The sequence below is a fragment of the Ruminococcus sp. OM04-4AA genome, from assembly GCF_003462585.1.
Taxonomy (GTDB): domain Bacteria; phylum Bacillota; class Clostridia; order Lachnospirales; family Lachnospiraceae; genus Mediterraneibacter; species Mediterraneibacter faecis.
The window spans coordinates 1-177,891 of record NZ_QTZH01000001.1 but is presented as its reverse complement, the minus strand read 5'-3'; the positions used below and the strand labels follow the sequence as shown (position 1 = coordinate 177,891).

Below are 177,891 nucleotides of genomic sequence, written 5' to 3'. Positions count from 1 at the left end.
GTCTTGCTCGTCTGCCAGTTCCGACACTTCCGCATTCTGAAATATTTTTTGAAATGATGCGGAAGATGGGACTTGAACCCACACGATCGCATTGATCACAAGATCCTTAGTCTTGCTCGTCTGCCAGTTCCGACACTTCCGCATATCATCATTTTACCGTGGTCATCTGCGTTACCGCCTTGCCACAACGACTATAATACACGTTGCGGCATTAAATGTCAACAGTTTTTTTAATTTTTTTAAAAATTTATTTTTTATATACAATTAATACAATAAGAAAACCCGGTCTTCCGAAGAAAACCGGGCGAAAATACAAGCTCAAATTAAGCAAGTTTCTCTTTTGCTACTGCTGCGAGTGCTGCGAATCCTTCTCTATCGCTTACTGCAAGCTCTGCAAGCATCTTTCTGTTCATGTCAACGTTAGCCAGTTTAAGACCATACATGAATTTGCTGTAAGAAAGTCCATTCATTCTTGCAGCTGCGTTAATACGAGCGATCCAAAGCTGTCTCATCTGACGCTTACGCTGTTTTCTTCCTGCGTAAGAAGATGTGAGTGCTCTCATTACAGACTGTTTTGCAACTCTGTACTGTTTGGAACGAGCTCCTCTGTATCCTTTAGCCAGTTTCAGTGTTCTGTTATGTTTCTTCTTAGCGTTCATTCCGCCTTTGATTCTTGCCATTTCCTAATCTCCTCCTTAATCTACTTCCAAATCTTACAGATATGGTAAAACCTTCTTCATGTTCTTTACATTTGTTGCATCTGTAATAGTTGCCTGTCTCAGATTTCTCTTTCTCTTTGTAGACTTCTTTGTTAAGATATGGCTCTTGTAAGCTTTATTTCTTTTCAGCTTTCCTGTACCTGTTACTTTGAAGCGCTTTGCTGCCGCTCTATTTGTTTTAATTTTTGGCATGATAATTTCCTCCTTTATTGTGCTGCCTTACAGGATCTTCATCCCGGATCATATTGTCTTAACGTTTTTCAGTTAAAACCATACTCATATTTCTGCCTTCCAGTTTTGCTGCCTTTTCTACTGTAGCAACATCTTCCAGCTGCTTTGCAAAATCATCAAGGATATGCTTGCTCTGCTGTACGTGAGCCATCTCACGACCTCTGAAACGCAGTGTCACCTTAACCTTATTTCCCTTGGAAATGAACTTCTTAGCATTGTTCACTTTGGTATTCAGGTCATTCGTATCAATGTTCGGTGATAAACGCACTTCTTTGATTTCAACAGTTTTCTGTTTCTTCTTGGCTTCTTTCTCTTTACGAGTCTGCTCGTATTTGTACTTACCATAGTCAATGATCTTGCATACCGGTGGCTTTGCTCCCGGTGCAATCTTCACCAGATCAAGCTCTGCTTCCTGTGCAAGCTTCATTGCGTCTCTGGATGACATGATGCCTAACTGTTCCCCATCCGCGCTGATCAATCTTACTTCTTTATCTCTGATCTGCTCGTTAATCATTAAATCGCTAATTGTCGTATACCTCCGTCAAATGAATTTCCTTTAGGTTCTTACGCGAAAACACAAAAAAACGAGTGAATATCATATCCACCCGACAAATGTAATAACTCCAACAGGAGCTCCTTATTATCGATATCGAACCATCAGTCACTCAATTGTGCTGCGGTGAGAGTGGATACTCTACTTTGTTTTTTGCTTAACGCAACATCTAATTTACCATATCCACTCTTTCCTGTCAACACTTTAATTGAATTTTCTTCAGTTTTTTTCTAAACTTTTATCTCTCATTTCCCATACAGAATACAGCAACAACGCCCGGTCCTGTATGACTTCCAATGACTGTTCCGATATTATTGATCAGAATATTCTCTATTCCCATCTTCTCTCTGACACGTCCGGCAACATACTCTGCATCTTTCAGGCAATCTCCGTGCGTGATCATTATGATCTCATTCTCCCAGCCTTTCGACTGTTCTACTGCCATATCAACAATTTTATTCAGAGACTTCTTGCGACCACGTTCTTTCGCAATCACCTGAAGTTTTCCATTGTTATCCATATGTATGATCGGTTTCACTTGCACGAGTGTCCCCAAAACTGCTGCCGCTTTGGAAATACGTCCACCTCTCTGCAGATGATTCAGATCATCCACCGTAACATTATGGCAAACGTGAAGCTTGTTCTCTTCTGCCCACTTTGCGATCTCATCAATCGTCTTGCCTTCTTCTTTCAACTTAAGAGCATAGTACAAAAGCAAGCCCTCTCCCAGGCAGGCGCAAAGTGTATCGATCACGATAATCTTTGCTTCCGGATAATCCTCCGCCAGTTCTTCCGCCGCGATTCGCATACTATTGTATGTTCCGCTTAATCCGGAAGAGAATCCAAGATGAAGCACATCTTTTCCTTCTTTCACAAACGGTTCCAGCATCTCGCGTGCTTCCTCCGGATTGATCTGAGAAGTCACAGACATATGGCCTTCTCTTAATTTCTGAAAGAACTCTTTTGCTGTCAATCCTGACATATCTGTATAATTCTCTCCATCAATTGTATATTTCAACGGAAGAACCGGAACATGTCTCTCTTCCAGCCATTCCTTCGGTAAGTCTACAGTACTGTTCACGGTAATAACGAACTCTCTCATGTCAATAACCTCCTGCTCTCTTTCTTCCGGAAACCGCCACTACCTTCCATATAGCAGACATGTATTTCCCGGATAAGCAATATTTTCTATATCATATCATCTTTTATAATAAAGAGCAAAGATATTTTAACAAAATTAAGATTTTGTCAGTTAAGTTTTACATTTAGATAATTTCTTCCTGAAAGTGTTTTATTAAACACGAGGAAACATAATACCAAAACACATCCCGCAACAAATCCATACAGATTAAATACTGCAGTCAGTACAAGAAGCATCAGTCTCATAAATTTCAATGCATATCCAAGTTCGAAATTCGGCTGTGTATAATTTGCCACTGCCACAAATGCCATATATAGCATTACTTCTGAATTGAACCAACCGGATTCTACCGAAAATTCTCCCATCACAATACCGGCGATCACACTCAACGGAGTACTGAGCATCGTTGGCGTATTCATTGCAGCCAGCCGTAAACCATCAATTGACAGTTCTAGCAGAAGAAACTGCCAAATCAATGGAAGATTGATCTGATCACGCACCATTACAAATGAAAAAACGCCCGGTAGCCACTGCGGATTCTGCATATATAATAAATACAATGGTGTAAAAAACACTGTTGCAATTGTGATCAGAGTTCTAGAAATCTTCAGATACATCCCGGTCAACGTCGGAAAATAATAATCATTTGCCTCTTCTATCATATCCAAAATGGACGTTGGAAGTATCATTGCCGACGGCGCGTTATCTACCAGAATTACAACCTTTCCTTCCAAAAGACAGGCTGCTGCCGTATCCGGTCTCTCTGTAAATTTGAATTTTGGGAAAGGATTGAACCATTTTCTCTTGAAAAGTGCTTCTGCAAGACTCTGCTGATTCATTCTCAGGTCATCTACCTCAAGTTTCTCAATCCTTGATTTTATATTGTTTAAAAGTTCTTCATCTACACGGTCTGACATATAGCAGACTGCTATGTCCGTTCTGGAGCTCTGACCCGCTTCTGTCATTTCCATAATCAGATGTGGATCTCTGATCCTTCTCCGCATCAGTGCCGTATTAAATACAATTGTCTCTACAAAACCATCTCTGGAACCGCGAAGCGATTTATCCTTATCCGGCTCGTCTACACCGCGGGCAGGATAACTTCTGCAGTCCATACACAGTGCCGCATCATAGCCATCTACAAAAAACACCGCTGTACCGGAGAGCACATTTCTCAGAATATCATCAAAACATTTCAACACATCCACTTCTACATAAGGAATCTTCTGTTTCGAAAAAGTTTCCGCATCCTGTGGGAGATCTTCTGCTGTAATAGAAAGAAAAGAATCCATAATCTTTAACATTGCTTCATCTTTTATAAATCCATCAATGTAGTAGAATACCGATTCTTTTCCACCGATCTCCATCTCCCGGCGGATAATGTCAAAGCTTTTCTCCACCGGAAGGGTCTGATCCATATATTGAATATTTTCTTTAAAAGAACAACCGACTTCTTTTTTAATCTTTCTGATCATAAAACCTAACCCTCTTTTTTCTGCCTCTTATTTGCCTTGGCTTCACTGAGTTTAGGTTTCCCTTTTTCTTACAAATTATTCTGTCAGCCTTTTATTTCTTTTTTGTTGTACTTCCAAATCCACCATTTCTTACTTCTGTCACGTCATCATCTAATGTAATTCCGTACTGTACGAAGATTCCCTGCATGAACCCATCTCCTGCTTCTACTTCTACGGTTTTTCCTTCATTAGAATCATTTGTGATCTTTGCAAAGATCTGTCCTTCATTATCGGAATAATAATAATCACTGTCGATAATTCCTACTGTATTATTCAGCTGCAGTCTGTACTTGAATCCCAGACCACTTCTCGGATAACACTTCAGTACCCAATCCTGTTCCATCCATACACGGACTCCTGTTGGAATCTTGACGGTTTCTCCCGGTTTCAGTGTGATTTTCACCGGTGCAAAGAAGTCATATCCTGCACTTCCGGCTGTCGCTCTTCCTGGAAGTTTTAAAGACTCATAGATTGCTTCCATCTCTTTTTCTTCCGCTGTCTCAAATGTGTCTTTCCACCCTTCAAAAAACTTTTCTTTACTCACTTTTTCAAATCTTGCAATTCGATTCATCTCTGTTAATAACCTCCAATTTATTTTCACATTTTGTAACTGTTCAGAGCCAAGCAAAATTTCAAAAAAGAGGTAAAATGCTTGCATTTTTAAGACTGTTTTTGAAATTTTATTTGGCGGATACGCCACACCTTCAAAATGCGTAGCATTTTGAAGGTTGGCTCTGAACAGTTACCACATTTTTATCTGTCTTCTTATCTCGTATACAGGAAGTTTATTCTTTCCTGCCCACAAGCATTGCAATTCATTATTATAAAATACTTGAAAGTAAAAAACAAGTTGGTGAAATAATTCTCTTGAGATATTCTGTGTTTAGAGTATAATAGATTCTATAGACACGAAACAGAAGGTGAGAGTATGCGAACAATGGACTTTACTACAGAACAGCCGGATTGCTGCTCTGTCGGTGATTATTTGGAGATTGTCGAACATGAGCTTCCCACTTCCTATTGGTATATGCTCGAGCATGCCTACGGCGCAAGCACGAATTTCAAGAACCGGGAACGCTTGAAGACCCGCAAAGGCAAAGTCATTAAGATCTGGAAGGACGACAGATTCAACTATATCACCCTGGAATTTGATGAAGAGGATGTGAAATGATGTACAATAAAGATGATGTTATCTATATTCTTGAGAACAACACAACAATCCGTAAAGGAAAGATTGCACGCAAGCAGGGGGAGAACTATATCATTCAGCTGATCGGCTCCTGCGGCGCACTGACACTGCCGGAAGATCAGCTATTTGAATCTGAAGAAGCTGCTGAAAAGAGCCGACAGCAGATCAAGCTGAACAGCGCGAATGTACAGAATGATTTCATATCTGTAAAACCGGATTCTTTCGACAACTGGATTGGGCGATAGGAATTGGTTTCAGAGTTGTTAAGGATATTCGTAATCGGCAACAAGATATAGAAAAAGCACTTTCGGAAGAATAGTATCTTCCGAAGGTGCTTTTTTGTTTTTTCTTATCATTATACGAAAGCTCTCTAATCCAAACCTTTAGAACGGTGTTCCATACAGATCATAAGGTGTCACCTGATATACATAATAATTCAACCAGTTCGTATACAGGTTATTGCAATGCGCTCTCCAGGTCAGCATTGGTTTCTTCTCTGGATCGTCGTTCGGATAATAATTCTCCGGAATCTGTGGATTCAATCCTTTTCCCAGATCTCTCTTATACTCAGAATCCAGTGTCATTCTATCGTACTCCGGATGTCCCATTACAAAGATCTGACGTCCATCCTGCGCCATGCAAAGATAAACTCCTGCTTCTTCCGAATCTGCAAGAATTGTAATTCTGTCATCTTTTTCCAATAGATCTTGCGGAACTTCTGTATGTCTGGAATGCGGTGCCAGAAACTTATCATCAAATCCTCTGACAATCGGAATCTTTCTGTTCCTTACATGGTGCCAGAACAAACCTGAACGTTTTTCCGGAAGTTGTACCTTATCAATTCCATAATGATAATAAATACCAGCCTGTGCTCCCCAGCAAAGATGAAGTGTAGACACAACATTTGTCTTTGTCCACTCCATAATACGTTTCAGTTCTTCCCAATAATCTACATCTTCAAACGGCATCTGTTCTACAGGTGCGCCCGTGATAATAAATCCGTCAAACTTTTTATCCTTGATATCATCAAAAGCTTCATAGAACTTATAAATGTGACTTGTTGATGTATTCTTTGATACATGACTTGTCACTCTTACGAAAGTAACATCCACCTGCAGCGGAGAGTTTGAAAGTGCTCTCAGAATCTGAAGTTCTGTATCTTCCTTAAGTGGCATCAGATTCAGAAGTCCGATACTGATCGGACGGATATCCTGATGTGCCGCACGCAGCTCATCCATCACAAAGATGTTCTCTTGTTCCAATATTTCTTTTACCGGCAAATCATTTTGTACTCGAATCGGCATTGTCCTTATCTCCCTTTTCTTCTTGTATTTCTTTTATCTCTTCCTGTTTTTCTTTCTGTATATAAATTCCTTCGGAATCTACATATCCGTTCTTCCCATAGCACTCTGTATCTGTTGGAAGTTCTTTTTTCTTCAGGATAGAATTAACCAGCATATTTACAATATAATAAATCACCGCAAATGTCGGTACACCAAAAAGCATTCCCGGAATACCAAATAATCCCCCTGCGATCAGGATTGAGAAAACAACCCAGAATGAGGAAAGTCCTGTCGAATTTCCTAAAATCTTTGGTCCCAGCACATTTCCATCAAACTGCTGCAATGCAATAACAAAAATGATAAAATAGAGTCCTTTCAATGGATCTGCAAGCAAAATCAGAATTGCACTCGGAATTGCTCCGATATACGGTCCAAAGAATGGAATTACATTTGTCACTCCTACGATCACGCTGACCAGCATTGTATATGGCATATTCAGAATTGATAATCCTATAAAACAGATTACTCCGATAATCAGAGAATCAATAATCTTTCCGATAATAAATCCACCGAAGATTTCATTACTTTTTCCGCCAATCTGAAGAATCATGTTGGCCTGTCCCGGACGAAATACAGCGTAGATCAGCTTCTTTGTCTGCTTCTGGAACTTCTCTTTGCTAAACAAAACATAAATAGAGACAATGATTCCAATAATAAAATTAAAGACTTCACGAACCATCTGAATCATTCCCACAGTAAGCTGTGTCATCCACAGATTCACTTTCTCCATCAAATCTGTCTTCATCCAGTTCTGAACAAAATCACTTGCTTCTTCAACTATGCTCTCCAACATCTTTCCAACTGTTGAATCAGAAGAATGCATCTTACTGAATTCATGGATAAACCGGTTCATCTGGCTCGGCACATTGAAAATCATGTCGCGGATACTTCCATATAACTCCGGAATCATCATGTTTAGGAGTGTAACAATCAACGCTATCATCAAGATGACAGATACGAAGATTCCAACTCCTCTTGATATCTGTTTTTTCTTCTTTAATTTGGGACAATGTTTCTCCAAAAACGGAATCATCCGACGGTCTATCCACTTCACAATCGGATTCAACAAATATGCAATTGCCAGTCCATAAATAATAGGTTTTGCCACTGTTAAAAACTGCTTAAATACAGATGAAATCTGTCCCAATCTTAAAAGTGCAAAATAAAATAAGATACATGACGCAACAACAAAAAACATCGTCATACTTTTTATGGCCTGTTCTTTGAAGCTATACCTTCTTTTTTCATGCTCTTCCCACGAATTGTGCCTATAACTTTGATCTGTATGAGTCTTTGACGCCTCTTTCGCTGTCGTATGCTCATCCTGTCGATATTCACTCATGTACGATCATTTCCTTTCTTCTGTTAAATATACATATTACGATTATAACGCGGTTACAATAACAGAGTCAACAGTAGAAAAAGAGATTCAGAAGATCGTCTCTTCCAAATCTCTTTCTATTTATCACGATTTTATACTTTTATCTGATACTCAATTACAGCAACAATCAAATGTTGCACATTCTGTCCCACTGCTGTGGCAGGCGTCACCGCCTTCTACACTGATTTTCCCTGCGTGACATTTGCACTCTTCATTATATCTGCAAGCTTTCGCCTGACAGTCAACATCTGAGCAATCTGAAACAGACTTCATCGAATCCGTCTTGTTGCTATAACTTCCCTCTCTTCTTTCTTCAAAGCTATCGCAACAGGTCTCCTGTGCATTCTTCGCACTGTTTCCTCCCACCTGGATCTTATCCAGTTCGCAAAGATACTGATAATTGTGTACACATGTCTGTACGGTACAGCTTAATTCTGGCATACTGATTTCCTCCTCTTAATCTTATTAGAACAATATCAGTATGTCCTTTTCTTTTAAATATATACGCTTATACCTAAAAGTACAAAACGGTATGTATCTTTCAATACATACCGCCAGTAATCTGATTCTTATGCGTTCTTTCCACAGCAGAATTTATATTTCTTTCCACTTCCGCACGGACATGGATCATTTCTTCCGATCTTTTTCGCCTTGCGAACTGTACCGGACTGTTTCTGCTCACGATACAGACGTTTCTTTGTCTCTGCATCAAAGATCTTATCCCACTGTGGGAGTCCATACAGCCAGTCAGCTTTTGCATCGATCATGTTCTTGTAAAGAAGTTCTTTATCAAATGCAAGACTTACAACTGTATCTTCTTCCATTGTCTCGATCGGGTTTGCTGTCTTCAGACTGTCATTGATTCCGTCAAGGAATCCAACCATTGTCATGACATCCTGTCCATATTTCTCAGCAAGTTCTTTCACTGTTCCCTTCACTTCTTCATCCGGGTTCTCGAGCAGCTGCTCATAAATCTCTCTTTCGATTGTAAAGTATGTTCCCCAGAACTTCTCCAGCTGATCTTTCGGAAGATTGCGGTCATAGGCCATATCACGCCACTGGTCTAATAAACATTTCTCACTCATTGTATATTGCTCCTTTATCTTTAAACTTCGAATTCAATCGCCTTTCTATTATATAACAAATTTTATTTGCCGTAAACAATTATTTGATATATACTGTTACTATTACTATATTGGCGTATGAAAGGACTGGTTACATGAAAAAACTGAAACGTATTTCTGCACTGCTGGGGGTTTTTATTCTTATCGCAATGTATTTGTGCACACTGATTTTTGCACTGATTGATTCGCCTGTTGCTTCTGATCTTCTTAAAGCATCTATCGCTGCAACCATTTTTGTTCCTGTTATTCTCTATGGACTGCTGATGGTCACACGACTGTTGAAAGATGATTCCAAAGACAATTCTTGATCATAAATAAAATACTGCAGTCAGTAATGCACTGACAGAATCTACTCCCCGGGATGCACGTGAAGCTGTTTCCCGGGTTTTTACTGCCTGTCTCCTCTTCAGATATTCTTCCATGGATAAATTTTCTCTGTCTTTTTCATTGCTGTTCTCTTCCATCGAATTCCTCCTTCTTTTTTTCTCAGCTATATATTATATGAGGAACCTTCTGATTTATTACTATCTTTTTTGTTTTCCGGGCAAATCCCAAGCGGAGTGACAACTACATTGTACGCCGCAGTGCACATCCTAAGCGGAGCGTTTTTATATATTCTAATATATAAAAAATACAGGACGGAAAGCTTTCACTTCCTGTCCTGTATTTCTGTTTCATTATTTATTACGATAAATAATATCGTCTCTTCCTGGTCCGTTACTGATCATTGTGATCGGATACTCGATCTCTTTCTCAATGAATTCAATGTATTTACGGCAGTTTTCCGGAAGATCTTCGTAGTTTTTGATTCCACGGATGTCTTCTTTCCATCCCGGAAGAACTTTGTAAACCGGTTTTGCCTTCTCAAGAAGATGTGTTACCGGGAATTCTGTAGTAACTTCTCCGTTGATCTCATAACCAACACATACCGGAATCTCATCCAGATATCCGAGTACGTCGAGTACTGTAAATGCTACATCTGTTGTTCCCTGCATTCTGCAGCCATATTTGGATGCAACACAGTCAAACCATCCCATTCTTCTTGGACGTCCTGTTGTAGCGCCGAACTCTCCGCCGTCACCACCACGTCTTCTAAGCTCGTCTGCTTCCTCTCCAAAGATCTCGCTTACGAAAGCTCCGGCTCCTACTGCACTTGAGTATGCTTTACATACTGTAACGATCTGCTTGATCTCGTATGGTGGGATTCCTGCTCCGACCGCACCGTATCCTGCAAGTGTTGAGGAAGATGTAACCATTGGATAAATTCCGTGATCCGGATCTTTCATGGATCCTAACTGTCCTTCAAGAAGAACTGTCTTTCCTTCTTTGATTGCCTCGTGAAGATAAAGAGATACATTAGCTACAAACGGCTCTACCATTTTCTTATATTCCATCAGTTCGTTATATAACTCATCAGGATTAATCAGTGGTTTGTGGTATAAATGCTCAAGCAGTACATTCTTCTGCTCTGCCACGCGCACAACCTTCTCCTTCAAAAGTTCATCATCAAACAGCTCACTAACCTGAAAACCGATCTTTGCATACTTATCTGAATAGAACGGAGCAATTCCTGACTTTGTGGAACCGAAAGATTTTCCTCCGAGTCTCTCTTCTTCATATGCGTCAAAATTCTTGTGATAAGACATTACCATCTGTGCTCTGTCGGATACAAGAATCTTCGGCATCGGAACACCTTTTTCTACTATAGACTGTACCTCTGCGAAAAGACGCGGCACATCCAGTGCGACACCATTACCAATGATGCTGGTCGTATGTCCATAGAACACACCTGATGGCAGTGTATGCAGCGCAAATTTTCCGTAATCATTCACAATTGTATGGCCTGCATTCGCACCACCCTGAAAACGAACGATGATATCTGCCTCTCTGGCGAGCATGTCTGTGATCTTACCCTTTCCTTCATCGCCCCAGTTTGCACCAACTACTGCTTTTACCATTTCAAACCCTCCTGCGTATGTTTGCTTGTAAATAATATTAATCAGCGGTACTTATAACCATTACCGCCTTAAAAATTATACTATACTTTTGCAGGGTTGTAAAACGTTATTTCGCATTTTTTTATTTAAATGTCAGAAATATTGTATTTCTGCGATAAAAGTATTACAATAGAAAGTAAATCAGGCGGTTTTCCCCTGAGAGCAAACTGTTTATCAGTATCAAATTTAGTTTAATAGAAGGGAGACTATAGAATTGAAAAAATTAATCAAATGGATAGTTGGACTTGGCACTGTTGGTACTGCAATCGGACTTCTTGCTGTTCGTCTGATCAAAAAATCAAAAAGTACATCCTCTGATATAAAAGCAGATAGCACCGATAGCAATAAAGAAGAAACGGATTCCGATACATTTGATTTGGATCAGGATCTTGAACCAACACAGGAAAGATCTTATGTATCTTTGCAGGCAGCCCGACCAGATGATTTAACTGAAAAATCTGATGTTGACAGCGCTGACTCTTCTGAAGCAGAAACACAACCAGCAGTTTCTGATGAATCAGATGATACGATTGCTGAAAACGAATAATAAAAGAGAAAGCGGATGGTTCAATCTTACACTTAATAAAATTGAACGATCCGCTTCTCTTTTTTATTAAAATACAGCCTGTTCTTCTATCATCTATTTCCATGCCTTACAGAGTAGTTGAACTGCTGCACGGATTCTCTCCTCATTCATGTTTGCATAACCTAACAGAATCACCGCTTTTCCTGTACTGTCTTCATTATCTTTTACACAATACTCTGATAAGCCATAAACTCTGACACCTTGTTTCGCCGCTTTTTCAATCAAATCCTTTTCGGAATCATCCGTCTTAAAATGCAGCAACAGGTGAACACCTGCATTTTCTCCGGAAATTTCCAGAATCTCTTTCATCTTCCGAAGGCTACTGATCAGAACATCATGCCTGTTCTTATATAATGCGCGTGTTTTATTCAGATGTCGCTCATAATAGCCTTCTTCCATAAATTTCTGAAGAATCATCTGATCCACCTTGGAGACAGTAGAACTGATGAATCTGCATTTTTCCTGATAAATTTTCAAAATATGTTCCGGAAGCACCATATAGCTCATTCGAATAGAAGGTGCCAGTGATTTAGAAAAGGTACCTGTATAAATCACTTTCCCATTGCTATCACTTCCCTGCAGTGCCGGAATCGGCTTTCCTTTATATCGAAATTCACTATCGTAATCATCTTCAATAATATATCTGCCTTCTGCCCCATCTGCCCATTTCAAAAGTTCCATTCTTCTTTGTATCGGCATAACACATCCAAGTGGATATTGATGAGACGGCATGACAAATGCAATATCCGCCCCTGATTTCTCTAATTCATCAATCCGCATCCCGCTTTGATCCATATCAACAGTACAGACTTTATAGCTTAATCGTTCAAACAAACGATAGGCCTGTCCATAGGTTGGGTTTTCCAGCGCAACTTTATGACAATTTCCAATCACTGTCGTTAAAAGCATAAGCAGATAATCACTTCCTGCTCCAATAATGATCTGATCCGGATGACAGTGTATTCCTCTTGCCTGATGCAAATAACTGCTGATTACATTCCGAAGCCCATATTCCCCTTGAGGATTCCCCAATCGGAACATCTCTGCCTTATCATCTATCAGGCATTCTTTGGATAATTTTCTCCAGACATTATACGGAAAACTGTTGAGATCCACACCGTTCGGAGTGAAATCATACGAATATTCTGTCACTCCTGAAGAAATCGGTTCAACTTTGATCTCCGGTCTCTTCTGAAGCTGATATATGCCTTCGATCTTTGCGACAAAATATCCTTTGCATGGGATTGCCTCCACATACCCTTCCGACAGGAGCTGTTCATATGCAAGTTCTACTGTACTCCTGCTCACTACCAGATGCTTACTCAATGCTCTTGTAGATGGAAGCCGCTCTCCACTCTGTATTACGTTATTCTGAATCTCTTCCTTGATAAATTCATAAATCTGTTCGTACAGCGGAGTTTTTGATTTTGGATTCAAACTCATTGTCAATTCATACATTCTTGTTCTCCCTCTGCATCACACCTACAACTATGAAAAACTGCCGTGAACAATTTCTCATTGTGATCACGGCAGTCCGTTTTTTATTTCTTCGGCAGTTTGAAAGAACTCTTCAGAGAAACAATACGGTTAAATACCAGATTCTCCGGTGTAGAATCCTTTGCATCGATACAGAAAAATCCGTTTCTTACAAACTGGAAGCTATCATAAGCTTTCGCATCTGCAAAGCTTGGCTCCACATAAGCATCTTTGATAATCTTCAGAGAATTTGGATTCAGGTTCAGAGAACCATCCTCTTTATTGTATACACCCTTCTCTTCATCTACAAGGTTCTCATACAGTCTTACTTCTGCTTTCTGTGCATATGGTGCCGGAACCCAATGAATTGTTCCTTTCACCTTACGTCCTGTAAATCCACTTCCAGCCTTTGTCTCAGGATCATAAGTACAGTGAACTTCTGTCACGTTACCATTCTCATCCTTTACAAAGCTTTCACACTTCACAAAATATGCGTGCATCAGACGAACTTCATTCCCTGGGAACAAGCGGAAATATTTCTTTGGCGGTTCTTCCATGAAGTCGTCTCTCTCGATGTAAAGTTCACGACAGAACGGAACTTTACGCTGTCCGAGTTCTTCGTTCTCCAGATTGTTCGCAACATCCAGATATTCAACTTCTCCTTCCGGATAGTTATCAATCACAAGCTTGATCGGATCAAGTACAGCCATCATACGAGAACGCTTCATCTTCAGATCTTCACGGATACAGTACTCAAGCATCGCATAATCAACAGAGCTCTGGCTCTTGGAAATACCACACATATCAATAAACATCTTGATTGACTCCGGTGTAAATCCTCTTCTTCTGAGCGCTGCGATAGAAACCAGTCTTGGATCATCCCAGCCATCAACAATCTTATCTTCTACGAGCTTCTTAATATAACGCTTTCCTGTTACAACATTCGTAAGATACAGTTTTGCGAACTCAATCTGACGCGGTGGGTTCTCGAATTCACATTCTTTTACAACCCAGTCATAAAGAGGTCTGTGATCTTCAAACTCAAGTGTACAGATGGAATGTGTGATTCCCTCGATTGCATCCTCGATCGGATGAGCGAAATCATACATTGGATAAATACACCACTTATCACCTGTATTGTGATGTGTCATGCGGGCAACACGATAAATGATCGGGTCACGCATATTGATATTCGGTGATGCCATGTCGATCTTTGCACGAAGAACTTTCTCTCCGTCTGCATACTTTCCGGCACGCATATTCTCAAAAAGCTCAAGGTTCTCCTCTACAGAACGATTTCTATATGGACTTTCTTTTCCTGGTTCTGTAAGTGTTCCTCTATATTCACGCATCTGTTCTGCTGTAAGATCACAGACGAATGCTTTTCCTTTCTTGATCAGCTTCACAGCGCACTCATACATCTGATCAAAATAATCGGATGCAAAATAAAGATGATCCTTCCAGTCAGCGCCCAGCCACTTAATATCCTCTTTGATAGACTCAACAAATTCTGTCTTCTCCTTTGTCGGGTTCGTATCATCAAATCTCATATGGAATTCACCATTATACTTCTCTGCCAGTCCATAGTTCAAAAGGATAGACTTCGCATGACCAATATGAAGGTATCCATTCGGCTCCGGTGGGAAACGGGTGCATACATGATCGTAAACTCCTTCTGCCAGATCCTTATCTATCTCCTGTTCAATAAAATTCTTTGAAACTGTTTCGTTCTCCATATCTTCCTCCTACTAACCATAAGTACCATCCGGATGATCTGTCACATTCCTTCGGAAGTGTGATTTATCCTACAGGCTTTCATGCTCAATATCTTATCACATAAAAAGAACAACCACAAGAGATTCTTTTTCCGCTTACAATCTGCCTTTTAATAATTCATAAGCCTGTGCCAGAATAGCCGCGTGATCCACTGCAATTCCTCCACCCTCTTTTACAACATAGTATTTTTCTTTGACCAATCCTGTCAGCTCCTTTTTCTGAACAACTGCATTCATTTTCTGATCCTGATTTTGAATTGTCAGATGATATTCCGTCTTTTCCCATCCATCTTCTTCATATACTGTCTCCGGTTCCATCTCTATCTCAAACCACGCCGCATCTGCCGCATCATCTCCGGCCTCCACACTTACATCCGACTCCTTTACAATAGAAAGATACGCACTTGTAATGATCCTCGCTCTCGGATCTCTCTGATAATCTCCATAACAGGCAAACTGTTCCACCGGAAGTCCGCTGACTCCGGTCTCTTCCTGCAGTTCCCGTCTTGCTGTATCCTCCAGATTCTCCCGCAAATTTACAAATCCTCCCGGAAGAGCCCAACACCCAATACTGGATGATTTCCTCTCTTAACCAAAAGCACCTTTAATCGTCCCTCTTTCAGTGCCTGTTCATCTTTATAAGAGAAAACAACTGTGTCTGTTGTACAACACGGATTTTTATATCGATATGGATCATATTCTTCCAGAAATTCTTCCAGTGTCTGTCCTTTCCCATTCCGTTCTCCTGTCCCATAAAATGGTGTGATGTCTTCTAAAAACGATGCCATATCCGTTCCTCCTTTTCACTTCTTTCAAAACACTCCTAACATACTCATCGGTTCAAAAAAACGACCGATTTCTGTCAAAAGATTCGCAAAATAAACACAAGTTCCTGCTTCTGCCTCTGGATGTGATTCTTGAAAATCATAACACTGTACTCCCACAAGCGGTGCATGTGCTTTCTCCCAATCCCGTTCCAAAATCTCATGAATCTGTTCTTCATCCTCTTCGCCAACCTGAAGAAAAATCTCAATGTTCTGCCTCATCGCATCAAAAAAATGATAAAATTCCGGCAGATATTCTTCCATCTCCCATACAAACTCTGTAAACGTCTGTAACGCATCTTTCAGTTCTTTTAATTCACTTGTTTCATAATTCTTTTCGCTCATACGGCTTCCCCTTCTGCAGAACCCGTCACCTTGAACCACCACTTCAATTAACTTCAGTATAACATATTTTATGACAAGTGAAAGAATCTTCAACAAGGAATTGCTTTTTTCTTTCAAGCCTGTAAGTCCATAGGAAAGTCTGTAAAATCCTACGGATTGGAATTTTCACAAAAGAAAAACCCCGAAAACACCGCACTTACGGGCGTTTCCGGGGAAAGATTCAAAGCTGTCTAGGGGACTTGAACCCCCGACCTCCGCCTTACCAAGCGACGCGCTACCGACTGCGCCAAGACAGCTTATTGCGTTCCAGCAGAACGCAAAATTAAATATACACTACTTGAGTTTGATTGTCAAGTTAAAGCTGATCTGAATCCAGCAAAATGGTAAATGGCCCGTCATTGAGCAGCTGAACCTTCATATCAGCTCCAAACTCTCCGGTCTGTACTTCATCCACTGATTCCCTGCATTTTTCAATGATATATTCATACATCTCATTCGCCATATCCGGTTTTCCTGCTTCAATAAAGCTTGGTCTGTTTCCTCTCTTACAGTTTGCATATAACGTAAACTGTGAAACCAGAAGAAGACCTCCGTCCACATCAGCAAGCGAAAGGTTTGTTTTTCCCTGTTCATCTTCAAAAATACGAAGTCCGATCATTTTTCGTATCATTTTGTCTGCAATCTCTTTTGTGTCTGTATCTGCTACTCCAATCAGAACAAGATACCCTTTTCCAATCTTTCCTGATATCTCACCATCAATCGTAACAGATGCCTCTGTTACTCTTTGTATTACAAATCTCATCTTCTCAAACCTCTGTTTTTTTATTATTTGTTGTCAGACAAATCAACGTCACAGCACTCACTGTCATCGGAATACTGATCAGGATAATCATTCCCATTACTATTGTCGGAAGGAATCTGCTCTCAAGATCTACGATCAGCGTTCCCATCAGATTATAGAACATGTGCATCAGCATGGATGCCGCCAGAGTGTTATAGCGATGCGCCACAAATCCAAGTGCAAACCCCAAAAGTGCCGCATAAATTCCCTGTACGAGATTTTGATGGAACACTCCAAACAGAACCGCCTGTACAACATTCGCCAGGATCCAATGCATTCCGGCACGTTCAAGATATTTCTGGATCAAACCCCGGAAAATCATTTCTTCCACAAGAGGTGGAAGAATCAATGTACTGAAAACCCACATCAGCGAATATTCTGTCAGGCCGGAATTTCTATCAGATTCTGATAATTATCCATCGCATCCGGAAGTGACCGTGCTACAATTGCCAGTATAATACTGGTCACGTGTATCATGCCAAAAGTAAACAGCGCGATTAAAACGCATCCGTCCCATCCGACTCTTCTGCATTTGCCTGGGATTGCACGGATTCCTCCTTCACGTAGCTGAAAAGCAAGATAATACCATAAAGCAGGAATAGGCAGAACCATAAGGTACAAAATTGCCGATACCAGATTCAAATGACTCATCAGGAACTCATAAACCACCATTGTTCCATTGTTTCCCATAACCAGAGGCCCGCCAATTGCGGCCAGATAAGAAATGATGTATCCGAATTTGTTAAAGCAGATCATGATCACCAGAAAGACTGCAAGTGCCAAAAAGTAATTGTATTTTTTCTTCATCCGTATTTCTCCTTTACGGCAGAATCTTTTGTGCTTTTGTCTTGATCCTCTGAAGTGCATTGTCCACTGACTTCGGACTCTTTCCAAGTAATTCCGCAATCGTCCGATAATCCGTTCCCATCAAGTGCAGATAAAGAACATGATTTTCTAATGGACTGAGCAATTCTTTGAGCTGCTCCGCAAAAGCTTCTGTATATTCTTTTCCAAAATAGAGAACTTCCGGATCATTCTCCTTCGATGATTCTATCGTGTCAATCAAAGGAAGACTTCTCCCCTCTCCTACCTGTTCACTGTCTTCATATAACGAAACATAAGAATTCAAAGGCAGATGCTTTTTTCGATTTGATGCCTCAATTGCCGAGTACATCTGTCTGGAGACACAAAGTTCTGCAAAACTTGAAAATGATGTTTTCTGCGTTACATCAAAATCCCGCACTGCTTTGATCAGACCGATCATTCCTTCCTGGATCAGATCCTCGTTCTCTCCACCCAACAGATACATTGCACGCGCTTTCTTCCTTACCATGGATTTATATTTCACCATCAGGTAATCCATAATCTCCTGATTTCCATTTTTGTAATCACATAAAAGCTGCTCATCTGTCATTCTGTCATACTTACTCATCCGATTATCACCTGTTATCACTCTTTTTTCGAGCAATACTCATATTTATTTCTGCGAAATCCTCTGTCTTACGATCTCATAAGCAAGAACGCCTGCTGCCACAGATGCATTCAGAGAATTAATCTGACCTTTCATTGGAATTCCTGCAACGAAATCACAGTTTTCTTTCACAAGGCGGCCAACGCCCTCACCTTCATTTCCGATCACAAGACCGATCGGTCCTGTCAGGTTCAGGTCATACATCTGCTCGCCATCCATATCAGCACATACAAACCAGAGTCCTTTTTCCTTGAGTTCTTCCATTGTCTTCACAAGATTCGTCACCTTTGCGACCGGTGTATAATTCAAAGCTCCGGCAGATGTCTTCGCAACTGTCGCTGTCAGACCAACTGCTCTTCTCTTTGGAATAATGACTCCGTGTGCACCTGCAAGGTTCGCTGTACGAATGATCGCGCCAAGATTGTGCGGATCTTCAATATTGTCTAAAAGAATCAGAAACGGAGCTTCGCCTCTCTCTTCTGCCAGTTTAAGCATATCGTCAATCGTAGAATATTCATATGCTGCCGCATGCGCGATCACGCCTGATGCTTCCCTGTCTCTGAGAGCTGGGAAAGTCTTTCTTTTGTCACAAAATTGATCAGAGATCCGTGTTTTTTCGCTTCACGTACAATTGTTCTTACCGGTCCGTCCTGGCATCCGTCAAGAACATAAATCTTGTCAATCGTACGTCCGGAACGAAATGCTTCCAATACGGCATTTCTTCCTTCAATTACAAATGTCTCTGTTCCCTGTTCTCTATTTTCCTGCATGTTCTGCTCCTTTTTCCTTTATCTCTTTTTCAATGCTTTCAAGTCCGATACTTACAAGCTCTGTCAGTCGTTCATACTGACCTGTCAGATATAAATGTCCGATCAATGCCTCAAAACCTGTCGCTCTTCTGTAATCTGTAATTGACTGATTCTTTGCCGGAGACACAGATCGTGCATTTCTTCCTCTCCGGTAAACTCCATGTTCTTCCTCATTCAGATGCTCCTGCATGGAACGCATCATAAAGGACTGTGCTGATGCCTGCACATACTGGCTTGTCTCTTCATGAAGACGGTGGACCGGCCTGTTTCCACGGCCAACCACCATTGTCTTAATGATCAGATCATACACGCAGTCTCCCACATAGGCAAGAACCAGCGGAGAGCACTGCTTTGCATCAATCTCTTTCATTCCGGGAATTGTCCGGATATACTCTTCTAAACCTGCTGTTATGCTCTTTTCCATTGTACCCCTTCTCTTGTATCTTTCAAAATGATACCTTTCGCAAGAAGTTCATCTCTGATTTCATCTGCTCTTGCAAAATTTTTCTCTTTTCTTGCTGCCTGACGCTCTGCGATCAGTGCTTCAATGTCAGAATCAAGAATCTCATCTTCTTTATCAACAATAATTCCAAGTACTTCTGTCAGTCTTACCAGACGGTCAAACAGATTCTCAAGATACTCTTTGGAACTGTCTTCGTCTGTCATCGTATTAATGAATTTTACAAGATCAAATACTGCAGCGATCGCATCTGCTGTATTAAAGTCATCATCCATAGCGCTCTCAAAGTTTCCAACATATTCTGCTGACTTTGCAAACTTCTCTGCCTCTGTCTCTGCCATATCTTCTGTCTTCGCGCTTCCCATAAGGAATTTCAGACGATCAGCTGCTGTAATGATTCTCTCAAGTCCGCTCTTTGCTGCTTCCATCAATTCAGCACTGAAGTTCAGTGGACTTCTGTAATGTGCGCTTAACATGAAGAAACGAAGTACCTGAAGGTCATACTTCTCACTGATCTCGCGAACTGTGAAGAAGTTTCCAAGAGACTTGGACATCTTACGGTTATCAATGTTCAGGAACCCGTTATGCATCCAGTATCTGGAGAACTCTTTTCCGTTCGCTGCTTCACTCTGCGCAATTTCATTTTCATGATGTGGAAAGATCAGGTCTTCCCCACCTGCATGAATATCGATCTGCTCACCAAGATATTTCTTGGACATCTCTGAACACTCAATGTGCCATCCCGGACGTCCCTCACCCCATGGAGAAACCCATGCAGGCTCGCCTTCTTTTTTCGGCTTCCAGAGAACAAAATCCAGAGAATCTTCTTTCTCATCCTCACCGCTTACAAGAAGGGTACGTCCGCCTGACTGAAGATCATCAAGGTTCTTATGGGATAATTTACCATAATCTTTGAACTTTCTTGTACGGTAATATACAGTTCCGTTCTTCTCGTATGCGTAGCCTTTCTCAATCAGTGTCTCAATCATGCTGATCATACCGTCAATCTCTTCTGTTGCAAGCGGATTCTTTGTTGCCGGCTCAATATTCATGCCGTCCATATCTTTCTTGCACTCTGCAATGTAACGCTGTGAGATTTCTTCTGCTGTAACGCCTTCTTCGTTTGCTTTCTTAATGATCTTGTCATCGACATCCGTAAAGTTAGATACATAATTCACATCATAATTCTTGTATTCAAAATATCTGCGGACAGTATCAAACACGATCATTGGTCTTGCATTTCCAATATGGATGTAATTATATACAGTCGGACCGCATACATACATCTTTACTTTTCCTTCCTCTAGAGGAACAAACTCTTCTTTTCTTTTTGACATTGTATTATAAATCTTCATCGTTCTTACTCTCCTTATTTTCTTTCTCCACACATCGCATATATTTTATCATAGATCCAAACGTTTGTGAAGTTTTATATTCTCTTCCTGCAGTTCTCGAATATCTGTAAGTACCGGGTCCGGTAAATGTACCTGATCCATATCACTTCTTGGGACTTTCTTGTTGTCCATGCGGACGATTCGTCCCGGCACACCGACAACTGTACAGTTCGGTGGAACCTCTTCAAGTACTACAGAACCAGCTCCGATCTTAGAATTTTCTCCGATTGTAAAAGAACCCAGGATCTTTGCGCCGGCGCTCACCATAACATTATCTTTCAACGTTGGATGACGTTTTCCCTGTTCTTTTCCGGTACCGCCAAGCGTAACCCCCTGATACAGTGTTACATTATCTCCGATGATCGTAGTTTCTCCGATGATCACACCTGTTCCATGATCGATAAAAAGTCCCTTTCCAATTGTTGCACCCGGATGGATCTCAATCCCTGTCTTACGCGCTGCTCTCTGAGAAATCCAGCGTGCCCAAAAATAATGCTTTTTCAGGTAAAGCTTATGCGCCACTCTGTAGCTTAAGATTACTTTAAAGCTTGGGTACAAAAATACTTCCATGTTTGATTTGATCGCAGGATCTCGCTCTCGGATCACCTCGATCTCCTGTTTGACATAAGATATCATTCCCATATTTATCATTCCTTTCTGATTCAAGAATGCACTTAACACCCTAAGCGGAACGTTTTTTGTATATTAGGCAATCACTTTTCGAATATACAAAAAACTTCGTCTCAATCTAGAGACGAAGTTCTATCCGCGGTTCCACTCTAATAAAAGAAGTTATACTTCTTTCACTTTCACGCACGTAACGTGTGCCTGACGTATCCTGCTACTCCATTCACAGGATCGACTCCCGGGGGCACTTCACAGTTTCTTCTCTCAAAGGTGCTTTCAGCCGGTGACACCTTCTCTCTATGAGTCCAAATCTCTGTTACTCTTCCCGTTCTTTGTCTTTCTCAATTCTATTGCCAATATTTATTGTTTTCAATATCTCTATTATCTTATGCAAAAAATCATTTTTTGTCAACTATTATCTCTGCCGATCAACTTCATTTTAATGTTTTACATAACTGTTCAGACAATCTCATTCAAAAATATTGGACAGAAGTTCTGAAGTTTCCTCAGTTCTTCCTCTAGTTCTTCTGTAAGAATTACGTTTTCCTCTGCACGTATTTCTTCAGGAGTTTTGTATCCAAACAATATTTCCGTCAATGCTACAATGGAAAGTACTCCCTGTGAATCTTCCGTTTCAGACACGCTCAGGCTTTCTTCTCCTTTTGAGCTACTGAGTTTCCAGATCCTGCTGTTCTTATGAAGAATCGGATCGATCACCGCAAAAGAGCAATGGATCTCACATTCTGACGGGATTTTCATTTTAGAAAATAGTTCCTGTAAATGAACGATCCTGATCATAATAAGCGGTTTTTCTTTATATGCAGACGTTTCATCATCTAGCCAGTCAGGTGCTTCCTTAAGCCCATAAACCGAAACCTTTTCTTCCGGTTCTCTAAGACCATCCACCGACGCCCAGAAGAGATCTTCTTTCCCTTCCAGATAAAGTGGTTCCCTGATCTCGAGCCCCTCTTCTTTCGCATATGCATAGATACAGACCAGCTTCTCTTCTTCAAAGACAAGCCGCATCCCGCCAAACTCGCTCTGTTGTTCGAGAATCTGTGTCTGATAATATTGTGCATTTCTTAAAGCAATAACATTCCAGCAATCCGAAAAATTCTCTTCAACAAATACCGCCATCTTCCCTGCATCCATAAATCTTGCATCACGGTCTACAATCCGCTCTTGTGATATATTTCTATATTTATCATTTTTATATTCTTTTCTTGCAGAAAAAAATGCTTCATCAAGCTCGATTTGTTTCTGTTCATAAACAAATCGGAAATCATAAGGATGATAGATTGCTTCTGCCGCCGGCATCAGGAAGGTAAATGGCATCTTCTGCGAATACTGATCCTGTAATGCATGAATCAGAAGATTTCTCATATATCCTCTGCCTCTATATTCTGCCTGCGTGGCAACTCCCACGATATAATCCGATGGGACGACACTTTCCTGTAACTTTACCTGATAAGGGTTCAGCTGCAGCATCGCACGTATCTCATCGTCTTCCTCTATTACATAAATCGTATTGTCTTTTGTCTTGATATAATAGTAATAATCAACAAATTCCTGACTGTCTTCTGAAAATACCTGTTCCCACAAGCTCCTTGTTTTCCAATGCTCTGATTGATCCAGCTTTCGAATCTTCATCTTATTTTCCCGCACAGCATCCACCACATCCTGCAGGCTTCTCCATCACATCCACGCTACTGTAATTCGTAAATTTTTCAATCGCACAGATCGCCTGAGATGAGATTCCTTCGCCGCTTCCGGTAAAGCCAAGGCCCTCTTCTGTTGTAGCCTTTACATTGATCTGATCAACGTCAATTTTAAGCGCTTTCGCCATGTTTTCCCGCATCTGATCAATATGCGGACGCATCTTTGGACGCTGCGCAATGATCGTTGCATCAATATTCTCGATCACATATCCATTCTCTTCCAAAAGTCCGCCTACGTGCTCGAGCAGTTTTATACTGGATGCGCCCTTATATTTTGGATCTGTATCCGGAAAATGAAGGCCAATGTCTCCAAGTGCTGCTGCTCCAAGCAGTGCATCCATTACGGCATGCAGCATAACATCCGCATCTGAATGTCCTAAGAGACCTTTCTCGTAAGGAATCTCAACTCCACCCAGGATCAGTTTTCTTCCTTCAACTAACTTATGAACATCATATCCCATACCTACACGCATAATTATTTCTCCTCAAAATCATTTTCAGCATCTTCTGAAACAGGTTCTTCATTCAGTTCTGCAAAAATATCTACCACTCTTGTGTCTGTCAGTTCTTCTTCCTGAGCTGGAGTTTCTTCAACTGGTGTTCCTTCAGCTTTTATTTCTTCGTCCGGTGTTTCCTCTGATTCTGTTGTAGTCACCGGTTTTTCTACCGATTCTACTTTTTCTTCTGATACTGCTTTTTCCGCTGCTTCGTTTTCTGTTGAATCTGAATCTGCTGTTTTTTCTATAGCTTCAGCCTTGCTGTCTTGCATTGTTTTTTCCTCGGAATCTGCCTTAGACACTGCGTCTTCCAGCTTCTTCCTGTCTTCTTCTGAAAGCATTGTCGGCATTGTATTGTCTGATACTTTTTCGTCTTCCGATACTTCTGTCGTTGCGCTCTCTGTTACCTGTGACATTTCCTTCGCCGCTGCCGCTTCTTCTGCTTTTCGTTTCTGCTCCGCTTTTCTCTTTGCTATCATCTTCGCAATCTGCTTTTTGATATCAATTTCAAACGTTTTGCAGATGGCATTCCCTGCATAAGCAACTCCAACCAGGATAAATACAACTGCCAGTACTGACATAAGTGTCATATTGCTAGGACGCTGCTGGATCATCTCACTTAAGATTCTGATCCCCAGGTAGGTAAGATAACCTCCAAGTACTATTCTGAGCGCATATCCGCTTTTCTTATTCATCTTGTTTCCTCCGTATTTCTGTTATTGGCCACGTTTTAAAATATAAACGAAAGACAACAACTTTTTTCTATATCATTATCTGTTATATTACCACAAGTTGCTCCTTAATACTATTATTTCTTTGCTTGATATAAGCAGTAACCAGTAAATTTGCGTAAAAAAGACTGCGTACTAATTTCTTAAGCACGCAGTCTTCGTCATAGTAGCGGGAACTGGATTTGAACCAGCGACACCACGGGTATGAACCGTGTGCTCTAGCCAACTGAGCTATCCCGCCATATTTAATTAGTATATGGGACCTACAGGGCTCGAACCTGTGACCCTCTGCTTGTAAGGCAGATGCTCTCCCAGCTGAGCTAAGATCCCATATAAGTAGCGGGAACTGGATTTGAACCAGCGACACCACGGGTATGAACCGTGTGCTCTAGCCAACTGAGCTATCCCGCCATATTTAATTAGATATGGGACCTACAGGGCTCGAACCTGTGACCCTCTGCTTGTAAGGCAGATGCTCTCCCAGCTGAGCTAAGATCCCATATTCATATGTCGGCTGCGGCTTCCACTTATGCTTTGTCGCAACCGACTTGATTATTATATACTTAACACCTATCAGATGTCAACAACTTTTTTATTTTATTTTATATTTTATTGTAACTGTTCAGAGCCAACCTCCAAAATGCTACGCATTTCGTCGGTGTACAGTTACCATTTTATTTAAAGTATTTTACACCTGACTCGAAAATCTTAAGATCCTGCTCTCCATAGATATTGATAGCAACATGATCTCCACGTCTCTCTGAGTGAGCCATCTTACCAAGGACACGTCCATCCGGGCTTGTGATACCCTCGATTGCACGGTAAGATCCGTTCACGTTCCACTCTTCGTTCATGCTGATATTTCCTTCCGGATCACAGTACTGTGTTGCCACCTGTCCGTTAGCGAACAGCTTATCAAGCCACTCTTCGCTTGCAACAAATCTTCCTTCACCATGAGATGCCGGGTTTGTATAAACTCCGCCAAGCTGTGCTCCCTGAAGCCATGGGGATTTGTTTGTAACAACCTTTGTATAAACCATCTTAGAGATATGACGTCCGATTGTATTGTATGTCAGTGTCGGAGCATCATCTGTCTGTCCAACGATTTTTCCGTATGGTACAAGTCCGAGCTTGATCAGAGCCTGGAATCCGTTACAGATACCAAGTGCAAGTCCGTCTCTCTCATTCAGAAGTTTTTCAACAGCTTCTTTGATCTTCGCATTCTGGAATGCAGTTGCAAAGAATTTAGCTGAACCATCCGGCTCATCACCGGCACTGAATCCACCTGGGAACATGATCATCTGAGCCTGTCCGATTGCTTTCTCGAACTCGTCTACTGATCCACGGATGTCTTCTGCATCAAGGTTACGGAATACTTTTGTAATAACCTTAGCACCTGCTCTCTCAAATGCACTGGCACTGTCATACTCACAGTTTGTTCCTGGGAATACCGGGATAAATACTGTAGGCTGTCCAATCTTATGGCTGCAAATATGGATATCGGATGTATTGAAGAGCTTCTCTTCAACCTTGGCATCAGAATCTGCTGCTGATTTTGTAGCAAATACTTTCTCAAGTGTTCCTGTCCATGCATCCTGTGCGTCTGCAAGTGCGATCTTCACATCGCCGTAAACAAGTACAGGCTCTTCTGTTACTTCACCGATTTCTGTATAAGTAATTGCGAGTTCTCCAACCTTTCCGTCTTCGACCTCTGCGATAATATCTCCAAATGCAGGAGCAAACAGATCTCTCTTATCTACATTGTGCTCGATTTTGGCACCCATGCGGTTACCAAATGCCATCTTGCTGACTGCTGCCGCAACTCCATGACGATCCAGTGCATATGCAGATACAATTTTTCCGTTCTGTACATCTTCCATGAATTTACCGTACTGATCCATTACTGCATCGTAAACCGGAAGATCATTCTCGTCTCTTTCGATCTTGAGCCATACAAGTTTATTTCCAGCTTTCTTAAGTTCAGGTGTAATAATATCCTGCTCAAGAGCCATATCAACAGCAAAGGATACAAGTGTCGGAGGTACATCGATATCCTGGAATGTTCCTGACATACTGTCTTTTCCTCCGATAGACGGAAGTCCGAAACCAATCTGTGCTGCATAAGCTCCGAGAAGTGCTGCAAATGGCTGGCTCCATCTCTTTGGATCCTCTGTCATTCTGCGGAAGTACTCCTGGAATGTGAAGCGGATCTTTCTATAATCTCCACCTGCTGCCACGATCTTAGCAATTGACTCTGTCACTGCATAAACAGCTCCGTGGTATGGGCTCCAGCTTGACAGATATGGATCAAATCCGTAACTCATCATAGATACACTGTCTGTTGTTCCGTTCAAAACAGGTACTTTCGCTACCATTGCCTGTGTCTCTGTCATCTGGTATTTTCCACCATGTGGCATAAATACGGATCCTGCTCCGATAGAACCGTCGAACATCTCAACAAGTCCTTTCTGAGAGCATACGTTCAGATCAGAGAGCATAGAAAGCCATGTCTCTTTTACATTTCCTACTTCTTTCTTTACAAAAAGGCTGTCCTTCTTAGATGGGATCTCAACCTCAACATTTGTCTCCTGGTGAGCACCGTTTGTATCAAGGAATGCACGGGAGAGATTTACGATTTCTTTTCCTCTCCATACAAGTACAAGTCTTGGCTCCTCTGTTACTACTGCTGCAACTGTTGCCTCTAAGTTTTCTTCCTTCGCATATCCCATGAATTCATCTACATCTTTCGGGTCTACAACAACTGCCATTCTTTCCTGAGACTCAGAGATTGCGATTTCTGTTCCGTCAAGTCCTGCATATTTCTTCGGTACTTTATCAAGTTCAACACGAAGCCCGTCTGCAAGTTCTCCGATTGCTACAGATACACCGCCTGCACCGAAGTCATTACATTTCTTAATCAGATGGCTGACTTCTTCTCTACGGAATAATCTCTGGATCTTACGCTCTGTCGGCGCATTTCCTTTCTGAACTTCTGCACCACAAGTCTCGATAGACTCTTCTGTATGAACCTTAGAAGAACCTGTTGCTCCACCGCAACCATCACGACCTGTACGTCCACCGAGAAGGATGATGATATCTCCCGGGTCGGAGTTCTCACGGATAACCGCGCGTCTTGGAGCTGCTCCAAGTACAGCACCGATCTCCATACGTTTTGCAACATAATCCGGATGATAAATCTCTTTTACAAGTCCTGTAGCAAGACCGATCTGGTTACCATAAGAACTGTATCCATGTGCAGCTTCACGCACAAGTTTCTTCTGAGGAAGTTTTCCTTTCAAAGTTGCATCTGCGGATACAGTCGGATCAGCAGCGCCTGTTACACGCATTGCCTGGTATACATAAGTACGTCCTGACAGTGGGTCACGGATCGCTCCTCCAAGACATGTTGCAGCTCCACCAAATGGTTCGATCTCCGTCGGATGGTTATGTGTCTCATTCTTGAAGTTGATCAGCCACTCTTCTTCTACTCCGTCAACCTTGATCGGAACTACGATACTACATGCATTGATCTCATCAGACTCTTCCTGATCAGCAAGCTTTCCTTCCTTTTTCAGGCGGCGCATAGCCATCAGTGCAAGGTCCATAAGGCAGACAAATTTATCTTCTCTTCCTTTGAAAATCTCGCTGTGATCTTTCAAATATTCTTTATATGTTGCTTCGATTGTCTCTTTGTAGTCGCCTTCATCAAACTTCACATCTTTTAATTCTGTAGAGAATGTTGTATGACGGCAGTGATCTGACCAGTATGTATCAAGAACACGGATCTCTGTCATCGTCGGATCTCTGTGCTCTTCTCCTGCATAATAGTTCTGGATATGCAGGAAATCTTTAAATGTCATTGCCAATCCAAGAGAATCATATAACTCTTTCAATTCTGCTTCCGGCATATCTTTAAAACCGTCAAAAATCTTTACATCTGCCGGCTCATCAAATACTGTCACCAGTGTCTCCGGTTTCTCTGCTGCAGCTTCTCTGGAATCTACCGGGTTGATGCAGTGATTCTTAATTGCCTGCAGTTCTTCGTCTGAAACTCCGCCTTCAATTACATATGTAACTGCTGTACGGATTACAGGAGTTTCATCTTCTTTAATAAAACGGATACACTGCTCTGCAGAATCCGCTCTCTGGTCGAACTGTCCCGGAAGGAACTCTACGGAAAAACATTTATCTGTTTCATTTTTCGGGAATTCTTCTTTATAAAGGAAATCTACCGGCGGCTCTGCGAACACACCATTGCATGCCTTTTCAAATGTTTCTTCTGAAATATTCTCTGCGTCGTAACGAATCAGAACTCGTACATTTGTCACATCCTGAAGTCCAAGATAATGACGGATCTCATGTCTGAGGCCCTTCGCTGCAACAGCAAACTCCGGTTTCTTTTCTACATATACGCGCTTTACATTACTCATATATAATCTCCTCTTTCTGTATTACGTGTTCAAGACACGGTACTACCTTCTTTACATTATCTATTTTTATCCTACCATAGTTTTCTTCATTAGTATAATTAATAAAATTAAACAATCTGATAAGCACCACTAATTGATTGTCGTTTTCTCGTATCTTTCTCGGAGTCAGCAATATTTATTCTACTTTTTTATCTTTTGTGCAACGGATTTTTTTATTCTGTTGTATTTTCCCTTTATTTATCTTATAATAAGATGAATATTTATTAGGAGGTCTAATAAAATGATGGATATAAACTACGAATTATACAAAGTATTTTATCACGTCGCCACCACATTGAATTTCTCAGAGGCATCCAAGCAGCTGTTTATTTCACAGTCTGCTGTCAGCCAGTCGATCAAAACACTCGAACGGAAACTGGATCAGACGCTTTTTATCCGAAGCACAAAGAAAGTCCAGCTCACACCGGAAGGAGAGATTCTCCTGCGCCACATTGAACCGGCCATGAATCTGATCCAGAAAGGTGAGGCTCAGCTTTTAGATGCCGCTTCTACCGGTGGGCAGATCCGCATCGGTGCAAGTGACACGATCTGCAGATATTTCCTTGTTCCATACCTTGAGAAATTCCATAAGACTTTCCCAAATGTACATATTAAAGTTATCAACCAGACTTCTTTAAGATGTACAGAGCTTTTAAAGAACGGACTGGTGGATTTGATTGTTGTCAATTATCCGAACGCAGCGCTCAACAATATTTCCGCCTCTATGAAGATCAAGAATTTCCATGATGTTTTCATTGCCGGAAACAATTATCCTGAATTAAGGGAAAAGAAACTTACACTTGCCGATCTGCTCCACTATCCGATCCTGATGCTGGATAAGAACAGTACGACAAACGAGTTTCTTCATCGCCTGTTCCAGCAGCATCAGCTTGATCTCGTTCCTGAGATCGAACTTACAAGCAATGATCTTCTGATCGATCTTGCAAGAATTGGACTTGGAATTGCATTTATTCCGGATTATTGTCTTTCCGAGAACAAGGATGATATCTTCAAGCTGGATATGGAAGAAGAGATGCCGGAGCGTTCTCTTGTAATTGCTTATAATGAGCAGCTTCCTTTGGCTAAGCCTGCACAGGAATTTTTGAACTATTTTGAAGAACAGTAATCAGGATAGCAACTCCTGAAAAATAATGAGAATCGTTACATGACACAACGCAGTAACTATTTTACTGTTTCCGCATTCAATAACGGTTCTCATTTTTTATCTATCGATTTTTCCAGAATTCTTCCATCTTTTCTTTTATCTCTTTCCGCCCACATACTTCATACTCTTTCCACTCTCTCGGAAAAAGCTGCTGATACTGCCGATTCTGAAATCGATCATCAAGTAAAAGGATAATTCCTCTGTCGTCTTCGGTACGGATCACTCTCCTGCGGACTGAAGTACTTTATTCATTCCGGGATAAAGGTACGCATAATCAAATCCTCGCATCCCTCTCTGATCAAAATAATTTTTCACGATTTCTCTGTCATTACATACCTGTGGAATTCCTGTTCCGACAACGATCACTCCGATCAATCTGTCATGTGTAAGATCGATTCCTTCTGAAAATACACCACCCATCACACAAAATCCAAGCATCGGATGATCTCTTTCTTCTTCAAACATTTCCAAGAATTCTTCTCTCTGATTTTCTGACATAAATTGCGATTGAATTACCAGTTCTACTCCGGATGACCGTTTTTCAAACTCTTCCAAAACATCCTCCATAAACTGATAGGAAGGGAAAAATGCAATGTAGTTTCCATTCTTTCCATCCACTGTGATTCTCAGATACTCGGCAATTTTGCGATACATTTCTGTACCTCTTTGTGTATATTTTGTGCTTGCTTCACTTCCGATCAGAATTTTCCTGTTCTTCTGCGGGAACTTAGATTCAGCATAAACTGCATAATCATCCTTCTCAACAGATAGTAATTGTTTATAGTAATCGATCGGAAGCAATGTTGCCGAGAAAAATATTGTGGAATTCCCAAGTTTTAAATAATGATTCAGATTCTCCGCCGGATTTACACAGAACAACTTTATTTTGAATCTTCCGTTTCCTTCCAGTTCTGTATACTGTATATAATTTTCATCCAACAGTTCATGAATTTCCAAAAACTGCCTTACTTGGAAAAAGAGTTCCATAAACGCATCCGGCTGCTCTGCATGTCCTGCATTCCGTTCTTCTTCAAGATATCTTTCCATTTGAGTCAGAAGATTCATCAGTTTTACTGCAAATGGAGAAACACTTTCCACCAACCGATAATTCTCGCACTCGCGTTTCATCTCAAGCATCAGTTTATTGACAGATTCCAGACTCTTCACAAGTTTTTTATCTCGATCCTTCAGCAGGTTTTTCACCTCCAGAATATCTTCTTTATAGATAGAAGCACTGTACATGTCCCGTCCACGTTCCACGAGGTTGTGTGCTTCATCGATCAGAAACAAATAATCTCCGCTGACATTGTCTGCAAAAAATCGTTTCAAATGTGCCGTCGGATCGAACACATAATTATAATCACAGATCACCCCATCCGCCCATTCTGACAGATCAAGAGATAGTTCAAACGGACATACATGAAAATCTTCTGCCTGTCTTTCAATTGATTCCCGTGTCAGCTTCTTTTGTTTTTCTAACATGTCATAAACTGCATCATTCACCCGGTCAAAATGACCTTTCGCATAAGGACAAGCATCCGGATTGCATTCTGTCTCCTCACAAAAACAGATCTTCTCTTTCGCAGTCAATGTAATTGAACGAAAAGCAAGACCTTTTTCTTCAAGAATAGAAAATGCCTGCTCCGCCACGGTTCTTGTGATCGTCTTTGCTGTCAGATAGAATAATTTATCCCCCAATCCTTCTCCGATTGCTTTCACCGCCGGATACAATACTGCCATCGTCTTTCCGGTTCCTGTTGAGGCCTGGATAAATAATTTCTTCTTGTGATAAATTGTACGATATACGGAAGCTGCCAGGTCAAACTGCCCTTCTCTATATGCGAATGGAAATTCGGTCTGATGAATCGAAGCATCTCTTCTCTTTTCCCACTCAATCTGCAGTTTTGCCCAACGTTCATACTGATGAACCAAATCAAGAAACCATTTTTCTAATTCTTCAAATGTATACTCTTCCCGAAATCTTTTCACATCTTCCGTATCTAGATTACAATAGGTCATCTGAACACTGATCTGCTTTAATCCTTGCTGTCTGGCATAAATATATGCGTAACATTTTGCCTGAGCAAGATGAACCGGCACAGGATGCTCCACTCGATCAAGGGAACGCACAACGCCTTTGATCTCATCTATTATTGTTTTTTCTGATTCAAGGAGAATTCCATCCGCACGTCCTTCCAGTTTTAATTGGAATCCGTCACACGGAAGCTGCAGTTTTAAGGAAACTTCTGCCTGATAGTTTGAGCCCATCATACGCTGGATCTTTCGGTGAAGGCGTCCTCCCATCAGCATCGCATCTTTATCCAGCGTACCTGAAATCCTGTTATCAATGTCACCTTCTTTTAATATGAATTCAACCAGATTCCGAACCGATAACCTGATGATTTTCTCTGTTTCCATTTCATTTGCACTCCAAAATATTATCGTTGTAAAACACATTGTGCCAATCTTTTGACAGATTGGCACGTGAAATACATCTTTTATTTTACTTTACTTCTTTTTCTTTTGCAACGCTTGTTTCTGTATGGGCAACTTCTGCAATTGTTTTCGTAAGTCCTGCAATTCCCTGAATCTCTGAAGGAATGATGATCTTCGTCGCTTTTCCGTCTGCCGCCTTGGCAAATGCCTCCAGACTCTTTAATGTAAGAACAACATCATCTGCTCCGGCATTCTTAATATACTCGATACCTTCTGCTGTAGCCTTCTGTACAGAACGTATCGCTTCTGCCTGTCCCTCTGCTTCTTTGATCCGTTTCTGTTTTTCAGCTTCTGCTTTCAGGATTGCTGCCTGCTTAGATGCCTCTGCCTCCAGGATCACAGATTCCTTTTCTCCTTCTGCAACAAGAATCGTAGACTTCTTCTCTCCTTCTGCACGCAGGATTGCTTCACGGCGTTCACGCTCTGCTTTCATCTGCTTCTCCATCGCATCCTGGATTGCCTTCGGTGGCATGATATTCTTCAGTTCAACACGATTCACCTTGATTCCCCACTCATCTGTTGCAATATCAAGGATCGTACGCATCTTGGAGTTGATCGTCTCACGGGAAGTCAGTGTCTCATCTAATTCCAGATCTCCGATGATATTACGAAGTGTTGTTGCTGTCAGATTCTCGATTGCCGCAATCGGACTTTCTACTCCGTATGCATACTTCTTCGGGTCAGTGATCTGATAGAATACAACCGTATCGATCTGCATGGTAACATTATCCTTCGTGATCACTGCCTGTGGTTCAAAATCAACAACCTGTTCTTTCAAGGAAACTCTTTTTGCCACACGGTCAAGGATCGGCACTTTAAAATGTAATCCTACGCCCCATGTCTCCTTGTATCCGCCAAGTCGCTCCACAACATACGCATGCGCCTGCGGAACGATACGGATATTTGACACAAGAAGCCACACCACGATCATAATAATGATCATCCAAATAATAAGTCCAAATATCATAGCTCTTCCTCCTCACATTTCTCTAAAATCAGTTTCACTCCGGAAATTGCTGCTACTTTGGCAAGCGAATCTTTCTCAATTCTGTCTTTGTCTGACTTGCACCGTGCAGTCCATTCCTTCCCCTGTGCAATTGCAGTACCGGTCTGTGCAAAATTATCAACTGTCTCTGTCACCTTAACAACACTTCCAATCAATTCATCACAATTCGTCTTCACATGATGCGCATTAACATACTTCGCTGCAAAGGGCCTGGTAAAGATCACAAGCACTGCTGAAATAACTACGAATACAGCAATCTGTATCACCATTCCAGCTCCGGCAAGCGAAACTAACAACGCCGCCAGCGCACCGCCCGAAAACCAGATTGAAGTCAGACCAACCGTGGCAAGCTCAATAATCAAAAACACCACCATAAGCCCCAGCCACAAAAAAATCTCCCTCTCCAAAAAATCCGCCCCCTTTCGTTTTTGAATACGCTAAGTATCTCAGTCGATAAATGTCCGTCTTCTTACATACTTTCAAAGGGATGAGGTAGAGCGAGCCGGTGCTCGTGGTAATAGCAGGACTGGTCTTGCGACCATTCTATAAAGTGCTCATTTCCCCATACGAATCCCCTCAAAAACACAAATTACTCACACTCGCGAATCTTCTTTCTAAGTGGCAGTACCATCGCCGGAGATACAGACAATTCATCAAGTCCCATCTTCAGGAACTCTTCTGTCAGTTCAAGGTCTGCTCCAAGTTCTCCACAGATTCCGATCCATTTTCCTTCTGCGTGTGCATTATCTGCTGCCATCTTGATCATAGCAAGTACTGCCGGATGATGTGGATCATAGAACTCATCCAGCGCAAGGTTCTGACGGTCAATCGCCAGCGTATACTGTGTCAGATCATTTGTTCCAACACTGAAGAAATCAACTTCTTTTGCAAGTTCGCGGCTCATCATAACTGATGCCGGAGTCTCGATCATAATACCAAGTTCTACGTCTTCCTTGAATGGAAGTCCTTCTTCTCTCAACTCTGCCTTCACTTCTTCGATGATCTCTTTGATCTTACGAACTTCTTTTACAGAAATAATCATCGGGAACATAATGGAAAGATTTCCATATACGGATGCACGGTAAAGTGCACGAAGCTGAGTCTTGAAGATCTCCGGTCTTGTCAGACAAATACGAATTGCTCTGTATCCCAGTGCCGGGTTCTCTTCTTTCGCAAGATTGAAGTAATCAACCTGCTTGTCTGCTCCAATGTCAAGTGTACGAATGATGACTTTCTTTCCTGCCATGCTTTCTACAACCTGTTTGTAAGCTGCAAACTGCTGTTCTTCTGTCGGATAAGTACTGTTCTCAAGATAAAGGAACTCACTTCTGAACAGACCTACTCCGCCTGCATCATTCTTAAGTACTGCACCAAGATCAGATACGTTACCAATGTTCGCATAAACGTTGATTTTCTGTCCGCTCTTTGTCACATTCTCTTTTCCTTTGAGCTGGTTCAGAAGTTCTTTCTGCTCAAGGTCTTTCGCACGCTTCTCCTGCATCTTTGCAAGTGTCTCTTCATCCGGATCCACATAGATTGTTCCTGTAAATCCATCAATGATAGCCATCTCTCCATCGTACTTCGGATTGAGCGCTTCCCCCATTCCGATTACAGCCGGAATATTCATTGTTCTTGCAAGGATCGCTGTATGAGAGTTAGAAGAACCATACATTGTAGCAAATCCAAGCACTTTCTCTTTATCGAGCTGTACTGTCTCACTTGGTGCAAGATCGTCTGCTGCAACAATACAAGGTTCTGTCATCTCACGTGTTCCGTTGCTCACTCCGCAGAGAATATCAAGCACACGCTCGGAAACGTCCTTCACGTCGGCTGCACGTCCCTGCATATATGCATCATCCATAGATGCAAACATCTGTGCAAAGTTATCAGCTGTTGTTGAAACAGCATACTCTGCATTCACACTCTGTGTACGGATAATTCCTTCAATAGATTCCAGATAATCCAGATCATCAAGCATCATCTGGTGAATCTCAAAGATCATGGCGTTGGCCTCACCTACATCTTCAATGGCTTTGTTGTAAAGGTCTTTCAGCTGGTCGATTGCTGTGTTCTTAGCCTCTTCGAATCTCTTCCATTCCGCATCCACGTCATCCACATGTGTTCTTCTGATCACCTTTTCGTTTCTCTTATAGAACATCAGCTTTCCAATGGATACTCCACCAAATACGCTTTTTCCTTCAATCGTTATCATATACACAAATCCTCCTTGAAATAAAATATTTCATAGACATTGGTTAAATTATATAATACTTCCATTCTTTTTTCAATCAGCATCCTTTCTTTATTTTTCTTTTTCTACTCTTGTGAGATATTGCGCCTTACGTTTTCATATCATTATATGTATTTGTGTTACTGTTCACTCTCGTGTGAGCAGTAACATTTTGTCGTTTTCTACAAAATAGAAAAGTTTACATTTGACTTTCTTTGTTAAACATGCTACAATAGACAAAGTGTCACTATGAATTTATACTGACACAATATTACAGTTTTCAGCGCATTGTAAACTGTGATGATTTAACAACTTATATTCTTTTAATGGAGGGCAACACAATGACAGGTACAGTAAAATGGTTTAATAACCAGAAGGGTTACGGATTTATCTCTGACGCTGAAGGCAATGACATTTTTGTTCATTATTCAGGACTTGTAATGGATGGATTCAAATCTCTCGAAGAGGGCCAGGCTGTTGAGTTCGAAGTAACAGAAGGCGCTAAAGGACCTCAGGCTGTTAACGTAGTGAAACTTTAATCAAGACTTTATGTACCTTTTAATTAATAAATAGACCGTATTTAATTTTTAAAAGTAATACAGAAATTCGATTAACAAAAAAGAGCTTTTTAAGCTCTTTTTTTGTTGCACAACCCCGGCAATCTACATTACGCTTACACGAGAAATGCAGTTTTGCCGGATATAATTATTTTATTAACAAAGTGGATATTTTGCAGTCAGCTCAGCAACCATTGCTTTTGCTTTTTCTACATTCTCTTCACTTTCGATTACCATTGCAATAATCTCTGCGATCTTATCCATATCATCTTCTTTCATTCCACGTGTTGTAACCGCCGGTGTTCCAAGTCTTACACCACTTGTTACAAACGGTGAACGAGGATCATTCGGAATTGTATTCTTGTTCGCTGTTACATGAGCATCATCCAGACGCTTCTCCAGCTCTTTTCCGCTTGTCTCTGTTCCCGACAGGTCTACAAGCATCAGATGGTTATCTGTATCTCCGGAAACGATCTTCACTCCGCGTGCTTTCAAACCGTTGCAGAGTGCTTTCGCATTTTTAACAACCTGCTCCATATATGTTTTATACTCAGGCTCAAGTGCTTCCTTGAAGCAAACTGCCTTACCGGCGATCACATGCATCAGCGGACCTCCCTGAATTCCCGGGAATACAGCTTTGTTGAAATTGAATTTCTTATTCATCTCTTCGCTGCACATGATCATTCCACCTCTTGGTCCACGAAGTGTCTTATGTGTTGTTGTTGTTGTCACATGCGCATACGGAATCGGACTTGGATGAAGTCCTGTAGCAACAAGTCCTGCGATGTGTGCGATATCTACCATCAGATATGCTCCCACCTCATCCGCAATCTCACGGAAACGTTTGAAATCAATCGTTCTTGCATAAGCACTTGCACCGGCAACGATCAGTTTCGGTTTATGTTCCTTCGCAATACGAAGCACTTCATCATAGTCGATCATACCGTCTGCATTCACTCCGTAATGTGCTACATCAAAATATTTACCGGACATATTAACCGGTGAACCGTGTGTCAGATGTCCGCCATGATCAAGGTTCATTCCCATGATCTTATCTCCCGGCTCAAGCATGGCAAACATAACTGCCATGTTCGCCTGTGCTCCTGAATGTGGCTGCACATTAACATACTCACATCCAAACAGTTTCTTTGCTCTTTCTCTTGCAAGGTCTTCTACTACATCTACACACTGACATCCACCATAATATCTCTTTCCCGGATATCCTTCTGCATACTTATTAGTCAGAGGGCTTCCCATAGCTGCCATGACTGCTTTGCTCACCCAGTTCTCAGAGGCGATCAGCTCGATATGGGAGTTCTGTCTCTCCATCTCTGCTTTTATTGCATCTGCTATCTCTGGGTCTGTGTTCATAATCTCATCGAAATCGTACATTATCTCTTCCTCCATTAAAGCTTTACCACGTCAAAGCGTTGTAGTCATTATAGCACAGCACTTTACATCCGTCTAGCGCATTTCCTACGAAAAATCAAACAAGGAAAGCTGATTACTCTGTGGAAGATTCCCAAATAATCCCAGTTCTGCCATCAAATCGATCACTGTCTTACTTACTTTTGTCCTCTGACGGAAATCATCCAGTGAGAGATATGGACCGTCTTTTGAAGCTTCTTCCACAGCCTCCGCCGCCTTATCTCCCATTCCTTCGATGCTGGCAAGAGACGGCATCAGTTTTCCGTCAATGATCTGAAACATCTTCGCCTTCGCCCGGTAAATATCAATCGGCATAAACTCCAGTCCTCGTGCGTACATTTCCTGGACAATCTTCATATCCTTCATGACATCCTGTTCTTTTTTCGTCAGAGTATCACTTCGTTTTTTATAATCTTTCATGTAATAATTCAGTTTATCCTTGCCCTGACACATGATCGCATAAGAAAATGCATCCGCACGGATTCCAAAATATGCTCCATAATAAGCAAGCGGATAATTGATCTTACAGTAAGCGATACGATAAGCCATCATAACATAGGCTGCCGCATGAGCCTTTGGGAACATGTAGCTGATCTTCTTACAGGACCATATATACCAGTCCGGTACATCCTGGGCTTTCATCGCTTCTTCCCACTCCGGTTTCAATCCTTTTCCTTTACGCACACTCTCCATAATTGTAAAGGCCAGTGCACTTTCCACTCCTTTGTTGATCAGATAGATCATGATATCGTCACGGGTACAGATTGCCGTAGAAATGGTTGCTTTTCCGGATTTTACAAGTTCCTGTGCATTTCCGAGCCACACGTTCGTTCCATGTGACAGACCGGAAATTCGGATCAGATCTGATAACGTCTGAGGTTTTGTATCCTGCACCATCTGGATAACGAAATCTGTACCAAACTCTGGAATTCCAAGACAGCCAAGCTTACAGCCGTCAATATCTTCCGGTTTGATCCCAAGAATTTCTGTACCATGGAATAGTTCGATCACTTTCTTGTCATCCAGCGGAATCTCCGTTGCAACGAAAGGATGCTCCTCATTGTATTCATTTTCCATTGCATCGGAAGTAATATAGTCTTCCAATGTACGAATCATCGTAGGATCATCATGTCCGAGAATATCAAGTTTCAAAAGGTTATGGTCAATGGAATGGTAATCAAAATGTGTCGTTGTAATGCCGCATTCCATATCGTTGGCCGGATGCTGCACCGGTGTAAACTCATTGATGCTGTGTCCGTGCGGAAGTACTACGATTCCTCCCGGATGCTGTCCGGTACTTCGCCGGATTCCGGTACATCCTTCTGTAATTCGTTCAATCTCACAGCCACGCTTTCTCTGACCACGTTCTTCATAATAATTTTTCACAAATCCATATGCTGTCTTATCTGCCAGCGTACCGATCGTTCCGGCTTTGAATGTATGACCCTCACCAAAGAGAACCTCTGTATATTTATGAGCCTTCGCCTGGTAATCTCCGGAGAAGTTCAGGTCAATATCAGGCTCTTTATCTCCCTTGAAACCAAGGAATGTTTCAAACGGAATATCAAACCCGGCCTTAACCAGTTTTTCTCCGCACACAGGACAATTTCTATCCGGCATGTCGTAACCACAGCCTCCGGCAAATGCCCGGACCTCTTCAGACTCAAAATCACTGTAATGACATTTTTCACAGTAATAGTGAGGACTTAGCGGATTAACCTCCGTGATTCCAGACATCGTCGCAACAAAAGACGAACCTACTGATCCACGGGAACCAACAAGATACCCATCCGCATTGGACTTCCATACCAGTTTCTGCGCAATGATATACATAACGGCATATCCGTTGGAAATAATAGAGTTCAGCTCTTTCTCAAGTCTGGAAGACACCTGTACCGGAAGATCTTCTCCATACATTTCATGTGCTTTACGATAACAGATATCTCGAAGCTCCTGATCGGAATCCGCGATTACCGGAGGACACTTATTTGGATTTACCGGTGAGATTTTCTCTACCATACGTGCGATCTTCTGTGGATTTTCTATAACAACTTCTCTTGCCTTCGCAGAACCAAGATATGCAAACTCTTCCAACATTTCATCTGTTGTGCGAAGGAACAGCGGTGCCTGATTATCTGCGTCTTTGAATCCTTTTCCTGCCATAATGATCCGGCGATAAACTTCATCTTCCGGATCAAGGAAATGAACGTCACAGGTTGCTACAACCGGCTTACCGAATTTCTCTCCAAGTTCAACAATCTCCCGGTTTACATTACGCAGATCTTCCTCTGTATTGATATTCGGCGTTTTCTCATCTTCGAGCATAAACATATCATTTCCAATTGGCTGGATTTCATAATAATCATAGAAATCCGCCAGTCTCGCAATCTGCTGTGAAGACTGTTTTTCAAGAACCGCACGGTATAATTCTCCTGCCTCACAGGCACTTCCGATAATGATTCCTTCTCTGTGTTCATTGATCAGACTTTTCGGAATTCTCGGTCTTCTTGCATAATATGTCATATGAGATGCCGTGATCAGCTGATACAGGTTATATCTTCCAATATCATTCTGTGCGATCAAAATAATGTGATGTGTCGGCATCTTACGGATTGCATTAACATTACGATCCCCAAACTTGTTCATTTCTTTTAAGTTCATGATATGCTGATCTTTGAGCATTTCAACAAATTTTACAAAAATTTCTGCTGTTGCACCTGCATCATCAACCGCACGGTGATGATTTTCCAATGAAATTCCAAGTGCTTTTGCAACCAGATTCAATTTATATTTCGAAAGGGTCGGAAGCAGCACACGTGCAAGAGCCACTGTATCAACAGATGTGAATTCCTGTTCCAGACCAAGCACACGACAATTCTGTTCGATAAACCCGACATCAAATCCTGCATTATGCGCAACCAATGCGCCCTCACCAATAAATTCGAGAAACTGTGGCAGCACAACCTCGATTGTCGGAGCATCCAGCACCATCTCATCTGTAATACTTGTCAGGTTTGTAATTTCAAAAGGAATCGGACGTTCCGGATTCACAAAGGTGCTGAACTTGTCTACAATCTGCCCATTCTCAACCTTCACAGCTCCAATCTCAATAATTCTGTCACGGATAGAACTGAATCCTGTTGTCTCGATATCAAAAACAATATAGGTGTCATCCAATGTCTGATCTTTTGCATTAACTGCAATCTCAGTTAAGTCATCAACCACATAGCCTTCCACGCCATATAGAACTTTAAACGGATCATCTTTATCCAATGTCTCAATATAGTGATTTGCAACCGGGAACGCCTGGGCTACACCATGATCTGTAATTGCAATCGCCGGATGTCCCCAGTCATGTGCTCTGCGGACGATATCTGTCACTTCAGAAACTCCATCCATATCGCTCATCTTTGTATGGCAATGAAGTTCTACACGTTTCGTTGGATTGAGATCTTGCCTTGAGACCGTAAAGTCTCCAATCTTCTTGATTCCGGTAATTGAACCAATTGTCAGCTCACCGTCGAATTTATCAATTGTCGTCACACCTTTGATCTTAACGAAAGCACCTTTCTTCAAATCTCCGAGAATCTCCGGTAACTGATCATTTCTGGCAAACATCTTGATCGTGATTGTATCCGTAAAATCAGTCACAGCAAAGATAATGATCGTCTTCTCATTTCTGATCTCTCGTGTATCAAAGTTGATGATCTTACCATGAATCGTGATCTCACCCATCTCAGATACAACCTGTTCCAATTTGATTGGCTCATCTTCAAAATTCTTTCCGTAGATCAGGTTCGGATCGTCTCCGATCTTCACCGGACGCACATAATCCTTCTTGCGGAATTCCTTCTTTTTGAACTCTTTCTTTCCGCCCGAAACGGATGCATTTCCTGAAGAAGATTTTCCTGAAGTCTCTGCTTTCTTTTCTCCGGAAGACGAGCTTCCTGATTCAGATGACTTCTTCTTTGCCTCCACAGCAGACTTTCGCTCCTCATATTCGCCTCTCTGTTTCGCGCGCCGTTCAAAGATTGCATTAATTTCCTGCTGAATCCTCTGCTCGTCATATTCTCTGCTTCCCTGACCCTCGTTTTCTTTATATGTAACCCGGATATCAACATTCATATGAAAACGATTCCTGAATACATCGTCCAGCAGATTCATGATCTCTTCTTTTCTTCCTTCGGAAACAATCGTATCAAGAAGCTCCAGACGGACGACATTTCCCTCTTCATAGTTCACTTCTGCCTGCGAAAACATGTTTGCAGCAAGGACACTGATTTCTTTCAGTTCAAGAATCAAACTCTCTTTGTACTCTTCCATCACTGTTTCCGGTGTATAAAGCTCAGACAGCTCATACTCTTCCAGAATCTGAAGTTTTACAGAAGATGTTCCAAAGAGCTGCTCTTTGATCCGCTGCTCCATCTGCCATATTTTCTTCTTTGGGATCAGATGATGGCTCTTTAAATGTACATGCAGAAAATCACGACCGGAATTAGTCGTGATTTTCTTAACTTCCACATCAGCAAAGAGAACTTTAAATTCCTCTTCTACTTTCAATGTGGGAAATACATGAAAAAATGTTTTTTCATTCTTTATTTGTTCCAATTCAATAACTCCTGTCTTAAAGTATCAAGAAGTTCTTCTTCCTTTACCTTCTTGACGATCTCACCCTTCTTGATCAAAAGTCCTTCCCCAATACCTCCTGCAATTCCGATATCGGCTTCTTTTGCCTCTCCAGGTCCGTTTACAACACATCCCATAACTGCAACTTTAATATCAAGCGGAATGTCTGCTACCATCTCTTCTACCTGGTTTGCAAGCTTGATCAGATTAATTCTTGTTCTTCCACAAGTCGGACAGGATACAACCTCAATACCTCCCTTGCGAAGTCCAAGTGTCTTAAGGATCAGTTTTGCTGTACGAATCTCTTCTACCGGATCTCCCGTCAGGGAAACACGAATTGTATTACCGATTCCCTCATGGAGAATGATTCCAAGTCCTACAGAAGATTTCACATTTCCTGAATATACGGTTCCAGACTCTGTAATTCCAACATGAAGCGGATATGGGCATTCTTTAGCGATCAGCTCATGCGCCTTCACACACATCAGAACATCAGAAGATTTAATGCTGACAACAAGGTTGTCATAGCCCATAGACTCGATCAGGTGAACTTTGTCCAGCGCACTCTCCACGATCCCTTCTGCAGTAACACCACCATATTTCTCAAGCAGATGTTTCTCAAGAGAACCACTATTTACACCGACACGGATTGGAACATTGTACTCTTTCGCTTTGTCTACTACTGCCTGTACCCGTTCTTTTGCACCGATATTTCCCGGATTGATACGGATCTTATCAGCTCCATTCTCAATTGCTGCGATTGCCATCTTATAATCAAAATGAATGTCTGCAACAAGCGGAATATGAATCTGTTTTTTAATCTCTTTGATTGCTTTTGCAGCCTCCATTGTCGGAACTGTACAGCGGATGATCTCACATCCTGCTTTTTCCAGACGCAGGATCTGCTCCACTGTGGCTTCTACATCTTCTGTCCTTGTATTTGTCATAGACTGGATTGCAATCGGGTGGTCCCCCCCAATCACAACATCCCCAATTCTTACTTCTTTCGTCTGATTTCTGTACATGATCTGTACCCCCTGTTTCCACTGCTCTGCAAGTACTTTCTGTGTCATCTGCTGAGGCAGAATCACCTTTTACTTTCCACTTTTTTCAAATGTCTTCTGACTTCCATATTCTGAATCCGTCAGTGTCAGTACGTTCTGTTCTACACTGTATTCGTAAGTTCCTTCCATCACATCCGCAACATCTCTAAGATCCTGCTGGGAATATTTTTTCGTCTTTTCAGCCTGTGTGGCAAGTTTCTCTTCATTCACATGAATCGCAAAACGCTTATGTTCCATGTCGATCGTATACTCAACCGGAACACTGACCGTACTTTCATCCAATGTCTGGATAATTGTCATCGCACCATTATTCTTGATTTTGAGCTTCATTCCATCATCTGTATTCTCCCAGTTTCCTGCCAGAGGATTAGAAGTAAAAAGCTTCACTGCGAAAAAGATAGCAATTAAAATAATCAAGACCGATGTTACCGTCATAACTGTTCTCCAGGCTATATTTCTCTTTTCTTCATTATCTTTCAGTAACATAAAAATCACTTCCTTTGCATATTTATCTTATCCAAAAATACCGCCAATAATTCCATAGGAAATGACTGACATAATAAATGCTGCGAGGCAGACACCAACAACAACTGCCGGAAAAGCTTTTCTAAAGCGGATTCCAAGCAGAGCTGCGATCAGTGATCCTGTCCACGCTCCGGTTCCCGGAAGAGGAATTCCAACAAAAAGTACAAGACCCCAGAACTCATATTTCTCTATCTTGTCACTTTTACTCATTGCCTTCTTCTCCAACTTCTCCACCATCGGCTTCAAACGCTTCGTTCCTTTCATCCAGTCAAAGATCTTTGTGATCAGTAAAAGGATGAATGGGATTGGAACAAGATTTCCAATCACACAGATAGGTACTGCTTTTGCAAGTTCCACGTTCAAAAATGCCGGTCCTGCTGCAAGCAGTCCTCCACGCAATTCCAGAATCGGAACCATTGAGATCAGGAAGAGAATAAATTCCTTACCGACCTTTCCGCCCAGTGTCACCATAAACCAGTTGATCAAAGCTTCACTCATTCAGTTATTTCTCCTTTATATATGTTCTCAAAAAATCAAAAAGCGTCGCCATCTCTTCTCTTGTACCGATTGTAATTCTCAGATACTGATCGATTCGTGGTGCATTCCAATGTCTGACAAAGATATTATTCTCTTTCAAAGCCTGGAAAAGTTCATTCGCATCAACCTCTGGATGTCTTGCGAAAATAAAATTCGCCTTTGCATCCGGAAAAACAAAACCAAGTTTCCTGAGCTCTTCTTTTGCCCATTCTCTTGTTTCAACTATTTTACGAACTCCTTCTTCAAAATATGCTTTGTCTTCAACCGCTTCCACACCACAGGCAAGAGCTGTCTGATTCATCGTGTAAGAGTTAAAAGAATATTTCACATCATTCAGGCAGCGGATCAGATCTGGATTCGAGATTGCATATCCGATTCGCATACCAGCCATACTTCTTGCCTTTGAGAAAGTCTGTGTCACAATAAGATTATCATATTTATCGATCAGTTCCATCGCAGATCTTCCCGCAAAGTCAATATATGCCTCATCTACGATCACGATAGAATTCCTGTTCTGCTTTAAGATATCTTCTACAAATTCAAGATCTTCATAAATTGCTGTCGGCGCATTTGGATTCGGGAAAATAATTCCGCCGTTTTCAGCATAATAATCCTCTTTCACAATCTTAAAGTTTTCATCAAGCTTTGGACAGTGATAAGGAATCCGATATAATTCTGCCCAGACTTTATAAAACGAATATGTAATATCCGGGAAGAGAATTGGGAGATCTGAATTAAAAAATGTGAGGAAACACATCGAAATCACATCATCAGATCCAACTCCTACAAAAACCTGATCTTTTCCTACACCATAATAATCCGCGAGGCTTCCAATGAGTTCGTCCGCAGTTGGATCCGGATACAGGCGAAAACGGTCTGTGTCCATCTCTTTCAGAACACGTTCCACCCCCGGTGCCGGAGGATATGGATTCTCATTTGTATTCAGTTTCACAACCTTATGCTGTGGCTGCTCGCCCGGTACATATGGTTCTACGCTACGTATATTTCTCAAAAGTTCTTCTCTTACAGCCATGGTACTACCTCTATCTATACTCTCTCGCAAGCTCCGCAAATTTTGGAAGTGCATTTACAATTGTTTCATATGCTACACAATACGCCATTCTGACATATCCAGGACATCCAAAAGAGCTTCCCGGAACGATCAGAATATTGTATTTCTTCGCGGTATTACAAAATTCTTTTTCATCTGCAACCGGTGATTTTACAAAGAGATAAAATGCTCCTTCCGGTTTGATGCACTCAAATCCAAGTTCTTTCAATCCATTATAAAGAGTCTCTCTGTTTCTGTCATAATATGAAATATCTGTCTTCTCATTCAGACATGCCTTCACCACTTTCTGCTGCAGTGTCGGTGCATTGACAAATCCAAGAATTCTCGTTGCAACGTTAGCTGCGGCATTCAGTTTCTCACTGTCTGCCACTTCATCCGGAATTACAAGATAACCGATACGTTCTCCCGGAAGAGAAAGTGATTTACTGAAAGAATATCCTACAACTGTATTTGCATAATACTTTGTGAGATATGGAACTTCCACTCCGTCATAAGCAAGTTCTCTGTATGGTTCATCTGAGATCAGATAAATCTCTGTTCCAAATTCTTTCTGTTTCTTCTCAAGAATCGCTGCCAGCTTCTGGATCGTCTCTTCGGAATAAACAACACCTGTCGGATTATTCGGCGTATTAACGATGACTGCCTTTGTCTTTGGCGACAGCTTTTTCTCAAACTCATCAAGCTTTGGCTGGAATGTCTCTGTATCCGGAGATATCTCCACGATCACACCGTCATAATTATCCGTATAGCTTCTGTATTCTCCAAAATAAGGAGCAAACACAACAACTTCATCACCTGGATTCAGCAGTGATTTCAAAATCACATTAAGACCTCCTGCTGCTCCGACTGTCATCGTAATATTGCGGGAAGCAAAGTTTGTTCCAAAGCGTTCATTTAAGGAAGCAGCAACTGCCTGTCTCACATCCTCATAACCTGCATTGCTGTTCGTATAGCCGTGAAGCACGATCGGATCCTCTTCGGAAAGGATCTCGATCATTGCTTTCTTTACCGCTTCCGGTGCCGGAACATTTGGATTTCCCAGGCTGAAGTCAAATACATTCTCTGCTCCGTATTTTGCTGCAAGACGGTTGCCCTCTTCAAACATCGCACGAATTGCAGAACTGTTCGCTACCATGTTTTCCATTTTTTTTGAAATCATTGCTGTCCTCCTATTCTTGTCACAAACCCTTTCTCTTCCAAAAAAGCCGGACGATAAGATAATTTTGCCTTACGGAGTCCTTCTTCCCCGGCATCATCTTCTCTGTTCACATAAGTGTAATCCATGCATTCATGTTCAACAAACTGCTGATTAATCATAGGGTATGCTCCCTGTACATCTGCAAATGCTTTCTCAATATGAACAACAAATGTATCCTTGCACAGTTCTTCCCCTACTGTAAAAGCAACAATTTTTTCGCCATTTCTCAACACTCCGCCTTTAAAGCCGAGTTCTTTGTATAAACGGAGGGAATTCAACGAAACGCACATCTCTGCGTTCTTCTCAGGATCATCATTACATCCATTCGAATTTCTCCACTTCAGAGCCATCTGAAAGCACTCTTCTACATTCTCATCACTGAGTGATTCGTAAGACCAGTCCGGATAAAGCTGCTTAAACTTATTAATATGGTTTCGCTTTCCGTGAAGCTTCTTTCCTGCAAGTGTTGCAAGCTTCTCCGTCTCATAGATGTAATCTGCCTGATCTCTGTCATATTCAATCCGGAATTGTCCCGGATACCACTCTTCCATCTGTGAAAAATTCTCCGGTGTCACACAGTAAAGACCGAATTCACAGTCTTCATCCTCGCAGATCTTCATCAATTCTTCCAATGCAGCTTTGACGGCTTCCGGCTTTCCTACAGGGTAAGCATAAGTATGTCCATCTCCTTCATCACGAAATACAAGTGCATTATGAAGGATTGCATATTTCACTTTATACTGTCTGGACCAGAGATATACATTCGCAAATGTTCTCTCGCAGCTTCTGCTTGGAGCCTGTGCAAAATAATAGTCAATCAGTTCTTTGTCTTCCAGTTCCGGTCGTTTGAATTCCGGTATCATCCTTGTATTACTCCTCCATCTTTGCAAGCTTCGCTGTCTGATCCGCTGCAATCAGGCTGTCGATTACTTCATCCAGATCACCATTCAGAATGCTATCCAGTTTATGAAGTGTCAGCTTGATTCTATGATCTGTTACTCTTCCCTGTGGGAAGTTATATGTTCTGATCTTTTCAGAACGATCTCCTGTACCGATCTGGCTTCTTCTCTCTGCTGCCTCAGAAGCCTGTTTCTTCTCAAGCTCCAGGTCATACAGTTTGGAACGAAGCAGTCGGAATGCCTTCTCTTTATTCTGCAGCTGTGATTTCTCTGTCTGGCTGTAGATCACGATTCCGGTCGGGTAATGAGTCAGTCGTACCGCAGAGTCCGTTGTATTGACACACTGTCCACCATTTCCTGATGCACGCATTACATCGATACGGATATCCTTCTCATCGATTACAACATCAACTTCTTCTGCCTCAGGCATTACGGCTACAGTAATTGTTGAAGTATGAATTCTTCCGCCACTTTCTGTCTCCGGCACACGCTGTACACGATGTACTCCACTTTCGTACTTCATACGGGAATATGCTCCCTGTCCTGTGATCATGAATACACACTCTTTAAATCCGCCGATTCCATTCTCATTCAGAGAAATCATCTCTGTCTTCCATCTACGGCTGTCTGCATAATGCACATACATACGATAAACTTCTGCCGCAAAAAGTGCAGCCTCATCTCCACCTGCACCGGCACGGATCTCAACGATAACGTTCTTATCATCATTCGGATCCTTCGGAAGAAGAAGAATCTTAAGTTCCTGCTCCAATTCTTCAATTCTGGCTTTAGATTCATTCAACTCTTCTTTTGCAAGCTCACGCATCTCTTCATCTGATTCTTCTTCCAGGATCATCAGACTCTCTTCTACATTCTGCTTACAGTTCTTATATTCCTGATAAGCTTCAACGATTGGTGCAAGATCACTCTGCTCTTTCATCAGCTTACGGAAACGTTCCGGATCATTCGCCACATCCGGCTCCTGAAGTTCACCCATTACTTCCTGGTAACGAATTACCAAATCCTCTAATCTGTCAAACATAGTTCTATATCCTCTTCTATTTTTTATCTTCTTTATCTTTTTAATAGTACACGCCACAGACGATGCGGTCAAGTCCTGCCAGGTCCTTTTTTACGAACACCTTGTCATATCTTGCTTTTTTCATAAGATCAGAAACTTCTTTGCCCTGGTCATATCCAATCTCGAAAGCAAGTATTCCTCCTGTTTTCAGGAATTGTTTTGCATCAGTAACAATCTTCCGGTAGAAATACAATCCGTCTTCTTTCCCATCCAATGCACTGAATGGATCGTGAAGTTTTACTTCGTCTTGAAGCTTCTCAATTTCTGCTGTTCTGATGTAAGGTGGGTTTGATAAGATCATATCATAGGTTTCACTGACATTTTCAAAAAGATCGCTCAAAATCCAGTTCACTTTTCCTTTCTCATCCTTTTTCGTGCTTCTCAAATGTTTTTCATTTTTCTGTGCTACCATAAGAGCCTGCTCCGAAAAGTCAACACCTGTTCCTTCTATAAATATACCCTTCTGTTCTGCATAATGCATTACGCTCAGAAGAATACATCCTGACCCGGTACACATATCCAACAGTTGCAAACAACCTTTTGATCTGAATATCTCTTGTTTCATTATCTCCAGTGCCTCTTCCACAAGCACTTCTGTATCTTGTCTTGGAATCAGCACATGTTCATTCACCAGAAATTCAAGCCCCATAAATTCCTGACTTCCTGTAATATGCTGCAATGGAATATGATTTCTTCTTTTTTCAAGATATTCTTTATACTTTTTCCATGCTTCCGGATTCATGCTCTGATCCGGATCCATATAATAGCGAGCTTTCGTAATCCCTGTCACAAATTCCAACAGATACCACGCATCCAGATCTGCCTCTGTAATTCCTGCTTTCGCAAGAATTTCTTTTCCTTCTTTATATGCATTTTTCAAACTTATTGAATCGCTGCAATCTGTTTTATACACTGTCCTCTTGTCTGATTCTGTTCTCATTGCTTCAGGTTCTCCTCCTGCCATGTCTTCCAGTCAAACACTGCTTCCACTGCTTTGATCCCAACCTCGATCATACTGTCATCCGGTTCCTTTGTTGTCAGATTCTGAACCCAGAGTCCCGGTTTACTAAGTACATTGATTACCGGATGATCACTGTTTCCTGCCAGACGGATCAATTCATAAGAGATTCCTGCAATCAACGGAAGCAGGGCAATCCGAAGAAGTACTCTCACAATCTGGGACTTTGCCGTAATAAAAAAGCAAACAATAATACTTACGATCATGACAAAGAAAAGAAAGCTCGTTCCACATCTCTTATGTTGTTTGGAACTCTTCCGTACATTTTCTACATTTAATTCCAATCCATGTTCGATGCAATTAATACATTTATGCTCTGCCCCGTGATACATAAATGTTCTCTTAATATCCTTTGTTCTGGAAATCAGAACAATATAGATCAGGAAAATAGCAACGCGGATCACACCTTCTAAAACAGTCATTACAAGATGTGAAGAGGTATGCTTTTCTATAATACTACTCAGATAATACGGAAGAACCATAAAAATACCAACCGCAATCAAGACAGAAACCACAACTGTCAGATTCATGATCAGTTTTTCCTTCTTCTCCTGCTTTCTTGCCTCATCTTCTGTAAGAATTTCTTCTTCCTCGTCTTCAAAAAAACTTGCAGAATAAGTCAATGTTTTCATTCCCAGCACAAGAGAATCCACAAAATTAAAAATCCCCCGAATGAAAGGAATCTTTTGCGGTGCCTTCCATGGGAGAACTCCTTTGTATTCCTGAATATCAACTTCAATCTCTCCATCTGGTTTCCGGACGGCAACGGAATATGTTTCCCGATTCTTCATCATAATGCCTTCCAGCACTGCCTGGCCGCCTATATTCGATGATTTCATATATTTCTCCTAAACACAAAGAGGACTGAGATTTCCACCTCAGCCCTCATCACTTCGTATTTCTTATTTAATACCGTATTTCTTGTTGAACTTATCAACACGGCCACGAGCCTGTGTTGCTTTCTGCTGACCTGTGTAGAATGGATGACACTTGGAGCAGATTTCTACGTGGATGTTCTCCTTTGTAGATCCTGTAACAAATGTGTTTCCACAGTTGCATGTTACAGTTGCCTGATAATAATTAGGATGGATACCTTCGCGCATGATTTTCACCTCTCTATTTTTAAATTACTTATTATTTTCTCTAAACAGCTTTCTAATTGTATCACACATTTTTTAATAATGCAACACCTTTTTAGATAAATTTCTGACGGATGATCTGCTGAACAAGCTCTTCGTTTGTTTTTGTACGGGAAAACATATTCAAAAGATTGTCCACTGCCTCTTCTGATTTCATGCCGTTCATTGCTTTTCTCATAATATAAACTGCATCCTGTTCTTCCTTTGTGAGAAGAAGATCTTCTCTTCTTGTTCCTGATTTTGGAATATCAATTGCCGGGAACACTCTTTTCTCCTGAAGCTTCCTGTCAAGCATCAGTTCCATGTTACCTGTCCCCTTAAATTCTTCATAAACAACATCATCCATCTTGCTTCCTGTATCAACCAGTGCTGTTGCAAGAATCGTAAGGCTTCCTCCTTCTCTCATATTTCTTGCTGCTCCGAAGAAACGCTTTGGACTGTAAAGTGCTGCCGGATCAAGACCACCGGAAAGTGTTCTTCCTGATGGCGGAACGATCAGGTTATATGCTCTTGAAAGTCTTGTGATGCTGTCAAGGAGGATCATAACGTCTTTTCCATGCTCTACCAGACGTTTTGCTCTTGAGATAACCATTTCTGATACTCGTTTGTGATGCTCCGGAAGTTCATCAAATGTAGAATGAATCACCTCTACATTCGGGCCTTCAATTGCCTCACGAATATCAGTTACCTCTTCCGGACGTTCATCAATCAACAGAATCAGAAGATGCATATTCGGTTCTGTCTTCTGTACAGATAGTGCAACTTCTTTTAATAATGTAGTTTTTCCTGCTTTCGGTGGAGATACGATCATACCTCTCTGTCCCTTTCCAATAGGGGAAACAAGATCAACAATACGCATTGCTGTTGTACAGCCCGGATTCTCCAGACGGATTCTCTGATTCGGGAAAATCGGAGTCAGGTCTTCAAAGTTTTTTCTCTTCATTGCCTCTGCCGGGCGCAGTCCATTGATCGTAGACACATAAAGAAGTGCACTGAACTTTTCTCCCTGCGTCTTAACTCTTGTATTTCCTGTCAGGATGTCGCCTGTTTTAGCCCGAATCTGCGAATCTGTGAAGGAGCAACATAGACATCTCCATCTCCCGGAAGATAATTGTCAGAACGAATGAAACCATATCCATCCTGAAGTACTTCAAGGATTCCGTTTGCTGTAAAACCACTGTCCAGCTGTTCAATATCTGTCTCTTCTTTTTTCTCTTCTTTCACTTCTTCTCTCGCTTCTTCTGCTGCTTCTTTCTGCTCTTCCTGCTCATCCAGCTCAAGCATTGCATCGATCAGATCGCCTTTCTTTAATGTCGAAACACCTCTCATCTTTCTTGCTTTTGCAAGTTCTTTCAATGTTGCCAGTGGCAATGATTCATATTTTTCTCGTGTCATATTCTTTTCCTTTCTTTTCAGGTATATCTGTTCTGTCAATCCACTTCACATGTGCCTTTTCACATACTGGATTATTCATTCATACTTCGGGAATACAAGTCTGATTCGACTTTAATGGAAATTTGCTTTAAATATGGTGTTATTATACAGTATATTTTTCTAAAAAGAAAGAACTTTTTGAACTTTTCTCTGTTTTCCTGTACTTGCGTGTTTCCTTTTTCAGTGGTATCATTAATTCAATCAAATCAGAGAGGTATAAAATCATGACAAACAATGAAAAAGCTTTAAAAATGCATGAAGAATGGAATGGTAAGATAGAGACAACTGCCAAAGCGCATGTCAACTCAAGAGAAGATCTTGCCATCGCTTATACTCCGGGTGTTGCTGAACCTTGTAAGGTGATCGCACAGGATCCTGAAGCTGCATATAAATACACTATGAAAGCCAATACAGTTGCTGTTGTATCTGACGGAAGTGCTGTTCTTGGTCTTGGGAACATCGGTGCACTTGCTGCTATGCCGGTTATGGAGGGAAAAGCGGTTCTGTTTAAGGAATTCGGTGGTGTCAACGCAGTTCCGATCTGTCTGGATACACAGGACACAGAAGAGATCATTAAATCTGTAGTCAACATCGCACCGGCTTTCGGTGGAATCAATCTAGAAGATATTTCAGCTCCACGCTGTTTCGAAATTGAAACACGCCTGAAAGAACTTCTGAACATTCCGGTTTTCCATGATGACCAGCACGGAACGGCTATCGTTGTCCTCGCCGGAATCATCAATGCCCTGAAAGTAACAGGAAAGAAGAAAGAAGATTGCCGTGTTGTAGTGAATGGAGCCGGATCTGCCGGAGTTGCTATCACAAAGCTGCTTCTCACTTATGGTTTCCCTCATATTACAATGTGTGACATCAATGGAATCATTTCCAAGAGCTCACCGAACCTGAACTGGATGCAGCAGCAGATGACTGAAGTTACAAATCTGGAAGAACGCACCGGAACACTTGCCGATGCATTAAAAGGTGCTGATATTTTCGTTGGTGTTTCTGCTCCGAATATTGTTTCTAAAGAGATGGTTGCTTCCATGAATAAGGATGCGATTCTGTTCGCCATGGCAAACCCTGTACCGGAGATCATGCCTGACCTTGCAAAAGAAGCAGTGCCAAAGTTGTCGGAACAGGACGTTCTGACTTCCCGAACCAGGTAAACAATGTTGTTGCGTTCCCTGGTATTTTCAAAGGTGCATTAGAAGGACGTGCCACACAGATTACAGAAGAAATGAAACTTGCTGCTGCCAATGCAATCGCAGGTCTTGTTTCAGAAGAAGAATTGAATGAAAACAACATTCTTCCGGAAGCCTTTGATCCTCGTGTAGCAGACACAGTAAGCAAAGCAATTAAGGATTTAATCTAATATGTGGGGAGAGAAGCGCTACCACTCTCTTGACTATGCATTAAAATCCCAGTTTGGAGAGAAAGTATATCGCATTGCATTGAACGGCGGTATGACTTGTCCGAACCGTGATGGTAAGATCGGATATGGTGGCTGTATCTTCTGCAGTGGTATGGGTTCGGGAGATTTTGCCGGTTCTGCCTGCAAAACAATTACAGAACAGCTCGCAGAAGGGAAAGCCATTCTTGCCAGAAAGCGTCCGGTGCATGCTTATATCGCATATTTCCAGGCTTTTACGAGTACCTATGCCCCCATAGAATACTTGCGGAAAGTTTTTACAGAAGCAATCGAAGACCCTGATGTAAAAGTACTTGCAATCGCAACCCGCCCTGACTGTTTAGATTCTGATGTTCTGGAACTTTTAGATGAATTGAATCAGATCAAGCCTGTCTGGGTTGAACTTGGTCTTCAAACCATTCACCCAGAATCTGCCAGATACATTCGCAGAGGTTATCCTTTAGAGGTATTTGATACTGCTGTACATGAACTGAAGCGCCGGAATCTGACTGTTATCGTACATGTCATTTTATTCCTGCCCGGAGAGACTCATGAAATGATGCTTGAGACAATCGAATATTTGAATCATTCAGATATTGACGGAATCAAGTTGCAGCTTCTCCACATTTTGGAAGGAACTGATCTTGCAGTTGAATATCAGAAATATCTTTCAGATCCTGCCTATACCGGTCCTGCTTTCCATATCCCGGATGCGGACGAATACATCGGTCTGCTCACTGAATGTATCCAACATTTGCGTCCGGAAATTGTCATTCACCGACTGACCGGTGACGGACCGAAGGATCTCTTGATTGCACCTCTGTGGACAGGCGCAAAACGAACTGTTTTAAATCAGATCCACAAATATATGAAAGATCATGACTTGTACCAGGGAAAGGAGTATTATGGCTGAAACATTTACATTATATAAATTGATCGTGTTGTACATGTTGGATAGAGTCGATTTTCCGCTTACAACTTCCCAAATATCAGAATTTATTCTGGATAAAGGGTATACAACTTATTTCCGTCTTCAGTCTGCGCTTGCAGAATTAACGGATTCCGGACTTCTGAAAATTGAGCTGACACATAATCGTACGCTTTATAATCTCACAGAAGAAGGGGCTGCTACGATCAACTATTTCAGAAATAAAATTTCTCCTGAGATTCGTCAGGAAATTGATAATTTTATCAATGAGAAAAAATATGATCTGAAAGAAGAGGTTTCTGTTAAATCGGATTACTATCTGAATACAAACCATGAATATGAAGTAAAATGCCAAATTTTAGAAAATGGCTCCCACCTCATCGATATGACACTCACTGTGCCAACTCAGACTGAGGCAGAAGCCATTGTAAATAACTGGAATCGAAAGAATCAGGAGATTTACGCTTTACTGCTCTCGCAGCTTCTGTAAACGCTCCTTGATCTGTTTCTCATAACCAAGATCGCCGGGTTCATAGAACCTGGCGTCTTTTATTTCATCCGGAAGATACTGCTGATCCACATAATGATTCGGATAATCATGTGCGTACTTATATCCTATTCCGTGTCCTAACTTCTGTGCACCTTTATAATGTGCATCCTGAAGGTGTGTCGGAACAGTTGTTTTATTGTTCCGTACTGCATCGTTCGCTGCAAATATTGCATTAACGGCAGAATTACTCTTTGGCGCAGATGCCACATAAGTCACCGCCTGTGAAAGAATGATCTGAGATTCCGGCATTCCGATCCTCTCAACTGCCTGTGCAGCCGCAACCGCAACAGTAAGTGCCATCGGATCCGCATTTCCAACATCTTCCGATGCACAGATCATAATTCTTCTCGCTATAAACTTCACATCTTCTCCTGCATACAACATCTTTGCAAGATAAAAGACCGCTGCATCCGGATCTGAGCCGCGCATGCTCTTAATAAATGCAGAGATAATATCGTAATGGTTATCTCCTTTTTTGTCATAATTCACCACTCGTTTCTGAATGCATTCTGACGCGACATCTAAAGTAATATGAATTTGTCCATCTTCGCTTCTGTCCGTTGTCAATACACCCAGTTCAATCGCATTCAGTGCATTTCTTGCATCTCCACCTGACACATCCGCCAAAAATTCAAGTGCATCATCTTCTATCACTGCATGAAAGCTTCCAAGACCTTTCTCAGTATCATTCACTGCACGGAGAAGCAGTTCCTTAATATCCGTCTTCTCCAGTGGACGCAATTCAAAGATACTTGATCTCGAAATCAAAGCTCCATTTACCTCAAAATAAGGATTCTCCGTTGTTGCGCCAATCAGGATCAACGTTCCATCTTCCACAAATGGAAGCAGATAATCCTGCTGCCCTTTATTAAAGCGATGAATCTCATCAATAAAAAGAATCGTCTTCTTTCCATACATTCCCTGCAGATCTTTTGCTTCTTTCACTACTTCTTCCATATCTTTCTTTCCGGCAACTGTCGCATTGATCTGTTTGAACTCTGCACTGGTTGTATGTGCGATCACCTTTGCCAGTGTTGTCTTTCCTGTTCCCGGAGGTCCGTAAAAAATCAAAGAACTCAGCTTATCTGCCTTAATTGCCCGGTAAAGCAATTTATCTTTTCCTATGATATGCTTCTGTCCCACTACTTCATCCAGTGTCACCGGACGCATCCTGGATGCAAGCGGAGATTCCTTCTCTTTATTTGTCTCTCTCATATAATCAAATAAATCCATCTTTCTCTCCTGTTTTCAATCTTATATTCACATTTTCAATCCATGATCAGATGATCCACTGTCACAAACTCATAACCTTTCCCCTGCAACAGATCTACAATCCGTATAGCCGCCTGCACAGAAGAAGGATAACAGTCATGCAATAAAATAACATCTCCCGGATTTATCTCTTCCACAACTGTTTTTACAACCGCCCCTGCATCTTCGGTCATCCAGTCCAGCGGATCCACCGTCCATCCGATATATATTCTGCTCAGATCTTGTTCGCTGTCCACCGGGAGTTCCCCGTAAGGCGCTCTTGCGAACACCGGTTGTTTTCCCGTTATCTTTTCAATCACTGTATCTGTCTGTTCCAGTTCTTTCTTTGCTTCTCCCGTTTCCAGCTTTGACAGATTGCAATGCGTATAAGTATGATTTCCGATCAAATGACCTTCCTCATACATTCTTTTCACAATTTTTTCATTCTCATCTTTTTCTACATTTTCGCCGATCAGAAAAAAGGTCGCCCTCACTTTACGTTCCTTTAATCCATCCAACAGAATCGGGGTAGAGGATGCATTAGGACCGTCATCAAATGTAAGCGCAGCAACCGGTTTTACCTCATCTGATACATTCTGACTTCGCACTGAATCAGATGAGACACTCATTGTTTTTCTCCCATCCATCTTTATCAGAAATGGGGACATGCCCAAAAACACCAGAAGACAGAAAAACTGTACTACATAACCCCAACTTTTTCCAGACATCATGACAGCTTCCCGCCTTTGACATTCTTACTCTATTCTTATGTCCTGCACCTCGGCATCATTCCTTCTTTTTTCTATGCTTTTCTCTGTATTCCGTCGGACTTGTCTTCTTCACTTTTCGAAATGCTTTCGAAAAATAAAGATTATTCTCAAAACCAACAGAATATGCAATCGCCGAAACCGACAGCCCCGTCTCTTTCAGCAGACGGCAAGCCTGCTGGATTCTGTATTCTGTCAGATATTCTTTTGGTGAACAATTCATATAGGTCTGAAAAGAGCGAAACAGATGACTTCTGCTGATTCCTACATAGTCTGCGATATCTTCCACTGTCACGGGATAAGAATAATTGGTTTCTATATAATTTTCTGCCTTTTCTACATACAAAAGCTTTGCATCTCTTTCCTGATCTTCCCCTTCATGATAGTGCATAAAGACTGACAGAAGACTGTAAAGTGCTCCGGTCATGGCAACCGCTTCTTCATACCCATTGCCCTTTGCATTATAAATCTGTTCCAATCCATTCCGGATCTGTTCATCCGGCACATTTCCTCTTTTTAAAAAAGGACGTTCTTTCAGAAAACCTGTATTTCGAATGATCGATGCCGCATCCGTCCCCATAAATCCAGCCCAGGCGTATTCCCATGGTTCCTGCTGATCGGCATAATACTTTACTTCCACGCCCGGATATAAAATAAACGTATCTCCGGCTTCTAATTTCCACGTCTTTTCTCCAACTGTATAGTATCCTGTTCCTGACAAAATATGGTGGATACAATAATGATCCCTGACTCCGGGTCCCCACTGATATCCTGCTTCACACCTTTGATATCCCGTGTTATATACAGACAACGAAGTCATCAGAATTTCTCCTGACTTATACGAATGTTTGTAAGTCTCTGCCATCTCCCGGCTCCTTTCCCGTATCCTGTGATCTATTATAACACCTCATCTTTTTAATGCAACATTATTACATGCCACAGCACGTATTTTTTATAGACGTTTTCACTCATTAACGATATAATAAATATAAATAAATCTGATCGACTGGATTACTTTTAATGGAGGTAAATAATGATGAAGAAAAAATTGTTTGATATGTTTGCAGAACTTTTTGGTAATTCCGAAGGAGCTCGTTTTTACTTTTCTCCTGGACGCGTGAATCTGATTGGTGAACACACAGATTATAACGGTGGACATGTATTTCCTTGTGCACTGACACTTGGTACTTACGGTGCTGCACGCAAAAGAGAGGATAACAAGATCCATTTTTATTCCATGAATCTGAACTCCTTTGGTGTTGTAGAAGCATCTCTTGATGATCTGACAAATAAAAAAGAATACAACTGGGCAAACTATCCGCTTGGTGTAGTCTGGGCATTCAAAGAAAAAGGACATACAATCACAAGTGGTTTTGATATGGTAATCTGGGGAAATATCCCGAACGGTTCCGGACTTTCCTCTTCTGCTTCCCTTGAAGTTCTCACTGGTGTGATCCTGACAGACCTGTTCGAGATCAAAGATCTTTCCATGACAGATCTTGCACTGATCGGCCAGTATTCTGAGAATAACTTCAATGGATGCAACTGTGGTATCATGGATCAGTTTGCTGTTGCCATGGGTAAAAAAGACCACGCAATTTTCCTTGACACAAGTGATTTAAGCTACGAATATGCACCTTGCATTCTTGATGGTGCCAAGATTGTGATCACAAACAGTAAAGTAAAGCATAGTCTTGTTGATTCTGCTTATAACGACAGAAGAAACGAATGTGCTGCTGCACTGAAAGCACTTCAGAGCGAACTTGACATTCAGCACTTGGCGATCTTACTCCTGAAGAATTCGAGGCACACAAATCCTTGATCAAAGATGAGATCCAGTTACAGCGTGCAAAACATGCTGTATATGAAAACCAGCGTACAATTGATGCTGTTACAGCGCTGAAAGCCGGAGACATTGAAAGATTCGGAAAATTAATGAATCAGTCCCACATTTCACTGCGTGATGATTATGATGTATCCTGTGAAGAGATTGATATCCTTGTAGACCTTGCATGGAAGATTCCTGGTGTTCTCGGTTCCCGTATCACAGGCGGCGGATTTGGCGGTTGCACAGTCAGCATCGTAAAAGATGAATCTGTAGATACATTTATCGAAACAATCGGAAAAACATATCTTGAAAAAGTAGGACATGAAGCTGAGTTCTACACAGTAGATATCGGAGACGGTGCTTCTCGTCTCTGCTAAGATCAGATGTGAAATAATGTATATTTTGTTATAGGAATGTCATTGGCATTCCTTAATTTAAGGAGGTTCTTGACATATGCTTTATGATGCGATCAAAAAATTAGTACAGTACGGAATCAATACCGGAATCACTCCGGAATCCGAAAGAATTTATACAACGAATCTTCTTCTGGATCTGTTCCACGAAGATAACTATGAAGATGTTGACTGTGATCTGAACAATCTTGTTCTGGAAGACATTCTTGCAGAACTTTTAGATATCGCCGCAGAACGCGGAATCATTGAAAACAGCATCGGCTACCGTGATTTATTTGATACAAAACTGATGAATACTCTGATGCCACGCCCAGCTCAGGTCCAGCAGACTTTCTGGGAAAAATACAAAGTTTCTCCGGAGACAGCTACTGATTATTATTACAAATTAAGCCAGGACAGTGATTATATCCGCAGATACCGCATTGCCAAGGATCGCAAATGGACGGTTGACACAAAATACGGTACTCTTGACATTACAATCAATCTTTCCAAACCAGAGAAAGATCCAAAAGCGATTGCAGCAGCGGGAAAAGCGAAATCCTCTTCCTATCCAAAATGTCAACTTTGCGTAGAAAATGAAGGTTATGCAGGACGCCTCGATCACCCGGCCCGTGAGAACCACAGAATCATCCCGATCACAATTCAGGATAACCCTTGGGGATTCCAGTACTCCCCTTATGTATACTATAACGAACACTGCATCGTATTCAACGGACAGCATATTCCAATGAAGATCGATCGTAATGCATTTGAAAAGCTCTTTGATTTCATCAAGCTTTTCCCACACTACTTCCTGGGATCCAATGCAGACCTTCCGATCGTTGGCGGTTCTATCTTAAGCCACGATCATTTCCAGGGTGGAAATTATACTTTCGCAATGGCGAAAGCTCCGATCATTGAACACTTCACTGTGAAAGGTTACGAAGATGTAACTGCCGGTATCGTAAAATGGCCTCTGTCTGTTATCCGTCTTCAGAGCAAAGAAGTAAAACCTCTGATTGATCTGGCTGAACACATTTTGAATGCATGGAGATCTTATACAGATGAAGATGCTTTCATCTTCGCTGAGACAGACGGTACACCGCACAACACGATCACACCGATTGCAAGAAAGCGTGGAGATCTCTACGAACTCGACCTGACATTGAGAAATAATATCACAACAGAAGAACACCCGCTTGGTGTCTACCATCCACATGCTAAACTGCACCATATTAAGAAAGAAAACATCGGTCTTATCGAAGTAATGGGACTTGCTGTTCTCCCTGCAAGATTAAAAGGAGAGATGGAACTTCTGAAAGATTACATCCTGACAGAAAAAGATATCCGCAGCAATGAACAGATTGCAAAACACGCTGACTGGGTAGATGAATTCCTTCCAAATTACACATCCATCACAGAGGAGAATGTTGAAGAGATCCTTCAGCAGGAAGTCGGAAAAGTATTCTGCGAAGTACTCGAAGATGCTGGAGTTTATAAGTGTGATGAAAAAGGACTGGAGGCATTCCATCGTTTTATAGGGGTGTTGTAATTTGTTGAACTTGGATTCATTATCACTCAAATAAGTACTTTTGATAAAAACAGACGTGAGGGAGTCACTGTATTGCATCGGACACCGGCCCGCTTTACCTCATCCCTTTGACAATCTGTAACGAAAAAGCCAGAGCACTCACCGTGTGTGATTCGTGTTTGGCTTTTTCTAACAGATTCTGCAAAGTGTATTCGGAACGCTCCTGCCTTAAATGTGTCCTCAACAATACAGTGGCTCCCTCACTCAGCTTTTCAAATGAGTAAGTGCTATTCCAAATGAAATGAATCCAGAAAACAAAATACAAACTTAGTACGTGCGTAAAAAGGGGACGATTATCTTAGTCGATAAAACATCCGTTTACGTTTACCTACAGATTCTGTAATTTGTTTTCTGGATTTGTCTGATTGGAATTAAATATCCCGTTTGGAATATGTAAGCAAGGACAGTCCTGCTGTTGCCACGAGCACATGTAAGGCAGGAGCGTTCCGAATACACTTTGTTCAGTATGTTAATAAGAGCAGAACAGGCACCACACACGGTAACTGTTCTGGCTCTTATGTTACATACTTTCAAAGGGATGAGGTAAAGCGGGCCGGTGCTCGTGGTAATAGCAGGGCTGGCCTTGCGACACCATTCTATAGGCTGTTTAATACCAATTAATACAGCTTCGCACTGATCAGTTTTGGTCTGAATCCAGCCTTATCAAGTGTATCCAGAATCTTCTTCTTATGATCTGTTCCGAATGCTTCCATTGTGATACGAAGTTCTACGGCTGCGTTTCTGTTTGTGCTTACAAACTGATTATGTTCCAGTTTAATGATGTTACCCTGTACATCTGCGACTGTCTGTGCCACACGTGCAAGTTCACCCGGCTTATCCGGAAGAAGTACGGATACAGAGAAGATACGGTCTCTCTGGATCAATCCGTGCTGGACGATCGAGGACATTGTGATAACATCCATATTTCCACCACTTAATACACAGACTACTTTCTTTCCTTTGATGTCCATCTGCTTTAATGCAGCTACGGAAAGAAGACCTGAATTCTCTACGATCATTTTGTGGTTTTCTACCATATCAAGGAATGCACCGATCAATTCATCATCATCTACGAGAAGAATATCATCTACATTCTCTTTCACATACGGAACAACTTTATCTCCAACTTCTTTTACAGCTGTTCCGTCTGCGATTGTATTTGCAGATGGAAGTTCTACAGGCTCTCCTGCTTTCAGAGCTGCTGTCATACTGGCCGCTTCTGACGGCTCTACACCGATTACTTTGATTTTTGGATTCAGCATCTTGGCAAGTGTGGAAACACCTGTGATCAGTCCGCCTCCGCCGATTGGTGCAAGGATATAATCTACAGTCGGGAGTTCCTGAACGATCTCCATTGCAATTGTTCCCTGACCTGTAGCAACATCAAGGTCATTAAACGGATGAACGAATGTATATCCGTTCTCTTCTGCAAGTTTACATGCATATGCGTAAGCATCATCATAAACATCACCATGAAGTACTACGTCTGCTCCAAAGCTTTTTGTACGGTTTACTTTGATCAGCGGTGTAACTGTAGGCATAACAATCGTAGCTTTGCATCCAAACTGTTTTGCTGCAAATGCAACGCCCTGTGCATGATTTCCTGCTGATGCTGTGATCAGTCCACGGCTTCTTTCTTCGTCTGTCAGTGTGCTGATCTTGTAATATGCACCACGGATCTTATAAGCTCCTGTGTGCTGCATATTTTCCGGTTTTAAATAAACCTTTGCTCCTGTCTGTGCACTTAAGTATTCACTGTAAATGAGTTTTGTAGGATTTGTTACCTTTTTTACCAGTTCGCTAGCTTCTTCAAATTTCTCTAATGTCATCATGGTCTTTCTTCCTCTCTGTAAAACAACGCGTTTACGAACTCCTCTGAGTCAAATTTCTGCAAGTCATCAATTGTTTCTCCTACACCGATATATTTTACCGGGATACCAAGTTCAGACTGGATTGCTACTGCAATTCCTCCTTTGGCTGTTCCATCCATCTTTGTCAGAACAATTCCTGTTATATCTGTTACTTCATTGAATTCCTTTGCCTGGGCAAGTGCATTCTGTCCTGTCGTTGCATCCAGCACAACCAGCGTCTCACGGAACGCATCCGGATACTCTCTGTCAATCACACGATTGATCTTCTTAAGCTCTTCCATCAGGTTCTTCTTATTGTGAAGTCTTCCGGCTGTATCACACAGAAGTACATCTGCCCTTCTCGCTTTCGCAGCAGCAACCGCATCATATACAACTGATGCCGGATCTGCGCCTTCCTGACCACCGATCATCTCAACACCGGCACGGTTGGACCATTCTTTTAACTGCTCTCCTGCTGCCGCACGGAATGTATCTGCCGCCGCAAGGATCACTTTCTTATTCTGTGCTTTCAGCTTTCCTGCAAGTTTACCGATCGTTGTTGTTTTACCAACACCATTTACTCCGATCACGAAAACCACACTCTGACGATTCTCAAACTCATATGCTGTCTCTCCGACATCCATCTGTTCACGAATACTGTCGATCACAAGCTGTCTACATTCAATCGGTTCCTTGATATGTTGCTCTTTTACTTTAACCTTTAAATCTTCAATGATGTCCATTGTTGCTCTGACACCAAGATCTCCCATGATCAGAGTTTCTTCCAGTTCTTCATAAAAGTCATCATCAATCTTTGAAAATCCATGGAAAATACTGTCCATGCCGGACACAATATTATCTCTTGTCTTTGTCAGACCGGATACAAGTCGTTTAAAAAATCCCTTTTTTTCTTCTCCCATTTTCAGCCTCCTGTTCTCTTAATACCCTGTTTACAATAAAAACAGGTTTATTTTTCCAGATCATCTTCCAACAGATCCACAGAAACAAGTGTAGATACTCCTTTTTCCTGCATGGTAATTCCATACAACCGGTCTGCTGCTGCCATTGTACCACGTCTGTGGGTAATGACAATGAACTGTGTATATTTTGTCAGCTTATGTAAATATTTCGCATAACGATCTACATTGTTGTCATCCAGTGCCGCTTCAATCTCATCAAGGAGACAGAACGGAGATGGCTTCAGATTCTGGATTGCAAATAGTAATGCAATTGCAGTCAGCGCCTTCTCTCCACCTGAAAGCTGCATCATATTCTGCAGTTTCTTTCCTGGCGGCTGTGCGATGATGCGTATTCCTGCCTCAAGAATATCCACATCCTCCTGTAATTCCAATGATCCCTTTCCGCCTCCAAAAAGCTGACGGAATACATCATTGAACTCTGTTGCAATTCTTGCGAACTGTTCTGTGAACTGCTTACGCATCGCCACATCCAGTTCTTCAATAATCTGTTCAAGAGATGCTTCTGCTTCCACAAGATCGTCATGCTGACCTTTTAAGAATGTATAACGCTCGGATACATTTTTGTAATCCTCAATTGCATTGACATTGACCGAACCAAGCTTTCGGATCTCATTCTTAAGTTCCTGAATCTTTTTCTTCATCAATGCCAGATCTGTCAGTGTCTCATTACGAAGTTCTTTCGCATGATTGTAAGTGAGTTCATACTCTTCCCACATATAATTCATCTGCTTCTCTGACGCTTCCTCATAGCCTTCTTTCTGGCTGTTCAGACGGAAACATTCTTTATCAAGATCTGACACATGCTTTGCAAGTTCTTCTCTCTGTCGTAAGAAATCTCTGTGCTTCTGATTCAGTTCTTCGCGTTTTTTACTCTGTACTTTAATCTCTTCACCAATCTCTGTAAACAGTTCTTTTGAATCTTCAATCGTTTTCCTGAGTCCTTCGATTTCATTTTCTTTTTGCAGAATTTCCTCAGATACATCTCCTCGATTTTCGGCAAGTTCTTCCTGCTCTTTTTCATATCTGGTGATTTCCTCATCTATACGGGAAATATTTTCTACAATAAAGGTTTTCTGCTGATCCAGGCCTGCCAGTGAAAGATGGACCTCCTCAGACTGTTTCATCTGGACAGCCTCATCCTCTCTTTCTTTCTCCAACTGCATCTGCAAAGCTTCAATCTGTTCATTCAGCTCTTTTTCCAGCTTCTCTGATGTCTCAAGTTCCATTTGGATAGAATCTTCGTTCTCATTGATTTCATCCAGCTCCTGAAGCAATGCTTTCTGTTCTTTCAGGAATCCTTCGTAACGCTGTTTCGATTCTAACTGTTCTCTCTGTACCTGTGCAACATTCATTCGCGCAGTATTCTCCAGCACTGATTCTTCTCTTAAATGTTCCTGTACTTCATCAATCACATTGTAGCATGCTGCACGACGGTTCTTCGCCTCTGTAACTTCTTTTTCCAGCACATCCATGTCAGACTTGAGCATATCAACCGTCTTCTCGAATTCTTCGATTTCGCGGCGTCTGCTCAGCAGATTACTTGAATTCTTAAATGCACCACCTGTCATGGACCCGCCCGGATTGATCAGGTCACCTTCCAATGTGACCAGACGCAGAGACTGGCGGTATTTTCTCGCAATTGCGATTCCGTGATCGATGTGGTCTACTACGATCGTACGCCCAAGCAGCTGATCTGCCAGTCCGTCAAATCTTGATTCCACATGGATCAATGTATTCGCAAGTCCGATCACTCCCGGCTCTTTAAGTGCTTCCAGATTCCTGATTCCTCCGCCGCCATGCATACTTGTCAGCGGAAGAAATGTTGCCCTTCCGAATTTATTACGCTTAAGGAAATCAATCATACGCTTGGCTGTATCTTCATTATCTGTAACAATATTCTGAATACTTCCTCCAAGTGCTGTCTCAATAGCAATCTCATATTCCTTATCAACCTTAATGATATCCGCTACAACACCGATCAGACCTTTCTCACGTTCTTTATTCGACATTACCTTTCGGATACTGTTACCATATCCGTCATAGCGCTCTGTAATATTCTTTAATGACTCCAGACGGGAAGATTCTCTGTGATATGCGGTCTGTCCGATCCGTAACTTTTCCTGCTTCTCTTTCAGCTCATTCTGAAGCTTGCCAAGTTCCTCTTCGTTCAGGGAAATCTTATCCTTATAGGTTTGAATGCGCTCACGGATCTGACCAAGTTCTTCTTCATACTTCTTAAGTCTGTTGTTCTGTCCTTCTGCTACCGTCGAAATCTCAAGAATATTTCTGGCAACGACAGCCTTCCGTGTCTGGATCTGTTCTTTCGTTGTATCAAAATGCTGAATCTTAGCTTTTGTTGAAGCACGATTTCCAAGCAGGTCCATGATCTCCCGCTTCTTCTGCTCGATTTCAGTACTATGTTCTGCAATCTTTGACTGAATCTCAATTAAACTCTGCTGTGCTTCTGTATCCTGTCCACTGGCTGATTCTAACTGTTCTGAAATTCTTTTCTTCTCTTCTTCAAGCTCTCTTTTCTGCTGCTGCCTCGTATCTATCTCACTGACGATCGTACTCAGGCGATGATCATAATGCTCATCATTCATACGGGCTGTATTAATCTGCTCTTTCAGGACATTGATCTGGCCTTCCAGCTGTTGCTTTAAAAGATTCGTCTCATTCATCTGGTTCTTCGCAGTTTCAATTGCAAGATCAATCTGATCTACTTCTTCCTCGATTGCCTCGTATTCTGCTTTCATCTTCTCATAACGGGCATTTGATTCCTGCATCTCCTGAGAAGCAATCTCATATTTCCCACCGACTTCACGAATACGCTCCTGCAGCCGCTCTTCCTCCAACAAAAACATATTAATGTCGTATGTTTTTAATTCTTCTTTCATCTTCAGATAGATTCTGGCTGTCTCTGACTGTCTTTCCAAAGGACCAATCTGTTTCTCAAGCTCTGCAAGAATATCATTCACGCGGGTAAGATTCTGCCGTTCATCCTCCAGCTTTTTCAAAGAAAGGGACTTTCTTCTCTTATATTTTACAATTCCGGCGGCCTCATCAAAAAGTTCTCTTCTCTCTTCCGGCTTACCGCTTAAAATCTTATCAATCTGCCCCTGACCAATAATTGAATAGCCTTCTTTACCGATACCTGTATCATAGAACATCTCATTGATATCTTTCAGTCTGCAGGCTGAACCATTGATCAGATACTCACTCTCTCCGGATCGGTACAATTTACGTGTAACAGTGACTTCTTCGTACTCTACCGGAAGTTTATGATCTGAATTATCCAATGTGATTGCAACCGAAGCATAACTAAGCGGCTTCCGGTTCTCGGTTCCCGAGAAAATCACATCCTGCATGGTGCCTCCACGCAATTGCTTCACTCTCTGCTCTCCAAGAACCCAACGGACAGCGTCAGCAACATTACTCTTACCACTTCCATTCGGTCCTACAATACCTGTAATTCCGTTATGAAATTCAAATTTAATCTTATTGGCAAAAGATTTGAATCCCTGCACTTCTATACTCTTTAAATACATAAAGTCCTCTTTACTTTTTCTTTCTGAGATTCAGGATTGCCTCATAAGCTGCCTGCTGTTCTGCTGACTTCTTCGAACTTCCTTTTCCACGTCCCCAGGCTTTTCCCCCGATTCTTGCTTCCACTTCAAAAATCTTATTATGATCCGGTCCCTGTTCATCAATCAGTTCATAACTTACATTCCCCGTCATATTCGCCTGCACGATCTCCTGTAAGATCGTTTTACTATCATAAAAGAGTTTTTTATCCTCTAAATCTGTCAAAATAAAATGATGGATAAACTCTTTTGCATTAGTAAAACCACCGTCGAGATAGATAGCACCGATCAATGCTTCCATCGCATCAGATGTGATAGAATCTCTTTTTCTTCCACCGGTCGCCTCTTCTCCTTTTCCAAGAAGCAGGTAATCTCCAAGTCCGATATCTCTTGCACACATTGCCAGAGACGGTTCACATACCATACTTGCACGTGTCTTTGTCAATTCTCCCTCAGATACCTTTGGAAATTCATTAAATAAATAAGCACTTGATACCAATTCCAATACTGCATCTCCAAGGAACTCCAGGCGTTCATTACACTCATATTTCTTCAAATGCTTCTCATTTGTATAAGAACTATGCATCAATGCACGTTCGATCAGGCTTTTGTCTTTAAACACATATCCGATCTTTTGTTCCAGTTCTTTTACTCTGTCCATTTAAATGGCCTCCTTTGTGTTAATAAACGAAAAAGCCCAAACGGGCTTTTTCATCTCACTATCTGATTATTCATTAGCCTTCTTTTTCTGGATCTGATCAACAGCATCCTGCACTGTTGTGATCTTCTCTGCCTCTTCGTTATCGATCTCGATGTCAAAATCTTCTTCAATTCCCATAATGATCTGGAAAATATCCAGAGAGTCAGCTCCAAGATCATCTACGAATGTAGTATCCGGTGTGATTGTCTCCGGTGAAACATTAAGTACGTCCGCAATAATTGCCTGCAGTTTTTCAAATTCTGTCATTGTAAAACTCCTCCTGTCTTATTCGACTTCTTTCTCTTCTTTCTTTTCTTCCAGGGTCTCCTGTTGAATTGCCTCTTTTATCTTCTCATTGATCTTCTGCTCCTTAAATGCAACACACTGAATGATTGAGTTGCATACCTCCTTTGACTTTGAACTTCCATGTGTCTTTACTACAAGTCCGTTCAGGCCAAGAAGCGGTGCGCCGCCATACTCACTTGTATCAAAATCTTTCAGTACACCCTTTAAAGCAGGTTTCACAAGCAGTGCCCCTATCTTACTACGCAAAGAAGAAAGCATTCCTTTCTTCACTTTCTTAAGCAGTGCTCCTGCAACACCCTCATAAAGCTTCAGAATAATATTACCTGCAAATGCTTCACAGACAATGACATCTGCTGCTCCGTAAGGAATATCTCGTGCCTCAACACTTCCAATGAAATTAATGTCAGGACATTCTTTTAACAGTGGGAATGTCTCTTTCACCAGCGCATTTCCCTTCTCCTCTTCAGCACCGATATTCACGATACCAACTGTCGGATTCTTCTTTCCCATAACGCTTTCCATATAAATGGATCCCATCTTTGCAAACTGTACCAGGTGAGATGGGCGCGCGTCTACATTAGCTCCACAATCGATCAAAAGTGAAACACCTTTTAATGTAGGAATCAGTGGTGCAAGCGGTGGTCTTTCAACACCTTTGATCCTGCCTACAAGAACCTGTCCTCCAACAAGAACAGCTCCTGAACTTCCTGCAGATACAAAAGCATCTGCTTCCCCTTTCTTCACCATCTTCATCGCAACAACAATGGATGAATCTTTCTTACCACGGATTGCTTTCACCGGAGGTTCTGCCGTCTCAATAACCTCTGTAGCATTCACAATCTCAATCTGCTCCTTTGGATACGTATAAGCGGAGAGTTCCTTGCGAATCACATCTTCCTTACCTGTCAGCAGTACCTTGATATCTTTTCTCTTCTGCACTGCCTCTACGACACCTTTTACCATCTCTCTTGGTGCATTGTCTCCACCCATGGCATCAAGAGCAACCCTTGTAATCTCTGACATATCATTTCCTCCTTGCGCTACTGAAATTATTCTACTGGATATCAGTATAAAAATCAATAAAAGAGCGTAAAACACAAAGTTTTTACGCCCTCAAGTGTTCTGTTCGCAGTACACTCAATATCTTATTGATCATTAGTCAACTGAAACGATCTCGCGCTTGTTGTAAGATCCACATGCCTTACATACACGGTGTGGCATCATAAGCTCGCCGCACTTGCTGCATTTCACCAGATTCGGTGCGCTCATCTTCCAGTTAGCTCTTCTTTTATCTCTTCTTGCTTTTGAAGATTTATTCTTTGGACAGATTGACATAGGTTACACCTCCTTAAAATTCTTAAATAAGTCACGGACAACTGACATTCTCGGATCAAGTCCTGTATCTTCACAGTTACAAGACCCCGTATTTAAATTCTGACCGCATACATTGCATAATCCCTTGCAGTCTTCCCTGCAAAGTACTTTCGTCGGCCAGCTCGACAAAATCTCATGAAAGAGCAGTTTGTCCACGTCAAGATGATATCCGTCAATAAAGTTTGATTCATCCAGCTCCTCTGTCAGTTCTGCGTCGGAGAGGCCTACGTCCACATGTTTCACACAATTCAGTTCAAACTCCCGTTTCACATCCTCCAGACAACGGTCACATGGAATCATGACACTCAATCTGGTCTCAGCTGTGATGAGCAGTTCTTTTCCCCTTATATGCTCTACTTTAACATGAACCGGCTCCTTGCTGATAATGGGGTAGGTTCCGGATTGTAACCGGATCTCTTCCATCTCCAGCCGCACAGTTTCTTCAACCGTCTTATGCTGGTCTGACAAAACGTCTGATAGGTTAATCAACATAATGTATTTCTCCTATTCATACCTAAACTATTATATCATGGAAAAAATGTTTGTCAACAGATATTTATAATTTCTATTAAAAATATTGTGAAGAGCAAAATGTATTGGATACATTTTTGCTTCTTCTATGCGCAAAAGCAGGACTGAACTGCTCTCCTGGCACCTCAGTCCTGCGCTCATATACGATATAATCTTTACAGATCACCATCGTATACACTTTCTCATATTAAGATTTCTTCAATTATTTTACAAGCGCTAATGTCTCACGAGCGATTGCAAGCTCTTCGTTTGTAGGAATAACAAATACTTTTACCTTAGATCCTTCTTTTGTAAGCTCAGCTTCTTTTCCTCTGAGTCCTGTATTCACTTCGAAATCGAAATCCACTCCGAGGTATCCAAGGTATTTACATACTTCCTGTCTTACATAATCATCGTTCTCACCGATACCAGCTGTAAATACGATGTCATCTACACCATTCATAGCTGCAGCGTAAGATCCGATGTATTTTGCTACTCTGTATGAGAATACATCCATAGCGATCTTAGCTTTCTTATCTCCGGCATTCATAGCGTCTGTCAGGTCACGGAAGTCACTTGAAAGTCCGCCTGAAATTCCAAATACACCAGACTTTTTGTTCAGTACTTCCATAACACCTTCAATGTCAAGGTTCTCTTTCTTAGCAATGAACTCCATGATTGCAGGATCGATATCACCTGAACGTGTTCCCATTACAAGTCCTTCAAGTGGAGTAAGTCCCATAGAAGTATCTACACATTTTCCGTTAAGAACAGCACTTACACTGGATCCATTTCCGAGGTGGCATACAATTGTCTTTACTTCATCGTAAGATTTTCCCATTACTTCTGCTGCTCTCTTAGATACGAAGCTGTGGCTTGTTCCGTGGAAACCGTAACGTCTTACTTTGTATTTCTCATAGTACTCATATGGAAGTCCATACATATAAGCCTTCTCCGGCATTGTCTGATGGAAAGCTGTATCAAATACTGCAACCATAGGTGTTCCTGGCATCAGTTTCTCACATGCTGCAACACCGATCAAGTTTGCCGGGTTATGAAGTGGTGCAAGATCATTACACTCTTCTACTGCTTTCTTTACTTCGTCTGTGATTACTACAGATGAAGCAAACTTCTCTCCACCATGTACGAGACGGTGTCCAACTGCTCCGATCTCATCAAGGCTCTTAACAACTCCTGTCTTCTCATTTGTCAAAGCATCAATTACAAACTGAATTGCTTCTGTATGAGTTGGCATAGCCAGATCAGATTTCTCTTTCTCTCCGCCAGCCGGCTGATATGTCAGACGTCCGTCGATTCCAATTCTCTCACAAAGTCCTTTTGCAAGTACCTTCTCTGTCTCAGCGTTGATCAGCTGGAATTTCAGAGATGAGCTTCCGCAGTTGATTACTAATACGTTCATTTTCTTTTTTCCTCCTGAAAAAACCTTATTCTTATTATCCGAGGGCAGCTCACACTACCCTCTTTGTTTCTTTTGATTACCCGTAACTATTTTAAAAAATCTGTAAACAATTACAATTATTCAGCCTGTGCCTGTACAGCTGTGATAGCTACAACGCCTACGATATCTTCAGCGCTGCATCCACGGGAAAGGTCGTTAACCGGAGCGGCGATTCCCTGTGTCAGAGGACCGTAAGCTTCTGCTTTAGCAAGTCTCTGAACAAGTTTGTATCCAATATTACCAGCATCAAGGTCTGGGAATACAAGTACGTTAGCATGTCCTGCGACCTTGCTTCCCGGTGCTTTAGATTCCCCGACTGATGGAACGATAGCTGCATCAAGCTGAAGTTCTCCGTCAAGAGCAAGCTCTGGTGCGAGTTCCTGAGCGATCTTTGTTGCCTCAACAACTTTATCTACATCTGCATGCTTAGCACTTCCCTTTGTTGAGTGAGAAAGCATAGCAACAACTGGCTCTTTCTCAACAAGCAGTTTGAAAGAATCTGCGGATGAAATAGCGATGTTCGCAAGTTTCTCCGGATCTGGATTCTGCTCAAGTCCTGCATCAGCAAAGATAAATGTTCCGTTTGCTCCCATGTCGCAGTTCGGTACTACCATAAGGAAGAATGCGGATACGAGCTTTGTTCCCGGTTTTGTCTTCAGGATCTGAAGGCATGGGCGAAGTGTATCTGCCGTAGAGTGGCATGCTCCGGATACCATTCCGTCTGCATCACCCATCTTAACCATCATTACACCATAGTATAAGTAGTTACTAAGAAGCAGTTCTTTTGCCTGCTCAGGAGTCATTCCCTTTTTCTGTCTTAACTCAACAAGTTTTGCAATATATCCTTCTGTTCTTGCATCTGTTGCAGGATCTACGATTGTTGCACCGGAGATGTCGTATGTACCTTTGTTCTTCTCAATCTCCTCTTTGCTTCCTACAAGCACCAGATCAGCGAGTCCTTCTTTCAGTACTGTCTCTGCTGCTTTGTAAGTTCTTTCGTCCTCTGTCTCAGGAAGAACGATTGTCTTTTTGCAAGCTTTCGCTCTTGCTTTGATTTCATCAATAAATCCCATGATTTAATGCCACCTTTCTTTTTATCTCACTTAGTCCTATTATAACTCAATCGTTTTTTGTATACAAGTCATTTTATGTGCATTTTCAAATACAATCTGAACTTTGTAATAGGATATTTGTAAGATTGTTACAATTTTATCAAACATTGTCTTTTTCTAAGAACATTACGAGCCAGAACAGTCACCTCTCACGACAACTGTTCTGGCTCTTATTAAAATTTACACCTTCAAAACCCCTTGCTTATATTCATTCTGAAACGCCGTCTTAAACTTATCCGTCACCACTGAGGTATACAGATTTGAAGCAAGCATATCATGTCTGAGCATTTTCTGACCAAGTTCCGGAAGATCGTCAATTTCAGACATTTTCGTCAAAACCGGAAGACTGCTTTCCTTCGACATAGCTGTCAAAAGCTTTGCATTGTCTTTTCGAAAACCAAGCAGGCGTGCATACATATGATAGCCATTGTCAATATATTCTTCCACATTTGCCTTTTTCGTTCCAAGCATAATATGAAGCAATGCCCGGTTAACTCGGGTCTGCGTAAGTTCTCGTGTTTTTAACAAATCACAGAACTGTTTATAATTAAAAAAGTTGTTTAACTGATTCGCAATTCTGAATGCAATCTCCGGAGAGACATCCACATATCGAACCAAACTTTCCGGCTGTTTATTTAACAGCTTATATTTCAAAATCAGAGAAAAGTCATTCTGTGAAATTGGATACTGTACTTTATGATAATCCTTCAAAAGTTCCAGACAACATTTTGGAACCTGGTTTTCCAACTCTGACAGTATTCCCGAAAACGAAAGCTCATCGTAATTTCCTTCTACTGGTTCTGTATTGAAAGATGAACTTGAATAAGCAAGCAGTGAACGAATTGCCGTAGCGGAACTATAATCACTGTCCAGTTCTTCATCATGATACTGTGCACCACGTCTTGCAATCGTATAAGGTTCCATCCTGCTTCCAAGTTTTTTGATTGCTTTCAAATATTCAATCCCCAAAATATTGTTCGGATTTCTTAAAATCTCTGCAAACCGAGGATCTTCTGTATAAGAAAGAATTGCTTCCTGTCTGGCGCGTGGAAAAGACATCCCTTGTTTCAGATAATCTTTCAACAGAATCTGGTAGGCTTCAGGTTCTTCAAGAAGTAGTTCTGCAAGCTGTTCCAAGATTGGGAGATCATTACATTCACTGCCAAAACAGATAGAATCAACAATTCCAAGAGACTCCAAAAGAGATACGGATCCAAGTGCAAAAAGCTCCGCAGATCCCGTCGCATAACAGACCGGAAGTTCAAAGACAGCTCCAGCACCACACATCAGTGCCATCTCTGCACGTATCCTTTTCGGCATGATTGCAGGTGTTCCTCGTTGTACATAGTCACCACTCATAACAACAACGGCTGCATCTGCACCGGTTACACGCAGAGATTCTTTAATATGATAAAGATGTCCATTGTGAAATGGATTATATTCTGTAATAAGACCAACGATTTTCATAATATTCTCCTAAAAAAGCAGAGTACTGCTCACACCACGTGTGAACAGTACCACCTCTCACCAATACAGATTATGTAACTGTTCAGAGCCAACTTCCAAAATGCTACGCATTTCGTCACAGTTACCAGTTTACAATCTCTTCATGCAAGTAATCGCCAGTGCCCCCGGACCAATATGGCAGGCCACACTCAATGACAATGATCCTTCCATAATCTCATATCCCGGAAATCTTTCTTCGATCTCTGCTTTCCACTCCTGTGCTTCTTCTTTACTGCATGTGTAAGCCATGCCAAGAACCATCTGATCCTTAACATCGGCAAAGCGTCCATTCAGATCTTTCTCTATTGCATTGAGCATTGTCTTCTTCGCTGTTTTCCAGCCTCTTGCTTTAGAAAATGCATCCAGCTTTTCTCCCTGGATCTGAAGAACAGGCTTTAAGTTCAGCACCGTTCCGATTGCCGCCGCTGCCGGTGTGATTCTTCCACCTTTTTTCAGGTATTTTAAAGTATCCACCGTAATATAAATACTTGCCTGAAGTTTTTCTTTCTCCAGTATTTCTTTAATCTCTGCTGCACTCTTTCCTTCTTCACGCAGATTCATTGCATCCAGAACAGACTGCTCCTGTGTAACTGAAATTCTCTGATTATCAACCACCTGAACACGTCCGTCATATTCAGCTGCAAGAGTAATAGCTGTTGCACATGTGCTGCTCAAACCACTGGACATCGGAATACATACGAGCTCATCATATTCTTCCAGAACTTTATCCCAAAGATCCATGACCTCTCCCGGGGATGGCTGTGATGTTGAAATATCAGAATCTGCTCCGAGCTTTTCATAAAACTCACTCTGGGAAAGTGTGATATCCTCCAGATAAAGTTCTCCATCGATAAAAAATGGCATCGGAAGGACAAAAATCCCAAGTTCTTTTCCACGTTCCTGTGTTATACCGCTATTACTATCCGTTACAATTGCAACTTTACTCATCAAATTTCTCCCTATTAATTCTTAAAACTATGAATTGGAGCCGGGATACGTCCCTGTCTGTTGATAAACGCATCACATCCGAATTCATTCACCGGCATAATCGGTGCATAACCTAACAGTCCACCAAATTCTGCCACATCTCCAACGTCTTTACCGATAACCGGAATCAGGCGCACTGCTGTTGTCTTTTGATTGACCATACCAATTGCCATCTCATCTGCAATGATTCCTGAGATTGTCGCTGCTGATGTCTTTCCAGGAATTGCGATCATATCAAGTCCTACAGAGCATACACATGTCATTGCCTCTAACTTCTCAAGTGTAAGAGAGCCTGCATTTACTGCATCGATCATTCCCTGATCTTCACTGACCGGAATAAATGCACCGCTGAGTCCACCCACATAAGAAGATGCCATAACGCCGCCCTTCTTCACCTGGTCATTGAGCATTGCAAGTGCTGCTGTTGTTCCAGGTGCACCCACGCGCTCCAGTCCGATTTCCTCCAGAATCTCTGCAATACTATCTCCAACTGCCGGAGTCGGTGCAAGAGAAAGATCAATGATTCCAAATGGAATTCCAAGACGTGCAGAAGCCTCTCCTGCAACAAGCTGTCCTACTCGTGTAATCTTAAACGCCGTTTTCTTAATTGTTTCACAGAGCTCTTCAAAACCTTTTCCACGTGCTTTTTCAATCGCTTTCTTTACAACTCCCGGTCCGCTGACACCTACATTAATAATCGTATCTGCCTCAGTCACACCGAGGAATGCACCTGCCATAAACGGGTTATCATCCGGTGCATTGCAAAGAATAACAAGCTTCGCACAACCAAGAGAGTCTCTGTCCTTCGTTGCCTCTGCCGCTTCTTTCACAATCTGTCCACACAGACGGACCGCATCCATATTGATACCTGTCTTTGTTGATCCCACATTGACGGAACTACAGATTCTCTCTGTCTCGGCCAGTGCCTGCGGGATTGAACGGATCAGATTCTCTTCGCTTGGTGTCATTCCTTTCGACACAAGTGCGGAGTATCCACCAATGAAGTTTACACCCACTTTTTCCGCTGCGCGGTCAAGTGTACGTGCGATTGTCACATAATCTTCCGGAGTCTTACACGCTGCTGCTCCAACAAGCGATACAGGTGTAATTGAAATTCTCTTATTTACGATCGGAATTCCGAATTCTTTCTCAATGTCTTTTCCTGTAGATACAAGATCTTTTGCAACTGTTGTAATCTTCTCATAAATCTTACGGTTCAGTTCATCCAAATCAGAATCCACACAGTCCAACAGACTGATTCCAAGAGTGATCGTGCGGACATCAAGGTTCTCGCTTTCGATCATCTTATTGGTTTCTGATACTTCATACATATTAATCATAGTCTTATCCTCGCCTTATCTCCGACTGTTTACAGACGGTGCATTTTCTCAAAAATCTCTTCTCTCTGACAATGAATTGTTACACCGATCTCTTTGCCAAGTGCATCCATCTCATCACAAACTTCTTTGAAATCTTTCTTCAGATTCGCAACATCCACGATCATCATCATGTTGAAGTATCCCTGAACAATTGTCTGTGAAATATCAAGAATGTTGATTTCATTTTCTGCAAGATATGTACATACTTTTGCAATAATTCCTACTGTGTCTTCTCCAAGTACTGTGACAATACATTTCTTCATTCTTTCTGTACCTCCGCTTTGATTCACTCAATTTTATACATTAATAATATCCGAAACTGATTCCCGGCTTGCAACGAACATATTCAGGTCTTCCCCTTTATATTCATTATCTGCAAGCGTAACTTCCAGCTTCACTGTCTCATAAGCAAGTCTTGCGTAATTGTTCTCCTTGCTCAGATGACCAAGCATGATGTGTTTCAGATTATCATGTAGTATATCACAAAGAAGCTGTCCTGACAATTCATTTGATAAATGACCGCGATCGCCAAGAATTCTCTGCTTCAAATAATATGGATATCCTCCGACTTCCAGCATATGGATATCATGGTTTGCTTCCAAAAGGATCGCATCCAGATTTTTCAGATTCTCCACTGTATAATCATCATATTTTCCAAGATCTGTTGCAACTGCTACGGACTTCCCGTCTTGTTCAATACGATACCCTGACGGTTCATTTGCATCATGAGAAATGGCAAATGGGTGTACGTCCAGTTCACCAAGCTGAAATGGGTGATCTGCCTTAATCGGATGTAAAAGTCCTTCCGGCATCTTTCCAAGACTAGAAGACTCTTTGATTCCTGCAATCGTTCCCGGCGTCGCATAAATTGGGATCTCGTACTTTCTGCTGAACACACCAAGTCCCTTAATATGATCCGAATGTTCATGTGTGATCAGAATCCCATCGAGTTCGTCCCCTTTAATCTCCAACTTATTCAGACCTTCTTCAATTCGTTTCTTACTAATCCCCGTATCAATCAGAAGATGGGAATTATCACTTCCTACATAGATACAGTTTCCACTGCTGCCGCTTGCAATACTGCACATTCTCATTTGTTCAATCTATCTCCTATTTGTCTCTTTGTTGCTTCAAAGTCTCCACTATTATCAATTACAACTGTGCATGCCTTTCGAAACACTTCTTCTATCGGTTGTGAAGCAATCATTCTGGTGATCTTTTCATCCGTGTAATGTCTGGAACTTTTCAGTCGTTCTCTCCGGACCGCTTCATCTGTGTAAATATACCATAATTCATCACACAGTTCCTTTCCTACTTCCGGAAGAAGTGCTGCTTCTACTATATAATAAGAGCAACCTTCTTCTTTTTTCTTCAAGATATCTTTCCGAACCCATTCCAGCACTTCCGGATGCACAATATCATTCAATATTTGTAATTTCTTCTCATCTGCAAATACGCAGCTTCCAAGTTTCATGCGATCCAGTTCACCATTGTTTCCGACAATCTGTTCACCAAATTCTTGTACAATTCTCGAAAACGCCTGTGTCCCTTTCCTCTGGATCTGCTTTGCAACTTCATCCATCTGGCAGACTACCGCACCGTATTCCTGTTCAAGAAATTTTAAAACTTCACTTTTTCCGGAGCCAACTCCACCCGTGATTCCAATTACTTTCATCTTATTTTGCCTCATACCAGTTCTTCCCTGTATGCATATCCACACTAAGCGGAACTAACAATTCTGCAGCATGTTCCATCTTATCCTGAAGGATCTGCTGTACTTCTTCTAATTCTCTTTCATCTGCTTCAATCAAAAGTTCATCATGCACCTGAAGGATCATCCGTGATTTCAGATTTCTCTTCTTCAGTTCTTCATTTACATGAATCATTGCGATTTTAATAATATCTGCAGCAGTTCCCTGGATCGGTGCATTCATTGCCACACGCTCTCCAAAACTTCTCTGCATAAAATTGCTGGACTTTAATTCCGGCATCGGTCTTCTTCTTCCATATAAAGTCTCTGCATATCCTTTTTCTTTCGCATCGCTCACACATTTATCAAGAAATGTCTTAATTCCCGGGTAGGATTCAAAATAATGCTCGATATACTGTGCCGCCTCTTTTCTCGAAATACTCAGATCCTGGCTCAGTCCAAAAGAACTGATTCCATACACAATACCGAAATTAACCGCTTTTGCATTTCTTCTCTGCAGATCTGTCACTTCATCAAACGGTACATGGAATACCTGGGAAGCTGTCATTCGGTGAATATCGCGCGCCTCACGGTATGCCTGGATCAGCTGTTCGTCACCGGAACAATGCGCCAGAATACGAAGCTCGATCTGAGAATAATCCGCATCTACAAAGACGCAGCCTTCTTTTGGTACAAATACTTTACGGATCAGACGTCCAAGTTCCATACGAACCGGTATATTCTGCAGATTCGGTTCTGTACTGCTGATACGTCCGGTTGCTGTGATCGTCTGATTGAATTTACTGTGGATTCTTCCATCCATCCCTATATAATTTGCAAGTCCGTCTGCATATGTTGACTTCAGTTTTGCAAGCTGACGATACTCCAAAATCTTTGCTACGATAGGATATTCCGGTGCAAGTTTATCTAACACATCCGCTGCTGTAGAATACCCGGTCTTTGTCTTCTTTGCATGAGGCATTTCCAGTTTTTCAAAAAGAATCACGCCAAGCTGTTTTGGAGAATTGATGTTAAACTCTTCCCCTGCCATTTCATAAATCTCTTTTTCCAGCTCAACGATTCTTGCTCCAAGCTCTTCGCCGTAACGCTTCAGCTCTTCGCCTTCAATCTTAACGCCAGCCTGTTCCATATCATACAATGTAAATACTAACGGCATTTCAATTTCATTAAATAAACGGAACATCCCATTCTTTTCCAGTTTCTTTTCAAGAACCGGGACACAGGCATAAGCTGTATATGCCTCATAACATGATTTTGTACCCTCATCAAGTTTTTCATCAATTAAAAGATTCAAGTGTTCTCTTGCCACATCTTCTGCATTGTAATCATTTTTCAGAGGATTCAGAAGATATGCTGCCACGATCGCATCAAACCCGTTCTCACTTGTAAGTTCCGGCAGCCATTCCAGATATTCTTTCAATCCACACATTGAAAAACATTTCACACTTTTTGCAAGGTGAGACAACTTTCCTGTCAGATATTCAAAATCAGCATCCATATCACAAGGAATCGTAACAATCTTTTCTGCTCCATAGCAAAGAGAAATCCTTCCATATCCTGAAGCATGTGCAAACAATGGGAGAACATTTCCAGCATCTTTGGAAAATGCCGCACCAACGGTTTCTGCTTTCTCTGCCTCTTTTAAAACTTTCTCAATCTCCTTTTTCCCTGTTATCTCACGGAAATATTTTTCCACATCATTCGCTGATGCTTCTACATCAAATCTTCCAAGCAGATTTTTAAACTCCAGTCTTTGGAATAATTCATGGGCTTCTTTTGTATAAGGATTCTCATGTCGGGCATTTTCAATTTCAAACGTAATATCTGCGTCCTGTTTAATTGTCGCAAGAGTCTTACTAAGCTGTGCCTGTTCCCAGAATTCTTTCAGATTCTTGCTTGCTCTTGGTGGTTTCAGCTCATCAACATGCTCGTACGCATTTTCAATCGTCTGGTACTGCTGAATAATCTTTGTCGCTGTCTTTTCGCCAACTCCCGGAACACCAGGAATATTATCAGCAGTATCACCCATCAAAGCCTTTACATCAATAAATTCCTTCGGTGTTACTCCATAGCGTTCCTGCACATCTGCCGCATAATAATCTTCTACTTCCGTCTTCCCCTGCTTCGTCTTTGGGATGCGGATCTTAATATGCTCTGTCGCAAGCTGAAGCGTATCGCGGTCTCCGGAAATGATGGAAACATCCATTCCTTTCTCCTCACAACGATGCGACAAGGTTCCCAAAAGATCATCCGCCTCAAGTCCGGCCTTTTCAATCACTTCTATATGCATCGCACGCAGAACATCCTTGATCACGGGCACCTGCTGACGCAGTTCCTCTGCCATCGGCTTTCTCGTGCCCTTATAATCTGCAAACATCTCATGGCGAAATGTCGGCGCATGCACATCAAATGTAACCGTCAGATATTCCGGCTTCTCTTCATCTAATATCTTAAACATAATATTCAGGAATCCATAAACTGCGTTCGTATGCAGTCCTTCCGAATTCGTCAGATCCGGAACTCCATAAAACGCCCGGTTCAATATACTGTGTCCATCGATCAGTACAATTTTATCTCTCATCAGATTCTCTCCTATTATCTCTTGCTTTTTGTTGCATTTAATTTTAACCATTATTAAAGTATACACTAATTAACTTCTTTTTTAAAGGTTCATTTTATGGTATCATAATTTAGGGAGTGAACAGTAACCTTTTGACTCCAATATTTTGTAAACAATATTTTCAAAAATACTATCAGGAGAATTATTATGGATGGAATTATATTTGATGTAGATGGAACACTTTGGGATTCTGTTGAAGTTGTAGCCGAATCCTGGAATCTTGCAATAAAAGAGAACTCTGATCTTGAGCCAAGCTTAAACCGCGAAATTCTTCAGGGACTGTTTGGAAAGACAATGGACGAAATTGCTACCGGAGTTTTTCCCGATCTCGATACGGACTCTCGAAGAAAACTGATGGATATCTGTTTTGATTATGAAAACCGCTATCTTGAAACACATCCCGGTGTTTACTACGAAGGCGTTATGGACACGCTCAAAGAGCTGGCTCTGGAATATCCTCTTTTTATTGTAAGCAATTGCCAGTGCGGATATATTGAAGTTATGATGAAAGGCGCAGGCATGGAACCATATATCAAGGATTTCCTTTGTTTTGGCCAGACGCAGACTTCCAAAGATCTGACGATTCTGAAATTAATGGAGAAAAATAACCTGACATCCCCTGTCTATGTCGGAGATACCCAGGGAGATGCTGATTCCTGCAAAAAAGCCGGTATCCCTTTTATCTTTGCTGCATATGGTCTTGGAGATGTTAAGGAAGATTATCCGACGATACATTCTTTTTCAGAATTAAAAAACATTTTAAGAGAGCTTGATTAACATCTCCGCTCCTGTTTACTTTTTTCATAATCGCGGATTTTACGCATCAATCCGCGATAAATCTTATCCTGAAGCAGTTCCCGATGTTCATACGATACCGGATATTCGTTCATGAAATCGGGATGTTCTTTTATATAGCAATCTCTTTCTTCTTTCGTTGCATTCAACAGATACTTTTCATAATAATCCATATCATCTATTTTTTCTTTATTCATCACTTTCTCCCATCCCCCTTAGTTCTTATGCTGTCTCATTTCTCGCACATTTTTCATGTTTTTATCAATTATAGTCGTAGTACGACTATAATTCAATAGTCGTGTCAGGACTTTTATATAATAATCCAAAAATACAAAAGATATCTGATTATTGTTCACCGGATACTGTGAACAATAGCTTGCTTCCGGTTGAATTCGCACACCGGCTTTAAGGTACGAGGATGGGATTATGAAATTCGAAAACATACGAAATTTGCGAGAAGATAATGATAAAACGCAGAAAGAAGTTGCTGCATATCTCAACATCAAACAGACTACATATTCTAAATATGAACTTGGAAAAATCAACGTTCCTATTGATGTCTTCATCAAACTTGCTGATTATTATACAGTCTCAATTGATTATCTCGTTGGACGTGGGAAAAAGTGAACTTACAAAATGAAAAATCTCTGGACATCTTGCAAACATTGAATCTGTAAGATGTTCAGAGATTACGTTCGATGCCGCTGGCCGGACTCGAACCGGCACGGCTACTAACCGCTTGATTTTGAGTCAAGTGCGTCTGCCAATTCCGCCACAGCGGCTTATTCTGTCGGACAAGAAAATCTTCTTGTCCGAATCAGCTTTTTTATGTTACCATATCTGGTCACATTTTTCAACTATTTTTTTGATTTTATTTACAAAGTTTCTTTCCAACCTCAAAGCAGTCAAATGTTGCAAAATAATCCTTCGGTGTCTCAGCACGGCGGATCATCTGCACACTTCCGTCCTCTTTCAGAAGCAGTTCTGCTGATTTTAATTTACCATTGTAGTTATATCCCATAGAGAAACCGTGTGCTCCTGTATCATGGATCACAAGATAATCTCCTCTGTCAATTTCCGGAAGCATTCTGTCAATTGCAAACTTATCATTATTTTCACACAGAGAACCTGTTACATCATATTTGTGATCGCACGGTGCATCTTCTTTTCCAAGAACAGTAATATGATGATATGCTCCGTACATTGCCGGACGCATCAGGTTAACAGCACACGCATCTACTCCGATGTAATTCTTATAAGTATTTTTCTCATGAATTGCTTTTGTCACAAGGCAGCCGTAAGGTCCCATCATAAATCGGCCAAGCTCTGTGTAGATCGCAACATCTCCCATTCCTGCCGTAACAAGTACTTCTTCATAAACCTTGCGGACACCCTCTCCGATTACGCGGATATCATTCGGCTCCTGATCCGGTGTGTAAGGAATTCCAATACCACCTGAAAGATTAATAAACTTAATATGTACCCCTGTTTCTTTCTGGAGACGTACCGCCTGCTCAAAAAGAACTTTTGCAAGCATTGGATAATAATCATTTGTCACTGTGTTGCTGGCAAGGAATGCGTGAATACCGAATTCTTTTGCTCCTTTTGCTTTCAATGTCTTAAATGCTTCTGTGATCTGCTCTGTTGTCATCCCATACTTTGAATCTCCCGGGTTATCCATAATATCATTACTGATCTTGAATATTCCGCCCGGATTGTAACGGCAGCTGATCGTCTCCGGAATATGTCCGATTGTCTTCTCAAGGAAGTCAATATGTGTAATATCATCCAGATTGATGATTGCTCCAAGTTCATCCGCAAGTTTAAAATCTTCCTCCGGTGTATCATTTGAGGAAAACATAATATCGTGTCCGTTAATTCCAACTGCATCAGACATAAGAAGCTCTGTATAAGATGAGCAATCACAGCCACAGCCATATTCCTTCAAAATCTGGAGAAGAAACGGATTCGGTGTCGCCTTTACAGCAAAATATTCTTTATATCCCGGATTCCATGCAAATGCTTCCTTCAGCGCTTTCGCATTCTCACGGATTCCTTTCTCATCATAGAGATGAAACGGTGTCGGATATGTCTTTACGATCTCTTCAACCTGTTCTTTTGTCACAAATGGTTTCTTACTCATTTTTACTTTCTCCTTCGCGTATTTTGATTAATTCTATCTCATTCGCAAGTGCTGTCTTAAACAGCGTAACGAAATTTCTCTGTCCGGAATAGACACAAGTGTTTCTGCTCTCCTGTCCATATTCACCCGAAAGTACATATTTAGAATCTGTGATCAGACCAATCTGATTTCCTTTTTCTTTCGTCACATAAATGATTGCCCCTGAAAGTTCAAATGGATGATCTGTCACAAGAACTACCTTTTTTCCTTTTTCTGTCAGTTCCTTTAACTGTCCTTTCAACTGTTCCAGACAGACACCGGAACAGGAACAATACACTCTTTCTTCCACATTAGCCAGAAGATTGTGGATCTTATCTGAAATATGTTCCCGACCATCGATCGTAACATAACCTTCTTCCTCTTTCTTCTCACCCGGAAGATTCACATCCAGCCACTTCTGTTCTTCCTCCATCCTGCGGATCCTGTTTCCACAGAACTCCTGAACATCAACCGGAATATACCGCTTGGCATCTTCTTCGATCAGATATGCAGCCCCCTTCTCAACAAGAGCCGCCAATGATGCATACACATTAGACCTCGAGATTCCTGTATCTCTTGCAATCTCATACCCCGTCTGCTTTCCTGCTTCGATCAGCCGAAGATAAACCGTCGCTTCCTGCCGGGACATCCCAAAATGCATCAGATATTCAATTGCTTTATTTATGTCCATCACATCATCCCTTTATTCTTAGTAGTTCTTTACAGGAACACTATACAGCATTGTTTGTTGGATGTCAATATATTGATTGTATTTAATAAGAGCAGAACAGGCACCACGCACGGTAACTGTTCTGGCTCTTATTAAAAGTTTTTTCTAATTTAATCTACTGTCGCAATTCTCATCATATTACTTGTAAAGCTTCTCTCTTTGCTTACATTTGTTGAAGGAATTCCAGCTGTGATAACTACAACATCTCCCGGCTCAACATACTGTTTTACCTGTGCCAGTTCGATCGCATTTTCACAGATATCTTCTGTTGTATCAACTTCAAGAGACTTCAGCGGTCTTACGCCCCAGTAAATAGACATTCTTCTCAGTGTTCTCTCGTTCGGAGTTACACCAAGGATTTCCTGTCTTGGTCTTAAGTTGGATACAACTCTTGAAGTTGCTCCTGATACAGATGGTGTAATGATACATTTTGCATTCAGGTTTGCTGCTGCCAGTACGGATGAATATCCGATTGCACTGGATATTCCGCCTCTTAAATGACCGTGCTCTTTCTCAAGCATGATATCATAATCAAGGTGTTTCTCTGTCTGCTCAATGATATGAACCATCATCTGAAGTGCCTCGAGTGGGTATTTACCCTGTGCTGTCTCTCCTGAGAGCATTACAGCATCTGTTCCGTCATATACAGCGTTCGCAACGTCTGTTACCTCAGCTCTTGTCGGACGTGGATTACGCATCATAGAATCAAGCATCTGTGTTGCTGTGATAACTGTCTTGAACTGATCGTTACATTTCTGGATCATCATCTTCTGAAGATATGGAAGTTCCTCTGCCGGTATCTCAACTCCGAGGTCTCCACGGGCAACCATGATACCATCTGCTGCACGGATGATCTCATCGATATTGCTGATTCCTTCTTCATTCTCAATCTTTGCGATAATCGGAATGTAAGGAGCTCCGAGAGACTTCAGATATGCCTTGATCTCAAGAATACACTCTGCATTTCTTACGAAAGATGCAGCAATAAAATCAATTCCCTGCTCTGCTCCGAATTTAATATCTTCTTTATCTTTCTCAGTGATTGCCGGAAGTCTTACCGGTACTCCCGGTACATTAACGCCCTTTTTCTCTCCGAGTTCACCACCGTTGATGATCTCACAATGAATTTCTTTGTCTGTTTTTCCGATTACTTTCAGTCCGATCAGACCATCATCGATCAAAATAATCTTTCCTTCACTTACATCTTCTGCAAGTCCCTTATATGTGATAGATACTTTATTCTCATCTCCAACAATATCTTCTGTAGTAAGTGTAAAGGTCTTCCCTGTTTCAAGCTTAATCTTCTTTCCGTCTTTCAGAACACCTGTACGGATCTCTGGTCCCTTTGTATCCAGAAGAATAGCTGTCGTTGCATGCTCTTCCTCGCGAAGCTCTTTGAGCATATCCATACGACCCTTCTGTTCTTCATGATCACCATGAGAGAAGTTGAAACGAGCTACATCCATGCCATTCTGGATGAGTTTTCTCATCAGTTCTCTATCATTTGTGTTTGGTCCCATCGTACATACTACTTTTGTTTTTTTCATACTAAGTCAATCTCTCCTTTAAAAAATATAACCTTAAAGTTCCTATACACCTGGAGCGAAGCTGCACTGTATCACTTTCGGCTGCAACTCTGATCTGATACACTGCACTGCCATACCTCATCTCCGGTAAACTATGAGAAATATGCGTTACACAATTCTCATTTTCTACTTCACATGTTCATGTGTAAATAAATGTTCCTGGCAATACTCATAGTTTCCATTACATTTTGAACAAAAACGGAACTCCAATGTCGGATCATCTAGTTCTGTACGTCCGCAAACCGCACAACGATGTCTTGCCCCATTCGCATATGTCATATGTGGTCTCGTCTGCTGTTTAAACTTTGCTTTTCTCGCCTGCTCTTTCGGACTGAAACGCTTCATATTCCTGCTGGACAAGAAAAAGATAACAAAGTTCAATAAGGATGCTGCAATCGCAACTTTCGTTGCGAGACTTCCTGTAAAGAAATAGTACAGTGCCATTGCCGCATATACGAAAGCCATCCATTTCATCTTAATCGGTAAAATAAAATAGAGTAAAACTTCCATATCCGGATAGATGGAAGCAAATGCCAAAAAGATAGACATTGTAATATAGTTCGTGCTGATCAATCCGATACTTGAAAGCGGAAGTTCAATTCCATAGATAAGATAAAACACACCATACAGTATGAATACTGCGATCACTGTAAAAAGTATTCCTGAAAAAATGTATACATTATAACGGAATGTTCCCCATGTTCTCTCAAGGGCTGAGCCAAGAGAATAATACAATAACACAAGAAACAGCAAGGAAATCAAACTTCCCGTCGGTGGAATCAATACCCAGGAAATAATCCTCCAGACCTGTCCTCTTAAAATATATGCCGGTTCCAGTGTAAGCCATCCTAAAAGTCCCGGTGCTAAATAATAAATAGCGAAACCTATCACATACCCAGCCAGCAGATACACCGTAAGATTCGGTATTGCAAAACGACCTAATTTTTTTTCTAATTTATCAAGCCAGTTCAACTCGTATTCTCCTTCTATTTTCATTTTAATATCGCTGTCCACTACGTGTGGCCAGCACTTGCATCTTCGTATAGCAGTAATTGTACAAGGGAAGACTTGTTTTGTCAAACGATTGTTTTTATATTAATACACTTTTAACAAGAATATGATGTTTTCTTTCTTTTTCTACTTAGACATTATTGCCATATTCCCCCCTATTTCTTTACACTTACTACACTACAATGACCATTGTCTTTTTGAGGATCTTGTCGTATAATGATATTTATTGCGAACTAACAAACGCATTTAATAGGTAGTAACTCATATAAATTTGACAAATTAACTGAATTACAAAAGATTGGGGATATTAATTATGAACGCAAAAAATCTACATACTTTAGGAATCGACATTGGTTCCACGACAGTAAAAATTGCAATTCTTAATGATGAAAATGAAGTCCTCTTCTCTGATTATGAGCGCCATTTCGCTAATATCCAGGAGACGCTTTCCGATTTACTTGGCCGTGCCCTTTATAAACTTGGACCAATCCAGGTTTCTCCTGTCATCACAGGAAGCGGTGGTCTGACACTTGCCAAACACCTCGGTGTTCCATTTGTCCAGGAGGTAATTGCTGTCTCCACTGCACTGCAGGATTACGCTCCTCAGACAGATGTAGCAATTGAGCTTGGCGGAGAAGATGCGAAGATCATTTATTTTGAGGGTGGAAATGTAGAACAGCGTATGAATGGTGTCTGTGCCGGTGGTACAGGTTCTTTCATTGACCAGATGGCATCTCTTCTTCAGACAGATGCTTCCGGTCTGAATGAATACGCTAAAAATTACAAAGCATTATACTCTATCGCTGCGCGCTGCGGTGTATTTGCCAAGACAGATATCCAGCCACTGATCAACGATGGTGCCGCTAAGGAAGATCTTGCCGCATCCATTTTCCAGGCTGTTGTGAATCAGACCATCAGTGGTCTTGCCTGTGGAAAACCAATTCGCGGTCACGTTGCCTTTTTAGGAGGTCCGCTTCATTTCCTCTCAGAGTTAAGGGAAGCCTTCATCCGTACACTGAAACTGGATGATGAACATATTATTGCACCGAACCACTCACATTTGTTTGCTGCGATTGGTTCTGCACTGAATTCCAAAAGAGATACTCCGATGGAACTGCGTGATATGCAGAATCGTCTCGAGAATAAAATCCAAATGGATTTCGAAGTGGAACGTCTGGATCCACTGTTTGCAACAACTGCTGATTACGAGGAATTCATTTCCCGCCATGCAAAGCATCAGGTGCCGGTAAAAGATCTTGCCTCATACAAAGGAAAAGCATTTCTTGGAATCGATGCCGGTTCAACAACTACAAAAGCGGCTCTCGTTGGTGAAGACGGAACACTTCTTTATTCTTTCTATCACAACAACGACGGAGATCCGCTTGGTACAACGATCACAGCAATCAAAGATATTTACGATCAACTCCCGGAGGGTGTAGAGATTGTTCATTCCTGTTCCACAGGATACGGCGAGGCACTGATCAAAGCTGCTCTGATGCTTGACGAGGGAGAAGTTGAGACTGTTTCTCATTATTATGCAGCATCCTTCTTTGAGCCGGATGTAGACTGTATTCTGGACATCGGCGGTCAGGATATGAAATGTATCAAGATCAAAAATCAGACTGTCGACAGTGTTCAGCTGAACGAAGCCTGCTCTTCCGGATGTGGTTCTTTCATTGAGACATTTGCAAAATCTCTGAATTATTCTGTAGAGGATTTTGCTCACGAAGCTCTTTATGCACAGAACCCGATCGATCTCGGAACACGCTGTACTGTATTTATGAACTCCAAAGTAAAACAAGCACAGAAAGAGGGGGCGTCTGTTGCTGATATCTCAGCCGGACTTGCTTATTCTGTTATCAAGAATGCACTGTTCAAGGTGATCAAAGTATCTGACGCATCCGAACTCGGAAATCATATTGTTGTTCAGGGAGGTACCTTCTATAATAATGCAGTTCTTCGAAGCTTTGAGAAAATTGCGAACTGCGAAGCAATCCGCCCGGACATTGCCGGAATCATGGGTGCATTCGGTGCTGCTCTGATTGCCCGAGAACGTTATGTCGACTGCGAAGGCACAACAATGCTTTCCATTGATGACATCCGTTCTCTTGAATACTCCACAACAATGACAAAATGTCGTGGATGTACAAACAACTGTCGTCTGACAATCAACCATTTCAGTGGTGGACGTAAATTCATCACAGGAAACCGTTGTGAGCGCGGACTTGGAAAAGAGAAATCAAAAAATCAGATGCCGAACTTATTTGAATATAAATTGCATCGCTATTTTGATTACGAACCTCTTTCCGAGGAAGAAGCAAAGCACGGATTAATCGGTATTCCTCGTGTGCTGAATATGTACGAGAACTATCCGTTCTGGTTCACATTTTTTACAAAACTTGGATTCCGTGTAGTTCTGTCACCGGCTTCCACAAGAAAGATTTATGAACTTGGTATTGAATCTATTCCAAGTGAATCCGAGTGTTATCCGGCGAAACTGGCGCACGGACATGTACAGTGGCTGATCAATCAGGGAGTAAAACACATTTTCTATCCGTCAATCCCGTATGAACGGAAAGAATTTGCTGATTCTGACAACCACTACAATTGTCCGATCGTTACTTCTTATCCGGAAAACATCAAGAATAATATGGATCCGATCGTCAACGGAGAAGTTGATTTCATCCATCCATTCTTGAATTTTGAAAGTGAAGAGACGATTTCTTATCGTCTTGTAGAAGAATTAAGTAAGAAGTTCTCTCTTTCCGAAAGCGAAATCAAGTCAGCAGTCCATGACGCATGGAATGAACTGGCTGCCTGTCGTCAGGATATGAGAAATAAAGGGGAAGAAACAATCCGTTTCTTAAATGAAACAGGAAACCGCGGTATCGTACTTGCCGGTCGTCCATACCATATCGATCCGGAGGTAAATCATGGTCTTCCTGAATTGATTACATCCTACAATATTGCAGTACTTACAGAAGACTCTGTCTCTCATTTGAATCCGGCAGAGCACCCTCTGAATGTCATGGATCAGTGGATGTACCACTCCAGACTGTATGCAGCTGCAAATTATGTGAAGACAACGGAGAATCTTGATCTGATCCAGCTTAACTCCTTCGGATGTGGACTGGATGCTGTTACAACAGATCAGGTTGCTGAGATCCTTACAAATTCAGATAAGATCTACACAACTTTGAAGATTGATGAAGTAAACAATCTTGGAGCTGCAAGAATCCGTGTGCGTTCCCTTCTCGCCGCAATCCGTGTGCGTGAAAAGAAACAGGAAAAACGCATCATTCATCCGGCTTCTATCAAAAAGGTTACATTTACAAAAGAGATGCGTAAGGATTATACAATTCTCTGCCCGCAGATGTCTCCGGTTCATTTCGAACTGCTTGAGCCTGCTTTCCGCGCTGCCGGATACAACATCGATGTTCTTCCTAACGATAACAAGCAGGCTGTCGATATGGGATTAAAATATGTAAATAACGATGCCTGCTACCCTTCTCTGATCGTTGTCGGTCAGATCATGGATGCACTGTTATCCGGAAAATATGACTTAAATCATACAGCTGTTATCATTACACAGACTGGTGGTGGCTGCCGTGCTTCTAACTATATTGGATTCATTCGCCGTGCACTTAAGAAAGCCGGCATGGAACACGTTCCGGTAATCTCACTTAATTTAAGTGGATTAGAAGATAACCCTGGATTTAAACTTTCTCCTGCACTGGTTCTTCGTGGAATCTACGCAGCAGTATTCGGAGATATCTTTATGAAATGTGTTTACCGTATGCGTCCTTACGAGGCCATACCGGGAACCACAGATAAGATTCACCGTAAATGGGCTGAAGTTGTTAAGAAGTTTGTATCCGAAGGCTATCCTTCCCGTAAGAGATTCAAGAAACTTTGTAAAGATATCATCAATGATTTTGATAATATCGAGACACTCGACATTAAGAAACCTCGTGTTGGAATCGTTGGAGAAATCCTGGTTAAATTCCTTCCGGCTGCCAACAATCATCTGGCAGAGCTTCTTGAAAGCGAAGGGGCTGAGGCAGTTGTTCCGGATCTTCTTGATTTCCTGCTCTACTGCTTCTACAATCAGAACTTCAAAGTTTCCCACTTGGGAATGAAGAAGTCCAAAGCTACAGCTGGAAACCTTGGAATCAAAGCTTTGGAATGGTTCCGTGCTCCGGCTTCCAAAGCATTTGCAGAAAGTAAACGCTTTGATCCGCCGGCTCACATTGAAGATCTTGCAAAAATGGCTTCAGAGATCGTATCTCTCGGAAACCAGACCGGTGAAGGATGGTTCCTGACCGGTGAGATGCTTGAGCTTATCCACAGCGGTGCAGGAAACATCGTCTGCACACAGCCATTCGCCTGCCTGCCAAACCATGTTGTCGGTAAGGGAGTTATCAAAGAACTTCGCCGCAGACATCCGGAGTCGAACATCGTAGCAATCGATTTCGATCCGGGCGCAAGTGAAGTAAATCAGTTGAATCGAATTAAACTGATGCTGTCGACAGCGTTCAAAAATCTGGAGAAATAAAGATTTATCGTAGGGATTCTTTTTCGAGTTCGGACGAAATCAGATATCGCATATAAAGTTTATTCGAACAGACAGACATCGAGGGTTTGATTCAGGCTCCGGGTTCTGTATACAGGAAAGACTAAGAAAAACGAAAGATTACTAAAAACAAAGCAGTGCTCGGCAAACTCGCTGCCGCTTCAGACAGTAGCCTCGCACTGCTTTAACGTAACCTTTTGTTTTTTAAGTCTTTCCAAGCACACAGAACAGTCACCTGAATCAAACCCTCGATGGCTGTCTATCAGTAAGTTCTTCAGCGCTATCTGATTTCTACTCTCTCGAAAGAAGAACTCTACTTGAGAAGCAGGCGCAACGGAAATTCTATAGAATGATATCCATATCTCAAACGTTTTTGCACCTAATAAAATTTAGCGTTGAAATCGATTTTTTCAATAAACAGAAAACAGAAAATATGAGCTTCGAGGAGCTTTATGTTAGAAGATGGGTATAGGGACGTAGATGAATGTGGAGCATGCTTGCTCATACTTAAAAAACAATAGATTGCGTTAAAGAAAGGATTGACAGCTGTCTGAGCGGCAGCGAGTTTGTCAATCCTTTCTTTGCTTTTAGCAATCTGTTGTTTTTCTTAGTATGAACAGTATGCGTAACCCTGAGTCGACGTTCCTATATCCATCTTCTAACAATCAACTCTCTAAAATAATATTTTCAGTTTTCGTCCGTATATCAGTAAAACGATCTCTACGTCAAATCTTTATTTGCGGTACAAGTAGAGGATTCCTCCGAAAAGCCCCAATATAATCCCTGCATATCCGCCAACGCAGATGATATCTGACAGACTTTGTACAAGATTGATTCGAATCACAGAGCAGACTCCCATTCCGAGTACTGTTCCTATAATCGTCCAGCCTACGATCAGAATTGGCAGATACACTGCAAGTGCATGCTCTTTATCTATATATTGATTTACAAAATTCCAAAGTTTTCCATACATAAAAATTACCCTCTTTCTACTAAAAATGTCTGAGTATTTTTTCTTTGACAATTATTAGTATAGAGGGTATTTGTAAAGTCTCATTTTCTTCCAATGCTAAATCTATGTAAAATAAATCAGCCAAATGTTAAATCTGTTTGCTTTATACCTTTATGATGTTGCCAGAACCAGTTCTACCACTTCCTGCGGTGTTGTTGCCAGTGCATCTGCGCCTGCCTGCGAGAGTTCTTTCAAATCTCCATATCCGTACAGAACACCGATTACTTTCAGACCTTCCGCATGGCCACCAAGTATGTCATAAGAACGGTCTCCGACCATCACGATCTTATCCAGTTCTTTTTCTTCGCACTGTTCCAAAACATAATGGATAACATCTTGTTTTTCTGTACGTGTCTCATCCATACATGCCCCGCCGATCACATCGAAATATTTTGCAAGTCCAAAGTGATCTGCAATGATTTTTGCAAATTTTTCCGGTTTTGATGTTGCCATTGCAATCTTGATGCCTGCTTCTTTCAGTGTCTTTAGCATCTCTTCTACGCCATCATACACACTGTTTTCAAAAATACCTGTCACTGTGAAATATTCTCGATAAAGAGTAACCATCTCTGCTGCTCTTTCTTCGCTTATTCCACAATGTTCCATAAACTGGCCTTTGAGCGGAGGACCGATAAATTTACGCAGTTCATCTGTCTTTGGTACCGGCCCTCCTGCCTTCTCTAATGCATATTTTACGGAATTCATAATTCCGGGACCTGAATCTGTAAGTGTTCCGTCCAGATCAAATAATACAGTTGTTATTTTCATTTCCAATTCCTCACTCTATTAAAATTTTCTAATCTGATCATCCTCTTCACTTTCAGTTTTGATCACTTTACGAATCATCACATAATAGCCAAAATCATCGTTCACTTTAATATAGACTCTTTCGCCTTCTTTATGTCCGAGCAGTGCTTTTCCGATTGGTGATTCTATACTGATCAGTCCATTCAAAGAACTTCCTCTTACAGAAGTTACAATACGATATGTCTCAACTTCATCGTCATCTTCACAATAAAGTTCCACAGTATTATTCAAGCCAATTTCATCGGATTTGGAATGATCCTCCACGATTTCAGCCGTCTTTAGCATCCTCTCCAGATAACGAATGCGGCTTTCGTTCTGATTTTTCGCTTTTTTTGCTGCATGGTATTCAAAGTTCTCACTCAAATCTCCATGAGCTCTTGCTTCTTTCACCGCTTCAATCAGTTCTTTACGTTCTACTAATTTTCGATGCTCAATCTCTGCCTGAATCTTTTCCACATCATTTTTTGTCAATCTTTCACGCATGACTTTTCCTTTCTTCTCTGAACCATAGGTTACTGTTCTCACGATGTGCGACCAGCAACGCATCTCGACATTTTAAATCGCCTTTGGCGATGGGACTACTTTGAACAGTAATCTATAGGGAAAAGGAAAGCTATCAATTACGATAAACTAAAACAAACACTGTTGTTATCGCAGTCAATAGCTTTCCCTTTTTACTTCTATCTTAATTCACGCAATTTTCTTTCAGATTCATTTCTTTTGAAGTAATCATTCAAGTTACCTGAATCAAAATTCAATGACCATGAATTATTTTGTCAACAGAGATTTTCCTGTCATCTCAGCCGGCTGCTGCATTCCCATCAGCTCGATCAGTGTCGGAGCGATGTCTGCCAGGCATCCGCCTTCTCTTAACTTGTAAGCCGGATCAGCATTTACAAGGATAAACGGTACCGGATTTGTTGTATGAGCTGTGAATGGCTCACCTGTCTCCTCGTCGATCAGCTGCTCTGCATTTCCGTGGTCAGCGCAGATGAACATCTGTCCGTTTACTTCTTTCAGAGCCTCTACAGCCTTTCCTACACACTCATCAACTGCTTCTACAGCCTTGATCGCAGCTTCCTGAACACCTGTATGTCCTACCATGTCAGGGTTTGCAAAGTTGATCACGATCACATCATAGTTCTCAGACTTGATCGCTCCAACAAGCTTGTCACATACTTCGTAAGCGCTCATCTCCGGTTTCAGGTCATAAGTAGCAACCTTAGGGGATTTCACAAGGATTCTGTCCTCTCCCTCATTCGGCTCTTCTACTCCACCATTGAAGAAGAATGTTACGTGAGCATATTTCTCTGTCTCTGCAATACGAGCCTGTTTCAGTCCGTTATCTGCAAGGAACTGTCCAAATGTATTCGTAATAGATTCTTTTACGAATGCAACCATCTTATTCTCGATTGTAGCATCATACTCTGTGAAACATACAAATGTAGTCTTCACTCTAGCTCCTCTTTCGAATCCGTCAAAGCTGTCATCACAGAATGTTCTTGTGAGCTCTCTTGCTCTGTCAGGACGGAAGTTGAAGAATACAACGGAATCATTTTCTTTGATTGTTGCTGTTGCAGCACCGTCTTTTGTTACAACAAATGGTACTACGAACTCATCTGTTACATCCTCATCGTAAGAAGCCTGGATTCCAGCTGTTGCAGACTCTGCTGTATTGCCTTCTCCTGCAACTAATGCTTTGTAAGCTTTCTCCACACGATCCCAACGATTATCACGATCCATTGCATAGTAACGTCCGGATACAGATGCAACTTCACCTACACCAATCTCTTTCATCTTTGCTTCAAGCTGCTCTACATATTCTTTACCTGATGCCGGTGGTGTATCACGGCCGTCAAGGAAACAATGAACATATACTTTCTCGATTCCCTGTCTCTTGGCGAGCTCAAGAATTCCATAAATATGAGTAATATGACTATGAACTCCTCCGTCAGATACAAGTCCCATCAGGTGAAGTGCAGAATCATTCTTCTTTACATTCTCACAAGCTGCAAGAAGAGCTTTGTTCTCAAAGAATTCTCCGTCTTCGATAGACTTTGTGATCTTTGTAAGTTCCTGATAAATGATACGTCCGGCACCCATATTCATATGTCCTACTTCTGAGTTACCCATCTGTCCATCCGGAAGACCAACAGAAAGTCCGCTGGCATTTCCCTTTACAAACGGATACTCTGCCATCAGTTTATCCATAACAGGGGTATTCGCAAGAGCTACTGCGTTACCCTCTGTCTTATCTCTTAATCCATATCCATCTAAAATCATTAATACGGTTGGTTTTTTGCTCATCTCAATATCTCCTTTGCATTAAGATTGTCTATTTTTTAACTCTACGCTTTATTGTACTAGTTTTAGCACAATTTTGCAAGTCAGAGCTCTGGTCAAATATATCTGAAAATAAGCAGATTTTCGCCTGAATTCATGTGAAAATCACTACAATAAAATCTTATAGTGTCGGAAGCAATTCTTTCATCAGCTTCACACCATGAACGATCGCCTGTTTCTCAAATGTAGGATAGTCCACCTGTGCACTTCCATCTGCCTTATCTGAGATTGCACGAATGATCACACATGGAACGTGATTCAGATATGCACCGTGAGCAATTGCTGCTCCTTCCATCTCAGCACATTTCGCACCAAAATTATTAACAATACGTTCTTTTACTTCTTTTTCAGAAATAAACTGGTCTCCGCTTGCAACTCTTCCTGTAAATGTACGAATATCTGAATTCGCCTTTTTATTTGCTTCCACTGCTTTTCTCACAAGTTCTTTATCTGCCGGAAATGCAAATACATCCATACGCGGCACCTGTCCGACAGGATCTCCCAATGCGCTGACATCCATATCATGTTCTACTGCATCTGTAGATACAACAATATCTCCGATATTGATCTCTGCATCCAGAGAACCGGCTACACCTGTATTGATCAGCTGATCTACCTGATAAAAGTCTGCAAGAATCTGTGTACAAATTGCAGCATTCACCTTTCCAATTCCGCTCTGTACAACAACTGCTTCTTTTCCATAAAGCATACCTTTATAAAACTTCATGGATGCTCTCTCCTGCATCTCGCATTCTGTCATATCCTCGATCAGCTCACGGACTTCTTCTTCCATTGCTCCGATAATTCCTACCATAGCTTCTCAATCTCCTATCTTTTCTATTCCCTTTTCTTAGTTGCTTTATTTTCTTCATTAAGCTGTTACTTTATTTTATCAATCTCCTCTATGATACACTCAAATGATTTTCAAAGTCAAGAAAAAAGGCCATCCGGTCAGAATTACTATCTCTATTGCTACTGTCCGCACTACCTGTGCCCGGCAATATAGATATCTTTCTGACCAGATGACCTTTCTTAATTATCTGTTATTATAAAACAGCTTTAAGATCTTATTATTTGTAGTTTACGATCTTTCCGAAATCAGCCTTAAGGGAAGCTCCACCTACAAGACCTCCATCGATGTTAGCCTGTGCAAAAAGTTCAGGAGCTGTAGCTGCGTTTACAGATCCGCCGTACTGGATACGGATTGCTTCTGCTGTAGCTTCATCATATACTTCAGCGATGCAAGCACGGATTCCTGCGCAAACTTCTTCAGCCTGCTCTGTTGTAGCTGTCTTTCCTGTTCCGATTGCCCAGATTGGCTCGTAAGCGATAACTGCTGTCTTAGCCTGATCTGCTGTAACACCCTGGAATCCAACCTTAACCTGCTGACGGATGAAGTCCATTGTTACGCCCTGCTCTCTCTGCTCAAGAGTCTCTCCACAGCACATGATTGGTGTAATACCATGCTCAAATGCTTTGAGGACTTTCTTGTTAACATCTTCATTTGTCTCACCGAAGTAATCTCTTCTCTCTGAATGTCCGAGAACAACATATTTAACACCTGCATCTACAAGCATGTTCGGAGAAATCTCACCTGTGTAAGCTCCACTCTCCTCGAAATACATGTTCTCAGCTCCAACCTGGATGTTTGTTCCTTTTGCAGCCTCTACAACTGGTACGATATCGATAGCCGGTACGCAGAATACTACGTCTACTTCTTCGTTAGCTACAAGTGGTTTTACTCCTCTACAAGTGCTACTGCCTCGCTTGGAGTTTTGTTCATTTTCCAGTTTCCTGCAATAATTTTCTTTCTTGCCATTGTTCTTTTCTCCTTTAGAAATCTCTAAATTTATACACAGAGAAGCTGTCACAATCAGCTTCTCATGCATACGTTTCATATTATTTATCGTTAGCTGCTGCTACTCCCGGAAGTTCTTTTCCTTCAAGGAATTCAAGAGAAGCTCCACCACCTGTAGAGATGTGTGTCATCTTGTCACCATATCCGAGCTGGTTAACAGCTGCTGCGGAATCTCCACCACCGATGATTGTTACAGCATCTGTGTTAGCAAGTGCTTCTGCAACTGCCTTTGTTCCATCAGCGAATTTCGGCATCTCAAAGCATCCCATTGGTCCGTTCCATACAACTGTCTTCGCAGATTTAACAGCGTCTGCAAACATCTCAGCTGTCTTTGGTCCGATATCAAGTCCCATCCATCCTTCTGGGATCTCATTCTGAGCTACTACCTGTGTATTTGCATCGTTAGAGAAAGCGTCTGCTGCTACAGCATCAACTGGAAGAAGAAGTTTTACACCTTTCTCTTCTGCTTTCTTAACCATGTCAAGTGCGTACTGTAAGTAATCTTCCTCAAGAAGGGAATTTCCTACGCTTCCGCCCTGAGCTTTTGTGAATGTGTAGCACATTCCACCACCAATGATCAGAGTATCAACTTTGTCAAGAAGGTTGTTGATTACAGAAATCTTACTGGATACTTTAGATCCTCCAAGGATTGCAACAAATGGTCTTTCCGGATTCTCTACTGCATTTCCAAGGAAATCGATTTCTTTCTGCATAAGGTATCCAACAACTGCTGTGTCAACAAACTGTGTAACACCTACGTTAGAACAGTGTGCTCTATGAGCTGTTCCGAATGCATCGTTTACGAATACATCGCAAAGAGAAGCAAGGTCTTTGCTGAATGCTTCACCGTTCTTTGTCTCTTCTGCTCTGTAACGTGTGTTTTCAAGAAGAACAACATCTCCGTCTTTCATAGCTTCAACAGCTGCTTTTGCGTTTGGTCCAACTACTTCCGGATCAGCTGCAAATTTAACTTCCTGTCCAAGGAGCTCAGAAAGTCTTACTGCTACTGGTGCAAGTGAAAGCTCCGGCTTTGGCTCTCCCTTCGGTTTTCCAAGGTGGGAACAAAGAATTACTTTTCCTCCATCAGCGATCAGCTTCTTGATTGTAGGAAGAGCTGCCACGATACGGTTCTCATCTGTGATCTTTCCATCCTGAAGCGGTACGTTGAAATCACATCTTACAAGAACTCTTTTTCCTTTTACATTGATATCATCTACGGATTTTTTATTAAGTGCTGCCATTTTTCATAGCCTCCTGTATCTTGTCTTTTTCCTGATCGTCTCATAAATTCCGTGTGAATTATCACCAGCAGATATTTAACGATCACATTAAAAAGGATCCGGTCCTACAATAAGACCGGACCCCATTGTGAGTCAATAATTCAGATTAATTCTGAGTATTTAATATAAAATTAAGCCTCAAGAAGTGTTCCGAAGTGTTTGATTGTTCTTACCATCTGGCTTGTGTAAGAGTTCTCGTTGTCATACCATGAAACAACCTGAACCTCTGTTGTACCATCACCAACTGGAAGAGCCATTGTCTGAGTTGCATCAAACAGTGATCCAAATCTCATTCCTACGATGTCGCTGGATACGATCTCATCTGTGTTGTATCCGAAGGACTCGTTAGAAGCTGCTTTCATAGCTGCGTTGATCTGATCTACAGTAACTTCTCCCTCAACTACTGCTGTAAGGATTGTTGTAGAACCTGTTGGTGTAGGAACACGCTGAGCAGATCCGATAAGTTTTCCGTTCAGTTCTGGGATAACAAGACCGATTGCTTTAGCAGCACCTGTGCTGTTTGGTACGATGTTAACTGCAGCTGCACGAGATCTTCTAAGATCACCTTTTCTCTGCGGTCCATCAAGTGTCATCTGATCTCCTGTGTAAGCGTGGATTGTACACATGATACCGGACTTGATTGCTGCAAGGTCGTTAAGAGCTTTTGCCATCGGAGCCAGGCAGTTTGTTGTACAAGAAGCTGCGGAGATGATGTTGTCCTCTTTTGTAAGTTCTTCGTGGTTTACATTGTAAACGATTGTCGGAAGGTCATTTCCAGCTGGAGCAGAAATAACTACTTTCTTAGCACCTGCATCGATGTGAGCCTGAGCTTTTGCTTTGGATGTGTAGAATCCTGTACACTCCAGAACAACGTCAACACCGATCTCTCCCCAAGGAAGCTCAGCTGCGTTAGCTTTTGCGTAGATCTTGATCTCTTTTCCGTCAACTGTGATAGAATCCTCTCCTGCTTCTACTGTATCTGCAAGAGCGTATGTTCCCTGAGTTGAGTCATATTTTAATAAGTGAGCAAGCATCTTAGGAGATGTAAGGTCGTTGATTGCTACTACCTCATATCCTTCTGCTCCGAACATCTGTCTGAAAGCAAGACGTCCGATACGTCCAAAACCATTAATCGCTACTTTTACTGCCATGATTAATTCCTCCTAAAAAGTTTAAAAAATTTATGGCTGTATCTCCAGCCATGGCGATGAATTTAACAAAGCGATAATTGTTAAATATTCATCAACTAGATTCATTGTACTAAAACAAGAACAAAAATTCAAGCCTTAAATCCATATAATTCTAATTTTATGGAACAATTCTCCTAAACACCGGTTTCCGCCCCTTAAATTCTGCATAATAACTAAAACCACAGCCTGCAAGTATCTCTCCTGCCTGCTCATAGTCAAAAGCTACATGTTCCGGCCTGTGTGCATCTGCTCCGATTGTGACAATTTCACCACCAAGCTCCTTATATCTTCTGATAACATCCGGATGCGGGTTTGGAAATCCAAGTCCATATTTCATTCCTGCCATGTTCATCTCAAGTCCTTTTCCATGACTGATCAGATGTTTTAGTATCTCATCGATCTCTTCTGCATATTTTCTGTAAGAATATTCTTCTGCCTGATGTGCGCCATAACGGACAACATAGTCCAAATGTCCCAGGCTATCGAAGGAATTTATTTTTTTCAGGTTTTCAATTGCCACCTGAAATGCTTCATGATAAGCCTCCTCATCACTTCGTCCTTCAAAAAATCCACGATAATACGGATCCTGTCCATGGATAAGGTGTATTGAACCGATCACAAAATCAAACGGATATTTTTCTGTCAGTTCTTTATAATATTCTCCCAGGTGTGGCTGAAGTCCGATCTCTACACCAATCCGGACTTCCAGTTTCTTCTGATATTCTGTTTTTAATTGCGTCAGTCTGCTGAAATATTCATCCAGGTCGAACATAAATGCACCCGCCGGAAAATCCGGTGTTTCCGGAAAGTCTTTATCAAGATGATCCGTGATGCAGACTGCCTGCATTCCTTTATTCACCGCTGCATCAAGCATGGAATGTACAGATGCATCACTATCTTCTGAAAATCTTGTATGCATATGCGCATCACATGCTATCATAATATTGTGCCGCCTCCTAATACATACTCACCATCATAGAGAACAACCGCCTGTCCCGGTGTCACTGCACGGATTGGTTCATCAAATGTGCAGGTGATTTCATCTTCCCCTGTCTTTTCCACTGTGCACCAGGCTCCTTTATGATTGTAACGGATCTTTGCAAACACCCGGATGGGTTCTGTGATATCTTCTACACTCATGAAATTCAATTCATTCGCACGCAGCGTATGCGTTAAAGATTCTTCGTATGTTCCAATCACAACTTCATCTGTTTCCGGACGAATCTCAAGTACAAATGCCGGATATCCCAGCGCAAGTCCAAGCCCTTTACGCTGCCCTACCGTATAATGAATGATTCCTTTGTGTTTTCCAAGAATCTTTCCGTCCGGTGTTACAAAATTCCCCTGACGGATCGGAGTATCTGCATTTTCTTCAATAAAGGTTGCATAATCTCCATCCGGAACAAAACAGATATCCTGACTATCTGGCTTGTTAGCAACCTGCAGTCCAATTTCTTCTGCCATCTCACGGATCTTATCCTTTGAATAATTTCCAACCGGCATCAGCGTATGCGCCAGTTGCTCCTGAGTCAGGTTATAAAGTGCATAAGTCTGGTCTTTCGCAAGCGTCGCAGATCTTCGGATTGCGTATCTTCCATTCGGAAGTTTATCAATCCTCGCATAATGTCCTGTTGCGATATAGTCTGCTCCGATGGAAAGACTTCTCTGCAAAAGTGCTTCCCATTTCACATAACGGTTGCAGGCAATACACGGGTTAGGTGTTCTTCCGTTCAGGTATTCTTCCGTAAAGTAATCAATTACATTTTTCTGGAATTCCTGTTTAAAATTCATCACATAATACGGAATACCAATAGACGATGCAACACGTCTTGCATCGTCTACCGCACTGAGCCCGCAACAGCCGCCGTTTTCTTCTTGAACCTCATTGTCCTCATCCTGCCAGATCTGCATCGTCACACCGATCACATCATAGCCTTGTTCTTTCAAAAGCCAGGCTGCCACGGAGGAATCTACTCCCCCGGACATTCCAACAACAACTTTGCCTTTGCTCATTAATATTCCTCTTCCTCTGCTTCTTCACCTTCGTGAATATCTGACTTCGGTTTCTGAAGTCCCTCAATCTTGATACCGTGTTTCTCTGCATAATCCCAGAGTGCTGCATGGATTGCTTCCTCTGCAAGAAGTGAACAGTGAACCTTTACCGGCGGAAGTCCGTCAAGAGCTTCCATAACGGCTTTGTTTGTTACCTCCATTGCTTCCTGAATGCTTTTTCCTTTAACCATCTCTGTTGCCATACTGGAAGTTGCAACAGCTGCTCCACACCCGAATGTTTTAAACTTTACATCACGAATGATCTGATTTTCATCAATATCAAGATAAATTCTCATGATATCTCCACATTTCGCATTTCCCACTGTTCCTACGCCACTTGCATTTTCAATTTCCCCTACATTTCTTGGATGCTGGAAATGATCCATTACCTTTTCTGTATACATTATATAATTCCTCCATTTTGTTTATCTTTTTATTCAAAAATTAGTTTGTATTTTTCTTTTAAGTCATTCTGGCTTATGCATTCTTCTGCTGCTTTTTCATAAAATCTTCGTAAAGCGGAGACATACTGCGCAGATGTGCAACAATCTCTTTCAACTGGTCGATTGTATAATCAATATCTTCTTTTGTTGTATCAGCACCAATTGACATACGAAGTGAACCATGTGCAATCTCGTGCGGTAATCCAATTGCCAGAAGAACATGAGACGGATCCAGAGAGCCTGATGTACAAGCTGAACCACTGGAAGCACAGATTCCTTTCATATCCAGCATGATCAGCAAAGATTCTCCTTCAACAAATTGGAAGCTGAAGTTAATGTTATTCGGAACACGTTTCACACGATCTCCATTTAATCTACAATATGGAATCTCATTCTCAATTCTTGCAATTGCATAATCACGAAGTTCTGTCTCATGTTTCATTCTCTGTTCCATGGAAGCCATAGCAAGCTCTACAGCTTTTCCGTATCCTACAATACCCGGAACATTCTCTGTACCTGCACGGCGTTTTCTCTCCTGGGCTCCGCCGTGAATAAATGAACGGATCTTCACTCCTTTTCTGATATAAAGGAAACCGATTCCCTTTGGTCCGTTCAGTTTATGTCCACTGGAACTGAGCATATCAATATTCATCTCATCTACATTGATCGGTACCTGACCAAACGCCTGGACAGCATCTGTATGGAAAAGTACTCCATGTTTATGTGCAATCTCTCCGATTTCTTTGATTGGCTGAATACTTCCGATCTCATTGTTTGCAAACATTACGCTGACCAGAATTGTATCTGGACGAATCGCTGCTTCAACAGCTTCCGGACTGACAATACCATTCTCATCTACATCCAGATAAGTCACTTCATATCCTCTCTTCTGGAGATATTCTCCTGTATGAAGGATTGCATGATGTTCAATCTTTGTTGTAATGATATGTTTTCCCTTTGATTCATAAGCCTCAGCTGTAGCTTTCAGCGCCCAGTTATCAGATTCAGAACCACCAGCTGTGAAATAAATCTCCTCTGTCTTCGCGCCAAGTGCTTTTGCTATGATTTCTCTCTGTTTTGTGATCACTTCTTTATTCGCAGCCGCAAAACCATAAACACTGGATGGGTTGCCAAAATGCTCTGTAAAATATGGGAGCATCGCATCCACAACTTCCGGTGCTGTCTTTGTTGTTGCTGCATTATCAAGATAAATTAATTTTCCCATTACCTGTTACCTCACTTTTATTTTATCTACTTTGTTTTCTTACTGTTCACAAATAATTGTAGACAATGATTCTTTTCAGTTTTTACACTTTGTATAATCCAGATGATTGTCTGTATGTCCAAGACATTTACTTTCTGTCACCAGTTGATTCAGCCAGATTTCATCTACTGTCTGGTTAATACTATCATTGATTCGTTTCCACACATACTTTGTCACACAGCTGTCCGCGCCTTTGCATTCTCCTTCCGGATCAAGTCCGGCGCATTCTACTGGTTCAAGATTCCCTTCCAGTGCACGAAGCACATCTCCTACAGAAATATCTTTTGCTTCCTTTGCTAAGACATATCCACCATTTGCACCTCGGATGCTCTTGACAAGTCCTGCTTTTTTCAGCTTCGACATCAATTGTTCCAGATATCGTTCTGAAATATCCTGACGTCTTGCAATACTTGTGATGGAAACCGGAGAATCTTCACTGTATTGGGCCAGATCGATCAAGGCACGCAATCCGTATTTCCCCTTTGTTGACAGTTTCACATCTTCACCTTCTTTTTCTTTTCCTTTTCCTAGTATTATGCTAGGGTTTCCTTTTGTAGGATATCACTAGTCTTACGTTCTGTCAAGGATGTTTCTTGAATATGTTGTTTAAAAATAAGTTCATTTCTGGTTACTGTCCGCGTTGCACGTGGCAGCAATCATTTTGACATGAGGGTATTATGTTTAGAAAAAAACATTCTTTGATTAAAGGAACACTGATTCTCACATCTGCCGGTCTTGTAAGCCGCGTTCTCGGATTCTTTTTCCGTATTTTCTTAAGCCATACCTTTGGAGAAGAACAGGTCGGACTTTATCAGTTAATTTTCCCTTTCTACGCACTCTGCCTGTCTTTGAGTACTTCCGGTCTTGAAACTGCCATTTCCAGAAGTGTCTCTCGCTTTCACTCCCTTGGCCGAACGCAGGACGGAAAGTTGATTTTCCAGACAGGTCTGATTCTTTCTGTTCTGATTTCACTGATTTGTACTTTTCTGGTACAGAAGAATTCCGTTTTTCTTTCAAATCGTTTTCTTGGAGATCCAAGATGTGCAACACTATTATATCTGATCGTTCTTGCACTTCCGGCGGCTTCTGTCCACAGTTGTATCTGTGGTTATCACTATGGTCTGCAAAGAACCTCTGTCCCGGCTATTTCACAGTTACTCGAACAATTTGTTCGAATTTCTTCTGTTTTTGTTTTATATTTTATTTTTATACACAGTGGAGTTCACCCTGAGATTCCATTGGCTGTATCAGGTATTATTTTCGGAGAACTTGCAGCAGCAGGCTACTCGCTTTTTTCACTGAAGAAGAAGGGTTTTGATGCTGATTCTCCATATATTCTTTCTATCTCAAAATCTTGTTCTGAATTGCTACGCCTCTCTGTTCCATTGACAGTTAATCGCACAGCAATTACATTCTTGCAGGGAATTGAAGCAGCTCAATCCCTGTCTGCCTTGAGCTTGCATCTCACAGTGCTTCTGAAGCTCTCAGTATTTATGGGGTACTGACCGGAATGGCATTACCATGTATCCTTTTTCCCTGTGCACTCACTAACTCAGTTAGCCTGCTTTTAATTCCAGCGGTCGCACAAAAGCAAGCTGAAAGCTCTTCAAAAGAGACATTTCTCCTTATAAAAAAGGCTGCCGGAGGATGTTTCTCCCTTGGTCTTCTGTGTTCTGTCTTCTTTCTTCTTACTGGATCTTTCCTCGGAAATTTCTTATTTCACAGTACTTTAGCCGGCAATTTCATCGTAACACTTGCCTGGATCTGTCCTTTCCTGTACACAAGTTCCGCTCTTCTCAGTGCAATCAATGGACTGGGACTTACAACCCTGACGCTGATGATCAATCTTCTTGGATTATCCATCCGCATTCTTAGTGTATATTTTGGAATCCCTCACTATGGAATCACAGGATACCTATGGGGGCTTTTCATCAGTCAATTAGCTGTCTGCCTTGTTGCATTACTTACACTTTCCCACGAAATCAAAAAAGAATATTTACAATCTTTTGAATCAGCCACGGATTAAGACAGGACTCTGAAAAAATCCCAATTAAAAACAAACCGCATACAAAGAACGTTTTTTGTCTGTTCCACTGATTCTGTGGATAGTTCCAACAAAAGCGCAAAAGCACAAGAACTGCCGGAACATAAAAAAGGAACTGTGGAAATAGTCCTGCCACACAAAGAATACTTCCCTTCATTCCTAATTCTGCTACTGCCTCTGACAATAAAATTCCTCCTGACATCCCCGTCCACAGAAGAAAAAACGCTGCCACAATTTTTCTGATCCGGATTCCCATCGCCAAAAACAGCATCAGGAAAAAGACTCCCCGTACCCGAATCAAATACCAAATGTACTGTTGAAAAGATATCGTCTTATTCTTTAATCTCATAAGATAAACTTCTGTAAAAGTTCCGATCAGACTTAGCTGTTCTCCCCATATATAATTGACAATCAAGATTCCTGTCAAAAAGCCTGTAAAAAACAGAGCTAGAAAGTAATGTCCTGTACGAAATGCCTTCACAAGTATTCCTCCCACCCTATAAAAATGTTCTGCGGATATATTTTTATCCTCAATCTTCCACACCATTATATGAGTGTCTGGTTTTTCTCATGCGGCAGCAATGCTACTTATTGCCGGCATTCAATCATTTTCCATACTTTACAGCATAAGCCATCAAAGAAGAAACTGTCTTCGCATCTTCAATCTCACCTGAAAAAATCTTTTCCTTCAATTCTTCTATTGTATAAGCGCCAAGTTCAATAAATTCATCTTCATCTAAATGCTGTTTTGACGGTATCAGATCATGTGCCACATAACTTCAATTCGTTCGTTACAAAATGCTACTGTTGTCCTCAAGGTGATCAGCCACTCCAGATTCTCGCTGCGATACCCTGTCTCTTCCTCTAATTCGCGAGACGCACACTCTATACCAGGTTCTCCCACTTCATCAAGTGCTCCTGCCGGAATCTCCAATGTATATCGATCCAGCGCATTTCTATACTGTCTCACCATCAAAATCTTACCATCTGCTGTAACCGGAACTACCGCTGCTGCTCCTTTATGACCTATAAAATCCCATACTACGGTGTGATCCCCGTCCACTTCTATCGTGTCCTGATAAAAGTCAAGAATCTTTCCTTTAAATTTCAATTCTCTGTTAATTCTTTTAATCTTCTCGCTCATTCTGTTCTCCCTTCTTTTACCTTACATCACCGTATGCATTCTATATCAAAAATTTTTACGCTTACCTGTAATAGCTTTCTCAGTAAACTAAAAGCCCCTGTCTTTCGACAAGGGCCAACTTTCATCTTCTGTTATGATTCTCTTATTTTGCGTAATCTGTTGCTCGTGACTCACGAATAACATTTACTTTAATCTGTCCAGGATATTCTAATTCAAACTCAATCTGTTTTGCAATATCCCTTGCTAAAAGCACCATATCATCGTCAGATACCTGCTCCGGAACTACCATAACACGAATCTCTCTACCTGCCTGAATGGCAAAAGACTTATCTACACCTTTAAACTGGTTGGTAATATCTTCTAACTGTTTCATCTGTTTGTATATGTCTCGATGGTTTCTCTTCTTGCTCCCGGTCTTGCAGCTGAAATAGTATCCGCTGCCTGAACAACACAAGCAATCAGACTCTGCGGTTCCACATCGCCATGATGTGCCTCCACAGCATTAATAATTGTTGCTGATTCTTTGTATTTTCTACAAAGATCTGAACCAATCTGAATATGTGATCCTTCTACATCATGATCAATTGATTTACCAATATCATGAAGAAGTCCTGCACGTTTTGCAAGTCTGACATCCAGTCCGATTTCTCCTGCAATGAGGCCTGATAACTGAGCCACTTCGATTGAATGCTTCAATGCATTCTGTCCATAGCTTGTTCTGAACTTCATACGTCCAAGAAGACGGATCAACTCCGGATGAATTCCTGTAACTCCAACGTCAAGAGCTGCAGCTTCTCCTTCCTCGCGGATCATTGTATCCACTTCTTTCTGAGCTTTTTCAACCATCTCCTCAATTCTTGCTGGATGAATACGTCCATCCACGATCAGACGCTCAAGTGCAATTCTTGCAACTTCTCGGCGGATTGGGTCAAACCCTGATAATACAACCGCTTCCGGAGTATCATCAATGATCAGTTCCACACCGGTTAATGTTTCCAGTGTTCTGATATTTCTTCCTTCTCTACCGATAATTCTTCCTTTCATCTCATCACTTGGAAGCTGAACTACAGAAATTGTAGTCTCTGCAACATGATCTGCTGCACATCTCTGAATTGCATTCACAACATACTCTTTTGCTTTCTTGTCAGCCTCTTCCTTTGCCTGAGTTTCCAGTTCTCTGACCATCTTGGCTGTGTCATGCTTGACGTCATCTTCAACAGTTTTTAACAGATATTCTTTTGCCTGTTCGGAGGTAAGTCCTGAGATTCGTTCCAGTTCCTGCACACGTTTCTGGCTAAGTTCTTCTACTTTGGCTTCACGCTGGCGAAGATGTTCTTCCTTCGCTGTCAGTTTGTTCTCACGATGTTCCAGTACATCTGACCGTTTGTCGACCGATTCTTCTTTCGCGAGTACACGCTTCTCATAACGCTGTAACTCCGCTCTTCTTTCTTTCGTCTCTTTCTCAAGTTCATTCTTTGTCCTGATGGACTCTTCCTTTACTTCCAAAAGAGATTCCTTCTTCGTCGTCTCTGCAGTCTTTACAGCATCGTCAATGATTTCTCTTGCTTTTGCTTCTGCATTCCCAATCTTGCTTTCCGCATTCTTTCTCAGATTGGAAACTGTAACAAAGTGAGTAATGATTCCGACTATCAACGCGAGGGCCACGGCAACGCCTATAAATAAACCTAGACTTATCTGCACAGGAGCACCTCCTTATTCGATTTTCATTGTACATATTACTCAAATACAACACTTAAATTTTATACTGTTTCAACAACAATGTCAAGCATTGTAATTATTATTTTGTATCACATGACACACCACGGGTTACTGTTCACTCCCGTGTCAGTTACTCTGTTTATCATAATCTGATATAACATGACGGATCACTTCATAACGAAATCCTTTTCGTGCAAGATATCCTAATATCTTTTGATATTCCTGCTCTTCCATTCTTTCCGGATCAACCTTCTTTTTTCGCAGTATCCTTCGGATTGCCTCTTCCTCTGAATCTTCACTATAGCACTGTTCAAAAGCCAGACAAATCAAATCATCAGAAACTCCCTTCTGCGACAGCAGTGCCTTGATTTCCCGTTTGCTTTTACTATCTTTGCGGCTCATAACAAAATTTTCCGCATATCTTGCATCATCTAGATATCCAAAAGATCTCACATATTCAATTGCTCCGCTGATTGCATTCTCCGGATATTGTCCCGCCTTCAGTTTTTTCCTTAATGCAGACTCTGTACGATCCATATCCTCCAGCAAATGCATTGCTCTCTTCTTTGCGCGTTTCAACAGTACCTCATTCTGAATCTTTTCATAATTTTCCTGCGCGAGATCTTCTCCCTGCTTTATACCAAAACGCTTCAACTCACCTTTATAAAGCACAAATGCAAATGTTCCATCCAGATATACTTTAAACTTCGTCTTTGTCTGCTCTTCTATCCCAGTAACAATCATTCTTTCTTTTCTGCCTCATCAGCCACTTTAGAAGCCGGTGTCAGCTTCAGATCACTTGATGCCCCTGTCTTCTTCTCAGCATCTGGAAGCTCATTCTCTGCTTCTTCTGATCCGGATAATGCATAATGTGCTCTCACCTTCTGATCCAGTGTCTCCATCACTTCCGGATGTGATTCCAGATATGCCTTTGCATTCTCTCTTCCCTGGCCAATCTTCTCTCCCTCATATGCATACCACGCACCGCTCTTCTTCACAAGATCAATATTGGTTGCGAGATCAAGAATATCTCCCGCACGGGAAATACCTTTTCCAAACATAATATCAAATTCCGCTTCTTTGAACGGCGGAGCAATCTTATTCTTCACAATACGGATTCTTGTACGGTTTCCTACCATCTCTCCACTCTGCTTTAAAGTCTCGATTCTTCTGACATCCATACGCACAGATGCATAGAATTTCAGCGCACGTCCTCCTGTCGTTGTCTCTGGATTTCCAAACATTACTCCAACTTTCTCACGTAGCTGGTTAATAAAGATCACAATACAGTTTGACTTGCTGATAACCGGTGTCAGTTTTCTCAATGCCTGTGACATCAATCTTGCCTGCAGACCAACATGACTGTCTCCCATATCCCCTTCGATCTCCTGTTTTGGAACAAGTGCAGCTACAGAGTCAATGACAATAATATCAATCGCCCCTGAACGTACCATTGTCTCTGCAATCTCAAGGGCCTGATCTCCACTGTCAGGCTGTGAAATATAGAGTTCATCAATATCTACTCCGATATTCTTTGCGTATACAGGATCCAGTGCATGCTCTGCATCGATAAATCCGGCAATTCCCCCTCTCTTCTGAACCTCAGAAATCATATGAAGTGCGACAGTTGTCTTACCACTTGATTCAGGACCATAAACCTCGATCACACGTCCCTTTGGCACACCGCCAAGTCCAAGTGCCAGATCAAGACTCAGACATCCGGTAGGAACTGTCTCTACAGCTACATGCGCCCCTGATTCTCCCAGCCGCATCACTGCACCCTTACCAAAATCTTTCTCCAGCTTTGCGATCGCTGCATCCAGTGCTTTCTTCTTCTCTTCGTTATTCGCCAGCTTTGTAACGCTCTCTTTGCCTGCCATAATTTTCTCCTTCTCTATCTCTCTTAGTGTATAAAACCCATTCTCTCTTTTTTCGAACAGTTGTTCGTCTATGAATAGATTTTATTATACTTCTTTCAAAATGTCAACAATAATTCTTCCCCTTAATTTTGTTGCAATAATACGATATACCATGGAATCCTCTTCCTGAAACAGAAGCATTGAAGTTCATGTGAATCAGTGCCGGCTTAAGGATCTGCCGGCCAGACAACTAAAGAATAGCATAAGGAAAGGCAGAATGCAAGTACCACAGCACTTACATTCTGCCTTTTATACTACCCTTATATACTACACTGCTTTCCAGTGTTTCACTTCTTCTTTGTAAAAGATAATTCCTTCCTGGATAATTTTGAATCCACTGCCTTCAAGTTCCGCAATCGTAACAGAGCAATTTGGCGGTACTTCATTTTTCCAGAAATGTTCTACTGAAAGACTGCCTCTCATCCTGTTCAGCATTGCTGTCATCGCAGCACCATGTGTAGAAATCAGAAGATTCTTATCCTTCAGCTTCTTACTCTCTTCAAGACTCTTTAAAAACTCTCCGGTTCTTTCATAAAGTTGTTCTACACTTTCAGCATCTTCCGGCGGAATATAATTTCCCGTATCCTGAAAGAATTTCTGGAATGCAAGATTCTCTTCTTTCGTCTTATCTACACAAGACATTCCCTCATACGAGCCAAAAGAAATTTCCTGGATTCTCTGATCTTCATAAAGCGGAATGTTGCGTCCTTCAAGAAGAATCTCTGCCGTTTCTTTTGCACGCTGTAAGGGACTTGTATAAGCCAGATCAATTTGGTATTGTCTCATCCCATAAGAAGTTTCCCGGGCAAGATGACGCCCATATTCATTTAAGGGAATATCCTTTCGTCCCTGTACCAGTTTTTTCTTGTTCCAATCCGTCTCTCCATGACGCACAATATATAGCCTCACTGCTGCCTCAACTCCCTCTTCTTATCTTTTTAACACTTCTCTCTTGATATATCTGTAAGTAGTTTCCTCGCCTTCTTCCGCAAGCATATGAAGCAGTTTTTCTAATAATTCTCTTGTATCTTTATGCATCAGCTCATCTGCACGTCCGTTTTCATAATAAGCAAGCGGTGCATCAGAGGTATATGCATCCCCGAGATACACTTTGCTTGCTGCAATGCGGTCAAGAAACATCTCTACTACATATCTCACCGGCATCTTCATTCCCGCCAGAAGGTTCGGTCCCTCCAGACTATAATCAATCCAGTATTCATAATGGTGTTTGTTCCTGCCTTTGTGGTGGAGCCATGCGGAAGAATACCCTTTTTCTTCCCGTTCGGCATTATTAGGGCTTCTTGTCCCCTGATAGTATCTGCATCCCACACGGAATTCTGTCCAACTGTATTTTGACATATCATGGAGCAGTCCCTGTTTGTACAAACCAACACGAAAACACTCTTTTAAGACTAGTTTTTTGTGTTTTGTTATGGTACAAAAATGTGCAAATGCCTTCATACTTTTCCCTCTCTAGCCGGCTGTTCTTCTTTACAAAGTTCTTCTGCTTCCTGCCGTTTTTCTATTTTATTTACATTCTGCGTCTTAACTGTATAAATCGGTTTCTTTTCTGAACGACTCTTCTTTTCCTCTATCCTACGTCCAACCAGAATTGCTACGCTACGTTCTTCCAGTAATACCTCTTTCTGATTTTCCAGCTTTTTCGCTTCACAAAGCACGCCATCTTTTGTAGTCATAACAAGATACCATTCTACGTTCTTTCCAATCGTTGGTATTGCGAAGTGATGCGGCAGCCAATGCATATTATACGCTGTAAAACAAGGGAGCTCCCCTTCTTTCGTTCCTGAATACAAAACACCTAACTGACGGCTGGAAACTTCTGCTTTTACCTGCCATGCATTTTCTCCATGATAGGATACGTCCGGTATGCCACATCGCGTGGTATCCATTCCGGATAGTGCTGTACTCTGGTGAAGACAACGATGTTCTTTTCTCAGCCCGATCAGTTTCTTTATATACTGAAACAGCCAGTCATCTTTCTTTAACTGTGTCCAGTTTACCCATCCTGTCTCGTTATCCTGACAATATGCATTGTTATTTCCTCTCTGCGAATTACAGAATTCATCTCCTGCAAGAAGGCATGGAGTTCCCTGAGCTGTCAACAGGAGTTCTAATGCATTCTTCACCTGATTCTTTCTAAGATTGACAACTGTGCGTTTTCTGCTCGGTCCTTCAGCTCCGCAGTTCCAACTATAATTATAGTCTGGTCCATCCAGGTTCTTCTCACCGTTTTCTTCGTTATGTTTACAATCATAAGATACTAAATCCCATAATGTGAATCCTGTCTGTGTTGTAATATAATTGCATTTTCCGTTCTCCGATGAACGATTTTTTAACGCCCAGATCACATCATTTACCATATTCTCGTCACCTTTTAAGAAGCGACGCATCACATTCTGGAAACCATCATCTTTCTGCATCAGCTTGATATCTTTCAAAAAAGGATCTTCTATCAGCTGCTCCCACGGCACGTTATAAGGATTCAGAACAAATCCGTCCACATGATACTCCAGCATATAGAAACGCAGACATTCCGTTACATAATTTGCTGATATTCCCGGAACAAATGGCATCTCCAGTACAACTTCTATGCCCTGACTATGACATGCACGCACCATATCTTTCAACTCAAGAACTGCACTTTTTCCAGATGCATAGGCTTTTTTAGGGGCAAAATAAAAACCTTTACCATATCCCCAATAGTTCACTTTCGTTTTTCCGCACTCTTCAAATTCATAGACCGGCATACACTGAATCTGGTTGACTCCAAGTTCTTTTAAATAATCCAGTTTTTCAACAACCCCCTGGAATGTTCCCTTATGCACCACTTTTGAAGAAGAATGTTTTGTAAATCCACGCACATGCAAACCATAAGCCACTACATCTTCCCATGGGAGATGTAGACGCTGATCTTCCTGCCAGTCATAGTCCTCCATTGAAACAATTTTCCCACGAATCTGATGTTCCTGAAGTTTCCGTTCTACACCAAATTTCTCTTTTCCTGCAAGTTCTTTTACATATGGATCCACACATACTTTCCCATCAATCAGAAAATTGTATTCATATCGATCTGCCTTCAGACCTTCAACAGATAAGAAACGTACTTCTCCAACGCCTTCTTCCTCCGGCATATCAAACTGATATTCCGGAACTTCTTTCCCTCTCTTATACAGTAAAAGTTCACAGGTCTTCCCTTTTGCTACCTGAACGGCAAAATTTATATTTTTACCTTTGATATCCACTCCAAATGGCTGCGGACTCCCCTTTGTCTTCCTCATCTTTAACCCCTTTCTTGAGCAATCAATAAATTACTGCCATCCATCTGTTCCATACATTTCAACATTATCACGATTTATAAAGAAAGTTTCCTCATAATTTTCTTTCTCATAATCTTTGTCTGCCAGTAATGCTGTCGCCACCTTTACTGCTGTCTTTCCCATATTGATCGGGGATTGCGCTCCTATCCCGGTCATTCCTCCTGTACCATTCACCAGTGCTGTCTTTGTCACCGGAGAACCATCCACACTATACACGCAGATATTCGTTCTCTGCACTTCTGTGATCGCTGCCATCACCTGTTCTGCCATCGGATCACTTCCGCACATAACAGCAGCGATCTCACTGTTTTCGTTCAGGACTTGTGTCATCTCATCTTTTACATTGCTGCTGTCTCCCAACGACTCAATTCTTTTTATCACTTCGAAGCCACTGTTTGCTACAGCTTCTTCGAATCCGGTAATTCTTTCATTCACTGAGTTTACCCCAGGACTTTCTACAATCACAATTTTACCGCCATCTGGTTTCTGAACTAGAAGATCCTGCCCGCACACATATCCCGCATTCTCATTATCTGACCCTACAAATGCAGATACAAGGCTTGTCTCTTTTACTTCTGTATCAAGATTGATCACCGGAATATCTGCCTCTTTTAAGGCTTCAAGTGCGGGAGTGATTTTCTCCCAGTCTACCGGACAAAGAAATACTGCCTGTACCCCTTCGTTGATCAGCTCCCGAATCTGTTCATTCTGCAAATCAGCATCTGATGCCGGATCACGAACCATCAGGCGGTCACCTTGAGCCTCCAATGCTGTCTGGACAGAATTTTTTAATGTGTCATAAAAAGGATTCGACATATCGATCCCACTAAATCCAAACAGTCTGCCACCTTCCTCTGTATTATCATTTTTCTTATCATCCTCTTCTACTACTGCATTGTCTTCCGGTGTTCCAACATTTTTCTTTCCACATCCAGCAATGCTACCACTATACACAAAACTGCCACCATGCACAGTATCCATTTTTTCTTCATATTGTCTATTATCCTTTCACTTCTATCAGTAACACTTTTATTCTACCTTGTTTAACCCGAAAGTCAATCTTATCTTGCTTTTTTCTCCCCTTTTTGTTACCATCAAGATAGCTGATCATTCTCGTTTTGAACACCTGGCTGGTCAATACGGAATGAAATACAACACAGATTCAAAGGAGAAGATTATGAACGAAAACGAATCCCTCACAGTCACTTTGACACTGGAGAATAATGAGGAACTTGAATGCGCTGTTCTCAATATTTTTGAAGCAGAGGAAAAGGAGTATATTGCACTTCTTCCACTGGATGAAAACGGTGATAACACAGACGGTCAGATCTATCTGTATCGTTTCATTGATAACGGAGAAGAGGAAGAACCTGGACTTGAGAACATCGAAGAAGATGAAGAATTCGACCGTGTTTCCGCTATATTCAACGAATGGCTGGATACACAGGATTTCGGCGATATCGATCTTGATGCATTAGATGACCTGGAGGACTAAGTCTTGAGGATGTCAGCAAAGTGACTGACATCCTGTCAGTTTTTCAATAGTTCGTCTACAAAACGGGAGGGAGTAACTTCTTTCCCGTTTTTTATTTTCACATAACAGATCTTCAAAAAATCTTTTGCCCTTGTCATTGCCACATAGAATAATCTTCTCTCTTCTTCGATCTCCTTATCTGTCTTTGCCTTCTGATACGGAATCCTTCCTTCATTCGCCGCAATCAGGAATACCTGCTTGAATTCCAGCCCTTTGGAAGCATGTATCGTCATCAGCCGGACACCCGGACGTGGTCTGTTTCTTTCCTTTTCCTTCACTTTCAAAGTCTCCGTATATTCTTCTACATGTGCAAACCATTCTTCAACACTTGAAAATGCTTTCGCCGCCTCTTCGATCTCTGCCAGTACTTCATTCAGATCAGATCTGTTTATCTGATGTGTAAATGCATACTCTTTCAGAAAATCGTCATAACCAATCCTTTTTCTGATATACTGGATTGCTGCATACGGAGCCATCTTCATAAGCATCTTAACATCCCACTCAAACTGATCAATCCGGTCGATCATCCAGTCTTTATCACAATAGAACTTCCTCATGTCTTCAAAAGAAACCTGACTTCCTGACACGCTGTCTCTTCCAAGATATCGCTTTGGCCGATTCATCACCTGTAAGAAATCCTGTCTGCGCCGCTTTCCTGTTGCCAGCCGGAAATATGCCATAATATCCTTTGCGATAAAGTGTTCATAGATATTCGGAAGATGTTCTTTCATCTGAAACGGGATCTTCCGTTCCACCATTGCTTCTACCACTGCTCTCGCATCTGTATGAACCCGGAACAGAATCGCAATCTCCTCTTCTTTTATGCCATTCTCCTTACATTTCTGTATCTCTTCAAGAACATATTCTGCCTCTTCCACCGGATCTTTCACTTCCTGAATATGAAGGCAGGAACCGCCTTCACGGTTTGCTTCCAGTTTTTTACTATATCTCTCCACATTATTTTCAATGAGTTTCAAAGAATTCTGTACGATATTTGCTGTCGAACGGTAATTCATTCCAAGCAGAATTTGTTTTGCATCAGGGAAATCCTTTCCAAATCCAAGCATCAATTCCGAATCAGCTCCACGAAATCCGTAGATTGCCTGGTCATCATCCCCCACTACGAACAAATTATTCTCCGGCTGGGCCAGCATACGGATCACATCATACTGAATTCGATTAATATCCTGAAATTCATCAATCAAAACGTATCTGAATTTCTTCTGCACTGTGCAAGTACATCTGGTCTTGAACGGAACAATTCATAACAAAGTACCAGCATATCATCAAAATCAATCTTTTTCAGTTCTTTTCTATGCCGTTCATAATTACGGTAAATATTGCGAAAAGCATCTGCACTACACTTTTCTGATACAAATTCTTCCAGCGGAATCCGATTATTCTTCACTTTTCCAATTTCTGCCACAATATCCTGAATAAAATCTTCTTCATCAAAGATCTCCATTCTTTCTTTGTTAATCACGCCACGTAAAATCTGATATTTTTCTGTCTCTGAAAGAATATTTTCCTGATTCATCCGATAAGCCCATTTCAGGATTCCATAATAGATTCCATGAAATGTCCCCACTGTAACCGGAAGATCTCTTTTGCCCATAACCAAACAGAGGCGGGATTTCATCTCCGCCGCTGCAAATCTTGTAAAAGTAACGACCAGAATTTCTTCTGGTCTTACTTTCTGTTTCTCTATAAGGTATTTTACTCTGTTTACAATCGTAAGCGTCTTCCCCGATCCCGGGCCTGCCAGTACAAGACATGGGCCGTCTGTGTGCTGGATTGCCTGCGCCTGTGCTTCATTAAATCCCATTGTACCTCTTTTCGCTGTCCTTACTGAAGTTTCTCGATTCCAAGACGGATTCTTCTAAGAGACTCATCTTTTCCGAGTACTTCCATCAGTTCTGTTGCTCCGCCCGGAGTATTCTGCTTTCCGGAAACTGCTGTACGAAGCGGCCACATTACATAACCTACTTTGTATCCTTTTTCTGTTGCAAATGTTTTCAATGTCTCAAACAATGCATCATTGCTAAAGTCCTCCTGCGCCTCAAGAACCGGGAGAACCTCGTTCAGAAGTGCGAGTGACTTCTCAGGATCTGTTTTCATCTTCTTGTGTGTATACAGTGCAATATCATAATCTGGAAGTTCTTCAAAGAAATCCACCTGCTCTTTGATCTCCGGAAGAATCTCAATTCTTGTCTTCACAAGTGTTGCAATCTTCTTCAGATCATAGTCCTTTGTTACTGCCTTTTTCAGATAAGGCTCCGCAAGTGCATAGAACTTATCAAAATCCATTGCCTTGAGATATTCTCCGTTCATCCATTTCAATTTCACTGTATCAAATACAGCCGGAGATTTACTCATATGATGATAATCAAATGCCTCAACAAGCTCTTCCAGAGAGAAGATCTCTCTGTTGTCTGTCGGGCACCATCCAAGCAGTGCAACATAATTCACAACTGCCTCTGAAACATATCCCTGCTCGATCAGATCTTCATAAGAAGAATGTCCACATCTCTTGCTCAATTTCTTATGATTCTCATCTGTGATCAGTGGACAGTGTACATAAACCGGTACTTCCCAGCCAAACGCCTCATAAAGGCGGTTATACTTCGGTGCTGAAGATAAGTACTCATTTCCACGAACAACATGTGAAATCTCCATCAGATGATCGTCAATTACATTTGCAAAATTATATGTCGGGAATCCATCAGATTTGATCAGGATCATATCGTCAAGCTCTGCATTCGGAACTGTGATATCTCCGTAGATCTCATCATGGAATGTTGTCTCACCTTCATTCGGTACATTCAGACGGATAACCCATGGCTTACCTGCTGCCAGATTCGCTTCTACTTCTTCCTTGCTCAGACTTAAGCAGTGCTTATCATAAACAGAAATCTCTACTCCACCTTCAGAAACCTGTGTCTTTAAAGACTCCAGACGCTCTTTGTCACAGAAACAGTAATAAGCGTCTCCCTGCTCTACAAGCTGCTTTGCATATTTAAGATAAAGGCCTGATGCATTACGCTCACTCTGTACATACGGTCCATATCCGGCATCTTTATCCGGTCCTTCATCATGGATAAGACCTGTTTTCTCCATTGTTCTGTAAATGATATCAAGTGCACCTTCCACAAAACGTTCCTGGTCTGTATCCTCTACACGAAGAAGGAAATCTCCCCCTTCATGCTTTGCGATCAGATACGCATAAAGTGCTGTTCTTAAGTTACCCACATGCATTCTTCCTGTCGGGCTTGGTGCAAATCTTGTTCTTACTTTCTTACTCATTCTATCTTCTCCAATTCCTGTTTGTTATTGTTCATATCTCGTCATATTATAGCGCAACTCCCTAGATTCTTCAACAAACAAAATCAATGTTTTTCTTTTACTCCAAAAGTTTCACCGTTTCAGGAATACTTCCCGTCTGTTCAAGTGTGCAGGATCTTGCATCAATACATTCCAGATTTGTTCCATCAAATGCACTTTCCGCAAAACTTTTCACACTTTCCGGCACCTGAAAGGTTCCTGTCCACGCTGCCGGAAATGCAAGAAGAACTGTGCCATCTGCCGTGTAGAGTACACCATCTACCGTAACATAGGCTGGATTTGCTGCATCTGCTTCTATCCATCCCAGGTTACTCAGCCCCGCAAATGCTCCTGACTGAATATTTGTTATATTAACAGGAATTTCAATCTCTTCTACAGCAGAACCAAGATCCGACAGCGCTCCTCCCGCAATTTGGGAACATCCTTCTTCAGGAAAGAGCAGTACTCCATCCTGTATCACTTCTTTGCTTCCTGAAAGTCCATAGATCACACCTTCCGCATTAATAAGATATCCTGTATTTATATTCCCCACCTCTATTGGCTCTTCTTCCTCCTCAGTTTCATTTTTTACATTTTCCATTGAATCAGGATTTGTAATTATCGGTTCACTTGCACCATTTATAGTTGTATCTCTTTTTACACCTGGTTTTTCTGCCACAATCTCTTCTACCACGGGTTCTTCCACCGCAATTTCTTCTACTATAGGTTCTTCCACTAAAATTTCCGCCGGAACAGCCGCTGCCTGGTTAACATCCGCCTGGTTAACATCTGTCTGGATAGCTTCTATTGTTACTTTTTCCGGCAGATCATTTCCTGATACATTTATATCCTCTGTTGTCGCACAGACTGCTATTTCAGAAATCAGATTCTTTTCCAAGTATAATGAAACAATTTCCTGTGCAGACATCAGAATCAGCGCACCACTTAATAAAGTCACTCCCACTCTGGCATATGGTTTTCTCACCGTTTCCTGATGCCATTCATTCCAATTCAATGCTATATCCATGTTCTCTTATTCCTTTCTCTTTCCCCCACATTTTAATACACGAAATAATTTTAGTTTATCAAAAGAAAAAGGATGCTGCAACCAAATGCAACATCCCTTTGATTTTTCCGTTTTGTCCTGATAGATTCCAAGGATTCTATACGTTAATTTCAGCCTTCACACCAAGGATTTCTTTATTCTTTTCAAGCAGTGGACGGATCACATTCTTAAGATATGCATCTACCTGCTCACTTGCACGTCCAACATATTTCTCCGGTTTCATTGTCTTCTGAAGATCCTCTAAAGTCAGGTTGAATGCAGGATCAGCTGCGATCAGTTCAAGAAGGTTATTGTCGAGTCCCTTCTCTTTTACATTTCTTCCTGCTTCCATAGAAAGCTCACGGATTCTTTCGTGCAGTTCCTGACGGTCTCCGCCGGCTTTAACAGCATCCATCATAATATTCTCTGTTGCCATGAATGGAAGTTCGGACATCAGACGCTTCTCGATTACTTTCGGGTATACAACCAGTCCGTCTACAACGTTCAGACAAAGATCAAGAATTCCGTCGATTGCAAGGAATCCTTCCGGAACACTCAGACGCTTGTTAGCGGAATCATCAAGTGTTCTCTCAAACCACTGTGTTGCAGATGTAATTGCCGGATTAAGTGCATCGATCATCACATATCTTGAAAGGGAAGCAATTCTCTCACTTCTCATCGGGTTTCTCTTATAAGCCATTGCTGAAGATCCGATCTGTGTCTTCTCAAATGGTTCTTCAATTTCTTTCAAATGCTGAAGCAGACGGATATCATTAGAGAATTTGTGAGCACTTGCAGCGATTCCTGCCAGTACATTCAGTACTCTTGTGTCTACTTTTCTTGAATAAGTCTGTCCGGATACCGGATAACATGCCTTGAATCCCATCTTCTCAGCGATCATCGGATCGATCTTGTCAATTGTCTCCTGATCTCCGTCGAACAGTTCAAGGAAACTTGCCTGTGTTCCTGTTGTTCCTTTAGATCCAAGCAGTTTCAGGCTTCCAAGTACATATTCCAGATCCTCAAGATCCATTTCAAACTCCTGCATCCAGAGAGTCGCTCTCTTTCCAACAGTTGTCGGCTGTGCCGGCTGGAAATGTGTGAAAGCAAGTGTAGGCTGGTTTTTCTGCTCCTCTGCAAACTTCGCAAGCTCTGCAATTACATTCACAAGCTTTGTGCGAACCAGTTTCAGTGCTTCTGCCATAATAATAATATCTGTATTATCTCCTACGTAACAGGATGTAGCTCCAAGATGGATGATTCCTTTTGCTTTTGGGCACTGAACACCATATGCATAAACATGAGACATAACATCATGACGTACAACCTTCTCACGTTCCTTTGCCACCTCAAAGTTAATATCATCCGCATGGCTCTTCATCTCTTCGATCTGCTCGTCTGTGATGTTGAGTCCAAGCTCCTTCTCAGTCTCTGCCAGTGCGATCCAAAGTCTTCTCCATGTTCTGAACTTTTTGTCCGGTGAGAAGATATACTGCATCTCGCGGCTTGCATAACGCTCTGAAAGCGGGCTTACATAACGATCATTACTCATAATTCTTTTCTCCTTGTTTCATATCTTTATCGTAACTGTTTATCTATTATAACACATAAACTGAGTCTTCAAAATCAATTTTGTTCAAATGCCTGACTGATATCCTCTTCCGGAACTTTCATCGGATACTTTCCTGTAAAGCAGGCATCGCAATACTTAAGATCTCCAACCATATCTTTCAGTTTCTCGATCTCCATGTATCCAAGAGAGTCTGCTCCGATCAGCTGACGGATCTCCTCCTGTGTGTGAGTATGTGCGATCAGCTGCTCATTCGACGGAACATCTGTTCCAAAAAAGCATGGATGTAAGAACGGTGGAGAACTGATACGTACATGTACCTCTTTTGCTCCGGCTTTTTTCAGCATCTTAATAATATTTGCACAAGTTGTTCCACGCACGATGGAATCATCTACCATTACGATTCGTTTTCCCTTTACAACTTCCGGAATTACATTCAGTTTGATCTTTACACTGGAAACACGTTCGCTCTGTTTCGGTTTGATAAATGTTCTTCCCACATAACTGTTCTTGTGAAATGCCATTCCATAAGGAATTCCTGACTGCTCAGAATATCCTTTCGCTGCTACCAGACCGGAATCCGGAACTCCCACAACAAGATCAGCGTCTACCGGATAAGATTCCGCAAGTGCTTTTCCTGCCAGAATTCTGGAATGGTATACACCTACACCATCGATTGTACTGTCTGTTCTTGCAAAATAAATATACTCAAAAATACATCTTGCCTGTTTTTCAGAATCGATCACCATACTCGTATCTGACTGGATTCCATGTTTTCTTGTAATTGTTACGATTTCTCCCGGAAGAACATCTCTTACAAATTCACCGTCTACAGCTGCGATCGCACAGCTCTCAGAAGCAAGGAAATATGTATTGTCACGTTTCCCGATACAAAGTGGCTTGAGTCCAAATGGATCTCTTGCACCAATCATTTTTCTCGGGCTGCTCACAACAAGTGCATATGCACCCTTGATCTTCTGCATCGCACACTTCACAGCTTCTTCTGCTGTCGGTGTATGAAGACGCTCTCTTGCAATAAGATATGCGATTACTTCAGAGTCTATTGTTGTCTGGAAAATAGCACCTGTCTGGCTGAGTTCTTCTCTCAGCTCAATTGCATTTACTAAATTTCCATTATGTGCAATCGCAAGTGTTCCTTTTACATAGTTTATAACAAGTGGCATTGCATTCTCTACACGTGTTGCACCTGCTGTTGAATATCTCACATGCCCCACGCCAAGATTTCCTTTCAGCTCTGAAAGTCCCTCTTCATCAAACACGTCATCCACATGGCCAAGTCCTTTTTTTGAAAGGACGTTTCTCTTCCCATAAGTGTCTGTCACTGCAATACCGCAGCTCTCCTGACCTCTATGCTGCAAAGCAAACAAGCCATAATAGACTGATGCAGCCACATCATGTCCATCCACATCATAAGCACCAAAAACACCGCATTCTTCCCCAAGTCCCGTCACTGCTTTTTCAAATTCACTCATGTCAGTTTATGCTCCTTACCTAGTTCCTGCTAGTTTTTATCATGATTTCTGTATCATACAAAACCGATTATAATATAAGGCGGAGTGAAAATCAACATTCCCTCCGCCTTGTATTTCTTCCTGCTCATTATTTTATTTGCGTTCAATATATTAGTATTTCTAATATATTCGTCGTTTTTATTCTTCGTATCTTATTACCACCTTCATTTTTGTCCAGTATTTACAAAATCACTATCCGTTTGTATAACGTGACAAAAATTGACGGGTACGCTCTTCTTTTGGATTTTCAAACACTTCCTCAGGTGTTCCCTGCTCAAGTATTTTACCGTCATCCATAAACAGAACTTTGTCCGATACGTCTCTTGCAAATGCCATCTCATGCGTTACGATGATCATCGTAGTATTCTGATCTGCAAGTCCTTTGATAACTTTCAGTACTTCACCTGTAAGCTCCGGATCAAGTGCTGAAGTCGGCTCGTCAAAGCATAGAATATCCGGACTAAGTGCAAGTGCACGGGCAATCGCCACACGCTGACACTGTCCTCCGGAAAGTTGATGCGGATAGTTATTCATACGCTCTGAAAGTCCCATCTGATCTAAGAGGTTCTTTGCTTCTGCTTCAATCTCTGCATGTATCTCTTTCTTGCGTGCCTTATAATCAGGCTGACTTTTTGCAAGTAGTTCCTTCGCCAGCATTACATTCCCAAGTGCTGTATACTGCGGGAACAGATTAAAAGACTGGAATACAAGTCCAAAATGTAATCTTTTCTTACGGATCTCACTTTCCTGTTTTGTTACAGGATTTGCAGCATCAAACAATAATTCATCATTTACACGGATCACACCTTTATCCGGTGTCTCCAAAAAATTCAGGCAGCGCAGAAGTGTCGTCTTTCCACTTCCCGAGGAACCGATCAAGGAAAGTACCTGTCCTCTTTCCAATGAAAAGCTGATATCCTTCAGTACTTCTGTCCGTCCAAATGTTTTATTTATGTGTTCTACTTCAAGTATTGCCATTTATCTCTTCCTCCCAATTTAATTAAAATATTCCAGCTTCTTCTCAAGCTTTCCAAGAAGGACTGTCAGAATACCATTGAAGATCAGATAATAAAAAGCTGTAAAGAACATCGGCCAGATCGCACCTGAGATTCCCTGAGAACCTTTCAGGAACGCCTGTCCTGCCCAGATAATCTCCTGCAGTGCAATGATTCGTGCAAGAGAAGTATCTTTTACAAGTGTGATGATCTCATTTGACATCGGTGGAACAATTCTCTTCACCATCTGAAGCAGCTTAACCTTAAAGAAGATCTGATGCTTTGTCATTCCAAGAACAAGTCCGGCCTCCGTCTGTCCCTGTGGGATACCCTGGATTCCTCCGCGGTAAATTACCGAGAAATAGCATGCATAGTTAAAGATAAATGCAACCGAAGCTGCAAGAAATCTTCCGCTTTCACCGCCACCCCAGATTGGGTTTCCTAAGACCAGTCCCGGGAAATAATAAATGATAAGCATCTGGATCATAAGCGGTGTACCACGTATGATCCATACAACAATATTCGTAATATAACTCAACGGTTTAAAATGTGACATCGATCCAAATGCAATAACCAGTCCCAACGGAATAGCTCCAAGAAGCGTTGCAAAAAACAGCTTCAGCGTCTGTAAAAATCCCACATTCAGTGAGTGAATAACGATTGGAAATTGTTCCATAATAAGTTCCATTTTATTAAAGCTCCATCCTAAATTTATTTTTCAATCAATGCAGCCTGTACTTTATAAGTCTCAGCACATTTCTTCATTGATCCATCTTCCATACTCTTTTTAAAGTAATCATTCAGAGCTACTGCAAGATCAGATCCTTTACGGAATCCAACACCATACTCCTCATTGTTCAGACTTATTGTGTAAGTAAGATCTGCATAACCTGTTCCTTCTCCGATCATAGCTGCTGCCATCAAAGCATCAATTGCAGCTGCATCTGAATTTCCGGAAGCAACCTCCATCAGTGCATCTGCCTGTGATGTAACCGATGTATACTGTGCACCAATTCTTTCAACCTGATCTTCCCCTGCACTTCCTGCTTCTACTGCAAAAGTTAAATCTTTCACACTTTCCTCATCCTGATACTTATCTGCTTTGTCAGCCGGTACAACTACAACCTGCGCGTTATTCATATAAGCATCTGTGCATTCCATAGAACTCTTCACTTCATCAATCAGTGTCATACCATTCCATACGCAGTCGATTGACTTTCCATCAAGCTCAAGCTCTTTATTATCCCAGTCAATCTCTACAAATTCTGCCTCAACTCCGATACTCTCTGCAAATGCTTTCGCCATGTCTGCATCAAATCCGATCCACTCACCATTGTCATCTTTATAATCCATTGGCTCAAAGTCAGTAACACCGACCACAAGCGTTCCTTTGTCTTTTACATATTCAAGGTCGCTTCCTGTTGATTCCGCTTTCTTATTCGCATTAGAAGAGTCTGAACCGCATCCTGCTAATATAGAAACTGCAAGTCCTGCACATAATAACACACTTAATACTTTCCTTTTCATAATAACACCCTCCATCATTGAGTTTGGCTTTTATTCTCTACCAATGAGTCACTGTACCACAGTAAAGTTACTGTTGTATTCTACCATAGCATACAATATATGTCAAACCCCAAAAGGTATAGAACAATGCAGCTGCTCATAGATTCTGTGAACAGCTGCATAAAAAGTCTGTATTATGTATGATTTCTTCTATGTTTCCTCTTCCACTTCTCCAAAAGTACTTCATTTGGCTCAATCTGAAGATTCTGCTTCACTTCGTCCATCTCGCTTCTCATCTGTGCATTCACTTCCTGATATTCACTGTGCTTTGTAAGCAAAATGTGAAATTCTTCCAGCGACATATACTTATAAGACGCATACAGATATGGTTTTAGTAATTCCTTATCTTCGCAGATCTGATAGGCTCTGTCATACATTTTGGCCGCTTCCTGATAAAGGAACAATCGTCCATATGCTGCTCCAAGACATGCATAGATCTTTCCATAGAATTTTTCATCTACACTCTCATCTTTTTCCTGATTCAGGATTTCCTGATAAACGATGATCGCTTCTTCAATCTCACCGCTTTCGAGAAGATTATCGCCTTTATACTTCTTACGCTCTACATCCTTCTGATTTTTCAGATGTTCCAAAACATTCTGGATACGGATCATTTCCGATTCTTTATAGATCTTTGAAGCTTTCAGGATTGTAAGAACAAAATTCTCGACAGATCCACGCATACGCATCAAATCTCGAAGCTGCTCTGCCAGTTCTTTCATCCCAATCTCTTCTTCCAGCCAGGTGCAAAGCGGTTCATTCATGATCGTATAATCGATCAAATATAAATTATTACACAGATAGTAACACAATTCTTCTATCGTAAAGATCCTGCAATGGATCCTGGAAATCTCATAAGGATGTGCCGCGTGTCTGTCATGACAAAGAATTAAATTTCCCATCATTACCTCCTAAATGTATCACCTTTTCCTCACGGAAATCCGTCGGTAGGAAGAAATCTCCAAATCCGACATCACGTACTGTAATCTTGCAGGTTTTTTCATCCAGAAACATCGTTTCTATCTGAAGTCTTATCGAATACTCTGCTCTCTTCGGAAGTCTCTCCAGAGAGATTTTTTCGGTCTTAACCGTTCCCTGAACCAGTGACTCGATATGGAATTCTATATCATCACCCTCTTCAAGGATCACTTCCCACTGATTATTCGACTCATACCAGTGTGCACCCCAGGAAACAAGCGGATACCACATTTCCTGACCATCCACACGCATATTGACTGTGATCTGATCTGTCAGCTTAGTCTCCGATAGATAAACCGGATTCTCTATATGCATATACAGTTTTCTGTATGCAGTATAGCAAGCTCCTTTGCTGTACAGATTATTTCCGATAAATGCTCTTCTTCCATTGCAAAGCACTCGCAATGACTTCGGATACCAGTTATTTTCGAACCCTTCTCCTGTCAGGAATACAGAAGAAACAATTCTCTTATCAAACACGCTCTGTATAAATTTGCAGAACATCGCATCGGCTTCTTTTGCTCTGTCCTCGTTCAAAACCGGATAAACAAGCGCCAGTTCTTTCATATGTGCATTTGCAACTTCATCAACCGTAACAAATGTAGTCTTTCCACCACCAAGTCCCGGCTTCAGTCTGCGCAGCATATATGCTTTGATCTCATTACGGTCACAGCAGAACAATGCTGCATCATACTGCCACAGTTCTTTCGGCTGATAGAAGAGATAATTACAAAAACTCTCTTTATAATCCTGAATAAAGATATGTCTTTTATCAATATTCATGCGAACTGCGATCCTTCGAAGCATCTGTGCCAATTCTTCTGTAAGAACCGGTACGCTAAACACAATTCCATCAATTTTGGGAAATGCCTGTAAAGACATCTGAATAAACTGAGAAAGCAGCCATACTGCATCATATGTCTCATCTCCAAATTCAATTTTTTCATTTGCAAGACTTCTCGAAAGCAGACGGGCAACTGTAAATCCTTCTTTCAGTGTTGCAAGACGTTTTGCCTCTTTTCCATATGCCATGTGTCTCTTAGTTTTCCAATAATCAAAGGAATCTGAAAATTATCTGCATCAACTTCCAGTGTCTGAGGCTCCATCTCTTTATCATTATAAAAACTGATCTGGCATGTCTTTTCATTTATCTCATATCCAATTATACTTCCCTGTCCCATGAAAAGATTTCCTCCTTAATACTGTATGAACATATGTGATGCAACCGCATCTTCCAGTGCATACTGCTTCATCTTCTTCTCTCGTTCTTCCGGATCTTCTTCCAGAATAATGTCATTGAGCCTTCCATATCTGCCCGGTTCACCTTTTTCAACCGTATGCTGACAGAGCTCTTTCTCACTTCTGTAAGAATTTCCGTCAATTGTTTCTTTAAAATAATAGATCAGTCGTTCATGTGAGAACAGCACAAACTTCTTCACATACAAATTCTCATACATTGGTGTCAGAAGTTCTGTTGCATAATCAGAATCTCCGTTTCCACCTTTCTGCAACTGATAATACAACATGACACGGCTATCCTTCTGACCCTTGTATTCTACCAGTGTCTTATCCCACAACTGGAATTCAATCAGCCACTCCTTATCATACTTAAGGAAAAATGGGAAATAAATCTGTTTGCCGCAAAGTTCCTGCATAAACTTTTTCAGCGTCTTCTTAAGGTTTGTTTCATACGCTTGATTCGAATAATATTTTAAAACAGCAATCATACAAATATCGATTGTTGCCTCACCCTTCTCTGCTTCCCTGCAGATAATATCAATTATAGATTTCTCAATCTTACGTGCTTCTACAACATATTCTCTGGAGACATATGCCAGATAAGCCTGCTGGAGCCGGAAATATGCCCCTTCATCATAATAAGCTTCAAATACTTTTGTCTCCTGGAATAATTCCTCAGAAAAGAGCATCTGTGTAATGATCCGTTCTGCCAGTTTGTGCGTATGGACTTCATACTCTCTAGCAACTTTCCACAATTCCTTCATCTCCTGTGTTGCTCCACAGTAGAAGTTTGCCAAATAAGTAAGAATCACTTTATCATACTGTTTTTTCTTAAATAAGTCATAACAAACATAGGTCAGGAAATCATCATTCTCATAATTTGTCTCACGAATCATCTTGCTGCACAGTACCTGGATCTCATCCTCCGGGAAATTTTCCAGACCTTTTTCTTTTACGATTTCCAGAGTCAGCTCTTCCTCTTCCTCAAGTGCTTTACTTCTGTTCAGACTATTGGCATATTTTCTGCAGATATCCATATATCTTAGTTCATAAAACAGTCGTTTACTCTCATATGGAATCGAATCCGTATAATGTCTTCCGTCTTTTGCTTCCCAGACAATACGGTCTGTCTTTGCATACAGAAATACTCTGGCGCCATTCTCGGTATAAGCTGCCTTCTGTGTAATGGTTCCATCTGCTGCAATCACATGAACAAATTTCATGTTCGGCACCTTTGTTGTGATCCAATAAGCATGACACACATCATAAAGAGCACGGATTCTGTCCTGACTGATATCCGTCTCTACAAGGAACCGTTTATAAATGATCCGCAGATCTTCATCTATATTTCTCTTTTCCAGCTGATTCCATGTGAATTCTTCCATTTCATCTCTGTAGTGCGCATAAATCTCACTTGTCTCATCTTCATAAGTGATCAGATTTGCATACAAAAATGCGCATTTCTTATAATCCAGAGAATTTCCATGCATAAAATACAAATATACCGAACGTGGAAGCTGCTTATGAAATTCTTCCGGTCTCGCAGCCGCCATATAGTATTCGTAAAGCTGCGCGATCTTCAGCTCTGCGTCTACCGCTTTCTCATACCAATGGAAATAGATGTGTTCTGTTCTGCTGCCTTTTATAAGCAATGTACAGATGGAAGCCAGTATCATTGCTTCATCATACATCTCATAACACTTCACAAGTACATTATACAGATGTTTATCAAAATTCTTCATCTGACTTGCCAGGTTTGCTGTATATAATGCAAGCTCCTTCGTCATCAGTTTATATTTCACGCCAAAAAGCAGAACCTGTACTTCAAACTGTCCGAGTTTTTTAAGAGATGAACTCTTCTCTTTAAAACAACGGAATGCCTGAAGATAGAACCATAAACTGTGAGACTTATACTCCATAAACTGCTTCTCAAGCACATTCAGTCTTTCACTGTAGATTTTATATTCCGAATCAACCTCGATCAGCATACAAAGAATCCGCCAGCTGTCCGGATGCTTCATAAAGGAACGTGAAAGTTCTTCTGCTACTCTTCTCTGCCCAATCGAATCATTACTCAGCTTTGTCGTCAGATAAAGGTAATAGGAACTCAATTCAACATCCTTACCGATTGCAAAACGATTGTAGTTATAAGATTCTAAAAGCCATTTTGCCTCATCCATCCGATTACCCAAAATGCAGATATGTGCCTGGGCAAGAAGGTAGAACTCATTACGTTCATCTACCTCGCGAAGATGTGAAATCTTCTTAATAGAAGTCTCTGTCCAATCCTCCAGTGACATCTTGTCACCTTCATATTTCAGATAATCTTTCAGAATTCCATTAAATTCTTTTTCATTTGCACGATGTTCCTCATCTCTGCAAATATCCTTTTCCACTACGACCTCATAACTCAGTGTTTCATATGGAGTTTCCAGAATAATCCTTCCAAAGTTACTTCCTCTGTGAAGCTTGTCCATAGAAATACCATATTCCAAACGATAGGCATTACCTATAAATTCATCTGTCGTCAGATGTCTGTGCTCAACAGAAAGGAAATCACCTTCTGTTCTTACATCAATCTCCAGATATCCCCAGGTATTTTTCTTCACAGTAAAAGTCTCTTTTCTGTCTTCTACAAGAGAAATAAAAGCACGGCTTTCTTCTTCTAATGTAAGAAAAATCTTCTCTTTCTGCTTGCACCCTACCAAGAATTCTTCAAGGGCGTGCTGATCCAGTTCCCATTTACGCATATTATTATAAAGTGCCTTGATCCTCGTATCTTCATATTTGAGAATCTCAAAGAAATCTCTGGATCGGAATAACTTCACTGCCTCAGCTGCATCACGATATGTAAGCTTCTTAAAATCTTCCAGACTCTGAACCTTTCCGTATCGAGTCATAACAAATGGTTTCTCAATAATTGCAGTAAATGCAATATCATACTCTCCACCATTACATACAATCGTAAATTTTCCATGTTCAACATGTCCCGGCACAAGTCCTCTTCCATCATATGTATAATAAATATTTACTGGATTTCCATCAAAGCCCTGCTCTGCGCACTGTACACGATAGGAAGAAGGATATACAAGCCCACGTATTGTCCCTTCCCCTTCATTCTGCAGAGAAAAGCTTCCCTCATATTTTTCTCCTTCTCCGACACGCATCGTAATGTGAGTCTCAGGAAAAATAATTTCCGGCTGCGGGATGTGAAAATCCCCCTTTGCAAAACGTTTGATCTTATTCTTCAAATCCGTCACCTACTCAAATTTTTAATCATCCATAAGTTTGCTTCTGGCAACTGCCAAAAACGCTACTATAAATTATATCATTAGTATACATGATCTTGCAATGGGGGATTGTATAAAGTTTTACATCCATTTTTTCATCAAAACATCCCCCTTTGTTTCTCTTAAAAAAATGGATACATTTTTATCAGCAATTTTTCATCATTGGATACAAGTAAGTAAAACCGAGACAAATCAAACAGAACGTGCTATAATAAAAATCATCTGAATGTTATTTCTACAAAGGAGGACTTCATTATGAAATTAGTAATTACTATGAGTCGTCGTTTCGGTACCGGAGCCAGCATTATTGCTGAAGAGCTTTCGAAACGACTTGATATTCCGGTCTATGACAAGGCCTATATAGAAGAAAAGCTCTCTGATCACAAATATGAAAGTGAAGCTGAAGCAATCCGGAAACTGGCTGAAAGCCCTTGTATCATCCTCGGACGATGCGCCTCAGATATTCTGAAAGACCGGATGAATGTATTAAACATCTATGTGAGTGCTGCCAAAGAGGACCGCATTCAGAGAATCATGAAAAAAGAAAATCTTGATCATGATGCCGCAAAAGAAAAGGTGGAGCATACAGATGAAGAGCGTGCTGCTTATTATTACGAACACACCGGCAAGACCTGGGGAGATGTGAATGATTATCACATGATTCTTGACACTTCCGAACTCGGTGTTGAAAACTGTGCCGATATTCTGATGCATTATTTCGAAAAACTGGAATACATTTAATTTTTCGTGCGCGGTGCGCATCCTAAGCGGAGTGTTTTTTATATATTTGGAAAGGACTTTCCTAATATATAAATATAACAGGGACAAAAACTTATTAGTCTTCACAAAGTTTTTTGTCCCTGTTTTTTAATTCTGGCTGTCTGAAGTATCTGATGTATCTGACGTTTTAATTGTTACACCCTGTTCTTCAAAACTGATCTTCTTCCATACTTTTTTCTCTTCTTTGATTTTTGTATCCTTTTTCCACTGCTCCAGAAGTGAATCATACTGTTCCTTTTTTCTCTCACTTACAATACTTTCTTTTTTACTTTCTGTTGCCTCTCTGTCTAAAAGACTTGTAAGCTTTGCAATATAAATTCCATTCTCTGTCTCTATAATATCTGTAACATCGCCTTCATTTGTCAATGCATCTGCTGCTGCGATCAGATCCTTATCCGGGCTTGTACTTTCAGAATCAAATGTAGCTGTCTGGGCTGTAAGTCCTGCTGCTGATGCAACAGTCTCCATATCTTCTCCCCCCTTTAACCGATCATCAAATGCCTGTGCGGTCGTCTTCAAGGCTTCTTTCTCATCATCTGATAATGTCTGGGATTCTCCCGAATCATCTGTTGTTGTATATGAGAACAAGAGATATTGCATACTCTTCTGTGCTGCATCTTCATCTGATACATTCTCATCCACACCAGCTTCCATTTCCGTTTCCATCTTATTCGAAATTGTCATCAGTTCGAGAACTTTAGCCACTTCCTCCTCATCTCCTGATACCACTTTCTTCACATCATCCGAATTATCTTCACCGAATTTTGCTGCTGCATCTTTAATCGCCTGCTGCTCTTCCTCTGTCAGTGCAACATCATAGTCAGATGCATGCTGTGAAACAAGATACATATTCTCCAGATTCTCAAGAATACTCTTCTTTGTCTGCTCCTCATATGTCTGATCGTCTGATGCTTCCTTTGCCCACATCTCTTCTGCTGTTGTTCCCATCATACTCGCATAGTAGGTTTCATACTGAGCCTGCTGCAATCTTGCGTAAAAATTCGCGACTCCAAGTGTAATCTTCTCATCACCGACTGTTGCAACTGTCTCATCTGTATTTATTGTTCCACATCCCGTCAAAGATGTTGCTGTCAATGTGCCTGCCACTGCAAGCACTGCCAGCCTTTTTGCCAAACGTACCATCTGGTAAATCCTCCTCTTTTTACGTATTTACTTACGCAGCCATACTACCGCTCATTATATCGTGTTTTTTGTTCTATCACAACCCCAAACACAGAATCTCCTCAACTTCCCTAATCTAATCGAAGTTCGCGAATACTCTCTATAATTTCTCTTAGCATCTGCAGAACATTTTCCCCTTTCTCTTTTCCACTTCTCCCTTTCTTTTGATAAAGGAAATACGGGACTGCTTCTGCTTTGAAAGTCATATTATTTCCATATTTCTTTAAAAGTGCCGGAATTTTTGCCGGATCCAGATTTGCTTTTTCATATAAGATAAATTTGTAGTCTTTTCCCTTTTGTTCTATCGCTGTAATATATGCAGAATGCGCAAGACTCTTAAGTGCTGCAATATGAAGAAGCTGCTGTACTTTTTTCGGAAGATCTCCAAAACGATCAATCAGTTCTTCTGTCATATCATCCATCTCTTCTTCTGTTTCAATTGTGGCAATCCTCTTATAAATATCCAATTTTTGATACTCGTTTTTAATGTAAGATTCCGGAATAAATGCATCTATATCAAGGTCAATTGTTGTAGCGTAGTCTGCTTCTTCTTTTTCACCTTTCAACTGACTGACAGCCTCATTAAGCATCTTGCAATACAGGTCATATCCAACTGCTGCCATATGGCCACTTTGCGACTCTCCCAGAAGATTTCCCGCACCTCGGATCTCAAGATCACGCATTGCAATCTTGAATCCCGATCCAAGATCTGTAAATTCGCGAATTGCAGCCAGCCTCTTCTCTGCAACTTCTTTAAGCATCTTATCCCTCTGATACAGCAGAAATGCATATGCCATTCGATTGGATCTCCCAACTCTTCCTCGCAGCTGATATAACTGTGACAGTCCAAATCGATCTGCATCCTGTATGATCATCGTATTAGCATTCGCAATGTCCAGTCCTGTTTCAATAATTGTTGTTGATACAAGCACATCAATATCACCATTGATAAAATCATACATAATATCTTCCAACTGATGCTCATTCATCTGTCCATGTGCGTAAGATACTCTTGCATCCGGCACCAATTTCTGCACACGGAGTGCCACATCTGCAATATTTTCCACTCTGTTATAAACATAATAGACCTGTCCACCTCTAGCGAGTTCACGCTCAATTGCTTCACGGACCATCTCATCATTGTATTCCATTACATACGTCTGTATTGGCATACGATCCATCGGCGCTTCCTCAAGCACACTCATATCGCGAATTCCGATCAGACTCATATGAAGTGTTCTCGGGATTGGCGTTGCTGTCAGCGTCAGCACATCTATATTTTCTCTTAATTTTTTAATTTTTTCCTTATGCGTCACACCAAAACGTTGTTCTTCATCTATGATCAGAAGTCCTAAATCTTTATATCCAACATCCTTTGAAAGCACTCTGTGTGTTCCGATCACGATATCAACCAGACCTTTTTTCAAATCCTCTACTGTTTTTTTCTGTTGCGCCTGCGTCCGAAAACGGCTCATCAGGTCAACACGCACCGGAAAATCTTTAAATCTTTGAATAAATGTATTATAGTGTTGCTGCGCAAGAATCGTTGTAGGTACAAGATAAACAACTTGTTTCCCTTCCTGCACTGCCTTAAAAGCTGCTCTTATCGCAATTTCAGTCTTACCATATCCTACATCTCCGCAGATCAGACGATCCATGATCTTCGTACTTTCCATATCTTTCTTTGTATCTTCAATTGCACGAAGCTGATCCTCTGTCTCTTCAAATGGAAACATCTCCTCAAACTCTCTCTGCCAGACCGTATCCGGTCCATAAACATAACCTTCTGTCTGCTGGCGCGTTGCGTAGAGTTTTACAAGATCTTTTGCGATTAACTGAACCGCTTTTTTTACCTGTCCTTTTGTTTTTTTCCACTGAGGTGTACCAAGCTTATTCAATTTCGGTGGCTTTGCATCTGCTCCTGCGTATTTCTGGATCAGATCCATCTGTGTTACCGGTATATATAGAATTCCTCCGTCCGCATAGGAAATTTTCATATAATCCCGAGTAACAGCATCTACTTCGACTTTCTCAATCCCCTGATAAATTCCAAGTCCGTGATTCTCATGTACCACATAGTCTCCCGGTTTAAGTTCGGCAAATTCCTGGATTTTTTTCCCTTCATAAGTTTTTCTTTTCTTTTTTTTCTTTTTCTTACCAAAAATATCAGATTCCGAGATGATCGTAAACTTTAACATTGGATACTCGTATCCCTCTGCAATATAACCACAGGTTACCATAATCTCTCCCGGATTCACCTGCCGTTCCATCTCTTCACTGTAAAAACTGCTCAGGTCATAATCTCTCAGATCTTCTGCAAGACGTTTTGCTCTTGTTCTTGAGCCCGAAACAAGAATCACGCGATACCCTGTTCTTTTCAGTTTCTTCAGATCTCGTGTCAGGAGCTCAAAACTGCTATTATACGGATTGACAGTTTTAACCTGCAGACTGTAGACAGACCTTACTTTAAACATTCCACATTTTGATTCCAACATGGTAAATGCAATTCCATAATACTTGTTCATCTTTCCAATCGTATGATCTGTCTGTTCTACCTGAATCGGAATCTCATCTGCCTCGATACCTGCTTCTTCTCTGCTCTCCAAGCTGTGAAAGTACTCTTTTTCTACGATTTCTGCAGATTCTTGAAGACGTACCGGTTCATCCAAAAACAAGATTGTCTCCTTTACCGGAAAATATGCCAAAAAGCTTTCCGTTTCCATCTGCTTCCAGTTCTCAGTTGCCGGATAGATTTCTATTTCCTGTAAATTCTCTGTCGACCTCTGACTTTCCACATCAAAACTTCTAATAGAATCAACTTCATCTCCCCATAATTCAATTCGAACCGGATTCTCTTCTGTCAGTGGAAATACATCCAGAATCCCACCTCTGACTGCAAATTGTCCCGGACTTTCAACCTGGTTTTCCCTTTCATATCCTAATATCGAAAGGTTTTCCTGTAATTTCTGAAAATCCAACGCCTCTTCTGCATGAATCTTAATCCTGTTCCCGTACAGTTCTTCTTTCGATGGAAGCCCATCCAGAAATGCGTCCATTGTTGTAACTACAGTAATTGCTTCCCGTCCTTTCTTCTCTACAATCGCACGCAATACTTCCATACGTTTCCCTGTCAAAAATGCGCCCTTAATATCTGCATGATAAAACAAAAGATCTCTTGCCGGATAAAACCATACATTTTCCTCCAGTACACGCCATTCTTCATAAGCCTGCTTTGCTTTTTCTTCACTGGAAAAAACGATGACTCTGTACTCAAAGCCATCGCTCAGTGCTTTCGCAAGATGTATCTTCTGTGAATTCACACATCCTGCGATCTGCTGGAAACCCGTTTTCTTTCTTCTCGAACTGACAATCTCCTGATAATCAGCCAGTTCTTTTAATGGTTCTAAAAAAGCTTGCATCTCTACTCGTCCTTCTTTTTACGATTATATTCGTTCATCGCTTCGCTCATCTGGTCACTCACGATCAGTTCCACCGCTTTTACCGCATTATCATAACCTTCGCTCATCAGTTCCTGTTCCGCCTTAGAAAAATGTCCTAAAACATAATCTGCAAGATCATACTTCGGTGGTTTTTCTCCAACTCCTACTTTTATTCTCGGAAAAACCTGTCCGCCAAGATGTGCAATAATATTTTTTATTCCATTATGCCCACCTGCACTGCCTTTTGCACGAATTCTTAATTGTCCTACCCCCAGACTGATATCATCATAAATCACGATCAGTTCCGTCTCAGGATCCACTTTATAATAGTCAATCACACTTCGGATGCTCTCGCCACTAAGGTTCATATAAGTCTGCGGTTTTACCAAAATCACCTTCTGTCCTGCAATCATACCCTTTCCAATCAAAGCGCGATGCTTCTCCATAGTTACATCTATATTATATCTCTCAGAAAGTCGATCTATAACATCAAATCCGACATTATGTCTTGTTCCTTCGTATTCTTTCGTCGGATTGCCTAATCCTGCTATAATATACATCTTCTTCTTCCTTTCCTAAATGTGTTTTCCATCCTCTTCTTCCCACTGTAAGCAACACGGGCTTGTTGTCATATAACTTCCTCTTGCAAACAGCAATCTTTATTTTACCGCATGTATGAATATTTGTCATGCATATTTGCTCTGTAAATTCATAAATTATATAAAAAGGGGGGTCCTCATGAAATCAAAAACTAAAATCATTGTCCTTCATATGAAAGAGATCATCTATACTATTATTTTTGCTGCTCTTGGCATTCTTTTGATTCTTCTTCTGATTCTTATGTTCCATCCAAAAGAACCGTCTCCTGAATCCGATCCTCAATGCTGCATTGCTGAAACTAACATCTCTTCATAAGCAATTTGTAACTGTTCAGAGCCAAGCAAAATTTCATAAAACAGGTGTAAAATCCTTGCATTTTTTAGACTGTTTTTGAAATTTTATTTGGCGGATACGCCACACCGACGAAATGCGTAGCATTTTGGAGGTTGGCTCTGAACAGTTACAGCAATTTTTATATATTAGGAAAGAACTTTCCTAATATATAAAAAAGCCACAGTCCATCCTATCTGTGGCTTTTCAATTGCTTTTTCACAATTACTACGATTTTAATTCTGCTTATCCTTCTACGATCAGATAAGTACCATCCGGCAGTGCAAACACTTCAGAAGCCTCTTCCAATTCTTCCTCTGACATCCCGTCTACATCCATGCCATTCTCTTCAAAGTATTCTCTTACTTCAGCCAGAGATTCTACAACAACTGCCATACAGTCCTCCAGAAAAGCTTCTGCTGCCTCAAGGGTCTCTGCTACCGGTTCATCAAAAAGCTGCTCCTGCTTCTCCAAAAAAGTCTTCAGACACTCTTCATTGTACTCTCCCATTACTTCTCCTCCTGTTTCTTAACAATCTTTCGTATCTCTTCCGCTGAATCAACAATACATTCAGCTCCGTCCTCTAAAAGAGCTTCTCTTCCACGGAATCCCCAGGACACAAGAATTGTCTGCATCCTTGCCGCGTGCCCTGTTGCAAGATCCACTTCTGAATCTCCGATGTATGCTGCTTCTTCCGGCAAAACCCCAAATGAACTGGCAATCGTCAACGCGGCCGTCGGATCCGGTTTCTTAGGAACTCCATCCTTCTGCCCCTGTATATAGTCAAAAAGTTCTTTCCCAAATACTTCTTCAACCACATGGACGGCCTGTCTGTCTGGCTTGTTTGACAAAACTGCAAGTTTGATACCACTCTCTTTCAACTGCTGCAACATCTGTGGAATTCCTTCGTACGGAGCAACCTTATACATACAATTTGCATCAAATATCCTGGCATACGCTTCCACCGCCTCTTCAAGATGACACAGTTTTGTATCCCCGCCTGCCTTTAATGTCCGTTCAAGCAGAACCTTCGCTCCATCTCCAACGAACTGCCGGCACTGTTCCTTTGTGATCTGTGGCATTCCAATCTCTTTCATCGTCTCATTGACTGAATATTCCAGTGAATCCAATGTGTTTGTCAACGTTCCATCCAGATCAAAAATACAAGCCTTTATCATAGCTGCCTCCATACTTTATCATTGGTTACATTACACCATAACCATATCTGCTCTTTTCTGTTACTTTCTGTAACATTTTCTTCCCATTTATCATAGTATGAAGTCATAAAAATTTCAATACTTTCTCTCTATTTTCCAAGAAGATATTGTCTCATTGTTTTTAAAGCATTTTTCTCTAAACGGCTCACCTGTGCCTGCGAAATTCCTATCTGTTCCGAAACTTCCATCTGCGTCTTTCCTTCAAAAAATCGTAAACGGATCAACCGTCTCTCTCTTTCATTCAGCCGTTCCATCGCAGCTTCTAAAGACAACTCTTCCACCCAGTTTTCTTCTCTGTTCTTCTTATCACTGACCTGATCCATCACATACAGTGCATCGCCACCATCATTATACACCGGTTCCTGAAGACTCATTGGTGTCTGTACTGCATCCAGTGCATAAACTACTTCTTCTTTTGAAAGTCCAATCTCTTCTGCGATTTCCTGAATGCTAGGTTCTTTCATATTTTTTCGAATATAACCTTCTCTTGTATAAATTACTTTATAAGCTATATCACGCAATGAGCGGCTCACGCGAAGGGAACTGTTATCTCGCAGATACCGGCGGATTTCTCCTATGATCATAGGAACTGCGTAGGTAGAAAACTTCACCTGGCGATCTGGATCAAAGTTATCTACGGCCTTTACAAGCCCCACACATCCAATCTGAAACAAATCATCTGCATTTTCATTACTGCTGTCAAACCGTTTCATCACACTAAGCACCAGCCGAAGATTTCCTTTGATGTATTCTTCCCGCGCCAACTTGTCCCCCTGACGAATCCTGCGAAAAAGCTCCTCCTTCTCCTTTTCCTTGAGAAGTGGGAGCTTTGATGTATTCACTCCACACAGTTCTACCTTATTCACAACCATTGTAAGAAACCTCCTAAGTTTTTTTCTACTTAGAATCATTCTCACTCTTTGAATAAGATATTCCATGAAGTGCTGAATTTTATAAAGTTTTAGTCCTTGACAATCAAATATCCCATTTATCCGACAAATTATTAATCTGCGACTCGAATTTTGCTTTGTCTTTATTCGCGAGACCTTCGTTCTTGTAAATAATATCAAGTAAACGCCTTCCTGCTGCAACAAGACGTTCAAACGCCGCATCCGCTTTACGCTGTGCCGGTTTTTTCGCCTTCACCGGAATCTTTACACCTTCACTTAAGATCTCATTTGTCAGGAGGTCTGCTTCACTGCACGGAAACGGTGCATAAGCCTGATATCCAAATTTTTCTTCCACCGTCTTTGCAAACTCTTCTGTTACGGTATCTTCACCATGCACAACAAAGACGCGTTGTGGCGCCTCTTTAAACGCTCCCAGCCATTTTAAGAGCCCATTCATATCCGCATGACCACTAATTCCATGAAGGCTCTCAATTCTTGCCTTAACTTCAATCGGCTCACCGAACAGCTTCACATTCTTTTCGCCCTCGATCAGTCTGCGTCCTAAAGTGCCCATTGCCTGATACCCAACAAAAAGAATCGTACACTCTTCTCTCCACAAATTATGCTTCAGATGGTGACGGATACGACCAGCATCGCACATTCCAGAAGCTGAGATGATCACCTTTGGTTTCTCGATAAAATTGATCATCTTAGAATCATCACTTGTTGTTGCAGTCTTAAGTCCATCAAATATAAGTGGATTAATCCCTGCATTAACAAGTGCAAGTGCATCCTCATCAAAACACTCTCTCATATTTTTTGTAAATATCTTCGTTGCCTCAATTGCAAGCGGACTGTCCAGATATACTTCGAAATTCTGATATTCTTTTAATAATTCCTTTTCTTTGATCTCACGTATAAAATAGAGGAGTTCCTGAGTTCTGCCCACAGCAAAGGAAGGAATAACAACATTTCCCCCTTTATCAAATGTCTCTTTCAGGATTCTTGTAAAATCTCCCAGATAATCCGGTTTTTCCTGCGTATGCAGCCGGTTGCCATACGTAGACTCCATCACAATATAGTCCGCACTCTCTGTATAAGCCGGGTCTTTAATAATCGGCTGATCCAGATTTCCAATATCTCCGGAAAATACAATCTTCTTTGTCACTCCGTCTTCTGTTGCCCAGACTTCAATACTTGCTGATCCAAGCAGATGTCCTACATCTGTAAACCGGATCTGGATTCCCTCACAGATTGTAATGCGCTCCCCATACTGACAAGGCACAAGCAATTCAATCGCATTAAGTGCATCCTGCATCTCATAAACCGGTTCATACTCCGGCTTTCCTGCTCTCCTGCCTTTTCGATTCCTCCACTCTGCCTCAAATTCCTGAATATGCGCACTGTCACGAAGCATGATATCACACAAATCCGCTGTCGCATAGGTAGTGAAAATCTGCCCTTTAAACCCATCCTTTGCAAGCTTTGGCAACATTCCGGAATGATCAATATGTGCATGTGTGAGGAATACATAATCCACTTCTGTTGCACTGATCGGAAGTCCCGGATTCTCATACAAATCCGGCCCCTGTTCCATACCGCAGTCAACCAAAACATTCTTTCCTGCTACTTGCAGAAAATGACAGCTTCCCGTAACCTCATGGGCTGCACCTACAAATGTTAATTTCATACATCCTCAACCCTTTCTGTCCTGTATCTTTTCTTTTTAAGCTTCAGATACTTTTTCTTTTATTTTAACACCATACGGGAAATTGTACATCTTTCTTTTTATTAAATTTTTGTAACTGCTATTCATACCGGACCATTTCCATCCGAAGTCTGTGCATAATTTTCTTTTCCAGTCTTGATATATAAGACTGAGAGATTCCAAGTTGATCCGCAACCTCCTTCTGCGTCATTTCTTTTCCCTCCGGATGATCCAGTCCAAACCTCATACGAACGATTAATTTCTCTCTTCCTGACAGTTTATTCAAGGCACGAAACAGAATCTTTCTTTCTGCCTCATCCTCCAGATCCCGATAAATTGTATCCTCTTCTGTCCCAAGAATATCAGATAGAAGCAGTTCATTTCCATCCCAATCTACATTTAAAGGTTCGTCAATGGAAACTTCCATCTTCGTCTTACTGTTTCGTCTCAAATACATCAAAATCTCATTCTCAATACAACGTGAAGCATATGTTGCCAGTTTAATTTTCTTTGATGGATTAAATGTATTGATTGCTTTGATCAGACCGATGGTACCAATAGAAATCAAATCTTCTACACCTACTCCTGTATTATCAAACTTCTTTGCTATATAAACAACCAGACGCAAATTATGTTCAATCAGTATCTTTCTCGCCTTTTCATCTCGATCTGTTCCAAGCCACCTTACCACCTCACGTTCTTTTTCATTTTCCAATGGTGGAGGAAGAACCTCACTGCCTCCTATGTAATGAATCTCCTGTTGACCACCAAATAAAATCGTCCTGACATTTGGTACAATCCTTAATTTAAATTTCTCCGGCACAGCCACTTTAACCATCATATAAATTCCTCCTGGTTTCTTTCTTACATCTTCTGTTGCGGCACAGTTTTTCATTCACAGCATCTGCACCTTACAGTTCAATATCAATTGATAATCTTCCTCCCCACTGATCGGTGATTCGCTCACACCGATCAACGGAAATTCTATCCATTCTTTTTCATTTATTTCCACACACATTTTCCTGATCCGGAAAATTTTCATAATGCCACTACCATGAACACTTCGATATGGAATATACCTGAATTCCATTGCTTCTTTCATTACCTGATGATAAAAATTACAATCCAGTACATGCACCCCTTCACCACTGAGTGGATCTGTCAGGCAGTTTCCCGTATCCCTCAATGCATGAACCTTATAACTATCTGTTTCTGTAAATAAAATCACTTCACAGCACCGTTCCTGCTCTATCTTAAGAACTTTCAAGAACTTCCAGGCCATCAGAATCCCCTGTGAGCTAAGCACCGCAATCCCATAAAACAGACTGATATAATGCAGATAAGGACGAAACATCATCAACGTGCCCCCCAGGAACATTCCAAAAAGGTAAAGCAATCCCATTCCTTTGAGTATCTGGAGCATACATTGTTTCCTATTTTTTAACCAAAGCATACAAAATGGAATCACCAGATAAAAGGCTATGTTTTTCATCCAGGCGGGAACAGATACAACCAGCATCAGACATGTCAACACACTTCCAAGGAATGCTCCGGATAAAACTCCTTTAAAACTATATTTTCCACCCGTAATCCGTTCTGTCACGAAAAGTAACAGGCTATCCATCATGAAATTTTCCAGAAAAAAAAGATCTATGTACAACTCATAGTGCATCTTCCACCTTCCTTTTCATTTCGAGTCATCCTCGATGTCATATAGAATTATAAAATTTGCTCTTTGGAAATTTTGTCAGATACTGACAGTAAAACAGAAAGAAAATAGAAGAATTTCTGACATCCTTCGACATAAAAGAAAAACGGCCTGATACTTCAGACCGTTTCATCATTTTTTCAATTCAATTATTTCTTAAAGAAATCCGGAATCTTAATAGACTGTTCTCTTACTCCACCAGTTGTTGATCTTGGCTGCAGTGTTGGCATTGTTCCACCCTGCGGTCTTACTGTTGATGTCTGAGCTGTTCTTTGTGCTGTATAGTCATAAGATGGTCTTGTATGACTTTCTACACCATTCGGAAGGATAGAACTTGTCTTCTGCTGTCCTTCCAGTCTTGCTTTCAGCTTGGATGCACTTCCGCCTACATTATGTAAGCCCGTAGCAATAACTGTGATTGTACATTCATCAGATTTTGTATCATCATACATAGCACCGAAGATGATACTTGCACTTTCGCCTGCAAGCTCCTGTACATAATCAGCTGCATCAGAAGCATCCATAAGTGTAATGTCTCCAGATACATTAACGATAACATTAGATGCACCTGTGATTGTTGTCTCAAGCAGTGGACTGGCAACAGCCTGCTTAACTGCTTCGAGTGCCTTGTCATCTCCGCGTCCTGCACCAATACCGATATGTGCAATACCTTTATCCTTCATAACTGTCTGGATATCAGCAAAGTCAAGGTTGATCAGAGATGGTACATTGATCAGGTCTGTGATACCCTGAATACCCTGCTGAAGAACCTCGTCAGCCTTTTTCAAAGCTTCCGGCATAGTAGTACGTCTGTCTACAACTTCAAGCAGTTTGTCATTCGGGATAACGATGATTGTATCAACGTTCTCCTTTAATTTATCAATACCATTGATTGCATTCTGCATTCTTGTCTTGGATTCGAAACGGAAAGGCTTTGTGACAACTCCTACTGTCAGAGCGCCCTGCTCTTTCGCAATTCTTGCGATAACCGGAGCAGCACCTGTTCCAGTTCCGCCTCCCATACCGCAGGTAACAAATACCATGTCTGCACCTTTTAATGCAGCCTGGATCTCCTCAGCGCTTTCTTCTGCTGCCTTCTCTCCCATCTCAGGCTGTGCACCAGCACCAAGTCCTTTTGTCAGTTTTTCACCGATCTGCATAAGTGTCGGTGCTTTACACAGCTGTAATGCCTGTTTATCTGTATTCACAGCTATGAATTCTACGCCTGCAATCTGTTCGTCGATCATTCGGTTCACGGCATTGTTACCGCCTCCGCCGACTCCGACAACAATAATTCTTGCAGCCGCTTCAGATTCGTTGGTTTTAATTTCTAACAAGAGTAGTTCCTCCTTTGTCGTCTTATTAATTCTTATATACATCCCTTATTTTAATTGAACGATACAATTCAATAAGTATATAATAAAGTCTTTTCCGTAAATAATCAATAGATTTTTTCTTATTTTTGGTTTTTTTCCAACAATTCAGCTTCAAGACTGCGGTGTAAAGTTAATTGATGCTGAATCTGCTTCATAATTCTCAAGATGAAGTACCCCCGCCTGATCCGGATACTGTTCCTTCAGCTTCTCAAGAATCGGTTTGATCTGTGCAATTCTGATCTCATATTCTTTATTCCCAATTAAAACTTCTACTGATCCAAAATATAATACCACACTCTGTTCATTGGCATATACCAGTTTATCCGGTGTAAGTGAATATTTCACCAGATACTTTGAAGCCTCTGCGATCAAAGTGAATGCACTGTCATCTTCCACCGGAATCTTTTTCCGATCTCTACTTTCGATGCATCGAAAGAAAGTCCTTCCACATAAGGTACTCCTGTAAAAGTTTTCTTGCTTTCAAAAAGTGCTGTCCCCTTCCGGTCAAAATATAAATTTGTATCATTGAAAGAAACATAACCGGATTTTCCTTTCTCTTTCACATGCGCAACAAGCGTCCATGGATTTTCAAATGTCAATTTCATTTCTTCCACAACGGACGGAACTTCTGCATCTGTATAATTATATTTCCAGAATAAATACACCGTATTCATGGAGAGTTTATCTTTCTCGAGCCAGCTGATGATTGAATTCTCTCCGTAATATTCATTTCCCTTCACCTTTATACTGCGTGTCTGAAAGAGTAAAACAAATACTACAAGCAACAGTAATATTACAATAAAGCGGAACATCCCTCTCTTCTTTTTCTTCTTTTTCTTCTTTTTTTTCATTGATCAGATTCCTTCCTCTGTTCATGTTTTCCATACCCGGACTCCATCTGTATGAAATACAGGCAACTCTATTGTACCAAACGTGATATGCTAAGGACAAGCCCCATTTCCAAAAGCAGAAAAACAACTGACGTTCCACCATAACTGATAAACGGAAGTGTAATTCCTGTATTCGGTATAGAATTTGTGACGACAGCAATATTCAATATTACCTGAATCATCATATGTGCCATGGCTCCCACTGCAATCAACGCGCCAAAAAGATCCGGTGCGTGTGTTGCAATCACAAAAAATCTCCAGATTAAAATCAGAAACAGTACAATGATAGTCCCCGCACCAACAAGCCCTAATTCTTCACAGACAATAGAAAAAATCATATCATTCTGTGCTTCCGGCAGGATCCCAGTTTTTGTACACTGTTTCCCAGCCCCCGGCCAAACATTCCTCCACTTCCAATTGCATAAAGTCCTTGCAATGTCTGATATCCTTTTTCATACTTCTCCGGATTGCGCCAGATTGCAAGTCGCTCCAGCCGATAGCTTTCCAAGGCGAGGAAAATTCCCAAAAATCCAACTCCTGATACGGCCATCCATATAAACTGTGCATATCTTGGACTTGCAACAAAAATCAATGTAACTGCGATTCCGAGGATAATGATTGCTGTACTCAGATTACTTGCCCCTACCAGACCGACAACCGGCAGGATTGAAAGCATCATTCCGGACATTATCCGAAGTTTTGATATTTTTTTCACATTTCGGTTGATCAGCCAGGCCAGAAACAAGATCACTGCTACTTTAGAAAATTCTGAAGGCTGAAAAGAAAACGGACCCAAAGACAACCATCTTTTGGATCCGTTATATTCTTTTCCGAATGCCATGACAGCAATGGATAAACCGATTGCAGCCAAATATCCTGGCACAGCAAGTGGAATCCATCTGTGATAATCAATTCCTGCGATCCATAGCATTCCTGCCATTCCAAGAACTGTAGCCAGTCCCTGCTTTTTCAGATAATAATAAGAATCATGAAACTTCACCCTGCCGTTATATGCACTTGTACTGGTCAGAAGGATCAGACCAACCAGTACGAGAATCAGCACCGTCACAAGCAGTGTATCATCATACGTGTGCTTCTTTGCAGGACGCTTCAATACAGTTCACCCTTTACAAATTATTTACAAGCTCTTTAAACTTATCCCCACGTTCTTCATAATTCTTAAACATTCCCCAACTTGCACATGCAGGAGAAAGGAGTACTGCATCTCCCGGTTTTGCATTCTCTACACATTTTGCAAATGCTTCCTCAAATGTATCCGCCATCACAATTTCTTCAAATCCATGTGCTCTGGCTGTCTCTGCGATCTTGTCGCGTGTCGCACCAAGAAGTACTAATTTCTTTACTTTTCCATCAAAGGAATCGATCCATTCATCATAAGCAGAATCCTTATCATAACCTCCACCAATCAGAACTGTCGGACGATTCATCGCCTGAATCCCCTTAATAGCTGCATCTGGGTTTGTTCCCTTGGAATCATTGTAATATACAACTCCATTCTTTTCTGCCACATATTCAATACGATGTTCGACCCCCTGGAACTCTTTCAGCGTTCTGCGGATCACATCTACCGGAACCCCATATGCTGCTGCCATTCCGGTTGCTGCCATCGCATTCTCATGATTGTGCGTTCCAAGAATATTCAATTCATCTACATGGCATACCGGTGTCTTCTCTCCGTTCATTGCAAGAACGATCTGACCGTTTTCCAGATAGATTCCTTCTTCTAATATACGCTGACTGCTGAAATATAGAACCTTTGACTTTACATTTTCTCCAAATACCCTTGTCACATCATCTTCGTAATTCAGAACACAAGTATCTTTCTCTGTCTGATTCTTCGCAATATTTTCCTTTGCCTCTATGTATGCTTCCATCGTATGATGACGATTCAGATGATCCGGAGTAATATTCAGGATCGCGCTGACTCTCGGACGGAATGTCTGAATTGTTTCTAGCTGAAAGCTGCTCATCTCAGCAACAATTACAGAATCCTCTCTTGTCTGGAGTGCAATACTTGTATATGGATTACCGATATTTCCTACCACAAAACTGCTCTGCGCATAGTTTTTCATAATTTCTCCAAGCAGAGAAGTGGTCGTTGTCTTTCCGTTCGTTCCAGTAATTGCAAGAACATCACCTTTTCCGAAGACATACGCAAGCTCGATCTCGCCCCAGATTGGAAGTCCTTTCTCACGCATCTCATTTACGATTGGAAGATCTGTCGGAACCCCCGGACTCATTACAACAAGAGAAAGTTTATCAAGAAGTTCTCCTTTCCTGTCTCCCTCAAGTGTTCCAAGGATGATTTCCAGTGACTCACTGTCCCCGCCTTCAATCTTTGCACGGATCTCTTCCGGATTCAGCTTATCGTTACCATCATACAATACGACCTTTGCTTCTTCTTTCAAAAGGAGCGCACATGCTGCCTCTCCACTGATTCCAGAACCAAATACTAATACGTTTTTATCTTTTACAATCATTCTTCTATACCCCCATAAGAGCGATCAGGCAAAGAATTGCCGTCACGATAGAAAATACTGCTACTACCCGTGTCTCTGACCATCCACAAAGCTCGAAATGGTGATGGATCGGTGCCATCTTAAAGAGACGCTTTCCTCCCGTCTTTTTGAAATATGTTACCTGCAGAATAACTGAAATAACTTCTACAAGATAAATAAATCCAACAATAATGATATAAAGTGGCATCTGCATCATATATGCTGTTCCTGCAACAAACCCACCTAATGCAAGAGAACCTGTATCTCCCATGAACACACTGGCCGGATACACATTAAAAAGAAGGAATCCCATCAATGCACCGACAACTGCGCAAGTGATCGGCTCAATCCCACTCTTCGTTCCTATTGCTACAACTGTGAAAAAAGTTGCCACCAAAACGGTTACGCTTGATGCAAGACCATCCAGTCCGTCCGTAAAGTTTGTTCCATTAACTGTACCAATCACTGCAAAGAAAAGAACCGGAATTGCAAGCCATCCAAGATTCAATTCATAACCGCCGGAGAATGGAACGATCATTGTAAGCGGAATCTTCGCTACTTTTACGATATAAAATGCAAAAATTGCTGTCACTACAATCTGGAGTGCCATCTTCTGCATTGGAAAAAGTCCGTCTGAACGTTTCATGACAACCTTAAGATAATCATCCAGAAATCCAATCAGTCCGAATCCTACTGTAAGGAAAAGTACCGGGATGATCTTTGGATAGTCCTTCACATAAAACAGGGACGTAATCACGACAGCTGCCAGAATGATAATACCTCCCATTGTCGGTGTTCCTGCCTTCTTCAAATGAGACTGTACACCCTCCACACGCTCCGTCTGTCCCATCTTTAACCTTCTCAGGAAAGGAATGACTACCGGTCCAAGCACAAGGCTTATAACAAATGCAATCAATACCGGAATTACTACATGACTGTTCATATATACACCTCTTCATTTCTTTTGTTTTACACAGAGAATCTTTCTTATGTACTTTTCTGTCATCAGATTCTCAAAATGCACTTTACAGTATACTCCATTGGTCAGTTTTTTTCAATCCCGAGATACGGAAGTACATTGTCATAGATGCTGCGCAAAACCGGAGCTGCAATCGTTCCTCCGTAATAAATCCCCTGTGGGTTACGGATCACTACAATTCCAAGAACCTGCGGATCTTCCGCCGGTGCAAACCCTATAAATGATGAAATATACTTGTTTGCGCTTCTTGGAAGAGTCTGTGATGTTGCAGTCTTGCCTCCGATCGAATATCCTTCAATGTATCCATTTTTACCAGATCCTTCTTCTACCACACTCTTCAAAAGTATTCTCATCGTCTCCGATGTTTTTTCAGATACAATCCCATTCTTCTTTTTGTATTTCAGCTTTCGTATCTCTGTTCCGTCTTTTTCAAGAACTGCCACTCCAAAATGCGGTGTCACCCGGTATCCCCCATTAACCAGCGAACTTACTGTTGTTGCCATTTGAACCGGTGTTACCTGAAATGACTGTCCAAATGAAATCGTTGCCAATTCCACAAGACCAATATCTTCTACGTTATGCATAATTGTTCCCGCTTCACCCGGAAGATCAATATTCGTCAGACTAAGTAATCCAAACTGTTTAAAATAAGCATAAAATTTCTCTGCTCCAAGCCGAAGACCAATATCAATAAATACCGGATTACAGGAATTCTGTATTCCCTGGATAAACGTTTCCTGTCCATGTCCACCAACCTTATGACACCGGATTTTTCTGTCTTCTACAATCCGGTATCCCGGACAGGAAAATGTATCCGACAAAGAAACGACACCTTCTTCAAGACATGCTGATGCTGTAATGATTTTAAACGTTGATCCCGGCTCATATGTGTCATTAATACAGGAATTTCGCCACATCTGATTTAACATCTCCTGAGCCTGTTCATCCGTCTGTTCTGTATTTTCATCCACATCAATCAATTCAAAAGGGGTATTCAGATTAAATTCCGGTGTATTTACCATTGCAAATATCTCTCCGTCCTGCGGATTCATAAGCAATACAGATACACTATCCGCCTGTTTTTCCTCCTGAACCTTTTTTGCTGCCTGTTCACAGTACTTCTGAATATTATGATCCAGACTAATCTGAAGCGTGTTCCCGGCCACAGGTTCAATCCTGTCTTCTGCTACTTTCTCAAGTTCGACTCCTCTCGCATCCGTCACTGTAAGAATGGTTCCATCGGTTCCTTTTAATACCTCTTCATATTTTACTTCAAGTCCGATGATTCCCTGGTTGTCCCCACCTGTAAATCCAAGAACTCTGGATGCAAATGTATCATAAGGATAATATCTTTTAAAATCCTCATCTACTTTTACTCCTGCAAGATCCAGATTACGGATTCTATCCCCCGTTTCTTTTTCCACATTTGTTTTAATTTTTTCCATCGAAGACACTTTTTCTACTTTTTTCCGGATGTTTTCTTCCTCTTCTCCAAGTTCCTGACAGAGAGCTGCGATCACCTGCTCCGGATCTTTTATCTGATTATGGATCACAGAAATTGTGCATACCGTCCTGTTCGTTGCCAGGACAACTCCATTTCTGTCAATAATCTCTCCTCTTGCCGCTTTGATTTTTCTTTCTCGCTCATGAAGATCTTTCGCCAGCTTCTGATAATGTGCAGCATCAAAAATCATCAGATAAACAAGTCTTCCGAAAAGAGCCGAAATCAAAAGAACTGCGCAGAAAAAAACAACTATTGTTTTTTTTCGGTTATATGTTTTATTTTTCACAAAAAATAACTCCGAGAAAGACATTTCTACAATGTATTATGTCTTTTTCGGAGTTATTCCTGTTTGCCTGTCTGCTATAACACTTAATCTATATTGGATGATGTTGCCCAGCTGTCCAAATCCGGCTTATAATTTTCATCAACATATGAGCCGTCTTCATTACTGTAATCATCTGTATAGTCCTGATCATAATCAGAATACTCTGTATCTTCAAAGCTCTGACCGCTCTGCTGTGTCTGACTTTCCCCTGTCTCTTCTATGGTTGTGATACCAAGATACGGAAATGCTTCTGACATGATATTCTTCGCAAGTTCAAGAACCAATGAACTATTATCCTGTGCATCCACATTTGCTTCATCAATTACCACATAGATAACAACTTCCGGATTCTCCTGTGGAGCATATCCGATATAAGAAAGAAGATATTTCCCATCTTTACGTGGAAGTTTCTGCGCCGTACCGGTCTTCGCTCCGATATCATATCCTTCCACCTGGGCTCTCTTACCTGTACCATACTGCATTACCGCCTGTAAATATGTTTTTACTAATTCAGATGTTTCTGTCGAAACTGTCTTACGGAGCAATACGGGATTCTTCGTTTCAATCACATTTCCATTCTCATCCTGGATCTGCTTTACAACATGCGGTTCATAATAATACCCACCGTTGATCAGAGAACTGAACCCTGCTGCCAGCTGAGTCATTGTCACATTAAAGTTCTGTCCGAAAGCATTCGTTGCAAGATCAACCGGTGTCATCGTATCAGTTGTATACAGAAGACTTGCTGTTGATGCTTCTGCCGGAAGGTCAATTCCCGTATATTCTCCAAATCCGAAGATATGCTGATATCTGATAAAATTATCAATTCCGATTTTTTCCGCCATTTCCATCAATGCAACGTTACAGGAATTGGCAATCGCATCCATTGTGCTTTCTGTTCCATGTCCAGAACGAAGATGACATCCGATATCATTATCTCCCACATGAAGATAACCACCACAATAATAAGATTCCTCTCCGGTAAGAGTTCCTGTCTCCAATCCGGCTGCAACAGTGAATGGTTTCATCGTAGACCCCGGTTCAAATGCATCACTGACACAGAAATTTCTCCAGATACTACTCAATATGTTCAATTGATCCTTCTCATCTATCGCATTCCATTTTTCTTCGGAATAAATACTGGACAGATCTCTTGGTTTATTCAAATCAAAATTAGGGTAAGAGGCCTCAGCCAGAATCTCTCCGGTATTCGGATTCATGATCATAACCGCTGTATTCTTGCTACCGGTCACTCCACTTCCTTCTTCTCCGGCATGTTCTTCATTGAACTGTTGAATGTATTTTTCCACAATACTCTGTAAGGTAATATCAATTGTTGTAACAACATTATTCCCATTCTTTGCTGCTTTTACATTCTGTTCGACTGTATCATCTTCATCCAGATAACCATACTCTCTGCCATCTGTCCCCGTCATAACATCATTATAAGCACTCTCAATTCCAATTGCTCCTATATTTCCGGAATACGTAAAACCTATCACATCACTTGCCAGCGTATTATATGGGTATGTTCTGTTATAATCATCCTCCAGCCAGATTCCCTTTACATTTGGATAATTCTCAGTATCATTCTTTATCTCATTATATTTCTGAGCCGTCTCGTAATCGATTCCTTTTTTCAATATAACATATCTGCTATTAGGTTTTTCTTCTACAATCTCTCGTACTGTCTTTTCACTGATTCCGAAACATTTATTCAATACTTTAATCGTAGAATCTATATATTCTTCTTTATCTGTCATTACAGCAACATCAAGAATCACATTATAAACCCTTTCACTTGTCGCTATTTTTGTACCGTTTCTATCCAGAATATCTCCACGTTTATATGGAATTGTCTTACTGTCATAAATTTTCTGATTCAGTACAAGCTTTGTATACTTGCTTCCCTTCGTAACATTAATGTATGTAATTCTTCCTACAAGAACAAGAAAAGCCAGTATAACTGCTATAAACAGCAGTACCAGCTTTCTCTGCATTTTTACCGGGAATTTTTTAGTCAGAAATTGAAATCTGTTCTTCCTTCTTTTTCTTCCTGCCATCTTCCATTATTCCTTATTTTTCACATCCTTGGATTGCGCCAAAACGCCATCTTCCGGGATGTTATCATACTGTTTTACATAGTCACTTGTCGGGCTTTGATAATGAATCACTTTGCCCTGAGACTCATAAACCATTCCCATCTCGTTCATTGCCTTTTCACGAACACTCTCAAGATTAACAGAATCTTCTGCTGCCTGATGTGCAGTATCATTTGATTCCTTCAGATCCGTCAGTTCCTGCTGCAGCGCTGTGATCTGATCTGCACGATTCAAAACATCTGCCTGTAAGCGTAAATACATAACACATATAAAAACCGCACAGACTGCCGCCACAATTAGAAAAGTCGCATATGCCGGACTGATCCGCTGCGCACGATGCCGGTTTTTAATCACCTGATGGCTTATTCTTTTTTTCTTTGGCTTACGAACTGTCCCATTTCCAGACGGTAAAGCTTCTGGCTGACGCACGGCACTACCGTACACATAGAAGTGGTTCCAGTCTGCTGCTGGTCTATTCTGCTGTCTGCGACCTGTGTTTCTCGCCATCGCTTTCCTGTCCTTTCTCTGGATTCTTGTTCCGCCGGGCTCTCCCCTTCCCGGAGGAACGTTTCGTTTATACTCTAAATACTCCCTGTGATATCAAATTATGCACGTTCAAAGATTCTAAGCTTTGCACTCTTTGATCTGCTGTTTACCGTCAACTCCTCTTCTGACGGAAGGATTGGCTTCCTGGTGATCACTTTCCCTTTGGATACATTTCCACATACACAAACCGGAAAATGACTTGGACAAATGCACGGATTCTCATTCTTACGGAAAGAACTCTTCACAATTCTGTCTTCAAGCGAATGAAATGTAATAATGCAAAGTCTTCCTCCTGGATTCAACAGATCGATCATATCATCTAATGTATCCCGTAAAACATCAAGCTCATGATTCAATTCAATTCGAAGAGCCTGAAATGTACGTTTTGACGGATGTCCTGACGTCTTCTGAATCTTCATTGGTATTGCATGACTGATAATCTCATTCAATTGTCCTGTTGTCTCAATCGGACCTTTTGCTCGTTCTGCAACAATGTGCTTCGCGATATTTTTAGCAAATCTGTCCTCGCCATAATCACGAATCACACGATAAAGTTCCGATTCACTATAGTCGTTGACAATGTCTCTGGCTGTCATCTTCTGACGCTGATCCATACGCATATCAAGAGGTGCGTCAACCCGATATGAAAATCCCCTCTCAGCTGTATCCAACTGATAAGAAGAAACTCCAAGATCTACTGTGATTCCATCTACTTTGTCAATTCCTATTTCATGAAGCCGCGGTTTCATATCACAATAATTGCTCCTGATTATTGTGACCTTCTCCCCGAAACCTTCCAGGCGTTTTCCTGCTGCTTTAATTGCATCAGCGTCCTGGTCTATACCTATTAATCTCCCCTGCTCGCCAAGCTTTGTACAGACTTCATATGCATGTCCGCCTCCACCTAACGTGGCATCTACATAGATGCCATCCGGTTTTACGTTCAAACCGTCTACTGTCTCATGCAACAGCACTGAAACGTGCTCGAATGCCATAGACTCCTCCTTCTGACTGCCTCACTTGGCGGTCTTTGTTGTCATCAGATGCGAATTCCGATCGCTTCCATACGTTCTGCAATCGCATCCAGATCTTCCTCGCTGATCTGGTTTTTCTCTTCCCAGAGTGCCTTGTCCCAGATCTCAACACGATCCTGGACTCCGACCAGAACTACTTCCTTCTCCAGATGTGCATTCTTTCTAAGTGACGGTGGGACAAGAACTCTCCCCTGCTTGTCGAAACTGCCCTCAGATGCACTTCCAAAAAAGTAGCGTTTAAAGATTCTGGCATCCTTGTTCATTCGTGGTAAGCTTTCGAGTTCGGCTACGAATTTATTCCATTCTTCCTGGGAATAGACAAATAGACAGCCCTCTAATCCATTACAGATCACGAAGCTGTCACCAAGATCTTCCCTTAACTTTGCCGGGATGATCAGTCTGCCTTTTTCGTCTATGTTATGGTTAAACTCTCCTAATAACATACGAAACCCTTTCTCTGGAATCTATGGAAATCTTCATGTCCACTAAAGGTATCACTACCGTAATCCCTTTGCTTCCACTCTTTCTCCATATCGCACCACATTCTACCACTTCTCACCACTTAGCTCCATTGTAAACCACACTTCCACCTTTTTCAAGTCCTTTTTATGAACTTTTTCGTTTCTTTTCAGAGTTCACGTTACTGTTCACTTCCTGTTTTGGTTGCAAGAAACGCAAAAAGAGGTTGCCGCTTTAACAATGATATGCCACCTTCCTATAGGATAACGAAATATAAAAATCCTATAACCGGAGGACGTATCACATAATACGACAACCTCTTTTTATTGCACTATATGTAATTATAACAACCTTATTCTGCTGAAAGTGTACTCAGATAATCCTTAACAGAGTCATAATTCACTTCTGCAACTGCACGTTCCTGATTGGAAGAATGCAGATCATATGCTGAATATCCGAACCAGCCAACAATTGCAAGTGCAATTACTCCCGCTACACATCTTTTTACATTGCGCATGATCTTCTCTTTACGCATTGTCTTCTTTCGGTCCGCCTTTTCCTTCTTATAACGATCCACCTTCGCCTGACTCATCTCTTGCCTGCTCCCTTCCTATTAGGTCTTTAGCAATTATTTTACCACAGCACATCTTAAAGTACAACAATAATTCCACCATCATTCGCATACATACTACTAATTCCTGCTGTATCTACAATAAAGGTATCTTTCACCTTTACTTTCTCCAAAATCAATTTTCTGACGACCTCTGCACGTTCCGGACAGTTGCAATGTGCAATTGCAAGAATCTTCTCCTCCGGTTTTACAGCGTCCTTCGCGACATGCTCTGCCATCTTCGCCAAAGCTTTCTTCATTCCTCTGCTCTTATCCAACTGACAGATTGTTCCCTCTGGGGTAGAACCCATAACAGGCTTGATATTCAATGCGCTGACTACCAGAGATTTCAGTCCTGTCAGTCGTCCATTCTTACGAAGTGTATCAAGATTCTCAAGAACAAAATACGTATGCTGTTCTTCAATATAAGCTTCTACCGTTTCAACTACCTGTTCAAAATCCATTCCGGCTTCTTCACATTCCTGAATCTTTCGTCCGATCAACGTCTCTCCGACAGATGCTGAACGAGAGTTAAATACATGGATCTTTTCTTCTCCGCCTTCTTCCTTATAAAGTTTCTCTCCAAGAAGTGCACTGTTATAAGATCCGCTCAATTCCCCTGACAAAGTAACTGCATAGACTCTGTCAACATCACACTTGTATAATTCCATATAACGCTCCGGGGATGGGCAGGATGACTTCGGACATTCCTCGCTTGCAGCCACTCTTCTTAAAAAATCAGCCTGATCAAATGTCTCGTCATCCGGAATGTGAAAGCCATCCACTTCCATGCTAAGAGAAGCCGTCTTAAAAATTCCACTCTCCTTCATCTGTAGGGTCAGCTCTCCGCAACTATCTACGATCACTCTGTAACTCATAACTTATATCCTCCCATGCTCTATCACATATTTTTTCATCCTACTTTACGTGGTTTTTAATACTACATATTAATATAGCATACTTTCAATAAGTTGAAAAGAGCTGTTTTTAAAAAGCTCACTTATGTTTTCCAATTAAAAATGGAAGATATCGATTATATACATACATGATTGGTAAATTAGCGGCAATTGTCAAAATAAATATTAAAATTTCCCCATATAGATTTGCTGTCAGCAACGGCATGATATTGAAAAATGTTATTGAACACAAATTCCATACGATTCCAAATACAATCATGTGTGTCCCCATCATTGTCATTGTATTTTGTCCTATAAACACAAGTAATTTAGATTTTATATTCTTCGATAAGCCAATAACCCAATAGGCTCCAATCAGACCTCCAATCAAACACAAAATTGGATTTCCCACTCTACTGCCCCAAAAATCAATTTGCCCATTAGCATCGCTATTATATAGGTCAGGGTACCTGAAAGAATAATCACATCCCATCGCTTATTTACATCACTTTTATAGTAATCTTTTAAGTAATACCCCACTAGCATAAAAGTAAATGCAATCACACCACGCACAAAAACATTTATCCAATGTGTTGAAAATGGATAATACCGAGGTATAATAAGAAATGGAATCCACACAAAATATCTATACATACTTCGATAATATTTTAAGAAAAAGTATAAAAATATTTCTCCTATAAATAGTGCCGATATAAACCAATTCGCACTAACATTGCAATGAATCGTTAACGTATTTTTCACAACTTCCACAATAGAAGAAATCTTTATTTCCGAAGAAACAACCACCCCATATAAACCTGCTGTAATATCAAGAAACAAATATGGGACTACCAATCCCTTCACCTTTTTAATCAAAAAATCAAAAAACGAAAGATTACGAAATGTTTTTTCTGAAAATAAGATTCCTGAAAGAATAAAAAAACAGTGGCATATGAAACGCATAAATAAAGATTAATATTTGAGAGTATTCTATTCCTTGAGAATCTCTATAAAATTGATTTATATGTCCAAGCACAACAAAAAGGATTCCTATGCTCTGGCAATATCTATATACGTTAGTCGCTGCTTAATATTTGTTTTTCCTCCCATAATAGATCTTTCCTCTTTATTTCAACCGGATCTTCGAAGATATTCCAAGCGCAATTCCCATCTCGGCCAGCAAGATCACAATCGCCGTACCGCCATAACTAATAAACGGAAGCGTAACTCCGGTAGTAGGCATCAATCCGGTTACAACCGCAATATTTAAAGTAACCTGCAGCGCGATATGCGCGAAAATTCCTGTTGCAATCAAAGAGCCATAAAGATCCGGTGCATTTCTCGCTATGAACAATAATCTATAAAGCATAAAGGCAAACAGACACAAAACGAGAATTGCACCAAACACTCCAAGCTCTTCACAGATAACCGCGAGGATCATATCATTCTGTGCCTCCGGAATCGCATGCAGCTTCTGTGTACTGTTTCCAAGTCCCTTTCCAAAGAAACCTCCCGAACCGATTGCATATAATCCCTGTAAAAACTGATAGCTGTCCGTATCTGCATTTGCCTCCGGATTCAGCCATGCAATGATTCGACGCATACGGAAGTTATCACTTTCCGCAAGTGTATATTTCAAAAAAATAATTCCAATGATTCCCACAATTCCTACTGCAATTACTCCAGTAACAAATGGTTTTGTCTTTGGATGCACAACAAAAATCAAAACAACTGTGATTGAAAGAATAATAACAGCTGTACTTAGGTTATCTGTTAATTTATAAGCGCCAAAGAAAGCAATAATACCATAAAATAGCAAAATTTTAATTCCATCCCATTTCTTCGCCTTTTGCCCCAAGAGACAGATTGCATATGCTATAAATAGAATCACTGCAATCTTCGTAAACTCTGCCGGCTGCAGCGACAGTCCACCCGGAAGCCTGATCCACCTTCTTGCTCCATTTACTGTCTTGCCAAGTGGTGTCTGCACCAATGCCATCAAAAACATTGAAAACCAAAAAAATTCTTTTGCATACGCACCATACAGATGATAGTCAATCTTAGAAACGATAAACATTGCAATAAATCCGATAATACCGATAATCGCCTGCCTTGTAAAGAAAAACATATCATTATTATAATCATTCTGTGCACTGTAGGCACTACTGCTGTAAAGCATTACAAGTCCAAAGCACATCAGAAAAATAATTACAAGAAGCAGATCATAATCATAATAAGGTTTTCCCTTTTCTCTTGTCCTTTTACGTTTTGTACTCGCAGACCTTTCCACTATTTGCCGTTTTCCCTGTACCGCAGTCTGCTGAGAATATGGAGAACCTGACGTTCTCACAACCTTCTGTCTCTGCTCCATTGAGCTTCGATATTTCCTATAAGCATCACTCTCATAGTTTCTCATACATACTCCTATCTAAAATCTGTATCCATTCTATTTTTTAACATTCCCAATTAATAAACAGCAGATACATTTTTTATTATTGAACACTCATCGCCGGATGAACCGGTTTTCCATGCTCAAAGAATCTGTCATACCATACGAGGAAGATATAAACTGTCCAGATCTTACGGCTGTTATCTGTCTTCTCATTCGTATTCTTTCCATTCTTATGATCATCAAGCATCTTAAGCAGGAGCTTCGTATCAAAGAACTTCTTCGCTGCATCAGACTCAAACATCTCTTTTACAATATTATAATACTTCTCTTCCTTCAACCATACACGAATCGGAATTGGGAATCCCAGTTTCTTCTTCTCCGCTGTCTTACTTCTGATATGTCGCTCTGCCGCAGCACGCAATGCAACCTTCGTCTTTGGCGCACGTACTTTGTATTTTAACGGAAGTGTCTCGGCAAGTTCAAGTACTTCTCTGTCAAGGAACGGAACTCTGACTTCAAGAGAATTCGCCATTCCCATCTTGTCACCCTTCATCAGAATATCATGCACCAGCCATAAATGAAGATCCACATACTGCATCTTTGTCACAGGATCTTTTCCTTTTACACGTGCATACAATGGTTTTGTCACTTTTTGGATTCCCGGCTTACATCCTTTTTTCAAAATACGATTTGCCTCACGCTCTGTAAAAATATTCGTCGCATTTGCGAAATATCTCTCTTCCAGTGTCTTTCCGTGACGCATAAGGAAACCTCTTCCCTTCATACCACGTGGCAGACAGCGTTCTGCAAACGCACCCAGGAAACGGCGTACCGGCATCGGTATTTTATTAAAAGAAGTATGTTCCAAAGGTTCACAATAAATATTATATCCTCCAAACAATTCATCAGATCCCTCTCCTGAAAGAACTACCTTAACCTTCTTGGAAGCCTCTGCACTCAGGAAATAAAGTGCGATTGCAGCCGGATCTGCAACCGGCTCATCCATATAATACTGAATATCTGAAAGCTTGTCCCAATATTCTTCCGGTGAAATCACCTTCGCATCGTTCTTCATATTAATGCTTGCTGCAAATTCCTTTGCATCTTGGATCTCACTGTACTTACCTTCATCAAAACCGACTGTAAAGGTACGATCCACCTGTCCCAGATAAGTCAGATAACTGGAGTCCACACCACTGGAAAGGTAAGAAGCAACCTCTACATCACTGATTTTATGCTTCTCAACGGAATCCTTCATCACACGTTCTACATCATCCACAACTTCCTCAAACGGTTTCTTACAATCACCTGTAAAATGAGGTTCAAAATAACGTGTAATGTTCATTTTTCCATTTTCATATGTAAAATAATGTCCTGGCTGTACACAGAACACCCCTTTAAAAAATGTCTCATTCGTAGGAACAAACTGGAAAGAAAGATAGTTTCCAAGTGCCTCTTCATTGAACACCTTATCAAACTTCGGATGCTCCATAAATGCTTTGATTTCAGAAGCAAACATCAATGTACCATTCATATTCGCATAATACAGCGGTTTGATTCCGAAAATATCTCTCGCTGCAAACAATCTTTTCTTCTTTGTATCCCAGATTGCAAAAGCATACATTCCGCGAAGACGGTCTACCAGTTTCTCGCCCCACTCTTCGTATCCATGAATCAGTGTCTCTGAATCTGTATTCGATACAAACTCATGACCTGCCGCTTTCAGTTCTTCTCTCAGGTCCTGATAATTATAAATCTCTCCATTAAATACAAGAACCATGCTGCGATCCTCATTGTACAACGGCTGATCACCAACGGAAGAAAGATCTATGATACTCAGACGGCGAAATCCGAGTGCTGCATCTTCATCCACATACTTTCCCGCACTATCCGGTCCCCTGTGTACGATTGTATTCATCATATTAACAAGTACCTGTTCTCTGTCATCAACTTCTCCGACAAATCCTGCAAATCCACACATATGCCTTCTCCTTTTTTAATTACTGTCAACTGTATAATTGTTACTGTTCACACGTTGTGCGACCAGCAACGCATCTCGCCATTTTAAATCGCCTTTGGCGATGGGGCGAGATGCATTCAAGCCAAAACATGCATTCTCCGTGTCAATCAGCGGAGTGATTGACACGGGAGTGAACAGTAACGTATATTTACACCCGACAATAAATCTCTTTTATTATAGCCTCTTTTACTCAGGGAAAAAAGTCCCTTTCATCAGAAAAACAGAAAAATACTGTGAGTATAACATCACAGTATCCCCATTGATCGTATATTTAATTGTTATGGTTTCCCCATCAACGCGTATATTATATCTGATTTATAGGAAAAAGTAAAGGGGGATTTTTGAGCAGTGTATACATAAAACGCAAAACGCAAATCAGGGATTGCCGTCTGACAATCCCTTTCACAAAATAAACACTTCATCTTCATTCAAATTCTGGGTTGATCGCATAGAAATTCTTACTGTCAAGATGTTCCTGTACAATTCTTAGACTTTCACCAAATCTCTGATAATGCACAATCTCTCTTTCTCTCAGAAAACGGATCGGATCACAGATTTCAGGATCCTTAATCAGCCGCAGGATATTATCATACGTAGTCCGTGCTTTTTGCTCTGCTGCAAGATCTTCATGAAGATCTGTAATCGGATCTCCCTTCGATTGGAAATACGTTGCAGTCCACGGAGCTCCGCTGGCTGCCTGTGGCCATAATGCCAGTGTATGATCAACATAATACGGTGCAAAACCGGAACGTTCAATTTCTTCCGGTGACAAATTCTTTGTCAGCTGATAGATAATTGCACAGATCATCTCCATATGGGCAAGTTCTTCTGTACCAATATCAGTCAGTATCCCTGTTACCTCTTTATATGGCATCGTATATCGCTGTGAAAGATAACGCATAGATGCAGCTAATTCGCCATCCGGCCCACCGAACTGGCTTATAATGATCTTCGCCAGTTTCGGATTCGTCTGGGTTATCTTCACAGGATATTGAAGTCTTTTTTCATAATTCCACATAAATCAGCATCCCCCTTCCTGCCACGGCCATGGTTCATTGATCCAACTCCAGCAGTCACTGTTTTCGCTGACTGTATCTACAGTTAAAGGTCCGTATACCTCTGCATATTCTTTGAGTGCTTCAATACGTTTCTCTTTATATTTTTGAAAATAGTCAAGTGCTTTCTGATTTTCAGGATGTGTATCTAAAAATAATTTAACATCATCTACTGCAAAACTTATCTGATTTATATATTCAAAAAGTTCTCTTCGATTCATTTCATGACAATTGCAACTCATTTACAGCATCCTCCTTTTCCACGAAATGGTTTTCAAGCTCTTGAAAAATAGTTCCACACTGAAATCCATAACCGAGATCGTGAAGTTTTCTCCACTGCTGCCATGGGACATAAGCCATCGCAACCGGAAACTCTTGCAAAACATCCGTTTTGCTGTAATCACCAACACACTCATCGCAACAGTAATTTTTCGACTTCTGCTCCGGAAGTGGAGGAACAGGAATATTGCAATGAAGCTGTCTTTCATTTTCTTGCCTTGTTTGTGGTCTGTAATTTCCATTCTGACAATAACAGTTCGTATTCCTATTAGAACAATATGGTGCCATAAAATAAATCCTTATATCTTTTTTGTTATTGTATGGAAGATAAGAAAAATTGTGAACAACAGCAAAAGGGATTGCCACGTGACAATCCCTAAACATAATACATTCACTTAAAAGTAGTTTTATTTCGCACCTAATGTTACTTCCACTGTCTTCTCTTCATATTCTCCATTACTCTGTGGAATCTGAATTGTCAGTGACCCCTTATCTCCTTTGGCATAATATTGAAGCTGTTCCTGAAGATCATCCATGCTTGATACGGTTGTTCCGTCAATTGCTGTGATAACACTTCCTTTTGTCATTCCGGCTGCCTCTGCTCCACCGCCTTTTGTGATTTCTGATACATAAACACCTTCCGGCATATTCAGCTGTTTGGAATATTCAGCCGGCACGCTCATTCCTTTGATGCCAATTGCGCCCTGATCTTTTTCTGCAACCTTTGTCTTTGTTGCCTGATTCATCAGATTCTGGATCAGATCGGATACATCACTGATTGGAATTGCATATCCGACACCTTCTACAGAATCACCAACCAGCTTGGATGAGTTGATTCCAATCACTTCGCCACTTGCATTTACAAGTGCTCCACCACTGTTTCCAGGATTAATGGCTGCATCTGTCTGAATCAGTTTGGCATCACTCTCTGTTGTCTCACCAGTCTGCTCGTTTGTTTCAGAAACAGAACGATTCAAAGCACTGATTACACCAGTTGTTACTGACTGTCCATAGCCAAGTGCATTACCGATTGCAATCGCAGGTTCTCCAACCTTTAGCTGTGTGGAATCTCCGAGTGTTGCTACCGAAATTTTTTTCATCGTATCATCTGAAATAGAGTCAAGCGGAACAGCCACAACAGCAATATCATACTCTGAGTTTGTTCCTTTGATATTTGCCTCAACACTTGTTCCATCATCAAACGTAACTGTTAATGTATCGCTTCCTGCTACTACATGATTATTTGTAACAACCAGAAGTTCTGAATCATTCTGGGAAATAATGATTCCTGTTCCAGCACTTTCGCTCTGTTGCTGTGACACACCACCAAAGAAATCCTGAACCTGCTGCACACTCATATTTGTAATTGATACGATTGATGGCATTACATTTTCCACAATACTTGAAACATCTGAAGTTACAACACTGGAAGATTTAGATAATGAAGCATTGCTGCTCACAGATTTGGTTGCCGTAGTATTAGTCTTCGTCACACCGGTCAATCCCAGCACTTTACTTCCAACAACATTTGATGCCAGAAATGTACCACTGGAAACAACTCCAAACAATAGTGCAAATCCTGTCACTGCCACTGCTTTGGGAATTTTCTTTTGCGGCTTCTTACCATGCGGTGCTTGATGCTTCTGACCACCATTGTCATCATGAAATGGTGTTTCGCTCTGTCCGTTTCCATTCATTCCATCTGAATTATAATAATTATATTGATTCTCCATAAAGATTACCTCTTCTCTCGTTTATTCTTTTTCTTTGATGTTTACATAGTAACTCCGCATTGTGATAAATCTGTGTATAATCAATTAATAAAGATTGAAAAGAACGATAGAAAAACAGGATCAGAACTTTCTTCTTGAACAGTTCTGATCCTGTCTATATGTTTTCAACTACCTAATCAGTATCTTTCATCCTTCTCTTAAACTTACAGATCAATGAAATCTACATCATAATCATCTGATTTTTTTCCTTTTTTTGATTTCTTAGCGGATTTTCCTAAATTTCTTGTATTCCCTGTCGGCGCATCATAATCATCATCGTAATCATCATCAAAATCATAATCAGCATACTCATCATCAAAGGCGTCGTAATCATCATTAAAATCATCATCATAACCATCGTCATAATCATCATCTTTTACTTTTTTACGTCCAAACGCCTTTCTGTCTGACTTCTTAGCAGCAACCGGCTCGTCATCTTCTTCATCTTCTTCATCTTCAAAAGGAATATCATACTCGTCATACAGATCATCAAGTTCCTGATTTCTATGCACAAGTTTTACTGCAAACATAATCATAAGAACAAGTAATACAACTACGATGAGTGCTCCTCCAGCCAGAAGAACAATTGGATGCTCTTTTACAAGCGACTCCAGTTTTCCAACAATCCCTTTTGCGTCCTTCTTTGTACTGTCTGTTGTCTGAACATCTACACTCTGATAAGTTCCATCCTGTGAATCATACTGATAGAACCCTTTTTCACCTGTTCTTGTATTCACTGCATACAGAAGATCATAACGATCATTCTCTGGATTTGCCCAATATGGATATGTCTGATCTGCTACTGTAAGTTCCCCTTCCTGGTATGAATCCGGAAGTTTTGCTCCTCCATTATCTGCTAAAAGAATAATCGATGTTGTGTCAGAAATCTTCAATTCTGTATATGGAACGAATGTAGAATCGTCCTCATTGTAGAGGAAAAACTTTCCTTCTCCGGAAGCATCTACCAAATATCCAAGTGTAACGCCAGCCTCATTAGCAACAAACTTGTGCTCTTCTCCATTGAATGTCTTTGTAGTCTCACTATATCCTACCGGAATCGCAGATGTTGCAAATTCTTCTGAGAAGTTATAATCTGTTCCATTCACATTTACCGTAATATCAGTAGCTGCGCCAGTTGATTCACTTCCATTTGCCTCAATCTCTGTTGAACCATCATCTGCCTGTCCAATCTTAATTGCGGAAGATCCCTGGTCTAATGTCAGTGTCTCATCTGAATACAGATAAGCCTTTGAGCTGTCAACTGTGATCGTTGTATCTCCCATCTTCAATGCTTTAAACGTCATTGTAGTACGAAGTTCTGTCGCTGTTCCGTCTCCGCTTCCTGAGTATGTAAGCTTGCCATCACTGTCTGCTGTTACACCCTCTCCGCTTTCAAACTGAAGTGCAGAAGTATCATAACTCATTGTAATATCTGCATCTCCAACAGCTGAATTTCCAGATCTCACAACAAGATCTACACTTACTTCCTCTCCAACCTTTGTCTGTGGATCAGAGAACATCAGAGAACCATCAGCTGCACTTACAATTGTGCTGAACATTGGCACTGTAAGACACAGTGATAATGCTACTGCCGCCAATTTCTTTGCTTTCATATAATTACCCCTTCTTTTGTTGTCTTAAACTTATATACTATCCTATTGTACACTGTTTGAGTGGAGTTGTCTACATGGAAGAATACATTTTAAAAACTTTCAAAACTATAAAAAGAAAGATAACAATGCATTAAGCACTGATATCTCTCTTTTTATCCTCTTACTTTTTCCTCTGTTTTTCATTTTCTTCCATAAATTTCTTTGCATCCTTCATAAAACTCAGCACAATCAACACAATAACTGCGCCAATTGGGAATGCTGCAATAATACTAACCGACTGCAGATTACTCATTGAACTTTCCGAAAACACAAGTGCAATTGGAAGGAGAATCAGCAGGATACACCACATCAACTGAATCAGTCTGTTTGGATTCTCATCTTCTCCCAGTCTGTGATAACTATAGCATGATGCTGTCAGTGCAATTGAATCAAATGAAGTTGCATAAAATGCAATCATTGTAATCAATACCAGAGCAAGTACAAACGGTGCACAAGGCAGAGAACGTATTACTCCAATGATCATTGTATACAGATCTCCCGTCTTCTCATAAGCAGCGATAAAATCCATCTGTCCACTAATCTGTTTTCCAAGAGAATAATTTCCAAGAACAATAAAGCTTACAATTGTTGATCCAACACCAAATACATATCCTCCAAGAATGGTCTGACGAACTGTTCTTCCTCTGGAAATGTTTCCGATAAAGAACGGAGCTGCCACACACCATACCATCCAGTATGCCCAATAGTAGATTGTATAGTTCTGTGGGAATGATGTTGTTCTTTCCGGGTCTGTAAATGTTGAAAGCTCAAAGAAATTTTGAACCACTTTTCCAAGAGATGCAAAACCATTTTCAATAATGAATTTTGTTTCTCCTCCAAAAAGTAATACAAACAAAAGCAATCCGAAGAACAGGTATACGCAGGCTTTCGCAAGAAAACTAATTCCTTTAAATCCATGTAACAAAGAATAAGTATAAATAACACATGTAATCAAAATAATTATAATCGTTACAACTGTACGGCTCAGTTCGATATGAAACAGTTCATTAATAATACTTGCCATCAAAGGTGTCGCAATACTAAATGTTGTTGCTGTTCCCGCAATCAGAGCAAATACTGCAAGCAGGTCAATGATTCTTCCCAGCATTCCATCTGTATGTTTTCCAAGAATCGGTCTGCAGGCTTCAGAATATTTCTGTCTTTCACGATTACGTACATGAAGCATAAATCCAAAAGCAACTGCAAGCACAAGATAGAATCCCCACGGAATCAAACTCCAGTGGAAAATCGGGAAAACGCCTGCCCATTCACGGATACTTCCAAGTTCTGCAATGTGCGGGTCTGTCGCATACATGACCCATTCTGAGAAAGAATAGAACAGAATGTCTGCCGCAAGTCCTGCTGTAAACATCATGGAACCCCATGCAAAGAAAGAATATTTTGGTTTTTCAGTCTGAGCTCCCAAAACAATATTTCCATACTTTGATGTTGCTACATAAATAGATAACAGGAATACACCTAATCCAATCACAAGATAATAAGTTCCAAATGTATCACCAAATACATATCTAATCTGACTAAGCACCTGATTGGATTGCTCCGGCTTAAAGAAGAATAAAATACATAAAACCACAATAAGCCCTAATGGCAATAATGTAATAAGCCAGTCAACCTTCTTTTTCTCTGTCTGTTTTGTCTGTTTCGTTTCCATTTGCTTTCCTTTCCGACTTACCTTGTCTTTAATCCTGATGTATAAGAATACTCATATTTCTTTCCATCACATAAGAACTCAAATCCAATCACATCTCCATTGGATTTCACCGGTTTCATCTGTATCATTTTCCCTTCCGGACAATTCAATTTCTCTGAAACCTCCCGAAGTACTTTGCTGCCCGTACATTCTTTGTACTTTACATCAAATTCCCTTAATTCATCAATACTGTCAAACTCTTCAATAATACCGGCATCATACTTTCTGATATACATTTCCATTTCATCCATATGCGCCATATAAAGATTTTCCCAGTATTCATCCCACAGTTCTTTTTTCTGAAAAGCTTCTTCAAGATACGGCAGCAACTGTGTACTGAATTTTTCATTAAAGAATACATGACCTTTCATCACCCATGCATTCTCGCCACCAATCTGAACCCCTATGATTTTCCCTGTATTATCAGTCTTGATACACCACTCTTCTGTAGCACCATCTGCATATTCAGAAGCATAAAATGCATTTTCACTTTCTTCCATAAATACATTTTCTGTGAAATAATTGTCTGCTGAGCAAATCCAGGTATTTTTCAAATATTCTCTCGCAACATACAAAGTAGAAAAATTATTCATTTGTTTGTAATATGGATTTTCAACAAGAATTACATGATATTTTTCTTTCAGATATTCAAACTTTTCTTTCAAATATCCGACTACGATAACAATTTCATCAATTCCTGCTTCTCTCAGCTGTCCAATCTGACGTTCAATCATAATTTCGTCTTTCACATTCAGAAGTGCCTTCGGTGTCTCCAGTGACAATGGTGCAAATCTTGAGGACATTCCGGCAGCCATGATAATAGCATTTCTAGTCATTTTCCATTCTCTCCTTTGCAAGCCTGTAAAATTCTTTTGCATAACGATACTGTTTCAGAGAATACTCACCAAACTCCACTCCGAGGATTCTCTTATATTCGCACCAGTTACTCCATAAGAAACCGCAGATTGCTATATAGCAATATATCTTTGTTCTGACTTCTTCCAGACACCCTTCTGTAAAATAAGCATCAATCAAACGATCAATCTGTTCTTTCTCATACAATGCATAAATTGCAAACATAGCAATATCTACATGTGGATCCTGCATTCCTGAATACTCCCAATCAATAAGATATATCCTGTCATCCACAAAGAGAAAGTTATCCGGAACTGCATCAATATGAGTTAATGTATACTCTTTTTCCTGCTGATCAACAAAGAATTTCAGTTCATACATTTTTTCCTTTGTCTTCTCATAATCGCGATAAATGGATTTCTCTCCATTTCTGTACTGTTCATATTTTTCAATCTGCTCAAACAAGTCAAAAGAATGATCTACTTTCAGATTCTGCTCATGTACATTTCTCAGATACTTCATGCATGCTTTCACATCATTTTCATTTTCTGCATCACAATTCCTTGCACCCTCTAAAAATTCTGTAATCTTATACCCTTTTTCTTTCGACATATATCGAACTGGATCACAGATCCTTTCGGACCAATCACCTGATAAACATCATACTCCTGGCTTCTATTAATCATCTTATCCGTTCCTTCTCCCGGAACTCGCATGATATAACGCTTTTCACCACAACGGAAGCGGAACGAACGGTTAGTCATTCCTTTTTTCAGGGGTTCAATCTCTGTGATTTCTTTCTGTTCACAAGAAAGCGTCTCTGCAATAATATCAAGAAGTTCTGAATTCAGCTGATCTGAATTCTCATCAAGATCTCTCAACTGCTCCAATGTATTAATCTCCAGAACATCTCCTTTTTTTACTTCTTTCGGGAAAAGAATCATTTTCCCTTTCTCCATTGCTGCATCTTCCCAAAATGAATTGTAATATCTGCGATGTTCTTTCATTTCACTGATTTTCTGTTCTAAAGTTCTTGCACTTTCTTTATTGATGTAAGCAATTCCTACCATATGATTACCAGCTTCCGAATCACCAACTGCTTTTAATTCCATCTTTCGATTCATACGAATCGTACTATCCTCATCCGGCATCTCATCAATCATGTACCAGGAATACAGTTCAGTCTCTGAGAAAGGATTTGTTCTGCACCAAAGATCACACGGTACAATATACGCATTTTCCAATCTATCTTTTACCTTTGCCAACGAAAACAGATTGTTCTTTACTGCATATTCCTTATTATAAACCAGCTCTACTCCATACTCATCGATCAGGTATTCATACTGTTCTTTCATAAATCCAACAACGATAGTGATCTTATGGATTCCTTTTTCTTTCAACTGTTTAATCAGTCGTTCTACTAAGGTTTCACCTCTTACTTCAAGCATTCCCTTGGACACTTCTGTATTAATCGGTATCATTCGCATTCCCGCTCCAGCTGCAAGAATCACTGCCTGATTTGGTCTATTCTCTGTAAATAACTCTTTTGCCTGTTCGGTCAATCTATAATCTGCATTCAGATAACCGGCTTTCACAAGTTCTGCTAATGAAGTATTCACTTTACCAAGTGAATAACCAGAAGCTTCTGATAACTGTCTCTGATTTACATATGCTTCTTTTTTTATGATGTTCAGTAAATCAAGCTCTTGTTTGTTCATGTACTTATATTTCTCCTTTTTCGTGAACTACAGGTAGTATAGCACCTTTATTTTTATAATGCAAGACAATATTTTAAATATTTTAAATTTTTCTTACTTAACTAGATTCTCATTTTACTTAATGATATAATCATTTTGAATAACTGATTGATTTTACGTTAATAACGGGGAAACTGTATGCTACCCCTATGGAAAGGAGAACATATTTGCACAAAAAATATTTATTTAAAAAAGGATTCGCATTATTCACCTTGATATTTTTAACTGGTTCTTTCTCATTAACAGCACATGCCGAAGAAGAAACAGATACAGCTGGCTCTTCTCTTGGAAAAGAAGTCATAGATTCTTTTAATTTCTATGAGCTTGCTACCTGTGATTCTTCTTCTGGTCAATGGATTCAAGACAGTAAAGGATGGTGGTATGCCCATTACGATGGTAGTTATTCCACAAACGCCTGGGAATGCATTAATGGTGAATGGTATCGTTTTGATTCCAATGGCTATATGGTCACCGGATGGACGATGGTCTATAAAAAATGGTATTATATGGATGAGAATGGTGTTAGAACAACTGGTTGGAAGCTAATCGACGGACAATGGTACTATTTTAATTCCAGCGGAGTGATGCAAACTGACTGGACTAAGATTAATGGGCAATGGTATTATTTCAATAGTAATGGTTATTGGATTGACAATAATAGCTATGAAAGCGGGTCTTTAAAAGGGATTGATGTCTCTCAGTGGCAAGAAAGTATCGACTGGACTGCTGTTAAAAAGGATGGTATTCAATTTGCATTCATACGAGTTGCTCATGGTTCAGAGCATAAACTAGATACCTATTATAATCAAAATATGACAAATGCAATTGCAGCCGGAATCCCCGTAGGTGTTTACTATTACAGCACGGCCACAACTGAAAATCAATCATTAAATGATGCACAGTTTGTAATTGATCAACTACAGGGATATAAGATTTCATATCCAATTGTTCTCGACTTAGAAGATTCCTCACAAAAAAATCTAAGTAAGGCACAGCTTGGGCGAATAGCGAAAACATTCTTTGATGAAATTCGTCGAGCTGGATATGAACCAATGCTGTATTGTAATGAAGACTGGTATAAAAATCATATCGATACTTCTTATCTGTCCGGAATTGATCTTTGGATTGCACGTTATAACTATAAATATGATTTATCCATTCAAAGGAACATATGGCAGAGCAGCTGCAAAGGAATAGTAGATGGAATTTCAGAAAATGTAGATCTTGATTTTGGTTTCAAGGATTATACTCAATATATCACTCCGCGAACTTACTCTGCTGAAGGATATACAAAGGATAACGGATACTGGGTTAAAAATAATACTGGTTGGTGGTACTGCCATTTTGATGGAACTTACCCTGCAAATTCATGGGAATACATCAAAGGAAACTGGTACTGGTTTAACTCCAATGGCTATATGGTAACCGGCTGGACATACATCAATGGTTGCTGGTACTATATGAACTCCAGTGGTGCTATGGTAACCGGCTGGACATACATCAATGATTGTTGGTACTATTTGAACTCCAGTGGTGCTATGGTAACCGGTTGGATTTATTATAATGGATACTGGTATTTCATGAACTCTTCTGGTCAAATGCTGACAAACCAATGGATCTCCGGAGTCTACTATGTAAAATCCGATGGACGCATGGCAGTTTCTCAATGGGTGGATAATTCTCGTTATTATGTCGGTGCTGATGGGGTTTGGATACCATAATGTTGTAATCGAAATTAATCCAACTAAAAATAAAAAGGGGCAGTTTTTCACGACTGACCCTTTTTTATCCGAAAAATGTGCGGAAAACGTTGATTTTATAAGAGAACTCCTCACTTGGTAATATAAGAACTCCGATTGAGTACAACAAAGACTGGAATCATTTCAAAGCTTCCCCTATTTTTCTTCTATTCCTTTTTAATTATATCATTCACCCGATGTCTAAGTTGCATAAATTCATCTGGTTCAACCACATAATTTATCACCACAACAAAAAAAACACTTGTCAGCCCCATTCCTATTGCATAGAGAAACCATGTAGTAAAAGATGTTATTTCCTGCGGAATAACATATGTTCCAACCGTACAAAGAATTGCCACTGTAAATACATTTCTCAAAATTCGAAACATGGATTTTTTTGCACATCCTTTTACCAGATGTCGACTTGTATAGAACACAATTTCAAAAGAACGATATCCATAAGAACATACTGTACCAAGAAGAACTCCTGCCATGCCGAACTTCCATACCAGTCCAAGAGAAACCGTAATATTTATCACAGCTTCCAAAATCGCCTGATATCTCGTTTCCTTATAATGCCCTGCTGCGCAAATAATCGTCAATCCCGGAATCCTTACATTTTGCATAAAAACAATTAATGTAAACAAAATTCCAAGAACCGGACGTACATACTGTACATCTGTCAGGTTAATGGTATATACCCCGACAAAAGGCAGGATCAGGACTCCCATGCAGGCTATCACAATAAACATGATTACAAAATACATATACTCATAACTTGAATAGCTCTTTTTTAGTGTCTCTTCCTCATTCTTGGCGATCACTTCTCCAAATCCTGCAGTCAGACCATTCGAAAAAGATGTCATCAGCTGATTCACGGCATTAACCACCATCATATAGATTCCATATACACTGACTTCAAGAAGAGACTTTGCTCCCAGACAGATTGTCAGCACTGTCGTATCAGTATTATTTACAATAATACCAACAACCTGATGAAGCAATGCCGCATTTTTTTGTTTCAAAGCACCTTCATTCGGTTCTGCATAAAAATCTAATGCAGGATATTTTCGTTTTACATAGATTTTAACCAATACAAGACGAAGCATGTATACACCGGTTGCAACTGCCTTTACAAAAAGAACACCTGCTCCAATATAAATCAGAAAAATAGAAACAACCATATTAACGATCGTTCCTGCTGCCTGAATCAGTGCAACCACATACCCTTCCTGATTTGCAGTCAATAAAACTCTGTATTTACCTAGAAAAAAGTAATCCACTAAAGTACTTCCTGCCAAGACAAGTATCATCCAGCGCACAAGACTATTCTCAAGCTGTCCTGAAATAAAAAACGGATAGACCCCTATAAGTACCAGTGTTAATGCCAGAAATAGCATTCCGGATTTATTATAAAATTTTCTTGTCGCCGAAAGAATTGAATTCACTTCTTCCGTCTGTTTCAACGCAAGAGGTGTATAGAGAGCAACAACTGTTGCTGTTCCTACTCCTGCTTCTGCCAGACCCAGATATGTTAAAAACTGATTTACTGAAGTGATCATTCCATTCACACTTGATCCATATGCCTCAAGAATAAAACGTGGCAATATCAATCCAGACAAAAGAACAATTACCTGTAAAAGCAGACTTGCCACCATATTTTTTAATGCCTGTTTTCCTCTCATGAGATTTCCTTTCCTCTACTTTTTCTTTTATTGATGCTGATCATGATAGGTCCATGCGTGAGGTGTATGGTCTAGATAAATCACTACGAAAGTAACACTCTCATTAAAGTGGCTCATTCCGTCTGGATAGGTGCTCACGCCACACCGGACGGGCGGCTCTGCCGCACGAGAATATTCAGTTAACATTTATGCAATTATACGCTCCATTTAAATACAGTCTTAAAGTCTGTATCTATGTCAACGCTGAATGCTTTATGTATATCTGAAATGTTTTTTACTTCGTCTGTTTCATAGATTATTGATTTAAGTCTTCTCTGGATACTCTTATCCTCCATAAACTTAATGGCATTTTCAAAGTCAACGCGTCCTGAACGGCTGCTTCCTACAAATGTAAGACCTTTCTCAAGAATATCTCTTGTATTTATAGGTACCTTGTTTTCCGATACACCCATAAGCATAACTGTTCCCTGTGGATTGATATATTTAATAATATTATCAATAGCGTAGAAACTTCCCTCTCCACCTGCACACTCAAAAGCATGATCCACATTAAAACCTTCTTCAAGGTCATCAGCAAGTATTGTCTCATCAACAAATGAGAACTGTGAAAGTTTACTTGTATTCTTACCTATAACGATTATCTTTGTATCCGGATATTTCTTCTTAAGGATACTGCTCACAATAAATGCAAGACTTCCGTCTCCCCATATACCGATTGAATTTTTATATTCATGAGAAATAAGACTGAATCTTAAATAAGCATGCATTCCAACACTTATAAATTCTGTAATTGCTGCAATTCTCTTATCTATATCGTCAAAAGCTACTACTCTGTCTGCAGGAAGATTTACGAACTCTCTCATAAATCCGTCATGCCCGCTGCTTAAGAATCCACCGCCTTTTCCATAATTCTCGTAAATAACCTTCTCTTCTCTGTTTCCAGGTATATTTGGTATCATTACAACAGACTGTCCTACTTTAAAAGTTCCTGTAGGATCATGGATAACACGTCCGCATGCTTCATGTATAAGAGCCATAGGAAGCTTTTTCCTTAAAATCTTTATATCTCTTTTACCCTGATAATATCTCTGATCAGCATGACAAAGAGCAAGATATTCAGGTCTTATAATAACCTGATCTTTAGTATCAACATCTTCATGTTTTACGGATATTGTCTTAGGTGTGATCAACTGATAAACACTGTTTAACATTTTATATCCTCCATAATAAGTGCTGTAGCCGCTTTCATATCATCGATTGTAGTGATCTTCATATTAGAAACTTCACCTTTAACAAGTCTTACAGGAACGTTTCTAACAACACAGATTTTGCATGCATCTGTAAGGATCTCTTTTTCATCATCTGAAAGATCATTGTAAAGTTCTTTTAATTTTGAAATTTTAAATGTCTGAGGTGTCTGTCCCTGGAACATCTGTCTTCTGTCTGGAATAGATGTAATCTTTTCTCCATCTTCAGAAACAACAATAGTATCAACTGCGCTTATAACTGTATCAACAGCTCCGCATTCTTTAGCCATCTCAACATTTTCTCCTATAATTCTAAGTGTAACAAAAGGTCTTACCGAATCATGTGTAACGATAATATTATCCTCATCGTCTCCGTTTCTCTTCTCGATCTCATCAATAATATTAAAGATCGTTGAGTTTCTGTCAGTTCCTCCCGGAACAAGGATTATATTTTTATCTGAATCAATGTATTTCTTAATAAGATCTTCTGTATAATCAATCCAGTCTGGATGAACGCCTACATAAATCTCATCAATGTCAGGAGAAAGAATAAACTTTTCAATTGTATGAATTATAATAGGTCTGCTTCCTAACATAAGGAACTGTTTTGGCTTGTCAATTCCCATTCTTGTTCCTTTTCCGCCTGCTAATATTGCACCAAATACCATTTTTGTTTCCTCCCGCTTAAATAACTTTATAATGGAATATTTATAACTCCTGCAACTTCTTTGCCAAAGTTTTCAGCCTGTCTTAAGGCTTTTTCAAAGTCTCTGTAACGTGTTATACCACACTCTTCAATAAACATGATCTTATCTGCTGCAAGAACTGCATGTGTATCTTTTGCATTGACAATATCATATTTTACGCTGCTTTCGTCTTTTGCGAGTTTTTTATCAAAAGAAGTTTTAACTTTATCTGAAGTAGTCATAAGTGTAACTTTACCTTCATTTTCTTCAACGTATTTAAGAACTTCTGCAAGATCAGCTGTTCCTCTGTATTCGTAAATAAATTTAAGGCCGTATTTCTCAAATGCTGAAACACCATTCATTGAAGGGTTAAATACATAGAGAACAAAATTCATAAATAATACAAAGAATACTGCAAATATAAATGCAATAACTGCACCTTTGATAATTGTTCCCTTATTGATAGCAACACCTTTAACTGCGATCTCATCTTCATTTTCAGTATCTGTTGGTGAGCTTGTTGTAAATGAGTTTACTTTATTTATAGTTACATTTTCAAGATGAGTTTCTGCTTCTTTTACAAGAGCATCAACCTTTTCCTCGACAAGCTCATTAAACTCTTCACTTGCTGTTAAAAGTCTTACAGTTACAGAACCATTTTCCGCGGTACTTTTAACTTCAATCTTACCAGACCAGTAGTTGCTGTCTGTATTTCTAAGCTGTACTTTATCAATTGAAAGATCATCAGAAATCTTATCTAAAACTTTCTCGTCTACATCCTCAAAAATATATGCACCATTCATATTTGCATAAATAAGATTAGCGAAAAATTCACTAAATGGCTCTAATTTCTCACCATTCTCACCGACAGAAACTCTGTCTGATTCTACGTTATAAACAATATATGTAGAATAGTTTGTTCCATGTGAAGTATCAGCATCCTTATGCTGAACTGCTTTTAAAACAAATGGAGCAAGCACAACTAAAAATGCCGCAAGTGCAACAATAATGTTTTTCTTAAAGTTTTTGTAAGTGTTAGCTAATAAATCTGCTAATGAATAATTTTCAAACATTTTATTTCTCCTTTTTTAAATCAAAGTCCTCATAATCGCTTTTCGTATACCGCTCGAGCATGGTCGCCCCGAAGAATATAACAAACATAACTATCCAGAACTGAACTGTAAATAATGGCATGAAGCTTGACATAAAGCTGGCACGTGGTGTGAACAGTATGTCCTGAAGCATTACAAGACTTAAGGCCATTGGAAGGACCTTCTTTGCATACGCTAACTTCATCATAGCCACAAGAATGATTCCAAGTATTATACTAAATACAAATACTCCTATATATCTGTAATCAGTAAAAAGTTCCATAATATAACTACTTCCTATACCATGACCCTGAAGGTAATCATCTCCCATTACAATATAAGAAATGTTATGGGCATAACTATTACTTTCAAAAGCAAGTTCTATAGAGTTATTTTCAGGAAGCGGAGTTGTTCCAAACAACATTCCCCCTATATTTCCTCTATAGAAATAATCAATGATTGGTCCAAATGTATAATTTTTAAAAGCTCTTACCGGAAGATAGCATTCATATAAGTATCCTTTTGCAAGAACGCCAAAGCTTGTTCCCTGTTTGTAAATAAAATCTATAAGAAGCGCCATAATTCCGTTTGTTGCAACTTCCGCATCATCTCTTAGGTAGTTCATGGCACCCATGCCAAGCATAAGTACGGGTACTGATGCTATAATAAGAGTTTTTTCCACTTTGCTATCCAGACTTCCTTCTTATCGCTAAACTGTCTCATACAGTAATATATTAAGGCAAACAGAAGACTTAGTATAAATGGGTTTCTAGTTCCTATAAGAAGGTATATACCATTTGACATAACATACATTGCAAGTACTATAAACGCATGCTTTTTCTTAGGTTTAGTCGCTAGATATACACACATTGAGAAGAACATAAACACTGATATAAGATAAACTATATAAGGAAGTTTACTTGTAAATGTTGCATAATAGTCATAGTAAGTTGTAGTTCTTCTATACATATATCTTTCGACTATTCTTGCAAGATAGAACGGGAAACTTGCTCCAAAAAAAACAAAGTGATGT

157 protein-coding genes, 7 tRNA genes, 9 pseudogenes and 1 other annotated feature are annotated in these 177,891 nt (G+C 40.9%); of the genes and pseudogenes, 20 read left to right on the top strand and 153 right to left on the bottom strand.

Annotated features, from left to right (window positions below; genetic code table 11):
• Positions 1–57 precede the first annotated feature (57 nt).
• The 7 genes from DXB52_RS00825 to DXB52_RS00795 form a co-directional block, all read right to left on the bottom strand.
• A tRNA-Leu gene (locus DXB52_RS00825) sits at positions 58–142 on the bottom strand.
• A 181-nt stretch (positions 143–323) separates the two neighbouring features.
• Positions 324–680 carry a 50S ribosomal protein L20 gene (gene rplT / locus DXB52_RS00820; RefSeq protein WP_015529026.1) on the bottom strand — a complete coding sequence of 119 codons (357 nt, stop codon included), beginning with the start codon at positions 678–680 and terminating at the stop codon, positions 324–326.
• Between the two features lie 33 nt (positions 681–713).
• Positions 714–911, bottom strand: a complete 198-nt coding sequence (gene rpmI / locus DXB52_RS00815; RefSeq protein WP_015529025.1) for a 50S ribosomal protein L35 — start codon at positions 909–911, stop codon at positions 714–716.
• 58 nt (positions 912–969) lie between these two features.
• Positions 970–1,464 carry a translation initiation factor IF-3 gene (infC, locus tag DXB52_RS00810; protein ID WP_117569763.1) on the bottom strand — a complete coding sequence of 165 codons (495 nt, stop codon included), beginning with the start codon at positions 1,462–1,464 and terminating at the stop codon, positions 970–972.
• A gap of 277 nt (positions 1,465–1,741) precedes the next feature.
• Complete coding sequence (locus DXB52_RS00805) at positions 1,742–2,605, bottom strand: DegV family protein (RefSeq protein ID WP_117579427.1); 864 nt, start codon at positions 2,603–2,605, stop codon at positions 1,742–1,744.
• Between the two features lie 146 nt (positions 2,606–2,751).
• Entirely contained in the window at positions 2,752–4,119 is a 1,368-nt protein-coding gene (locus tag DXB52_RS00800) for a spore germination protein (RefSeq protein ID WP_117579428.1), read from the bottom strand.
• A gap of 91 nt (positions 4,120–4,210) precedes the next feature.
• A complete protein-coding gene (locus DXB52_RS00795; RefSeq protein ID WP_020435921.1) occupies positions 4,211–4,729 on the bottom strand; it encodes a dCTP deaminase/dUTPase family protein in 519 nt (172 codons plus the stop codon).
• 366 nt (positions 4,730–5,095) lie between these two features.
• Between DXB52_RS00795 and DXB52_RS00790 the strand changes: the two genes are divergently transcribed.
• On the top strand, positions 5,096–5,329 hold the full coding sequence (locus DXB52_RS00790; protein ID WP_318265241.1) for a hypothetical protein: 234 nt from the start codon (positions 5,096–5,098) through the stop codon (positions 5,327–5,329).
• On the top strand, positions 5,326–5,592 hold the full coding sequence (locus DXB52_RS00785) for a hypothetical protein (RefSeq protein WP_242988189.1): 267 nt from the start codon (positions 5,326–5,328) through the stop codon (positions 5,590–5,592). The genes DXB52_RS00790 and DXB52_RS00785 overlap by 4 nt, the downstream gene beginning before the upstream one ends.
• Positions 5,593–5,730: 138 nt before the next feature.
• Here DXB52_RS00785 and metA read toward each other — a convergent pair whose 3' ends face one another.
• The 4 genes from metA to DXB52_RS00765 all read right to left on the bottom strand — a co-directional run bounded on the left by metA (position 5,731) and on the right by DXB52_RS00765 (position 9,156).
• The gene (metA, locus tag DXB52_RS00780; protein ID WP_117539646.1) at positions 5,731–6,651 is read right to left on the bottom strand and encodes a homoserine O-acetyltransferase MetA; all 921 of its coding nucleotides are present in this window, start codon (positions 6,649–6,651) and stop codon (positions 5,731–5,733) included.
• Positions 6,629–8,032 (bottom strand): AI-2E family transporter, encoded by a 1,404-nt coding sequence (locus DXB52_RS00775; RefSeq protein ID WP_117569759.1) that lies wholly within the window; start codon positions 8,030–8,032, stop codon positions 6,629–6,631. The genes metA and DXB52_RS00775 overlap by 23 nt, the downstream gene beginning before the upstream one ends.
• A gap of 150 nt (positions 8,033–8,182) precedes the next feature.
• Complete coding sequence (locus DXB52_RS00770) at positions 8,183–8,512, bottom strand: DUF1540 domain-containing protein (RefSeq protein WP_117569758.1); 330 nt, start codon at positions 8,510–8,512, stop codon at positions 8,183–8,185.
• 128 nt (positions 8,513–8,640) lie between these two features.
• Positions 8,641–9,156, bottom strand: a complete 516-nt coding sequence (locus tag DXB52_RS00765) for an SEC-C metal-binding domain-containing protein (RefSeq protein WP_015529015.1) — start codon at positions 9,154–9,156, stop codon at positions 8,641–8,643.
• A gap of 134 nt (positions 9,157–9,290) precedes the next feature.
• On the opposite strand from DXB52_RS00765, the gene DXB52_RS00760 reads away from it, so the two are divergent.
• On the top strand, positions 9,291–9,503 hold the full coding sequence (locus DXB52_RS00760) for a hypothetical protein (RefSeq protein WP_117539640.1): 213 nt from the start codon (positions 9,291–9,293) through the stop codon (positions 9,501–9,503).
• On the opposite strand, the gene DXB52_RS16070 is transcribed toward DXB52_RS00760, so the two are convergent.
• On the bottom strand, positions 9,504–9,659 hold the full coding sequence (locus DXB52_RS16070; protein WP_181966415.1) for a hypothetical protein: 156 nt from the start codon (positions 9,657–9,659) through the stop codon (positions 9,504–9,506).
• 213 nt (positions 9,660–9,872) lie between these two features.
• Entirely contained in the window at positions 9,873–11,153 is a 1,281-nt protein-coding gene (locus DXB52_RS00755) for an adenylosuccinate synthase (protein ID WP_117824943.1), read from the bottom strand.
• Positions 11,154–11,406: 253 nt separating this feature from the next.
• Between DXB52_RS00755 and DXB52_RS00750 the strand changes: the two genes are divergently transcribed.
• The gene (locus tag DXB52_RS00750) at positions 11,407–11,739 is read left to right on the top strand and encodes a hypothetical protein (RefSeq protein WP_054751107.1); all 333 of its coding nucleotides are present in this window, start codon (positions 11,407–11,409) and stop codon (positions 11,737–11,739) included.
• A gap of 93 nt (positions 11,740–11,832) precedes the next feature.
• On the opposite strand, the gene pdxR is transcribed toward DXB52_RS00750, so the two are convergent.
• The 23 genes from pdxR to DXB52_RS00650 form a co-directional block, all read right to left on the bottom strand.
• The gene (pdxR, locus tag DXB52_RS00745; RefSeq protein WP_117824944.1) at positions 11,833–13,236 is read right to left on the bottom strand and encodes a MocR-like pyridoxine biosynthesis transcription factor PdxR; all 1,404 of its coding nucleotides are present in this window, start codon (positions 13,234–13,236) and stop codon (positions 11,833–11,835) included.
• Between the two features lie 83 nt (positions 13,237–13,319).
• Positions 13,320–14,990: a glutamine--tRNA ligase/YqeY domain fusion protein gene (locus tag DXB52_RS00740; protein ID WP_117824945.1), complete on the bottom strand. Its 1,671-nt coding sequence runs from the start codon at positions 14,988–14,990 to the stop codon at positions 13,320–13,322.
• A 135-nt stretch (positions 14,991–15,125) separates the two neighbouring features.
• Complete coding sequence (locus tag DXB52_RS16470; RefSeq protein ID WP_472519890.1) at positions 15,126–15,563, bottom strand: NUDIX domain-containing protein; 438 nt, start codon at positions 15,561–15,563, stop codon at positions 15,126–15,128.
• Positions 15,564–15,565: 2 nt separating this feature from the next.
• On the bottom strand, positions 15,566–15,817 hold the full coding sequence (locus tag DXB52_RS16465) for a hypothetical protein (RefSeq protein ID WP_472519889.1): 252 nt from the start codon (positions 15,815–15,817) through the stop codon (positions 15,566–15,568).
• Between the two features lie 24 nt (positions 15,818–15,841).
• Positions 15,842–16,198 (bottom strand): hypothetical protein, encoded by a 357-nt coding sequence (locus DXB52_RS00730; protein ID WP_117539631.1) that lies wholly within the window; start codon positions 16,196–16,198, stop codon positions 15,842–15,844.
• A 224-nt stretch (positions 16,199–16,422) separates the two neighbouring features.
• Positions 16,423–16,494 (bottom strand) — tRNA-Thr (locus DXB52_RS00725).
• Positions 16,495–16,553: 59 nt separating this feature from the next.
• The gene (dtd, locus tag DXB52_RS00720) at positions 16,554–17,000 is read right to left on the bottom strand and encodes a D-aminoacyl-tRNA deacylase (protein WP_015528964.1); all 447 of its coding nucleotides are present in this window, start codon (positions 16,998–17,000) and stop codon (positions 16,554–16,556) included.
• Between the two features lie 4 nt (positions 17,001–17,004).
• A complete protein-coding gene (locus DXB52_RS16460; RefSeq protein ID WP_472519888.1) occupies positions 17,005–17,406 on the bottom strand; it encodes a lysostaphin resistance A-like protein in 402 nt (133 codons plus the stop codon).
• A 14-nt stretch (positions 17,407–17,420) separates the two neighbouring features.
• Positions 17,421–17,846, bottom strand: coding sequence for a hypothetical protein (locus DXB52_RS16455; protein ID WP_472519887.1), 426 nt, complete (start codon positions 17,844–17,846; stop codon positions 17,421–17,423).
• A 13-nt stretch (positions 17,847–17,859) separates the two neighbouring features.
• On the bottom strand, positions 17,860–18,471 hold the full coding sequence (locus tag DXB52_RS00710; protein WP_015528962.1) for a sigma-70 family RNA polymerase sigma factor: 612 nt from the start codon (positions 18,469–18,471) through the stop codon (positions 17,860–17,862).
• 45 nt (positions 18,472–18,516) lie between these two features.
• Positions 18,517–19,116, bottom strand: coding sequence for a 23S rRNA (guanosine(2251)-2'-O)-methyltransferase RlmB (rlmB, locus tag DXB52_RS00705; protein WP_472519893.1), 600 nt, complete (start codon positions 19,114–19,116; stop codon positions 18,517–18,519).
• Positions 19,047–19,280 (bottom strand): RNA methyltransferase substrate-binding domain-containing protein, encoded by a 234-nt coding sequence (locus DXB52_RS16450; protein ID WP_472519886.1) that lies wholly within the window; start codon positions 19,278–19,280, stop codon positions 19,047–19,049. The genes rlmB and DXB52_RS16450 overlap by 70 nt, the downstream gene beginning before the upstream one ends.
• Positions 19,267–19,743, bottom strand: coding sequence for a Mini-ribonuclease 3 (locus tag DXB52_RS00700; RefSeq protein ID WP_015528960.1), 477 nt, complete (start codon positions 19,741–19,743; stop codon positions 19,267–19,269). Before DXB52_RS00700 ends, DXB52_RS16450 begins: the two co-directional genes overlap by 14 nt.
• A complete protein-coding gene (gene cysS / locus DXB52_RS00695; protein WP_118106269.1) occupies positions 19,728–21,134 on the bottom strand; it encodes a cysteine--tRNA ligase in 1,407 nt (468 codons plus the stop codon). The genes DXB52_RS00700 and cysS overlap by 16 nt, the downstream gene beginning before the upstream one ends.
• 48 nt (positions 21,135–21,182) lie before the next feature.
• Positions 21,183–21,809 carry a serine O-acetyltransferase EpsC gene (epsC, locus tag DXB52_RS00690; protein WP_472519892.1) on the bottom strand — a complete coding sequence of 209 codons (627 nt, stop codon included), beginning with the start codon at positions 21,807–21,809 and terminating at the stop codon, positions 21,183–21,185.
• A 111-nt stretch (positions 21,810–21,920) separates the two neighbouring features.
• Positions 21,921–22,142 (bottom strand) — a binding site (T-box leader).
• A gap of 117 nt (positions 22,143–22,259) precedes the next feature.
• Positions 22,260–23,450 carry a GNAT family N-acetyltransferase gene (locus DXB52_RS00685; RefSeq protein WP_055156187.1) on the bottom strand — a complete coding sequence of 397 codons (1,191 nt, stop codon included), beginning with the start codon at positions 23,448–23,450 and terminating at the stop codon, positions 22,260–22,262.
• Position 23,451: 1 nt separating this feature from the next.
• On the bottom strand, positions 23,452–23,991 hold the full coding sequence (ispF, locus tag DXB52_RS00680) for a 2-C-methyl-D-erythritol 2,4-cyclodiphosphate synthase (RefSeq protein ID WP_015528957.1): 540 nt from the start codon (positions 23,989–23,991) through the stop codon (positions 23,452–23,454).
• A 2-nt stretch (positions 23,992–23,993) separates the two neighbouring features.
• Positions 23,994–24,710, bottom strand: coding sequence for a hypothetical protein (locus DXB52_RS00675; protein WP_117960268.1), 717 nt, complete (start codon positions 24,708–24,710; stop codon positions 23,994–23,996).
• Between the two features lie 203 nt (positions 24,711–24,913).
• Positions 24,914–24,987, bottom strand: a tRNA-Met gene (locus DXB52_RS00670).
• A gap of 16 nt (positions 24,988–25,003) precedes the next feature.
• Positions 25,004–25,076, bottom strand: a tRNA-Val gene (locus DXB52_RS00665).
• 7 nt (positions 25,077–25,083) lie between these two features.
• Positions 25,084–25,157 (bottom strand) — tRNA-Met (locus tag DXB52_RS00660).
• A gap of 15 nt (positions 25,158–25,172) precedes the next feature.
• Positions 25,173–25,245 (bottom strand) — tRNA-Val (locus tag DXB52_RS00655).
• A gap of 175 nt (positions 25,246–25,420) precedes the next feature.
• Positions 25,421–29,176, bottom strand: a complete 3,756-nt coding sequence (locus DXB52_RS00650) for a phosphoribosylformylglycinamidine synthase (protein WP_118106267.1) — start codon at positions 29,174–29,176, stop codon at positions 25,421–25,423.
• Between the two features lie 283 nt (positions 29,177–29,459).
• Between DXB52_RS00650 and DXB52_RS00645 the strand changes: the two genes are divergently transcribed.
• The gene (locus DXB52_RS00645) at positions 29,460–30,341 is read left to right on the top strand and encodes a LysR family transcriptional regulator (protein WP_472519891.1); all 882 of its coding nucleotides are present in this window, start codon (positions 29,460–29,462) and stop codon (positions 30,339–30,341) included.
• Positions 30,342–30,441: 100 nt separating this feature from the next.
• Here the strand turns inward: DXB52_RS00645 and DXB52_RS00640 are convergent.
• The 4 genes and pseudogenes from DXB52_RS00640 to ptsP all read right to left on the bottom strand — a co-directional run bounded on the left by DXB52_RS00640 (position 30,442) and on the right by ptsP (position 36,094).
• Positions 30,442–32,399, bottom strand: a pseudogene (locus DXB52_RS00640) (ATP-dependent DNA helicase).
• A 484-nt stretch (positions 32,400–32,883) separates the two neighbouring features.
• On the bottom strand, positions 32,884–33,843 hold the full coding sequence (locus DXB52_RS00635) for an SPFH domain-containing protein (RefSeq protein ID WP_118106263.1): 960 nt from the start codon (positions 33,841–33,843) through the stop codon (positions 32,884–32,886).
• Positions 33,840–34,289 (bottom strand): NfeD family protein, encoded by a 450-nt coding sequence (locus DXB52_RS00630; protein WP_117568136.1) that lies wholly within the window; start codon positions 34,287–34,289, stop codon positions 33,840–33,842. Before DXB52_RS00630 ends, DXB52_RS00635 begins: the two co-directional genes overlap by 4 nt.
• A gap of 182 nt (positions 34,290–34,471) precedes the next feature.
• Complete coding sequence (gene ptsP, locus DXB52_RS00625; RefSeq protein WP_118106261.1) at positions 34,472–36,094, bottom strand: phosphoenolpyruvate--protein phosphotransferase; 1,623 nt, start codon at positions 36,092–36,094, stop codon at positions 34,472–34,474.
• 359 nt (positions 36,095–36,453) lie between these two features.
• Here ptsP and DXB52_RS00620 point away from each other — a divergent pair, with 359 nt between their 5' ends.
• Positions 36,454–36,651: a cold-shock protein gene (locus DXB52_RS00620; protein ID WP_015528950.1), complete on the top strand. Its 198-nt coding sequence runs from the start codon at positions 36,454–36,456 to the stop codon at positions 36,649–36,651.
• A gap of 174 nt (positions 36,652–36,825) precedes the next feature.
• On the opposite strand, the gene glyA is transcribed toward DXB52_RS00620, so the two are convergent.
• The 13 genes and pseudogenes from glyA to rho all read right to left on the bottom strand — a co-directional run bounded on the left by glyA (position 36,826) and on the right by rho (position 52,651).
• Positions 36,826–38,061 (bottom strand): serine hydroxymethyltransferase, encoded by a 1,236-nt coding sequence (gene glyA, locus DXB52_RS00615; protein WP_117568134.1) that lies wholly within the window; start codon positions 38,059–38,061, stop codon positions 36,826–36,828.
• 84 nt (positions 38,062–38,145) lie between these two features.
• Complete coding sequence (locus DXB52_RS00610; RefSeq protein WP_118106258.1) at positions 38,146–42,705, bottom strand: PolC-type DNA polymerase III; 4,560 nt, start codon at positions 42,703–42,705, stop codon at positions 38,146–38,148.
• Positions 42,693–43,748, bottom strand: coding sequence for a flavodoxin-dependent (E)-4-hydroxy-3-methylbut-2-enyl-diphosphate synthase (gene ispG, locus DXB52_RS00605; RefSeq protein WP_117568151.1), 1,056 nt, complete (start codon positions 43,746–43,748; stop codon positions 42,693–42,695). Before ispG ends, DXB52_RS00610 begins: the two co-directional genes overlap by 13 nt.
• 69 nt (positions 43,749–43,817) lie before the next feature.
• On the bottom strand, positions 43,818–44,273 hold the full coding sequence (locus DXB52_RS00600) for a hypothetical protein (protein WP_117540199.1): 456 nt from the start codon (positions 44,271–44,273) through the stop codon (positions 43,818–43,820).
• Positions 44,274–44,300: 27 nt separating this feature from the next.
• The gene (locus DXB52_RS00595; RefSeq protein ID WP_015528947.1) at positions 44,301–44,810 is read right to left on the bottom strand and encodes a COG2426 family protein; all 510 of its coding nucleotides are present in this window, start codon (positions 44,808–44,810) and stop codon (positions 44,301–44,303) included.
• 4 nt (positions 44,811–44,814) lie between these two features.
• Positions 44,815–45,882: a histidinol-phosphate transaminase gene (gene hisC / locus DXB52_RS00590; protein WP_118106256.1), complete on the bottom strand. Its 1,068-nt coding sequence runs from the start codon at positions 45,880–45,882 to the stop codon at positions 44,815–44,817.
• 10 nt (positions 45,883–45,892) lie between these two features.
• A complete protein-coding gene (locus DXB52_RS00585) occupies positions 45,893–47,080 on the bottom strand; it encodes a pyridoxal phosphate-dependent aminotransferase (protein ID WP_118106254.1) in 1,188 nt (395 codons plus the stop codon).
• Positions 47,077–47,982, bottom strand: coding sequence for a DUF2156 domain-containing protein (locus DXB52_RS00580; protein ID WP_117540193.1), 906 nt, complete (start codon positions 47,980–47,982; stop codon positions 47,077–47,079). Before DXB52_RS00580 ends, DXB52_RS00585 begins: the two co-directional genes overlap by 4 nt.
• Positions 47,983–47,989: 7 nt before the next feature.
• Entirely contained in the window at positions 47,990–49,060 is a 1,071-nt protein-coding gene (prfA, locus tag DXB52_RS00575; protein ID WP_055156208.1) for a peptide chain release factor 1, read from the bottom strand.
• A gap of 40 nt (positions 49,061–49,100) precedes the next feature.
• Positions 49,101–50,039: a peptide chain release factor N(5)-glutamine methyltransferase gene (prmC, locus tag DXB52_RS00570; protein ID WP_270370052.1), complete on the bottom strand. Its 939-nt coding sequence runs from the start codon at positions 50,037–50,039 to the stop codon at positions 49,101–49,103.
• On the bottom strand, positions 50,036–50,956 hold the full coding sequence (locus tag DXB52_RS00565) for a DUF1385 domain-containing protein (RefSeq protein ID WP_015528941.1): 921 nt from the start codon (positions 50,954–50,956) through the stop codon (positions 50,036–50,038). The genes prmC and DXB52_RS00565 overlap by 4 nt, the downstream gene beginning before the upstream one ends.
• Before the next feature lie 63 nt (positions 50,957–51,019).
• Complete coding sequence (rpmE, locus tag DXB52_RS00560; protein WP_005609529.1) at positions 51,020–51,220, bottom strand: 50S ribosomal protein L31; 201 nt, start codon at positions 51,218–51,220, stop codon at positions 51,020–51,022.
• Positions 51,221–51,311: 91 nt separating this feature from the next.
• Positions 51,312–52,651: pseudogene (gene rho, locus DXB52_RS00555) on the bottom strand (transcription termination factor Rho).
• A gap of 263 nt (positions 52,652–52,914) precedes the next feature.
• On the opposite strand from rho, the pseudogene DXB52_RS00550 reads away from it, so the two are divergent.
• From DXB52_RS00550 to DXB52_RS00540, 3 genes and pseudogenes are all read left to right on the top strand, one after another.
• A pseudogene (locus tag DXB52_RS00550) lies at positions 52,915–54,062 on the top strand (NAD(P)-dependent malic enzyme).
• Position 54,063: 1 nt separating this feature from the next.
• A complete protein-coding gene (mnmL, locus tag DXB52_RS00545) occupies positions 54,064–55,011 on the top strand; it encodes a tRNA modification radical SAM protein MnmL/YtqA (RefSeq protein WP_117540185.1) in 948 nt (315 codons plus the stop codon).
• Positions 55,004–55,516, top strand: coding sequence for a DUF4364 family protein (locus tag DXB52_RS00540; RefSeq protein WP_015528937.1), 513 nt, complete (start codon positions 55,004–55,006; stop codon positions 55,514–55,516). The genes mnmL and DXB52_RS00540 overlap by 8 nt, the downstream gene beginning before the upstream one ends.
• On the opposite strand, the gene DXB52_RS00535 is transcribed toward DXB52_RS00540, so the two are convergent.
• From DXB52_RS00535 to DXB52_RS00525, 3 genes are all read right to left on the bottom strand, one after another.
• Positions 55,493–56,809, bottom strand: a complete 1,317-nt coding sequence (locus tag DXB52_RS00535; protein ID WP_055144451.1) for a replication-associated recombination protein A — start codon at positions 56,807–56,809, stop codon at positions 55,493–55,495. The two genes, DXB52_RS00540 and DXB52_RS00535, sit on opposite strands and share 24 nt — an antisense overlap.
• 35 nt (positions 56,810–56,844) lie before the next feature.
• On the bottom strand, positions 56,845–57,456 hold the full coding sequence (locus tag DXB52_RS00530; protein WP_227159008.1) for a polysaccharide deacetylase family protein: 612 nt from the start codon (positions 57,454–57,456) through the stop codon (positions 56,845–56,847).
• 157 nt (positions 57,457–57,613) lie between these two features.
• Positions 57,614–58,459, bottom strand: coding sequence for an AraC family transcriptional regulator (locus tag DXB52_RS00525; RefSeq protein ID WP_117568128.1), 846 nt, complete (start codon positions 58,457–58,459; stop codon positions 57,614–57,616).
• 168 nt (positions 58,460–58,627) lie between these two features.
• Between DXB52_RS00525 and DXB52_RS00520 the strand changes: the two are divergent.
• Together DXB52_RS00520 and galT are read left to right on the top strand one after the other, a co-directional pair.
• Positions 58,628–59,799: pseudogene (locus DXB52_RS00520) on the top strand (galactokinase).
• A gap of 76 nt (positions 59,800–59,875) precedes the next feature.
• Positions 59,876–61,366 carry a UDP-glucose--hexose-1-phosphate uridylyltransferase gene (gene galT, locus DXB52_RS00515; protein ID WP_117540178.1) on the top strand — a complete coding sequence of 497 codons (1,491 nt, stop codon included), beginning with the start codon at positions 59,876–59,878 and terminating at the stop codon, positions 61,364–61,366.
• 656 nt (positions 61,367–62,022) lie between these two features.
• Here the strand turns inward: galT and ilvA are convergent.
• The 17 genes from ilvA to polA form a co-directional block, all read right to left on the bottom strand.
• A complete protein-coding gene (gene ilvA / locus DXB52_RS00510) occupies positions 62,023–63,237 on the bottom strand; it encodes a threonine ammonia-lyase (protein WP_117568127.1) in 1,215 nt (404 codons plus the stop codon).
• On the bottom strand, positions 63,234–64,175 hold the full coding sequence (gene ftsY / locus DXB52_RS00505; protein WP_015528930.1) for a signal recognition particle-docking protein FtsY: 942 nt from the start codon (positions 64,173–64,175) through the stop codon (positions 63,234–63,236). The genes ilvA and ftsY overlap by 4 nt, the downstream gene beginning before the upstream one ends.
• A 47-nt stretch (positions 64,176–64,222) precedes the next feature.
• A complete protein-coding gene (smc, locus tag DXB52_RS00500) occupies positions 64,223–67,783 on the bottom strand; it encodes a chromosome segregation protein SMC (RefSeq protein WP_118106252.1) in 3,561 nt (1,186 codons plus the stop codon).
• A 10-nt stretch (positions 67,784–67,793) separates the two neighbouring features.
• A complete protein-coding gene (gene rnc, locus DXB52_RS00495) occupies positions 67,794–68,480 on the bottom strand; it encodes a ribonuclease III (protein WP_020436721.1) in 687 nt (228 codons plus the stop codon).
• 66 nt (positions 68,481–68,546) lie between these two features.
• Entirely contained in the window at positions 68,547–68,786 is a 240-nt protein-coding gene (acpP, locus tag DXB52_RS00490) for an acyl carrier protein (RefSeq protein ID WP_015528927.1), read from the bottom strand.
• A gap of 18 nt (positions 68,787–68,804) precedes the next feature.
• Positions 68,805–69,848 carry a phosphate acyltransferase PlsX gene (plsX, locus tag DXB52_RS00485; protein ID WP_118106250.1) on the bottom strand — a complete coding sequence of 348 codons (1,044 nt, stop codon included), beginning with the start codon at positions 69,846–69,848 and terminating at the stop codon, positions 68,805–68,807.
• Positions 69,849–69,980: 132 nt separating this feature from the next.
• Positions 69,981–70,160 carry a 50S ribosomal protein L32 gene (gene rpmF, locus DXB52_RS00480; RefSeq protein ID WP_015528925.1) on the bottom strand — a complete coding sequence of 60 codons (180 nt, stop codon included), beginning with the start codon at positions 70,158–70,160 and terminating at the stop codon, positions 69,981–69,983.
• Between the two features lie 3 nt (positions 70,161–70,163).
• Positions 70,164–70,691 carry a YceD family protein gene (locus DXB52_RS00475; protein ID WP_015528924.1) on the bottom strand — a complete coding sequence of 176 codons (528 nt, stop codon included), beginning with the start codon at positions 70,689–70,691 and terminating at the stop codon, positions 70,164–70,166.
• 241 nt (positions 70,692–70,932) lie between these two features.
• Positions 70,933–72,129: an acetate kinase gene (locus tag DXB52_RS00470; protein ID WP_117540170.1), complete on the bottom strand. Its 1,197-nt coding sequence runs from the start codon at positions 72,127–72,129 to the stop codon at positions 70,933–70,935.
• 116 nt (positions 72,130–72,245) lie between these two features.
• A complete protein-coding gene (pta, locus tag DXB52_RS00465; RefSeq protein WP_015528922.1) occupies positions 72,246–73,241 on the bottom strand; it encodes a phosphate acetyltransferase in 996 nt (331 codons plus the stop codon).
• A 219-nt stretch (positions 73,242–73,460) separates the two neighbouring features.
• Complete coding sequence (locus tag DXB52_RS00460) at positions 73,461–74,747, bottom strand: nucleotidyltransferase (RefSeq protein WP_117540168.1); 1,287 nt, start codon at positions 74,745–74,747, stop codon at positions 73,461–73,463.
• 129 nt (positions 74,748–74,876) lie between these two features.
• Positions 74,877–75,734: a DegV family protein gene (locus DXB52_RS00455; protein ID WP_117568122.1), complete on the bottom strand. Its 858-nt coding sequence runs from the start codon at positions 75,732–75,734 to the stop codon at positions 74,877–74,879.
• A 14-nt stretch (positions 75,735–75,748) separates the two neighbouring features.
• On the bottom strand, positions 75,749–77,113 hold the full coding sequence (locus DXB52_RS00450) for a PFL family protein (protein ID WP_055144491.1): 1,365 nt from the start codon (positions 77,111–77,113) through the stop codon (positions 75,749–75,751).
• Between the two features lie 29 nt (positions 77,114–77,142).
• Positions 77,143–77,415, bottom strand: coding sequence for an ACT domain-containing protein (locus DXB52_RS00445; RefSeq protein WP_117568120.1), 273 nt, complete (start codon positions 77,413–77,415; stop codon positions 77,143–77,145).
• 33 nt (positions 77,416–77,448) lie between these two features.
• Positions 77,449–78,246: an MBL fold metallo-hydrolase gene (locus tag DXB52_RS00440; protein ID WP_117568119.1), complete on the bottom strand. Its 798-nt coding sequence runs from the start codon at positions 78,244–78,246 to the stop codon at positions 77,449–77,451.
• Positions 78,243–78,827: a dephospho-CoA kinase gene (gene coaE, locus DXB52_RS00435; protein WP_117568118.1), complete on the bottom strand. Its 585-nt coding sequence runs from the start codon at positions 78,825–78,827 to the stop codon at positions 78,243–78,245. Before coaE ends, DXB52_RS00440 begins: the two co-directional genes overlap by 4 nt.
• A gap of 1 nt (position 78,828) precedes the next feature.
• On the bottom strand, positions 78,829–81,444 hold the full coding sequence (gene polA / locus DXB52_RS00430; protein ID WP_117540158.1) for a DNA polymerase I: 2,616 nt from the start codon (positions 81,442–81,444) through the stop codon (positions 78,829–78,831).
• 186 nt (positions 81,445–81,630) lie between these two features.
• Between polA and DXB52_RS00425 the strand changes: the two genes are divergently transcribed.
• A complete protein-coding gene (locus DXB52_RS00425) occupies positions 81,631–82,260 on the top strand; it encodes an HAD family hydrolase (RefSeq protein WP_118106247.1) in 630 nt (209 codons plus the stop codon).
• Here DXB52_RS00425 and DXB52_RS00420 read toward each other — a convergent pair.
• A complete protein-coding gene (locus tag DXB52_RS00420) occupies positions 82,257–82,475 on the bottom strand; it encodes a hypothetical protein (protein ID WP_117540155.1) in 219 nt (72 codons plus the stop codon). The two genes, DXB52_RS00425 and DXB52_RS00420, sit on opposite strands and share 4 nt — an antisense overlap.
• Before the next feature lie 229 nt (positions 82,476–82,704).
• On the opposite strand from DXB52_RS00420, the gene DXB52_RS00415 reads away from it, so the two are divergent.
• Complete coding sequence (locus tag DXB52_RS00415; protein ID WP_020436712.1) at positions 82,705–82,905, top strand: helix-turn-helix domain-containing protein; 201 nt, start codon at positions 82,705–82,707, stop codon at positions 82,903–82,905.
• Between the two features lie 72 nt (positions 82,906–82,977).
• Here the strand turns inward: DXB52_RS00415 and DXB52_RS00410 are convergent.
• The 5 genes from DXB52_RS00410 to DXB52_RS00390 form a co-directional block, all read right to left on the bottom strand.
• A tRNA-Leu gene (locus DXB52_RS00410) sits at positions 82,978–83,060 on the bottom strand.
• Positions 83,061–83,149: 89 nt separating this feature from the next.
• The gene (locus DXB52_RS00405; RefSeq protein WP_118106245.1) at positions 83,150–84,421 is read right to left on the bottom strand and encodes a diaminopimelate decarboxylase; all 1,272 of its coding nucleotides are present in this window, start codon (positions 84,419–84,421) and stop codon (positions 83,150–83,152) included.
• Positions 84,414–85,130, bottom strand: coding sequence for a TrmB family transcriptional regulator (locus tag DXB52_RS00400; protein ID WP_117836133.1), 717 nt, complete (start codon positions 85,128–85,130; stop codon positions 84,414–84,416). The genes DXB52_RS00405 and DXB52_RS00400 overlap by 8 nt, the downstream gene beginning before the upstream one ends.
• Before the next feature lie 149 nt (positions 85,131–85,279).
• Positions 85,280–86,716, bottom strand: coding sequence for a pyruvate kinase (gene pyk / locus DXB52_RS00395; RefSeq protein WP_117568112.1), 1,437 nt, complete (start codon positions 86,714–86,716; stop codon positions 85,280–85,282).
• 165 nt (positions 86,717–86,881) lie between these two features.
• Positions 86,882–87,751, bottom strand: a complete 870-nt coding sequence (locus DXB52_RS00390; RefSeq protein ID WP_330677877.1) for a hypothetical protein — start codon at positions 87,749–87,751, stop codon at positions 86,882–86,884.
• A gap of 328 nt (positions 87,752–88,079) precedes the next feature.
• Here DXB52_RS00390 and DXB52_RS00385 point away from each other — a divergent pair, with 328 nt between their 5' ends.
• The gene (locus tag DXB52_RS00385; protein WP_118106243.1) at positions 88,080–92,321 is read left to right on the top strand and encodes a 2-hydroxyacyl-CoA dehydratase; all 4,242 of its coding nucleotides are present in this window, start codon (positions 88,080–88,082) and stop codon (positions 92,319–92,321) included.
• Between the two features lie 751 nt (positions 92,322–93,072).
• On the opposite strand, the gene DXB52_RS00380 is transcribed toward DXB52_RS00385, so the two are convergent.
• From DXB52_RS00380 to DXB52_RS00320, 13 genes and pseudogenes are all read right to left on the bottom strand, one after another.
• Positions 93,073–93,312 carry a hypothetical protein gene (locus DXB52_RS00380; RefSeq protein WP_117540143.1) on the bottom strand — a complete coding sequence of 80 codons (240 nt, stop codon included), beginning with the start codon at positions 93,310–93,312 and terminating at the stop codon, positions 93,073–93,075.
• Between the two features lie 150 nt (positions 93,313–93,462).
• The gene (locus DXB52_RS00375; protein WP_117908064.1) at positions 93,463–94,119 is read right to left on the bottom strand and encodes an HAD family hydrolase; all 657 of its coding nucleotides are present in this window, start codon (positions 94,117–94,119) and stop codon (positions 93,463–93,465) included.
• Between the two features lie 18 nt (positions 94,120–94,137).
• A complete protein-coding gene (greA, locus tag DXB52_RS00370; protein ID WP_118106241.1) occupies positions 94,138–94,641 on the bottom strand; it encodes a transcription elongation factor GreA in 504 nt (167 codons plus the stop codon).
• Positions 94,642–94,926: 285 nt separating this feature from the next.
• Entirely contained in the window at positions 94,927–96,465 is a 1,539-nt protein-coding gene (gene gpmI, locus DXB52_RS00365) for a 2,3-bisphosphoglycerate-independent phosphoglycerate mutase (protein WP_118106239.1), read from the bottom strand.
• Between the two features lie 157 nt (positions 96,466–96,622).
• Positions 96,623–97,315 carry a 5'-methylthioadenosine/adenosylhomocysteine nucleosidase gene (locus tag DXB52_RS00360; RefSeq protein WP_117540135.1) on the bottom strand — a complete coding sequence of 231 codons (693 nt, stop codon included), beginning with the start codon at positions 97,313–97,315 and terminating at the stop codon, positions 96,623–96,625.
• A gap of 256 nt (positions 97,316–97,571) precedes the next feature.
• Positions 97,572–98,320: pseudogene (gene tpiA / locus DXB52_RS00355) on the bottom strand (triose-phosphate isomerase).
• A gap of 80 nt (positions 98,321–98,400) precedes the next feature.
• Positions 98,401–99,600, bottom strand: a complete 1,200-nt coding sequence (locus tag DXB52_RS00350) for a phosphoglycerate kinase (protein ID WP_117540131.1) — start codon at positions 99,598–99,600, stop codon at positions 98,401–98,403.
• Positions 99,601–99,770: 170 nt separating this feature from the next.
• Positions 99,771–100,790 carry a type I glyceraldehyde-3-phosphate dehydrogenase gene (gap, locus tag DXB52_RS00345; RefSeq protein ID WP_117540129.1) on the bottom strand — a complete coding sequence of 340 codons (1,020 nt, stop codon included), beginning with the start codon at positions 100,788–100,790 and terminating at the stop codon, positions 99,771–99,773.
• Positions 100,791–100,947: 157 nt separating this feature from the next.
• Positions 100,948–101,769, bottom strand: coding sequence for a histidinol-phosphatase HisJ family protein (locus DXB52_RS00340; RefSeq protein ID WP_117540127.1), 822 nt, complete (start codon positions 101,767–101,769; stop codon positions 100,948–100,950).
• Positions 101,766–102,842: a tRNA 2-thiouridine(34) synthase MnmA gene (gene mnmA / locus DXB52_RS00335; protein ID WP_117540125.1), complete on the bottom strand. Its 1,077-nt coding sequence runs from the start codon at positions 102,840–102,842 to the stop codon at positions 101,766–101,768. The genes DXB52_RS00340 and mnmA overlap by 4 nt, the downstream gene beginning before the upstream one ends.
• A complete protein-coding gene (gene nifU, locus DXB52_RS00330; protein ID WP_117540123.1) occupies positions 102,842–103,285 on the bottom strand; it encodes a Fe-S cluster assembly scaffold protein NifU in 444 nt (147 codons plus the stop codon). The genes mnmA and nifU overlap by 1 nt, the downstream gene beginning before the upstream one ends.
• 73 nt (positions 103,286–103,358) lie before the next feature.
• Entirely contained in the window at positions 103,359–104,549 is a 1,191-nt protein-coding gene (nifS, locus tag DXB52_RS00325; protein WP_117540121.1) for a cysteine desulfurase NifS, read from the bottom strand.
• Positions 104,550–104,624: 75 nt separating this feature from the next.
• Positions 104,625–105,086: an RrF2 family transcriptional regulator gene (locus DXB52_RS00320; protein ID WP_020435796.1), complete on the bottom strand. Its 462-nt coding sequence runs from the start codon at positions 105,084–105,086 to the stop codon at positions 104,625–104,627.
• A 179-nt stretch (positions 105,087–105,265) separates the two neighbouring features.
• Between DXB52_RS00320 and DXB52_RS16445 the strand changes: the two genes are divergently transcribed.
• A complete protein-coding gene (locus DXB52_RS16445; protein ID WP_318546077.1) occupies positions 105,266–106,093 on the top strand; it encodes an oligosaccharide flippase family protein in 828 nt (275 codons plus the stop codon).
• 5 nt (positions 106,094–106,098) lie between these two features.
• Entirely contained in the window at positions 106,099–106,614 is a 516-nt protein-coding gene (locus DXB52_RS16440; protein WP_472519885.1) for an MATE family efflux transporter, read from the top strand.
• Here DXB52_RS16440 and DXB52_RS00310 read toward each other — a convergent pair.
• The 10 genes and pseudogenes from DXB52_RS00310 to DXB52_RS00270 form a co-directional block, all read right to left on the bottom strand.
• Positions 106,571–107,113 carry a stage II sporulation protein M gene (locus tag DXB52_RS00310; protein ID WP_147343343.1) on the bottom strand — a complete coding sequence of 181 codons (543 nt, stop codon included), beginning with the start codon at positions 107,111–107,113 and terminating at the stop codon, positions 106,571–106,573. The two genes, DXB52_RS16440 and DXB52_RS00310, sit on opposite strands and share 44 nt — an antisense overlap.
• A 124-nt stretch (positions 107,114–107,237) precedes the next feature.
• On the bottom strand, positions 107,238–107,405 hold the full coding sequence (locus tag DXB52_RS16435; protein ID WP_472519884.1) for an NUDIX hydrolase: 168 nt from the start codon (positions 107,403–107,405) through the stop codon (positions 107,238–107,240).
• Positions 107,390–107,776, bottom strand: a complete 387-nt coding sequence (locus DXB52_RS00305; protein WP_472519883.1) for an NUDIX hydrolase — start codon at positions 107,774–107,776, stop codon at positions 107,390–107,392. Before DXB52_RS00305 ends, DXB52_RS16435 begins: the two co-directional genes overlap by 16 nt.
• Positions 107,777–107,918: 142 nt before the next feature.
• A pseudogene (gene rny / locus DXB52_RS00300) lies at positions 107,919–109,426 on the bottom strand (ribonuclease Y).
• 195 nt (positions 109,427–109,621) lie between these two features.
• Positions 109,622–110,239, bottom strand: coding sequence for a regulatory protein RecX (locus DXB52_RS00295; protein WP_118106234.1), 618 nt, complete (start codon positions 110,237–110,239; stop codon positions 109,622–109,624).
• Positions 110,236–111,375, bottom strand: a complete 1,140-nt coding sequence (recA, locus tag DXB52_RS00290) for a recombinase RecA (protein ID WP_015528892.1) — start codon at positions 111,373–111,375, stop codon at positions 110,236–110,238. The genes DXB52_RS00295 and recA overlap by 4 nt, the downstream gene beginning before the upstream one ends.
• Before the next feature lie 306 nt (positions 111,376–111,681).
• The gene (locus DXB52_RS00285; protein ID WP_055144664.1) at positions 111,682–112,323 is read right to left on the bottom strand and encodes a histidine phosphatase family protein; all 642 of its coding nucleotides are present in this window, start codon (positions 112,321–112,323) and stop codon (positions 111,682–111,684) included.
• 21 nt (positions 112,324–112,344) lie between these two features.
• Entirely contained in the window at positions 112,345–112,875 is a 531-nt protein-coding gene (locus DXB52_RS00280; protein WP_118106231.1) for a DUF5662 family protein, read from the bottom strand.
• On the bottom strand, positions 112,872–114,713 hold the full coding sequence (locus tag DXB52_RS00275) for an alpha-amylase family glycosyl hydrolase (protein WP_117960250.1): 1,842 nt from the start codon (positions 114,711–114,713) through the stop codon (positions 112,872–112,874). The genes DXB52_RS00280 and DXB52_RS00275 overlap by 4 nt, the downstream gene beginning before the upstream one ends.
• A gap of 30 nt (positions 114,714–114,743) precedes the next feature.
• Entirely contained in the window at positions 114,744–115,733 is a 990-nt protein-coding gene (locus DXB52_RS00270) for a sugar ABC transporter substrate-binding protein (protein WP_118106229.1), read from the bottom strand.
• A gap of 196 nt (positions 115,734–115,929) precedes the next feature.
• Between DXB52_RS00270 and DXB52_RS00265 the strand changes: the two genes are divergently transcribed.
• Positions 115,930–116,247: a DUF1292 domain-containing protein gene (locus DXB52_RS00265; protein WP_117540104.1), complete on the top strand. Its 318-nt coding sequence runs from the start codon at positions 115,930–115,932 to the stop codon at positions 116,245–116,247.
• Between the two features lie 35 nt (positions 116,248–116,282).
• Here the strand turns inward: DXB52_RS00265 and DXB52_RS00260 are convergent.
• The 12 genes and pseudogenes from DXB52_RS00260 to DXB52_RS00210 form a co-directional block, all read right to left on the bottom strand.
• Positions 116,283–118,061: pseudogene (locus tag DXB52_RS00260) on the bottom strand (ATP-dependent helicase); the annotation flags it as partial.
• 70 nt (positions 118,062–118,131) lie between these two features.
• Complete coding sequence (gene gltX, locus DXB52_RS00255; RefSeq protein WP_117540100.1) at positions 118,132–119,589, bottom strand: glutamate--tRNA ligase; 1,458 nt, start codon at positions 119,587–119,589, stop codon at positions 118,132–118,134.
• 97 nt (positions 119,590–119,686) lie between these two features.
• On the bottom strand, positions 119,687–120,634 hold the full coding sequence (locus tag DXB52_RS00250; RefSeq protein WP_117540098.1) for a hypothetical protein: 948 nt from the start codon (positions 120,632–120,634) through the stop codon (positions 119,687–119,689).
• Positions 120,635–120,770: 136 nt separating this feature from the next.
• Positions 120,771–122,204, bottom strand: coding sequence for an adenylosuccinate lyase (gene purB / locus DXB52_RS00245; RefSeq protein WP_015528882.1), 1,434 nt, complete (start codon positions 122,202–122,204; stop codon positions 120,771–120,773).
• A 74-nt stretch (positions 122,205–122,278) separates the two neighbouring features.
• Positions 122,279–123,715, bottom strand: coding sequence for an amidophosphoribosyltransferase (gene purF, locus DXB52_RS00240; RefSeq protein ID WP_117540096.1), 1,437 nt, complete (start codon positions 123,713–123,715; stop codon positions 122,279–122,281).
• A 231-nt stretch (positions 123,716–123,946) separates the two neighbouring features.
• Complete coding sequence (locus DXB52_RS00235; protein WP_117540094.1) at positions 123,947–124,732, bottom strand: amino acid ABC transporter ATP-binding protein; 786 nt, start codon at positions 124,730–124,732, stop codon at positions 123,947–123,949.
• A gap of 18 nt (positions 124,733–124,750) precedes the next feature.
• Positions 124,751–125,437, bottom strand: a complete 687-nt coding sequence (locus DXB52_RS00230; protein WP_117540092.1) for an amino acid ABC transporter permease — start codon at positions 125,435–125,437, stop codon at positions 124,751–124,753.
• A 23-nt stretch (positions 125,438–125,460) separates the two neighbouring features.
• On the bottom strand, positions 125,461–126,276 hold the full coding sequence (locus tag DXB52_RS00225) for a transporter substrate-binding domain-containing protein (protein WP_117860840.1): 816 nt from the start codon (positions 126,274–126,276) through the stop codon (positions 125,461–125,463).
• 173 nt (positions 126,277–126,449) lie between these two features.
• Positions 126,450–127,217, bottom strand: coding sequence for a hypothetical protein (locus DXB52_RS00220; protein WP_015528877.1), 768 nt, complete (start codon positions 127,215–127,217; stop codon positions 126,450–126,452).
• A complete protein-coding gene (locus DXB52_RS00215) occupies positions 127,192–128,325 on the bottom strand; it encodes a DUF5716 family protein (protein ID WP_472519882.1) in 1,134 nt (377 codons plus the stop codon). The genes DXB52_RS00220 and DXB52_RS00215 overlap by 26 nt, the downstream gene beginning before the upstream one ends.
• Positions 128,286–128,474, bottom strand: a complete 189-nt coding sequence (locus tag DXB52_RS16430; RefSeq protein WP_472519881.1) for a hypothetical protein — start codon at positions 128,472–128,474, stop codon at positions 128,286–128,288. The genes DXB52_RS00215 and DXB52_RS16430 overlap by 40 nt, the downstream gene beginning before the upstream one ends.
• 15 nt (positions 128,475–128,489) lie before the next feature.
• Positions 128,490–131,792, bottom strand: a complete 3,303-nt coding sequence (locus tag DXB52_RS00210; RefSeq protein WP_472519880.1) for a DUF5717 family protein — start codon at positions 131,790–131,792, stop codon at positions 128,490–128,492.
• A gap of 285 nt (positions 131,793–132,077) precedes the next feature.
• Here DXB52_RS00210 and DXB52_RS00205 point away from each other — a divergent pair, with 285 nt between their 5' ends.
• Positions 132,078–132,563 (top strand): cytidylate kinase-like family protein, encoded by a 486-nt coding sequence (locus DXB52_RS00205; RefSeq protein WP_117540084.1) that lies wholly within the window; start codon positions 132,078–132,080, stop codon positions 132,561–132,563.
• A gap of 126 nt (positions 132,564–132,689) precedes the next feature.
• On the opposite strand, the gene DXB52_RS00200 is transcribed toward DXB52_RS00205, so the two are convergent.
• The 3 genes from DXB52_RS00200 to pth form a co-directional block, all read right to left on the bottom strand.
• Positions 132,690–133,745, bottom strand: coding sequence for a peptidyl-prolyl cis-trans isomerase (locus tag DXB52_RS00200; RefSeq protein ID WP_117960240.1), 1,056 nt, complete (start codon positions 133,743–133,745; stop codon positions 132,690–132,692).
• A 110-nt stretch (positions 133,746–133,855) separates the two neighbouring features.
• A complete protein-coding gene (gene mfd, locus DXB52_RS00195) occupies positions 133,856–137,203 on the bottom strand; it encodes a transcription-repair coupling factor (protein WP_117960238.1) in 3,348 nt (1,115 codons plus the stop codon).
• 2 nt (positions 137,204–137,205) lie between these two features.
• Positions 137,206–137,784 carry an aminoacyl-tRNA hydrolase gene (gene pth, locus DXB52_RS00190; protein WP_117825581.1) on the bottom strand — a complete coding sequence of 193 codons (579 nt, stop codon included), beginning with the start codon at positions 137,782–137,784 and terminating at the stop codon, positions 137,206–137,208.
• A 178-nt stretch (positions 137,785–137,962) separates the two neighbouring features.
• Here pth and DXB52_RS16065 point away from each other — a divergent pair, with 178 nt between their 5' ends.
• Complete coding sequence (locus tag DXB52_RS16065; protein WP_155492217.1) at positions 137,963–138,139, top strand: hypothetical protein; 177 nt, start codon at positions 137,963–137,965, stop codon at positions 138,137–138,139.
• 261 nt (positions 138,140–138,400) lie between these two features.
• On the opposite strand, the gene DXB52_RS00185 is transcribed toward DXB52_RS16065, so the two are convergent.
• The 31 genes and pseudogenes from DXB52_RS00185 to DXB52_RS00040 all read right to left on the bottom strand — a co-directional run bounded on the left by DXB52_RS00185 (position 138,401) and on the right by DXB52_RS00040 (position 170,371).
• Positions 138,401–138,664 carry a hypothetical protein gene (locus DXB52_RS00185; RefSeq protein ID WP_015528870.1) on the bottom strand — a complete coding sequence of 88 codons (264 nt, stop codon included), beginning with the start codon at positions 138,662–138,664 and terminating at the stop codon, positions 138,401–138,403.
• Positions 138,664–139,332, bottom strand: coding sequence for an HAD family hydrolase (locus DXB52_RS00180; RefSeq protein WP_117960236.1), 669 nt, complete (start codon positions 139,330–139,332; stop codon positions 138,664–138,666). The genes DXB52_RS00185 and DXB52_RS00180 overlap by 1 nt, the downstream gene beginning before the upstream one ends.
• A gap of 128 nt (positions 139,333–139,460) precedes the next feature.
• Positions 139,461–140,243: an RNA polymerase sporulation sigma factor SigG gene (gene sigG, locus DXB52_RS00175; RefSeq protein WP_117540074.1), complete on the bottom strand. Its 783-nt coding sequence runs from the start codon at positions 140,241–140,243 to the stop codon at positions 139,461–139,463.
• A 103-nt stretch (positions 140,244–140,346) separates the two neighbouring features.
• A complete protein-coding gene (locus tag DXB52_RS00170) occupies positions 140,347–141,951 on the bottom strand; it encodes an MBL fold metallo-hydrolase RNA specificity domain-containing protein (protein WP_117540072.1) in 1,605 nt (534 codons plus the stop codon).
• Between the two features lie 118 nt (positions 141,952–142,069).
• Complete coding sequence (gene sigE / locus DXB52_RS00165; protein ID WP_117908131.1) at positions 142,070–142,810, bottom strand: RNA polymerase sporulation sigma factor SigE; 741 nt, start codon at positions 142,808–142,810, stop codon at positions 142,070–142,072.
• A 54-nt stretch (positions 142,811–142,864) separates the two neighbouring features.
• Entirely contained in the window at positions 142,865–143,641 is a 777-nt protein-coding gene (locus tag DXB52_RS00160; protein ID WP_117908086.1) for a sigma-E processing peptidase SpoIIGA, read from the bottom strand.
• A gap of 185 nt (positions 143,642–143,826) precedes the next feature.
• Positions 143,827–145,014, bottom strand: a complete 1,188-nt coding sequence (ftsZ, locus tag DXB52_RS00155; protein WP_117540068.1) for a cell division protein FtsZ — start codon at positions 145,012–145,014, stop codon at positions 143,827–143,829.
• Positions 145,015–145,164: 150 nt separating this feature from the next.
• Positions 145,165–145,449 (bottom strand): hypothetical protein, encoded by a 285-nt coding sequence (locus DXB52_RS16425; protein ID WP_472519879.1) that lies wholly within the window; start codon positions 145,447–145,449, stop codon positions 145,165–145,167.
• Positions 145,422–145,904: a cell division protein FtsQ/DivIB gene (locus DXB52_RS00150; protein ID WP_472519878.1), complete on the bottom strand. Its 483-nt coding sequence runs from the start codon at positions 145,902–145,904 to the stop codon at positions 145,422–145,424. Before DXB52_RS00150 ends, DXB52_RS16425 begins: the two co-directional genes overlap by 28 nt.
• Before the next feature lie 68 nt (positions 145,905–145,972).
• A pseudogene (locus DXB52_RS00145) lies at positions 145,973–147,006 on the bottom strand (FtsW/RodA/SpoVE family cell cycle protein).
• A gap of 64 nt (positions 147,007–147,070) precedes the next feature.
• On the bottom strand, positions 147,071–148,444 hold the full coding sequence (murD, locus tag DXB52_RS00140; protein ID WP_117540062.1) for a UDP-N-acetylmuramoyl-L-alanine--D-glutamate ligase: 1,374 nt from the start codon (positions 148,442–148,444) through the stop codon (positions 147,071–147,073).
• 4 nt (positions 148,445–148,448) lie between these two features.
• Positions 148,449–149,405: a phospho-N-acetylmuramoyl-pentapeptide-transferase gene (mraY, locus tag DXB52_RS00135; RefSeq protein WP_015528861.1), complete on the bottom strand. Its 957-nt coding sequence runs from the start codon at positions 149,403–149,405 to the stop codon at positions 148,449–148,451.
• Between the two features lie 101 nt (positions 149,406–149,506).
• Positions 149,507–151,231 carry a peptidoglycan D,D-transpeptidase FtsI family protein gene (locus tag DXB52_RS00130; RefSeq protein ID WP_117960232.1) on the bottom strand — a complete coding sequence of 575 codons (1,725 nt, stop codon included), beginning with the start codon at positions 151,229–151,231 and terminating at the stop codon, positions 149,507–149,509.
• Positions 151,232–151,314: 83 nt separating this feature from the next.
• Positions 151,315–153,333, bottom strand: a complete 2,019-nt coding sequence (locus tag DXB52_RS00125; RefSeq protein WP_118106227.1) for a peptidoglycan D,D-transpeptidase FtsI family protein — start codon at positions 153,331–153,333, stop codon at positions 151,315–151,317.
• A gap of 6 nt (positions 153,334–153,339) precedes the next feature.
• The gene (locus DXB52_RS00120; RefSeq protein WP_118106225.1) at positions 153,340–153,879 is read right to left on the bottom strand and encodes a hypothetical protein; all 540 of its coding nucleotides are present in this window, start codon (positions 153,877–153,879) and stop codon (positions 153,340–153,342) included.
• A gap of 98 nt (positions 153,880–153,977) precedes the next feature.
• Positions 153,978–154,913: a 16S rRNA (cytosine(1402)-N(4))-methyltransferase RsmH gene (gene rsmH, locus DXB52_RS00115; RefSeq protein ID WP_015528858.1), complete on the bottom strand. Its 936-nt coding sequence runs from the start codon at positions 154,911–154,913 to the stop codon at positions 153,978–153,980.
• A gap of 44 nt (positions 154,914–154,957) precedes the next feature.
• The gene (gene mraZ / locus DXB52_RS00110) at positions 154,958–155,395 is read right to left on the bottom strand and encodes a division/cell wall cluster transcriptional repressor MraZ (RefSeq protein WP_015528857.1); all 438 of its coding nucleotides are present in this window, start codon (positions 155,393–155,395) and stop codon (positions 154,958–154,960) included.
• 368 nt (positions 155,396–155,763) lie between these two features.
• Positions 155,764–156,003 carry a hypothetical protein gene (locus DXB52_RS00105; RefSeq protein WP_015528856.1) on the bottom strand — a complete coding sequence of 80 codons (240 nt, stop codon included), beginning with the start codon at positions 156,001–156,003 and terminating at the stop codon, positions 155,764–155,766.
• A gap of 56 nt (positions 156,004–156,059) precedes the next feature.
• Entirely contained in the window at positions 156,060–156,899 is an 840-nt protein-coding gene (locus DXB52_RS00100; protein WP_117960226.1) for a DegV family protein, read from the bottom strand.
• Between the two features lie 405 nt (positions 156,900–157,304).
• Positions 157,305–157,880, bottom strand: a complete 576-nt coding sequence (locus DXB52_RS00090) for an acyltransferase family protein (RefSeq protein ID WP_118106221.1) — start codon at positions 157,878–157,880, stop codon at positions 157,305–157,307.
• A 163-nt stretch (positions 157,881–158,043) separates the two neighbouring features.
• Positions 158,044–159,333 carry an FtsW/RodA/SpoVE family cell cycle protein gene (locus tag DXB52_RS00085; RefSeq protein ID WP_117960222.1) on the bottom strand — a complete coding sequence of 430 codons (1,290 nt, stop codon included), beginning with the start codon at positions 159,331–159,333 and terminating at the stop codon, positions 158,044–158,046.
• 76 nt (positions 159,334–159,409) lie between these two features.
• Positions 159,410–161,290: an asparagine synthase (glutamine-hydrolyzing) gene (gene asnB / locus DXB52_RS00080; RefSeq protein ID WP_117960220.1), complete on the bottom strand. Its 1,881-nt coding sequence runs from the start codon at positions 161,288–161,290 to the stop codon at positions 159,410–159,412.
• A 463-nt stretch (positions 161,291–161,753) separates the two neighbouring features.
• Positions 161,754–162,347, bottom strand: a complete 594-nt coding sequence (locus tag DXB52_RS00075) for a manganese catalase family protein (protein ID WP_015528852.1) — start codon at positions 162,345–162,347, stop codon at positions 161,754–161,756.
• 3 nt (positions 162,348–162,350) lie between these two features.
• The gene (locus DXB52_RS00070) at positions 162,351–162,626 is read right to left on the bottom strand and encodes a spore coat protein CotJB (protein WP_117960218.1); all 276 of its coding nucleotides are present in this window, start codon (positions 162,624–162,626) and stop codon (positions 162,351–162,353) included.
• Positions 162,607–162,951, bottom strand: a complete 345-nt coding sequence (locus tag DXB52_RS00065; RefSeq protein WP_472519877.1) for a spore coat associated protein CotJA — start codon at positions 162,949–162,951, stop codon at positions 162,607–162,609. The genes DXB52_RS00070 and DXB52_RS00065 overlap by 20 nt, the downstream gene beginning before the upstream one ends.
• Positions 162,952–163,070: 119 nt before the next feature.
• Positions 163,071–164,396, bottom strand: coding sequence for a S1C family serine protease (locus DXB52_RS00060; protein ID WP_117960216.1), 1,326 nt, complete (start codon positions 164,394–164,396; stop codon positions 163,071–163,073).
• A gap of 203 nt (positions 164,397–164,599) precedes the next feature.
• Positions 164,600–166,048: a cohesin domain-containing protein gene (locus tag DXB52_RS00055; RefSeq protein WP_117960214.1), complete on the bottom strand. Its 1,449-nt coding sequence runs from the start codon at positions 166,046–166,048 to the stop codon at positions 164,600–164,602.
• Positions 166,049–166,208: 160 nt separating this feature from the next.
• Complete coding sequence (locus DXB52_RS00050; RefSeq protein WP_117874954.1) at positions 166,209–167,759, bottom strand: BCCT family transporter; 1,551 nt, start codon at positions 167,757–167,759, stop codon at positions 166,209–166,211.
• 17 nt (positions 167,760–167,776) lie between these two features.
• Positions 167,777–168,634 (bottom strand): NTP transferase domain-containing protein, encoded by an 858-nt coding sequence (locus DXB52_RS00045; protein ID WP_117960212.1) that lies wholly within the window; start codon positions 168,632–168,634, stop codon positions 167,777–167,779.
• Positions 168,627–169,265, bottom strand: a complete 639-nt coding sequence (locus DXB52_RS16420) for a phosphotransferase (RefSeq protein WP_318546074.1) — start codon at positions 169,263–169,265, stop codon at positions 168,627–168,629. The genes DXB52_RS00045 and DXB52_RS16420 overlap by 8 nt, the downstream gene beginning before the upstream one ends.
• Complete coding sequence (locus tag DXB52_RS00040; RefSeq protein ID WP_318546073.1) at positions 169,226–170,371, bottom strand: NTP transferase domain-containing protein; 1,146 nt, start codon at positions 170,369–170,371, stop codon at positions 169,226–169,228. The genes DXB52_RS16420 and DXB52_RS00040 overlap by 40 nt, the downstream gene beginning before the upstream one ends.
• A gap of 206 nt (positions 170,372–170,577) precedes the next feature.
• Between DXB52_RS00040 and DXB52_RS00035 the strand changes: the two genes are divergently transcribed.
• The gene (locus tag DXB52_RS00035) at positions 170,578–172,131 is read left to right on the top strand and encodes a glycoside hydrolase family 25 protein (RefSeq protein WP_181981394.1); all 1,554 of its coding nucleotides are present in this window, start codon (positions 170,578–170,580) and stop codon (positions 172,129–172,131) included.
• A 185-nt stretch (positions 172,132–172,316) separates the two neighbouring features.
• On the opposite strand, the gene DXB52_RS00030 is transcribed toward DXB52_RS00035, so the two are convergent.
• The 5 genes and pseudogenes from DXB52_RS00030 to DXB52_RS00010 form a co-directional block, all read right to left on the bottom strand.
• Positions 172,317–173,834, bottom strand: coding sequence for a lipopolysaccharide biosynthesis protein (locus DXB52_RS00030; RefSeq protein ID WP_117909512.1), 1,518 nt, complete (start codon positions 173,832–173,834; stop codon positions 172,317–172,319).
• Positions 173,835–174,028: 194 nt separating this feature from the next.
• The gene (locus tag DXB52_RS00025; protein ID WP_117909514.1) at positions 174,029–175,045 is read right to left on the bottom strand and encodes an alcohol dehydrogenase catalytic domain-containing protein; all 1,017 of its coding nucleotides are present in this window, start codon (positions 175,043–175,045) and stop codon (positions 174,029–174,031) included.
• Positions 175,039–175,749 (bottom strand): IspD/TarI family cytidylyltransferase, encoded by a 711-nt coding sequence (locus tag DXB52_RS00020; RefSeq protein ID WP_117909516.1) that lies wholly within the window; start codon positions 175,747–175,749, stop codon positions 175,039–175,041. Before DXB52_RS00020 ends, DXB52_RS00025 begins: the two co-directional genes overlap by 7 nt.
• A 26-nt stretch (positions 175,750–175,775) precedes the next feature.
• Positions 175,776–176,840 carry a hypothetical protein gene (locus tag DXB52_RS00015; RefSeq protein ID WP_117960206.1) on the bottom strand — a complete coding sequence of 355 codons (1,065 nt, stop codon included), beginning with the start codon at positions 176,838–176,840 and terminating at the stop codon, positions 175,776–175,778.
• Position 176,841: 1 nt separating this feature from the next.
• Positions 176,842–177,827, bottom strand: a pseudogene (locus DXB52_RS00010) (O-antigen polysaccharide polymerase Wzy family protein).
• Positions 177,828–177,891: the final 64 nt, after the last annotated feature.

Coding starts and splice junctions, on each gene's coding strand:
- rplT (WP_015529026.1), bottom strand. CDS start 680: ATGGCAAGAATCAAAGGCGGAATGAACGCTAAGAAGAAACATAACAGA.
- rpmI (WP_015529025.1), bottom strand. CDS start 911: ATGCCAAAAATTAAAACAAATAGAGCGGCAGCAAAGCGCTTCAAAGTA.
- infC (WP_117569763.1), bottom strand. CDS start 1,464: ATGATTAACGAGCAGATCAGAGATAAAGAAGTAAGATTGATCAGCGCG.
- DXB52_RS00805 (WP_117579427.1), bottom strand. CDS start 2,605: ATGAGAGAGTTCGTTATTACCGTGAACAGTACTGTAGACTTACCGAAG.
- DXB52_RS00800 (WP_117579428.1), bottom strand. CDS start 4,119: ATGATCAGAAAGATTAAAAAAGAAGTCGGTTGTTCTTTTAAAGAAAAT.
- DXB52_RS00795 (WP_020435921.1), bottom strand. CDS start 4,729: ATGAATCGAATTGCAAGATTTGAAAAAGTGAGTAAAGAAAAGTTTTTT.
- DXB52_RS00790 (WP_318265241.1), top strand. CDS start 5,096: ATGGACTTTACTACAGAACAGCCGGATTGCTGCTCTGTCGGTGATTAT.
- DXB52_RS00785 (WP_242988189.1), top strand. CDS start 5,326: ATGATGTACAATAAAGATGATGTTATCTATATTCTTGAGAACAACACA.
- metA (WP_117539646.1), bottom strand. CDS start 6,651: ATGCCGATTCGAGTACAAAATGATTTGCCGGTAAAAGAAATATTGGAA.
- DXB52_RS00775 (WP_117569759.1), bottom strand. CDS start 8,032: ATGAGTGAATATCGACAGGATGAGCATACGACAGCGAAAGAGGCGTCA.
- DXB52_RS00770 (WP_117569758.1), bottom strand. CDS start 8,512: ATGCCAGAATTAAGCTGTACCGTACAGACATGTGTACACAATTATCAG.
- DXB52_RS00765 (WP_015529015.1), bottom strand. CDS start 9,156: ATGAGTGAGAAATGTTTATTAGACCAGTGGCGTGATATGGCCTATGAC.
- DXB52_RS00760 (WP_117539640.1), top strand. CDS start 9,291: ATGAAAAAACTGAAACGTATTTCTGCACTGCTGGGGGTTTTTATTCTT.
- DXB52_RS16070 (WP_181966415.1), bottom strand. CDS start 9,659: ATGGAAGAGAACAGCAATGAAAAAGACAGAGAAAATTTATCCATGGAA.
- DXB52_RS00755 (WP_117824943.1), bottom strand. CDS start 11,153: ATGGTAAAAGCAGTAGTTGGTGCAAACTGGGGCGATGAAGGAAAGGGT.
- pdxR (WP_117824944.1), bottom strand. CDS start 13,236: ATGTATGAATTGACAATGAGTTTGAATCCAAAATCAAAAACTCCGCTG.
- DXB52_RS00740 (WP_117824945.1), bottom strand. CDS start 14,990: ATGGAGAACGAAACAGTTTCAAAGAATTTTATTGAACAGGAGATAGAT.
- DXB52_RS16465 (WP_472519889.1), bottom strand. CDS start 15,817: ATGGCATCGTTTTTAGAAGACATCACACCATTTTATGGGACAGGAGAA.
- DXB52_RS00730 (WP_117539631.1), bottom strand. CDS start 16,198: ATGAGCGAAAAGAATTATGAAACAAGTGAATTAAAAGAACTGAAAGAT.
- dtd (WP_015528964.1), bottom strand. CDS start 17,000: ATGAGATTTGTAATACAAAGAGTAACAGAGGCATCTGTTACGATTGAT.
- DXB52_RS16460 (WP_472519888.1), bottom strand. CDS start 17,406: ATGTGGGTTTTCAGTACATTGATTCTTCCACCTCTTGTGGAAGAAATG.
- DXB52_RS16455 (WP_472519887.1), bottom strand. CDS start 17,846: ATGAAGAAAAAATACAATTACTTTTTGGCACTTGCAGTCTTTCTGGTG.
- DXB52_RS00710 (WP_015528962.1), bottom strand. CDS start 18,471: ATGAGTAAGTATGACAGAATGACAGATGAGCAGCTTTTATGTGATTAC.
- DXB52_RS16450 (WP_472519886.1), bottom strand. CDS start 19,280: ATGCAGGAAAATAGAGAACAGGGAACAGAGACATTTGTAATTGAAGGA.
- DXB52_RS00700 (WP_015528960.1), bottom strand. CDS start 19,743: ATGGAAAAGAGCATAACAGCAGGTTTAGAAGAGTATATCCGGACAATT.
- cysS (WP_118106269.1), bottom strand. CDS start 21,134: ATGAAGATTTATAATACAATGTCAAAAAGAAAAGAAGAGTTTGTTCCT.
- epsC (WP_472519892.1), bottom strand. CDS start 21,809: ATGATATCTTATGTCAAACAGGAGATCGAGGTGATCCGAGAGCGAGAT.
- DXB52_RS00685 (WP_055156187.1), bottom strand. CDS start 23,450: ATGAAGATTCGAAAGCTGGATCAATCAGAGCATTGGAAAACAAGGAGC.
- ispF (WP_015528957.1), bottom strand. CDS start 23,991: ATGCGTGTAGGTATGGGATATGATGTTCATAAGTTAGTTGAAGGAAGA.
- DXB52_RS00675 (WP_117960268.1), bottom strand. CDS start 24,710: ATGAATAAGAAAAGCGGATATGCGCTCAGAATAGTACTTGGAGGTTAT.
- DXB52_RS00650 (WP_118106267.1), bottom strand. CDS start 29,176: ATGAGTAATGTAAAGCGCGTATATGTAGAAAAGAAACCGGAGTTTGCT.
- DXB52_RS00645 (WP_472519891.1), top strand. CDS start 29,460: ATGGATATAAACTACGAATTATACAAAGTATTTTATCACGTCGCCACC.
- DXB52_RS00635 (WP_118106263.1), bottom strand. CDS start 33,843: ATGATATTTGGACTTATTATTTGGATGATCATTATTATGATCGTGGTG.
- ptsP (WP_118106261.1), bottom strand. CDS start 36,094: ATGATAACGATTGAAGGAAAAAGCGTATTTGGTGGAGTATCCATTGGA.
- DXB52_RS00620 (WP_015528950.1), top strand. CDS start 36,454: ATGACAGGTACAGTAAAATGGTTTAATAACCAGAAGGGTTACGGATTT.
- glyA (WP_117568134.1), bottom strand. CDS start 38,061: ATGTACGATTTCGATGAGATTATGAACACAGACCCAGAGATAGCAGAT.
- ispG (WP_117568151.1), bottom strand. CDS start 43,748: ATGTACAGAAATCAGACGAAAGAAGTAAGAATTGGGGATGTTGTGATT.
- DXB52_RS00600 (WP_117540199.1), bottom strand. CDS start 44,273: ATGTTACTGAAAGATAATGAAGAAAAGAGAAATATAGCCTGGAGAACA.
- DXB52_RS00595 (WP_015528947.1), bottom strand. CDS start 44,810: ATGAGTGAAGCTTTGATCAACTGGTTTATGGTGACACTGGGCGGAAAG.
- hisC (WP_118106256.1), bottom strand. CDS start 45,882: ATGGCTGTAAGAGAAGAACTTTTGAGAAATATACGTAGCGTAGAACCA.
- DXB52_RS00585 (WP_118106254.1), bottom strand. CDS start 47,080: ATGATTTCAAAAAAAATGGAAAACATGGTAGCGAACAGTTCTGCAATT.
- DXB52_RS00580 (WP_117540193.1), bottom strand. CDS start 47,982: ATGATACCGGAATTCAAACGACCGGAACTGGAAGACAAAGAACTGATT.
- prfA (WP_055156208.1), bottom strand. CDS start 49,060: ATGTTTGACAGATTAGAGGATTTGGTAATTCGTTACCAGGAAGTAATG.
- prmC (WP_270370052.1), bottom strand. CDS start 50,039: ATGAGAACAGAATCAGACAAGAGGACAGTGTATAAAACAGATTGCAGC.
- DXB52_RS00565 (WP_015528941.1), bottom strand. CDS start 50,956: ATGAAATCATCGAATATAGGCGGCCAGGCAGTGCTGGAAGGCATTATG.
- rpmE (WP_005609529.1), bottom strand. CDS start 51,220: ATGCGCGAAGGTATCCATCCTAATTATTATCAGGCAACTGTAACATGC.
- mnmL (WP_117540185.1), top strand. CDS start 54,064: ATGTGGGGAGAGAAGCGCTACCACTCTCTTGACTATGCATTAAAATCC.
- DXB52_RS00540 (WP_015528937.1), top strand. CDS start 55,004: ATGGCTGAAACATTTACATTATATAAATTGATCGTGTTGTACATGTTG.
- DXB52_RS00535 (WP_055144451.1), bottom strand. CDS start 56,809: ATGGATTTATTTGATTATATGAGAGAGACAAATAAAGAGAAGGAATCT.
- DXB52_RS00530 (WP_227159008.1), bottom strand. CDS start 57,456: ATGAGTGTCTCATCTGATTCAGTGCGAAGTCAGAATGTATCAGATGAG.
- DXB52_RS00525 (WP_117568128.1), bottom strand. CDS start 58,459: ATGGCAGAGACTTACAAACATTCGTATAAGTCAGGAGAAATTCTGATG.
- galT (WP_117540178.1), top strand. CDS start 59,876: ATGCTTTATGATGCGATCAAAAAATTAGTACAGTACGGAATCAATACC.
- ilvA (WP_117568127.1), bottom strand. CDS start 63,237: ATGATGACATTAGAGAAATTTGAAGAAGCTAGCGAACTGGTAAAAAAG.
- ftsY (WP_015528930.1), bottom strand. CDS start 64,175: ATGGGAGAAGAAAAAAAGGGATTTTTTAAACGACTTGTATCCGGTCTG.
- smc (WP_118106252.1), bottom strand. CDS start 67,783: ATGTATTTAAAGAGTATAGAAGTGCAGGGATTCAAATCTTTTGCCAAT.
- rnc (WP_020436721.1), bottom strand. CDS start 68,480: ATGGACAGAGTAAAAGAACTGGAACAAAAGATCGGATATGTGTTTAAA.
- acpP (WP_015528927.1), bottom strand. CDS start 68,786: ATGACAGAATTTGAAAAACTGCAGGCAATTATTGCGGACGTACTTAAT.
- plsX (WP_118106250.1), bottom strand. CDS start 69,848: ATGTCAGAGATTACAAGGGTTGCTCTTGATGCCATGGGTGGAGACAAT.
- rpmF (WP_015528925.1), bottom strand. CDS start 70,160: ATGTCAATCTGTCCAAAGAATAAATCTTCAAAAGCAAGAAGAGATAAA.
- DXB52_RS00475 (WP_015528924.1), bottom strand. CDS start 70,691: ATGTTGATTAACCTATCAGACGTTTTGTCAGACCAGCATAAGACGGTT.
- DXB52_RS00470 (WP_117540170.1), bottom strand. CDS start 72,129: ATGAACGTATTAGTAATCAACTGCGGAAGCTCATCTCTGAAATTCCAG.
- pta (WP_015528922.1), bottom strand. CDS start 73,241: ATGGGATTTATTGATGAAATCAAAGCAAGAGCGAAAGCTTGCAAAAAG.
- DXB52_RS00460 (WP_117540168.1), bottom strand. CDS start 74,747: ATGAAAATCGTTGGTCTTATTACAGAATATAATCCATTTCACAATGGA.
- DXB52_RS00455 (WP_117568122.1), bottom strand. CDS start 75,734: ATGAGTAAAGTTGCAATTGTAACGGATAGTAATAGCGGTATAACACAG.
- DXB52_RS00450 (WP_055144491.1), bottom strand. CDS start 77,113: ATGATTAATATGTATGAAGTATCAGAAACCAATAAGATGATCGAAAGC.
- DXB52_RS00445 (WP_117568120.1), bottom strand. CDS start 77,415: ATGAAGAAATGTATTGTCACAGTACTTGGAGAAGACACAGTAGGAATT.
- DXB52_RS00440 (WP_117568119.1), bottom strand. CDS start 78,246: ATGAGAATGTGCAGTATTGCAAGCGGCAGCAGTGGAAACTGTATCTAT.
- coaE (WP_117568118.1), bottom strand. CDS start 78,827: ATGAAAGTAATTGGAATCACGGGTGGAGTTGGCTCCGGAAAAAGTGAA.
- polA (WP_117540158.1), bottom strand. CDS start 81,444: ATGAGAGATAAAATTGTACTGATCGATGGACACAGTATATTGAACCGG.
- DXB52_RS00425 (WP_118106247.1), top strand. CDS start 81,631: ATGGATGGAATTATATTTGATGTAGATGGAACACTTTGGGATTCTGTT.
- DXB52_RS00420 (WP_117540155.1), bottom strand. CDS start 82,475: ATGAATAAAGAAAAAATAGATGATATGGATTATTATGAAAAGTATCTG.
- DXB52_RS00415 (WP_020436712.1), top strand. CDS start 82,705: ATGAAATTCGAAAACATACGAAATTTGCGAGAAGATAATGATAAAACG.
- DXB52_RS00405 (WP_118106245.1), bottom strand. CDS start 84,421: ATGAGTAAGAAACCATTTGTGACAAAAGAACAGGTTGAAGAGATCGTA.
- DXB52_RS00400 (WP_117836133.1), bottom strand. CDS start 85,130: ATGGACATAAATAAAGCAATTGAATATCTGATGCATTTTGGGATGTCC.
- pyk (WP_117568112.1), bottom strand. CDS start 86,716: ATGAAAAAAACAAAAGTAGTATGTACGATGGGACCAAACACAAATGAT.
- DXB52_RS00390 (WP_330677877.1), bottom strand. CDS start 87,751: ATGAAAATAGAAGGAGAATACGAGTTGAACTGGCTTGATAAATTAGAA.
- DXB52_RS00385 (WP_118106243.1), top strand. CDS start 88,080: ATGAACGCAAAAAATCTACATACTTTAGGAATCGACATTGGTTCCACG.
- DXB52_RS00380 (WP_117540143.1), bottom strand. CDS start 93,312: ATGTATGGAAAACTTTGGAATTTTGTAAATCAATATATAGATAAAGAG.
- DXB52_RS00375 (WP_117908064.1), bottom strand. CDS start 94,119: ATGAAAATAACAACTGTATTATTTGATCTGGACGGAACACTTACAGAT.
- greA (WP_118106241.1), bottom strand. CDS start 94,641: ATGCGTGAAAGATTGACAAAAAATGATGTGGAAAAGATTCAGGCAGAG.
- gpmI (WP_118106239.1), bottom strand. CDS start 96,465: ATGAGCAAAAAACCAACCGTATTAATGATTTTAGATGGATATGGATTA.
- DXB52_RS00360 (WP_117540135.1), bottom strand. CDS start 97,315: ATGGTAGGAATTATCGGAGCAATGGAAGAAGAAGTCCGTGAGCTGATC.
- DXB52_RS00350 (WP_117540131.1), bottom strand. CDS start 99,600: ATGGCAGCACTTAATAAAAAATCCGTAGATGATATCAATGTAAAAGGA.
- gap (WP_117540129.1), bottom strand. CDS start 100,790: ATGGCAGTAAAAGTAGCGATTAATGGTTTTGGACGTATCGGACGTCTT.
- DXB52_RS00340 (WP_117540127.1), bottom strand. CDS start 101,769: ATGATAGCATGTGATGCGCATATGCATACAAGATTTTCAGAAGATAGT.
- mnmA (WP_117540125.1), bottom strand. CDS start 102,842: ATGAGCAAAGGCAAAGTTGTTGTTGGAATGTCCGGGGGAGTAGATTCC.
- nifU (WP_117540123.1), bottom strand. CDS start 103,285: ATGTATACAGAAAAGGTAATGGATCATTTCCAGCATCCAAGAAATGTA.
- nifS (WP_117540121.1), bottom strand. CDS start 104,549: ATGGGAAAATTAATTTATCTTGATAATGCAGCAACAACAAAGACAGCA.
- DXB52_RS16445 (WP_318546077.1), top strand. CDS start 105,266: ATGTTTAGAAAAAAACATTCTTTGATTAAAGGAACACTGATTCTCACA.
- DXB52_RS16440 (WP_472519885.1), top strand. CDS start 106,099: ATGGCATTACCATGTATCCTTTTTCCCTGTGCACTCACTAACTCAGTT.
- DXB52_RS00305 (WP_472519883.1), bottom strand. CDS start 107,776: ATGAGCGAGAAGATTAAAAGAATTAACAGAGAATTGAAATTTAAAGGA.
- DXB52_RS00295 (WP_118106234.1), bottom strand. CDS start 110,239: ATGATTGTTACTGGGATAGAAGAGCAGACAAAGACGAAGTTTAAAGTA.
- recA (WP_015528892.1), bottom strand. CDS start 111,375: ATGGCAGGCAAAGAGAGCGTTACAAAGCTGGCGAATAACGAAGAGAAG.
- DXB52_RS00280 (WP_118106231.1), bottom strand. CDS start 112,875: ATGAAGGCATTTGCACATTTTTGTACCATAACAAAACACAAAAAACTA.
- DXB52_RS00275 (WP_117960250.1), bottom strand. CDS start 114,713: ATGAGGAAGACAAAGGGGAGTCCGCAGCCATTTGGAGTGGATATCAAA.
- DXB52_RS00270 (WP_118106229.1), bottom strand. CDS start 115,733: ATGGATACTGTGCATGGTGGCAGTTTTGTGTATAGTGGTAGCATTGCT.
- DXB52_RS00265 (WP_117540104.1), top strand. CDS start 115,930: ATGAACGAAAACGAATCCCTCACAGTCACTTTGACACTGGAGAATAAT.
- gltX (WP_117540100.1), bottom strand. CDS start 119,589: ATGAGTAAGAAAGTAAGAACAAGATTTGCACCAAGCCCGACAGGAAGA.
- DXB52_RS00250 (WP_117540098.1), bottom strand. CDS start 120,634: ATGGATATAGCATTGAATTGGAATGAATGGCATCAGGAAACGGTGAGA.
- purB (WP_015528882.1), bottom strand. CDS start 122,204: ATGAGTAATGATCGTTATGTAAGCCCGCTTTCAGAGCGTTATGCAAGC.
- purF (WP_117540096.1), bottom strand. CDS start 123,715: ATGAGTGAATTTGAAAAAGCAGTGACGGGACTTGGGGAAGAATGCGGT.
- DXB52_RS00235 (WP_117540094.1), bottom strand. CDS start 124,732: ATGGCAATACTTGAAGTAGAACACATAAATAAAACATTTGGACGGACA.
- DXB52_RS00230 (WP_117540092.1), bottom strand. CDS start 125,437: ATGGAACTTATTATGGAACAATTTCCAATCGTTATTCACTCACTGAAT.
- DXB52_RS00225 (WP_117860840.1), bottom strand. CDS start 126,276: ATGAAAAGGAAAGTATTAAGTGTGTTATTATGTGCAGGACTTGCAGTT.
- DXB52_RS00220 (WP_015528877.1), bottom strand. CDS start 127,217: ATGGGAAATTTAATTCTTTGTCATGACAGACACGCGGCACATCCTTAT.
- DXB52_RS00215 (WP_472519882.1), bottom strand. CDS start 128,325: ATGGCATATGGAAAAGAGGCAAAACGTCTTGCAACACTGAAAGAAGGA.
- DXB52_RS16430 (WP_472519881.1), bottom strand. CDS start 128,474: ATGGGACAGGGAAGTATAATTGGATATGAGATAAATGAAAAGACATGC.
- DXB52_RS00205 (WP_117540084.1), top strand. CDS start 132,078: ATGAAATTAGTAATTACTATGAGTCGTCGTTTCGGTACCGGAGCCAGC.
- DXB52_RS00200 (WP_117960240.1), bottom strand. CDS start 133,745: ATGGTACGTTTGGCAAAAAGGCTGGCAGTGCTTGCAGTGGCAGGCACA.
- mfd (WP_117960238.1), bottom strand. CDS start 137,203: ATGCAAGCTTTTTTAGAACCATTAAAAGAACTGGCTGATTATCAGGAG.
- pth (WP_117825581.1), bottom strand. CDS start 137,784: ATGTATATTATAGCAGGATTAGGCAATCCGACGAAAGAATACGAAGGA.
- DXB52_RS16065 (WP_155492217.1), top strand. CDS start 137,963: ATGAAATCAAAAACTAAAATCATTGTCCTTCATATGAAAGAGATCATC.
- DXB52_RS00185 (WP_015528870.1), bottom strand. CDS start 138,664: ATGGGAGAGTACAATGAAGAGTGTCTGAAGACTTTTTTGGAGAAGCAG.
- DXB52_RS00180 (WP_117960236.1), bottom strand. CDS start 139,332: ATGATAAAGGCTTGTATTTTTGATCTGGATGGAACGTTGACAAACACA.
- sigG (WP_117540074.1), bottom strand. CDS start 140,243: ATGGTTGTGAATAAGGTAGAACTGTGTGGAGTGAATACATCAAAGCTC.
- DXB52_RS00170 (WP_117540072.1), bottom strand. CDS start 141,951: ATGAAATTAACATTTGTAGGTGCAGCCCATGAGGTTACGGGAAGCTGT.
- sigE (WP_117908131.1), bottom strand. CDS start 142,810: ATGATGGTTAAAGTGGCTGTGCCGGAGAAATTTAAATTAAGGATTGTA.
- DXB52_RS00160 (WP_117908086.1), bottom strand. CDS start 143,641: ATGCACTATGAGTTGTACATAGATCTTTTTTTTCTGGAAAATTTCATG.
- DXB52_RS00150 (WP_472519878.1), bottom strand. CDS start 145,904: ATGAAAAAAAAGAAGAAAAAGAAGAAAAAGAAGAGAGGGATGTTCCGC.
- murD (WP_117540062.1), bottom strand. CDS start 148,444: ATGATTGTAAAAGATAAAAACGTATTAGTATTTGGTTCTGGAATCAGT.
- mraY (WP_015528861.1), bottom strand. CDS start 149,405: ATGAACAGTCATGTAGTAATTCCGGTATTGATTGCATTTGTTATAAGC.
- DXB52_RS00125 (WP_118106227.1), bottom strand. CDS start 153,333: ATGGCAGGAAGAAAAAGAAGGAAGAACAGATTTCAATTTCTGACTAAA.
- DXB52_RS00120 (WP_118106225.1), bottom strand. CDS start 153,879: ATGGCGAGAAACACAGGTCGCAGACAGCAGAATAGACCAGCAGCAGAC.
- rsmH (WP_015528858.1), bottom strand. CDS start 154,913: ATGGCATTCGAGCACGTTTCAGTGCTGTTGCATGAGACAGTAGACGGT.
- mraZ (WP_015528857.1), bottom strand. CDS start 155,395: ATGTTATTAGGAGAGTTTAACCATAACATAGACGAAAAAGGCAGACTG.
- DXB52_RS00105 (WP_015528856.1), bottom strand. CDS start 156,003: ATGAGTCAGGCGAAGGTGGATCGTTATAAGAAGGAAAAGGCGGACCGA.
- DXB52_RS00100 (WP_117960226.1), bottom strand. CDS start 156,899: ATGAGTTACAGAGTGATCGTAGATAGTTGCGGAGAGCTGACCCTACAG.
- DXB52_RS00090 (WP_118106221.1), bottom strand. CDS start 157,880: ATGCGTTTCATATGCCACTGTTTTTTTATTCTTTCAGGAATCTTATTT.
- DXB52_RS00085 (WP_117960222.1), bottom strand. CDS start 159,333: ATGAGAAACTATGAGAGTGATGCTTATAGGAAATATCGAAGCTCAATG.
- asnB (WP_117960220.1), bottom strand. CDS start 161,290: ATGTGTGGATTTGCAGGATTTGTCGGAGAAGTTGATGACAGAGAACAG.
- DXB52_RS00075 (WP_015528852.1), bottom strand. CDS start 162,347: ATGTGGAATTATGAAAAAAGACTTCAATATCCTGTGAAGATAACCCAG.
- DXB52_RS00070 (WP_117960218.1), bottom strand. CDS start 162,626: ATGAGTTGCAATTGTCATGAAATGAATCGAAGAGAACTTTTTGAATAT.
- DXB52_RS00065 (WP_472519877.1), bottom strand. CDS start 162,951: ATGGCACCATATTGTTCTAATAGGAATACGAACTGTTATTGTCAGAAT.
- DXB52_RS00060 (WP_117960216.1), bottom strand. CDS start 164,396: ATGGAGAATCAATATAATTATTATAATTCAGATGGAATGAATGGAAAC.
- DXB52_RS00055 (WP_117960214.1), bottom strand. CDS start 166,048: ATGAAAGCAAAGAAATTGGCGGCAGTAGCATTATCACTGTGTCTTACA.
- DXB52_RS00050 (WP_117874954.1), bottom strand. CDS start 167,759: ATGGAAACGAAACAGACAAAACAGACAGAGAAAAAGAAGGTTGACTGG.
- DXB52_RS00045 (WP_117960212.1), bottom strand. CDS start 168,634: ATGACTAGAAATGCTATTATCATGGCTGCCGGAATGTCCTCAAGATTT.
- DXB52_RS16420 (WP_318546074.1), bottom strand. CDS start 169,265: ATGTCGAAAGAAAAAGGGTATAAGATTACAGAATTTTTAGAGGGTGCA.
- DXB52_RS00040 (WP_318546073.1), bottom strand. CDS start 170,371: ATGAACAAACAAGAGCTTGATTTACTGAACATCATAAAAAAAGAAGCA.
- DXB52_RS00030 (WP_117909512.1), bottom strand. CDS start 173,834: ATGAGAGGAAAACAGGCATTAAAAAATATGGTGGCAAGTCTGCTTTTA.
- DXB52_RS00025 (WP_117909514.1), bottom strand. CDS start 175,045: ATGTTAAACAGTGTTTATCAGTTGATCACACCTAAGACAATATCCGTA.
- DXB52_RS00020 (WP_117909516.1), bottom strand. CDS start 175,749: ATGGTATTTGGTGCAATATTAGCAGGCGGAAAAGGAACAAGAATGGGA.
- DXB52_RS00015 (WP_117960206.1), bottom strand. CDS start 176,840: ATGTTTGAAAATTATTCATTAGCAGATTTATTAGCTAACACTTACAAA.